This window comes from Paenibacillus sp. RUD330 (assembly GCF_002243345.2).
Lineage (GTDB): Bacteria > Bacillota > Bacilli > Paenibacillales > Paenibacillaceae > Paenibacillus_O.
The window spans coordinates 2059703-2288651 of the sequence record NZ_CP022655.2 but is presented as its reverse complement, the minus strand read 5'-3'; the positions used below and the strand labels follow the sequence as shown (position 1 = coordinate 2288651).

The 228949-nt window shown below is 60.0% G+C and carries 216 protein-coding genes, 2 tRNA genes, 1 other RNA gene and 4 pseudogenes (1 of these 223 only partly in view); 85 read left to right on the top strand and 138 right to left on the bottom strand.

Annotation, left to right across the window (positions count from 1 at the left end):
- Nucleotides 1-94: 94 nt before the first annotated feature.
- The 13 genes from spoIIIAG to CIC07_RS10245 all read right to left on the bottom strand — a co-directional run bounded on the left by spoIIIAG (nt 95) and on the right by CIC07_RS10245 (nt 10038).
- Nucleotides 95-751: a stage III sporulation protein AG gene (gene spoIIIAG / locus CIC07_RS10305; RefSeq protein WP_327205379.1), complete on the bottom strand. Its 657-nt coding sequence runs from the start codon at nt 749-751 to the stop codon at nt 95-97.
- A gap of 34 nt (nt 752-785) precedes the next feature.
- Nucleotides 786-1574 carry a stage III sporulation protein AF gene (gene spoIIIAF / locus CIC07_RS10300; protein WP_076356562.1) on the bottom strand — a complete coding sequence of 263 codons (789 nt, stop codon included), beginning with the start codon at nt 1572-1574 and terminating at the stop codon, nt 786-788.
- Nucleotides 1575-1607: 33 nt separating this feature from the next.
- Complete coding sequence (gene spoIIIAE, locus CIC07_RS10295) at nt 1608-2855, bottom strand: stage III sporulation protein AE (protein WP_076356564.1); 1248 nt, start codon at nt 2853-2855, stop codon at nt 1608-1610.
- 7 nt (nt 2856-2862) lie between these two features.
- A complete protein-coding gene (spoIIIAD, locus tag CIC07_RS10290; RefSeq protein ID WP_049867187.1) occupies nt 2863-3258 on the bottom strand; it encodes a stage III sporulation protein AD in 396 nt (131 codons plus the stop codon).
- 32 nt (nt 3259-3290) lie between these two features.
- On the bottom strand, nt 3291-3494 hold the full coding sequence (gene spoIIIAC / locus CIC07_RS10285) for a stage III sporulation protein AC (RefSeq protein WP_048748439.1): 204 nt from the start codon (nt 3492-3494) through the stop codon (nt 3291-3293).
- A gap of 13 nt (nt 3495-3507) precedes the next feature.
- The gene (spoIIIAB, locus tag CIC07_RS10280; protein WP_076356566.1) at nt 3508-4026 is read right to left on the bottom strand and encodes a stage III sporulation protein SpoIIIAB; all 519 of its coding nucleotides are present in this window, start codon (nt 4024-4026) and stop codon (nt 3508-3510) included.
- Nucleotides 4023-5030, bottom strand: coding sequence for a stage III sporulation protein AA (spoIIIAA, locus tag CIC07_RS10275; RefSeq protein ID WP_076356568.1), 1008 nt, complete (start codon nt 5028-5030; stop codon nt 4023-4025). Before spoIIIAA ends, spoIIIAB begins: the two co-directional genes overlap by 4 nt.
- 99 nt (nt 5031-5129) lie before the next feature.
- Complete coding sequence (locus CIC07_RS10270) at nt 5130-5396, bottom strand: YqhV family protein (RefSeq protein WP_076356570.1); 267 nt, start codon at nt 5394-5396, stop codon at nt 5130-5132.
- A gap of 419 nt (nt 5397-5815) precedes the next feature.
- A complete protein-coding gene (locus tag CIC07_RS10265) occupies nt 5816-7069 on the bottom strand; it encodes an aspartate kinase (RefSeq protein WP_076356574.1) in 1254 nt (417 codons plus the stop codon).
- A gap of 124 nt (nt 7070-7193) precedes the next feature.
- Complete coding sequence (gene efp, locus CIC07_RS10260) at nt 7194-7751, bottom strand: elongation factor P (RefSeq protein WP_076356576.1); 558 nt, start codon at nt 7749-7751, stop codon at nt 7194-7196.
- A gap of 109 nt (nt 7752-7860) precedes the next feature.
- Entirely contained in the window at nt 7861-8934 is a 1074-nt protein-coding gene (locus CIC07_RS10255; protein ID WP_076356578.1) for a M24 family metallopeptidase, read from the bottom strand.
- A 34-nt stretch (nt 8935-8968) separates the two neighbouring features.
- Nucleotides 8969-9424, bottom strand: a complete 456-nt coding sequence (gene aroQ / locus CIC07_RS10250; RefSeq protein WP_076356580.1) for a type II 3-dehydroquinate dehydratase — start codon at nt 9422-9424, stop codon at nt 8969-8971.
- A 74-nt stretch (nt 9425-9498) separates the two neighbouring features.
- Nucleotides 9499-10038, bottom strand: coding sequence for a YqhR family membrane protein (locus tag CIC07_RS10245; protein ID WP_076356582.1), 540 nt, complete (start codon nt 10036-10038; stop codon nt 9499-9501).
- Nucleotides 10039-10253: 215 nt separating this feature from the next.
- Between CIC07_RS10245 and CIC07_RS10240 the strand changes: the two genes are divergently transcribed.
- On the top strand, nt 10254-11207 hold the full coding sequence (locus CIC07_RS10240; RefSeq protein ID WP_076356584.1) for a DUF1385 domain-containing protein: 954 nt from the start codon (nt 10254-10256) through the stop codon (nt 11205-11207).
- A 60-nt stretch (nt 11208-11267) separates the two neighbouring features.
- The gene (locus CIC07_RS10235; protein WP_076356586.1) at nt 11268-11588 is read left to right on the top strand and encodes an MFS transporter; all 321 of its coding nucleotides are present in this window, start codon (nt 11268-11270) and stop codon (nt 11586-11588) included.
- A 67-nt stretch (nt 11589-11655) separates the two neighbouring features.
- Here CIC07_RS10235 and mntR read toward each other — a convergent pair whose 3' ends face one another.
- The gene (gene mntR / locus CIC07_RS10230; RefSeq protein ID WP_076356588.1) at nt 11656-12078 is read right to left on the bottom strand and encodes a transcriptional regulator MntR; all 423 of its coding nucleotides are present in this window, start codon (nt 12076-12078) and stop codon (nt 11656-11658) included.
- 178 nt (nt 12079-12256) lie between these two features.
- On the opposite strand from mntR, the gene splB reads away from it, so the two are divergent.
- The gene (gene splB / locus CIC07_RS10225) at nt 12257-13315 is read left to right on the top strand and encodes a spore photoproduct lyase (RefSeq protein WP_076356590.1); all 1059 of its coding nucleotides are present in this window, start codon (nt 12257-12259) and stop codon (nt 13313-13315) included.
- Nucleotides 13316-13323: 8 nt separating this feature from the next.
- Here splB and CIC07_RS10220 read toward each other — a convergent pair whose 3' ends face one another.
- From CIC07_RS10220 to yidD, 3 genes are all read right to left on the bottom strand, one after another.
- A complete protein-coding gene (locus tag CIC07_RS10220; protein ID WP_076356592.1) occupies nt 13324-14034 on the bottom strand; it encodes a cytochrome c biogenesis CcdA family protein in 711 nt (236 codons plus the stop codon).
- 71 nt (nt 14035-14105) lie between these two features.
- On the bottom strand, nt 14106-16103 hold the full coding sequence (gene metG / locus CIC07_RS10215; RefSeq protein ID WP_076356594.1) for a methionine--tRNA ligase: 1998 nt from the start codon (nt 16101-16103) through the stop codon (nt 14106-14108).
- Between the two features lie 382 nt (nt 16104-16485).
- Nucleotides 16486-16695 (bottom strand): membrane protein insertion efficiency factor YidD, encoded by a 210-nt coding sequence (gene yidD / locus CIC07_RS10210; RefSeq protein ID WP_076357096.1) that lies wholly within the window; start codon nt 16693-16695, stop codon nt 16486-16488.
- A gap of 244 nt (nt 16696-16939) precedes the next feature.
- Here yidD and CIC07_RS10205 point away from each other — a divergent pair, with 244 nt between their 5' ends.
- From CIC07_RS10205 to CIC07_RS10160, 10 genes and pseudogenes are all read left to right on the top strand, one after another.
- Nucleotides 16940-17932: a Gfo/Idh/MocA family protein gene (locus tag CIC07_RS10205; RefSeq protein WP_076356596.1), complete on the top strand. Its 993-nt coding sequence runs from the start codon at nt 16940-16942 to the stop codon at nt 17930-17932.
- The gene (locus CIC07_RS10200) at nt 17929-18876 is read left to right on the top strand and encodes a helix-turn-helix transcriptional regulator (protein WP_094248010.1); all 948 of its coding nucleotides are present in this window, start codon (nt 17929-17931) and stop codon (nt 18874-18876) included. The genes CIC07_RS10205 and CIC07_RS10200 overlap by 4 nt, the downstream gene beginning before the upstream one ends.
- Before the next feature lie 68 nt (nt 18877-18944).
- Nucleotides 18945-20072, top strand: coding sequence for a Gfo/Idh/MocA family protein (locus CIC07_RS10195; protein ID WP_076356600.1), 1128 nt, complete (start codon nt 18945-18947; stop codon nt 20070-20072).
- A gap of 170 nt (nt 20073-20242) precedes the next feature.
- The gene (locus tag CIC07_RS10190) at nt 20243-21082 is read left to right on the top strand and encodes a helix-turn-helix domain-containing protein (RefSeq protein ID WP_159442432.1); all 840 of its coding nucleotides are present in this window, start codon (nt 20243-20245) and stop codon (nt 21080-21082) included.
- 596 nt (nt 21083-21678) lie between these two features.
- Nucleotides 21679-23643, top strand: coding sequence for an ABC transporter substrate-binding protein (locus CIC07_RS10185; RefSeq protein WP_076356604.1), 1965 nt, complete (start codon nt 21679-21681; stop codon nt 23641-23643).
- Nucleotides 23644-23667: 24 nt separating this feature from the next.
- Nucleotides 23668-24669 (top strand): annotated as a pseudogene (locus tag CIC07_RS25760) (ABC transporter permease).
- Between the two features lie 3 nt (nt 24670-24672).
- The gene (locus CIC07_RS10175; protein ID WP_076356608.1) at nt 24673-25530 is read left to right on the top strand and encodes an ABC transporter permease; all 858 of its coding nucleotides are present in this window, start codon (nt 24673-24675) and stop codon (nt 25528-25530) included.
- A gap of 25 nt (nt 25531-25555) precedes the next feature.
- Nucleotides 25556-26557, top strand: coding sequence for an ABC transporter ATP-binding protein (locus CIC07_RS10170; RefSeq protein WP_076356610.1), 1002 nt, complete (start codon nt 25556-25558; stop codon nt 26555-26557).
- Nucleotides 26554-27666 (top strand): ABC transporter ATP-binding protein, encoded by a 1113-nt coding sequence (locus tag CIC07_RS10165; RefSeq protein WP_200801147.1) that lies wholly within the window; start codon nt 26554-26556, stop codon nt 27664-27666. Before CIC07_RS10170 ends, CIC07_RS10165 begins: the two co-directional genes overlap by 4 nt.
- The gene (locus CIC07_RS10160) at nt 27666-27893 is read left to right on the top strand and encodes a hypothetical protein (protein ID WP_076356612.1); all 228 of its coding nucleotides are present in this window, start codon (nt 27666-27668) and stop codon (nt 27891-27893) included. The genes CIC07_RS10165 and CIC07_RS10160 overlap by 1 nt, the downstream gene beginning before the upstream one ends.
- A 159-nt stretch (nt 27894-28052) precedes the next feature.
- Here CIC07_RS10160 and fosB read toward each other — a convergent pair whose 3' ends face one another.
- The 6 genes from fosB to CIC07_RS10130 form a co-directional block, all read right to left on the bottom strand.
- The gene (fosB, locus tag CIC07_RS10155; RefSeq protein WP_076356614.1) at nt 28053-28493 is read right to left on the bottom strand and encodes a metallothiol transferase FosB; all 441 of its coding nucleotides are present in this window, start codon (nt 28491-28493) and stop codon (nt 28053-28055) included.
- 6 nt (nt 28494-28499) lie between these two features.
- Entirely contained in the window at nt 28500-29270 is a 771-nt protein-coding gene (locus tag CIC07_RS10150; protein ID WP_157741892.1) for a histidine phosphatase family protein, read from the bottom strand.
- Between the two features lie 123 nt (nt 29271-29393).
- Nucleotides 29394-31343: a stalk domain-containing protein gene (locus CIC07_RS10145; protein ID WP_076356616.1), complete on the bottom strand. Its 1950-nt coding sequence runs from the start codon at nt 31341-31343 to the stop codon at nt 29394-29396.
- 144 nt (nt 31344-31487) lie between these two features.
- Nucleotides 31488-31715: a hypothetical protein gene (locus CIC07_RS10140; RefSeq protein ID WP_076356618.1), complete on the bottom strand. Its 228-nt coding sequence runs from the start codon at nt 31713-31715 to the stop codon at nt 31488-31490.
- Nucleotides 31716-31866: 151 nt separating this feature from the next.
- Entirely contained in the window at nt 31867-32067 is a 201-nt protein-coding gene (locus tag CIC07_RS10135) for a hypothetical protein (protein ID WP_076356620.1), read from the bottom strand.
- Between the two features lie 85 nt (nt 32068-32152).
- Nucleotides 32153-32644: an Hsp20/alpha crystallin family protein gene (locus CIC07_RS10130; RefSeq protein ID WP_076356622.1), complete on the bottom strand. Its 492-nt coding sequence runs from the start codon at nt 32642-32644 to the stop codon at nt 32153-32155.
- Nucleotides 32645-32824: 180 nt separating this feature from the next.
- Between CIC07_RS10130 and CIC07_RS10125 the strand changes: the two genes are divergently transcribed.
- The 6 genes from CIC07_RS10125 to CIC07_RS25670 all read left to right on the top strand — a co-directional run bounded on the left by CIC07_RS10125 (nt 32825) and on the right by CIC07_RS25670 (nt 36812).
- The gene (locus tag CIC07_RS10125) at nt 32825-33064 is read left to right on the top strand and encodes a spore germination protein (protein ID WP_076356624.1); all 240 of its coding nucleotides are present in this window, start codon (nt 32825-32827) and stop codon (nt 33062-33064) included.
- Nucleotides 33061-33273 carry a spore germination protein GerPB gene (locus CIC07_RS10120; protein WP_076356626.1) on the top strand — a complete coding sequence of 71 codons (213 nt, stop codon included), beginning with the start codon at nt 33061-33063 and terminating at the stop codon, nt 33271-33273. The genes CIC07_RS10125 and CIC07_RS10120 overlap by 4 nt, the downstream gene beginning before the upstream one ends.
- A gap of 21 nt (nt 33274-33294) precedes the next feature.
- Nucleotides 33295-35673, top strand: coding sequence for a spore germination protein GerPC (gene gerPC / locus CIC07_RS10115; protein WP_076356628.1), 2379 nt, complete (start codon nt 33295-33297; stop codon nt 35671-35673).
- An 11-nt stretch (nt 35674-35684) separates the two neighbouring features.
- Nucleotides 35685-36032: a hypothetical protein gene (locus CIC07_RS25855; protein ID WP_076356630.1), complete on the top strand. Its 348-nt coding sequence runs from the start codon at nt 35685-35687 to the stop codon at nt 36030-36032.
- Entirely contained in the window at nt 36029-36571 is a 543-nt protein-coding gene (locus CIC07_RS10105; RefSeq protein ID WP_076356632.1) for a spore germination protein GerPE, read from the top strand. Before CIC07_RS25855 ends, CIC07_RS10105 begins: the two co-directional genes overlap by 4 nt.
- Nucleotides 36572-36683: 112 nt before the next feature.
- A complete protein-coding gene (locus CIC07_RS25670) occupies nt 36684-36812 on the top strand; it encodes a hypothetical protein (RefSeq protein ID WP_268802133.1) in 129 nt (42 codons plus the stop codon).
- Nucleotides 36813-36986: 174 nt separating this feature from the next.
- On the opposite strand, the gene CIC07_RS10100 is transcribed toward CIC07_RS25670, so the two are convergent.
- A complete protein-coding gene (locus tag CIC07_RS10100; RefSeq protein ID WP_076356634.1) occupies nt 36987-37679 on the bottom strand; it encodes a class I SAM-dependent methyltransferase in 693 nt (230 codons plus the stop codon).
- Between the two features lie 259 nt (nt 37680-37938).
- On the opposite strand from CIC07_RS10100, the gene CIC07_RS10095 reads away from it, so the two are divergent.
- On the top strand, nt 37939-38313 hold the full coding sequence (locus tag CIC07_RS10095; RefSeq protein ID WP_076356636.1) for a winged helix-turn-helix transcriptional regulator: 375 nt from the start codon (nt 37939-37941) through the stop codon (nt 38311-38313).
- Between the two features lie 77 nt (nt 38314-38390).
- On the opposite strand, the gene CIC07_RS10090 is transcribed toward CIC07_RS10095, so the two are convergent.
- From CIC07_RS10090 to CIC07_RS10045, 10 genes are all read right to left on the bottom strand, one after another.
- Nucleotides 38391-38933 carry an NAD(P)H-dependent oxidoreductase gene (locus CIC07_RS10090; protein WP_076356638.1) on the bottom strand — a complete coding sequence of 181 codons (543 nt, stop codon included), beginning with the start codon at nt 38931-38933 and terminating at the stop codon, nt 38391-38393.
- A 166-nt stretch (nt 38934-39099) separates the two neighbouring features.
- Nucleotides 39100-39687 carry a GNAT family N-acetyltransferase gene (locus CIC07_RS10085; RefSeq protein ID WP_234992926.1) on the bottom strand — a complete coding sequence of 196 codons (588 nt, stop codon included), beginning with the start codon at nt 39685-39687 and terminating at the stop codon, nt 39100-39102.
- A gap of 82 nt (nt 39688-39769) precedes the next feature.
- Nucleotides 39770-41746, bottom strand: coding sequence for a glycoside hydrolase family 15 protein (locus tag CIC07_RS10080; RefSeq protein ID WP_076356640.1), 1977 nt, complete (start codon nt 41744-41746; stop codon nt 39770-39772).
- On the bottom strand, nt 41728-43191 hold the full coding sequence (gene glgA / locus CIC07_RS10075; RefSeq protein WP_076356642.1) for a glycogen synthase GlgA: 1464 nt from the start codon (nt 43189-43191) through the stop codon (nt 41728-41730). Before glgA ends, CIC07_RS10080 begins: the two co-directional genes overlap by 19 nt.
- A 204-nt stretch (nt 43192-43395) precedes the next feature.
- Nucleotides 43396-44508 (bottom strand): glucose-1-phosphate adenylyltransferase subunit GlgD, encoded by a 1113-nt coding sequence (gene glgD / locus CIC07_RS10070; RefSeq protein WP_076356644.1) that lies wholly within the window; start codon nt 44506-44508, stop codon nt 43396-43398.
- The gene (locus tag CIC07_RS10065; RefSeq protein WP_076356646.1) at nt 44505-45671 is read right to left on the bottom strand and encodes a glucose-1-phosphate adenylyltransferase; all 1167 of its coding nucleotides are present in this window, start codon (nt 45669-45671) and stop codon (nt 44505-44507) included. Before CIC07_RS10065 ends, glgD begins: the two co-directional genes overlap by 4 nt.
- Nucleotides 45672-45687: 16 nt before the next feature.
- Entirely contained in the window at nt 45688-47604 is a 1917-nt protein-coding gene (gene glgB, locus CIC07_RS10060; protein WP_076356648.1) for a 1,4-alpha-glucan branching protein GlgB, read from the bottom strand.
- Nucleotides 47605-47915: 311 nt separating this feature from the next.
- Entirely contained in the window at nt 47916-48371 is a 456-nt protein-coding gene (locus tag CIC07_RS10055) for a disulfide oxidoreductase (protein ID WP_076356650.1), read from the bottom strand.
- 33 nt (nt 48372-48404) lie between these two features.
- Nucleotides 48405-49130: a DsbA family protein gene (locus tag CIC07_RS10050; protein ID WP_076356652.1), complete on the bottom strand. Its 726-nt coding sequence runs from the start codon at nt 49128-49130 to the stop codon at nt 48405-48407.
- 121 nt (nt 49131-49251) lie between these two features.
- Complete coding sequence (locus CIC07_RS10045; RefSeq protein WP_076356654.1) at nt 49252-51501, bottom strand: alpha/beta hydrolase; 2250 nt, start codon at nt 51499-51501, stop codon at nt 49252-49254.
- A gap of 156 nt (nt 51502-51657) precedes the next feature.
- Between CIC07_RS10045 and CIC07_RS10040 the strand changes: the two genes are divergently transcribed.
- Genes CIC07_RS10040 through CIC07_RS10030 form a run of 3 tightly spaced genes read left to right on the top strand, consistent with a single transcriptional unit; the run spans nt 51658 to nt 55207 of the window.
- On the top strand, nt 51658-53028 hold the full coding sequence (locus tag CIC07_RS10040; RefSeq protein ID WP_157741891.1) for a spore germination protein: 1371 nt from the start codon (nt 51658-51660) through the stop codon (nt 53026-53028).
- Nucleotides 53025-54125 (top strand): GerAB/ArcD/ProY family transporter, encoded by a 1101-nt coding sequence (locus tag CIC07_RS10035; RefSeq protein WP_076356658.1) that lies wholly within the window; start codon nt 53025-53027, stop codon nt 54123-54125. The genes CIC07_RS10040 and CIC07_RS10035 overlap by 4 nt, the downstream gene beginning before the upstream one ends.
- Complete coding sequence (locus CIC07_RS10030) at nt 54122-55207, top strand: Ger(x)C family spore germination protein (RefSeq protein ID WP_076356660.1); 1086 nt, start codon at nt 54122-54124, stop codon at nt 55205-55207. Before CIC07_RS10035 ends, CIC07_RS10030 begins: the two co-directional genes overlap by 4 nt.
- A gap of 104 nt (nt 55208-55311) precedes the next feature.
- Here CIC07_RS10030 and CIC07_RS10025 read toward each other — a convergent pair whose 3' ends face one another.
- Nucleotides 55312-55920, bottom strand: coding sequence for a GNAT family N-acetyltransferase (locus CIC07_RS10025; protein WP_076356662.1), 609 nt, complete (start codon nt 55918-55920; stop codon nt 55312-55314).
- A gap of 125 nt (nt 55921-56045) precedes the next feature.
- Between CIC07_RS10025 and CIC07_RS10020 the strand changes: the two genes are divergently transcribed.
- Complete coding sequence (locus tag CIC07_RS10020) at nt 56046-57278, top strand: aminopeptidase (RefSeq protein WP_076357104.1); 1233 nt, start codon at nt 56046-56048, stop codon at nt 57276-57278.
- A gap of 89 nt (nt 57279-57367) precedes the next feature.
- On the opposite strand, the gene CIC07_RS10015 is transcribed toward CIC07_RS10020, so the two are convergent.
- The 6 genes from CIC07_RS10015 to CIC07_RS09990 all read right to left on the bottom strand — a co-directional run bounded on the left by CIC07_RS10015 (nt 57368) and on the right by CIC07_RS09990 (nt 65338).
- On the bottom strand, nt 57368-58033 hold the full coding sequence (locus CIC07_RS10015; RefSeq protein WP_076356664.1) for a pentapeptide repeat-containing protein: 666 nt from the start codon (nt 58031-58033) through the stop codon (nt 57368-57370).
- Complete coding sequence (locus tag CIC07_RS10010; RefSeq protein ID WP_076356666.1) at nt 57999-60005, bottom strand: PAS domain-containing hybrid sensor histidine kinase/response regulator; 2007 nt, start codon at nt 60003-60005, stop codon at nt 57999-58001. The genes CIC07_RS10015 and CIC07_RS10010 overlap by 35 nt, the downstream gene beginning before the upstream one ends.
- 434 nt (nt 60006-60439) lie before the next feature.
- Nucleotides 60440-62998, bottom strand: a complete 2559-nt coding sequence (locus tag CIC07_RS10005; protein WP_076356668.1) for a beta-mannosidase — start codon at nt 62996-62998, stop codon at nt 60440-60442.
- A gap of 194 nt (nt 62999-63192) precedes the next feature.
- Nucleotides 63193-64173 (bottom strand): phosphotransferase family protein, encoded by a 981-nt coding sequence (locus CIC07_RS10000; RefSeq protein WP_076357106.1) that lies wholly within the window; start codon nt 64171-64173, stop codon nt 63193-63195.
- Between the two features lie 101 nt (nt 64174-64274).
- The gene (locus CIC07_RS09995; RefSeq protein ID WP_076356670.1) at nt 64275-64961 is read right to left on the bottom strand and encodes an LrgB family protein; all 687 of its coding nucleotides are present in this window, start codon (nt 64959-64961) and stop codon (nt 64275-64277) included.
- On the bottom strand, nt 64958-65338 hold the full coding sequence (locus CIC07_RS09990; RefSeq protein WP_094248008.1) for a CidA/LrgA family protein: 381 nt from the start codon (nt 65336-65338) through the stop codon (nt 64958-64960). The genes CIC07_RS09995 and CIC07_RS09990 overlap by 4 nt, the downstream gene beginning before the upstream one ends.
- A gap of 102 nt (nt 65339-65440) precedes the next feature.
- Between CIC07_RS09990 and CIC07_RS09985 the strand changes: the two genes are divergently transcribed.
- A complete protein-coding gene (locus CIC07_RS09985) occupies nt 65441-66337 on the top strand; it encodes a LysR family transcriptional regulator (RefSeq protein ID WP_094248007.1) in 897 nt (298 codons plus the stop codon).
- A gap of 92 nt (nt 66338-66429) precedes the next feature.
- Nucleotides 66430-67104 carry a hypothetical protein gene (locus tag CIC07_RS09980; protein WP_076356672.1) on the top strand — a complete coding sequence of 225 codons (675 nt, stop codon included), beginning with the start codon at nt 66430-66432 and terminating at the stop codon, nt 67102-67104.
- Nucleotides 67105-67203: 99 nt separating this feature from the next.
- Here the strand turns inward: CIC07_RS09980 and CIC07_RS09975 are convergent, their stop codons facing one another.
- Nucleotides 67204-68178 carry an SDR family oxidoreductase gene (locus CIC07_RS09975; protein ID WP_083688030.1) on the bottom strand — a complete coding sequence of 325 codons (975 nt, stop codon included), beginning with the start codon at nt 68176-68178 and terminating at the stop codon, nt 67204-67206.
- A gap of 157 nt (nt 68179-68335) precedes the next feature.
- Between CIC07_RS09975 and CIC07_RS09970 the strand changes: the two genes are divergently transcribed.
- A complete protein-coding gene (locus CIC07_RS09970; RefSeq protein ID WP_165895324.1) occupies nt 68336-68500 on the top strand; it encodes a hypothetical protein in 165 nt (54 codons plus the stop codon).
- 160 nt (nt 68501-68660) lie between these two features.
- Here CIC07_RS09970 and CIC07_RS09965 read toward each other — a convergent pair whose 3' ends face one another.
- The 10 genes from CIC07_RS09965 to CIC07_RS09920 form a co-directional block, all read right to left on the bottom strand.
- Entirely contained in the window at nt 68661-69365 is a 705-nt protein-coding gene (locus CIC07_RS09965; protein ID WP_076356674.1) for a response regulator, read from the bottom strand.
- A gap of 2 nt (nt 69366-69367) precedes the next feature.
- The gene (locus CIC07_RS09960; protein WP_083688031.1) at nt 69368-71017 is read right to left on the bottom strand and encodes a DUF4118 domain-containing protein; all 1650 of its coding nucleotides are present in this window, start codon (nt 71015-71017) and stop codon (nt 69368-69370) included.
- A 44-nt stretch (nt 71018-71061) separates the two neighbouring features.
- Nucleotides 71062-73353 (bottom strand): histidine kinase, encoded by a 2292-nt coding sequence (locus tag CIC07_RS09955; protein WP_327205381.1) that lies wholly within the window; start codon nt 73351-73353, stop codon nt 71062-71064.
- A gap of 40 nt (nt 73354-73393) precedes the next feature.
- On the bottom strand, nt 73394-73954 hold the full coding sequence (kdpC, locus tag CIC07_RS09950; RefSeq protein WP_076356678.1) for a potassium-transporting ATPase subunit KdpC: 561 nt from the start codon (nt 73952-73954) through the stop codon (nt 73394-73396).
- A 55-nt stretch (nt 73955-74009) separates the two neighbouring features.
- Entirely contained in the window at nt 74010-76052 is a 2043-nt protein-coding gene (kdpB, locus tag CIC07_RS09945; RefSeq protein ID WP_076356680.1) for a potassium-transporting ATPase subunit KdpB, read from the bottom strand.
- Nucleotides 76053-76084: 32 nt separating this feature from the next.
- Nucleotides 76085-77761, bottom strand: coding sequence for a potassium-transporting ATPase subunit KdpA (gene kdpA / locus CIC07_RS09940; protein WP_076356682.1), 1677 nt, complete (start codon nt 77759-77761; stop codon nt 76085-76087).
- Between the two features lie 32 nt (nt 77762-77793).
- Entirely contained in the window at nt 77794-77838 is a 45-nt protein-coding gene (locus CIC07_RS25850) for a potassium-transporting ATPase subunit F (protein ID WP_481855896.1), read from the bottom strand.
- A gap of 479 nt (nt 77839-78317) precedes the next feature.
- Nucleotides 78318-79064, bottom strand: coding sequence for a C40 family peptidase (locus CIC07_RS09930; RefSeq protein ID WP_076356686.1), 747 nt, complete (start codon nt 79062-79064; stop codon nt 78318-78320).
- Between the two features lie 116 nt (nt 79065-79180).
- The gene (locus CIC07_RS09925; protein WP_157741890.1) at nt 79181-79324 is read right to left on the bottom strand and encodes a hypothetical protein; all 144 of its coding nucleotides are present in this window, start codon (nt 79322-79324) and stop codon (nt 79181-79183) included.
- 3 nt (nt 79325-79327) lie between these two features.
- On the bottom strand, nt 79328-80437 hold the full coding sequence (locus tag CIC07_RS09920) for a glycosyltransferase (RefSeq protein WP_076356688.1): 1110 nt from the start codon (nt 80435-80437) through the stop codon (nt 79328-79330).
- 573 nt (nt 80438-81010) lie between these two features.
- On the opposite strand from CIC07_RS09920, the gene CIC07_RS25665 reads away from it, so the two are divergent.
- From CIC07_RS25665 to CIC07_RS09895, 5 genes are all read left to right on the top strand, one after another.
- On the top strand, nt 81011-90745 hold the full coding sequence (locus CIC07_RS25665) for a beta strand repeat-containing protein (protein WP_481855885.1): 9735 nt from the start codon (nt 81011-81013) through the stop codon (nt 90743-90745).
- A 31-nt stretch (nt 90746-90776) separates the two neighbouring features.
- Nucleotides 90777-91103 carry an alpha-helical endospore appendage domain-containing protein gene (locus CIC07_RS09910; protein ID WP_076358068.1) on the top strand — a complete coding sequence of 109 codons (327 nt, stop codon included), beginning with the start codon at nt 90777-90779 and terminating at the stop codon, nt 91101-91103.
- A 45-nt stretch (nt 91104-91148) separates the two neighbouring features.
- A complete protein-coding gene (locus tag CIC07_RS09905; RefSeq protein WP_076358069.1) occupies nt 91149-91484 on the top strand; it encodes an alpha-helical endospore appendage domain-containing protein in 336 nt (111 codons plus the stop codon).
- Nucleotides 91485-92200: 716 nt separating this feature from the next.
- A complete protein-coding gene (locus CIC07_RS09900; protein ID WP_076358071.1) occupies nt 92201-92638 on the top strand; it encodes a ribonuclease domain-containing protein in 438 nt (145 codons plus the stop codon).
- 71 nt (nt 92639-92709) lie between these two features.
- Nucleotides 92710-93006, top strand: coding sequence for a barstar family protein (locus CIC07_RS09895; RefSeq protein WP_083688341.1), 297 nt, complete (start codon nt 92710-92712; stop codon nt 93004-93006).
- Between the two features lie 104 nt (nt 93007-93110).
- Here CIC07_RS09895 and CIC07_RS09890 read toward each other — a convergent pair whose 3' ends face one another.
- The 5 genes from CIC07_RS09890 to CIC07_RS09870 all read right to left on the bottom strand — a co-directional run bounded on the left by CIC07_RS09890 (nt 93111) and on the right by CIC07_RS09870 (nt 99132).
- Nucleotides 93111-94550: a flavin-containing monooxygenase gene (locus CIC07_RS09890; RefSeq protein ID WP_076358506.1), complete on the bottom strand. Its 1440-nt coding sequence runs from the start codon at nt 94548-94550 to the stop codon at nt 93111-93113.
- Between the two features lie 373 nt (nt 94551-94923).
- Nucleotides 94924-95772 carry a helix-turn-helix transcriptional regulator gene (locus CIC07_RS09885; RefSeq protein WP_076358073.1) on the bottom strand — a complete coding sequence of 283 codons (849 nt, stop codon included), beginning with the start codon at nt 95770-95772 and terminating at the stop codon, nt 94924-94926.
- A 79-nt stretch (nt 95773-95851) separates the two neighbouring features.
- Entirely contained in the window at nt 95852-96724 is an 873-nt protein-coding gene (locus tag CIC07_RS09880; protein ID WP_076358507.1) for a sugar phosphate isomerase/epimerase family protein, read from the bottom strand.
- A gap of 83 nt (nt 96725-96807) precedes the next feature.
- A complete protein-coding gene (locus tag CIC07_RS09875) occupies nt 96808-97872 on the bottom strand; it encodes a Gfo/Idh/MocA family protein (RefSeq protein ID WP_076358508.1) in 1065 nt (354 codons plus the stop codon).
- Nucleotides 97873-97956: 84 nt separating this feature from the next.
- Nucleotides 97957-99132, bottom strand: a complete 1176-nt coding sequence (locus CIC07_RS09870) for a Gfo/Idh/MocA family protein (protein WP_481855884.1) — start codon at nt 99130-99132, stop codon at nt 97957-97959.
- A 425-nt stretch (nt 99133-99557) separates the two neighbouring features.
- Here CIC07_RS09870 and CIC07_RS25845 point away from each other — a divergent pair, with 425 nt between their 5' ends.
- Nucleotides 99558-99863 carry a 5-deoxy-glucuronate isomerase gene (locus CIC07_RS25845; RefSeq protein ID WP_076358075.1) on the top strand — a complete coding sequence of 102 codons (306 nt, stop codon included), beginning with the start codon at nt 99558-99560 and terminating at the stop codon, nt 99861-99863.
- A gap of 75 nt (nt 99864-99938) precedes the next feature.
- On the opposite strand, the gene CIC07_RS09860 is transcribed toward CIC07_RS25845, so the two are convergent.
- The 9 genes from CIC07_RS09860 to CIC07_RS09820 form a co-directional block, all read right to left on the bottom strand.
- Nucleotides 99939-100844: a carbohydrate ABC transporter permease gene (locus CIC07_RS09860; RefSeq protein WP_234993030.1), complete on the bottom strand. Its 906-nt coding sequence runs from the start codon at nt 100842-100844 to the stop codon at nt 99939-99941.
- A 75-nt stretch (nt 100845-100919) separates the two neighbouring features.
- Nucleotides 100920-101885 carry an ABC transporter permease gene (locus CIC07_RS09855; RefSeq protein WP_076358077.1) on the bottom strand — a complete coding sequence of 322 codons (966 nt, stop codon included), beginning with the start codon at nt 101883-101885 and terminating at the stop codon, nt 100920-100922.
- A 92-nt stretch (nt 101886-101977) separates the two neighbouring features.
- Nucleotides 101978-103693, bottom strand: a complete 1716-nt coding sequence (locus tag CIC07_RS09850; protein WP_094248005.1) for an ABC transporter substrate-binding protein — start codon at nt 103691-103693, stop codon at nt 101978-101980.
- 132 nt (nt 103694-103825) lie between these two features.
- Entirely contained in the window at nt 103826-105592 is a 1767-nt protein-coding gene (locus CIC07_RS09845) for a sensor histidine kinase (protein WP_076358079.1), read from the bottom strand.
- A 16-nt stretch (nt 105593-105608) separates the two neighbouring features.
- Nucleotides 105609-107186, bottom strand: a complete 1578-nt coding sequence (locus CIC07_RS09840; RefSeq protein WP_076358080.1) for a response regulator transcription factor — start codon at nt 107184-107186, stop codon at nt 105609-105611.
- Nucleotides 107187-107207: 21 nt separating this feature from the next.
- The gene (locus CIC07_RS09835; protein ID WP_076358081.1) at nt 107208-108374 is read right to left on the bottom strand and encodes a family 8 glycosyl hydrolase; all 1167 of its coding nucleotides are present in this window, start codon (nt 108372-108374) and stop codon (nt 107208-107210) included.
- Nucleotides 108375-108425: 51 nt separating this feature from the next.
- Nucleotides 108426-109217, bottom strand: coding sequence for a Nif3-like dinuclear metal center hexameric protein (locus CIC07_RS09830; RefSeq protein WP_076358082.1), 792 nt, complete (start codon nt 109215-109217; stop codon nt 108426-108428).
- Nucleotides 109218-109302: 85 nt separating this feature from the next.
- Nucleotides 109303-111369, bottom strand: coding sequence for an alpha-glucuronidase family glycosyl hydrolase (locus tag CIC07_RS09825; RefSeq protein ID WP_076358083.1), 2067 nt, complete (start codon nt 111367-111369; stop codon nt 109303-109305).
- A complete protein-coding gene (locus CIC07_RS09820; RefSeq protein ID WP_076358084.1) occupies nt 111347-113509 on the bottom strand; it encodes a glycoside hydrolase family 52 protein in 2163 nt (720 codons plus the stop codon). The genes CIC07_RS09825 and CIC07_RS09820 overlap by 23 nt, the downstream gene beginning before the upstream one ends.
- 153 nt (nt 113510-113662) lie before the next feature.
- On the opposite strand from CIC07_RS09820, the gene CIC07_RS09815 reads away from it, so the two are divergent.
- The 6 genes from CIC07_RS09815 (at nt 113663) to CIC07_RS09790 (ending at nt 119506) form a co-directional block, all read left to right on the top strand.
- Nucleotides 113663-114568, top strand: coding sequence for a helix-turn-helix domain-containing protein (locus CIC07_RS09815; RefSeq protein ID WP_076358085.1), 906 nt, complete (start codon nt 113663-113665; stop codon nt 114566-114568).
- Nucleotides 114569-114749: 181 nt separating this feature from the next.
- Nucleotides 114750-115448, top strand: coding sequence for a GntR family transcriptional regulator (locus tag CIC07_RS09810; protein ID WP_076358086.1), 699 nt, complete (start codon nt 114750-114752; stop codon nt 115446-115448).
- Entirely contained in the window at nt 115445-116536 is a 1092-nt protein-coding gene (gene uxuA, locus CIC07_RS09805) for a mannonate dehydratase (RefSeq protein ID WP_076358087.1), read from the top strand. Before CIC07_RS09810 ends, uxuA begins: the two co-directional genes overlap by 4 nt.
- On the top strand, nt 116533-117384 hold the full coding sequence (locus CIC07_RS09800) for an SDR family oxidoreductase (protein ID WP_076358088.1): 852 nt from the start codon (nt 116533-116535) through the stop codon (nt 117382-117384). The genes uxuA and CIC07_RS09800 overlap by 4 nt, the downstream gene beginning before the upstream one ends.
- A gap of 390 nt (nt 117385-117774) precedes the next feature.
- Entirely contained in the window at nt 117775-118776 is a 1002-nt protein-coding gene (locus tag CIC07_RS09795) for a cellulase family glycosylhydrolase (RefSeq protein WP_076358089.1), read from the top strand.
- Between the two features lie 148 nt (nt 118777-118924).
- Nucleotides 118925-119506 (top strand): LOG family protein, encoded by a 582-nt coding sequence (locus tag CIC07_RS09790; protein WP_094248004.1) that lies wholly within the window; start codon nt 118925-118927, stop codon nt 119504-119506.
- Nucleotides 119507-119768: 262 nt separating this feature from the next.
- Here CIC07_RS09790 and CIC07_RS09785 read toward each other — a convergent pair whose 3' ends face one another.
- Nucleotides 119769-120740, bottom strand: coding sequence for an aldo/keto reductase (locus CIC07_RS09785; protein WP_076358091.1), 972 nt, complete (start codon nt 120738-120740; stop codon nt 119769-119771).
- Nucleotides 120741-120830: 90 nt separating this feature from the next.
- Entirely contained in the window at nt 120831-121583 is a 753-nt protein-coding gene (locus CIC07_RS09780) for an SDR family oxidoreductase (protein ID WP_076358092.1), read from the bottom strand.
- A gap of 105 nt (nt 121584-121688) precedes the next feature.
- Between CIC07_RS09780 and CIC07_RS09775 the strand changes: the two genes are divergently transcribed.
- Nucleotides 121689-122129, top strand: a complete 441-nt coding sequence (locus CIC07_RS09775) for a MarR family winged helix-turn-helix transcriptional regulator (protein WP_076358093.1) — start codon at nt 121689-121691, stop codon at nt 122127-122129.
- 362 nt (nt 122130-122491) lie between these two features.
- Here CIC07_RS09775 and CIC07_RS09770 read toward each other — a convergent pair whose 3' ends face one another.
- The 6 genes from CIC07_RS09770 to CIC07_RS09745 all read right to left on the bottom strand — a co-directional run bounded on the left by CIC07_RS09770 (nt 122492) and on the right by CIC07_RS09745 (nt 129670).
- On the bottom strand, nt 122492-123355 hold the full coding sequence (locus CIC07_RS09770; RefSeq protein WP_076358094.1) for a DUF2785 domain-containing protein: 864 nt from the start codon (nt 123353-123355) through the stop codon (nt 122492-122494).
- Nucleotides 123352-124113, bottom strand: a complete 762-nt coding sequence (locus CIC07_RS09765) for an alpha/beta fold hydrolase (protein ID WP_076358095.1) — start codon at nt 124111-124113, stop codon at nt 123352-123354. Before CIC07_RS09765 ends, CIC07_RS09770 begins: the two co-directional genes overlap by 4 nt.
- A 272-nt stretch (nt 124114-124385) precedes the next feature.
- On the bottom strand, nt 124386-124841 hold the full coding sequence (gene arsC, locus CIC07_RS09760) for an arsenate reductase (thioredoxin) (RefSeq protein WP_076358096.1): 456 nt from the start codon (nt 124839-124841) through the stop codon (nt 124386-124388).
- Nucleotides 124831-126246, bottom strand: coding sequence for an arsenic transporter (locus tag CIC07_RS09755; protein ID WP_076358097.1), 1416 nt, complete (start codon nt 126244-126246; stop codon nt 124831-124833). The genes arsC and CIC07_RS09755 overlap by 11 nt, the downstream gene beginning before the upstream one ends.
- 13 nt (nt 126247-126259) lie before the next feature.
- Nucleotides 126260-126574, bottom strand: a complete 315-nt coding sequence (locus tag CIC07_RS09750) for an ArsR/SmtB family transcription factor (protein ID WP_234993019.1) — start codon at nt 126572-126574, stop codon at nt 126260-126262.
- A gap of 399 nt (nt 126575-126973) precedes the next feature.
- A complete protein-coding gene (locus CIC07_RS09745) occupies nt 126974-129670 on the bottom strand; it encodes an adenosylcobalamin-dependent ribonucleoside-diphosphate reductase (RefSeq protein ID WP_076358098.1) in 2697 nt (898 codons plus the stop codon).
- 282 nt (nt 129671-129952) lie between these two features.
- Between CIC07_RS09745 and CIC07_RS09740 the strand changes: the two genes are divergently transcribed.
- From CIC07_RS09740 to CIC07_RS09730, 3 genes are all read left to right on the top strand, one after another.
- Nucleotides 129953-131716, top strand: a complete 1764-nt coding sequence (locus CIC07_RS09740; RefSeq protein ID WP_083688466.1) for a DEAD/DEAH box helicase — start codon at nt 129953-129955, stop codon at nt 131714-131716.
- Nucleotides 131713-132663: a YqhG family protein gene (locus tag CIC07_RS09735; RefSeq protein WP_076358099.1), complete on the top strand. Its 951-nt coding sequence runs from the start codon at nt 131713-131715 to the stop codon at nt 132661-132663. The genes CIC07_RS09740 and CIC07_RS09735 overlap by 4 nt, the downstream gene beginning before the upstream one ends.
- Before the next feature lie 165 nt (nt 132664-132828).
- On the top strand, nt 132829-133752 hold the full coding sequence (locus CIC07_RS09730; RefSeq protein WP_076358100.1) for a hypothetical protein: 924 nt from the start codon (nt 132829-132831) through the stop codon (nt 133750-133752).
- Nucleotides 133753-133800: 48 nt separating this feature from the next.
- On the opposite strand, the gene CIC07_RS09725 is transcribed toward CIC07_RS09730, so the two are convergent.
- Entirely contained in the window at nt 133801-133992 is a 192-nt protein-coding gene (locus CIC07_RS09725) for a YqzE family protein (RefSeq protein ID WP_076358101.1), read from the bottom strand.
- 124 nt (nt 133993-134116) lie between these two features.
- Between CIC07_RS09725 and CIC07_RS09720 the strand changes: the two genes are divergently transcribed.
- Nucleotides 134117-134830 (top strand): N-acetylmuramoyl-L-alanine amidase, encoded by a 714-nt coding sequence (locus CIC07_RS09720; protein ID WP_076358102.1) that lies wholly within the window; start codon nt 134117-134119, stop codon nt 134828-134830.
- Here the strand turns inward: CIC07_RS09720 and CIC07_RS09715 are convergent.
- The 5 genes from CIC07_RS09715 to CIC07_RS09695 all read right to left on the bottom strand — a co-directional run bounded on the left by CIC07_RS09715 (nt 134795) and on the right by CIC07_RS09695 (nt 138593).
- Complete coding sequence (locus CIC07_RS09715; RefSeq protein WP_076358103.1) at nt 134795-135583, bottom strand: divergent polysaccharide deacetylase family protein; 789 nt, start codon at nt 135581-135583, stop codon at nt 134795-134797. The genes CIC07_RS09720 and CIC07_RS09715 overlap by 36 nt on opposite strands.
- A 276-nt stretch (nt 135584-135859) precedes the next feature.
- The gene (locus CIC07_RS09710) at nt 135860-136204 is read right to left on the bottom strand and encodes a nuclear transport factor 2 family protein (protein ID WP_121235019.1); all 345 of its coding nucleotides are present in this window, start codon (nt 136202-136204) and stop codon (nt 135860-135862) included.
- A 34-nt stretch (nt 136205-136238) separates the two neighbouring features.
- Nucleotides 136239-137153, bottom strand: a complete 915-nt coding sequence (locus CIC07_RS09705; RefSeq protein WP_076358105.1) for a helix-turn-helix transcriptional regulator — start codon at nt 137151-137153, stop codon at nt 136239-136241.
- Nucleotides 137154-137232: 79 nt separating this feature from the next.
- A complete protein-coding gene (locus CIC07_RS09700; protein WP_076358106.1) occupies nt 137233-137976 on the bottom strand; it encodes an SDR family oxidoreductase in 744 nt (247 codons plus the stop codon).
- 530 nt (nt 137977-138506) lie between these two features.
- A tRNA-Leu gene (locus CIC07_RS09695) sits at nt 138507-138593 on the bottom strand.
- A gap of 305 nt (nt 138594-138898) precedes the next feature.
- Here CIC07_RS09695 and CIC07_RS09690 point away from each other — a divergent pair.
- From CIC07_RS09690 to hisC, 7 genes are read left to right on the top strand one after another with little or no spacing between them, the layout of a single operon-like run.
- Nucleotides 138899-140014 (top strand): iron-containing alcohol dehydrogenase family protein, encoded by a 1116-nt coding sequence (locus CIC07_RS09690; protein WP_076358107.1) that lies wholly within the window; start codon nt 138899-138901, stop codon nt 140012-140014.
- Between the two features lie 49 nt (nt 140015-140063).
- Nucleotides 140064-141119, top strand: a complete 1056-nt coding sequence (locus tag CIC07_RS09685) for an ABC transporter substrate-binding protein (RefSeq protein WP_076358108.1) — start codon at nt 140064-140066, stop codon at nt 141117-141119.
- A gap of 17 nt (nt 141120-141136) precedes the next feature.
- Nucleotides 141137-141919 carry an ABC transporter permease subunit gene (locus CIC07_RS09680; protein WP_076358109.1) on the top strand — a complete coding sequence of 261 codons (783 nt, stop codon included), beginning with the start codon at nt 141137-141139 and terminating at the stop codon, nt 141917-141919.
- A complete protein-coding gene (locus tag CIC07_RS09675; protein WP_083688344.1) occupies nt 141906-142709 on the top strand; it encodes an ATP-binding cassette domain-containing protein in 804 nt (267 codons plus the stop codon). The genes CIC07_RS09680 and CIC07_RS09675 overlap by 14 nt, the downstream gene beginning before the upstream one ends.
- A 43-nt stretch (nt 142710-142752) precedes the next feature.
- A complete protein-coding gene (locus tag CIC07_RS09670; protein ID WP_076358110.1) occupies nt 142753-143226 on the top strand; it encodes a GNAT family N-acetyltransferase in 474 nt (157 codons plus the stop codon).
- A 14-nt stretch (nt 143227-143240) separates the two neighbouring features.
- Nucleotides 143241-144317, top strand: a complete 1077-nt coding sequence (locus CIC07_RS09665) for an LLM class flavin-dependent oxidoreductase (RefSeq protein WP_076358111.1) — start codon at nt 143241-143243, stop codon at nt 144315-144317.
- 48 nt (nt 144318-144365) lie between these two features.
- Nucleotides 144366-145466: a histidinol-phosphate transaminase gene (hisC, locus tag CIC07_RS09660; RefSeq protein ID WP_076358112.1), complete on the top strand. Its 1101-nt coding sequence runs from the start codon at nt 144366-144368 to the stop codon at nt 145464-145466.
- Between the two features lie 166 nt (nt 145467-145632).
- Here hisC and CIC07_RS09655 read toward each other — a convergent pair whose 3' ends face one another.
- Together CIC07_RS09655 and CIC07_RS09650 are read right to left on the bottom strand one after the other, a co-directional pair.
- Nucleotides 145633-147960 (bottom strand): ABC transporter permease, encoded by a 2328-nt coding sequence (locus CIC07_RS09655; RefSeq protein WP_076358113.1) that lies wholly within the window; start codon nt 147958-147960, stop codon nt 145633-145635.
- Nucleotides 147960-148664, bottom strand: coding sequence for an ABC transporter ATP-binding protein (locus tag CIC07_RS09650; protein ID WP_076358114.1), 705 nt, complete (start codon nt 148662-148664; stop codon nt 147960-147962). Before CIC07_RS09650 ends, CIC07_RS09655 begins: the two co-directional genes overlap by 1 nt.
- Before the next feature lie 230 nt (nt 148665-148894).
- On the opposite strand from CIC07_RS09650, the gene CIC07_RS09645 reads away from it, so the two are divergent.
- Genes CIC07_RS09645 through CIC07_RS09635 form a run of 3 tightly spaced genes read left to right on the top strand, consistent with a single transcriptional unit; the run spans nt 148895 to nt 150837 of the window.
- Nucleotides 148895-149281, top strand: coding sequence for a GntR family transcriptional regulator (locus CIC07_RS09645; protein WP_076358115.1), 387 nt, complete (start codon nt 148895-148897; stop codon nt 149279-149281).
- A 7-nt stretch (nt 149282-149288) separates the two neighbouring features.
- Complete coding sequence (locus CIC07_RS09640) at nt 149289-150158, top strand: ATP-binding cassette domain-containing protein (protein ID WP_076358116.1); 870 nt, start codon at nt 149289-149291, stop codon at nt 150156-150158.
- Between the two features lies 1 nt (nt 150159).
- On the top strand, nt 150160-150837 hold the full coding sequence (locus CIC07_RS09635) for a hypothetical protein (protein WP_076358117.1): 678 nt from the start codon (nt 150160-150162) through the stop codon (nt 150835-150837).
- 352 nt (nt 150838-151189) lie between these two features.
- On the opposite strand, the gene CIC07_RS09630 is transcribed toward CIC07_RS09635, so the two are convergent.
- Complete coding sequence (locus tag CIC07_RS09630; RefSeq protein ID WP_076358118.1) at nt 151190-151582, bottom strand: GIY-YIG nuclease family protein; 393 nt, start codon at nt 151580-151582, stop codon at nt 151190-151192.
- 26 nt (nt 151583-151608) lie between these two features.
- On the bottom strand, nt 151609-152088 hold the full coding sequence (locus tag CIC07_RS09625; protein WP_076358119.1) for a DUF6530 family protein: 480 nt from the start codon (nt 152086-152088) through the stop codon (nt 151609-151611).
- A 377-nt stretch (nt 152089-152465) separates the two neighbouring features.
- Between CIC07_RS09625 and CIC07_RS09620 the strand changes: the two genes are divergently transcribed.
- The gene (locus tag CIC07_RS09620) at nt 152466-153362 is read left to right on the top strand and encodes a class I SAM-dependent methyltransferase (RefSeq protein ID WP_076358120.1); all 897 of its coding nucleotides are present in this window, start codon (nt 152466-152468) and stop codon (nt 153360-153362) included.
- A gap of 145 nt (nt 153363-153507) precedes the next feature.
- On the opposite strand, the gene CIC07_RS09615 is transcribed toward CIC07_RS09620, so the two are convergent.
- The 5 genes from CIC07_RS09615 to CIC07_RS09595 all read right to left on the bottom strand — a co-directional run bounded on the left by CIC07_RS09615 (nt 153508) and on the right by CIC07_RS09595 (nt 155579).
- Nucleotides 153508-153594 (bottom strand) — tRNA-Leu (locus CIC07_RS09615).
- A 96-nt stretch (nt 153595-153690) separates the two neighbouring features.
- Nucleotides 153691-154146, bottom strand: a complete 456-nt coding sequence (locus CIC07_RS09610) for a TFIIB-type zinc ribbon-containing protein (protein WP_139334439.1) — start codon at nt 154144-154146, stop codon at nt 153691-153693.
- A gap of 32 nt (nt 154147-154178) precedes the next feature.
- Entirely contained in the window at nt 154179-154382 is a 204-nt protein-coding gene (locus tag CIC07_RS09605; protein ID WP_094248380.1) for a hypothetical protein, read from the bottom strand.
- A gap of 207 nt (nt 154383-154589) precedes the next feature.
- Entirely contained in the window at nt 154590-154919 is a 330-nt protein-coding gene (locus CIC07_RS09600; protein ID WP_076358123.1) for a hypothetical protein, read from the bottom strand.
- Nucleotides 154920-155006: 87 nt separating this feature from the next.
- Nucleotides 155007-155579: a xanthine phosphoribosyltransferase gene (locus tag CIC07_RS09595; RefSeq protein ID WP_076358124.1), complete on the bottom strand. Its 573-nt coding sequence runs from the start codon at nt 155577-155579 to the stop codon at nt 155007-155009.
- Between the two features lie 161 nt (nt 155580-155740).
- Between CIC07_RS09595 and CIC07_RS09590 the strand changes: the two genes are divergently transcribed.
- Entirely contained in the window at nt 155741-156787 is a 1047-nt protein-coding gene (locus CIC07_RS09590; RefSeq protein WP_076358125.1) for a YkvI family membrane protein, read from the top strand.
- Here the strand turns inward: CIC07_RS09590 and CIC07_RS09585 are convergent.
- Nucleotides 156784-157926 (bottom strand): glycosyltransferase family 4 protein, encoded by a 1143-nt coding sequence (locus CIC07_RS09585; protein WP_076358126.1) that lies wholly within the window; start codon nt 157924-157926, stop codon nt 156784-156786. The two genes, CIC07_RS09590 and CIC07_RS09585, sit on opposite strands and share 4 nt — an antisense overlap.
- A gap of 195 nt (nt 157927-158121) precedes the next feature.
- Here CIC07_RS09585 and CIC07_RS09580 point away from each other — a divergent pair, with 195 nt between their 5' ends.
- Nucleotides 158122-159315, top strand: coding sequence for a GGDEF domain-containing protein (locus CIC07_RS09580; protein ID WP_076358127.1), 1194 nt, complete (start codon nt 158122-158124; stop codon nt 159313-159315).
- Here the strand turns inward: CIC07_RS09580 and CIC07_RS09575 are convergent.
- The 6 genes from CIC07_RS09575 to CIC07_RS09550 all read right to left on the bottom strand — a co-directional run bounded on the left by CIC07_RS09575 (nt 159292) and on the right by CIC07_RS09550 (nt 163269).
- Complete coding sequence (locus tag CIC07_RS09575) at nt 159292-159996, bottom strand: HAD family hydrolase (RefSeq protein ID WP_157741889.1); 705 nt, start codon at nt 159994-159996, stop codon at nt 159292-159294. The genes CIC07_RS09580 and CIC07_RS09575 overlap by 24 nt on opposite strands.
- Nucleotides 159974-160738, bottom strand: a complete 765-nt coding sequence (locus CIC07_RS09570; protein ID WP_076358129.1) for a metallophosphoesterase family protein — start codon at nt 160736-160738, stop codon at nt 159974-159976. The genes CIC07_RS09575 and CIC07_RS09570 overlap by 23 nt, the downstream gene beginning before the upstream one ends.
- Before the next feature lie 73 nt (nt 160739-160811).
- Nucleotides 160812-161561, bottom strand: a complete 750-nt coding sequence (locus CIC07_RS09565; RefSeq protein WP_076358130.1) for a DUF4247 domain-containing protein — start codon at nt 161559-161561, stop codon at nt 160812-160814.
- A 12-nt stretch (nt 161562-161573) separates the two neighbouring features.
- The gene (locus CIC07_RS09560) at nt 161574-162080 is read right to left on the bottom strand and encodes a DUF4178 domain-containing protein (RefSeq protein WP_076358131.1); all 507 of its coding nucleotides are present in this window, start codon (nt 162078-162080) and stop codon (nt 161574-161576) included.
- 39 nt (nt 162081-162119) lie between these two features.
- Entirely contained in the window at nt 162120-162536 is a 417-nt protein-coding gene (locus CIC07_RS09555) for a DUF350 domain-containing protein (RefSeq protein ID WP_076358132.1), read from the bottom strand.
- A gap of 67 nt (nt 162537-162603) precedes the next feature.
- The gene (locus CIC07_RS09550) at nt 162604-163269 is read right to left on the bottom strand and encodes a PspA/IM30 family protein (protein ID WP_076358133.1); all 666 of its coding nucleotides are present in this window, start codon (nt 163267-163269) and stop codon (nt 162604-162606) included.
- Nucleotides 163270-163485: 216 nt separating this feature from the next.
- Here CIC07_RS09550 and CIC07_RS09545 point away from each other — a divergent pair, with 216 nt between their 5' ends.
- Nucleotides 163486-164565: an AI-2E family transporter gene (locus tag CIC07_RS09545; protein ID WP_157741888.1), complete on the top strand. Its 1080-nt coding sequence runs from the start codon at nt 163486-163488 to the stop codon at nt 164563-164565.
- 155 nt (nt 164566-164720) lie between these two features.
- Here CIC07_RS09545 and CIC07_RS09540 read toward each other — a convergent pair whose 3' ends face one another.
- Nucleotides 164721-165494, bottom strand: coding sequence for a DUF3891 family protein (locus CIC07_RS09540; RefSeq protein ID WP_157741887.1), 774 nt, complete (start codon nt 165492-165494; stop codon nt 164721-164723).
- A gap of 159 nt (nt 165495-165653) precedes the next feature.
- Here CIC07_RS09540 and CIC07_RS09535 point away from each other — a divergent pair, with 159 nt between their 5' ends.
- Nucleotides 165654-166970 carry a serpin family protein gene (locus CIC07_RS09535; protein WP_076358135.1) on the top strand — a complete coding sequence of 439 codons (1317 nt, stop codon included), beginning with the start codon at nt 165654-165656 and terminating at the stop codon, nt 166968-166970.
- Nucleotides 166971-166978: 8 nt separating this feature from the next.
- Here the strand turns inward: CIC07_RS09535 and CIC07_RS09530 are convergent, their stop codons facing one another.
- Nucleotides 166979-167182: a hypothetical protein gene (locus CIC07_RS09530; protein ID WP_076358136.1), complete on the bottom strand. Its 204-nt coding sequence runs from the start codon at nt 167180-167182 to the stop codon at nt 166979-166981.
- Between the two features lie 235 nt (nt 167183-167417).
- Between CIC07_RS09530 and CIC07_RS09525 the strand changes: the two genes are divergently transcribed.
- The 3 genes from CIC07_RS09525 (at nt 167418) to CIC07_RS09515 (ending at nt 170817) form a co-directional block, all read left to right on the top strand.
- Complete coding sequence (locus tag CIC07_RS09525) at nt 167418-168446, top strand: LacI family DNA-binding transcriptional regulator (protein WP_076358137.1); 1029 nt, start codon at nt 167418-167420, stop codon at nt 168444-168446.
- Nucleotides 168443-169441 (top strand): N-acetylglucosamine kinase, encoded by a 999-nt coding sequence (locus tag CIC07_RS09520; protein WP_076358138.1) that lies wholly within the window; start codon nt 168443-168445, stop codon nt 169439-169441. Before CIC07_RS09525 ends, CIC07_RS09520 begins: the two co-directional genes overlap by 4 nt.
- 71 nt (nt 169442-169512) lie before the next feature.
- A complete protein-coding gene (locus tag CIC07_RS09515; protein ID WP_076358139.1) occupies nt 169513-170817 on the top strand; it encodes a 6-phospho-beta-glucosidase in 1305 nt (434 codons plus the stop codon).
- Nucleotides 170818-171071: 254 nt separating this feature from the next.
- Here the strand turns inward: CIC07_RS09515 and CIC07_RS09510 are convergent, their stop codons facing one another.
- From CIC07_RS09510 to CIC07_RS09495, 4 genes are all read right to left on the bottom strand, one after another.
- Entirely contained in the window at nt 171072-172073 is a 1002-nt protein-coding gene (locus tag CIC07_RS09510; protein ID WP_076358512.1) for an alpha/beta hydrolase, read from the bottom strand.
- A gap of 214 nt (nt 172074-172287) precedes the next feature.
- Nucleotides 172288-172893 carry a nitroreductase family protein gene (locus CIC07_RS09505; protein ID WP_076358140.1) on the bottom strand — a complete coding sequence of 202 codons (606 nt, stop codon included), beginning with the start codon at nt 172891-172893 and terminating at the stop codon, nt 172288-172290.
- Nucleotides 172894-172976: 83 nt separating this feature from the next.
- On the bottom strand, nt 172977-173282 hold the full coding sequence (locus CIC07_RS09500) for a hypothetical protein (RefSeq protein WP_076358141.1): 306 nt from the start codon (nt 173280-173282) through the stop codon (nt 172977-172979).
- A 2-nt stretch (nt 173283-173284) separates the two neighbouring features.
- Nucleotides 173285-173503: a YwbE family protein gene (locus CIC07_RS09495; protein WP_076358142.1), complete on the bottom strand. Its 219-nt coding sequence runs from the start codon at nt 173501-173503 to the stop codon at nt 173285-173287.
- Nucleotides 173504-173714: 211 nt separating this feature from the next.
- On the opposite strand from CIC07_RS09495, the gene CIC07_RS09490 reads away from it, so the two are divergent.
- Both CIC07_RS09490 and CIC07_RS25840 read left to right on the top strand, forming a co-directional pair.
- A complete protein-coding gene (locus CIC07_RS09490; RefSeq protein ID WP_076358143.1) occupies nt 173715-175454 on the top strand; it encodes a DEAD/DEAH box helicase in 1740 nt (579 codons plus the stop codon).
- Between the two features lie 131 nt (nt 175455-175585).
- Nucleotides 175586-175696, top strand: a complete 111-nt coding sequence (locus CIC07_RS25840) for a YjcZ family sporulation protein (protein WP_083688350.1) — start codon at nt 175586-175588, stop codon at nt 175694-175696.
- A 111-nt stretch (nt 175697-175807) separates the two neighbouring features.
- On the opposite strand, the gene CIC07_RS09480 is transcribed toward CIC07_RS25840, so the two are convergent.
- The 5 genes from CIC07_RS09480 to CIC07_RS09460 form a co-directional block, all read right to left on the bottom strand.
- Nucleotides 175808-176146: a CD3324 family protein gene (locus CIC07_RS09480; RefSeq protein ID WP_076358144.1), complete on the bottom strand. Its 339-nt coding sequence runs from the start codon at nt 176144-176146 to the stop codon at nt 175808-175810.
- Nucleotides 176109-176255: a hypothetical protein gene (locus CIC07_RS09475; RefSeq protein WP_157741886.1), complete on the bottom strand. Its 147-nt coding sequence runs from the start codon at nt 176253-176255 to the stop codon at nt 176109-176111. The genes CIC07_RS09480 and CIC07_RS09475 overlap by 38 nt, the downstream gene beginning before the upstream one ends.
- Before the next feature lie 277 nt (nt 176256-176532).
- Entirely contained in the window at nt 176533-177312 is a 780-nt protein-coding gene (locus tag CIC07_RS09470; RefSeq protein ID WP_076358145.1) for a pseudouridine synthase, read from the bottom strand.
- A gap of 167 nt (nt 177313-177479) precedes the next feature.
- On the bottom strand, nt 177480-178289 hold the full coding sequence (yjbM, locus tag CIC07_RS09465) for a GTP diphosphokinase (protein ID WP_076358146.1): 810 nt from the start codon (nt 178287-178289) through the stop codon (nt 177480-177482).
- A gap of 19 nt (nt 178290-178308) precedes the next feature.
- Complete coding sequence (locus CIC07_RS09460) at nt 178309-179406, bottom strand: quinone-dependent dihydroorotate dehydrogenase (RefSeq protein ID WP_076358513.1); 1098 nt, start codon at nt 179404-179406, stop codon at nt 178309-178311.
- A gap of 355 nt (nt 179407-179761) precedes the next feature.
- Here CIC07_RS09460 and CIC07_RS09455 point away from each other — a divergent pair, with 355 nt between their 5' ends.
- Entirely contained in the window at nt 179762-179899 is a 138-nt protein-coding gene (locus CIC07_RS09455) for a hypothetical protein (protein WP_157741885.1), read from the top strand.
- 53 nt (nt 179900-179952) lie between these two features.
- Here the strand turns inward: CIC07_RS09455 and CIC07_RS09450 are convergent, their stop codons facing one another.
- From CIC07_RS09450 to CIC07_RS09440, 3 genes are all read right to left on the bottom strand, one after another.
- Complete coding sequence (locus CIC07_RS09450; RefSeq protein WP_076358148.1) at nt 179953-181404, bottom strand: L,D-transpeptidase; 1452 nt, start codon at nt 181402-181404, stop codon at nt 179953-179955.
- Between the two features lie 127 nt (nt 181405-181531).
- On the bottom strand, nt 181532-181768 hold the full coding sequence (locus CIC07_RS09445) for a ferredoxin (protein ID WP_021880162.1): 237 nt from the start codon (nt 181766-181768) through the stop codon (nt 181532-181534).
- An 89-nt stretch (nt 181769-181857) separates the two neighbouring features.
- A complete protein-coding gene (locus CIC07_RS09440; protein ID WP_076358149.1) occupies nt 181858-183138 on the bottom strand; it encodes a DNA polymerase IV in 1281 nt (426 codons plus the stop codon).
- Nucleotides 183139-183451: 313 nt separating this feature from the next.
- On the opposite strand from CIC07_RS09440, the gene cimA reads away from it, so the two are divergent.
- A complete protein-coding gene (cimA, locus tag CIC07_RS09435) occupies nt 183452-185068 on the top strand; it encodes a citramalate synthase (protein ID WP_076358150.1) in 1617 nt (538 codons plus the stop codon).
- Between the two features lie 244 nt (nt 185069-185312).
- On the opposite strand, the gene CIC07_RS09430 is transcribed toward cimA, so the two are convergent.
- Nucleotides 185313-185864: a TlpA family protein disulfide reductase gene (locus CIC07_RS09430; RefSeq protein ID WP_076358151.1), complete on the bottom strand. Its 552-nt coding sequence runs from the start codon at nt 185862-185864 to the stop codon at nt 185313-185315.
- Between the two features lie 120 nt (nt 185865-185984).
- On the opposite strand from CIC07_RS09430, the gene CIC07_RS09425 reads away from it, so the two are divergent.
- Complete coding sequence (locus CIC07_RS09425; RefSeq protein ID WP_076358152.1) at nt 185985-186446, top strand: M67 family metallopeptidase; 462 nt, start codon at nt 185985-185987, stop codon at nt 186444-186446.
- Here CIC07_RS09425 and CIC07_RS09420 read toward each other — a convergent pair.
- Genes CIC07_RS09420 through CIC07_RS09410 form a run of 3 tightly spaced genes read right to left on the bottom strand, consistent with a single transcriptional unit; the run spans nt 186420 to nt 189597 of the window.
- Nucleotides 186420-187154, bottom strand: a complete 735-nt coding sequence (locus CIC07_RS09420) for an exonuclease domain-containing protein (protein WP_076358153.1) — start codon at nt 187152-187154, stop codon at nt 186420-186422. The genes CIC07_RS09425 and CIC07_RS09420 overlap by 27 nt on opposite strands.
- Before the next feature lie 22 nt (nt 187155-187176).
- Nucleotides 187177-188247, bottom strand: a complete 1071-nt coding sequence (locus tag CIC07_RS09415; protein ID WP_076358154.1) for a DUF294 nucleotidyltransferase-like domain-containing protein — start codon at nt 188245-188247, stop codon at nt 187177-187179.
- A 48-nt stretch (nt 188248-188295) separates the two neighbouring features.
- Nucleotides 188296-189597: an ammonium transporter gene (locus tag CIC07_RS09410; RefSeq protein ID WP_094248379.1), complete on the bottom strand. Its 1302-nt coding sequence runs from the start codon at nt 189595-189597 to the stop codon at nt 188296-188298.
- Between the two features lie 457 nt (nt 189598-190054).
- Between CIC07_RS09410 and CIC07_RS09405 the strand changes: the two genes are divergently transcribed.
- Nucleotides 190055-190492: a helix-turn-helix domain-containing protein gene (locus CIC07_RS09405; protein WP_076358156.1), complete on the top strand. Its 438-nt coding sequence runs from the start codon at nt 190055-190057 to the stop codon at nt 190490-190492.
- A gap of 33 nt (nt 190493-190525) precedes the next feature.
- On the top strand, nt 190526-191209 hold the full coding sequence (locus CIC07_RS09400) for a zinc metallopeptidase (protein WP_076358157.1): 684 nt from the start codon (nt 190526-190528) through the stop codon (nt 191207-191209).
- Between the two features lie 92 nt (nt 191210-191301).
- On the opposite strand, the gene CIC07_RS09395 is transcribed toward CIC07_RS09400, so the two are convergent.
- Nucleotides 191302-191931: a rhomboid family intramembrane serine protease gene (locus tag CIC07_RS09395; RefSeq protein ID WP_076358158.1), complete on the bottom strand. Its 630-nt coding sequence runs from the start codon at nt 191929-191931 to the stop codon at nt 191302-191304.
- A gap of 100 nt (nt 191932-192031) precedes the next feature.
- On the opposite strand from CIC07_RS09395, the gene tpx reads away from it, so the two are divergent.
- Together tpx and CIC07_RS25835 are read left to right on the top strand one after the other, a co-directional pair.
- Nucleotides 192032-192544: a thiol peroxidase gene (gene tpx, locus CIC07_RS09390; protein WP_048744925.1), complete on the top strand. Its 513-nt coding sequence runs from the start codon at nt 192032-192034 to the stop codon at nt 192542-192544.
- Between the two features lie 95 nt (nt 192545-192639).
- Nucleotides 192640-192678 (top strand): annotated as a pseudogene (locus CIC07_RS25835) (hypothetical protein).
- A 29-nt stretch (nt 192679-192707) separates the two neighbouring features.
- On the opposite strand, the pseudogene CIC07_RS09385 reads toward CIC07_RS25835, so the two are convergent.
- From CIC07_RS09385 to CIC07_RS09375, 3 genes and pseudogenes are all read right to left on the bottom strand, one after another.
- Nucleotides 192708-192998, bottom strand: a pseudogene (locus tag CIC07_RS09385) (DUF1499 domain-containing protein); the annotation flags it as partial.
- 89 nt (nt 192999-193087) lie between these two features.
- Nucleotides 193088-193272: non-coding RNA, 6S RNA (gene ssrS / locus CIC07_RS09380), on the bottom strand.
- Between the two features lie 57 nt (nt 193273-193329).
- The gene (locus CIC07_RS09375) at nt 193330-194103 is read right to left on the bottom strand and encodes a YesL family protein (RefSeq protein ID WP_076358159.1); all 774 of its coding nucleotides are present in this window, start codon (nt 194101-194103) and stop codon (nt 193330-193332) included.
- Nucleotides 194104-194269: 166 nt separating this feature from the next.
- Between CIC07_RS09375 and CIC07_RS09370 the strand changes: the two genes are divergently transcribed.
- A complete protein-coding gene (locus CIC07_RS09370) occupies nt 194270-194413 on the top strand; it encodes a sporulation protein YjcZ (protein WP_076358160.1) in 144 nt (47 codons plus the stop codon).
- A gap of 230 nt (nt 194414-194643) precedes the next feature.
- Here the strand turns inward: CIC07_RS09370 and cshA are convergent, their stop codons facing one another.
- Nucleotides 194644-196239: a degradosome RNA helicase CshA gene (gene cshA, locus CIC07_RS09365; protein WP_076358161.1), complete on the bottom strand. Its 1596-nt coding sequence runs from the start codon at nt 196237-196239 to the stop codon at nt 194644-194646.
- Between the two features lie 175 nt (nt 196240-196414).
- Here cshA and CIC07_RS09360 point away from each other — a divergent pair, with 175 nt between their 5' ends.
- The 3 genes from CIC07_RS09360 to CIC07_RS09350 all read left to right on the top strand — a co-directional run bounded on the left by CIC07_RS09360 (nt 196415) and on the right by CIC07_RS09350 (nt 199047).
- Nucleotides 196415-197248 carry a YitT family protein gene (locus tag CIC07_RS09360; protein WP_083688360.1) on the top strand — a complete coding sequence of 278 codons (834 nt, stop codon included), beginning with the start codon at nt 196415-196417 and terminating at the stop codon, nt 197246-197248.
- 151 nt (nt 197249-197399) lie between these two features.
- Entirely contained in the window at nt 197400-197588 is a 189-nt protein-coding gene (locus tag CIC07_RS09355; protein ID WP_174806358.1) for a hypothetical protein, read from the top strand.
- A gap of 265 nt (nt 197589-197853) precedes the next feature.
- Nucleotides 197854-199047, top strand: a complete 1194-nt coding sequence (locus tag CIC07_RS09350; protein ID WP_076358163.1) for a putative glycoside hydrolase — start codon at nt 197854-197856, stop codon at nt 199045-199047.
- A gap of 104 nt (nt 199048-199151) precedes the next feature.
- Here the strand turns inward: CIC07_RS09350 and CIC07_RS09345 are convergent, their stop codons facing one another.
- The 4 genes from CIC07_RS09345 to CIC07_RS09330 form a co-directional block, all read right to left on the bottom strand.
- Nucleotides 199152-199352 carry a DUF3906 family protein gene (locus CIC07_RS09345; protein WP_021881691.1) on the bottom strand — a complete coding sequence of 67 codons (201 nt, stop codon included), beginning with the start codon at nt 199350-199352 and terminating at the stop codon, nt 199152-199154.
- Between the two features lie 123 nt (nt 199353-199475).
- Nucleotides 199476-200444 (bottom strand): 6-phosphofructokinase, encoded by a 969-nt coding sequence (gene pfkA, locus CIC07_RS09340; RefSeq protein WP_048748577.1) that lies wholly within the window; start codon nt 200442-200444, stop codon nt 199476-199478.
- Nucleotides 200445-200500: 56 nt separating this feature from the next.
- Entirely contained in the window at nt 200501-201583 is a 1083-nt protein-coding gene (locus tag CIC07_RS09335) for a tetraprenyl-beta-curcumene synthase family protein (RefSeq protein WP_076358164.1), read from the bottom strand.
- Between the two features lie 22 nt (nt 201584-201605).
- A complete protein-coding gene (locus CIC07_RS09330; RefSeq protein WP_076358165.1) occupies nt 201606-201923 on the bottom strand; it encodes a hypothetical protein in 318 nt (105 codons plus the stop codon).
- A gap of 150 nt (nt 201924-202073) precedes the next feature.
- On the opposite strand from CIC07_RS09330, the gene CIC07_RS09325 reads away from it, so the two are divergent.
- Complete coding sequence (locus tag CIC07_RS09325) at nt 202074-203258, top strand: MFS transporter (RefSeq protein WP_076358166.1); 1185 nt, start codon at nt 202074-202076, stop codon at nt 203256-203258.
- 86 nt (nt 203259-203344) lie between these two features.
- On the opposite strand, the gene CIC07_RS09320 is transcribed toward CIC07_RS09325, so the two are convergent.
- Both CIC07_RS09320 and CIC07_RS09315 read right to left on the bottom strand, forming a co-directional pair.
- Nucleotides 203345-203542, bottom strand: a complete 198-nt coding sequence (locus CIC07_RS09320) for a cold shock domain-containing protein (protein WP_021882190.1) — start codon at nt 203540-203542, stop codon at nt 203345-203347.
- A 105-nt stretch (nt 203543-203647) separates the two neighbouring features.
- Nucleotides 203648-204364, bottom strand: a complete 717-nt coding sequence (locus CIC07_RS09315; RefSeq protein WP_076358167.1) for a methyltransferase domain-containing protein — start codon at nt 204362-204364, stop codon at nt 203648-203650.
- A gap of 160 nt (nt 204365-204524) precedes the next feature.
- On the opposite strand from CIC07_RS09315, the gene CIC07_RS09310 reads away from it, so the two are divergent.
- From CIC07_RS09310 to CIC07_RS09295, 4 genes are all read left to right on the top strand, one after another.
- Nucleotides 204525-204758, top strand: coding sequence for a hypothetical protein (locus CIC07_RS09310; RefSeq protein ID WP_076358168.1), 234 nt, complete (start codon nt 204525-204527; stop codon nt 204756-204758).
- Nucleotides 204759-204916: 158 nt separating this feature from the next.
- The gene (locus tag CIC07_RS09305; RefSeq protein ID WP_076358169.1) at nt 204917-205096 is read left to right on the top strand and encodes a hypothetical protein; all 180 of its coding nucleotides are present in this window, start codon (nt 204917-204919) and stop codon (nt 205094-205096) included.
- Nucleotides 205097-205312: 216 nt separating this feature from the next.
- Nucleotides 205313-207112: an oligoendopeptidase F gene (gene pepF, locus CIC07_RS09300; RefSeq protein WP_076358170.1), complete on the top strand. Its 1800-nt coding sequence runs from the start codon at nt 205313-205315 to the stop codon at nt 207110-207112.
- A 208-nt stretch (nt 207113-207320) separates the two neighbouring features.
- Nucleotides 207321-207461, top strand: a complete 141-nt coding sequence (locus tag CIC07_RS09295) for a hypothetical protein (RefSeq protein WP_157741884.1) — start codon at nt 207321-207323, stop codon at nt 207459-207461.
- Between the two features lie 108 nt (nt 207462-207569).
- Here CIC07_RS09295 and CIC07_RS09290 read toward each other — a convergent pair whose 3' ends face one another.
- The 6 genes from CIC07_RS09290 to hemE all read right to left on the bottom strand — a co-directional run bounded on the left by CIC07_RS09290 (nt 207570) and on the right by hemE (nt 214183).
- Nucleotides 207570-208442: a DUF92 domain-containing protein gene (locus CIC07_RS09290; protein WP_076358171.1), complete on the bottom strand. Its 873-nt coding sequence runs from the start codon at nt 208440-208442 to the stop codon at nt 207570-207572.
- A gap of 25 nt (nt 208443-208467) precedes the next feature.
- Nucleotides 208468-209244 (bottom strand): glycerophosphodiester phosphodiesterase, encoded by a 777-nt coding sequence (locus tag CIC07_RS09285; RefSeq protein WP_076358172.1) that lies wholly within the window; start codon nt 209242-209244, stop codon nt 208468-208470.
- Entirely contained in the window at nt 209241-210614 is a 1374-nt protein-coding gene (locus tag CIC07_RS09280) for a CapA family protein (RefSeq protein ID WP_076358173.1), read from the bottom strand. The genes CIC07_RS09285 and CIC07_RS09280 overlap by 4 nt, the downstream gene beginning before the upstream one ends.
- A 113-nt stretch (nt 210615-210727) precedes the next feature.
- On the bottom strand, nt 210728-212179 hold the full coding sequence (gene hemG / locus CIC07_RS09275; RefSeq protein WP_076358174.1) for a protoporphyrinogen oxidase: 1452 nt from the start codon (nt 212177-212179) through the stop codon (nt 210728-210730).
- Nucleotides 212176-213114 carry a ferrochelatase gene (hemH, locus tag CIC07_RS09270; protein ID WP_076358175.1) on the bottom strand — a complete coding sequence of 313 codons (939 nt, stop codon included), beginning with the start codon at nt 213112-213114 and terminating at the stop codon, nt 212176-212178. Before hemH ends, hemG begins: the two co-directional genes overlap by 4 nt.
- A complete protein-coding gene (hemE, locus tag CIC07_RS09265) occupies nt 213107-214183 on the bottom strand; it encodes a uroporphyrinogen decarboxylase (protein WP_076358176.1) in 1077 nt (358 codons plus the stop codon). Before hemE ends, hemH begins: the two co-directional genes overlap by 8 nt.
- 201 nt (nt 214184-214384) lie before the next feature.
- Between hemE and CIC07_RS09260 the strand changes: the two genes are divergently transcribed.
- A complete protein-coding gene (locus CIC07_RS09260; RefSeq protein ID WP_076358177.1) occupies nt 214385-217453 on the top strand; it encodes a PAS domain-containing hybrid sensor histidine kinase/response regulator in 3069 nt (1022 codons plus the stop codon).
- Nucleotides 217454-217699: 246 nt separating this feature from the next.
- A complete protein-coding gene (locus CIC07_RS09255; protein WP_094248001.1) occupies nt 217700-218035 on the top strand; it encodes a helix-turn-helix domain-containing protein in 336 nt (111 codons plus the stop codon).
- 64 nt (nt 218036-218099) lie between these two features.
- On the opposite strand, the gene CIC07_RS25390 is transcribed toward CIC07_RS09255, so the two are convergent.
- From CIC07_RS25390 to CIC07_RS09230, 6 genes and pseudogenes are all read right to left on the bottom strand, one after another.
- Nucleotides 218100-218540, bottom strand: coding sequence for an antibiotic biosynthesis monooxygenase (locus CIC07_RS25390; protein WP_481855895.1), 441 nt, complete (start codon nt 218538-218540; stop codon nt 218100-218102).
- Between the two features lie 63 nt (nt 218541-218603).
- A pseudogene (locus CIC07_RS25385) lies at nt 218604-218990 on the bottom strand (ankyrin repeat domain-containing protein); the annotation flags it as partial.
- Nucleotides 218991-219048: 58 nt separating this feature from the next.
- Nucleotides 219049-219840: an ABC transporter ATP-binding protein gene (locus CIC07_RS09245; protein ID WP_076358179.1), complete on the bottom strand. Its 792-nt coding sequence runs from the start codon at nt 219838-219840 to the stop codon at nt 219049-219051.
- Nucleotides 219837-220865, bottom strand: a complete 1029-nt coding sequence (locus CIC07_RS09240) for a FecCD family ABC transporter permease (protein WP_076358180.1) — start codon at nt 220863-220865, stop codon at nt 219837-219839. The genes CIC07_RS09245 and CIC07_RS09240 overlap by 4 nt, the downstream gene beginning before the upstream one ends.
- Nucleotides 220865-222139 carry an ABC transporter substrate-binding protein gene (locus tag CIC07_RS09235; protein ID WP_083688363.1) on the bottom strand — a complete coding sequence of 425 codons (1275 nt, stop codon included), beginning with the start codon at nt 222137-222139 and terminating at the stop codon, nt 220865-220867. The genes CIC07_RS09240 and CIC07_RS09235 overlap by 1 nt, the downstream gene beginning before the upstream one ends.
- A gap of 129 nt (nt 222140-222268) precedes the next feature.
- Nucleotides 222269-223042 (bottom strand): spermidine synthase, encoded by a 774-nt coding sequence (locus CIC07_RS09230; RefSeq protein ID WP_076358181.1) that lies wholly within the window; start codon nt 223040-223042, stop codon nt 222269-222271.
- 269 nt (nt 223043-223311) lie between these two features.
- On the opposite strand from CIC07_RS09230, the gene CIC07_RS09225 reads away from it, so the two are divergent.
- Nucleotides 223312-223848 carry a nucleoside 2-deoxyribosyltransferase gene (locus CIC07_RS09225; protein WP_200801155.1) on the top strand — a complete coding sequence of 179 codons (537 nt, stop codon included), beginning with the start codon at nt 223312-223314 and terminating at the stop codon, nt 223846-223848.
- 404 nt (nt 223849-224252) lie between these two features.
- On the opposite strand, the gene CIC07_RS09220 is transcribed toward CIC07_RS09225, so the two are convergent.
- Nucleotides 224253-227378: a beta-galactosidase gene (locus CIC07_RS09220; protein WP_076358182.1), complete on the bottom strand. Its 3126-nt coding sequence runs from the start codon at nt 227376-227378 to the stop codon at nt 224253-224255.
- A 99-nt stretch (nt 227379-227477) separates the two neighbouring features.
- Here CIC07_RS09220 and CIC07_RS09215 point away from each other — a divergent pair, with 99 nt between their 5' ends.
- Both CIC07_RS09215 and CIC07_RS09210 read left to right on the top strand, forming a co-directional pair.
- Nucleotides 227478-228584: a LacI family DNA-binding transcriptional regulator gene (locus tag CIC07_RS09215; protein ID WP_076358183.1), complete on the top strand. Its 1107-nt coding sequence runs from the start codon at nt 227478-227480 to the stop codon at nt 228582-228584.
- 144 nt (nt 228585-228728) lie between these two features.
- A protein-coding gene (locus tag CIC07_RS09210; RefSeq protein WP_076358184.1) for an MFS transporter crosses the window boundary here: on the top strand, nt 228729-228949 show its beginning. Its footprint extends 994 nt past the window's final position; the window shows 221 of its 1215 coding nt (coding positions 1-221); its start codon is at nt 228729-228731; its stop codon lies beyond the right edge, outside the window.

Here is a 228949-nt window from a genome sequence, read left to right as displayed (position 1 = left end):
GGCCTGGTCTCGGATTGGTTCCGGATTCACTCAAGCGTCAGTCCTTGCGCGGATTCCTGCGCTCGCGCCGCCGGCACAGGCCGTCCTGGCGGGATCAGCCCGTCTTGCGCGGGACGATCGATATAGCCGAGAGGGGAACATCCATCCCCTTCTCCACCGCCTCGGTCATGATCCGCCTCACGGCTGCATTTTCCGCCCCGTTGGCGACGACCAGCACTCCGCGGATTTTCGGCTTGATGATTTTGGTCACGACCGGCTTCTGCTCTCCGGACACTTCATACATGACGATCTTGCCGCTGCTCGTCACCTGGGTCATGTGGCGCTTGCCGCCGTTCTTGTCGCTCTCATCCGTCACCGACTGGGAGTTGTTCGGATCCACGCCCCACACCATCTCTTCCGTCGAATCGACGGTGACGAGCACTTTCACGGTTCCGACGCCGACAATCTGCTCCAATATCTCCTTCAGCCGGTTCTCCAGAGGCTGCTCGATGCTGGAGAAGTCCGTTCCGTCAGGGGACGTCTTGCCGATGAAGGCGCTCTGGTCGCCGCCGGAGCCGGGAGCTGGCGGATCGGCTCCCTGATGGGTGCCGGTCGTGCCGACCTGGCGGAAATCCAGCAGACTGCCGGCAATCATGAGCGCCGCTCCGATGCATCCCAGAAGCAGAAGCCATCTCAGCGCCTTGACGCGGCCCGGCCCTGCGGGACCGCCTCCGGCCAGCTGCTCCAGCTTTTCCAGCCATTTGCCCACCATCGCCCCTCCTCTCCGCCATGCTCAATCCATCTCTTCATTCCGTCTCCGCCCATACTTGAATCTGCCGGTCTTGCAATCCCCAGCCGGCCGCGACCAGTCTCCTGATCTCGGCAGCGGCCTGAGCCGGGGCTTCGGTTGGACTGCCGCTTCCAGCCTCTGTTCCTTCCCCGGAAAGCATCGTGCCGCCATCTTCAGCGCCCGGCTGCTGCTCCAAGGGAGCCATAGCCGCTTCCGAGGAGACGCCGCCGGAGGAGGCATCCCCGGCTTGAACGCGGAGGGGATCCACCCTGATGTCCACCGGAGCGACTTCGCCCGCTCCCGCAGCCTTGCCGTTGTCCGCTGGAGACGACGATGGATTCCCGCCCGCTGCCGCCAGCGTGACGACGACGCCGGACACCGTTCCGTTGCCGCTCCCATCCCAAGACACCGTGGCAGCCACCGAAGCGACGCCGAGCCCGGTCTGCTGCTCGACAGCCGCCTTCACCTCGGATTCGAGCTTCGTCCGCGCCAGCTCCGCCGCCTGCTGTCTGGAGCGGCCCGATGTCTCTTCGGCCTTCCGCAGGATATCGTCCAGAGAAGGCATCTTGACGTTGGAGTCCTGCACTTCGCGGTCCCAATCCTTGATGCTCTCGCTGAGCTGCCCCTGGATGTCTCCCTGCGCCAGCTTCAATAGAGGAGTCAGAATGACGAGCAGGACGATCAGGCCGGTTACAAGCCTCGCGTAACGCTGCATGGACTTGTTCGGAAGCAGCAGGTCCACGATGGCGGCGAGCAGAATGACGGAAATGACATCCTTGAGCCAGGAGCTGAACCAGCCCAGCATCGGCTTCGACTCCTTTCATCCACGCTGCCGGCCTCAACGCATCATGATCATCGCATTGCCCGCCGTCAGTATGATGGTGACCGCCAGGAAGAACATCAGGCTTACCGCCGCAAGAGCTCCGAACACGAACAGCATTGTCTTCCCGATGGTCAGCAGGCAGGTCGTGATCGGGCTGGAGCCGAGCGGCTGCAGGACGGCGCCGCTGACATTGTAGATGGCGGCCAGCGCCAGAATCTTGATCGCGGGGAAAGCGCACAGGAACAGGAGGATGATGACTCCCGCGAGCCCGACCGCATTTTTGGCCATCATGGATGCCGATATGACCGTGTCGGCCGCATCGGAGAACGTCCTTCCTACGACCGGCACGAAGCTGCCGCTGATGAATTTGGCCGTTCGCAGCGTCATTCCGTCCGTCACGCTTCCGGCGGCTCCCTGGACCGAGATCACTCCCAGGAAGATGGTCAGCATGACTCCGAGTATTCCCGCTCCAGCCGTCCGCAGCAGATTGGCCAGCTGCGTCACTTTGAAGCGGTCGCTCAGAGAGCTGGCGATATGGAGGACAGCCGAGAAGAAGAAGAGCGGAAAAACGATCGTATAGATCAGCGTTCCGACCGTGTTGACCATGAAAATGATGACCGGATGAAGCAGAGTGACGGTCGCGACGCTTCCCGTGCTGGCGATCAGCGTCAGCAGCAGCGGAATCATCGCCATCATGAACTGGATCATGGACTCGATCGCGTCCCTGGCGTATCCGATCGCCACGTGGAAGCTGTTCACCGCAAGCACGATCAGCACCATGTAGGCGACCGAGTAAGCGACCTGGCTGACCATGTTCCGCTCGAATGCCGATTGAAGCGTCTGCAGGATGCTGCTGAATATCGCCAGGAGCACGATGGAGACGAGCAGCTTGCCGTTGTAGAGCACCTCATGCAGCAGCATCTTCATCAAGCCGCTCAGCACCGTCCCGAGCTTGAGGCCATCGCCTCCGGGGGTGATCATCTCGACGAAGCTCGGCATGGATCCGTCCGGAAAATAACCGCCGTACTCCGTGACCAGCTTGTTCCAGTACGCTTCAACCGTATCCGTCCCGTAGGCTTGCGCCTGCTCCTTGGCCAGCTTGTCGTTGAGGTCCGCGGCCGCCTTGGAGCCGTCGTCTTGGCGGGCTTCCTGCAAGGAAGGCTCCGCCGGACCGCTTGCCGCCCAGGCTGTCGTCCCCGACACGGCCACCCAGATGACGAGACTGATTCCGATTGCCTGAAGCCAACGCATCAGCAGCCGCATCGCCGCATCACCCCCCCGCCGGCAGCAGGCCGACCACGGTCTCCACAATGACGTTGATGATCGGGACGGCCATGACGAGAATCAGCACCTTGCCGGCGAACTCCACCTTCGAGGCGACGCTCTCGGCTCCGGCGTCGCGGATGATCTGCGAGGCGAACTCGGCGATATACGCGATTCCGATCATTTTGAGAATCGTCTTCAAGTACACCGAAGGGATGCCGGAGCGTTCGGCCAGCTGCTGCATCGTGCCGATGACGGCATCGATCTTGCCCAGCATCATGAGAAAGATGAATACCCCTGTGAACATGGCGAGCAAAAAAGCGAACAGCGGCCTCTGCTCTTTGAGCACCAGCATGAGAATCGCGGCGAGCAGCCCGATTCCCGCGATTTGCACAATTTCCATAATCCATTCTCCTGACCCGCGGAATGCCGCCGCTACTGGAACAGGAAGATCGTCTTGATTTCCTGGAACAGCTCGTTGAGCATCCGGACGACCATAAACAGTACGACGACGAATCCGATCAATGTCACCCAGTGCGCCATGTCTTCTTTCCCCATCTGCTTAAGCACCGTGTGGATCATGGCCACGATGATGCCGATGCCGGCGATCTGGAAGATGGCGCTGATATCCATGGTCATGTACTCGGCACCCCTAAACCATCAAAATGACGACCAGTGCGGCAATGAGAATGCCTAGCGAGCGGGACAGCTTCTCGTAACGCGCCTGGTCATCCCGGGCACCGTCTTCTTCCGCCTGCATCTGCTGCTGCGCGAGCCGGAGATGCTTCAGCTGGTCTTCGCGGTCGCTCATTCCCAGCGTGGAGCCGAGCCGCCTCAGCGTCGCCAGCTCCGTCTTCCGCATCGCGGTTCCCGGCCAGCAGCCGGCCAGCGTTTCTTCCCAGCATGCTTCGAAAGCAGGGGCATCCGCACTTTCCAGCCTGTCCGCAGTCAGCCGGAAGATCGAAGCGGCAGGCTCCGCCATATGGGCGCCTGTACGGCGCATCGCTTCCGGCAGCGGCGTGTAGCCGTAGCCGATCTCGGTCTCGAGGCGCTGCAGGCCGTGGATGAGCTCGCGCAGCTGCCTCGGACGCTTGGCGAAGCGGGCCGCCTGCAGAAATCCGATCAGCGTGCCGGCAAGCAGGATAAGCACGGCACCGGCTGCCTTGATCATGTTCCCGCCCCCTCTGGAGCCCGAGCCCCAGTCGGCTCTCTGGCCGTCGGCGCAGCGTGCTGGAGCGCGACGACCCGAGCCTCGAAGCCATTCCGGCTTCTTCCGAGAATGACGCAGCGGCTGAACGCCCCGTCATGCAGCAGCTCCCGGAGTATTGGCCTGCCCCTCGCTTCCTCGAGGCTGGAGGCGTGGGCGGTCGCCACGACCGCGACTCCGGAATGGGCCGCCTCCCGGACGGCCGCCGCATCCTCCGCCCTGCCGATCTCGTCGGCCATGATGACTTCCGGAGACATGGAGCGGAGCATCATCATCATCCCTTCCGCTTTCGGACACGCATCCATCACATCCGTCCTGGGACCGACATCGAAGGAAGGCACCCCTTTGACGGAAGCGGCGATTTCCGACCGCTCGTCCACGATCGCCACCCTTCTCCCCGGCCATCCCGCCATTGCGGGATCGGGCCACTTGCCCGAGCTCACGATGCGGGCGAGATCCCTCAGCATCGTCGTCTTGCCCATTCTCGGCGGACCGATCAGCAGCGTGGAATGGATGCTGCGCCTCGCCGGATCCGCCAGCTGCTGAGCCAGCTTGTCTGCCGCGCCGACCGCTTCCCTGGCGATCCGGATGTTGAAGCCTCCGATATCCCGGATCGCCTTGACGTCGCCCCGCTCCAGGACGGTCCGGCCGGCCAGCCCCACCCGGTGGCCTCCGGTCACGGTGATGTAGCCCTTCCTGAGCTCTTCCTCCATCGCGTACAGCGAATGCCCGGTCAGCCTGCCGAGCAGCTTGCGGCATAGCTCGCCGGAAGGCCTGAACGCCTGCTGCGGGTTGCTGCTCCATCCGCCGTCCTCCGTCAAAAATCCCGATCTGCCCTGGCTGACGATTTCCAGCGGCCGTTCCTCCCGGATCCGGATCTCTTCCAGACCCGCATGCACGGAATCAGGCAGCCGGCGAAGCCGCTCATAAAGCTCCGGCGGCAACAGATGCGAAATCAGCTTCAACATTGGCGTCCACTCCTTCCTCCGCATGTCCTATACCCTATTTGTATGCTTGTCTGGACGCATTATGCCGCTTGCTATCAAGAGGGTTCATAGACTTGCAGACTATTTCTTGAAAATCCCGATCAGCAGGCAGCCGATTCCGACCGCGATCCAGGCCAGCTTGGCAGGCGAAAGCCTGTCCGACAGTCCGATCAGCCCGACCGCCGTCGTCGCGAGCAGAACGACCGGCCCGACGAACGCAAGCGAGGAATTGATGACGAGCGCTTTATCGATCTGATTGAGGCGCAGCATGAGAAGAGCCGCCATGATCTCGATGGAGCCCGACAGCAGGCGCAGCGAAGCCATCGTAGCTACAACTTTATTCAACATTCCGACCCCTTCTTTCCATCTTCGTATAACCAAGCCTATGCCGGCTTGTCTTCAAATATGGCAAGCCCTATGCTTTGTTGGACATGTGGAAGCGTTCAAAGAAGAAGGAAGGCGGCAGCCGTTTCGGAGCCTATGATTGCAGGGGCTGCATGCGAAGGGAGAATGCGGCAAGGCTTGCCTGGAAGAGAATGGTTGGCGTGGAGTGGAATCGGAATCTATCGACGCTTCCGTTCATTCTATCGATCGGGCTTGCTGAAGGGCTGTTCAAGGAAAGCACATCCGATAGAATCGCAGAACCGGCGGGCAGCTCCGAATCGGCAGATTGACCGGGCTTGCGGCGCGGCAGCCCGATCGTCCACAGGCTGAATGCAAAAAAACTCCCTCAAGCGGCCGCTTGAGGGAGTTCGGGCTGGCGATGGCTATCGGCGCTCGGAAGGGCCGCCGACAAAAACCTGGTCGGCCGTATCGAGGCCGTAAGCCGTATGAAGAGCTCGGACCACATCCTGCAGAGGACCCGACTCGATGACGCAGGAGGTTTTGATTTCGGACGTGCTGACCATCTTGATGCTGACGCCGAGCTCGGCCATCACGCGGAACATCCTGGCCGCAACGCCCGGGTTGCTGACCATGCCCGCGCCTACGATGGAAACCTTCACGAGCTCGTCCTCGGAAGTCGTCTCGCGGTAAGGAACGGCGGAACGGTTGCCCTCGATAATGGCAAGAGCCTTGTCGCGGTCGCCTCTGCCGATCGTGAAGCTGAAGTCGGCCTTGCCGCCCATGACTCCGCTCTGCACGATGATATCGACATTGATGCCGCCGTCGGCAAGCGCTCCGAACACGCCTGCAAGCACGCCAGGCACATCCTCTACGCCGAGAATGCTGATGCGGACGACATCCTTGTCGAATGCGATGCCGCTCACTACGATTCCTTGTTCCATGACCGCTTCCTCCTTGACCGTCGTTCCTTCGTTGTGGTTGAAGCTGGATCTGACGACCAGCTTGACGTTGTACTGCTTCGCATACTCGACCGCCCTCGGGTGCAGCACCGCAGCGCCGAGGTTCGCGAGCTCAAGCATCTCGTCGTAGGAAATCTCGTCCAGCTTGCGCGCGTTCTTGACGACGCGCGGGTCGGTCGAGTAGATGCCGTCCACATCCGTGAAAATCTCGCATACATCGGCCTGCACCGCGGCCGCCAGCGCGACAGCCGTCGTGTCGGAGCCGCCGCGGCCGAGCGTCGTGATCTCCCCGTCCTCCGTCATGCCCTGGAAGCCGGCGACGATGACGATCTGCCCGTCATGGAGCGCCTGGTGGATCTTGTCCGGCCGGATATCCGTGATCCGCGCCTTGGCGTGGACGCTTTCCGTGCGGATTCCCGCCTGCCACCCCGTCATCGAGACAGCCTGCCGGCCAAGCCCATGTATGGTCATCGACAGCAGGGCGACCGATATCTGTTCCCCCGTCGTGAGCAGCATATCCATCTCGCGGGCTGGCGGGTTCGGATTCAGCTCCCTGGATCTGTCGATCAAATCATCCGTCGTATCCCCCATCGCGGATACGACGACGACGACCTTATGCCCCGCATCCCTGTTCTCCACAATCCGCCGCGCGACTCTCTGCATCCGTTCCGTCGTGCCGACCGAACTGCCGCCGAACTTCATCACGATCAACGACACCGCTGTTCACTCCCAACCATTAGCTGATTATACAAGTACCGATTATATCACATTCACGCTTTAAAGAGATAGAAGATAAACAAAAAAAAGGCCGCCCGCCGGCGGCCTTGACAGAGAAGTGGAACTAAGCGCGGGAAATGTAGCGGCCCTCGCGGGTATCGATCAGCAGCTGGTCGCCTTCGTTGATGAAGAGCGGCACCTGAACCGTGTAGCCGGTTTCGAGCGTCGCGTTCTTCGTAGCGCCTTGAGCCGTGTTGCCTTTGACGCCGGGCTCGGTTTCGGTTACCTTCAGATCCACGCTGTTCGGGATCGAGATGCCGATGATTTCGCCTTTGTAGCTGGAAATGTTGACGTTCATGTTCTCTTTCAGGAAGTTGATCTCCCATTCCAGCTGCTTCTTGTCGAGATTGAACTGGTCGAACGACTCGTTGTCCATGAACGTGTACTCCGTTCCGGAGTTGTACAGGTATTGGACTTCGCGGTTCTCGACATGGGCGCGGCCAAGCGACTCGCCTGCACGGAAGGTTTTCTCCACGATGTTGCCGTTGCGGAGGTTCTTCAGCTTGGAGCGGACGAACGCAGCGCCCTTGCCCGGCTTGACGTGCTGGAATTCGATGACGCTGAAAATGTCGGTATCCACTTCGATGGTAAGGCCTGTCTTGAAATCGTTCACTGAAATCACGGGTGATTCCTCCTGTAAATGGGTGATGCGGAAACGAAGCTTCCGCTTGGACGCTGCGATCGGGAGACTTAGTGTCCAAAAGCCGAAGCATGCCGCTTCGGCTGTCGGGCTAGCTCAGGATAATAAGTTCCTTCGGCGAAGCTGTCAATATTTGAATCCCGTTCTCGGTGATGACGATGTCGTCCTCGATGCGGACGCCTCCGAACCCTGGAATGTAGATGCCCGGTTCCACCGTTACCACCATGCCGGGGGTCAAAACGTTGTCGCTGCGCTTGGACAGGTTCGGCTTCTCATGCACTTCCATGCCGAGTCCATGTCCAAGGCTGTGGCCGAACTGGTCGCCGTAGCCATGCTTGGCGATGACGTCGCGCGCCAGCGCGTCGGCCTCGATGCCGGTCATTCCCGGGCGGATGTTCGCCAGGGCGTGCAGCTGGGCTTCAAGCACGATCTCGTAGATCTCGCGGTGCTTGGCCGACGGCTCGCCTACGGCGACCGTGCGGGTCAGGTCCGAGCAGTAGCCGTTGTACAAGGCGCCGAAGTCGAGCTTCACGAATTCGTTGCTGCCGATGACGCGTCCGCTCGCGACCCCATGCGGGAGCGCCGAGCGTTCGCCGGAGGCGACGATCGTGTCGAAGCTGGACGATGTCGCGCCGCGGCTTCTCATGAAGACTTCCATTTCAAGCGCGACATCGGATTCCTTCATGCCGGGCTTGATCAGCCCTTTGATATAATCGAAGGTCGCGTCGGCCAGATCGGCCGCTTCCTGCATGACCGCCAGCTCCGAGGCATCCTTGACGGCCCTCAGGCTTTCGATGATGCCGGCTGCGGGCACAAGCTCGATCGCACCGAGAGCCTGTCCCCAGCGGACATAGTTGGAGTAGACCGTGTGCTCCTGCTCGAAGCCCAGACGCGTTATGCCTTCCGCAGCCAGCAGCTCGCGGACGGATTCCATATAATCGGCTGCATGCTCGACGATCTCGAACCCTTGCACCTGCTCCGCTGCCTGCTCCGTGTAGCGGAAGTCGGTCAGAAACCAGCTCTTCGCGGACGTGAGCAGCACCCAGCCCGAAGATCCGGTAAATCCGCTTATGTATCGCCGATTGTACGGGCTGCCGATAAGCAGCGCTTCCAATCCCTGTTCCTCAAGCTTGCCCCGCAGCTTCTCCACTCGTTGCTTCGTCATCGCGGCTACCTCCTCTAATCCAATCAAACTGCCTTTAGCTGCCTTGGCCGGACGGCTTGTCCAAATGATTCAGCAAGGCATGCAGCCCAAGCACGTAGCTGTAGGCGCCGAAGCCGGCGATCTGCCCGACGGCGGATGCCGCCGTCACCGACTGGTGCCGGAACGCTTCCCTCTTGTGGATATTGGACAAATGCAGCTCGACCGACGGCACCGGCACCGAGCTCAGCGCGTCGCGGATCGCATAGCTGTAATGGGTGAGGGCTCCCGGGTTGATGAGAATGCCGTCCACGCTGCCGAAAGCCTCATGGATGCGGTCGATCAATCCTCCCTCATGGTTGGACTGGAAGAAATCCAGCTCCGCGCCGAGGCGGGAAGCCTCCTCGATCATCATGGCCTTGATTCCATCCAGCGTCGTCGTTCCGTATACGCCCGGTTCCCGGATTCCCAGCATGTTGAGGTTAGGACCGTTAAGTACGAGAATCTTGCGCATTACCGCACCTCCAAAAGCCAAAAGGCTACTTGCCATTCTACCATAAATGACATGCCCTTGGAAGTGCGCGTCCGTCAGCCTCCTCCCGCCGGCTTGCGCTTCGGCTCGCGCGAGGCCTCGTCCGTGAATTCGAACGCGATCGTGTACCCGATGAACAGCCCCCACACCACATAGAGGCTGAGCTCCGTGAAGATGCTGTTCCAACCGAGAACCGTCACCGGCTTCACCATTCCGAGGAGCGGACCGAAGGCCAGGAACAGCAGCGTCCACCAGAGCAGTCCGTATACAAAGCCCGCCCACGGACCGGAAAAGCGTCCCAGCAGAAGCTTGTACAGGCAGGCGGCAACAATGGAGAAAACGATGAAATGCCCGATGCCGACGGCATGCCCCCAGCCTGTGACGAGGAAGGAATGCTTGAAGAACGGCTCCGCCAGCATGGCGGGCAGAACCTTGGTGAACCGGAACGTATAGAGAAGCCAATGGGCGAAGCCCCATATCAGCCCGGCCCAAAACCCGAGCTGCAGGCAGTATGTCCATGCGTTGGTCGTATGTTTGCCATACTCGCTTTTGTCCATGCCTTTTCCGCGGTCCGATGCCGCCGCTGTCGCGCTCATTTCGATCGCCTCCTTGAAATGTCCGCCTTAGTATGCGCCAAATTCCATTCCGGCTAACCGTCTTCCAGGTCGGCGAAGGTTAGCGGATGCCGAGAGAGGCAGTCTGGCATTCCCCATTGCCATCAAGTACAATGGAAACAGGATTCCAGTTGCCCCGCAGGCTGCACCCAGCCTGAAGCGGGCGGAAGTTTGAACAAAGGGAAGGTGAATGTCCGTTGCCAGAAGCGAGCACATCCATTTACGGCGGACAAGCTGTCATTGAAGGCGTCATGTTCGGCGGCCGCAACGTCAATGTCACGGCGGTACGCCGCAAGAACGAAGAAATCACTTTTTACGAGGTTCCGAGCGCGGGCAAGAAGCCCTGGTACCAGCCGCTCAAGAAAATTCCGTTTGTACGCGGAGTCATCGGCATTCTCGAGTCCAGCGCCAAGGGCTCTCAGCATCTGAACTACGCCCTGGAAGCCTATGCCGAGGACCAGCCGGAGGAAGCCGGAGCGGCAAAGGACGAAGCGCCGAAAAAGGAAGGCTGGAGCCTCTCCATGATCGTCGGCGTCGCCGTCGCGGGCATTATCAGCTTCGCCGCCGGCAAGCTCATCTTCACCCTTGTGCCTGCTGTTTTGGAGGATTGGCTGTTCAGCCATATGTTTACCGGCGTGTTCCTGCACAACCTGATCGAAGGCGGAATCAAGATCATCCTGCTTCTGGCCTACCTGTACCTGATATCCCTGACGCCGCTCGTCAAGCGCCTGTTCCAGTATCACGGCGCCGAGCACAAGGTCATCAGCGCCTACGAGGACGGGGCGGAGCTGACCGTCCGCAGCGTCCAGAAGTATACCCGCCTGCATTACCGCTGCGGCAGCAGCTTCATCATTTTCTCCGTCATCGTCGGCGTGATCGTCTATTCCTTCTTCAGTTGGGATAACTTATGGGAGAGGATCTACATTCGCATCCTTCTCCTTCCTGTCGTGCTCGGCGCATCCTACGAGGTGCTGCGCTGGACGAACGCCCTGCGCGAGGTTCCGGTGCTGCGCTATCTCGGCTATCCCGGGCTGTGGCTGCAGCTGCTGACGACCAAGGAGCCGACGGACGACCAGGTCGAAGTATCCATCGCCTCCTTCAACCGGATGCGCGAGCTTGAGCGGGAAGTCAACGTGAAGACGGCTGTCTGACCGTCTCGAGACCGAGAGCATCCCGAAGGGGAGCATCGTCAATAGAAAGGGCGGATTTGCATGCGTCGCAACAGGGTCAACATATGGACGGCGGTCATTGCCGTGCTGGTTGTGGTCGGACTGGGGAGCAGCCTTTCCCGCAATCCGTTCAGCCTTCTCCTTCCAGCCGTCATTCTTGGCGGCATCTTCGCCTTCTATTGGTTCAGTCCCGCCCGCAAGAAACGAGTCGTCAAGCCGAGCCCCCGCCATGCCGGAAAAGGAGGACGCAACGAGCCTTCCCGCTTCAAATCGGCCTCCGCCAAAGCGCGCGGACGCAAGCCGTCCCCGTTCCGGGTCATCGACGGCGGCAAGGACGAGGACGGCATGCCCAAGTATCATTGAACAGGAAATCAAATAACGGCAGGCGCGGAATGTACCCATTCCCGCCTGCCGTTATTTGATTTGGGCTCTATTCGGACTCCAGCTCGCTGCGGATGCTTCGGAGCGTCTCCAGCCTCGACTCGTCCCGGCGGAAATACTCCACAAGCGTCTCGATGCAGGTGATGGAATCCCAGCTGAGATGATGCTCGATCCCCTCGACATCCTGATAGATATTGGCTTCCTGGACTCCGATGACCTCCAGGAACTGCTCCAGCAGATGATGGCGCTCCATCAGCCGCTTGCCCATCTTCTTGCCCTTGGCCGTCAAGATGAGGCCGCGATATTTCTCATAGATCAGATACTGGTCCTTGTCCAGCTTCTGAATCATTTTGGTCACCGAGGATGGATGGACCTCCAGCCCTTCCGCGATATCCGACACGCGGGCATATCCCTTTTCCTCAATCAGCTTGTAGATCCGTTCCAAATAATCTTCCATGCTCGGTGTAGGCATGAAAACCCTCCTAACCTGCTGGGCGCCTCCACGCTCCGGCGCCACGCTCCTTAGTATCATACAACGCGCCCCGGCCGCCTGCAACTTGCGCCACCGGGATTTCCCTTATTGAAAAGCTTGCTTCCATGCCAAACTAACCCCGAGCCATCATCCATCCTTCCCGAGGAGGCATGCCGTTATGAGCACTGTCATGGAACGTCCACGCACCAACCGGCCCGACGTCTTCGTGCCCGAGCTGGTCTATTTCGAGCCGGACTCGCTGAACTATCCCAAGGGGAAGCGGATCCATGAATGGGCGGTCAAGCAAGGACTGCCCATCCGCATGACGACATCCCACAACCGAATCACCAACCTGCCCGGCGATTCCGAGCTGGAGCAGTACAAGATCGCCAAGCGGACGCTCGTCGTCGGCATCCGCAAGACGCTCAAGTTCGACCAGTCCAAGCCTTCCGCCGAATACGCCATCCCGATCGCGACGGGCTGCATGGCCCATTGCCACTACTGCTACCTGCAGACGACGCTCGGCGCCAAGCCTTACATCCGCGTATATGTGAATACCGACGAGATCATGGACGCGGCCAAAGGCTACATCGAGGAGCGCGTGCCGCAGCTTACCCGCTTCGAGGCCGCCTGCACGAGCGATCCCGTCGGCCTGGAGCCGATCACCGGCTCCCTCCGCGAGCTGATCGAGTTCATGGCGGACCAGGAATGCGGAAGGCTGCGGTTCGTCACCAAATTCCACCATGTCGATTCCCTGCTCGATGCCCGCCACAACGGCCATACCCGCATCCGCTTCAGCGTCAATGCCCGATATGTCATCAAAAACTTCGAGCCCGCGACATCCAGATTCGAGCAGCGGATCGAAGCGGCCGGCAAAGTCGCTGCCGCCGGTTATCCCGTCGGGTTCATCATCGCCCCGATCATCTGGCACGAGGGCTGGCAGGAAGGCTACGCCGAGCTGCTGGAGAACCTGGCCAAGACGCTGCCCGCCGGGATTCCCGATCTGACCTTCGAGCTCATCCAGCACCGCTTCACCAAGACCGCCAAGGCGACGATCGAGAAACGCTACCCGAAAACGAAGCTCGAGATGGATATCGAAAAGCGCAAGTACAAATGGGGCCGCTGGGGCCAAGGCAAATACGTCTACCCCGATGAACAGGCAAATGCGCTGCGGATGTTCATATCCGAGCGCATTTTCGAGCACTTCCCTGAGGCGACGATCGATTATTTCACTTGATCACAGGATCAGAACCGCAGCCATTCCGGCGTGATGCCATTTAAATAGATCGTGATGACCGACATCTTGTTCGTGAACAGCAGCACGCCCATCACCAGCATCAAGGCGCCGCCGATCTTCATCAGAACGGACGAATAGCGGACGATCCACCTCGTCGAGCCGATGAAGAAAGCAAGCACGAAAAACGGAATCGCGAAGCCGAGCGCATAAGCGGTCGTAAGGCCGAACCATGTCCCCGGGTCGGAAGCCGCAAGAGCCAGGATCGCCGCCAGAATCGGCCCGACGCATGGCGACCACCCGGCGGAGAAGCCGATGCCGAAGATGAACGATCCGAGATAGCCCGACTTCAGCTTCACCGGCATTTTGAAGTCCCGCATCAATGCCCTCGGCTGGAACAGCCCGATCAGGAACAGTCCCATGAGCATGATGAGGATGGCGGACAGCTGCCGGATGAGGTCCTGGTAATCGGCGAACAGCTCGGCGAAGCGGTTCGTCCCGTAACCGAGCGTGTAGTATACCAGCGAAAATCCGAGAATGAAGAACAGCGTATGGCTCATGGTCCGGCGCCGCACCTCGCGGCCGGGATTGTCGCTCTTGAGCTCGGTGACCGATATGCCCGTTATGTACGATAAATACGAAGGGTAGAGCGGCAGGCAGCATGGCGACACGAAGGACGCGATGCCTGCGGCGAATGCCAAGCCGATGTTCACGCTGGACATGGGTTGGACCAGCCTCCCTTAATGGATGCAGGATGCGGGGCTGTCGCCCGCATCCTGCTTTTTGGTTCGAATCATTTGACGATGGCGCCGTTCGGCATGGAGTCGGGCACCGTCGCCAGCGTCAGCTGGTCGCCGGCGGATGCGGCGAGGATCATTCCCTGGGACAGTTCGCCGCGCAGCTTGACCGGCTTCAGGTTCGTGACGCAGATGACTTTGCGGCCGACCAGCTCCTCCGGCTTGTAGAACTGGGCGATGCCGGAGACGACCTGCCGCTGCTCGTAGCCGAGATCCAGCTGCAGCTTGAGCAGCTTGTCGGCCTTCGGCACCTGCTCGGCAGCGATCACCTGACCGACGCGCAGCTCGACCTTGGCGAACTCGTCGATGCCGATCTCTTCCTTCGGCTCCGGGGCCGGAGCCGAAGCGGCCGGAGCGGAAGCGGATTCCGGCTTGGCTTCGCCTGCCGGCTCCTCTTTCTTGCCGCCTCCCCCAAGAATGGCGTCGGCGATATAAGCGATCTCCTCCGGCGCATCCAGACGAGGGAACAAGGCGCTGCCCTTCGAGACGCGGGTTCCGGCAGGCAGGCCGCCGAACGAGCGGACCGATTCCCACGCGGCTAGAGCTTCGTTCTCCGCGCCGAGCTGGCGGCGGATCTCCTGCGGTGCGCGGGTCATGAACGGCGTCAGCAGAATGGAGACGATGCGCAGCGATTCCGCCAGATGGTACATGACGGAGGCGAGCTCGCCGCGGCGGGCTTCATCCTTGGCGAGCACCCATGGCTGGGTTTCGTCGATGTACTTGTTCGTGCGGCTGATCAGCTGCCAGAGGGCGGACAGCGCGACCGAGAACTCCATGCGCTCCATGGAAGCCTCGACCGACGAGACGACCTCGGCGGCGAGCGCCTGCAGCGGCCCGTCGAATTCGGTCACGGCGCCGGCATAGGCCGGAACCTCGCCTCCGAAGTATTTGTCGATCATCGCCACCGTGCGGCTCAGCAGGTTGCCGAGGTCGTTCGCGAGATCGAAGTTCAGCCTTTCCACGAATGCCTCGGGAGTGAACGTTCCGTCCGAGCCGAACGGCACCTCGCGGAGCAGGAAGTAGCGGAAAGCGTCGAGTCCATAGCGCTCCAGAAGGACGACAGGATCGATGACGTTGCCCTTGGATTTGGACATCTTGCCTTCCTTGACGAGCCACCAGCCGTGGCCGAACACCTTCTTGGGCAGCGGCAGGCCGAGAGCCATCAGCATGATCGGCCAGTAGATCGTATGGAAGCGGACGATCTCCTTGCCGACCAGATGCACGTCGGCCGGCCAGAACCGGCGGTACTGGGAATCGTCATCCGAGCCGTAGCCAAGCGCGGTGATATAGTTGGAGAGCGCGTCGATCCATACATAGATGACATGCTCGGGATCTCCAGGCACCTTGATGCCCCATTCGAACGTCGTCCGCGACACGGCCAGGTCCTCTAGGCCGGGCTTGATGAAGTTGTTGATCATCTCGTTCTTGCGGGATTCCGGCTGGATGAAATCCGGATTCTCTTCATAGTACTGCAGCAGCCGGTCGGCATACTTGCTCATCCGCAGGAAGTAGCTCTCCTCCTTGACCAGCTCCACGGGACGCCCGCAATCCGGGCATTTGCCGTCCACAAGCTGGCGTTCCGTGAAGAAAGACTCGCATGGTGTGCAATACCAGCCCTCGTACGTTCCTTTATAAATGTCGTCTTGGTCGAGCAGCTGCTTGAAAATCTTCTCGACCGGCTTCTTGTGGCGCTCCTCGGTCGTTCGGATGAAGTCGTCGTGGCTGATCTCGAGCTTCTTCCACAGCTTCTGGATCTCTCCGACCGTTCCGTCCAGGAATTCGATCGGCGTCATGCCGAGCTCCTTGGCCGTGCGCTCGATCTTCTGGCCGTGCTCGTCGGTTCCCGTCAGGAACTTGACGTCATAGCCCTGCGCCCGCTTGTAGCGCGCCATCGCGTCGGCGGCAAGCGTGCAGTAGGCATGGCCGATATGGAGCTTGCCGCTCGGATAATAGATCGGTGTCGTAATGTAATAGCTGTTGTTGTTCTCTGGCATGGGAATCCCTCCGGATCGATATGGACATGCAAAAAAGCTCCCGTCCGCTATGGGACGAGAGCGGGAGCGCTTCGTGGTACCACCCAAATTCCTTCCCTGCCTCGGGCTCGAGGCGGACGGGAAGCTCTAGTGAAGCCGTTCCTGGAGGAACGGCAAGCCGCTAACGCCGGCTGCGCGCGTCCGTACCTTGCGGCTTCAGCACCAGGCTGCTGCCGTTCGGAGCGGAATCCTCCGGGACCATCTTCGTTCCCCGCTCCCGGCCGGCTTGCACCGTCTTGCCCGGCTCTCTGCTGCGGCAGCTGCGGAAACTACTCTTCCCTTCATCGGGTAAGCTGTATTTGTCGTAATCATACCGAAACGACCCTGTGCATGTCAAGGAAGCTCATGGCACGGGATCGTAGCCTCCCGGGTGGAACGGATGGCAGCGCAGGATGCGTCTTGCCGCGAGATAGGAGCCCTTGGCCGCGCCATGCTTCTCGACCGCCTCCAGCGCATACTCGGAGCAGGTCGGATAGAAGCGGCAGGTCGGCGGCTTCAGCGGCGATATGAATTTGCGGTAGAGATGAATGGGAGCCTGCACGGCTCTTCTCATGCTCATGCCTCCGCCCTCCTTCCCCAGATGTCAGCATCTCCCAGCCTTCAACGCCTGCCGGGGAGATTTCGCCTTCCTTCTATTTTGAGGCATATCCATTCCGGAATCAAATCGGAGACAGTGTCGCTATTTTGCATATCGAATGTCATATTTGTATACTGTTCGTCGTCATTATCCTATGTTACCTTAAAGCCATGTCGCATTCTTATAGTCTGCTTCCATAATGAAAGGGGACCTTTCCGCTATGATTCGAATCGCAAAACTCAGCTTCTGGCATGTCCACGCTTGGGAATACACGGGCTATGCAAACGAGCATCCCGGCACGCAAATTACGGTTGTATGGGATGAAGTGCCCTCACGCGGCCAGGAAGCCGCCGACAAGCTCGGCGTTCCGTTCGCAAGCAGCCTGGACGAAGTGCTCGCGCGCGACGATGTCGATGCCGTCATCGTGGATGCGCCGACGACAATGCATGCCGAAGTGATGGTCAAGGCGGCCAAAGCCGGCAAGCATATCTTCACCGAGAAGGTCGTTGCTCCGACGTCCGCCGAGCTGGACGAAATTTTGAAAGCGGTTCAAGAAGCGGGAGTCAAGCTGACCGTCTCCCTTCCCCGTCTCAACGACGGCTATACGACCGCCATCCGCGAAGTGCTGGAGCAAGGGCTGCTCGGCAAGCTCACGCTTGTCCGCGTCCGCCTCGCGCATGACGGCGCCTTGGCCAATTGGCTGCCGGAGCATTTCTACTCGGCGCAGCAGACGGCGGGCGGCGCGCTCATCGATCTCGGCTGCCATCCGATGTATTTGACCCGCCTGTTCCTTGGCGGCATGCCGGAGAGCCTAACCGCAACGTACGGACATGTGACCGGACGCGAAGTCGAAGACAACGCCGTTGCCGTCCTCTCTTACGCGGATGGAGCGATCGGCGTCGTCGAGGCCGGCTTCGCCAGCAAGCATGCTCCCTTCCAGATCGAGCTGTTCGGCACGGAAGGAACGCTGCTGTACGGCAATCCGGACGACGTCATCAGCGTGCGCAGCACGAAGCTTGAAGAGCAGTGGAAGGAGATTCCGCTCGGAGCCAAGCTGCCGAATGCGTTCAGCCAATGGGTCGGACATATCGAGAACGGCACCGAAGGCGAGGAAAACATCGCTCTCGCTGCCGATCTGACGAGGCTGATGGAAGCGGCGAACCGCTCCGCAGCCGAAGGCAAGCGGATCGACCTGGCCGGCGCAGCGCAATGAGAACGCCGGGTTCCAAGCCGTTTCCTTACGCCCCGATGATGGAGAAGCGGGATGGCATGGACCGGCTGGAGCTTCGGTTCCGCTGGGGAGCATACCGGCTTCGGGTGCTGCACTTTCATCTCGCCTCCTTCCCGGAGGATCGTCTCATCCGCTACCACAAGCATTCGGAATATGAATTTCATTTCATCGCCCGCGGCTCCGGAACGCTGTCACTCGAGGACAGCGATCATGAATTCCGCGAGGGCATGTTCTATCTGACCGGCCCCGGCGTGCTCCACCAGCAGCTGGCGGGCCGTCCGGACGGTACGGAGGAGCTCAGCCTGCATATCGACATCGTTCCGATCGAGGATGAGCCCTCCGCCTCCGGGGAGGACAAATGGGAGCGCCAGGAAGCGGCGAACTGCATCGCAGCCCTGGATGCGCTCGGACCGCAGCCCATCCCCGACCGCTGCCAGGCGATGCCCTGGTTCCTGACGGCTTACAAAGCCGTCCAGGAGGCCGAGCCCGGCTGGGGCACGACGGTGAAGCAGGCGGTCATCCAAATTCTGCTCCGAGCCGCCCGCGCCCCTTTGCAGCCGCTGCCGCAGGTCGCCCATCCCGAACGGGACATGTCGCTCTACCGCTACCAGCTCATCACCCGCTTCATCCGGGACAACTATTCCAGTCCCCTGTCGCTGCAGGATGCGGCCGACCGCATCCATGTCAGCAGCCGCCAGCTGCAGCGAATCATGAAGGAGCAAGGCGGCGTCTCGTTCAGCGATTATCTGGAGCGCTGCCGCCTCGAACAGGTATGCGAAGCGCTCGCCCGCAATGGAGGCTCCATCGAGCAGATCGCGGCCGAAACCGGCTTCCAGAGCGGCAGCTACCTCCATTACGTATTCCGCAAGAAATTCGGCCTGACCCCGAGCCGCTACCGGGAACAAATGCGCAGCCAGTCCGTGTAGAGCTGGCCGCCCATCGCAGATTCGCAGCGCCGCCGGCTTGGCGGCGCCACTCGGAAGGAGAGAACCCTTTGTCCACATCGACCATTCGAATCGGCATCATCGGCAGCGGCGGCATCGCCGGCTCCCATGCCGCCGCCTACAAAACCATCCCGGGAGTGGAAATCGCCGCCGTCGCTGACGCCATCCCCGGCAAAGCATTGGAGTTCATCCGCAAGCATGACCTCATCGGCACCGCCCCCTTCGACGACTATCGGGAAATGCTCGCGATGGATCTCGACGGCATCAGCGTCTGCACGCCCAACACGGCCCACCGCCAGCCGACCGTCGACTCTCTGAACGCGGGCAAGCATGTCCTGCTGGAGAAGCCGATGTCCGTCACGCTGGAAGAGGGGCTGGACATGGTGAAGGCTTCGCGGAGCAGCGGCCGCATGCTCACGATCGGCTTCCAGCCTCGCTACGACCCCAACATGAAGCTGATCCAGGAGATCGTGCGCTCCGGCAAGCTCGGCAAGGTCTACTACGTCGAGACCGGCGGCGGCCGCAGGCGCGGCATGCCTGGAGGCACGTTCATCCGCAAGGAGCTGGCAGGCGCGGGCGCCATGGCCGACATCGGCTGCTACTCCCTGGACATGGCCCTCAACGCGCTGGACTATCCGAAGCCGCTCACCGTCTCCGCCAGCACGTTCAACCATTTCGGCCGCAATCCTCTCTATCACGCCGAGGCCGACAAGTTCGACGTCGAGGATTTCGGAGCGGCGATGATCCGCTTTGAAGGCGATCTGACGCTCCACTTCAAGATCAGCTGGGCGATGCATCTGGACTCTCTCGGCACGACCAACTTCCTCGGCACCGACGCCGGACTCAAGATCACCCCGTTCGGCTCGGGCAACTGGTCCGGCGTCTGGGACGGACGCGTCGGCAACATCGAGATGTTCCACGACTTCATGGGCGGCCAGACGAGCACGAGAATTCCGCTCGTCGACCATCAGCTCGACCTGTTCCGGGAGAAGGTCCGGGACTTTGTCGATGCGATCCGCGAAGGCCGCGGCGCTCCGATTCCGGGCGAGCAGATCTTGATCCAGCAGGCGATCATCGACGGCGTCATCCGCTCCGCCGAGCAGCGTGCGGAAGTAAGCGTCGAAGTGCCGGACTATGCCGGAGGAGCTCCCGAGGACCAGCAGGCGGAGCCGGTCTGAGCCTATCCTACCAAACGCGGAGCTGAGATGCGCTCTAGACGGGCCAAGCTGCTGCCGCCCTCTCGCTTGAGGCTACGAGGAAGCCATTCGTCTCCCTATCCTTGCAGATGCTCGATCCGTTCAGCGGACGGCAGCGCCTCCATTTCCGAAGAAAAGGTATGGGATTTCTCATGGGAACCGGATTTATCGATGATGTCACATTCTTCAGCTCCCGCACGCCGAGTGAAGAGGATCGGATAGGCCAGTTCAAGTCCCATAGCCATGCGGCGGCAGAAATCACGCTCCTGATCAAGGGCGAAGGGTACTATGCCTCCGGCGAGCAGAACGCAAGGGTGTCCGGCGGGAGCATGATCCTCATCCCCGCGGCAGCCCCGCACAGCTACGTATGCATCAAGCATTGGGAGGGCTATTCCCTGCATCTGCATGAACTGGAGATGCCGGCTTACCCGCAGTACCTGTTCCAGCAAGCCTTCGCCCAGCGCACCGGCCCCATTCTCAAAGCCAGGCTCACCGGCGTCCACTTGGAGCGGGCAGCAGGGGCGATGAAGCAGCTGGAGCAGGAATGCCGAGAGCCGAGCTCCGAGGAATTTCTGCCGGATCTGCTGCGCAATTCCCTGGAGACGCTGCTCCTGGCCTTCCACGTCTGCGCGGCCGGCAGCGCCGTGGCGGAGCCGTCCGGCGATACCGGCGAGGAGCAGCTCATCAAGGACGCGATCAAGCAGATCCACCAGCAGTACCATACGTCGCTCAAGGTATCGGATCTGGCTGCGAGCCATTACCTGTCCGAGAGCATCTTCCGCAAGAAGTTCGCGGAGCGGACCGGCCTCTCGCCCAAGCAATACATGATCTCGCTTCGGCTGCAGGAAGCCAAGCGGCTGCTCCGGCTGTCCCCGAAGCCGGTCGAGTTCATCGCCTCGGAGGTAGGCTTCAGCAGCTCCAGCCGCTTCCACGACCTGTTCGTCAAGAACGTCGGCATGACTCCTCTGGAGTGGCGCAAGGAAGGCCAGTGAGGCTTGCGTTTTATCCGCATCCTTTCGGCATTTGGTTTCCAGGCTCCGTTTTGATCGAGCCGCTGAACGATGGAGACAGGCTGTCCGGTCCTTTTGGCCGGACGGCCTGTTTTTGCGTCCGCATGCCTTCTCCCGCCAAGCCATGGATTGAAGCTTGCGCCCCGCCGGCAGGGCAGACAGGGCATGTCACCGGTTTCCCATTCTCAGCCTTTCAACTTCATGATCCTTGCCGATTCTCCATTCCTTTTGCTGCGCTCTGCCTGATTTTCCAATTCCCTTGCTCCCCGCTCTCTCATTTGTTCTACGCACACTCTTTTATTCCATCTCCCTGCTCCCCCGGCCTCCTATATTCTCCCATTCTTCTATTATTCTCCGCCTTCCCTTCTCTCTTCTCCTCATCTCCCTTTTGCCGCCGCCCCTTCCTGTTCCCGTCTTGCCTCAACCGTTTCCGACCGTTCATTTCAAGCAATATCCGCCCTATTCCGGCAGAATAATGAAAGCGTTTTTATCAACACGTCGACCTCGGCCAAGAATACAATGAAAGCACTTCCAACGGGCAGCCGGAGGAAAGTGGATCCAGATGGGAGGAGAATCAGGTGAACCTTTTGAGAAGCGGCAAAACATGGGCCACGCTTGCTTTGGCCGTTTCCGTCGCGGCGGTGTCGGGCTGCGGAGCCTCTTCGCCCGGGCTAGCCGCGCGCATCGAAGCCGGCGGGCTGCAGGGGATGCAGAAGCCCGTGCCGGACGATCAGCTGAAGTTCAACAAGGAGAAAATATTCCGGGTGCTGGGCGGCTGGCCGAAGCCTCCGCTGTACCAGGGCAACCCGTTCGGGTCGGGCGGAATCGGCGACACGAACAACCGCTACATGTTCGAAGGCCTGTATGTCTTCATCCGCTCGACGAACGACGTCTACAACGTGCTCGCCGAATCGACCGAGGACGGACCGGGCACGACGACCGTCCATCTCCATAAAGGCGTGAAATGGCATGACGGCGCACCGTTCACGAGCAAGGACGTGTGGGCCTACTACCGGCTCAACAACGGTGCGGACGTAACGAAATACCTGTCCTCCATCGAGACTCCGGACGACGATACGGTCGTATTCCGCTGGCTTGATCCCGCTCCGTACCCGGAGCTCAAGAAGCTGCTGCTCGCCCAAGACCTGCAGGGCCAGATCCCTTATCATCTGTACCAAAAATACGTCGACAAGGCCGACGAGCTGCTGAAGCGGGCCAAACCGCTGCCGGACCGCTCCAAGGACGGCCCCTTCCATCTCGATATTCCCGACGAGCTCAACAAGCAGATCGCGCTCAATTGGAATGAATTCACCCGTTCGGGACCGGCTGTTCCGGTCGGAACCGGTCCTTTCAAGTTCGAAAAGGTGACGACCACCGACATGCTGCTGAGCCGCAATCCGGATTACTGGCAGCCGGACGCGGTCAACTACGACAAGATCTGGATCAAGAACGTTCCCGAGCTGAGCGCGCAATATGCCCTGATCAAGTCCGGCAAGCTGGACTGGTACGACGGCACGCCTCCCAAGGACATCCTGGAGTCGCTGCTCAAGCTGAATCCGGATCTGCTCCATTACCGCATGTACGATCCCGCCAGCGTCGGACTCATGTACAACATCCGCCGCGAGCCGTTCGAGCAGGTCAAGTTCAGGCAGGCGCTCACCTATGTGTTCGAAAAGAGCAAGCTGAGGGAGATCGGCAACTACTACGGCAAGGAATATCCGAAGATCTCCATGACCGGGATCATGCCTTCCTCTCTGGAGAAAGAGGTCAGCGCGGAGGCGCTGGGCAAAATGACCGACTACACCCACAATCCGGAGAAGGCGGCCTCCCTGCTGAAGGAAATCGGCTGGAGCAAAGGCGCGGACGGCCTCTGGAGGGATCCCGGCGGCCATGTGCCGTCGTTCATCATCGGCGCGCCGAACAACTGGGTGCCGGGAGTCAACTCCGCGCAGATCGCCGCCGAGCAGCTCACCAGGTTCGGCATTCCGACCAAGCTGAAGGCCGTCGACAGCACGATCTATTTCGCCAACGCAGACAAGGGCCTCTACGACATGTCCATGGACTGGGTAGACGTCTCCTGGGGCTTCCAGAATCCGTGGAGCTCGCTCAAGGTCGTCTACTGGGACGGCACCAAGAAGAAGGTCGGCTTCCCGAACGTCAAGAAGACAGGCGCGGACGGCTCCGAGATCGATACGGGACGCCTCGACCTCAAGACGGCGGGCATCGACGGGAAGACGGTCGACGTCGACAAGGAGATGCGGCGCTTCCCCTACGTCCAGGATGAGGGCGAGCGCAAGGCGATCATCGACAACCTCGCTTGGATCGCCAACGAGAACTGCTGGGGGGTCAACTTCTTCCAGAACGTGACCGGCGCCTGGATCAACACGCGCACGATGGCCGGCAATTATCCGATGATGGACCAGATCGTCCAGAGCGGACGGGATATGCCGCTGCCGGAAACCGACGCGGACCGGCTGGCCGTCACCCATTTGAACCACGGCTTCAACTCTACCTTCATGCCAAGAGAATACTGGCCCCGCTGACGACTAACGACGGAGGTGCAAGTCATGAGCCCCAGAGGAATTGCCAAACGAATCGGAATGTCGGCCGTCACCGTCCTGCTCGCGATGCTACTCACCTTTGTGCTGCTGCGCATGACGCCAGGCAGCGCCATCGACTCGTGGGCGCGCGATTACGCGACCCAGCGCGGGATGAGCCTGGAAGAGGCATACCGCCAGATCACCGCCATGATCAACTACAATCCGAACGAACCGCTGCCGGCCCAGCTCGGCCGGTATCTCGGCGGACTGCTGCATGGCAATCTCGGCATGTCGATGATCTACCAGAACGTATCGGTCAATGAAATCATCGCGAACGCGCTGCCCTGGACGCTGTTCGTCCTCAGCATCTCGCTCGTCATCAGCTTCCTCATCGGCATCAATCTCGGAGCGATGATGGCGTACCGCAGGAAGAGCCTGCTGGATCCGATCGTCTCCATCTACGCCATCATCACCTCGTCCGTCCCGAATTTCATCGTCGCGATTCTGCTGCTCGTCGTGTTCTCCTTCCAGCTCGGCTGGTTCCCCGTGAACGGGGCTTACGATCCCGTCGTGGAGCCGGGCTTCAATCTACCCTTCCTGTCGAACGCGCTCTATCACGGGGCGCTCCCGATCCTGACTTATGTCATCACGACGCTCGGAACGTGGGCGCTGACGATGAAGGGCAGCGCCGTCAACGTGCTTGGCGAGGACTACATCGTCGCCGCCGGCATCCGCGGCGTCTCCTAGCGCACGCTCATGAGCCAGTACGTGAAGCGCAACGCGATGCTGCCGCTCATCACGACGCTGGCGGTCAACTTCGGCTTCATGCTGGGCGGCTCGCCGCTGATCGAGAACGTCTTCAGCTATCCCGGCATGGGCTACTATATCGGCCAGGCGACCCAGCAGCGGGATTATACGCTCATGCAAGGGCTGCTGCTCGTGACGAGCGTCGCGGTCATCGTCGCCAATCTGGCCTCGGACCTGATCTACGCCAGGCTGGATCCGCGCGTCAAGCTGGAGGAGGGATAAGCCATGAGCCAAGGATTCGCGGATTTCTGGAGAACGATCTATCGCAACAAGAAGTCGTTCAGCGGCGTCATCATCCTCGCCGTCTTCATCTTCATGGCGATTTTCGGGCCTATGCTGGCCAGCCTGGACATGACGGTCAAGTTCGGCAACCGGTACGCAAGCCCTTCCTGGTCCCACTGGCTGGGCACGGACTACGGCGGCAGGGACACCTTCCTGCAGCTTGTCTACGGATCGCGGGATGTGCTGACGATCGGGCTGTTCGCCGCCCTGTTCACGCTCGTCATCGGCTTTGTCGTAGGAGCGGTATCCGGCTTCGCCGGCGGGCGCACGGACACGGCGCTCATGTTCGTCACGAACCTGTTCCTCACGATTCCGAGCTTCCCCGTCCTGATGATCGTGGCCGCGCTCGTGCAGATCAAAAACCCCGTCGCCTTCTCCTTCATTCTCGCCGTCTGGTCCTGGGCTCCGCTCGCCCGGGCGGTCCGCTCCCAGCTGCTGTCGCTGAAAAACAGGGAATTCATTGTCGCCTGCCGGATCATGGGGCTGCGAATGCCGTACATCCTGTCCCGTGAAATCCTGCCGAACCTGACTCCCTATCTCGCCATCAACTTCATCATGGCGGCGCAGGGGGCGATCGTGGCCAGCGTCGGCCTCATGATGCTCGGCCTCGCCCCCTATTCGCCGACGAACTGGGGCATGATGATCCAACTGGCCGTGCAGAACACGGGCGGCATCTTCAATCCCAAAGGGTACATCTATCTCATCTCGCCGATTCTCTGCCTCGGACTGTTCCAGATGTCCTGCATTTTTTTCAGCAACGGTCTGGAGGAAGCGCTGAATCCGCGGCTGAGATCGAACTGAAGACCCTGAGAATGGAGGAGCAGCTATGGACAATCTGGTAGAGATAAAAGGACTGACGATCGAGTTCCCGATGCGCGCAGGAACGCTGAAGGCTGTCCGCGAGGCCGACTTTTCCATTCCGCGCGGCCAGATCACGGCTCTCGTCGGCGAAAGCGGCAGCGGCAAGTCGACGCTGGCATCCGCCGTCATGCGGGCGGTACCCAGTCCCGGGCGGATCGCGGCCGGCTCGGTCCGCTTCGACGGCGAGGACATCCTGGCGCTGAGCCGCAAGCAGCTCCAGGCGTACAAGTGGGAGCGCGCGTCCATGGTGTTCCAGGCCGCTCAGAACGCGTTGAACCCGGTCGTGCGGATCAAGGATCAGATCATTGAAACCTACCGGGCGCACCGGAGCGGCGCTTCGGAGAAGCAGATCCTCGACAAGGCCCGCGCCCTGCTGGATTACGTGCGGCTGGAGCCGGACCGCGTGCTGCAGGCGTTCCCCCACGAGCTGTCGGGAGGCATGAAGCAGCGGGTCATGATCGCCTTCAGCCTGCTGCTCGATCCGCAGCTCGTCATACTCGACGAGCCGACGACCGCGCTCGACGTCATTACGCAGGCGTATATCTTCGACATTCTGGTCAAGATCCACAAGGAAATGGACATCACGATGCTGCTGCTCACCCATGATATCGGCGTTGTCGCCAAGGCCGCCGACCGGGTCGGGGTCATGTATGCCGGCAATATCGTGGAGGCGGGCAGCGTCTACGACATGTTCAAGCGACCCAGGCATCCTTACACGGCCAAGCTGATGAAAGCGGTGCCCAGCCTGTACGACGACCTGTCGGAGCGCAAGGCGATTCCGGGCTCTCCGCCGGATCTGCTGCGCATGCCCCCGGGCTGCCCGTTCGCTCCCCGCTGCGAGCATGCCTTCGACGCGTGCAGGACGGCTTCGCCGTCCCGCGTCGTCTGGCCGGGAGGCCATGAGGCCTCCTGCCATCTGCATCCGGATTCCAATACCGTATCGATCGCGGAGGTGCGTACATCATGAGCGTCAGAGAACTGGAGCTGGAGCGCGAGCCGCTTCGGCGCAGCCGGGAGCGGGCCCGCGCCGAGGAGCAGCAGGCGTTGATGAGCCTGGAGGGCGTGAGCCTGTATTATGAGAGGCGCCGCGGAATGATGGCTCCCGTGGAGCAGGTCGGCGCCGTCGTCGACGCCAACCTCGACATCTACCCGGGCGAGATCATCGCTCTCGTCGGCGAAAGCGGCTGCGGCAAGACCTCGCTCGGCAGCGTCCTGACGGGGCTGGCGAAGCCGACCTCGGGTCGGGTGCTGTTCCAGGGGGCGGACATTGCCGGGCTCAAAGGCGAGCGCTACCAGGACTTCCGCGGCGGCGTGCAGATGGTGCAGCAGGATTCCTATGCGGCGCTCAATCCGATGCGGACGATCTATCAGTCGCTCTCCGCTCCGATCGTGCAGCGCAAAATCGTCAAAGGGCGCAAGGCGGCCAGAGCCCGCGTCATCGAGCTGCTGGAGACGGTCGGACTGACGCCGCCGGACCGCTTTCTCGACAAGTATCCGCATCAGCTGTCGGGCGGGCAGCGCCAGCGAATCCTCATGGCCAGAGCCATCTCGCTGAATCCGAAGGTCATCGTCGCCGACGAGCCCGTCTCCATGATCGACGTCAGCCTGCGCATCTCCATCCTCAACCTGATGGCGGATCTGAACCGCAAGCTGGACATCGCCATCGTCTACATCACCCATGACCTCGCGACGGCCCGCTACATCGCCGAACGGGGCCGCATGGCGGTCATGTATCTCGGCCGCGTCATGGAGCTCGGCGGCGTGGACGACGTGCTGAGCCAGCCGAGGCATCCCTACCTGCAGGCGCTGCTGTCCGCCGTGCCGACGCCGGATCCCGACATCGCCAAGGCGATGCTGGAGCTGCCTCTGCGCAGCCTCGAAATGCCGAATGCGGCCAGGCCGCCTGCCGGCTGCCGCTTCCATCCCCGCTGCCCGCATGCCATCGAGCTCTGCTCCCAGGAGGAGCCGCAGCTGCGCCCCGTCGGCGCCAGCGAGGCCGCCTGCCATCTGGCCGAGCAGACGCTGGCCGGCTGGCAGGAGAGGATGGCGGCGATCCGCGCCGCCAAAGACAGCTGATGGACGATCTGCGCCTGCTCGGCCGCATCGTCCTGTCCATGTCCTTCGTCCTGCTGCTGCTCTGCCTGCTCAGCTTGACGGCCGTGCAGCCGGGCTCCGCCTCGCATGCCGTCGTCATGATGGCGCTGTGGATCAATGTGATCCTGTCGGGGTCCATCATCCTGTTCACTCTATGGGATCGCCATCGGCGGCGGCGCAAGGATGAGCTTGCTCCGGATTCCGATTGAACGTGAAAAGCCTCGCAGCCGCATGCAAGCGGCCGCGAGGCTTTTCATCGTCCGGCAGCATCGAATGGATCATCGAAGCCTGGGAAGTCCTTGCATGGCGGAGCAGATGGCTCCTTGTCCCGATCGGCCGTTCACGATCAGCCTTTCACGATCGGCCTTTCACTCCGCCGGTCCTTCCGGATTGCCGAACGCCATATGGGGCATCGTCTCCCGGTAATAATCCAGCCGGTCCCGCAGCGTCCCGCTGTGGAATTCGAACAGATGGCCGTCCGGGTCGCGGAAGTAGACCGACCTGCCGTCCCTTTCATCTCTTTCCCTCCCTGGCAGCACTTCGGCTCCGATCGCCTTCAGGCGCCGGATCGCATGGTCCAGCTCGACGGCCTGCATCGAAAAGGCAAGATGCGTATAGGACAGCCGAATTTCCTCCCGGGGAATCTCCTTCTCTTCATTGAGGGCGATCCACAACCCGCCAAGATCGAAATAAGCGAGGCTCCGCCCCTTCACCATAAGCTTCGCCCCGAATGCCTCGGCGTAAAACGCAATCGATCGGTCCAGGTCGGACACGGAAAAGCAGATGTGGTTGATGCCGTCCAGCTTCATGAGGATTTACTCCTTCCACTTCATGATGTGAATGCCGGCTTCGCCGAGAAAATCGGCGCGGGTCAGCCGCTCTTCGCCGAGAGCTTCCCTGTACGAGGTGATCGTCCCGTCATGGGAAACGATTACGGCCCTCCCTCGGCCCTCCTCGCCTATCGCCGCATGAGCATCGCGGAGAAGCTTCAGCGCCTCGGTTCGGAATGCCTCGCGGTCCATTGTGTTGAGCCTTCCGTCCCACAGCCCTGCCGAATCGCTCTTCAGACAGCCGAATTCAGGGAACTCGGCTACAATCGCCGACTGTGGATAGATCCGGTCGCATCTGAACTCGCTGGCGGAAGGGTTGTCCGGCATCGGATACATCCTTGGACCGACGCGGGGCGACACCAGCAGCCGCAAGTCCGCCCTGCCGTCGGCGAGCAGCCTTGCGGTCTGCAGCGTACGGACCGTCGGACTGGCGATTACGACATCCTTCGGACCGATCGAGACGGCATCGCGGATCGCCGCGACCTGCTCCCTGCCTTTGGCGGTCAAAGGCGGATGCTCGACATTCAGCCGATCCGGGATGCCCGTATTGTGGACTCCCTGACCATGGCGGATGAACAGCAGCTCCATCGGCTTCGGCATCGTCTGACGGCCAGGCACCGCTCGATCGGCTTCACCATCGCCGCCAGATTTCTCCCGCTCGCCCGATAGCTCTCCCCCCAGCAACCGCTCGGTGCTCGCCAAGTCAAGGAGATCCTTGCATTCGCTGAACCCATCTCCCTTTTCCGTCGTTTCCATCCCTGTCATTCCCTCCTCTCGCTTTCCATGGAACCATTGTACACCCGCACGCTGGACATATCCGCAAAAAAAAGCCGCATCTCCTATATCGAGATGCGGCTGAGGCTCCATGGCCCGTGCGGCTTAATTCTTCAATGCCGGCAGCGGCTGGAAGATCATCGTGATCGGCAGGTTGCTGCCGGATGCGATCAGATAGACGAGGCTGATCGTCTCGGTGCTGTCCCCGGAACGGTACAGCACCATGGCTTCGCCTTGATCCTTGAGCACGCCGGATGCCGGCACGGGAATCAGCTGCCCGTTGACGACGAACGCTCCCGTATACAAGCCGCCTCGAGGGTTCAAGGCGACCAGCGTCCGCGGCGACAGCTTGATGTTCATTTTGTACAGAACGCCGAAGTTGCCGATGTTGAGCTGGAGGGATCCCGTCGTATTGTCGTACCCGTCCAGATACGGATCCAGCTTGTTGTCTCCCAGCACGATGCGCTGCGGAGTGTAGCCGAGCACGCCGGGAACGTCGATCGCGCGCGTCGCGTTGTTGAAGGAGCCGCGGGTATGCTTGCCGTCCGCATCCATGAGCGGCAGGCTCTCGAGCACCTTGAGCGGGTCCGTCTTCTCCGCCACGACGACGACGCGGAACCGCAGCGTCTGGTCGGAGGTCACGTCGGCGTAGGCCGAATAGATCAGATTCGACTTGATGGCCGAGGCGGAGATTTCCTTCAGCACCTGCACGGACTGTCCCGGCTTGATGCTCGTGTACGTAATCGGGCTCGGGGAGATGACGGAGTTCAAATACCGGACCGTAGACATTTTGCCGGTATTGACCTCGAACTGGTCCGGTCCGCCAGCCCCGAAATTCTTCACGCCGAACTTCGCGGTGTAGTTGCCTTCATTCGTCGCGATCAGATACATCTTGACGGGATATCCGATATTGTTCACGTTGTGGAACAGCAGGCGGATGTCGCCAGAGAACTGATCGTCGTAAGCGATGCCTTCGCTCGTCCACCGCTCCGGGCTGTTGCTGCGGATCAAGCGGGAAGGCTCCGAGTGGAAATCATACGATACGGTCGGAATATCGAGCACCGACTTGGCATCGACTCCGAATACGCCGCCTACCGGCTTGAACAGCTTGTCGTACTGGTCCTTCGTATAAAGGACTTCCGTGGACACCGTGATCGTCTTGCTGATCGTGGAGGACAAGCCCTGGTCATCGATGACTTCCAAGGTGATCGTCTTGTCTCCCGCCTCGAAGAAGACATCCGCTTGGCCGATCCAGTTGCGCTTGGCGATCGCGTTGTTGTCGTCGGTGCTGAGATCGGTGTAGCGGACGTTCTCGCCGATCCGGTATACCGTCTTGTCCGTGGCGAAGTCCGCTACGGGAGGCTGGTTGGGTGCGAGCACCTTGATCGTCACCGTGTAGGGATCGCTCCATTGCCCGGAAGCATCCTGAACGATGCGGGAAATGGTGTACGTGCCTGGCTCGGAGAACACTTCCTCGCGCCCCGTCCATTCCTCGTTGATGATCGGCTGGCCGGAAGGAGAGCTGTAGCGGTCCAGATAGGTGACATAGTCGCCCGTGTAGATCTTGGCCGGAGATACGGTGAACGCCGCGCTCGGCTTCGTATCCCATTGCAGGGTGACCTGAGCGCCCGAAGCGCTCACGCGGCTCCCTGTCGCCAGACCCCAGGTGCGGATCGGAATCATGAGCGACCCGTTCTCGGAATACGTATTCGCCTGGCCCGTCATTTTGGTCCCATAGGCGGCAACTTCCCTGGTATTCATCTTGAAGCGGATTTCTCCCGCAGCGCTGCGGGCGATCGATTGCTTCGCCGCGGCATCATAGGATACCTGGAAGCCGTAACGCGCCGCCAGCGAGCTGAACGGCGCGTAGGATACTCCGTTTTTCATGACGAACGGCTGAGCCGCAGTAAAGGCGGTTCCGTTCAAAAGCATTGTTTTGCTGTTTTTAGTCATCACGAGCGTCTGCGATGCACCTTGAGCCGTCGCGCGCCCCATTCCTCCCAGCAGAGGCATGGTGAAGAGGGTCAAAACCAAAAGCCATTTGAGCGATTTCATTGCTAGTCTCCTTTAACTGTCCAACTGCTGTCTGTCCAACTGCTTCCGCTCACGGGGCAAAGCCCCTGTACAGTAGACATTTGACGGTCATTTCAGGAGAAAGTTGCGCTCCAGGCCGGAATTGCCATGAATTGGACACATGCCTCAGCGCGTTCCGTTGACCCTCATGTTCGTTATGAAGGCTCCGGCCATGACGACGAACAGGACAAGCGCCGCGATTCCCGCCATCAGCCTGCGGCGCCGGTATTTGGCCGCCTGCGCCGTATCGGCACCGCGATGCAAGGCATCCGCGTAAGCTCTCTGAAGAAACATGTACCAGACCAGCATCGCTACGAACCCCATATTGGAGACAAACCATATTTTCTGCCACACGACCCATTACCCCTTTTCGGCTCCAACCACTTGGAACAAACTAGCTTCGACTTTACCTCAACCGGCCTTCGTTAGCAAGACTTGCCAGGCTGCTCCCCGTATTCCGGGGACGCAGACAAAAAAAGGGCCTTCAAGGCCCGACTGCTTCCAGCTAGATATACCATAGGTCCAGCAGGATGTACATCACGACTGCGCTCACTGCGCCTCCCGCGAAATAGACCCATCCGGCGCGGAAGCGCTGCTGGAACATCCTCAACACGCCAAGGCTGAGAAGGGAAAAAATAAGCAGGATGAATACGGCTCCGAGCACGAACAATCCCGGAGAAACATTGCTGACATCAACGGCGGTCACCGGCGACACTCCCTTATGTAAAATCCGTCCACTAGAATCATAAGGGAAGCGTTTGCCAAACGCAACAAGCCGCAGGTCCGGATCCCTAGTCCGGACCTTCTTCGATGAACACATCGATGTATTTCGACGGAGACTTCTTCTTCAGACGAACCCGGAGCACGCCGCCCTTGATCATCGCACGCGTGGAACGGGGCTGGACGGGAGCCGGCAGCGGCAGGCTTTGCGGACGTCGTCCCGGCAAGCCTTCGATGCGCAGCCGCTCCTCCTTCACCCTGACCCGGAGCGTCTCGGCGTCGGCTTCACCCTGCAGAGGCAGCTTGAGCAGCAGGTACTCCTTGTTCTCCGTCCACTCCGCCCCCAGCGAAGATATACCCGCTTTGAAATTCTCGCCCTTCTTGGCTTTGTCCGCGGTATCCTGCATGCCCGACAAGCCGGCTGTCGGACTGCCGCTGAGCGCGCCTTCCATCATCTGCTTGACGATGCGCGCCACCCATTCCGGCTCCTTCATCGCTTCGAAGCCTTTGGGCAGCTGCTGGCGAGCGAGCCATTCCTGCATCTGATCCCATTTGCTGCCCACGGGCAGAACCTCCCTCCGCTATGCTCCAGCCTATGCGGGCCGGCTCGGTCAAGTGACAGATTTCGAGCCGAGGCCCGCGCATCCCGGAACATTTGGGCGAATGCCGCATATAGTGGGGTATGGACGGCAGCCCGGTACGCCCGGCCTGCCGCGATCCAACCGAGAATGAGGTGATTCAGCATGCCTGCTGCTGTCGGCTTTGTCAATATCGTCAGCGTCGGTTCCAGCGGCGTTGTCCAGTTCGGGGACACCGTCCAGATATCGCCCTCCAGCTCCTCCAAAACCTATGCAGGTTCAGGATCGTTCCTGACCGGGGGCTTGACGAACGCCAACAACGGACTCAGCGCCACCAATACCCTGGACCCCGATCTTCAGGATAACTCCAATAACGAAGTTGCATCCGGAGCGAATATTATATGAACCTGACCGTCCACCAGTCCATCACCATCCATCAGCTGCGCGTGGACAGCGTCTCCAACAGCTCCGTGCTGCAGATCGGCAGCGCCGGCTCCATCCGGCCGGTATCCCAGCTCTACAACTCCGGCGGATTCGACCATCCGGCCGAGCAGCTGACGGCGAACGAAGGGGCGGATGCCTTGAGCTTCGTGCCGCTGCCTAATCCGAGCTAGACCGAAAGGAGGCCTCATGCCATGGAAAGCCAGGACCGTTCCTCCGCTGCGCCGGACAGCCAGCCGCAGCTTCCGGAGAATCGCCCGTTTCCATTCGGCTCCTCCTACGGAGGCATGGGGATGCTGCCTTCCGTGCTCGGCAAAGGCTTCGGATGGCCGGGCGCGGGCGGAAGCTGGCCCGGCCTGAAGCTGCCCGGCGTGCTTCCGGGCCTCGGCGGGCTCAGCGGCCAGGGCATGGGAGGGACGATGCCCGGCATGGGCGGAACGATACCAGGCATGGGCGGCTTGCTTCCGGGCCTTGGCGGCCAAATTCCATCCCTAGGCTCTGTGCCTGCGCTCAATGCGATGAAGGGTGGATCGTATCCATGGAGCGCGGCAGCCTCCGGCTCCCCCATACCTGGAGTCCATCCCTCCGCGGGGGGGCCGCCGGGAGGCTGGCCTCAAGGAGCGTATCCGCAAGGCGGATTCACTCCGGGCAGCTCTCCTCCGAGCGGGTATCCTCAAGGAGGATCGCCTCTAGGCTATCCTCCCGGCGCGTTTCCTCAAGGAGGGATGCCACAAAGCTACCCTCCAGGCACGCTTCCTCAAGGAGGATCGCCTCAAGGCTATCCCCCCGGCGCGTTTCCCCAGGGAGGGTCGCCTCTAGGCTACCCTCCCGGCGCGTTTCCGCCTGCCTCCCTGCAAGCCGGGGCGGCTCCTGGGCAGCCGATTCCGGCTCCGCCCAGCCTCTCGGGAATGCCGTTTCCAGACACGGGAGCCGGCCAACCGGCCGTGCACCTCTTGCCCGGCGCGCCGCTTCCCGGGGGACTGCCGATTCCGGCGGCAGGCGGCATTCCGGCAGTCCAGGGAGGCGCCGGATTGCCGTTTGCGTCCGGTGCGCCTGCCGGCAATTCCGGCCAATCGCCGGAATCGGTCGCAGCCTGGCAAGGAATTCCGCCCGGCTTCAACGAGGCCTCCATTACGAATCTCATTCAGTCCGTCGACCCCAACTGGGTCAGCCAGTGGGAGCAATACCAGGGGTGGCCGTTTTCAAGTCCACCTTATCCCATCGTGTCCGACTCGCAGCAGGCGCAAGACGGCAATGCCGCCGAGTGGCCTGCTGATGCAGCGGCGGCAGCCCTTGCCTCGGCCTGCTCCGGCGATTTGCAGAATCCCGCCTGCCTTCAGGCATGCCTGGCCGGCATGATGCTGCGCTGGCAGCTCCAGGAAAGGCAGATCGCACAGCTGCTGCTGTATCTCCAGGACGTGGAGAACCGGCTGCAGCAGGCCGAGAACCAGCCCACCTATACGATCGAGAAGCTGGAGTACAACTTCGACCAGCTGAAGGTCGAGCAGCTGGACGGCACGCTGAACATCGGCATGACCGCTCCGTCCGAAGCGCAGATGCAGGAATTCGGGCAGGTGTCGGTTCCCCAGAAGGTCGTCAAAGGGGGCGCGCCGATCTATCCGCTGCCTATCCCGGCATCCGCCAACAAAGGCCCGAACGCGCCAGCGCCGCCGTCCGCTCCAGGGCTGCCGCAGGCTCCGCCGGGCTTTTCCGTCCCTCCGGGCCAGCAGGGAAGCCTCATTCCCGCGTCCAACAGCAACGATTCCTCGACGTCGCAGGGCACGACCGTCATTCCGGGGCAGCCCCCCATACCGGGCCATGGCCCCGTATTCCCGTCCACTTCCCTGGCCGGGAGCAGCATCGAGCTGCCGGGCGAGCCGCCTCCTGGCGGCACCCTCGCTCCGCCGGGCTTTTCCGGGCCTCCGGCAGGGGCAGCCGCGCCCTCGTTCGGCAATGCCCCGGGAACGGGGCTGGCGCCCGGCCTCGTCGGCAATTTCGCCGCTCCGGCGCAGACGCCCGCATTCCCCGGCATCTCGCAGCCCGGAGGCCTTCAGCCCGGACCCGGGGCGGGCATGGCTCCGGCGCTCACGAACTTCTCCGGCGGATTCGGAACGCCCGCCTCGTCTCTCGTGCCCGGCTTTTCTGCCGCGCCGTCCGCAGCCGGCGCCATCCCTCCCTTGCCGGCCATCATCCCGCCGGGCGAAGGCTCGCCGTCCCCGGTCAATGTGCCTCCCGCCAATACCCGGCACGCCGGCTACAGCGACGTGAAAGCCGCCGTCGACGCCTATTTGAACACGCTCGCCCAGGATGTCATGAGCCGAGCTGCCAAAGGACTCAAGGTTCAACTGGATCCCTATCATCAGAAGATGGTCATCGAGGATGTCCGCCGGCAGATTCCGGATCGGATCCGGCATTACATGGCGGATGAAGAAAGCAAGCAGGCATCGCTGCCGCCCGGCAGCAGGCTCGAGGAGCGCCAGCTGCTGCGCAAGGCTTCGGAACGGACGATTCGCGACGCCGAGCTCGCTCTGAAAGCTTATGTGGACAATTTGGCCAGACACCCGAAAGGATGATTGCAGTGGCGATGAACGTGAACATAACCAATCATTTGCTGTGCGTGGGAAGCCTGGAGCTCGTGGGCGTCGCTTCCGCTTCGCTGCTTCAGATCGGCGACACCGATACGATCACGTTATATTCCATCTTCGATACGCCTCCGGAATCGGTCATCATCGGTCCGTTCGCTCCCCTGCCCGCTCCTGAAGCCGGTCAGACCGAAGCCGGGGCCATCCAGAGCGGCGGCGGACAGACGGTCGTGCCGGTACCAGGAACGGGCGGTCCCGTGCAGCCGGAGGTCACTCCCGGCGGGCCGATTCCGTTCGGCAACGGCAACAACTTCCTCAATCCGACCGGGGCCGTCACGGTGAACACATGATCGTATCCGACACATCGGTCCGAACCTCTTACATCGGCTCCTTTCAGCTGATCAGCGTCGGGCTGGCCACCGTCGTCCATTTCGGCGACACGGCTTCGATCAATGCCCGCTCGACCGGGCTTGCCGTCCAGCGGCAGCTCGACAACCGCGCCGGCGGAGAAGTGGACTATGCCGGATATTCCCTCTTTCAGAAGCCGTTCAACATCGTAGAGGAAGAGAGCCCCGATGCGGCGGATGTCGTCACCCGCACCGTCAACCACAGTCCTTCCATCAGCGTCGGCACGATCAACATCATCGCCTCCAGCGGAGCCTCGGTCATCGTTGCGGGCAATGCGATGGATGCGCTCATGGAATCCAGGCTCAAGCATTTCAGGCAGTATGCCTACAGCCTCGGCTCATCGACCGTTCCCGACCCGGCCCTGTCGGAAGCCATCCAGACGGCGAAAAGCGAAAACGACGGAGAAGGCGGAAGCTCACCGGGCGGGGATTCCGCAGCGTCCGCCCATTCCGAGCCCATATCGACGACCCGGGACAGATGACCATGACCATCAGCCCGCCCTCCGCATACATTGGCATTGTGAAGCTTAAGCACGGCGCCAGAGCGCCATGGAGACAGCTTCAAATGAATCCATGTCACAGGAGGTATGCTTGATGGGTTATCCTGTTGCAGGAGCAGCCGCAGGCTGCGGTCCGTCTTGGGGAGGCCTGGGAGCCAGCATGGGCGTCATTCTCGTTCTGTTCATCCTGCTGGTCATCATTTCCCGCGCATTCTTCATCTAGCCTGGCAGCCAACATGTAGGGGCAGCTCCGAATGTCATGAAAATGACCGGGAGCAGCCCCTTTTCTTGTCCCTATCAGCCGGTCCATCGCGCTTGCCTCCCGCCGCAGCAGGCGAAATAGCGGTTCTGAGCGGTCTGCGTCAAGCCTGCATCCGGGAGGCCCGCCACCTTATCCCTACTCCAGCTTGCGATGCCACACGCCGGCATATTCCGGCACGGTGCTCCAGCCGTTCCGCCTGACCTTCTCGGCCGTCTCCGGCCCGAAAAAAGCGCCCGTCCTCGCCGCAGCCTCCGAAGCATCCGCGAATCGGTAATCGACGCGGACGACGCTCCGCTTGAATCCGTACCGCTCTTCTAGGCTTCGGAAATAAGGCAGCAGATGCTCCGGCGGCGCAGGCTCTGCTACAGCCGTTCCATAATTCTCGAACAGCACGACGTCGCCTCCGGAGATCCCGATCCGGCTCATCTCCGAACTTATCGCCGCCAGCCTCCGCTCCCATCCCGGCAGTGACGGAGCCACGCCGTAGCAGATCGACCAGCCGCCTAAAATGAGATCGTAGCCACAGCTGTCCAGCCCCGTGCAGGCATGATCGGCCACGGCCAGCTTCAGCTTGCCTTCGGGCTGCGGGCCCGCCTTCTCCCGAAGCCTGTCCAGCATTTGCTCCGATGAGTCCACCGCCGCGACGGAAGCCGCCGCGGGCAGAACCTGAAGCGTCAGACGGCCGGTACCTGCGCCTAAATCCGCGATCCGCTTGCCTCTCGGATCAGCCAGCTCCCGCAAAACCGGAAGCAGGCTCGGCTGGGCGCCGATGAGCGCGTCGTAATTGGACGCTTCTCCCTGATTGAAGTACTGTGCATCTCTAGTCATGTCATCGCCTCCGCAGCCATCATGCGCCTTGCCGCGGCGTCAAGGTCAAGAGCGCATCTGCATCAGACGGAAGCGGAGGATGTTCAAGAGCAAGGGGCCTCTCGAACGAGAAACCCTTCGAGGCTTTGAGCTGTCCGTTGCGAAATGGTATCATGAGTCCATACCGCCACTCGTCCGGCAGCAGCGTTTCCATACATTAACGAGGCCCTGACCGGAGAGGAGGGCCTTCCGTCGATGATCCATAAGGAGGTAATCGTGCATGGATGATACAAACTGCGCTCCGTCCGGCTTCAAGCTGAAGGACACCGGCTTCGACTACACCTTGTCCGTCCTAGGCGGCAAATATAAAATGACCCTGTTGTACTGGCTCTCCGAATATAAGGTCATGCGCTTCAACGAGCTGCAGCGGGGAATCGGATCCATATCCTTTAAAACCTTATCCGTCATGCTGAAGGAGCTGGAGGCGGACGGTCTCGTCCGGCGCGAAGAATTCCCCCAGATTCCTCCTAAAGTGGAGTATTCCTTGACCGAGAGAGGCCAGTCGCTCATTCCGGTGATGGATATGATGTGCGGCTGGGGAGAGAAGAACGGCAAGCCGGCCATGCAGGAGGAAGCCGGCCATCTTCCGACATAGCCGGCGGCATCCAAGCAAAAAAAAGAGCAGTCCCTCCCTCCATGTCGGGAAGAACTGCTTTTTTGCTTGTCTGCCGGTTACAGCCGGTCGAGAAATTCAATATAGCCCTGTGCGCTTTCGTCCAGCCTCTTTGAGTAGTCCGCATTGTCCACCGTGTCGTATTCGGCGCCGTAGAAGACGTGGAAAGAGCGATAATCGGCTCCGCAATACCGGAACGTCACATCGAAGGGAGACAGAATCCGGTCAAGCCCGTAGCGGCTCTTTCCTTCTTCGCTATAATCGAGCTCATTTCCGCCTGCGGTTACGGCCAAGGCCGTTTTCCGATTTCTCAGCTTGTCTCCCTTCGACCCGTACGCCCATCCGTAGGTGAGCACTTCGTCCAGCCACTTTTTAAGCAGCGGCGGAGAACTGAACCAGTAGATCGGGAATTGCAGGACAAGATGGCCATGCGCTTCAATCAGCTCCTGCTCCTTGTCCACCTGGATAACTCCATCCGGATAGACTTTATACAGCTCATGGACCGTGTAGCGATCGGGGTATTTGCGCAGCTCCTCCATCCAGCGCCGGTTGACGACGGATGTATCGATGCCGGGATGCGTGACGACGACAAGTGTTTTCATAGGGTTGCCCTCCTGCAGCGTAGCTGGTTTTGTGTCGGTACGCCTTTGAGTATAGCCCGCTCGAACCGTTCGCAGAAGTACGCACTTTCCGTTCACCTACTTACCCAGAGGTGAGCATCGGCTGCCGGATCGAACCGCTCCAACCGCTCATCCTTGCGGCCGTTCCCTAGCGGCTGGAGCGGCCGGCTTCCCGCTCTTCTTCCGCTTCGAGAGCTTCATTGAGCAGCACCATATGATAATGGTCCTCCCATTTTCCGTTGATCTTCAAATATTTGCGGGCCAGTCCCTCTTCCTGGAACCCCAGCTTGCGCACGACCGAGAGAGAGGCTTCGTTGCGCGGAATGATGTTGGCCTCGATCCGGTGCAGCCGCAAGGCGCCGAAGCCGTAGTCGACCATCGCCTTGACGGCTTCCGGCATATATCCTCTGCCCAGCAGTCCGCTGTCCAGGCGATAGCCCAGCGTACTGTTCTGGAACACGCCCCGGATGATATTGCTGAGAGCGACCGAGCCGATGACGGTATCGGGAGCTTCCTTCAAGAAAATCCACAGCTTGCACATTCTGCCCGCTTCGATTTCGGCCCGGTCCGCCTCCAGCATTTTCCGCTGCGCGGTCAAGGTGTAGAAGGATTCGTCTCGCAGCGGCTCCCACGGCTCCAGAAACTCGCGGTTGCGGCGCGCATACGAAGCCACGGCAGCGGCATCCCCCGGCTCCGCCGTCCGCAGAATCAATCGATCCGTCTCCAGTCTTTTCATCTTCATCATCCTTCCTGTATTCAGGGCGCAAACAAATCCCGGCTCCAATAGCGGAACCGGGACTGAAACCATCCTATCCAGTTTATACAGCGCCTGCGCTTCCCGCAAGCTCCTTGTACTTGGCCGCGTACTTGCTCACGCTCTGCACGAAGGTCGCATGCGACCAGGTGAGCGGAGCGACGGACAGCGGCGAGCCGTCATAGGGATTGAGCTGCTCCGGCAGGACGCCGCTCTCCAGCGACTGGCGGACGACCCACTCCAGCGTGCGCCTCGGAGCCTCCAGATCGGCCAGGCTCGTCGCCGACTCGATCTCGAAGTTGGCTACCCACAGCGTGCATATGATCCATGGGTTGCCCGGAACCCGGTCAATCTCTCCGGATTGCTGGAAATAATAATCGTTCGTATAGCGGGCGATGCCGCCGACGTCGGTGCGCACCGCCAGCCCTTCCCGAATCGCCTCCATCGTGCCGACGACACGGTGGTCGCTTGCCGGCAGGACGCCGAACTCCAGCACGGCGAACAGGCTGCTCTCCAGCGTCATGTCCTTCACCCAGCGCCCGTCCTTCTGCACGAGTCCGCGGGCGAACCGGCCGCTGTCCTCATCCCACAGATGAGTGAGCATGCCCTGCTTGATCTCCTCGGCCGTCCGGCGGTAATGGTCGCTGCGCTCGTAGTCGCCGAACAGCTCCGTGAAGAAGCTCGCCGCCATGAGCCCGCCGTAGACGGAAGCGGTCGTATAGGTCCAGATGCCGTAGCGTTCCTCCCACAGGTCGTAGCTCGGCTTGGGCAGCGACATGGAATGCTCCATATAGCTGCTCAGGAAGGCGGCCGACTTGCGGATGAGGCTGCTGTACAGCGATTGGGGCAGCTCGATGACCTGATGGCGCTTGTAGTCTCTCCAGAGCGCGAACAGGACAAGCGCCGTCTCGTCTTCCTGGATCGGAAGCCGCTTGGTTCCCTGGACCATGTACGGATGCCAGCTTGAGCCTACCGTGCCGTCCGGATTGAACTTATGGTACAGGTATCCTTCCGGCGTAAGCGCCTGCGAGCAGAAGTGGAAGAACGGCGCGATCACGCTCTGATAGCCTGCCAGAGACATCGCATCGGCGACCAGCGCTCCATCCCGAGGCCACATGTAGCTGTAATGGTCCCGGTTGTACTGCAGGATATCGGTGTCGTTGGCCGCGATGATCGCTCCCCGCTCGTCCGTCTGCGTCCGCACCATGAGCAGGCTGAGTCGGAACATCCGTCCCACTTCCGGAGGCAGGTCGCCCAGATCCCTCTCCGCCCGTCCCAGCCAGTGGTTCCAGTAGATGACGATCCGGCTGAGCAGCTTCTCGGGATGGTTCTCCTGGACGTACTGGTTCAGCTCCTTGACTTCTTCCAGGCTCTTGCCGATCGACATCCAGTAATAGACCGTCTTCTCGCCGCCCGCCGGAACGACGGTGCGGAAGCTGATCGTGCTGTCGACAGAGCCTTGAGCGATCGCATTGCCCATGAGGATGCCGTCCTCGGCATCCCTCCATGTTCCTTCCGCCGAATGGAACCGCTTGATCCCGGTCGAATACTGGGTCATGCCGCCCTCGTCGGAAAAACCGTTGAACATGAAATACGACGAGCGCTTGTAGTGGAACAGCGTATGGTTGTCGGGGTAGTAGGCGGCCGTATCGCCCACCTCGGATCCGTCGATCATGAGATCCTGGTGGAAGAACAGCCGGTATTCCCTTTCCCTGTCCGACAGGTTGCGGATGACGACGCGCTTGAGGTAGATGCACTCGCGCTGATGGATGCCGTCGTTCATCTGCAGCTCCGTCTGGAGCCCGCCATGGCGGGCGCTGACGTTGGTGACGAGGGAATCCTCGACATAGTCGAGCTTGGACTCCCAGGCCGAGTCCTCCAGCCAGCTGAATTGTCCCTCGGTCCAGATGCCGAGGCGGCAATATTGGCCGCCGACATGATTGAGCTGTCCGACGTAGGGATAATAGATATCCCGGATATAGCTGTTATGGTCAAGGTTGAGAAGCATTTTTCCGTTGCCGATTACAAGGTGACGGGCCATGATTCCTTCTCCTTCCGCTCAGGTGCTAGTTGTTCGTAGAGGCCGATGTAGGACTTGGCGGAACGGCTCCAGCTGTAATCGTCCTTCTCGCCGTTGCTGAGAATCACCTTCCAAGCTTCTTCGTTGCGGTAATAATGCAGCGCCCTCCGGACGGTATACAGCATGTCATGGGCGTTGTAATGGGCGAAGCTGAAACCGTTGCCTTCCCCAGTGTATTCGTTGAACGGCTGGACGGTGTCCTTCAGCCCTCCCGTCTCGCGCACGATCGGCACCGTCCCGTAACGCAGCGCCAGCAGCTGGCTGAGGCCGCAAGGCTCGAACTGGGAAGGCATGAGATACAAGTCGGAGCCGGCGTAGATGCGGCGAGCGAGCCCGTCGTCGAAGCCGGTGCGGATGCTGCATTTGTCATACCGGGAATGCGAGGCCTGCCGGAACATCTCCTCGTACTTCCATTCCCCGGATCCCAGGATCGCGAACTGCACGTCTTCTTCGAGCAGCTCGCCGAATACGGCGGCGATCAGGTCGAAGCCCTTCTGCTCCACAAGACGGGACACGATGCCGATGACCGGAACGTCCGCCCTCTCGGGCAAGCCCATCTCCCGCTGCAGGGCGAGCTTGTTGGCCAGCTTGTACGGCGCGGAGCCGTCCAGCTTGGCGTATAGCGCCTCATCCGCAGCCGGATCGAAGTCGGCCGTGTCGATGCCGTTGACAATGCCCTCCAGATCGGCCGCTCTCCAGCGCAGAAGGCCGTCCAGCCCTTCTCCATAATAAGCGGTCTTGATTTCTTCGGCATAACTCGGGCTTACGGTCGTGAGCTTGTCCGCGTAGAGGAGGCCTCCCTTCATGCAGCTCGCCGCTCCGTGGTACTCCAGGCCGCCCTCGCTGAATATCTCCGGCCCCATCCCGATCATATCCATCATCTCCTGCTGGCCGAATATGCCCTGATACCGCAGGTTGTGGATCGTGAACACGGTGCGGATGCCGCCCAGAACCTCATCCTGGAAGTAGCGGCGCTTGAGCAGGAAAGGCACAAGCCCCGCCTGCCAATCGTGGCAGTGCAGCACATCGAAGCGGACGTCCATCCTGCGGACCGCCTCGAGCACGGCGATGCTGAAGAACACGAAGCGCTCCGGATCGTCGCCGTAGCCGTACAGTCCGCCACGGCGGAAGTAATGCTCGTTGTCGATCAGATAATAGACGACCCCGCCGACCTCTCCCCGGAGAAGTCCGCAATATTGGATCCGCCATCCCATCTGGACGGAGAACGTGTCGATCGTCTCGAAATGCTGCAGATGCTTCCAAGGGATGCTTTCGTATTTGGGCAGGATGACGCTGGCTCCCACCCCGTTTTCCAGCAAGGCTTTGGGCAATGCGCCGGCCACGTCGGCAAGGCCGCCCGTCTTGGCCAGCGGCACAGCCTCCGAAGTCACGAACAATACATTCACGGCAGGTTCCCTCCTGGACAGCGCAAGCGGCGGTGATGTCTGTACCGGCCGCCCGCCTGTCTTTCTATCATCTAGTATCGGTTTGGAAGAGTCATTCGATTCGCTTTCAGAGAAAAAAGCTGCATTCGCTAGATTACGACGGACCTTGGCTGGATGCGCCTGCCTCTCCCTAAAGAGAGAAGGCCCCGATAAGAGAAAAGACCATCAAATGGTCTTTCTCTTGCCGGATACGAAAGGCATGCTTTCCGCGCCGCGGATGTCGCGGTCGGGTTCAACGCTGCTTTCCTTATCCAATATTACCCGGTCAAGCCGGGTGCCCGCTCCGATCGTCCCGTTCTGCATGACGATGCTGTTGCGGATGACGGCGCCTTTGCCGACGTGGACGCCGCGGAACAGCACGCTGTTGATGACGGTCCCTTCGATCCTGCAGCCGTTGGCGATCAGGGAATTGCCTGTCATCGCTCCTTCGAGATAGCGGGTAGGCGGCTCATCCTTGGTCTTGGTGAAGACAGACCCCGGCTGGAAGAACAGCTCCCTCCACACCTCGGGACGAAGCAGCTCCATGCTCGTGCGGTAGTAGGATTCCACCGTGTTCACGACGCCGAGGAAGCCCTCATAGAGATAGCCGTATATCCTTAGGCTGTCCAGGCGCGAGAGGATCGCATGGCGGACAAGATGGTCCTGGCCCTGCGCCAGCGACGTCTGCACGAGATCCATGAGCAGATCCTTCTTCATGACATAGATCTCCATGGAATGAAGGGAGCTGTCCATGTTGCCGAAATGATCCTGCATCTGGACGACGCGGCCGTCGGAGGCCAGCTCGACCTTGCGCGTCTTGCCGCCGAGCATGTCGGCCTGCTGCTTGCAGACGACGGTGACGTCGGCATTCATCTGCTCGTGGTAATCGAGCACCGCGTCGAGATCGATGTTGCACACCATCTGGCTGCGGGTCACGACGACGTACTCCAGCTTGCAGCGCTGGAAATAGTCGCGATGCTGGTAGAAGTGGAACAGGTCTCCCCGGCTGAGCTCCTGGATGCTGTCCGAAGCCGGCGGCAGGATGAACAGGCCGCTCTGCCTCGTATGCAGATCCCAAGGACGGCCGGATCCAAGATGGTCCATGAGCGAGCGGTACTTCGTATGGGCGAACACGGCTACCTTGTGGATGCCGGAGTTGACCATGCTCGAGAGCGTGAAGTCGATCAGCCTGTATCTGGCCCCGAACGGGACGGTGGCCGGGCAGCGGTATGACGTAAGGCCTTCCAGCTCATCCGTCTCGTGAATAAGGTTCACGACGCCCATCGCTTTGTTGATCATGGCTGCTCCACCTCCTGCATTTTTGGACTGCGGCTGATCTTCTCGTCGCTGCCGACGACGGCAATGTCCGGACTGTCCGGTGATCCCATGACGACGCCCGGCTCGATGACCGCTCCCTCGCCGACGATGGCGCGGTAGAGCTTCACTCCCTCGCCGACGATTGCTCCCGGCATGATGACCGATTCGCGGATGAAGCTGCCGGCGCCGACTTCCACGCCGTGGAACAGGACCGACCGCTCGACGACGCCTTCGACGACGCAGCCCTCGGTGACGAGAGAATCGGAGATGGATGCCTCCGGAGAGACATAGTGGGCCGGACGGTTGTGGCGGGCGGAATAGATTCTCCACTCGTCGCCGCCGAGATCGAGCTGAGGCTCGGCGCCGAGCAGGTCCATATGGGCCTCCCAAAGGCTGTCGATCGTGCCGACGTCTTTCCAATAGCCCTTGAACGGATACATATGAAGCCTGATGTCGTCCTCCAGCATGCGCGGAATGATGTCCTTGCCGAAGTCATGGCTCGACTTGCGGTCGCCCTCGTCGAGGATGAGGTATTTCTGCAGCACTTTCCAGGAGAAGATGTAGACTCCCATGGAGACCACATTGCTTACGGGATGCTTGGGCTTCTCCTCGAAGTCCGTCACGCGGCAGTTCTCGCCGATATGCATCGTGCCGAACCGGCTGGCTTCCTTCAGCTCGACCTCCAGGCCGGCGATCGTCACATCCGCTCCGAGCTCCTTGTGATGCTCCAGCATCTTCTCGTAGTCCATCTTGTAGATATGATCGCCGGAGATGACGAGCACGTATTCCGGCTCATAGCGGTCGATGAATCCCATATTCTGATAGATGGCATTGGCGGTTCCTTTGTACCAATCGCCGCCTTTTGATTTGACGTACGGGGGGAGCACGGCCATTCCGCCGTCGCTCCGGTCGAGCCCCCATGGGCTTCCGATGCCTAAATACCGGTTCAGCTCAAGCGGCTGGTACTGGGTCAGGACACCGACCGTGTCGATGCCGGAATGCATGCAATTGCTCAAGGTAAAGTCGATAATCCGGTATTTGCCGCCGAAATGGACGGCCGGCTTGGCCAGATCCTTCGTCAGGACTCCCAGCCGTTTGCCTTCTCCGCCGGCAAGCAGCATGGCGATCATCTCTTTGTGGCCCATGGTACCCATCTCCTCGTCAATGTGTTCCCCGCGGCCGGAATTCAAGTAGCTGGAAGCTCAGCGGGGGCAATTCCACGGTAAGGCTGTAATCTCGTCCGTGCATGGGTTCAGGCTTGCTGAGATAATGGGTCGGCAGCCCGGCGAGGCTGCCTCCGTATATGGAATCGCCGCTGTGCAGAAGAAGGGAGTAGCGCCCCTTCTCCGGCACTCCGACTAGGAATTCCCCATAGTTGTTGCGCGAGAAGTTCGCGATGGCCACGGTGAACTTGCCGCCTTCGCCCCTTCGGATGAAGGAGACGACGCTCTGGGAAGCGTTGTCCGCGTCGATCCACTCGAAGCCTTCCGGATCGCAGTCCTTTTGCCATAGAGAAGACAGCTTGCGGTAGAGATGGTTCAGCTTGCGGGAATAGTGCTGCATCTGCTGGTGGGAGTCGTACTCCAGCACCATCCAGTCCAGCGATTCGCTATCCTTCCATTCGTCGAACTGCCCGAATTCTCCTCCCATGAACAGCAGCTTTTTGCCGGGATGGGTCATCCAAAATCCGTAAAACAGGCGGAGGCCGTCGAACTTCTCCCCGTAGCTGCCGGGCATCTTGTTCAGAAGCGAGCGCTTGCCGTGCACGACCTCGTCATGGGACAGGGGCAGCACGAAATTTTCGGTATAAGCATACATAATGGCGAAGGTAAGAAGATTATGCCGTTTCGGCCGCTCGGAAGGCTCAAGCTGCATGTAACGGAGCATGTCGTTCATCCAGCCCATGTTCCATTTGAAGTTGAAGCCAAGCCCGCCTTCATGGACGGGAGCCGTCACGCCGGGCTCGGAAGAGCTGTCTTCGGCGATCATGAGGGCGTTCGGGAAATATCGGAACACGGTTTTGTTGAGATTCTGCAGGAACTCCGCCGCCTCCAGATTGCGAGTCCCCCCGTACCGGTTGAGGCTGTGCATCTCCGGCGGCTTATCCATCGTCAGATCCGTCATGCTGGCGACCGCATCGACGCGAAGGCCGTCCACATGGAAGACATCCATCCAGTAGATCGCGTTGGAGATGAGGAAGCTTCGGACCTCGGTCCGGCCGTAGTCGAAAGCGTTGGTGCCCCACAGCGGCTTCTCCGCCAGCTTGGGGTCCGCCCCCTCATAGATCGGCGTGCCGTCGAACTGCCTGAGCCCCTGCTCATCCTTGCAGAAATGGGCGGGCACCCAATCGAGGATGACTCCGATTCCTTTGCGGTGGCAGCGGTCGATGAACTTCATGAGGCTCTTGGGGCTTCCGTACCGGCTGGTCGGAGCGAAATATCCGGTGATCTGGTACCCCCAGGACTTGTCGAAGGGATGCTCGGCAAGCGGCATCAGCTCGATGTGGGTATAGCCCATCTTGACGACGTAGTCCAGCAGCTCGCCGCCGATCTCGTCGTAGGAGTAAAAGATTTCCTTGCCTTTGATCTTCCAGGTTCCCATATGGATCTCGTAGGTGAGCATCGGCTCCTCGTAAGGAGATGAGCTCAGCTTGCGGGCTTGCCAGTCCTCGTCCTTCCACTTGTAGCTGCCGAGATCGGCGACGACGGATGCCGTGCCCGGCCTCAGTTCCGAGGCGAAGGCGAACGGATCCGCCTTCATCAGCCTGCGGCCGTCGGCCGTCATGATCTCGTACTTGTACATCGTCCCGGCCTTCAGGCCCGGAATGAACAAGGACCAGCAGCCTGTTCCTCCTGCCGGCTCCATCGGATGGGAGGATCCGTCCCAGCCGTTGAAGTCGCCTGCGACTCGGACTTCCCGGGCGTTGGGCGCCCATACCGTGAAGCGGATTCCGCGTCTGCGGTTCTCGAGCGCGCTGTGCGCGCCGAAGGTGCGGTAGGCGTGATGAGCCTCCCCGCGGTTGAACAGATAGAGATCTTTCATGAATGCTTTATCCGGCAAATCTTGTACGATTGGCATGGGGCACCTCCGGAGGAATGGGCTGTTCGGGGCGGTCGTCATGTTCGGCATGCCTAGTCCTTCAAGTATATCAAAACATCCGGATAAGGAGATAAAAATCGTCATGTAACCGCTTTATAAACGGACTCGCCTTAATCATATACCCATGCCTTTAGTCGGACAAACAAAACCGGGCCTAAAATAAAAAAAGCCTGCATCGCATGCAGGCTGGACAATGGAAAACGCGGCAGGGCGTTGCTCTGGTTCGATGCTTGTCTATGGAAGTCCAGGCATCGCTGGCTCCTTCCTGCCTAGGACTCCCGCTTCTCCTGCTAGGACCGGCTCGTCCCCTTCCTGCCTGTCAACAGGCAAACGAGAACGGCCGCGAAGGCGGTCATCGACAGGAGAGGAATCGTAATGAAGCCGAGCCAATTGAGATAGTCCCGGTTGCAAGGCACGCCCGACTTGCACGGCACGAATCCCGCCAGGGAAGGATTCCAGATCTCAAGGTTATGGTAGAGGGCGATCAGGAATCCCGCGGCAGCCAGAGGGAGGGCGTATGCAGCGATGCCTCTGTCCCCTTTGTATACCGCGACGCCGAGAATGACGGCCAGCGGATACATGCAGATGCGCTGGTACCAGCAGAGATCGCAGGGAATGAACCCCTGGACCTCGCTGAAGTACAGGCTGCCGAGCGTCGCGACGAGGGCGGCCATCCAGGCGAAATAAAAGCGGTAACGAGGCCAGAAGCCTTCGGCCGGCTGCTCTTCTTCTTCACTCCGTGTCATGTAGGCTCCGTCACTCCTTGAGGGCGGTTAGGGTTATTTGCTCGCGGCCTCGATCTGGCTTTTGAGGTCGTTGTAGTCCTTGAAGCTCACCTGCTTGCCGTTGAGGAACAGCGACGGAGTGCCCTGCACGCCGGTCTTGGCGGCGAGGGCGTTATGCTCCTTGACCCGGTCCGCGTAGACGCCGCTCTGAATCTCCGACAGCATCTTGTCGTAATCGATGTCGAGCTTCGCATCCTTGGCGATCTGCACCAGCTTCTCAGGCGTCGCCCATTCGATGTTCTCGTCTTCTTGATTGGCGTATAGAGCATCATAATAAGTCCAGAAGGCATCCGGCTTCTGCGTCCGGACCGCTTCAGCGGCTTCGGCGGCCGTAATGGAATCCTTGCCGATGAAAGCGTAGTTGACGAAATAAAGCGATGCTTTGCCCGTGTCGATGAGGTCCTTTTGTAGCTGCGGCTTGTACGATTCCGCGAACGTCTTGCAGCTCGGGCATTTGTAGTCGCCGAACTCGACGATCTTGGCCGGAGCGTCCGCGCTGCCCAGACGAGGCAGGTCGGCATAATCGAAGTCATACGCCTCTGACGAGGTCTTGGATTGGTTGTTGATGCCGAGAATGATGACGACGGCTACCGCTACGACGGCGAGGGAAAGCCAGATAAGCGCCCCGTTGCCGCCTTTTTTCTTGTTGGGATTGACATAGGCCTTGCTGCCTTGGCTCTTGTTCCTGTTCCTGCTCTTGCTGGCGGAGGATTTGCTCAAAAGGGCGTCCAACCTTTCTGCGATCCCTAGAACCGGATCGTTTGCGATTTATGGAAATGAATTCAATCAGCACTTACTAAAGTATAGCCAGCGGCGGACAAGGGCGTCAAGATCCCTAAACCTATCCGTCCGGGGGAGAATTCGACGATTTGGAGAAATCCGGACCATAAAAGGCGATATTGTCCAGCATCAGCTTGCCGGGTCCGCTGCCGGCCGATCGGAAGCGGATCTCGACGGAGACGAGCTCCTCCGTGTCCAGACGCGGATTCAGCATGGCGAACAGCTTCATCGGGATCCGGTAGGAATGCAGGACGGAAGCGGCGGCGGCCTTGTATTTCCCTTTGCTCCACCCTTCCGCCAGCCAGGACATGCGCATGTAGCGCGAAGCTTCGGCAGCGGCTATCGGTTCTACCGCAGCCTGTGAAAATTGTCCATCGGCATCGGTCACGCGGACGGTCGCGGAGATCTCCCGAGGCTGGCAGGGGGAGCCGTCCGCCGCGCACAGCTCCTGGGAGCGGTTGGCGGCGGAGAAAGCGAAGCCCCCCGAGCGCTGAAGGAGCGGCGGCGACTCCAAGCGAAGCCGGTAATACCCCTCTCCGCTGCCGGCTGCCCAGGAAAAGACTCCGGCCAGGCTGCCCTGCCCTCCGCCGCTGCGGCTCGGAACGGGCTCGACGGTCGCCGTCAAGGCGGAAGCCGCTTCCGCTTCCGGCGTGCTTGCCGGACTGGCAGCATCCTCGAAATCCTGAAGCATCCGGTAGGACCCGTCTTCATATTGAATGGAATAACCGGGAGACCGGACGCCGGGGATGCTGCCACGGGGACTGCGAATTTCATCTCTCGCTTCCGCATCGCTGCGGAACACCGCGTCCATGAAAGCGGAGATGAAATAGGAAGCCGCCGCACGCTGCTCCTTCCCGCTCAGAAGCCCCTTCTGGCTGAGCAGCAGCCCGCCCGGCAGCGAATTGTCCATCGTGCCCCAATCGCTGTTGAACCGGCTGTGATTCGCCTCCGGGATGTAGACGGCCGCTTTGAAATCATCGGAGTCCGGTTCGATCGAAGTCCGGTTGTACTGCCGTTCTCCGTAGAAATCCGTCAAGTCCGCGTCCCGGCCGCCTTGCAGGACGAGATAGCTGACTCCGCTCAGCTGCGCGCGCTCTCCGTCCGTGATCGTATCCGTCGGCGCTAGAGCCGCTACAGCCCGGATGGAGACCCCATCGACGCCGCCGCCGAACCAGCGGGAGGCGTCCGCAGCCATCGCTGCGGCCTGTCCGCCCCTGGAATGGCCGATCAGCGCGGTCCGGGACAGGTCGATCCGGCCATGGAACGGATTGTCCGGCTGCTCCGCCCATCGGGCCAGCTGCTCCAGATGGCGGAGCAGCAGCCAGGACCGCAGCCGCATGTCGTCCTCCGGAATGTCGGACCAGACGGAATAGTTCAGGAAGTTCTCGTCCACGGATACGGCCGCATATCCGCGGGAAGCGAGAAGCTCGCCGAGATAGGCGTAGCCTTTGTCGGAATCCTGCTCGGCGAGGTGGTTGCCGTGCACCAGCAGCGCCAGCGGCGCCGGCTCCTGTCCGTCGGGCAGCCATACCGTTCCGTTGAGCGGCAGTCGGGAAGGATCGAAGCCCCAGTACAGGCTCTTGATCCAGGTCCAAGAAGGCAGCAGAGAGCTCGCATCCGCCGTGCCGGATACAAGCAAGGCGTCTTCGCCGAACTCCTCCCTCCGGTCCGAGCCGCTGCCATAAGTGAAGACCTGATAGCCCGCCTGCCCGCTTGATGGCGGAGCAAAAGCACGGTCTGCCGACTCCCCCGCCCTCCGCTCGCCGATGTCTTCGGACAACCGGACAGCCATGGGCAGCAACAGCAGCAGACTCGCTGCGAAGACGGCGACTCTGAATGCAGGCGTGCGGCTGCCGGGGCGTCTGATCCTGTCCGCCCCGGCAAGCAGGGCGGACAACAGCATTCCCGCCGCTGTCCCGCAGGCCGTGAATGCCGCTGCGAGGAGGATGGACACGGTCCATCCGGCTCCCGATAGTTTCAGAGCCGCGCAGGCGCCTGCAGCCAGAGCGGCCGCCCCGCCCGCAAACAATCGGGGCAGCGGGAGGCGGACCCAGGCGAATGCGAGGGCAAGCAGCAGCGAGAGCAAGCCCATGACCGCCGTCGCGGCCAGCACCATCAGCATGGCGTCCAGCGCCGCTCCCAATCCGGTAGGAGTGCCCATAGCGGATGCGGAAGCCAGGAAAGCTCCGCCCGCCCATAGTCCGCCCCATGCCCTTCTCCAGAACAGGCTGTCCCGCTCCGCGAAGCGGAGACGGCGCTGCGGACGGTCCCGGATATGGGCCGGAGCGATGATATTGCGTTCAACTGACATCGGCTGATTCCCCCGACTCTATCATGATGTTGTGCCAAGTATACCAGAGGCATAGGCTCCAGAGCATCTGTTTCCCGCTGCCGATACATGAGATTCCCCGCTTCCGGACAGGATAAGACTGGCAATGTTACCATCATCCAGATCGGAGGCGCAGCCATGGCTGAAATCCTTGAAACCATCCATCGTCTGAGAACCGGTTCCGGCAACCGGGCCTTGTTCGGGATGCTGCGGGATGCTTTCGGCGATTCGGCCGACTACAAGACCGAAGCTGTGGGAACCTCCGGCTCCGAGACGATCTATGTCTGCTTCCTGGCTTCCCTCTGCTCCACGCAGAAGCTGGATCTGCTGGTGGGAACAACAGGCATCGAGGAGTTCTCCGCGAAGCTGAGCCGCTACAGCGGCACCTCGATAGCGGAAGGCGGCCATGAAGCCTGCGAGACGGCCATCTGCAACGGTTCCGCCGTTCTTTGCACCGCTGTTTCCGAGAACGGACTCCTCGTCGACCTGTCGGAAACCCAGCAGCGGAGCATCGGCTCCCCGATAACCGAGAGCGTTCTCCAAGGTCCGATGTATGCGTTCAACGAGAATCTGGATGCCAATACGGCTCTCATCCGGCAGCAGATCCGTTCTCCCAAGCTGAAGCTGTGGGAAACGCGGATCGGCGAAACGAGCCGGACCCGGGTCGCGATCTTCTACTGCTCCGGCGCGGCCGACCCGGATCTGCTGGCCAAGCTGAAGGAGCGGCTCCAGAATATCAGGACCGACGGTATCCAGGACAGCGGCCAGCTGCTGAGGCTGCTCATCTCCCGCAAGAAGATGGGCCTGTTCCCGCTGGCGATATCGAGCGAGCGTCCCGACCACTCCACGGCGGATCTGCTCCGGGGCAAAATGGTCGTCATGATCGACGGATCCCCGTTCGCCTTGACCGTCCCTGCCGTCTATACCGACTTCTGGCATTCTCCCGAGGACAATTACGTCAACCCCTATGTCGCCTATTTTCTGCTCACGCTCCGGTTTCTGGCCATGTTCATGAATCTGTTCCTGCCGGCCATGTATGTGGCGCTGACATCCGTCAATGTGGACGTGAACCGGCTGGAGATCAGCCTCGCTGCGTCCGCCAGCCGGGAAGGAGTTCCTTATCCCGTATTCATCGAAACCTTCCTGATGCTGATCATCATCGATTTCATCACCGAAGCGGGCATCCGCCTGCCGAAGACGATCAGCTCCACGGTCACGATGGTCGGCGGCGTCGTGCTCGGCCAAGCGATTATCCAGGCGAACATCGTCAGCAACCTGCTGGTGATCATCGTCGCCGCGACCGCCATCACCAACTTCATCGTCATCGACTATCAGATGGGACTCGTCCAGCGGATCCTGAAGTATTTCATCGTTGTCGGAGCGACCGTCGCCGGGCTGCTCGGCATCGTCTTCTGCTTCACCTGCCTCGTCTTCTACCTCAGCTGCCTGGAGTCGTTCGGCGCTCCATATTTGACCTCGCTGCGCAAGAAGGAGGCTTCACCGTCGTGAAAACTCCCCCATCCCTGACCGGCTACAATATGTTCGCCGTTCAAGTGCTCTATTTCGGAGCCTCGGCCGGCTTCATCTATCCGAGCCTGATCATCCGGAGCACGACAGGGGCTTACTGGGTCCCGATCGCCATCTGGGCGGCTCTGGCCCTGCTGAGCTGCCTGCTCTACAGCAAGCTGCTCAGCCTGCTGGAAAACGAAAGCCTGATTGAACGCATCGGCCGCTCCATCGGCCTTCCAGCGGCCTTCATCGTCAGCCTGCCGCAGCTGGTCTTCATCTTCGGAGCTCTCGTCGTCATGCTGAGGGCCTATTCGGAAATGATTACGATGACGATGCTGCCGACGACTCCGATCACCTTTCTCAACGGCATGCTGCTTGCGCCCGGAGCGCTTGCCCTCGCCGGAATGATGCCCATCGCAAGAGCGGCAAGGGTGCTTTTTCTGGTCAGCTCCCTTCTATCCGTCTTCCTGATGCTGGTCGGCTTCAGCGATGTCAATTGGACTCTTGGAGGGCCATGGCTCCGCACGAGCGGGGATTTTCTGCTGAACAAAAACTTCTACTCCGGCTCCTTCATCTGGATGGGGTTTGCGTTCACGGCGCTGATCGGAAGCTACAATGCCCGCATTTCCAGCCGGTACCGGAAAAGCTATTTCTTTGCCCTGGCCTTTTCGTTCCCCATGATCGCAGGCTTCATCTACTTGCCTGTCTTGACGTTCAGCAGGGAGCTCAGCCGCCATCTGACCTTGCCGTTCATCTCCAAGATGGACTCGGTCTACCATTATTGGATTGTCTTCGAGAACCTGACCGCCTTGTTCGTGTCGGTAACGATGCTGTACGTGCTGCTGATCATGGCCATGAAGCTGCATGCGCTTGGCGAATCCCTAAAATGCTTGTTTCCCCGCCTCAAATCGGCTTGGATCTATGGGACGATCGTGCTGCTAGTCTATGCTGCCGCCTCGGCTCTTCCGTCATGGAGAGCTGTGGAAGGAACCATCTTTTTCACCGTCGGCCTGCGAATGTACGCGCTCTTCGGCTTTCCGCTGCTCGGCATGGCCGCGCTGGCGATCCGCGGGCGGAGAAAGAAGGCGGCCTCATGAGCGGGAGCAAGGGGCTCCGTGCGGCTGCGGCCTGCTGTCTGCTCGGCTTGCTGTCCGGGTGCTGGGATTCCAAGGATGTGGACAACCGGCTGATGATGGGAGCGATGGGGCTGGAAAAAGGGTCCGGCCAGTCGCTCAACGTGTGGATGCGGTTTCCGCTGCCCAAGACGGCTCAAAGCACGGAAGGGAAGGATTTCTATGCGATGAGCCAGTCCGGCCTGACGGTTGCCGATGCGATCAATCAAGCCCGATACAAGCTGCCCAAATCGCTGGATGCCTCTTCCACGAGAGCGCTGCTGCTTGACGAATCGATGGCCCATTACGGCTTGAAGTCCTATCTGGAGTTCGCGGTCAGAGAGCGTTCGGTTCCGCTGGATGCCGTCGTGGCGGTCGTCAAGGGAAAGATGAGCCGGATCTTCACGAGCCCCAATCCGACCGGAGAGTTTTCCGGCATCTATACAAAGCTGTTCTTCGAGCCCTATGCCGGCGGCATTCCCCGCAAGAACAAGACGATGCTTTGGGAAATCTATTCCAAGCTGTACAATCCGCTCCAAGCGAACCTGATCCCGATTTTGAGGGAGGGCACCCAGAATTCCTTCGAGCTGGACGGGAACGCCATCTTCGCCAAAGACCGCATGGTTGGAGAGCTGACGAAGGACGAATCGCTCATCTATGAGATCATCACCCACCGCTTCCACGATTCGGAGGTGAAGCTGATGAGCCGTTCAGACGTCAAGATCGTCCATAACCGCACGCGTGTCAACACCGAGCTCTCAAACGGACGGCCGCTCATCCGCGTTGATTCCTCGCTGATCGTCACGCTCGTGGACAGCTCCCAGATGAATGAAATGACCGAAAGGGAGGTTATTCGGGAGCTTCAAGAAGATTTAGAGCTTCAGGCGAAGTCCATGTTCGCGAAAACGCAGAAGGCCGGAGCGGACATATTCGGCTTCGGGAACCGCTTCCGCAGCAGGCTGCAGCCGTATCAATACGAGGAGTGGCCGGAACGGTACCGCTCCGCGAAAATCAGCATGAAATTCCATATCGACCTGCGCAATACCGGACTCGAATTCCTGGAATGAAAATAGCCGCCCATTCAGGCGGCAGGCTGATGATAGTATGAGCAGCCAGAATCCGGCCGGCTGACTCGCCGGCCTCGCATCGATCAAGCTGCGCGCATCCGGAGTCATTGTTCCGACGTCGCGCCAGCGGCGCCGCGGCTGTCTCCTGCCGCTTCCCGGCGGGCTCTCTTCTGCCGGTCCCACTCCGAGGCGACCATGCCGTAGACGGCATGGTCGTAGAAGGAGGCTCCGCTCCGCTCTTCCTGCCTGAGCAGGCCCTCGAGCGTGAAGCCCAGCCTCTCGGCGACGCTCCGGCTGCGGACGTTGTCCGAACGGGATCTGATCTCGACCCGGTTCATCTCCAGCGTCACGATGGCATACTGGACCATTTCCTTGCAGGCCAGCGTCATGATTCCTCTTCCCTGGCAGTCGGCGCTCAGCCAATAGCCGAGCGAAGCCTTGCTGTTGCGCCAGTCGAGCTCCTGGTAGCTGACGACGCCGGCAGGATTTCCGCCCTCGAGGATGATCGCGGAGAAGCCTTGCTGAAGCTCCCTTCTTTTCTGCTCGAATTCAATATAATCCTTCATATCGTCGACATTCTCGATATGCTTGACCCATGGAAGCCATTTGTCCAGACAGTCCCGGTTCTGCTGGACCGTCCGGAACAAAGGACGTGCATATCTCGACTCCAGAAGCCTCAGCTCCAGGTCGGGACTCAGTTGGCAGGAGAACAAGCCTTCCCTCTCCTTTCAGGCGCCGGCAGGCGGATTGGTCTTCCCATCATAGCATGGCGTTTTCATTTTTCGGAACAGATCGTGTACAATAATCAGGAACCCGCACAATGAATGGAGGAATCAACATGACCAAACTGAAAGAGCAAATCGAGCGGTATGCGGATTTGATCGTTCAGGTCGGCGTCCAAATCCAGCCCGGCCAGAAGCTGGTCATCAACGCGTCTCTTGACGCCGCGGACCTCGTTCGCCTGATCGCCAAAAAAGCGTACGGAGCAGGAGCCCGCACCGTCAAGGTCAACTGGAACGACGACACGCTTGCCCGCCTGCGCTACGAGCTGGCGCCGGATGAAGCGTTCCTCGACGAGCCCAAATGGTATGCCGGGGAAATGCTGGAGCTTGTCCAGGAAGGCGCGGCTGTCATCAGCGTCGTATCTTCCGATCCGGATCTGCTCAAGGGCGTCTCCCAGGAGCGCATCATCAACCACCAGAAAACCTACGGCAAAGCCCTCTCTACATACCGCCAGATGATGCAGTCCGACAAATTCAGCTGGTGCGTCGTCGCGGCGCCGTCCAAAGCATGGGCGAAGAAGGTATTCCCCGGATCGACGGAAGAGGAGCAGTACAGCAGCCTGTGGACGTCCATCCTCAAGGCCGTGCGCGCCGATCTCGACGATCCTGTCGCCGCCTGGAAGGAGCATATCGCCAGCCTGAACGCCAAGTCGGAGCATCTCAACTCGCGCAAATACAAGAAGCTGCATTACACCGCCCCTGGAACGGATCTGACGATCGAGCTTCCGGAAGGCCATCTGTGGGTCGCGGCGGACAGCCACAATATCCAAGGCCAACAATTCGTCGCCAACCTTCCGACGGAGGAAGTGTTCACGGCGGCCAAGGCCGACGGCGTAAGCGGCTATGTATCCAGCACCAAACCGCTCAGCTACGGCGGCACCATCATCGACAACTTCAAGCTGACGTTCGAGAACGGCAGCGTGGTGAAGGCCGAGGCGGAGAAAGGGCTTGCCGCTCTGGAAGGACTGCTGGAGATGGACGAGGGCGCGCGCCGGATCGGCGAAGTCGCTCTCGTGCCTTACGACTCCCCGATCTCCCGCTCCAACATCCTGTACTTCAATACGCTGTTCGACGAGAACGCCTCCAACCATCTTGCGCTCGGCAGCGCCTATGCCTTCAACATCGAAGGCGGCAAGGGCATGTCCCAGGACGAGCTGAAGGAAAAAGGGCTGAACACGAGCATGACCCATGTCGACTTCATGATCGGCTCCGCCGAAATGGATATCGACGGCATCCTCGAGGACGGCACCCTGGAGCCGATCTTCCGCGGCGGCAACTGGGCGTTCTAAAGGAAATCGAAATCGTCCCGCCAAAAAAAAGGACCGGACGCGAGCATGTCTGCTCGCGCCCGGTCCTTCTTCATGTCTCGGCGTGGAGGCTACTCCTTGACGACGAGACCGAAAATTCTCGTGAACAGGATCGCCTGGGCCGGCGCGATGATGCAGCCCTTCAGATCCTCCATCTCGACGCCCAGATGATGGAACTCGCAGGTGCTGAGATCGATTCCGGACAGGCGGGTTCCGGACAGCTGGGCCCGGTCCAGCTGCACGTCCTCGAATGCCGTCTTGGCCAGCTCGGACCGGTAAAGGTCCGCATGGTTCAAGCTGCTGCCGCTGAACTTGACCCCCTTGAAATTGCCGAAGCGGAAGGAGGCGTAATCGGCCTGGCAGTCTTCAAAAAGAACATTGCGCAGCACCGCCCCCGACAGATCCGCGCCCACCAGCTTGCAGCTGTGGAACTCTACCCGATGAAGCACCGCCCCGTCAAGCCGGATGTTGGACAGATCGCAATTCTCGAACCGGCAATCCGTCAGCTCCAGCCTGTCGAGACGGCAGTCCGCGAACGTGACATGCTGCCATAGAACCCGTTCCGCGACCGAGCGCTCCGTATTCCGCTCCTCCACGGCCGCTTCGCGGACAAGCAGATTTTCGTGATAGCTGCCTGAATCCGCAAACAAGGGATGGGCGGGCTGCTCGAGACCGGCCGCAGCAAGTCTCGGCTTCTCCAGCTTAAACTTGGCGGTATCGGTTGATGTCTTGGCCATGCCTGTCTCCTCTCGGCTTCTGCAGCCGGTAGCGTTCCAGCGCCTGCAAGAGCGCTTCCTTGCGGATCGGCTTGCTGATGTAATCGTTCATGCCGCCGGCGAGGCAGGCTTCCCTGTCCCCTTTGAGGGCGTTGGCTGTAACCGCGACGATATAAGGCTTGTCTGCGTTTTCAGAAAGGCCGCGCAGACACCGGGTCGCTTCCATCCCGTCCATGACCGGCATGAGCACATCCATGAAGATCATGTCGTATCCGCCGCCGTCCTTGCGGAAGGCCTCCACCACTTCCGTACCGTTGCCGGCGACCGTCACCTCGTGGCCGAGCTTGACGAGCATCTTCTGCAGAACCATCTGGTTCACTTCGTTGTCCTCGCCAATCAGGATCTTGAAGGAACGGGCATCCTCCGCTCCGGCTTCGGTCCGTTCGGCTTGAGCCGCCTGCTCAAAGCTGCGGTCCAGTCTGACCGTGAAGGCGAAGCAAGCTCCCGGCCCGTCCACCCTCTCCACTCCGATCGTTCCGCCCATCAGCTCGATGAACTTCTTGGAGATGGCAAGGCCCAGACCGCTCCCCTCCACCTTACGGGTCATATAGTTGTCCAGTCGGCTGAACGGATTGAACAGGAGCGGCAGCGCATCGGCGGGAATGCCGATTCCCGTATCCCTGATCTTGACGAGGAGCATGACGCCGGAATCGGTCGACTGCTTCCGCGAGATATGGAGGCTGACACCGCCCGAATCCGTGAATTTGACGGCGTTGCCGATGATGTTCAACAGCACCTGCCTCAGCTTGCCCCCGTCGCCGAGCAGCATGTCGGGCACATCGCCGTCGACCTTGGAATCGACGGACAGCCTCTTCTCGAGAATTTCCGGCATCAGGACGGAGACGGTCTCGGCTGCGAGCTCACGGATGCTGAACGGAGCCTTGGCGATGGCCGTCTTGCCGGCCTCGATTCTTGTAAAGTCCAGAATGTCGTTGATGATCGTCAGCAGCGATTGCCCGCTCTGCCGGATGATCTCGACAAAGCTGCGCTGCTCGTCGCTCAGATCGGACGAATCCAGCAGCAGCTGCGTCATGCCGATGACACCGTTCATCGGCGTGCGGATCTCATGGCTCATCATCGCCAGGAAGTCGCTCTTGGCGCGGGTCGTGGACTCCGCGGCCTCCTTCTCGATGAGCAGCTTCTTCTGCTCGGTGATATCCTTGGCGATCAGATAATAGCCCATGATCCGCTTGTTGATGATGATCGGAGCGACGGAGGTGAGAATCTCCGCCGCCTTCCCGTCGCGATTCACGATTTCGTTGATCCGCCGCTCGACCGAGTCCCCTTCATGCGAGTCCGCCAAGACGGAGCGGATATCCGGCACTTTGACATAGGGAGAAAAGTCTTTGCCGACAAGCTCCTCGGCATGCATGCCGAGCAGCCTCTCGGCGACTGCGTTGCAATGAATGAAGCATCCCTTCAGATCCAGGGATATGACGGCATCATGGTTGTACTTCTTGAGCGAGGTATATCTCTCGATCGTCTCCTGCAGCTTGAGCTCGGCTTCCTTGCGGGCGGATATGTCCATCAGGGAGAACAGGTACCCGCAAATATCCCCGTTGTCCGTCTTCAAAGGGTAAAAGACGACCTCCAGGCTGATAATTTTGCCGCTCCGGCTTCTGCATTGGTTTTCGTAGGAAACCGGCTCCGCTCCGCCCGCGCCGAACTGCTCCAGGTCGATGTCCGTCTGGGGCATCAGCAGAGCTCGGAATTCAATCGCATCCATGCCCGCCAGCTCTTCCTGGGACCAGCCGAGCTTCTCGGTGAACGCCGGATTCACGATGGAGATTCTCCAGGAAGAATCCATCATGACGAGCGGATGGGGATTATGAAGCACGACGGATCTGTACTGCTGCAGTCCGGGCTTCTCCGCTTGGAGTCTTGTCCGCCTGCCGTCAGGTTCTATCGGGGAAAAGAGGCTCTCTTCGCTCATAAGGATCTCCTTTTCTACTTTTTCGTATGTGCAAACATTGTACTACCTGCATCTCAAAAGGGAAACCTGACGAATGAAAGAGATTGCCGCCGCCGGCGGCATAGGACGGCCAGTCGGCAAGTCCCATGCGCATCCTGCTCAAGAGCGCATCTCGGCTCCGGCCTTCCGTTCCTTTTTAACCGGAGTCCTTGAATCCATCCCAGCGTCAGCGCGCGGGGGGGGAACCTGTCCAGCCATAAAAAAAGAACAAGCCGATCTTACTGGATTTTAACGCCACTCGTCAGAGAACGTCAATGTTCGACATGGCGCAGACAACGCCGCGGCAGCTTTTCGCCTTGGCGTTTCCGGCAATTCCGCGCCTCTGGCATCGATGAAGGAAAAGGCCGTTCCGCTGTCATCGAGACAGCGGAACGGCCCGGTCCGGCTGCTCCTGCTCAGCCTTTCGCCGCGAGGGCTTTCACCGCATCCGCCATGGACGAGGCCGTCACCCGACCGGCGTCGGCAGCCTCATGCCGGGCTGCGCCCGGCTTCAGCGCCATGAACGCCACCGTCACGGGCCGTCCCGGCACCAGGTCGAAGAAATTGTCGCTGAACATGCCTTCGCTGTCGCTCTGCAGCCATACCGCTCTTGCCAGGCGGCTGGCGCTGACGCGGAAGCGGCTGCCGCCGCTGCCCTCGATCTCTTCCACATCGATCGATGCCGGAGCGAGCGCAAGCTGGCGATCTCCTTCGAAGAAGGCTGACGCTGAGGCGAGCAGCGAGCCGTCTTCCGCAATCAGCTCCGCCGTCACCAGAACGGAATCGGAGTCGGCGCTTTCCGGCAGCAGCTCTGCGCGTGTTAGCGAGAACAGCAGCAGCGACTGGCCGCCTGCCGCCGCAGCCGGCACCTCGCGCTCGGCAAGCGCGAGACCGGAGAAATCCAGCAGGCTCACCTTGAGGGTGCCTTGCACGGATGCCTGCAAATCGTTCACCAGATGGAAATCGATTCCCGTGCCGGTCCGGTCTGCGGAGAGCAGAACGTCCCGGAAGCTGCGCTTGGCGTAATAATGCATCGCTTTCCAACGGCCGAAATAATCCATGCCCGCCCAGGAGGCGACCGGCCAGCAATCGTTCATTTGCCAGTACAGCGTGCCCATGCAGTAAGGACGGCGGCGCCGATGGGCTTCGATCGCCATCTTCATCGCCTCGCCCTGCAGAATCTGGCTTTCGTAGAGGAAGGCCGGGAAGTCCTTCGGCTCCGGCAAATACATGTCCATATATTCCTTGATCAGCCGGTTGCCGGCTCCGTTCTTCTGATGGGCGAGCATGACGGTGGACAGCAGCTCCATATCGGCTTCCTCGGCGAAGGAGCGCACCGATCTGTATTCCGGGAAGGACTGGAAGCCGTACTCGCTGATGAAACGGCCGATCTTGAGCTTGTAGTTCTCGAAAGGCTCCACGGCATGCCACACGCCCCAGTAGTGGACATCTCCGGCCGCCGATTCCGGGAAGGCATGCTGGCCGGCATCCTCGGAAAGGCTGATCAGCGGCGAGGACGGCCAATAACCGACGCCCGGCGCCAGCGCATCCACCGCTTCGGGAAGCAGCCTGTGGAAGATCGCCTCATAGTCGGCCCAGATGCGCTCCCGCTGCTCCGGGGTGAACGCCTTCTTCCAGCCCCAGCCGCCGTTCTCGTCGTAGTGGGCCCAGGCGGAATCGATCTCGTTGTTGCCGCACCAGAGCACGATGGACGGATGGTTGCGCAGCCGGCGCAGATTGTCCTCGGCCTCCGCGCGCACATTGTCGAGGAAGGCCTCGTCGCCGGGATACATGCTGCAGGCGAACATGAAATCCTGCCAGACCATGATGCCGTGCTCGTCGCACAGGTCGTAGAAAATATCCTGCTCGTAGATGCCGCCGCCCCATACGCGCAGCATGTTCATATTCGCCTCGGCCGCGGACAGGATCTCATGGCGGTAACGGTCCTCCGTCACTTCCGCGACGAAGCTGTCGTTCGGAATATGGTTCGCTCCCTTGGCGAACACGGCGACGCCGTTCAGCTCGAAGAAGAACGAGGTGCCGGCTTCGTCGCGTTCGCGCACCAGACGGACGGAACGCAGACCGGTCCGGACCGTCCTGCAGTCGGCGGCTCCGCCCCGCTGTTCAACCTTGGCCAGGAACTCCGTCATAGCGGCTTCGCCGAGGCCACGGCTCCACCAGAGGCGCGGGTTGTCGAGCCGAACAGGGATTTCCAGCGTCTGGATTCCCGTCTCCAAGTCCGCTTCAAGCGTATGCTCTTGTCCTTCCACATGCACGGCGATCGTCGAGGGACCCGAGGCGGCGGCTTCCACCGCGACAACGGCCGTCACTTCGGCCGCTTCGGCCGAGACGGCGTCCTGCCGGATGAACAGATCCGAGATGCGGACGCCCGACCAGCTCTCCAGACGGACCGGACGCCAGATGCCGCTCGTCACGAATCTCGGGCCCCAATCCCAGCCGTAATGATAAGGGGCTTTGCGGGCGAAAACGCTGATCCGCTTGTCTCCAAGGCCGCCCAGCTCCGACTGGTCGTTCGTCGCCGGAAGCGCATAGCCGAGCCGCTCCAGCTTCGGCAGATCCTCGTTGACGGGCGAGCGGAAGCGGATATGGAGCTTGTTGCCGCTTTCCAGGAGGAGGCCTTTCACATCGGCCTTCCAGATGCGGAACATATTGTCCGCCGAGAACAGGCGGGTTCCGTTCAATGTTACGTCCGCGTACGTGTCCAGTCCCTCGAACGCGAGCTGCACGAAGTCCTCGTCCAGCTGCTCCGCCGCGGCATCGAACCGGGCCTCGTACTCCCAGTCCTGCTTGTCGATCCACTGCAGCCGATGTTCATTCGTTCCATAGAAAGGATCCTCGATTTTTCCGTTGCGCAGCAGATCGGTGTGGACGCATCCGGGAACACTTGCTTCCAGCCATGCTTCCCCGCGGTCAACCGCTCTGAACGTCCAGCTTCCGATGACGATCGATGTCATATGCCAGTCCTCCCTATGCGCATTAGCGCTCCCAAAAATGGCTGATTGTTAGGTTTGTTAGGATAACAACAGCTTGAATTCGCGCCAATCATAACGGCGTTAGGTTGTTTCGTCAAGCCGGGAATCAAAAAGAAAACCCGCTCGCATGCGAGCGGGTTCATGCCGGGTCAAAGCCGCGCGGGACAGCAAGCCGTTTAGCGTCTTATGTAGCGGGATGCCCATTCCCGGAACGTCCATTCCGGATTCCAGCTGACCGCGCCGATCGCATGGAAGCAGCCCCAATCCAGTACCTTTTGATGAAGCATATGGACCTTGATTCTCTGATCGAACCCTTCCACATCGTCCAGTCCGTCCCGATAAGCCAGAACGAACCGCTCCGCGAGATCGGATCTGCCGCGGTCGATGAACTGGGTCGCCACCTTGGGCAGATCGGCTGCCCCGTCTCCGAAATAGCCGTTCGTGAAATCGAACAGGCCGCTCAGCTCCCACCGGTCTCCGTTGCGGCGGACCAGCAGATTATCGAACTTGAAGTCCCCCATGACATAGACGGGCCGGTCGAAGCGGTCGAATGAATCCGTTGCGGCATCCAGGATATCCTCCGCCCACGCCCAATCCTCCGCCGCCACCGGCGCGTAATTCTCCGCATCCCGGAGCCAGCGGCGGATCCGGCTGTACAGCCACTCCCGGTAGGAGCCTGGAAACGGCTCGACTTCTCCCGAGGCGGGTATCCATTCCCCGCTGCTCTCCGACTTCCATTCGTGCATCCGATGGAGCGTGTCCGCCAGCAGGCAGCTGAGCTTGCGCAGGCTTTCCTCGTCTTCGAGCGCGAGATCCCGGGGATGGATGCCCGGCAGCCGCGGCATGACGGCATACGGCCAGCCGAAAATATCCGTCCGTTCATCCAGCCGGTATGGAGCCGGGACGGGAAGTCCGCGCTGCAGCAGCCCCGTCGCGAAATGCCGTTCCTCGTTCAGCTGTCCTTCATATAAAGGATTTCCCTTCAGCACGAACTCCCCTCCGTCCGACTCCAGGAACAGCGTCTGGCCTCCGGCCCCGCTAGCCGTGCGGCGACAGCCTCGAAGCCGGCCGAGCGCGAACCGGTCCAGCGCCTTCTGCAGCTGCTCCGAGGTTACGTCGCCCAGCTTGTTCGATGAAAAATAAATCGTCGTCGTCATATCTTGCATGCAGCCCCCTGTCTTCTCGTGAAATTGTACCATGGAGGCGGCCTTCCGGATACGAGTCCGGACCCGCAGCCTGCGCCGTCTCTCGCCTGCAGTCAAGCCACGAAGCCGGCCACCAAGGGAATGAGGAACAAGGAAAGGAAAGCGCTCAGAAGCATGGAGACGCTGGCGATGGAGCCCGGCACGGCTCCGAGTTCGAAAGCTTTGTGGGCTCCGGCCGTATGGGCGCTGCTGCCCATCAGAACCCCCTGGGCTACTTCGCTGCGGATTCGCGTCCAGGAGATCACGAGCGGGCCGAGCACCGTGCCCAGAATGCCGGTGATCAGCACGAATACGGCGGTTAAGGTCGAAATCCCGCCGATCATGCCGCTGACGGCAAGCGCGATCGGCGTCGTCGTCGCCCGGAGCAGGAGCGAATCCGCCAGCATGCGGTCGAGGTGGAACAACCGGCAGATTCCAAGCGCGGCCGCCGTTCCCGTCATCCAGCCGGCGGCGACTCCGGCCGCGATCTCAAGGCTATGCTTCTTCAGCAGAGCCGCATTCTTATGCAGCGGCACTGCCAGCGCGACCGTCGCCGGACCGACCATGGCGCTCAGCCAGCGGCCTCCCTCGTTATAGGTCTCATACGGGATCCGGCACAGAGCGAGAATAGCCATGATGGCTGCCGGCGTCACGATCAAGGGAGACAGGATCAGGATGCTCCAGCGCCGATGCGCCAGCTTGCTCCCCCCGTACACCAGCACGGTCAGGAAGATAAAGCCTGCCGCAGCGAGCGCGCTCATCGTTCTCCCCCTCTCTCCCGGCGGCGGCCTGCGAGCTGGGCGAGCCCTCCCGCGCTGATCATGACGAGCACGCTGCTGATGAGGATGACGAGCAGAATCTGAAGGCCGCTGCCGGCAAGCAGCGGGCCGAATTGAACGAGTCCGGCGGCAGGCGGGATGAAGAAGAGCAGCATCTCGGCGAGCAGCCATCCGGCTCCGAGCTCGATCCAGCCGAGCTTGATGATCCCGGTGCGCAGCAGGATGAAGACGAGGGCAAGCCCGAGGACGCTTCCCGGGACAGGAAGTGAAAGCAGCGAAGACAGCAGCGTCATGGCTTCGTATACGGCGACGAAAAAAAGCATCTGCGCGGTTCCGCGCAGAAAGCTGGCGATATTCATGTAAAATCCCTCCTGCACCCAGTTTATTCCCGATACGAATATACGTAAAATGAATAATAGGAATCGCTCGCATTCCATCTGTCTATGACAAAAGGAGGAGCCATGGAGCTGCGCCATCTGGAATACATGCTCGAAATCGCCAAGCAGGAAAGCTTCACAAGAGCTGCCGAAGCTCTTCATGTGACCCAGCCGACGATCAGCAAGACGATCGCCCAGCTCGAACAGGAGCTGGGAACGCCGCTGTTTGTCCGCAATGGCCGTAAAATCAAGCTGACGGATGCCGGTCAGGCCATCTTGTCCCAATCGCAGGATATCGTCCGGCTGGCGGGAAGCCTGAAGTCGGAGCTCGCCGACCTCGCCGGCTTCAAGAGCGGCTGGATCCGCATCGGCCTGCCCCCGATGGTCGGCGCCACAGTCTTTCCCAAGGTCGTCCGCATGTTCCTGCAGGAGCATCCCGGCCTGTCCATCGGACTGGAGGAGCATGGCGCGATCCGGGTGGAATCGGATGTGGCGGAGGGATTGCTGGATTCCGGCCTCGTGCTGGCGCCGGTCCGCGAGGATCTGTTCGACTCCTTCCCGATCCTGCAGGAGAATCTATTCGTCGTCATGGAGCGCGGCCACGTTCTCGCCGGAGCGACCGAGCTGTCCTTGCAGGAGCTGCGCGAGGAAGCCTTCGTCATGTACCGGGAGGACTTCGCCCTTCATGCAAAAATCTACGAGCAATGCGACGCGCTCGGCTTCCGCCCCCGCGTCCTGATGGAAAGCTCGCAGTGGGATCTCATCTACGAGATGGCCGCCGAGGGACTCGGCGTCGCCCTTCTGCCGGAATCGATCTGCCGCAGGCTGGACCCCTCCCGAGTCGCGGCCGTTCCCCTTGTGAATCCGTCGATCGGATGGAATATCGTCATGATCTGGAGGCGGGGGCAATACCTCAGCTTTGCCGCGCGGGAGTGGATCCGGTACGCCAAGGAGCATTTCAGCCACTCCACTCCTAGGTGAATCAAGAAAGAATTGGGAGAGCGCGGAACCTTTTCCGGACAAGCCTCGTCATGAAATCATTCTCCCGTGCATCGGGATTTTCGGAGGCAGACATGGCAACGTGGATGACCCATTTTCGAATCGCGGATCAAATGCTGAAGAACGGATTCAAGGCCAGCGTGCCGGAGTTCGTCGTCGGCCACATCGGTCCGGATTGCGGCTTGCCCGATCCGGACACAGGGCAGTTCCAGCCCCCCAAGACCGCGACCCATTTCCTCGACGCCGACAAAAGGATTCGCCCGGAACGGTTCCTGGAAGCGTATCTGCCGGAAGGAGCGGAGACAGCGGATGCCATGAATCCTCGAACCGCATTCCTGCTCGGCTGCTACTGCCATCTGCTGACCGACGTCGAATGGATCGAGCTTCAGAAGCGCAAAAGAAAGGAGCCTGCCACGCAAGCTCTTGAGGGAATGCCGGACCGCTCCTCCCGGCTGAAAAGCGACTGGTACGGAGCCGACTTCCTGTATCTGGAGAAGGAGCCCGCCAGCATCTTCACCCGCTGCTTCAGCAGCGTCCGCGATTTCCCCGACTATCTGGACCTCTTCCCGGCTGGACAGATCCAGAAGCAGATCGACCGGATCTCCGCCTATTACACCGGCCATGCTTTCCAGCAGCATTGGGGCGGCGATTACGAGTTCCGTTTCCTCTCTCCACCAGAAACCGACGCCTTCGTCCACGACGTCGCCGGCAAGCTGCAGGACATGAAGTCCGCCATGGAGCGAGGCTGACCCCCGCCACGATCCCAGACGAAACAGCCGATCCCAAGATTGGATCGGCTGTTTCTTGTGCGCGGGAGCCGCTCTGACAGCAGCAGCAGTCGCAGCGGCTCATGAATTCGTCGACAGGCCGCCGTCCACATGGAGCACCTGCGCCGTCACATAACGGGAATCGTCCGATGCGAGGTACACCCAGGTCGGAGCCAGCTCGAACGGCTGGCCCGGCCTCCCCATCGGAGTGTCCGTTCCGAAGACGGCGACCTGATCGGCGGAGAAGCTCGACGGAATGAGCGGCGTCCAGATCGGCCCGGGGGCGACGGCGTTGACGCGGATGCCTTTTTTCGCCAGGTTTTTGGCCAACGCCCGCGTGAAGCCGACGATAGCGGCCTTGGATGCGGTGTAGTCCATGAGCAGCTTCTCCCCGACATAGGGCACGACCGACGCCGTGTTGATGACGGCATCTCCCGCCTTCAGATGCGGGAGCGCCGCCCTCGTCGTATAGAAATGAGAATAGATGTTGACCTTGAATGTCTCGTCGAACTGCTCATCCGTAATATCGGTCAGCTCGTTCTGCTGGAACTGGATGCCCACATGGTTCACGAGAATGTTCAGGCAGCCGAACGCCTCGACCGTCCTGGCGACGATATCCTTGCAGTGAGCTTTGTCTCGAAGGTCGCCGGGCAGCAGCAGGCACCGGCCTCCAAAATGCTCCACGCGAGCCTTGGTGCGTCCGGCATCCTCATGCTCGTCGAGATAGGAGATCGCGACATCCGCCCCTTCCTTGGCGAAGGCGATGGCGACAGCGGCACCCATGCCGCTGTCGCCGCCCGTAATGAGCGCGACCTTGCCCTCGAGCTTGCCGCTGCCTCTGTAATGGGGGTTCTCGATGATCGGGCGAGGCACCATGAGCTTCTCCAGACCTGGCTGGAACAGCTGGCGCTGCTCCGGGAAGCTGATCTGCACATCCTCGTAGCGGGTGATCCTGCCGTAGGCCGGATACAGCGGATAACCGCTCTGCTTGCAGTTCTCGAACCATTCCTGCAAGTCCCGGATTTCGCTGAGGCCGTCGTCTTTCTTTTCACTCATGCCGCGTCCTACCTCCTGAACCGTCTTGTATCCATAGCCTATGGGCTATGGGCGCCTGCCGTGCCTGCCCACCCGGCTCCCTCTTTTGCGATGTGCCCGGATGGCCCCGAGTGGAATATAGTATCAGGCAGAACAAGGCTTACAGGAGGAGATCCATGTGAAGTACTATTATGACGAGAGCATCAAATTGCTGCTCATTCCCTATTCCAAGGAAACGGTCGAGGTCGCTTACGCCCCCTATGCATTCGCTTTGCCGCTCATCGCCATCCGTCCGCCCTTCTATGCCAATGCCCGCCTGGAGTCGGAATATCCGGTCGCTTGAGACGCAAGAAAACCCGGCGCTATCCGAGGCGCCGGGTCTCTTGGCGCAGGCGGCTGGTCCGTCTGTCCCTAGGGATTTCAAGCGGCTTTCCTTGCGCGTTCTTCGATCGCACAGGAGTCCAGGCCGCTTTCCGCTTCTCCGAAGCTATCGGGACGAACCCTCATTCCCCGGTCAAAAACCGGTATCCGATTCCCGGCTCGGTGGCAATATACCGCGGATCCGCAGGATCCTCCTCCAGCTTCTTGCGGAGATGCCCGACGTAGATTCGCAAATAATGGCCTTCGGAGGAGAGATTGCTGGAGCCCCACACCTGCTGCAGCAGCTGCTTCTGCGTCATGACCTTGCCGGCATTGGAGGCCAGCGCCTTCAGCAGGTCGTACTCCGTCGGAGTCAGCTTCAGGCGGCTGCCCGACAGCTCTACGCTGCGGAGGGCCAGGTCGATGGCGAGCTCCCCGAAGCGCAGCACCGGCTCGCCGCCGGATTTGTTGGCCGCATGGCGCAGGGCGACACGCATGCGCGCGACCAGCTCGCCCATGCCGAACGGTTTCGTGACGTAATCGTCGGCTCCGGCATCCAGAGCTTCGATCTTATCTTCCTCGCGGTCTTTGGCCGTCAGCACGATGACCGGCACCGACGACCATTCCCTGAGCCGTCTCAGCACCTCGATGCCAGCCATGTCGGGCAAGCCGAGATCCAGGATGACGAGATCCGGATGGTGCATGGAAGCCTCCAGCATTCCCGACTCCGCCGTGGCGGCTTCATAGATTTCATATTGATGCGCCTGCAGCGTCACCTTCAGCAGCTTGCGGATTTGCGGCTCGTCGTCAATGATCAGCACCCGCGCTCCTGTTCGTTCGGTTGTCATCTCTATTCCCTGCTCTCTGTCGCTGGATCTGATGATTCGGCCGGCTGTGCGTTGGAAGGCATGGCCAGCGGCAGCAGCACGGTCACGGCCGCGCCCTTGCCGGAGCTCCCCGGCCCCGCACTGATGGAACCCCCGTGCATGTCCGCGATGCCCTTGGCGATCGAGAGTCCGAGTCCCGTGCCCGGAATATGGCGAGTCGCTTCCGAGCGGTAGAACTTGTCGAAGATGCGCCGCCCCTCCTCCTCGCTCAATCCGGGGCCCTCGTCCTCGATGCGCAGAACCAGATTCCGGCCGCGGACAAAGGCTTGCAGCCTGATGTCGCTGCCATCGGGAGAATATTTGATGGCGTTGCTCACGATATTGGCCAGCATCTGCTCCAGCAGGACGATATCTCCGGGAAGCGGCGGCAGATCCTCGCTGATCATAAGCCGCACTTTGCGCCTCCCCAACGCTTCCTTCAATTGGCGGATCACGATTCCGGCCAGCTCGCCGGCATCCAGCCATTCCCGCCGCATCTTGATCATGCCGCTCTCCAGCTGCACCATCCCGAGCAGATTCGTCACGAGCCGGTTCATGCGCAGCGCGCCGTCCCGAATCGTGCCGAGCAGCTCGGAGCGGTCTTCCTCGGAGAACAGCGCGCCGGATTCCAGCAGGCCGGTCGAGGAGCCGATGATGGCCGCCAGCGGGGTTCTCAGCTCATGCGAGACGGAATCCAGCAGCGCGGTGCGCATCCGCTCCGATTCGGCGGTCAGCTGGGCCAGCTTGGCATCCTCTCCGCGCTTGATGCGGGCGAGCGCGCTTCCGGCCAGGCCGCTCAAAGCCTCGACCTGCAGGACGACGGCCGGGGAAATGTCCTGTCCGAGGGCATGAATCTCCGCCACCCCGTACGTCTGGTCCTCCGCCTTGAGCGGCATGAACCATCCGGCGGAGCCGCCGAGCTTGCCGGTCCCCTGTCCGGCAGGCTCCCCGTGCCGGTACACCCAGCGGGCGATCAGCACGGGGTCCTGGCCTTGCAGCTCCTGCCCTCGAACCGTCCCATTCACGGAACCGTCCGGCGGATTCAGCCCGAACGGCCGGAGCTCCCCTTCCTTGTCCGGCACATAAAAATCGGCGGCCAATCCGCAAGCGCCGCGGATATGTCCGCTGAACGCGCGGAGCACGGCAGGGACATCGCTGACGTCGGACATCAGCCGGCTCATGACATATAGCGCCGCCGTGCCGCGCTCTTGCCGCCTAGCCGCCTCGGCCTGCCGTTTGAGCCGAGCCGCCAGTCCGGCCGTCATGAGGGCGACGGCCAGATAGACAGCAAAAGAAATCAGATAGCGCAAATCCGCCACCGTAAAGCTCCATACCGGAGGAATGAAAAAAAAGTCGAACGCCAGTATGCCGGCGACGGCCGCAAAAACGGCCGGCCCTCTCCCTCCGTATGCGGCGGCGAACAGCACCGGGAACAGAAAGAGCAAGGCAGCGTTCACCGTATCGTAAGCCAAGCCGGGCAGATGAAGGCATACCGACAGCACGCCGATCGACAAGGCTACGATTCCATAGGGCATGGCTGCGTTCCGTCTCCGGCTCGCGCCGCCCCCTCCCGCTTCCGCTCCGACGTTCTCAGGAACGTTCTCGCCATCCGCCGGCTTGCCGCTGACTGACAATCCGCATCTCTCCTTTGCGCCGCGCGCTCCTGCAGCTCTGCCTATTATAGCGCATGTCCCGGCTCGTAATCAGCAACGATGAGCACATCCAGATGCCTCGCCTCGCGGAGGAGGCTCCGGACGAGCGAGCCGTTCCTCCATTCCTTGGAGAACGACGGGCTCGGCTGCCCGATGACGAGCTGGGTCGCTTCCGCCTTCCCGGCTTCGGCCGCAAGGATAGCGGCGGTCTCGCGAGGCGATCCGCCTTGGTGAACGACGAAATCTCCTCCAAGAAGGATCGTGACCCTCTCCAGCTCCTCCACCCTCCGTGCGGCGTCCCCTCGGGAGTCCATGCCGTCCCGCACGTAGTGGACATGCCAATCCGCCTTGAGCCGGAAAGCCGTCCGGAAGCCGCGGCGAATAAGACGTTCCGCTCCCGGGGAGGCGCTGACGCAGACGAAGATGACTTCCTTGCGCCGCCACGGGCCGCGCAGCGAGCCGCTGTCGCTCCGCGATTCCAGCCGCTCGTCGACATCGTCGGCGAGCTCCCGCAAGGCGAGCTCGCGCAAGGCGATGAGATTGCCCGTGCGGAAGAAGTGGTTCAGCGCCTGATCCACTTTGTCCATGGCGTAGATCTTCCCTTCCCGCATCCGCTGCTGCAGCGAACGGGGAGAGACGTCGATCAGCTGGATTTCATCCGCCAGCCGCAGCAGGCGGTCCGGCACCGTTTCCCTCACCCGGATGCCGGTAATCTGCTCCACCGCATCGTTGAGGCTCTCCAGATGCTGGATATTGACCGTCGTCAGCACGGAAATGCCCGCTTCCAGTATCCGCTGCACATCCTCGTAGCGCTTGCGGCTGCGGCTGCCGGGAATATTGGTATGGGCCAGCTCATCCACGAGCACGACCTCCGGCCTTGCGGCAATGACAGCGTCCACGTCCATCTCCTGCAGCGATGCGCCTTTCACCTCCGCAGCCGCGCGGGCAATGACCGGGAGCCGGCCGAGCTGCGCTTGCGTGTCCGGCCTGCCATGCGTCTCCAGCAGCCCGACCCGGACATCGATGCCTTTATCGAGCAGATCGTTGCCCTCCCGAAGCATCGCATACGTCTTGCCTACGCCGGGAGCCGCCCCGATGAACACTTTGAGGCGCCCCCTGCCGATCTTGCCGATCTCCTCCTTGACTTCATCATCCGTCAGCCGCCGATGCGGCTCCTGCCGCTTGCCTTCCCTCGACGCTCCGGTCACGATGCGGCTGCCGTCGCCGGACTCCCGGTCGGCGATGAGATAGAGGTCGACGTTCCGCATTTTCTTGAGCAGCGTGCCGAGCACCGAGCCCTTGCGCCATTCCTCCCAGCGGCTCTGCCGGGAATGGCCCATGATGATGCGGGTCACTCCATGGGCGTGGGCGTAGCGGACAAGCTCATCCGCAAGGCGGCGCCTTCCCGGACTCGGCAGCTCCTCGAAGGAGCTGCCCAGCTTGGAGGAGAGCTTCCGCATGCTGCGGCGGAAATCAGCCCCTTCCTTGGAAAGCGGCTTGCGGGGATCCTGGAAGGTTACGACCGAAAGCGCCCCTCCGAGGCGCCTGGCGATCTGTCCGCCGCGGCGGATATACAGCGAGCCGTTCCAATGATATTGGGTGCTGACCAGGATATGCTCGCCGGCTCCGGAAGGACCCGACAGCCCCATCCCCTGGCGATAGCGCCGCAGCGATTCGTTCACCTCCTCCGCCACGAAGCGAAGGGCAAGCTCCCTCAGCACGCCGAGATTCCCTTGGCGCAGCAGAGGAGCGTCCTTGCCGCTTCTCCGCTTGGCGTCCTCCATCCGGCTCAGCAGAGCCTCGGGCGTCACATCGATCAGCCGGACCTCATCCGCGAGCTCCAGCGTATCGTCGGGAACCGTGCAGCGGACCTCGACGCCGGTCAGCCTCTGCGCGAGCTCCTTGTATCCGTCCAGCTCATAGACATTGACTGTCGTCATGACACTGATGCCCCTGGATATCAGCAGGCGGATATCCTCGAGCCTCGTCGGCCGCGGAGCCCCAGGGCGGTTGCGGTGTGCGAGTCCGTCCGCCAGCACCAGCTCCGGCATCCTCTCCAGGATGCGGTCGATGTCCAGATCCTGCATGCCCGTGCCGTTCTCCGTCCAGACGAGCGGCGAAATTTCCTCCAGCGCGCCGACCTGCTCCAGCGTCTCCGGCCACACCGGCGCGGCAAGCGCTCCGATGACGACGTCGACTCCCTTGGCTGCGCGGGCGCAGCCTTCGCGCAGCATATGATACGTCTTGCCCGCCCCGCTGACCGGCCCGATATAGACCGTCAGCAGGCCGCGCTTCAGCCTGTCGATCGACTCCAGCAATTCCTCCGGGGACTTCCTGCGGTAAGAATCCATGCCCGGCCTACGGAGTCCGCTTGGACAGCTCCAGATTGAGGGCGTTCACATTGACCCTCGGCTCTCCGAACAGGCCGAGCTGGCGCCCTTTCGTCAGCCGGTCCACCAGCTTCGTCAGGTCCTCCGCCGGAATGCCGCTGGCCTGGCTGATCCGGGGAATCTGGGCTTTCGCCGCCTCCGGAGACAGATCGGGATCGAAGCCCGATCCGGAGGCCGTGACGAGATCGGCCGGAACCTCGGCAAGATCGGGGTTCTGCTTGCGCCAACCAGATGCCTTGGCCAGCGTCTCTTCCACATATTCCTTCGTGCCGACAGCCCGGTTGGAGCCCGATGACGCGGTCGGATCATACTTGGCCATGGATGCTCGGGGCTGGAAGCGCCCCGGCGATGCCGTCTCCTGCGCGAGCAGCTCCGAGCCTGCGGGTACGGACCCGACATGGATCAGGCTTCCTTCGGCCTGCTTCGGGAAGAGAAGCTGCGCGGCTCCGGTCGTCGCGAGCGGATATAGGATCCCGCATAGGACGAGCAGCAGCGCCGACAGCCGGAATGCGGTCATGAATGCTTTCATAAGGTACAGCTCCTTCTCCTGCTGAAAATGAATGGTATGAATGGCAGCCAGGTGGTCAGATCAAATGCAGGCCGGACAGCAGCATGTCGATCAGCTTGATGCCGATGAACGGCACGATGACGCCGCCGACGCCGTAGACGAGGATGTTGCGGGCCAGCATCCGGTCCGCGCTGAGCGCCCGATACTTGACGCCTTTCATCGCCACCGGAATAAGCAGCGGGATAATGACGGCATTGAAGATGAGCGCCGACAGGATGGCCGAGGACGGCGAGCTCAGCCCCATCAGGTTGAGCGAGGACAGCTGCGGCAGCACGGTGATGAACATGGCCGGAAGGATCGCGAAATATTTGGCCAGGTCGTTGGAGATCGAGAACGTCGTCAGCGCGCCGCGGGTGATGAGCAGCTGCTTGCCTATCGATACGACCGACAGCAGCTTGGTCGGGTCGGAGTCGAGATCGATCATGTTGGCCGCTTCCTTGGCCGCCATCGTGCCGGAGTTCATCGCCAGGCCGACGTCGGCCTGAGCGAGCGCCGGGGCGTCGTTCGTGCCGTCGCCCGTCATCGCGACCAGCCTTCCTTGCTGCTGCTCGCGGCGGATCGCGGCGATCTTGTCCTCCGGCTTCGCTTCGGCGATATAGTCGTCGATGCCGGCTTCGAGCGCGATGGTAGCCGCCGTCAGAGGGTTGTCGCCCGTGCACATGACGGTGCGGATGCCCATCGACCTCAGCTCCGCGAATCTTTCCTTCAGACCGGGCTTCACCGTGTCCTTCAGGTGGATCAACCCCAGGATGCGGCCGCCGGAGGAGACGGCGAGCGGCGTGCCGCCGGACTTCGCGATGACGGCCGCCTTCTCCTCCAGATCATCGGGAATGAGACCGCCGGCCTCCGCGACCGCCCTCCGCACGGAATCGACGGCGCCTTTGCGGATGGCCAGCCCGCCTGGCAGCGCAATGCCCGACATCCTTGTTTCGGCCGTAAAGTCCATCACTTCCGCACCGGCGTAATCCCGATCGTCCCAGCTCTCGCCGAGCTTCTGGGCGAGCTCCGCGATGGACCGGCCTTCCGGCGTCTCGTCCCGGACGGAAGCCTGCAGCGAGGCATGGATGATCTCGCTCTCCGAGACGCCCTTCACCGGAATGAATTCCGAAGCCATCCGGTTGCCGTACGTTATCGTGCCTGTTTTGTCCAGGATGAGCGTGTCGATGTCGCCTGCGGCCTCGACCGCCTTGCCCGACATGGCCAGCACGTTGAACTGAGTCACCCGGTCCATGCCGGCGATGCCGATGGCCGAGAGCAAGCCCCCGATCGTAGTCGGGATGAGGCACACAAGCAGGGCGATCAGCGTGGCGGGATCGAGCTTGATGCCCAGATAATCGGCCATCGGCACCATAGTGACAATGACGATCAGGAAGATCATGGAGAGAACGGCCAGCAGCGTCGTCAAGGCGAGCTCGTTCGGCGTCTTCTGCCGCTTGGCTCCTTCCACCAGCGCTATCATGCGGTCGAGGAAGGACTCCCCGGGATCGGCCATGATCCGGATGACGATCCAGTCGGAAGCGACTCTCGTTCCGCCCGTTACCGAGGAGAAGTCGCCGCCGGCTTCCTTGATGACGGGAGCCGATTCCCCGGTGATGGCCGATTCGTCGATGGAGGCGAGGCCCTCTACGATCTCGCCGTCCGACGGAATGATTTCTCCCGCCTCTACCCGCACGTGATCGCCTTTCCTCAGAGCGGTGGAAGCGACCTGCTTCAGCGAGCCGTCTTTCTGGATCAGCGCCGCCATCGTCTCGCTTTTCGTCTTGCGCAGCGTATCCGCCTGGGCTTTGCCCCGCCCCTCTGCGAGCGCTTCGGCGAAGTTGCCGAACCATACGGTGAAGAACAGGACGAAGAAGACGGCGATATTGTAGCCTCTGCCCGCTTCTCCGGTTCCGAACAAACCCGGATCGATGGCCAGCAGCAGGGCGATCACGGTGCCGGCCTCCACGATGAGCATGACCGGGTTTTTCGCCATGACGATCGGATTCAGCTTGATCAGAGCGTCCAGCATCGCCCTTCCCACCATTTGTCTGGACCATGTTTTCTTGCGGCTTTCTTCCATTGCTTGAAGCTCCCTTCCCGTATTCGCGGACGTCATGGCATCGCCAGATGCTCGGCGATCGGGCCGAGGGCCAGAGCCGGCAGGAATGTCAGCGCGCCGATGACGATGATGATCATGATCAGAATGCCTGTGAACAAGCCGGTGTCGGTGCGCAGCGTCCCCATCCCTTGAGGCACGGTTTTCTTGACCGCCAGCGAGCCGGCGATGCCGAGCATCGCGATGATGGACACATAGCGGCCGACAAGCATGACGAGGCCGATGCCCACGTTGTAGAAGTCTGTATTGGCATTGAGTCCGCCAAAGGCCGAGCCGTTGTTCGCGGCTCCCGAAGTGAAGGCGTACAGCACTTCGGACAAGCCGTGCATGCCGGAGTTGCTGATGGAGGCGACCGCCTGCGGCGTCAGAAGCGCGAGCGCGGTCGGGGCCAGGATGATGAACGGATGAACCAGCAGGGCGATGGAAGCCAGCTTGATCTCCTTGCCCTCGATCTTCTTGCCGAGGAATTCCGGCGTCCTGCCGACGAGAAGGCCGCAGATGAACACCGCCAGAATGGCGTACAGCAGGCCGTTCAGGAGGCCGACGCCTTTGCCGCCGAACACGTTGTTCAGCATCATTTCCGCCAGCGGCACGAGTCCGCCGAGCGGTGTCAGCGATTCATGCATATTGTTCACGCTGCCCGTCGTCGCCGCTGTCGTGACTGCCGTGAACAGCGAGGACTCCGCGATGCCGAACCGGACCTCCTTGCCTTCCATATTGCCGTGGATCCCGGCAGCATCGAGAGCCGGCACGCCGCGATATTCCGACGCCATCACGAGGGCAAGCATCGCCACAAAGATGAAGCCCATGGCGCCGAACACGGCCCAGCCCTGGCGCTTGTTGCGGATCATCAAGCCGAAGGCGTACACGAGCGCGGTCGGCAGAAGCATCATGCTCACGATATGGACGAGATTGGTCAGAGGCGTAGGATTCTCGAACGGATGCGACGCGTTCGTGCCGAACCAGCCGCCGCCGTTCGTGCCCAGGTGCTTGATGGATTCAAGCGAAGCGACGAGGCCCCGCGCAATCGTCTGCTGGCCCCCCTCCAGCGTCGTGGCCGTTATCGCTCCGTAGATCGTCTGCGGAACGCCCTGGAAAACCAGGAACAGCGCCGCCGCGAAGCTGAGCGGGAGAAATACCCGCGTAACGGCGCGGACCAGATCGACGTAGAAGTTGCCGAGCGCATCGCCCTTGCCCGCGATTCCGCGGATGAACGCGATCGCGACGGCAAATCCCGTCGCCGCCGATGTGAACATCGGGAAGGTGATCGCCGCCATCTGCGAGAAATAGGAGAGCGCATTCTCGCCGCTGTACGATTGCCAGTTCGTATTCGTCATGAACGATACGGCTGTGTTGAAGGCTTGAGCCGGCGGCATGCTGCCGATTCCGTCAGGGTTGAGAGGCAAATATTGTTGCAATCTAAGAATGGCGTACATGATGACGAGCATAATAAAGTTGGTGAGGAGCATCGCCTTCAGATAACCCTTCCACCCCATGTTCTCTTCTTCCTTGATGCCGGCCATCCGGTACAGCGGCTTCTCCGCCCAGCCGAACCATCTGTCGAGCTTCGTCCTGCCGTTGCCGTAGTCGAACACGGCGACCAGATACGTTCCGGCCGGCTTGACCAGCAGCATGATGATCGCAAGCGTAACCGCGACCTGAAGCATTCCCATTCCCACGTCTTAGCTCCCCCTTGCGGCGTTCATTAAAATTTCTCCGGATAAACCAGAACAAAACCCAGGTAGACCATGCAGACAAAAGCGATGATAGCGAGCACAAGCATGCTTATTCCCTCCTTATGACCTCTCCGCGAAGGAAATCAGACCTCGGAACGCCAGAAACGCGAGTCCCGTGAGCAGCAGCAGGCTCCAATCCTGATTGAACATTTTCAACTCTCCCTTATGGTTCTCATTTCCTCTACCGCATAGGGAAATGGTACTTCGGGCAGCCGTAAAAACGGGGTAAAGATCGGCGGCCGCGGCGTAAAAAAGACGTAAAAATAATCAGGAAAACGCAAAAAAGCCGCTCCTGGAGGAGCAGCTTTTCTTCGATTGCGGCATTTGCCGCTGGCTGGAAGCGATGCGCAGTGGAACCCTGGCGGTCGCCGGACAGACAGGCAAGGCGAAAATCCATGGCACCGGGAATGATGCGCGATGATGCGAGGCGAGCTTCCACACCTTGCTGCGCATTCCGGCGAGGCGAGTTCCTCCTGCACGCTGCGAGCGGGTTCTACAGCACGCTGCGCGCGGATACAAAACGGTCTTTCCACCAGCCGGATGTCAGGCTGTTGACCGTCACCCCGTTGGCGGACGGAGTGTTGTGGATGAAATTGCCGTCGCCCATGTAGATGCCGACATGGTTGATGACGCCGTTGTTCGTTCCGACGGTGTCGAAGAAGATGAGGTCGCCCTTCTTCAGATTCGCCCGGCTGACGGCGGTTCCTTGGGATTTCTGGGAGCTTGTCCCCCATTTCAAGCTGACTCCGGCTTTGCCGTAGATGAACTGGGTGAAGGCGGAGCAGTCGAAGATCAGCTTGCTCTCATTGCGGACGCCGTAGCTGTACGACACTTTGCCGATGTAGCTTTGCGCCAGCGAAACGACCTGATCCGCTTTCGCGCCGACTCCCGGCTGCGCGCTTCCTCCGCCCCCTCCTGCAGCAGGGGCGGTGTATGTGGTGTACTGGCTTCCGGAGGAGATATAACCGCTCTCTCCTTTGGCGGTCAGGACATGCAGCCAGTAGCTGTTGGCCTGGCCGACGACATGAACCGCTTCGCCTTTTTTCAGCATGCGGATCTTGCCGGCGGAGGTGCTTGGCTGAGTGCGCATATTGACGCCATATGTAATGGTGGTCTCATAGGAAGATGATGCCGCTGCTGCAGGGGTCGGCGGGACGTATACGGCTCCGATAGCGGTGAATGCGACGGCGGCGCACAGACTCGTTCCGATCAGCTTGCGGTTGAACCAATTATTGCTCATGTTGGTGAAAACCTCCTCGGGTTGTTGGTCTCACCCAACTGTAGCAGATTTTAAACGGCCTAAGATTTTCCACGAAGAGCGGAAATCCAAGGGGGACATGCCTTTCAAGGCCTTTCTTAGAAATAAATGAGAATTATCTCATCAAATTCCGGCATGCCCGGATCGGCGACGGGACTGGATTTACCGCAGCAAATAGAGCTTTGCCAAGGCAGGTGGGCAAACAAAAAAGCATCCGTCCCGCCGGATGCTTCTGCTTGCATGAATCAGCCTTCAACCGCAGCCGGGACGCCGGCATCGGGAACCATTCCATGCGACGAGCGGAAATACTCCCGATTGTGCAGCATGCTCGGATGATCCGGATGAAAGGCGAGCGCTTGTTCATTATGCTCGAATGCCTCCCTGAATCTACCCAGCCGATCGAGGCAAAGGCACATTTGCAGATGGGGGTACCAGGTAGACGCGGTGCGGTTCGTCATCCCCATCGTAACGGGGGGCTCCATGGCGGCAGCAAGCCCGTACCAATAGAGAGCGGCCTCGTACAACTCCCTTTCAAACAAGCCGTTGCCGATCGCGCAGCTGGATTCCGGCCGGGGCTTGTCGTAACAAAGCGACCTCAGCGCGGCTTGCAGCTGCAGATCCTTATGCCCCAACTGACCGTAACAGTCCGCCAGCTTCAGGCATGCCTGAATGTTGTCCTCGATCCACCCCTGTCCCGTGCGAAGCATCTGCTCATAGTAGAGCGCCGCCTCGTCGTAGAACGCGTGGTCCTTCAATTCGTTCGCAAAGTAATAGAGATCCCTTACGGAAAAATCTTCGCCGGCCTGCTGCCGGTTGCGGTAAATGCGCAAATTGCGGTCCGAATATTCCTTTTCCTTCCCATGCGAGACGCAGACGTCGCTGTCCAATGCTTGGCCCCATGCCTCCAGATATTCGTGGACGGGGCCGATCCACTTGAACCCCCGGTCCCTCCGCACAAGCCGGTTGCGCCGAAGGCTCGATATCGCGTTGCCGGCGGAATCGTAAGCAAGATTATAGGGCATGGTCACCCGTTCATAGGATGGGTCCAGTGTATTTTTCAAGCGCAGCAGCCCCTGCCTGTCTTCTTCCCGGAACCAGTCATCCGCATCCAGCCATAGAATGTAGTCCATGCTGGCTTGCGAAAACGAGAAATTGCGCGCGGCCGCGAAATCGTCGATCCACTCGAAATCAACGACTCGGCATCGATCGTAAGATGCCGCCAGCTCCTTCGTTCCGTCGACAGAACCCGTATCCGCGATGATGATTTCGTCCACGATATCCTTGACGCCGTCCAGAACTCTCCCCAGAGTCTCCTCTTCGTCCCGAACAATCATGCACAGGCTGATCGTGATCATGCCATCCCTCTCCTCTCCTGGAACGGAAATTCCCCAAGCTTCCTCGAGTAAATCTATTCGCATCCGAAAAAAATCATCACCATGCCTGTCAGCCGATAACCTTTCTGGGCTCCTGCGCATAGAGTAGATACAAGGCTGATCCATGAACAAGCCTGTCTGCAAAGCTGGAGAGGAGGCATCTGGTTGCGGGATTCCCATGACAAGGACAAATGGATCGATGAACTCGCCCGATTGCTGTCGGAGGTATCAATCGAGGAGCTTCGATCGAGCCGATATTTGGACCATCAAGGAAAACAACTCGATCAGGTATTGAAAAACCCCTCCTCGTCTCTTCAAGACATTCTTGCCGCCAACGACCACTTGAAAGCAGATTTGCAGAAGCTGGCTTTCAGGGATATGCACTTGCAATACAAGCTCGATATTTTGTTGGAAGCATTAAATTCCTCGGATGAATCCCTCATGCACCTCCATTCCGCGGAGCTGATCAAAGGTTTGCCGGGACCGACTGGACCGACAGGGCCGCTAGGGCCGATGGGACCTGTGGGGCCTGCGGGACCAGCAGGCGTCCCCGGATTGACCGGCGCTGACGGTCCGACAGGTGCCAACGGAGATCCGGGCGTCACTGGCGCGACCGGAGTCACTGGGGATCCGGGCATCGCCGGGGCGACCGGAGCGACGGGAGCCACTGGAGATCCGGGCGTTACCGGGGACACTGGCGCGACGGGAGCCACTGGGGATCCGGGCATCGCCGGGGCGACCGGGGACACTGGCGCGACGGGAGCCACTGGGGATCCGGGCATCGCCGGGGCGACCGGAGCGACGGGAGCCACTGGAGATCCAGGCGTTACCGGGGCGACCGGCGCGACCGGGGTCACTGGAGATCCTGGCGTTACCGGGGCGACCGGCGCGACTGGCGCGACCGGGGTCACTGGAGATCCGGGCGTTACCGGGGACACTGGCGCGACGGGAGCCACTGGAGATCCGGGCGTTACCGGGGCGACTGGGGCGACAGGCGCGACCGGGGTCACTGGAGATCCGGGCGTTACCGGGGACACTGGCGCGACCGGGGCCACTGGAGATCCGGGCATCGCCGGAGCGACCGGAGCGACGGGAGCCACTGGAGATCCAGGCGTTACCGGGGCGACCGGCGCGACCGGGGTCACTGGAGATCCTGGCGTTACCGGGGCGACCGGCGCGACTGGCGCGACCGGGGTCACTGGAGATCCGGGCGTTACCGGGGACACTGGCGCGACGGGAGCCACTGGAGATCCGGGCGTTACCGGGGCGACTGGGGCGACTGGCGCGACCGGTGCCACTGGAGATCCGGGCGTTACCGGGGCGACTGGCGCGACCGGGGTCACTGGGGATCCGGGCATCGCCGGAGCGACCGGAGCGACGGGAGCCACTGGAGATCCAGGCGTTACCGGGGCGACCGGCGCGACCGGGGTCACTGGAGATCCTGGCGTTACCGGGGCGACAGGCGCGACCGGGGTCACTGGAGACCCTGGCGTTACCGGGGCGACCGGCGCGACCGGGGTTACTGGAGATCCGGGCGTTACCGGGGCGACCGGCGCGACCGGTGCCACGGGTGTGACGGGCATTGCTGGTCTTGCAGGTGCAACCGGCGTTACCGGGGCGATGGGAGCCACTGGAGATTCAGGCGTCACCGGGGTTACAGGCGCGACGGGAGTCACTGGGAATACAGGCGTTACTGGGGCGACTGGCGTAACGGGAGCCACTGGGGATCCGGGAGTCACTGGGGATACAGGCGCGACGGGAGTCACTGGAGATCCAGGCGTTACCGGGGCGACCGGCGCGACCGGGGTCACTGGAGATCCTGGCGTTACCGGGGCGACAGGCGCGACCGGGGTCACTGGAGACCCTGGCGTTACCGGGGCGACAGGCGCGACCGGGGTCACTGGAGACCCTGGCGTTACCGGGGCGACCGGCGCGACCGGTGCCACGGGTGTGACGGGCATTGCTGGTCTTGCAGGTGCAACCGGCGTTACCGGGGCGATGGGAGCCACTGGAGATTCAGGCGTCACCGGGGTTACAGGCGCGACGGGAGCCACTGGAGATTCAGGCGTTACTGGGGCGACTGGCGTAACGGGAGCCACTGGGGATCCGGGCGTCACTGGGGCTACGGGAGCCACTGGAAACACAGGCGTTACCGGAGCTACAGGCGCGACGGGAGCCACTGGAGATCCGGGCGTTACCGGGGCCACAGGTGCGACGGGAGTCACTGGAGATCCAGGTGTTACTGGGGACACAGGCGTGACAGGAGCCACTGGGGATCCAGGCATCACCGGGGCCACGGGTGCGACGGGAGCCACTGGGGACAATGGCGTTACCGGGGCCCCAGGCGCGACGGGAGCCACTGGGAACCTGGGCGTCACTGGGGACACAGGTACGACGGGAACCACTGGGGATCCGGGCGTCACCGGAGCTACGGGCGCGACAGGAGCCAGTGGAGATCCGGGCATTACCGGGGCCACTGGCGCGACGGGAGCCACTGGGGACAATGGCGTTACCGGGGCCCCAGGCGCGACGGGAGCCACTGGGAACCTGGGCGTTACCGGAGCTACGGGCGCAACAGGAGTCACTGGAGATTCAGGCGTCACCGGGGTTACAGGCGCGACGGGAGTCACTGGGGATACAGGCGTTTCTGGGGCGACTGGCGTAACGGGAGCCACTGGGGATCCGGGCGTCACTGGGGATCCGGGTGCGACGGGAGCCACTGGAAACACAGGCGTTACCGGGGCTACAGGCGCGACGGGAGCCACTGGAGATCCGGGCATTACCGGGGCCACTGGCGCGACGGGAGCCACTGGCGCTACTGGCGCTACTGGCACTACCGGTCTCACAGGTGCTACTGGCGTCATCGGATCTACTGGCGCTACTGGCACTACCGGTCTCACAGGTGCTACTGGCGTCATCGGATCTACTGGCCCGACTGGATTCGCCGGAACCACTGGATCTACCGGTACAACTGGCTTAACGGGCTTCACAGGTACCACCGGAGCGACAGGCGCCACGGGCTTTACGGGCACTACTGGAGCTACCGGAACGACGGGCATTACAGGCATCACCGGAACTACTGGTGCGACGGGCTTTACGGGCACCTCTGGAGCTACCGGTGCAACAGGCATTACGGGTGCCACCGGAGCTACGGGAGCAACGGGAATTATAGGCACCACTGGAGCTACCGGCACAACAGGCATTACGGGCTCCACCGGAGCTACCGGAGCCACGGGCTTTACAGGCAACACTGGAGCTACCGGAGCGACGGGCATTACGGGCTCCACTGGAGTTACCGGAGCGTCGGGCATTACGGGCACCACCGGAGCTACCGGTGCAACGGGCTTTACAGGCACTACCGGAGCTACCGGAGCTACCGGAGCTACCGGCGCGACGGGCTTTACAGGCACCACTGGAGCTACCGGCGCAACAGGATTCACAGGAGCAACTGGTGCTACAGGTGCCACTGGAGCTACCGGCGCGACGGGTATTACGGGAAGCACCGGAGCTACCGGCGCAACGGGCTTTACGGGCAACACCGGAGCTACTGGCGCATCAGGAATCACAGGAGCAACTGGTGCCACAGGTGCCACTGGAGCTACCGGCGCGACAGGCGTTACGGGCAACACCGGAGCTACTGGTGCGACGGGCGTTACAGGCACTACTGGAGCTACCGGTGCAACAGGATTCACAGGAGCAACTGGTGCCACTGGTGCCACTGGAGCTACCGGAACGACGGGCATCACAGGCACCACCGGAGCTACTGGTACGACAGGATTCACGGGCTCCACAGGAGCAATAGGTGCGACGGGACTCACGGGAGCCACTGGCCCCATAGGCGAAACTGGCTTTACAGGTACCACTGGAGCTACTGGTGCGACGGGCTTTACGGGCAACACCGGAGCTACTGGCGCGACGGGTATTACGGGAAGCACCGGAGCTACGGGAGCCACGGGGATTACAGGTGCCACTGGAGCTACCGGCGCAACGGGCTTTACGGGCAACACCGGAGCTACTGGCGCATCAGGAATCACAGGAGCTACTGGCACGACAGGATTCACGGGTTCCATAGGAGCAACAGGTGCCACAGGAGCAACAGGTGCGACGGGCATTACAGGCACCACGGGAGCTACCGGCGCAACAGGCATTACGGGCTTCACCGGAGCTACCGGAGCCACGGGCGTTACAGGCAACACTGGAGCTACCGGAGCGACGGGCATTACGGGCACCACCGGAACGACGGGCATTACAGGCATCACCGGAACTACTGGTGCGACGGGCTTTACGGGTACCTCTGGAGCGACAGGCACCACGGGCCTTACGGGCACCACGGGAGCTGCTGGCACGACGGGACTCACGGGAGCCACTGGCCCCACAGGCGAAACTGGCTTTACAGGTACCACTGGAGCTACTGGTGCGACGGGCATTACGGGCACCACTGGAGCTACTGGTACGACAGGCTTCACAGGTACTACCGGAGCTACCGGCACGACGGGCTTTACGGGCAACACCGGAGCTACTGGCGCAACAGGAATCACAGGAGCAACTGGAGCTACCGGCGCGACAGGCGTTACGGGCAGTACCGGAGCTACTGGCGCAACAGGATTCACAGGATTCACAGGAGCAACTGGTGCCACAGGTGCCACTGGAGCTACCGGCGCGACAGGCGTTACGGGCACCACCGGTGCTACCGGCGCGACGGGTATTACGGGCAGTACCGGAGCTACTGGCGCAACAGGATTCACGGGATTCACAGGAGCAACTGGTGCCACAGGTGCCACTGGAGCTACCGGCACGACAGGCGTTACGGGCAACACCGGAGCTACGGGAGCAACAGGGATTACAGGCAACACTGGAGCTATCGGCGCAACGGGCCTTACGGGCACCACCGGAGCTACTGGCGCAACAGGCATTACGGGCATCACCGGAGCTACCGGCGCGACGGGCTTTACGGGCGCCACCGGAGCTACCGGCGCAACGGGCTTTACGGGCAACACCGGAGCTACCGGCACGACGGGCTTTACGGGCACCACCGGAGCTACTGGCGCGACGGGTATTACGGGAAGCACCGGAGCTACGGGAGCAACGGGGATTACAGGTGCCACTGGAGCTACCGGCGCAACAGGCTTTACGGGCAACACCGGAGCTACTGGCGCATCAGGAATCACAGGAGCAACTGGTGCCACAGGTGCCACTGGAGCTACCGGCGCGACAGGCGTTACGGGCACCACCGGAGCTACTGGTGCGACGGGCGTTACAGGCACTACTGGTGCCACAGGTGCCACTGGAGCTACCGGAACGACGGGCATCACAGGCACCACCGGAGCTACTGGCACGACAGGATTCACGGGCTCCACAGGAGCAACAGGTGCCACAGGAGCAACAGGTGCCACAGGAGCAACAGGTGCGACGGGCATTACGGGCATTTCAGGTGCCACCGGCTCAACGGGCTTTACGGGCTCCACCGGAGCTACGGGAGCAACGGGCATTACAGGCACCACTGGAGCTACCGGCGCAACAGGATTCACAGGGGCAACTGGTGCTACAGGTGCCACTGGAGCTACCGGAACGACGGGCATCACAGGCACCACCGGAGCTACTGGCACGACAGGATTCACGGGCTCCACAGGAGCAACAGGTGCCACAGGAGCAACAGGTGCCACAGGAGCAACAGGTGCGACGGGCATTACGGGCATTTCAGGTGCCACCGGCTCAACGGGCTTTACGGGCTCCACCGGATCTACGGGAGCAACGGGCATTACAGGCACCACTGGAGCTACCGGCGCAACAGGATTCTCAGGGGCAACTGGTGTTACAGGTGCCACTGGAGCTACCGGCGCGACGGGCTTCACAGGCTCCACCGGATCTACTGGCTCGACGGGGATTACGGGCACCACCGGAGCTACCGGCGCGACGGGCTTTACGGGCATTACGGGCACCACTGGAGCTACCGGCGCGACGGGCTTCACAGGCTCCACCGGATCTACCGGCGCGATTGGCTTTACAGGCACCACTGGAGCTACCGGTGCCACGGGTATTACGGGCATCACCGGAGCTACTGGTGCGACGGGCTTTACGGGCACCTCTGGAGCTACCGGCGCAACAGGCATTACGGGCGCCACCGGAGCTACGGGAGCAACGGGAATTACAGGCAACACTGGAGCTACCGGCGCAACAGGATTCACAGGAGCAACTGGTGCCACAGGTGCCACTGGAGCTACCAGCGCGACAGGCGTTACGGGCAACACCGGAGCTACCGGATCGACGGGCATTACAGGTGCCACTGGAGCTTCCGGCGCAACGGGCTTTACAGGCACCACCGGAGCTACTGGTGCGACGGGCATCACAGGCACCACCGGAGCTATTGGCGCGACGGGCTTTACGGGCAACACTGGAGCTACGGGAGCCACGGGGATTACAGGTGCCACTGGAGCTACCGGCACAACGGGCATTACGGGCTCCACCGGAGCTACGGGGATTACAGGCAACACTGGAGCTACCGGCGCAACAGGATTCACAGGAGCAACTGGTGCAACTGGAGCTACCAGCGCGACAGGCGTTACGGGCACCACCGGAGCTACCGGCGCCACGGGCTTTACGGGCACTACTGGAGCTACCGGAACGACGGGCATTACAGGCATCACCGGAACTACTGGTGCGACGGGCTTTACGGGCACCTCTGGAGCTACTGGTGCGACGGGCGTTACAGGCACTACTGGAGCTACCGGCGCAACAGGATTCACAGGAGCAACTGGTGCCACAGGAGCTGCCGGAACGACGGGCATCACAGGCACCACCGGAGCTACTGGCACGACAGGATTCACGGGCTCCACAGGAGCAACAGGTGCCACAGGAGCAACAGGTGCCACAGGAGCAACAGGTGCGACGGGCATTACGGGCATTTCAGGTGCCACCGGCTCAACGGGCTTTACGGGCTCCACCGGAGCTACGGGAGCAACGGGCATTACAGGCACCACCGGAGCTACCGGAGCCACGGGCATTACAGGCAACACTGGAGCTACCGGAGCGTCGGGCATTACGGGCTCCACCGGAGCTACCGGAGCGTCGGGCATTACGGGCACCACCGGTGCTACCGGTGCGACGGGCTTTACAGGCACTACCGGAGCTGCCGGCGCGACGGGCTTTACAGGCTCCACCGGAGCTACCGGCGCAACAGGTATTACGGGTAGCACCGGAGCTATTGGCGCGACGGGCTTTACGGGCTCCACCGGAGCTACCGGAGCCACGGGCATTACAGGCAACACTGGAGCTACCGGAGCGTCGGGCATTACGGGCTCCACCGGAGCTACCGGTGCGACGGGCTTTACAGGCACTACCGGAGCTGCCGGCGCGACGGGCTTTACAGGCTCCACCGGAGCTACCGGCGCAACAGGGATTACGGGTAGCACCGGAGCTATTGGCGCGACGGGCTTTACGGGCTCCACCGGAGCTACCGGAGCCACGGGCATTACAGGCAACACTGGAGCTACCGGAGCGACGGGCGTTACGGGCAACTCCGGAGCTACCGGAGCGTCGGGCATTACGGGCTCCACCGGAGCTACCGGTGCGACGGGCTTTACAGGCACTACCGGAGCTATTGGCGCGACGGGCTTTACGGGCACCTCTGGAGCTACCGGCGCAACAGGCATTACGGGCATTACAGGCACCACTGGAGCTACCGGCGCAACAGGCATTACGGGCTCCACCGGAGCTACCGGAGCCACGGGCATTACAGGCAACACCGGAGCTACCGGAGCTTCCGGCGCAACGGGCATCACTGGCACCACCGGAGCTTCCGGCGCAACAGGTATTACGGGTAGCACCGGAGCTATTGGCGCGACGGGCTTTACGGGCAACACTGGAGCTACGGGAGCCACGGGGATTACAGGTGCCACTGGAGCTTCCGGCGCAACGGGCTTTACGGGCACCACCGGAGCTACTGGCGCATCAGGAATCACAGGAGCAACTGGAGCTACCGGCGCGACAGGCGTTACGGGCAACTCCGGAGCTACCGGCTCGACGGGCATTACAGGCACAACGGGAGTTACCGGCGCGATGGGTATTACCGGTATTACCGGCAGTACCGGAGCAGCCGGAGCAACAGGGATTACAGGTGCCACCGGAGCTACCGGCGCGACAGGCGTTACGGGCTCCACCGGAGCTACGGGGATTACAGGCAACACTGGAGCTACCGGCGTAACGGGCATTACGGGCACCACCGGAGCTACCGGCGCAACAGGCTTTACGGGCACTACTGGAGCTACCGGAACGACGGGCATTACAGGCACCACCGGAGCTACCGGCGTAACGGGCATTACGGGCACCACCGGAGCTACCGGCGCAACGGGCTTTACGGGCACCACTGGAGCTACCGGCGCAACAGGATTCACAGGAGCAACTGGTGCCACAGGTGCCACTGGAGCTACTGGCACGACAGGATTCACGGGCTCCACAGGAGCAACTGGTGCCACAGGTACGACGGGCATTACGGGCATTACAGGCACCACGGGAGCTACCGGCGCAACGGGGATTACAGGTGCAAGTGGAGCTACCGGCGCGACGGGCATTACAGGCACCACGGGAGCTACCGGCGCAACGGGGATTACAGGTGCAAGTGGAGCTACCGGCGCGACGGGGATTACGGGCTCCACCGGTGCTACGGGAGCCACGGGGATTACAGGTGCCACTGGAGCTACCGGCGCAACGGGCTTTACGGGCACCACCGGAGCTACTGGCGCAACAGGCATTACGGGCACCACCGGAGCTACCGGCGTAACGGGCATTACGGGCACCACCGGAGCTACCGGCGCAACGGGCTTTACGGGCACCACTGGAGCTACCGGCGCAACAGGATTCACAGGAGCAACTGGTGCCACAGGTGCCACTGGAGCTACTGGCACGACAGGATTCACGGGCTCCACAGGAGCAACAGGTGCCACTGGAGCTACCGGCGCAACGGGCTTTACGGGCACCACCGGAGCTACTGGCGTAACAGGCATTACGGGCACCACGGGAGCTACCGGCGCGACGGGGATTACGGGCTCCACCGGAGCTACGGGAGCCACGGGGATTACCGGTGCCACTGGAGCTACCGGCGCAACAGGCATTACGGGCACCACGGGAGCTACCGGCGCGACAGGCGTTACGGGCAGCACCGGAGCTACTGGTGCGACGGGCTTTACGGGCACTACCGGAGCTACCGGCGCGACGGGCTTTACAGGCACCACCGGAGCTACCGGTGCGACGGGCTTTACAGGCACTACCGGAGCTACCGGCGCGACGGGCTTTACAGGTGCCACCGGAGCTACGGGCACGACCGGATTGACTGGCACTACCGGAGCTACCGGTGCGACGGGCTTTACAGGTGCCACCGGAGCTACGGGCACGACCGGATTGACTGGCACCACTGGAGTTACCGGCGCCACGGGCATTACGGGCACCACTGGAGCTACAGGCATCACAAGCGCTACAGGCGCCACAGGTGTTACGGGGATTACCGGGCACACAGGTGCCACAGGACCTACCGGTGCCACAGGACCTACCGGCGCCACAGGACTTACCGGCGCCACAGGACTTACCGGCGCCACAGGACTTACCGGCGCCACAGGACCTACCGGCGCCACAGGACTTACCGGCGCCACAGGACTTACCGGCGCCACAGGACCTACCGGCGCCACAGGACTTACCGGCGCCACAGGACTTACCGGCGCCACAGGACCTACCGGCGCCACAGGTGAGACAGGTGTGACCGGCATTACCGGAACTACAGGCGTAACAGGTGTCACCGGTGCTACAGGGCCCAATATACTCGCTCAAGGATTTTCGGCGACACGAGCACCCACCACCGTGTCTGCAAGCACACAGCTGACGAACTGGACCACCGCTTCTCCTTTCTACACAGGTACCGGATTCAATGCCACGACAGGAAACTACACGGTTCCGACCACAGGCAGATATTCGATTCTGGCTACCATCAGCTACAGCACGACAGCAAGCCTGACAGCGAGTATCGGGGCGTCCGTCTCGCCCCAGTTCGTCATTATGCGGTCATCGCCGACAACAACCAATCTGGTTACGGGGAACTTCCCGGTTCTGGACGTCAACGTCGCCCTTGTCCTCACCCTTAGGGTCATCCTGGGCACCGCCACCGTCACGATGACGGGCGAATACTCGCTCAATGCGGGCGACGTCATCGGGATCTACTATGTCGCCAACGGACTGACAGTCAACCTCAATCTCGGGGGAGCCAGCACGGCTGTCACGACTTGGGCCATACACGAAATGACTTGATTCAAAATTTGCAGCTCTAGGAGCGGTTCACATGGCTTCCTCCCCCCCTCCTTCCGAAGAAGATCGGGTTAAACGACGAGCGAAATATGAAAACACCATTCATCTGCTCCTCTATTCCCTCGCCATGGAGGAATTGAGCATGGCGCATATACTGAATGCGGAAGGCGAAAAAATCCAGCATGCGCTTGGAACGCTCCACGGTACCAGCCCTTTGGCTCGGACGGTCAAGGATATCTGCGACGTGAACGGCAGCGTGCTGGAAACATTGAAAGAATTGACCAAGAAGGATCTGATCCTTCTCAACAAGCTGGATCGGGTGACTCAAGCCTTCATGCAGACGGAAGAAGAACCATTCTGAAGATGCAAGGCTGAAGATATGCGTGTTGACTGGAGGTGGTGATCGGTGTCTCAACCGAACATTCCCGATATAACCCCTAACATTAGCGTGACCAAAAAAGAGGCTTTGTCCCTGCTGCTCAGTTCGATCGCTATGGAAGAGCTGGCTCTGTCCAATCTCATCAATGCGGAGGCGGACAACATTCTCGCGTTGGCCAGCCTCGCCAGGAAAGAAGGCTGCCTGCCGACCCGCAGCCTGCAGCAGATTCAACAGAACACAGCTCAGTTCATAGAAGGAATCGTCATCAAGCAATGGCTGGCGTTGAACCGGCTTGACCGGATCATCCAATTGGCAGGGCATGAAGATACCTGCGAGTGCTGCCACAACGAAGGTGAAGAATGAATACCATGCCGGAATCGCCGTTGTCCGCCCTCCTTCCTCCCAAGCCGCTTCAGGAAGCGTTGAACGAATGGCTGCAAGGGTCTCTCGCTCTCCAAAGAGCGAGCGGCCGCTTGCTGAGAGCGGAAAAAGCGGTCCTAAAAGCTTGCGGCCCACCCAGCCCAGACAATTCCGCGGATTCTCTGGTTCGCGGCAGCCGCCGAATCGCCCAATCGGCGAAGGAGCTGCACCGGATCCTGGACTCAGCCCGACGGAAAGCCTCCCTGCTGCAATCCGGAAGCCGCAAGTCCAGCCCGCATGGACGCAAAAGCCGCCGCCCTCGGTCCGGTGAATCAAGCATGAAGCTATTCATCAAGCCTACGTCCGTCCCAAAGGTACTCCCATCGGCATCCCGCAGCGAAGCCGGAGGAGTGAAAAAACCGAATTCTCATCGCCCGACCTTTTTTGCCCGAAAGCATCTTTTTCTTCCCTAAGGCGGTACAGGCGCTTTCCCAATCGCCGCATATATAGATCTCCATAATATGCCGGGTGAATCGACTTGATCCCCGGCAGGCGCTTGAGCGCATCTTCAGCAACGACCACTGGACAGGATGCCTGAGGGAAGTCGGAGAGGCCGACAGAATCAAGCCTTTTTTACGAAATCGATAATTCGCTGCCTATTTATTTCCTGTATAATCCAATTGCAATCATCTTCCCAATCGAAAAGGAGGCATTATGTAATGAAATCAATCGTCAGGCTTTTAGCGTCGGCCGCCCTCGTGCTGGCTCTGCTGATGGGCAATGTAAGTCCGCTGATCGGACAAGCTGTCCCTGTGGCGGAAGCAGCCGTATCCGGACCGACCGATTTTGCCGGCATCATCAACTACATCAAGGCAAACGGCAAGCTGCCGGCCAACTTCCTGACGAAAAGCCAGGCGACAAGCAAAGGCTGGGTGTCCAGCAAATGCAATCTGGCTGCAGTCGCACCCGGCTACAGCATCGGCGGGGATGTCTTCTCCAACTACGAAGGTCTGCTTCCGGCCAAGTCGGGACGCACCTGGCGCGAGGCGGATGCCTACTACACGTCGGGATGCCGCAACGCTTCCCGGGTCCTTTATTCCAATGACGGCCTCTACTACACGACAAGCGACCATTACGCCAGCTTCCAGAAGTGGTGAACAGCTTAAGGGACTTGCTTTTCCAAGCAAGTCCCTTATTCTTGGAATAGATAGGAACCCCCTCCAAGGAGATGAGAAGGCTGGACAAAATCTTGCTTTTGGACGGCAGCAAGCTGGCGACGATCGAAGCTTTTCACGATGCGCTTAGCCGCGGACTGCACTTCCCCGATTATTATGGCCGCAATCTCGACGCCCTTTACGATTGCCTGACGGATTATTCCGGATCCCCTCTGAACATTCATTGGACTTCCATCGAAGACAGCCTCAAGCTGCTTGGCGAACGCACGACATCCGCCCTGCTATCCGTATTCAAGGATGCCGCCGCCCAAAACCCTTGCCTGACCTTCACAACTCCCGACTCGGCCTGAAAACCGGAGGCCTGCCGAAAAAACTCAGCAGGCCTCTTCAGATTTCCATCTGTCTGCCCTTCCATCTCAGCGAGCATCTGTTCATTTCCACGCGCATTTTTCCTTCAGCCGCCATCTGCAGCAACCTCTGAAGCAGCCGGCCATTGTCCGGCGAATTCCTGCTCGTCATAAGCGTAAAAGCCGGCCAGAATCGGCTTGCGGTCATCGAGGAAGAGCTGGCTCGACACGGTGGATACAAGCTTGGGAATCGCATAGCGCATGCCCGAAAGGGCGGAAGCCGACAAGCCGCAGCTGACCATCGCGGAGTAATTGAACGTGAACAGTCCGTGCAGCAGGCTGTTCCCCTCCTCGCTTCGGCTCGTGAAGGCAAAACCAGGCGTCAAGTAAGGATGGGCGTCAAGCACCGCGCTGGCGATGGGCTCAGGAGCATGGTACCGGTCTTTCCAGCGGGCGATATGGCTCTCCACGAGCCTCAGCTCCGGACGCAGCGCCGGATCGGTCAGCAAGCCGGTGCTGATGAGCAGGAAGTCGTAGGCGAAGCTTCCTTGAGGCGTCGTTACGACCGCCTGCCCCCCTTCCTCCCGGACAGCCAGCCACGGCGCTCCCAGATGGAGGCCGAAGCCCGGCCAGGAGCAAGCCCGCCGGAAGGTGTCGTTGGTCGGAGGCTGGTTATGAAGGAAGAAATGAGCCATCGCCTCGTATTTCTCCTCATCGGAGAGGATGTGGAAATGCTCGATCATGCCCGAATACTCCATCTGGCGGATCGGATTGATCCGAGGCAGCTCGCTGCGCCGGACGAATACATGCGCAGCGGCGGCTCCTTGAGCAAGCGCATGGTTGGCGTTGTCGAACGCCGATGCTCCCCCTCCCAGCACAGCGATCCTCTTCCCGGCAAGCTTGGAGAAATCGATCGGCTCCGAAGTATGGGCATATAGGCTGCGGGATACGTTGTCGGCCACGATGCCGGGAACATGCCACTCTCCGCCTCCCTGAATGCCGGTAGCCAGTATGACCTTGCGCGCCAGCAGATGCGGGGATGACGGTCCATGTCCCTCCACATGAAGGCGATGGATGCCGCCTTGCAGCGGCTCGACCAGCTTCAGCCTGGCATCGTTCCGTACAGGCAGCGCGAGGATGCGGCGATACCATCGCAAATAGTTCATCCACTCGCCGCGCGGAATTTTGTCCACCGCCTCCCAGCCTTCCTCTCCGTGCTGTGCTTCCCACCAGGAGCGGAAGGTCAGGGAAGGAATGCCGAGATCGATGGAAGTCAGATGCTTGGGCGTCCGTAGCGTGACCATTCGGGCATAGGTATCCCATGGACCCTCGCTGCCCTCCGGGTTCTCGTCGATGACGAGAATGTTGGACACTCTCTCCCGCAGCAGGCCGAAGGCGGTGCCGAGCCCGCTTTGGCCGCCGCCGACAATCACAACGTCATAGACGTGGCCGTCCGGATGGATGCGGGGACGAACCCAATCCTTTCCTCCATAAGCAATATAGGCAAGATCCTTGCGGACGCGCGCGTTCAGTTCCTCTAGGCTCATGGCAGCATTCATACCTTTCCGGACGCGGTGGCATCCTTGCATGACCGTTGATCAAAGGAATCAGCCGAAAGGATGAGAGCTCCGCCGACAACATGCGGCCGTCCGCTCTCATTCAGCTCCTTCAAATTTGATTTCATGTTATATTTTATAACTTTTCGTGTAAATATGGAGCTCTGCATCTTGTAATCCGCTTTTCGGATTTTGTGCAGCGTAACGATTTTCTCGTCCTTCTCCCCTAACGGCGCTGCTCCCCTCGCCATTCCCTTCCGCTTGAAACAACAAAAAGCATCTCCGGAGCGAGTGGGGATCGCTTCGGGGATGCTTCTTGCCGGGCAGCGTCACATGCTTCGGGGATGCTTCTTGCCGGGGGGCTTCACATGCCTGCAAGGCTGCGCCGGTACTTGTCGGCAGACATGCCGACCGTCTGCTTGAACAGACGGCTGAAATGGGCCGGATGCTTGAAGCCGACGCGGAAGCCCGCTTCCGTAACGGAAATGTCCGGCTCCAGCAGAAAGAGCACCCTGGCCTGGTTGATTCTCTGCTTGTAGATATACTCGAACAGCTGCACGCCCGTGACTTCCTTGAACGTTCTGGACAGGTATGAACGGCTCAAATGGAGCTCGCTCTGAAGCCGTTCCAGCGTGAGCTCCTCGGAAAGATGTCCGCCGATGTAATCCATGATGTCCTGCGCGATCTGCTCCTTGTCTCTCGACCGTTCCGGCGCCAGATTCATCGGCTCCTGGCATCGCTCGTAGATGAACCCCAGCAGATCCTCGAACGCCAGCTTCATGCGGTACAGGCCGGCAGCATCGCCCTGCTTCTTGAAGCGGTCCATCCTGGCCAGGATCAGCTCCGCTTCCTCTCTATGCTCTTCCCGCAGAGACAGCCGGTAGTTGCGGAGCTCCTCGAACGGCCGCATGACGGGCAGCTGCGCCCCGGAGGGCGAGGCGGCCCGGAGCGGATCGGGATAGAAATGAATGATGCTCCGCACGTAAGGATGGCTCGGATCGACCTTGGGCCGGTGCAGGGTCATGCCGTACATAAGCAGCATGTCGCCCGGCTCCAGCCGGTAGATGCGGCTTCCGATCAGATACGTGCAAGCCCCTTCATGAAAGAAATAGATCTCATAGTAAGGGTGAGAATGGAAATCCTGCATGACCTGCCCATCGTCGCGAAAGGTATAATCGAGCAGGCCGGCAGGATAACCGCCGCTTCCGGACATGCATGCCACATCCTCTCCATGGCTATGCGCCATGGATTCAGCATACCATCGTCCATCCGTTCTGATAAGAGAGGAACGGTCAGGCTCCGGACGCGGCACCGCTGGTCTCCAGCAGCTCGCGCATATAGCGCGAGTATTGCTCCAGCATTTCCGGCGAGCTGTATTGCCCGCTGAAATCCTCCACCCCGATGAAGCCGCCGTAGCCGACGGCGATGAGGTCGGAGACAACCTCCTTCCAGCGGACGACGCCGCCTTTCATGCCCGTCCAGCCGCTGTTCCACCGGACGCTTCCATCGGCATCGGCCGTCGATGTCCATCCGGCATTCTTCATATGCACATGAGCCAGATAGGGCCCGAGCATCTCCATGCCCATGCGATGGTTCTCGTACCCTTCATGGACCATGTTGCCGGGATCGTAGAGGACCCCGACGGCATCCGCGTCCAGCCCTTCGCACAGCCGGATGGCGGCTGAAGCGCTTGGGGCGATCGTCCCGTGATGGGTCTCAATGAGGCCTTTGACTCCATACTGCCTGCACAGGCCGGAAGCCTCGCGCAGGTAGATCCTCTGCAGGCCGAACAGCTCGCCGAAGGATCTCGACCGGTCGTAGCCGTGCACGCCGAGACGGATATAATCCGCCCCGAGCTCCCTCGCCGCAGCCAGCACCTGCTCGGTTCCTTCCAGATCGCCTGCCTGCAGATAAGGCGTCAGGCTTATGGACTTCAGTCCTTCGTTCTCCGCCGCGCTTCGGAACCGGGCCAGCACGCCGGCATCCGCGCTCTGCGGCACCGTCGCCAGATTGTTGCCCCAGAAGGAGGGCTTCTCTTGCCTGATTTCTGCGGGAGCATCCTTGCAGCGCCATTCTATTCCGTGCAGGCCTGCCTTGCGGGCGGCTGCGGCAAGCTCCTCCGGAGAGAGCTCCGGCGTCGCCACGGTGAATACGGACAGCTGAATCGTCATGGTCGATATGGCCTCCGATCTGTCATCTGATTTATTTCCCGCCTCCAGGAGGCAGGCGCCTCATCCAAGGCGGATCTTCAATTGAAACCGCCGATCCTTATCGCTTCCGCTTGCGCCAGCAGGCACAGCTCCGCCGCTTTGAAGACATGCTCCTGAGTCATGGCCTTCTCCGTCCGGTTCAGGACATCGAGAATCAGGCTGCCGAAAAAAGGATACCCGACCTTGCCGGACAGCTCCATATGATGCTCTCCCTCGCCGTTCACGAGATAGAGATGATCACCCTGCGGGGAACGGGCGATATCCACGTATTTGCGCAGCTCGATATACCCTTCCGTGCCGAGGATGACCGTGCGGCCGTCCCCCCAGGTGGAGAGGCCTGCCGGCGTCAGCCAGTCGACTCGGAAGTAATGGCTCGCTCCGTTGTCTCCCAGCAGGCTGGCATCGCCGAAATCCTCCAGCTCGGGATAGCCGGGATGATGGTAATTGCCTACCTTGCTGTGGAGCACCCTGGCATCGCGGCAGCCGGCAAAATGAAGGAACTGCTCGATCTGATGGCTGCCGATGTCGCACAGGATGCCTCCATACCGCCGCCGGTCGAAAAACCAGTCCGGCCGCGACGGCGCATTCAGCCGATGCGGGCCGGTGCCCATCACCTGCACGACCCGGCCGATCGCGCCGCCGGCGATAAGCTCTCCGGCGAATACGGCGCTCTCCACATGCAGCCTTTCGCTGAAATAGACGGCATACTTGCGACCGGTCTCGGCGGCGCAGCGACGGGCTTCCTCCAGCTGCGAGAGCTCCGTGAACGGCGTTTTGTCCGTAAAATAATCCTTGCCATGCCGCATGACCTTGACCCCGAGCGGTCCGCGCTCGTCCGGCACGGCGGCTGCCGCGACGAGATGCAGCTCCGGATCCTGAAGAACCTCTTCCAGGGATCCGGCGATGGCCGTGCCCGGGTAGCGGGAGGCAAATGCGGCTGCCCGATCGAAATCGGCATCATAAACCGACTTCAGCGTGCCGCCTGCTTCAATCAGCCCGTTGCACATGCCGTAAATATGGCCGTGGTCGAGGCAGACAGCGGCGAACACGAACTCCCCCCTGCCGACGACGGGACTCGGCTTCCCTTGCGGAGCATAATTCATGCCGTCCTTGCTCACTTGCGGTTCCCCCTTGCATCCGCAGCGTCGGTTGCCGCCGCGACACGATAGTTTGCATATCCCAAGCTTCTAATGAGTGCCCTTCACATCCAGCGTACGGCCTGCAGCCGCCTGATCCTTGCCGGCAGTCGAAGCCGCGATGCGGGCCTGCAGTTCACGGTAATACAGCTCGTCATCCAGCGGCAGCTCCACCCAGCCGTCCGTCCAGGCGGACAGGAGCATGGCGTTGGCCAGCGCCAGGCCTTTGATCCCTTCCTCTCCCGGCGACTCCAGAGGAGCGCGTCCGGCGATGGCATCGACCCAGTTGCGGGTCACGGCCCGGTGCTGATTGGGCTCGCCGCCCGGCACCGGCACATCGATCCGCCATGTCTCCGGGCTGCCGAAGCCTCCGGCGTATGTCCGGTTGAACTCGCTCTCCGGCGTTCTCAGACGCCAGAACGTCAGCTTGCCGTCCTCCGCGACCAGCTTACCGCGGTCGCCGGTAATCTCGAGCCGGTTCGTGCCGGGCGCATCGACGGTCGACGTGATGAACACCCCGGTCGCTCCGTTCGAATATTCGGCGTAAGCGGTAACGTCGTTCTCCACTTCAATGTCCCGATGCTTGCCGAAGCCGCAGAAAGCACGGATCCGAGTCGGCATGAGACCGGTGACCCACTGCCACAGATCGAGGTTATGGGGCGACTGGTTCATCAGGACGCCACCGCCCTCGCCCTCCCAGGTCGCTCTCCAGCCGCCGCTGTCGTAATAGCTTTGGGAACGGTACCAATCCGTGACGATCCAATTGATGCGCCTGACGTCGCCGAGCTCTCCGGATTGGATGAGCTCGCGCATTTTGCGGTAAAGAGGGTTCGTCCGCTGATTGAACATGATGCCGAAGACCCGGCCGCTGGCCGCGGCAGCCTCGTTCATTTCCATGACCTGCTTCGTATATACGCCGGCCGGCTTCTCCACAAGCACATGCAGTCCCGCCTGGAGGGCAGCTATCGTTTCTTCGGGATGGGAATAATGCGGAGTGCAGATCAGGACGCCGTCCACTTCGCCGGAATCGAACATCTCCCTGGCGCTTCCGTACGTCTTGACGGAGTCGCCGAAGGCCGCCTTCGCCCAGGAGAGCCTCTCCTCCCGGACATCCGACACAGCAGCCAGCACGCCTCCCGGCACTTCGCCCGCCGCCAGATACGCGGCATGGCCCGTGCCCATATTGCCGAGCCCGACAATTCCGATTCTCAGCTCAGTCGTCATCATAATGCCTCCCCATGCTTCGGTTGCGCCCGCCTGTCGACGGGGCATGCCGTGATTGTATCATGGCAGCGGTTGCAGCTCTTGACCGAGATGGACCGATTATCGCTCCCATTTGACTCTCGTTGCACAATGCAGGCCAAAGACCCCATTCCGATATGCCGGCTCCCCCTCTGAAAGAGCGGACTAATAGGAACATTACAGGAGGATTCAAATAGAAATCCGGTACGCATCCCACCTGCAGGAAGCGACAGCTTTTACCGGCCGCCTGCGCAAGGAGTTTCTGATCGAGAGCTTGTTCGAGGCCGACCGCCTGGCTCTGTTCTACACGCATGTGGACCGATTCATCGTCGGCGGCGCCATGCCGGTGAGCGACCGTAGACGGAATCCGAGTACGTCATGGAGCCGGCGTCCGGAGCTGCCAGCTGGTCATGGGCATGACGCTGCTCAAGAACGGTAGCATGTGGTACACGATGCCTTGCCATACGCACAATCGCAGCTCCGAAGTATGCTTCGGCTTCGAGATGCCGGAGGACGGCAATGTCTTCCACTTCATGGGAGAACCGCAGGAAAACCGCCATCTGGTCGTGCGCGGCGAGCAGAGCGTGATCTTCCCAAGCCGGTCCATCCGCAGCGGGTACATGGCAACGAACAATACCGCCCCTATTCAGGCCGACGAAAGCCGCTATCGATCCCTTTGCTCCGCAAATCAGCATGAACCGCATGCATCCACATAAAAAGCAGCGGCACCGGACATGAACTCATCCGGATTGCCGCTGCTTTTTTTGAACCGAGCAGGCTGAAAGCCGGTATCAGCCTTTCACGCCGCCGACGGTCATGCCTTTGACAAAGTATTTCTGGAGGAAAGGATACACGATGATCATCGGCAGGCTGGCTACGATCGTCATCGTCGCACGGATGGAGCTCGGCGTGACGAAGTTCGAGCTCGAGTTCGCGCTGTTGGCGAATGCCGACGCCGACGTCATCGAGGAATTCGAGTTGGAGTTCGCCAGCATCTTCATCAGCTCGTACTGGAGCGTGCTGAGATTCACCTTCTCGGAGTTGTAGAGGAACACATCGAACCACGAGTTCCACTGGTAGACGCCCGTGAAGAGCGCAACCGTCGCGAGCGCCGGGAGGGCGAGCGGAACGACGATCTGGATGAAGGTGCGGAACTCTCCGGCGCCGTCGATCCGGGCCGACTCGATGATGCCGTCGGGAAGCCCTTCGATGAAGGAGCGGATGACGATCATATTGAAGACGCCGATGATGCCGGGCACGATGTACACCCAGAAAGTGCCGATCAGGTCGAGATCCCTCATCAGCAGGTAGTTCGGAATGAGGCCGCCGTTCAAATACATCGTCAGGATGAACATGATCGTCACGAACTTGCGGAGGACGAATTCCGGACGGCTGATCGTATAGGCCACCATCGCCGAGCAGAAGACGGTGACGATCGTTCCGATCACCGTGCGCAGGATCGAGATCAGCGTCGCATGGAAGATCGTCGCTTCCTTGAAGACGTACTTGTAGTTGTCCAGGCTTAAGTCCCGCGGCAGCAAGTAGATTCCGCCCTTGATGGAATCGTTCGCGTCGTTCAGCGACACGGCCAGCGTGTTGATGAACGGGTAGAGCGTGAAGACGACGAGCAGCGACAGCACCAGGACGTTGAGCGTATCGAAGATGCGGTCTCCCGGAGATTGGAACCGCTTATGCATTTTTTTGGGCTGCTGCGGCTGAGGAGCCGGTTCAGCGGCAGGCCGGGTGATATTGGCCATGATCCATCCCTCCTTCTAGAACAGTCTCTGCTCGCCGAACCGCTTGGCCATGGAGTTGGCGGTGAACAGCAGGATGAAGCTGACGACGGTTTTGAAGATGCCCGCAGCTGTCGCGAGCGAGAAATTGCCCATCGAGATGCCGTATTTGAGCACGAAAATTTCCAGGTTTTCGGAATAGTCGGCATTCATGCCGTTGCCCATCAGGTATTGGGGCTCGAAGCCCGTCTCCAGGATGCTGCCGAGGTTCATGATCAGCAGGATGACGATGACCGGCTTCAGTCCAGGGAGAGTGATGTGGAGAATGCGCTGGAACCTGCTCGCTCCGTCGATCTCGGCCGCCTCGTACTGCGACGGATCGATCATCGTCATGGCGGCGAGGTACACGATCGTATTCCAGCCCACGTCCTTCCATACCTCGGAGGTGCCGAGAATGCCCCAGAAGTAATGGCCGACGCCGAGCCACATGATCGGCTGGTCGATGATGTGAAGCCACATCAGCACTTCGTTGACGATGCCGCCTTCGTCGATGGACAGCGCCGTCGAGATGATGTTGGCCGCCACGACCCAGGAGATGAAGTGGGGAAGATAGCTGATCGTCTGCACGGCCCGCTTGAAGAAGGCGACGCGGACTTCGTTCAGGAGAATGGCCAGCACGATCGCGGTGACGAACCCGAGCACGAGCTTGATGACGGCCTGGACCAGCGTGTTGCGGAGCACCCGGATGAACGTATCGTCCGAGAACAGGAAGCGGAACTGCTCCAGCCCGACCCATTCCTGCTGGAACATGGTCAGATTGGGGCGATAATGCTGGAAGGCGATGAGCCAGCCCCACAGCGGCACGTATTTGAAAATGAAAATCCAGATGACGAAAGGAACCGACATGAAAATGAGCGTTTTCTGCTTGAGAAGCGTCTTGAACCAGCGATTCAGGGCGCTGGGCTCTGCAGCCCGCGGCGCCGGGACGGCGGTTTGATCCCGCATCGTATCTCTCCTCTCCTATCCAACAAGGCACCCAACGTGCAGGGACCGGACCCTGTCGCCTGACCGGTCCGGTCCCTCTGAAGCAGCCTGGCTTAATTGCCTTGCGTTTTGGCGATTTTGGCGGCGACTTCTTTGGTGAGGGTGTCTTCGTACGCTTTCACGTCGAGCTTGTTGAAGTCCTTGAGATACTGGTCCCAGATGCCGTCGAACTGATCCGGCTTGGCCAGCACGAGCTTCGAGAAGTATTTCAGCTTGACGTCCTTGGATTTCTGCGTGAAGATCTGCGCCGGCGAGCCCTGCTCGAGCGAGATGCTCCAGGCCGGGTACCACGGACGGTCTTCAGGCTTGGCGAACAGCTCCGAGAACGTCTTCACTCCATATTTGTCGAGGATCAGCTTGTCGCCGTCCGTGAAGGAGGCTTGAGCGACCTCAGGCTGGCGTCCCGCATTGAACGAGTTGCCGTCCGCAAGCGTCGAGCCTTGGCCGTACATCGGCCAGCTGTAGTTGAAGTAGGAGAAGCCGATGCTCTCCTGCTTGGCGTTGTCCTTCAGCATTTCGATCTGCTCCGGCGTGCGGTAGAAGCGCCCTTTGTCGTCCACATCGTACGTTTCGCCCTTGATGCCCCATTGGATCAGCACCTGGTTCTCTTCCTTGAGCATCGTGTCGAAGAACTTGATGATGCGCTCCGGATCCTTGGCCGCCGTCGTGATGCCGACGCCGCGGTTGTTGATGAAGGAAGGCGGATCGAGATACTGGTCGGTCGTATTGTTGTCGAATACGATCGGCAGCGGCATGTAGTCGAGATCGTCGTTGCCGGTTTTCTTAATGTTCTGGAGAGCCTGGTTCGCCTGCCAGCCGTAGTCGAAGAATCCGAGCACCTTGCCCGAGGAAATCTTGGCCAGATACTGGTCATAGTTGCTGACGAACGAGGCTTGGTCGTACAGTCCCTCGGAGTTGACCTCGTTCAGCTTTTTCAGCCAGGTTTTCGTGTAGTCGCTGTTGGCGTATACCTTGGCGTCATGGCTGCTCATGTCGACGATGACATCGCCGTCGTTCGGGTAGCCGGCCAGATGCATCGGCGGGTTGAAGATGCCCATCGTCCGCCAGTCGTAGATCAGCGAGCTGAAGCCGGTCAGCTTGTCGGCCTTATGCGCGTCGTTGTACTTCTTGATCAGGTCGAAATACTCGTCGATCGTCTTGATTTTCGGATAGCCGGCTTCCTTCAGCACGCGGCGCTGGATGAAGAAGGCGCCTTGATCGATCGTCGGGCTCGGAATGTACTCCCCGACCACCGGGCTGAACGGCAGGAAGTAGATGTTGCCGTCCTCCGCTTTCATGAGGTTGTAATAAGGGCCGTATACGCGCTTGATGTTCGGTCCGAACTTCTCGATGAGATCATTCAGCGGAATGAACGCCTTGGCGTCGAGCACTTTGTCGATCGCGGTATCCGGAGCCAGCACGTCCGGGTAATTGCCGCTCGCGATCATCGTGCCGATTTTCGTATTGACGTCGCCGACCGGGTATTGGAGATTGAAGTTGACCCCGGTCTGCTCCTCCAGCTTTTTGCCGATCTCCGTTTTGTTGGAGTCGATGTTCGGCACCTGGGAATTGGCATTGAAGTACGTGAACGTAACCGGTTTCAACTCTTCCTTCGCTTCGCCGCCCGCATCCGTATTGGCTGGAGCCGATGCTTCCGGCGATGACGCGGGAGCCGGGTTTCCGGCATTGTTGCCGCTGTTGCCGCTGCAGCCCGCAACCGCCGCCATGGCGACGGCAAGGGCGAGAAGGCCCATTTTCTGTTTGACCATGCTGGTCATGTCCCCTTCCACCAATGAAAGTCTAGAATTGTAACCCTTTTCTGTAAGCACTTTCATTGTAAGTCAGGGCTGAGAGCCGCGACACCCGACAAACTTTAGCTGTTACCCCAAAAAACTTAGGAGTTATGCGGAACGCTCCTCCGGCTCGCGCGGGAAAGCGATGCGGATGGCCGTCCCGCGCTGCCATTCGCTGTCCAGCTTGAACGTAAAGCGGTCGCGATAATACAGCTGAAGCCGGCGATAGACATTCTGGATGCCCACATGCTCTCCGAACGGCTCCTCCCTCTCCAGCATCCGTTCGATCGCTCCCACCTCTTCCTCCGGTATTCCGGCGCCGTTGTCCTCGATCTCGGCGATCAGCTGCCGGCCCTCCGCCCGGATGGCGAGCCGGATCAGGCCGCCGTTCTTGCTCGGCTCGATGCCGTGGATGCTGGCATTTTCCACGAATGGCAGAATCGACATTTTCGGAATCAGCCATTCCATCGCCTCGTCCTCGACGTCGATCTCGTACATCAGCTTGTCTCCGAACCGGTACTTCTGAATTTCCAGGAAGCAATGGACAAGCTCGAGCTCTTCCCGCACGGTCATCCAGTCCTTGTCCCAGGACAGCGAGCGCCGGAAAATCTTGGCCATATTGTGGATGATCTTGGCCGTCTCCTCTTCCTTCTTGATGATGCTGCGCATGCGGATCGTCTCCAGGGCGTTGAACAGGAAATGCGGATTGATCTGGCTCTGCAGAGCGTGGAGCTGCGCTTGATTGCGCTTAATCTCGAGATCCTTGCGCTGAATGTCGGCCACATACACGTCGTCGATGAGATTTTTGATCTGTATGGTCATCCGGTTGAACTCGTTCGTCAGCTGGCCGATCTCGTCGCGATGGTCGGGATGCTTGATCGTATCGAAGTGATGGTTCCTCACCCTCTTCATATGCTTGAGGATGCGGACGATCCGCACGCCCAGCGACCGGGTGAACCAGATGATGATCAGCGTCGGAATCAGCAGATTCGGCAGGGCGAGATAAACGACGAAATTGCGGGATTTATACACATCCTGAAGAACGCGATGCTCCGGAAAAACGCCTTCGATCCGCCAGCCCTTCAAATAGTCGACGTTCTCGATGCTCTTGGTAACCGCGATGCCGTCGCTCGGCGACGCATGGCTCGCATAGGCGAGCGAGCGATGCTGCCAGTCCAGGGCGGAGCCGGACGCGTAATCGATCAGCTCCAGGTCGTTGACCAGATACAGGTCGCCCTGCAGCGTCGAGTTCCGGAACAGGCTCGCGACCGCATCGTAGCTGATGTCGATCTTGACGACGGAATGGCGGGCGTACTGGGACTGGAAGTAGTCCAGCTTGCGGACAAAGCTGTATACCGTCTCCAAGCCGCGCGAGGTCTCCACATCGTTGCGGACGACGACCGGCGCCCTCCTGCCCGGCATCTCCAGGGCGCGGTACCAAGGCGTCGCCTCGACCTCCTCCGAGATCGGAAGCACACCTCCGCCCCCGATGATCGTCGGGTTGTCGGTGTAGATCGTAATATTGCTGACGGATTTGTAGATCGGCGAATACCGGAACAAGGTCGGACTGATGTCCGAATAGTAGGAATCGACGTATTCGGATGCGCCGTCATACGGCTTTTCGATCGTCTCGTTCAGCTTGCCGTCGGTATAGAGAATAGAAGAAATTCCGGCCGCGACATCCATCTGTTCGAGGAAGTCGCGCCGGATCTGCTCCATGGCCATGGAGATGTCGTTCAGCTTTTGCTGTTTGACGTGATGCGTCGTCACCTGATAGAACACAAAATCGGTCAGCACGATCGGGATCAGCACGCAGACCAGATACACGATCAGCATTTTGTCCCGGAGCCGCACATGGTTTAAGCTGAATCGCATAGGACTGCCCTCTCCGTCATGTTTTGGCCAACAGCTCGTTGCGGTAGGCGGTAGGCGATTTGCCCTCCACCTTCTCGAATTTGCAGATGAAATAGTCCGGGTTGTCGAAGCCGACGCTGCGGGCGACTTCGTACACTCTCATTTCCGTCTGGCGAAGCAGCTTTTTGGCGTTGTGGACCCGAAGCTGCAGCAGATAGTCGTTGAAGTAGACGCCGTAATTCTTCTTGAACAGCTGCCCGAGATAGACGGGATTCATATAGAACCGGGCGGCGATGCTCTTGAGGCTGATGTCTTCCTTGTAGCGGCTGTCGATGTATTGCTTGATCTTGACGATATCGCCTTTGGCATTGCTCTTGCGCAGCCGGCTTGCCATCTCCGAGCTTTCCTCGGCGAAGGTGCGGAACAGCTCTCTAAGCCCGCATGGAGAAACCGGGTAATCCCTCCAGGACAGCATCGGATCCAAGGAGAGCAGCTCCTTCTCGTCGCCCTGCAAGGAGCGGATCGTGCCGATGGCGCCGAACACGAAGCGGTTGACGGCATTATGGACCGCGTCCGGCGTATACCTCTTGCTGCGGAACTGGTCGAAGATCCACTCGATGCCGGCATTGCGCTTGTCGGGATCGCAGTCCTCGATCTGCTCCTGCAGCCGGGCGTACTCGGCCGGCTCGAATTCAAGCCGGCGCAGCTCCTCTCCCTTCAGCCTCGCGTAGCCGAAGGTCCTCTTCTCCGGATACGCGAACTTGAACTGCATCGCATTGAGGGCGGTGCGGTACCCATCCCGCAGCTCCTTGAAGCCTTCCCCCTGCTCGCCCAGATAAGCGGTGAACAGCAATCCCGTACGGCGCCTCAGCCGCTCGGCAAGACGGTCGGCGGCTTCCTCGGCGGACAGCCCGGATGTAGCAGGGAGAACGACCGGCAGGCCGTAGACGCCCGGCTTATGCTCCAGCAAAACGCATGGACGAGGAGTCAGTCCGAGCTGCTCGGCGCAGCCGGCGATTTCCAGGCGCAGCTCGCCCGCCCGCTGCTCGGGCTGATCCGCTCCCACGAACGACAGGATGCCGTTGGCTTCCAGGATGAGGTAGCAGCATGGGACCTCCGGATCGAGGCCCAGCAGCTCCCCATGCCTCCGCAGCTCTTCGCCGGAGGCATGCCCCCGCAGCAGGCTTTCGAGCGCCGTCCGCGATTGCCGGGAGGACCGCTCTCCGGCTTGCTCGTCCTTCTCGATCTGGGCGGCCAGCCCCTGCAGCGCCTCCATCATTTCGGCATCGTCCACCGGCTTCAGGATGAAGTCCCGGACGCCGAACTTGATCGCCTGCTGCGCGTAGCTGAAGTCACCATACCCGCTGACAATGATGAACTTGACGGAGCGGTTGCCTGTTCCCCGGACCGCACGGATCAATTCCAGACCGCTCAGGACGGGCATCCGAATGTCGGTGATGACAAGATCGGGGGCATGCTCCCCGATCATCCGGAGCGCTTCCTCCCCGTCCTCGGCCTCCGCGCATACCTCGTAGCCGCAAGCTTCCCAATCGATCATGCTCCGCAATCCCTGCCGGGCAAATCCTTCGTCGTCGACCAGCATGACCTTGTGCATCGTATCCCTCCTCGGGGTTGATCAGTCCTGCGCGGCCGCATCTCCCTCGGGCATCCAGATGCGGTAGCTGCCGCTCAGAGCCAGCATTGCGAACATATACAGGCAATTGTCATAATAACGGCGGTCTCCGGTGCGAACGGGCGTATCCCAGAACCGGCGCACCGCATTCAGCGCATGCTCCCCGCCGGTCGCCAGAGCGGCCATGGCGTTGGTCGCGACCAGCCCGACGGGGTGGAGCGATTTCTCGTCCAGCGGAGTGCCGTCGATCTCGTAGCGGCGGTAGTCCCCGGGGGATTTGTCCGCGAAGAACGTCAGGATGCGGTCCGCGATGTACGCTTGGCCCGGGTCGGCGCGGAACCACTCGGAATCCAGGCCGATGTTCGCCGCGACCCGGTACGAATCGCTGAAAAACTTGCCGTAGCCGCGCTCGTCGTTGGGCGTTCCGTCATAATGGGCGTACTCCGGCGCAAGTCCGGTGTCGGGATGGCTGGAGAGCTGGATGTACGCCCTGCTGGCCTCGGCCGCCTCCTTCCAGAAGGAGCGGTCCTCCGGATCGGACCAGAGCGCGAACAATTCGTAGAAATGCGGCAGATGGTAGGAAGGATCCGAATACTCGCAATTCGGAATGAACTTGATCAGCTTGTTGTCCCGGTTCCACATCGGGTCGCCGGGCCTTCCCTCCTCTCCCTTGTGCAGGCAGGCGCGCAGGATGTCCCTCGCCTTGGCGCTGTAATCCAGAGGATGCTCGCCTTCTCCCCAGCGGTTGGCGGCGAAGAAGAGCGCCAGCGCGAAGTATTCCTCTCCATCCGGAGCCGGGCCGTCCGAGCGCCGCGTGCCGTCTCTGTTGCAGGACCAGGCGAAATACCCTTCGCCCCAGCCTTCCTTCATATGCATATATTCATAGGACCAGCGCCAGATCCGGTCGAACACGTCCTTGCGGTCCAATTGCACGGCCATCATCATGCCGTAGGACATTCCTTCCGTCCGGACATCCAGGTTGCCCGTATCGAGCAGATAGCCCTTGTCGCTCCCGGCTTCGTAATAGATCCGCGTCTCTTCGCCGCCTTCGAACAGCTTGCTCCACGTCTCCTCCACCCGCGATTTGATTTCATCGGACGGATAGCCCGCTTCCATGAACAGATTGCGATACGTCCCGGTATGGAACGCTCCGTTGCCTGCTTGACCCATGCTCTCCTGCCTCCCCTTTGAACGCTTTCAGCCCTTGCATGCCTTCCGGCTCTACAATACGGCGAATGAATAGGCATCTTCGATAAAATGAACCGGAACTTCGGGAACGGCCGCCCGCAGCCGTTGTGCGAGCAGCCGCATGCCCGGCTCCTCGCTGGCCGCATGCCCCAGCAGCAGCAGCGACCTCCGACCTCCGCGATGCACGGAATCCCGGACGTATTCCGGCGTTTCCCACTCCGGACCTTCTCCGGCGACGACCAGGTCGACGCCGTGCTCCTCATAGAGAGGAACGGCGACGGATCCGCCTCCCCGGTATCCGACCGCGACGCCGATCCGGCAGCATCGGGTATCCAAGCCTCCGATCCCTCTCAGCCAGGGGATGTTCAGCTTCCGTTTGACGTGCTCCGCAACGGAGCGGGCCGTCGACGGCTCCGGCAGGCGCACGACCGCCGCCGCCGGCAGCAACGTCTCTACCGCTTCCCCCCAGCCGAGGCTCGATACCAATCCTTCCGTGATCCAATCCGGATCGCGCCGATGCGGACCGTCGTGGGATCGATAGACGGCCATCCCCGCCTGCCGGATCCATTGCCGCTTCAAGCCGGCTTCCCGGCTGCCGGCGGACCACTCCGCCCGGCCGTCGTGGCTGTAGCAGATTCCTTCATGGACGACGAGCAGGTTGGCGCCCGCCGCCGCCGCCTTCTCCAGCACGGCCAGGGAGGCGTTGAATGCGACCGCCACACCCTTCAGACGTTCGTCCGCGCTGCCGGCGAGCAAGCCGTCGACGGATGATGCAGGCTGCTCCGCTCCCTGAAGCCAATCCATCACATGGCGGACCGTTCTCATCGTCCTCTCCCCCCTCGAATCGCAGCCGGCAGCCTCGACAAGCAAGGAAGACTGATTCGCCCCGTCCGCCGTCACGTCCCGGCCGTCAGAAGATCGTCCGTCCCTGCTCGTCCGGAATGCCGCTTTTGCGGTAGAAATAGGTGTTGATGACATCCCGCCACTCGCGGGCATGCTCGGCCTGATGCCGGAAGCGGAGGAGCGTATCTCCGAAAGCAGGCTCCGGAATCTCGCCCTCGAGCGATTCCCACTTCGCAGCCAGCTCTTCCGCTCTTTCCGCTCCATGGAAATGAGAGTCGTAGATATGCTGGATGACCGTCTTGCCGGAATGCAGCACATGGAGGTAAGGGACGTGGTGGAAAAACAGCAGCAGCTCATCCGGAGTCGTCTGCGTCCGCTCGTAGCGCTCCCGGTTCGGTGCGAAATACTGGGATGCGTATCCGGTTCCCGTTCCGCTCGTGCGGTCCACTCCGATGCCGTCCCGGTCGGCAAAGTGGTACGTGCCCCACATGGAATATTCATAGCCGTCCACGTCGGGTCCGTAATGATGGTTCGGCTTCACCATCCAGCCCACGCCCAGAGGCGCCGTATAGGCTTCATAGATGCTCCAGGATTCCATCAGCATGGAAACGACCGTCGCGGCCGCCTTTCCCTCGGTCCCGAAGGCGAGCGCGGACCATTCCTCCGCGATCTCCAGAGCCGTCAGCTCCGGATTCCAAGCCAGCCTGCCGAAGCCGTACAGATTCGCCTGCGCGAGCAGATGGCCGGTCCAGTTGTCGTCGTCCCCGATATTGGACACGGCCGCCATGCCTCCGGCTTCGCGGCCGTGCAGCCTGCCGCTGGCGATCGCCTTGATGAAGGACCCTTCGCCGCGCGCATGCGTATCGAAGTCGAGCGACTCCTTCCATTGCGGAACGAGATAGCAGAGATGCTTCTGCTGGCCGGTGTATTCCTGGGCGATCTGGAATTCCGCCAGCATGTTCGTCTCCGGCATCGCTCCGAAGAGCGGCGATGCGGGCTCCCTGACCTGGAAGTCCATCGGCCCGTTCTTCACCTGCAGGAAGACATTGTCGCTGAATCTGCCGTCAAGCGGCTTGAAGTGGTCGTATGCGGCTCTGGCCCGGTCCGTCTTGCGGTCCCGCCAGTCCTGCCTGCAGTCATAGACGAAGCAGCGCCAGATGACGCGGCCGCCGAACGGCGCCAGCGCATCGGCCAGCATATTGGCGCCATCGGCATGATTCCGGCCGTACGTGTACGGTCCCGGCCTGAATTCCGAATCCGCTTTCACGAGGAAGCCGCCGAAATCCGGAATATGCCTATAGATGCGGGCCGCTGTCCGGCTCCACCACAGCCGGACCGAGGGATCGAGAGGATCGGCCGTCTCCAGCTCGCCGGTCTCGAACGGAGCCGCGAAGTTCGCGCTCAGATAGACGGAGATGCCCCATTCCCGGAAGACGGCGGCGATCCCCGCTACCTTCGGCAGATCCTCTTCTCCCATGAAGCGGGTCTCGCGTTCATGCACGTTGACGTTGTTGATCGAGATGGCGTTGATGCCGACGGACGACAGCAGGCGCGCGTAGTCCCGGATGCGGCTTGTATCCTCGGCGATCTCTCCGTCCCGGTAAAAGATGGAGCGCCCCGCGTAGCCGCGCTCGACGCTGCCGTCTCCATTGTCCCACTGGTTGATCATGCGCAGCGCATTGGCGGGAGCTTCGGCGATGTCGAGCCCGGACAGCGGGACTCCCGCTCGGAGCAGCCGGATCAGGCGGAACGTGCCGTAGAGCACGCCAGCCGCGCGGGAGCCGCCGACTACGATGCTGCTGCCGGCCGTCCGGATCCGGTAGCCCTCTCCGGCAGCCGCCTGCTCCTCCTTGCTGAACGCCGCCGCGGCCTGCGGACAGCCGCGGAAGGTTCCGAGGACGATGCCCCGGACACCTTCGGACGGCATTCCGTCCTTCGGAGCCTGGCCGCTCAAGCCTTCGACCGCCCGCCTCAGCTCCTCCAGCGCGGATGATATTACAGGAGCATCCGTCTCGGAAGCGTGGAGACAGGCAGCCCACGTTGCCGCCTGCTCCCGAACGGCTGGAGCCGCCGGAGGACTGCCCAGCCACGCCTCGCAGCCGGTGCCCGGCTTAGCTTCCGCTGAGCGCTGCATTCCGGATTCCCCCTTCCGCCGCGGCTGCCGCGGACGCCGATTCACGCAGCCATAGAATGGCCGTCACTCCGCGCGGATAATACTTGCTGCCGATGATCTCGCCGCTCAGGATCTGGTCGCTCCACGCCCAGTAGGACAGCTCCGGATGCTTCAGCCAAGCGGCGTGTGCGGCGTCCGCAGCGGCTCCCCGATCGTCCCGTGGCAGGCCGAGGATCTCCCTGGCGATGAATTGGCAGAGGTAGATCTTGCTCAGCCAGGAATTGGAGCTTGTCGAGGAAAGCTTCCACCCGCCGTCTTCGAACAGGCACGTTCCCGTTGCGAGCACCGTATCCAGATGCGTCCGCAGCGCAGCGAGGTAGGCGGAGAAGCGTCCGTTCGGATCGAGAGCTTCCCGGTTGCCGGTGAAGTAGGGGAAGATGAGCCCCTCGATGGCCGGTATGATGCGGGAGTCGTTGTTCTCGCCGATGACAGCCGGAATATAGCCGCGGTCGTTCAGCTGGGCGGCGATCGAAGCCGCCGCGCGGTCCGCCTGAGCTCCGGCTTCGGCCGAGAGCCCGGAGAGCCCTTCGGCCTCGAACAGCTTCTCCAGCGCCACGTAGACGGCCCAGCATTTGCCCGCCATGTAGATGTTGTTGCGGGACTGCCCGAGCGAGACGTCGAGGCTGTCGTAGGTCGTAATCTCCGCGCCGCCGTCCGTGCGGCTGCTGTCGAGCCCCATCAGGCCGTTGCGCTTGCCCGGAACCGGATGGTCGCGGTTCAGCATGCTCTCGAAGCCGTCCTGCAGCACCGGCAGCATCCGCTCCAGGAAATCCCTGTCGCCGGTCTGCTCGATGTAGACCGCCGCGCAGCACAGCCAGTTCACTAGCTCCTCATGGCTCATATAGGAGAAGCAGCCCTCGATGCCGGCAAGCTCGTAAGCGGAATGCTGCGGCCGGGAGAAGGCGTTGGCCACGCCCATGTCATGCGTGAAGGCGAGCCCGCCCGGATGCTCCCGCTCCTCGCCGGGGAAGCGGACGGTATCTCTATAGCTGTACCTTTTGACGAACCACTCCAGCTCGCTGCGCACCGTCCACGGATTCATCTCCAGCTCGTAGAACAGCTGGTCGGCCGTCAGATCAAGCGTATTCATCATGCGGTACTCGCCTTCGTTGACGACCCAGATCGGCTCGCCGTCCGCATCCAGCAGCTGCGTGCTGCCGTAGTAGCTGTGGATGGCGTGGCTGAGCATGAACGCCTGATCGTCCGACAGCTTGCCGCTGCCGCTCCATGTGTCCGCGGCGCGGCACGAGTCGGCCAGCTCTTCGAAATGCTGGAGAGAATAGGCCGCTACGTCTTCGATCCTGGTGAAGAAGCGGGTATAGAAATACGACGTCTCCATGCCCGTTGTCACGACGCCGCCGCGGAAGAAGCAGACCGCGAAGGAGAACGTGCGCCGCTCCCCGGCAGGAACCTCCATGAGCAGCGCGCCCGTACCGCCGAGCCCGAACGCCAGATGCTGGGGATGCTTCGCCGTCAGGATGCTTTCCATCGAGAAGCCGAAGCCGGTCCCGATCCCGGCATCCGCAGCCGCGACGATCGCGGTGCACAGGCCTTGGCCGACGCCCGCGAAGAAATCGCCGTCATCGCCGATCCGCCGCATGGCGCTGTAAGGGTCGTTGCCTTCGTAACCGAAGAATGCCCGGCGCGCGGCATCGCCGCTGCGGTTGTCGACGGTCAGCTCGGCGAATACCGCCGGCACGAGGGCGGCCTTCAGCTCTTCGTCCGACCCGGAGGACGGATCCGGTACGGGACGCACGGGCGACAGGATGCGGAACGTCAGGTCCCCTGCTTCCCAGGCATCCTCTCCCGCAGACAGCTTGCGCTTGATTCCGGTCCGATCGAACGTCTGCAGCAGCGCCCGGTCTTTTTTATCCTTTTTCTCCACATCGTAACGGGCGGCCTCGTCGCCGAGCTCTCCGAAGAAGGGCAGAGCCTCATAATAGGCTCCATCCCGGGATTGAAGGCCAATATAGACGTTCTGGTCGGCCGGACGCCCAAGCTCCAGTCCAAGCCCTCCCTTGGCGCCGGGAAAACCGAGCGTGAAGCTGGCGAATGCTCCGATCGGAGAATGATGAGCGTTGTAGAACCTATTGTCAGCCATGAATGGCAGCCCCTCTCTGAAAGCGATTACTTCCATCGTAGCATGTCGGTTCCGCTCGGGGACATGGTCAAATCCGCCGGATATTTACCCAAATCGCGCCAGCGATTATAATGGAGCCGACGAGTCCGAGCAAGTACGGGAGGGAAACGATAGATGGCCGATTCCGCCAAGCCGCCCGAAGCCGGCGGCAGCATTTCCGAAACGATGTTCCCCGATGTCAAGACGACGCTGAACCTGTTCGGCATCCATAAGAGGCAGGTTCGAGGGAACTGGCAGTATCCCCTGCACCATCACCCCCAGTATGAGATCAACTACCTGCTGGACGGCCGCCAGGTCATGTCGGTCGGCGGCATCGAGTACGCTCAGGGTCCCGGCGACCTGCTTCTGATCCGGCCGGGCGAGCTTCACAACAGCCGGAGCGGAGACGGCAGGCCTTTCACTTATTTCTGCCTCCATTTCGATCTGGACGACCGGCTGTTCCTGCCTATGCTCGGGCGGCTTGAGCAGGTGCTGTTCAAGGAAGACAGCGCGCTGGCGCGCAAGGTGAGCCCGATTCTCCGCAAAATGCTGGAGCCCGAGCTCGATCCGGACTCGCGCTCGGTATCCGCCCGCATGCGGCTGCAATCCGCCGTCTTCGAGCTGTTCGCCCTGCTCTGGGACGCCGTCTCGCAGGAAGTCAGCCAGCTGCCGCCGCGCACCTACGGCAAGGAGGAGCTGGCCCATGAGATCGCCGGGCGCCTGCAGAGCATCTCCGTCCTGCGGTTCGAGCCGGGCCAGGGACGGGACGAGGGGCAGGGCATCCGGGAGATCGCCTCGGAGCTCGGCATCAGCGTCTCCCATTGCGGCCGGGTGTTCCGCGAGGTGTACGGCCAGTCCCCCCGCGCATACTGGTCCTCGCTCGTCCTGCATGAATCCAGGCATCTGCTGTCCGACTCGAAGTATTCGATCCAGATGGTCGCCGGCATGCTCGGCTATCGCGACATCGCCCACTTCAGCCGCCAGTTCAAGCGCTGGACCGGCTTCTCTCCTTCCGAATACAGGAAGCAGCTGCATGTCTGACCCATGCTGCAACAGACGATTCCAGAGTGGCGGCTTGGACGGTAGCTTGGACGGCGGCTTGGACACCTGCTCGGGCTGCCTACGACGCCGCATCCGCGCCTTTCCGTTCGCGATATAAAGAAAACGCTGTCAAACTGGTATGGTAGTATGGTAGGATCAAAAAGGAGGAGGCGATACCGCCATGAATCAACCGCTCGGCAACCGCGGTTCATCCGCCCGCGACATCGTGTACGACAGCTTGAGAGAACAGATCCTCAGCCTGGAGCTGCCTCCGGGAACGGCTCTGTCCGAAAAGGACTCCGCCGCCGCCTTCGGCGTCAGCCGCACTCCCGTACGGGAAGCTTTCCTGCGGCTCGCTCAGGAACAGCTCGTTCAAGTGCTCCCGCAGCGCGGCACCTTCGTCTCGCTGATCGATCCGGAGCTTGTAGAGGAAGCCCGCTTCATGAGGGAACAGCTGGAGCGAGCCGTCGTCAGGCTCGCCTGCGCCGGCTTCCCTCCGCTCTCGCTCTCCACGCTGCGGGACAATCTCGCCGCCCAGCAGGATGCGATGGCGCGGCTCGACGACCGGAGGTTGTTCGAGCTCGACGAGGCGTTCCACCGCGCCCTGTTCCAGGGCTGCGGCAAGCTGAACACCTGGTCGGTCATCCAGCAGATGAATCTCCATCTGAACCGCGTCCGCTTGCTGCGTCTGGCGAGCGATCCCCATTGGAGCCATCTGTACGAGCAGCATGCCGCCATGGCGGAGGCGATCGCCGATGGACGCGGGGAAGCGGCCGACGAGCTCATGAAGCAGCATTTGCGGCTCGGCATCGCCGACCAGGCGCTGCTCAAGAAGGAGTATCCGCATTATTTCAAGCCGGAAAGGGAGAATGCCAAGTGAACATGAGCTTCCGCTGGTTCGGTGAAGGCAACGATACCGTCACCTTGAGCCAAATCAGGCAAATTCCAGGCGTCACCGAGATCGTCTGGTCGCTGCATGACATTCCGGCCGGGGAGGAATGGCCCCTGGACCGGATCGTGGACATCCGCGATCAGGCCGCGGCGCATGGCCTCGGCATCAACGTCGTCGAGAGCGTCAATATCCATGAGGACATCAAGCTCGGACTGCCGAGCCGCGATGTCTACATTGAGAACTACATAAAAACGATGGAAAAGCTGGCCCAGGTCGGTGTGAAGGTCATCTGCTACAACTTCATGCCCGTCTTCGACTGGCTGCGCACCGATCTCCGCCATCCGAGCGGAGACGGCTCGACCGCTCTGTTCTATGAGAAGAGCCGGATCGAAAACGTCGATCCGTTCGAGCTCGTCCGGCAAATAAACGCGAACTCCACGCTCACGATGCCGGGCTGGGAGCCCGAGCGCCTCTCCCATCTCGCTTCCTTGTTCGAGGCGTACCGCGGAGTGACCGAGGAGCATCTCTGGGATCACCTGAAGCATTTTCTCGACAAGGTCATCCCGGCGGCGGAAACGCTCGGCATCCGGATGGCCATCCACCCGGACGATCCGCCATGGCCGATCTTCGGCCTCCCGCGCATCATCACCGGTGCGGACAACCTGCGCCGCTTCCTCTCTCTCCATGACAGTCCCGCCAACGGCATCACGCTGTGCAGCGGCTCGCTCGGTGCGAACCCCGCCAACGACATCGTCGGCATGATTTACGCATTCGCGGACCGCATTCCGTTCGCCCATATCCGCAACGTCAAGGTGTTCGACAATGGAGACTTCATCGAGACGTCCCACCGGACGCAGGACGGAACCGTCGATATCGCGGGCATCGTGAAGGCTTACCGCGACATCGGCTTCGACGGCTACGCCCGTCCCGATCACGGACGCCATATCTGGGATGAGCAATGCCGTCCCGGCTACGGACTGTACGACCGCGCGCTCGGCATCATGTACTTGTGGGGATTGTGGGATGCGGCAGGCCGCCTCGCTCCATCCGCCGCGAAGGAGGGACACGCTTCATGAGCCTCCTCCCTCTTCATGCCTCTCTCGAAGGCAAAACCGCCGTCGTCACGGGCGGCTCCGGCGTGCTCTGCCGGGTCATGGCGCTGGAGCTCGGCCGCCAGGGCTGCCGCGTCGCCGTCCTCGGCCGCAGCCTCGACAAAGCGGCTGCCGTCGCCGACGAGATCTCGGCTGCCGGCGGCACGGCCGTCGCCCTCTCCTGCGATGTGACCGATCCGGACAGCGTCGCAGCGGCTGCCCTGTCCGTGCAGGAGCGGCTCGGTCCTTGCGACATTCTCGTCAACGGCGCCGGCGGCAACCACCCCAGCGCCAACACGACGAGCGAGATTTTCCGCTCCGGGGATCTGGAAGACGAGAAGACGGTTTCCTTCTTCGATCTCAGCGTCCAGGGCTTCCGGAACGTGCTCGATCTCAACATGGTCGGAACGCTCCTTCCGACCCAGACGTTTGCCAGGCAGATGCTCGGACGGGGCGGCACCGTGCTCAACGTCTCCTCCATGAGCGCGCCTTCGCCGATGACCAAGGTGCCCGCCTACAGCGCCGCCAAGGCCGCGATCAACAACTGGACGCAGTGGCTTGCCGTCCATATGGCCGAGTCCGGAATCCGCGTCAACGCCATCGCTCCGGGCTTCTTCCTCACGGAGCAGAACCGCGGGCTGCTGCAAAATCCCGACGGCAGCTGGACAGAGCGCTCCGGCAAGATCATCGCCCATACGCCGATGCGCCGCTTCGGCGTTCCGGAGGATCTGCTCGGCACGCTGCTCTGGCTGCTCGATTCCGAGTCGTCCGGCTTCGTGACCGGCACGGTGATTCCGGTCGACGGCGGATTCATGGCTTATTCCGGCGTTTGATAGACGGTTGAAAGGAAGAAGGAGCATCCGGCTGAATCGCCGGATGCTCCTTTTTGTTGTCGAGGGATGGCCTGGCCGGCTCGCTTCAAGCGTCATGCACGCGCTCTACCCCAACAGTCAACCGTACCATTTCTGGAGCGTTCGGGAATAGGGGCTGCTTTATCCTTTCTTGTCTTCGTTTATGCTAATAATTCCCATTTTATGCGCCCCATTCCACAACTGAATCCATTTCCACTTTCCTTTCCATGGACTATAATTCGAATGGCTTCAAGTGAAGCGCTTTCACAAAAAAAGCCGAAAGGAGGTTTCAGCACAGCCCGCAAGGCCGGGTCCAAACTTCTGCCGCCGCGGCCGAAGCCTGCACAATTCCCATTCCGAAGGAGAGATTCAATGATGAACATGAAGAAATGGATGAACCGTCTTGCCCTGTCCGCCCTCACCTTGGCGCTTGCGCTGCCGCTGCTGTCCGCCCCTCCGGCACGGGCCGCGGCAAGCGGTTTCTATGTCAGCGGCAGCTCGCTGCTCGATGCGAACGGCAGCAGCTTTGTCATGAGAGGCGTCAACAATCCGCATATCTGGTTCGACAGCCAGGCTTATGCGGCTCTGACCGACATTGCGGCCAAGGGCGCCAACACGGTGCGCATCGTCTGGAGCACGAGCGGCGCCGCCTCCCGCCTCCAGCAGATCATCGACCGCTGCAAGGCGCTCAAGATGGTGTCCGTCATCGAGCTGCATGACGTGACGGGCAGCAACGACGCGGCCAGGCTGAACGACATGGCCAAATATTTCGCCCGCAGCGACGTCAAGGCCGTCTTGAACAGCAACGAGAAGTACGCTCTCGTCAACATCGCCAACGAATGGGGCGGCAGCGACCTGAGCGACACCGCTTGGCGCGACGCCTATCAGACGGCGATCTCCACGCTCCGCAGCGGCGGCATCAACAATACGATCGTCATCGACGGCTCCGGCTGGGGTCAGAACTCCTCTCCGATCAAAGCCTACGGCCAGACGCTGCTCAACTACGATCCGAAGCATAATGTCATGTTCTCCATCCATATGTACGGCTCCTGGAACGACTCCAGCCGCATCGGCACCGAGCTGCAGGCGATCAAGAACCTCGGCCTCGCCGTCACGGTCGGGGAATTCGGCTACAACTACAACAACGGCAGCAACAACCTGGGCTGCAAGGTGAACGCCCAGGAAGTGCTGAACCAGGCCCAGGCCAAAGGCATCGGCTACCTGGCCTGGTCGTGGACGGGCAACGACAGCGCGAATTCATGGCTCGATCTGGCCGCCAGCTCCGATTGGAAGACGCTGACGTCCTGGGGCAGCCTCGTATTCAACGGCACGAACGGCATCGCCTCCACGAGCAAAAAAGCGACCGTATTTTAATCTCTGTCCGTTCCGATCCGGCAGCCGAATGATTGCGTTCGGCTGCTTTTTTCTGCTTGAGTCCGGCTGCTTTTTTCTATTTTTCAACATCCCTCCAGGCTTCTCGTTGGTATAATGAGAGGGACAGCTTTTAGGGGAGGTAGACAGTTTGAAAGCAATCGCGGTCTTTTGCGGATCCAGAATGGGCGCCAAGCCGGCCTATGCCCGAGGAGCGTCCAGACTCGGCTCGGAGCTGGCGCGGAGGGGAATCACCCTCGTCTATGGCGGGGCAAGCGTCGGCATCATGGGAGTGCTCGCCGATTCCGTTCTGCAGGCGGGAGGCAAGGTCGTCGGCGTCATTCCAACGATGCTGGAGGAAAGGGAGATTTCCCATCGCGGACTCACCGAACTGATCGTGGTCGGTTCCATGCATGAAAGAAAGCTGGCCATGTCCGAGCTCGCGGACGGATTCATCGCGATGCCCGGCGGCCCGGGCACGATGGAGGAGCTGTTCGAGATCTTCACCTGGGGACAGCTCGGCCTGCACGGCAAGCCGATCGGCTTGCTCAACGTGGACGGCTACTACGACGGGCTGATCTCCTTCTTCGGCCATATGAACAGGGAGCAGTTCCTTCAGGACAAATACATGTCGATGGCGCTGTCGGACACCGACCCGGCCTCGCTGCTGGACCAATTCGCCTCGTATACGCCTCCGGAGGTCAAGACGTACATCAAGAAAAGCCAGACATAACCGCCGATCGGCACCGCTCCATCTATGCAAGCAAAAAGGCATTCCGACGCCAGCGGCGTCGGAATGCCTTTTTTTTTTGCAACAAAACCCGAAGGCGGCAATGTTTTCGTAAGCAAGCCTAAAAAAATCGAGAAAGCCGCCTTGAGATGACAGAATCGGATCGGGTTGGGGCGGCTCCTGTATTTGCTATGGGCGACTTACGGACGGATATGGCTTTGCCGGTGGGGAATCCAGAGTGTCCGCCCAAAGAGCAGTTGAGTATTTATACCACTGGATGCGGTATATAAAGTTCTTCTAAACTCGCAATTTCTTCGGGTGTCAATTTCACCGACAACGCCGACAACGCATCTTCAAGATGGCTTATCTTGGTTGACCCGATAATCGGTGCCGCGACCTCTTCCTTTTGCAACAACCATGCAAGAGCAATTTGTGCGCGTGGAATGCCTCGGTTAGCGGCAACTTCCGCAGCTCTTTCCGCAACCTTGCGATCAGCGTCTTCCGTTCTTGAAAACAACGCCTTTGCTATCTTGTCATTCTCTGATCGCGAGGTCCGCTCATTCCAATCTCGGGTTAACCGACCTGCAGCCAGAGGCAAATATGGAGTGACGCCAACTCCCTCATCTTTGCAAAGGGGGAGCATTTCCCTTTCTTCTTCCCTATAGAGTAAGTTGAGCCTATTCTCCATGGAGATGAACCGAGTCCAGCCGTTGCGTTCGGCGACGTGCTGAGCTTTCGCGAACTGCCATGCCAACATGGAAGATGCTCCGATGTACCTTACCTTGCCTGCCTTAATTAACTCGTGAAGTGACTCCATCGTCTCTTCAACCGGCGTATTATTATCCCAACGATGGATCTGGTACAAATCTACGTAGTCCGTTCCGAGCCGTTTTAGACTGTTATCAATTTCGGTCATGATGGCTTTACGGGAAAGTCCCATGCCATTCGGACCTGGGCGCATCGGAACGAATACCTTTGTGGCAATGACGACTTCGTCCCGACGAGCAAAGTCCTTTAATGCACGTCCGACAATTTCTTCACTTGTTCCGTCGGAATACATATTGGCGGTACTGAAAAAATTGATGCCCAATTCGAGTGCTTTTTTAATGATCGCTCTGCTTTCCTCTTCATTCAGCGACCATGGGGTGTTGCCGCGCTCAGGTACTCCGAAGCTCATGCATCCCAGGCATAGTTTTGAAACATCCAAACCAGATCGGCCAAGTTTTACATATTCCAATTGATGGCACACTCCTTTTGTACTATTGGAAAGGCATTCAACCTTCAGGTTTTCTACACACCCCTCGGAGAGCCAGTGCTCGAAACTACATCACCACGGGAGTTGGCGTCTCTCATTCGAGAATGTGCCCGTAGGACCGTTCTCGTCGAGGAGCGCAAGGTGCACGGGATGACGCGCGGCCTGTTGGACGGTGCCCGTACCCTCGAAGTTGTTGAGGTCCGTCGCGGTGAAGCCCGGGCATGCGGCATTGACCTTGATGCCTGTCGGCTCGAGTTCGATGGCGAAGGCGAGCGTGATCGCGTTGAGGGCAGTCTTCGACGGGCTGTAAACGGCGCCGAACATCTCGCGATGCGAATTGGTCGAGTCCGCGTTCAACGTCAGCGAGCCCGAGCCGCTCGATACGTTGACGATGCGTGCCGACGGAGCTTCACGAAGGAGCGGCAGCATCGCTTGCGTGACGGCGATGACGCCGAACACGTTTGTCTCGAACACCGCACGCACCTCGTCGAGAGACGCGACGCTTGGACGGCCCGACTTCCCGACCTCCTCGAGCGGCCTGCCCGGCTTACCCGCGTGAGATATGCCCGCATTGTTGACGAGCACATCGAGACGGCCAAGCTCGCTGCGGATGCGCTCTGCCGCAGCGGCGATGGAATCCCGATTCGTGACGTCGAGCTGGAGGGGGCGGGCATCCGCTCCAACGTTCTTCGCGGCCGTCTTTCCTTTCTCGAGATTGCGCGACCCGACGAGCACGGTGAAGCCGTGCGCCGCGAGATCCTTCGCGATTTGAAGACCGATTCCTTTGTTGGCCCCGGTGACCAAGGCGACGGGTTTGTCCTGCATAGGAATACTCCCCTTTCTTGTTTATATAGAAATAGGTTGACGTATCAACCATAGGTCGACTTTAGCATATTGTGGTTGACACGTCAACCATGATATTATGTCCCTATGGAAAAGAACGAGCTGAACGAAGAGGAAATGCGAATATGGACTATGTGGAAAGGTTCCTTTAAGAACATTTTCGGTCGCGTAGTCAAAGACATGTCCGAGCATACAGGACTATCAGAGGGCGATTTTGGAGTATTAGATCGGTTAATCCATTATGGGAACGGTGAGCTGCGTCAGCAGGAATTAGCCGACTCGATGGGATGGACGAAGAGTCGTTTGTCACATCATCTAACGCGGATGGAAAAGCGTGGACTCGTTGTGAGGAAACCATTAGACACAGATCGTGGTATTCAAGTCATCATCACTTCCGCTGGAAAATCAGCATTGGATGATGCCCGTCCCATAGTCGCAAAGGCAATACGCAACCATTTCCTTGATCAATTAACCGATCAAGACATTGAGTCGATTACTAAGCTAGCGGAAAGAACAAAAACAAGGTGATCGGCTTCTTGGAAAGCCCCACCACCTTGACCGCGTTTTTTGATTCATATTCATGAAGCAGATAAGTTGATCGGTATTCGTAAAAAGAACTCTCCTGACTCGGAGAGTTCTTTCCTTTCTATCCACATAAATCGCCCTTTGCGACAGTTGCGCTGGTATTACCTGATCGGCGCAAGTGGCTCAGTCATCCCCTTGTATGACCAACTTATCTTGCCCGAGGACTTATTCCCAAGTCAGTCTATACCAACATCTGCACCCTCGGGTGCCTGTTTTAACGCCGGGGTGGTCAACGTTTAGATTAGCGGGGTGGTTAACTATTTGATTGGCAAATACGGCTCCGGATCAGGCTCGGAGCAGCCGGCTCAGGAAGTTTGCCGCTGCCTGTCCGCGACGGCAAATCTGTTCAGGCCGGCTTCAGCTTCCAGAATTGCGGCGGCAAGAGCATTTCCGCCCCCCTCCTGTCCTCTTCTGAAGTACAGAGAGCGAAGAAGGTTCTTGCCGTTCACACGGGCGACAGCCTGCGCCCGGCTGCGCGGCCAGTCCAGGCAGGTCGACAATCCGGTTATCCAATCCGCGAGCTCCGCCTGAGAAAGCCGCCCATTGCCGATCATGGCGTCCAGGATGCTTGCGATGCGTTCATCCTCTTCCTCGCCGAAAATATGGCTTCCGTTCTGCAGCATGCCTTGAATCGCGGCAAGCACGTCGCGCTGTACCGCAGCATCGCTTTCCGGGCACTGGACCAGCTCCTTCAGCGCATCCGCTCCATGCGCCGCACTGTGCGCCCAGCCTTCTTCAGGAAGCAGCCCGCGGAGATCCTTTTCTTCCCGGTAATAGCGGAGCAGCGAATGCTTCAGCAGCTCATAACCGGCCCGGTCCAGGAAAGGCTTCCGACTATGGCGCCTCGCGATCAAGGCCAGCGGCAATACGGAGAAGGTCCTGGTAAAAACCGTCTGGTCGCCATCGCTGCCGATATGGTGGAACAAATGATTCTCGTCGGCAAGCTGCTGGAGAAGGCAGCGCCATTCTTCTTCGGTCAGTCTCTCCTCCGTCATCCAGACATAAAAGGTCGGATAGATGAGTCCATCCCGCAATTCCGGATCGGGATCGCCGATGAACCGCAGCATCTGAGCGATAAGCTCCTCCCTGCTTTCCCCTTCGCGAAGCTGATAGTTTTCCTTTTCTACTCTTTGCAGTTTATGTCTGAGCTGCGTCCTCGTATCGTTCATCTCTTCATCCCCTTTATCATGCTTTCGATCTCTTCCACCACAAGCTCCGGCTCATCCACATGAATATAATGGCGGCTCCGACCGGCGATCCGCAGCTTGCTCGCCTTCGACAGCCGCTGAAAATCGGCTTGCAGCCTCTGCTCGATCTTCAGCAGTTCCTGGACGGGCCAATTCCCGTCGCTTTGTTCAGGCAAGCCTCTCGTTAGGATGGCGAGAGGAATATCGCTTTGCCCCGAATGGCCGGATACTTGCTCATAGCTGCGCGCTTTGTCGATGTTTTCGCTGTTGAGCCGAGGATTTTCATAGTAGTCCCTGTTTGCCGCCTTCAGTTGGGGAGGGAGTACCCTGTCATAGGCCAGCTCTTTGTATTCGGTTGCGGCATCGACCAGGACAAGGCCGCAGACAAGCTGCGGATGAACGCTTGCAAACAATCTGGCCACCAGCCCGCCAAAGGAATGGCCGACCAATAGGAAGGGGGGATCGACAAATCCCGCCAGCAGCAATTCGGACAGTTCCTCGACCAGATCCAGACAGGTTCTCGGGACAGGCGGAGCGGCTTCGCTTCTCCCCACGCCCGAACGGTCGTAAGACAAAGTCGATGCTTTCTGCGATACTAGGGTTTGAATCTTCTCCCAAGCATCGGAGCTGTCGCCCATACCCGAGATAAAGATCACGCTGGGCTTTGTCGTGCGCGAATAAGTGAAGAACAGCTTTCGGCCGCCGGCTGAATGATAACTTCCCCTTATGCCCTCCACCATCCGCTCTCCCGCTTTCTATGTTTGAATGTCATTTCAGATGCGGACCGATCCAGCTTGCTCTCTCCCGTCTGCCCGGCAGCTTGCAAAAAAAGCCCGCAGGAGGAAAACATCTGCGGACGGAGCGAATCTATGCGTTCAATAGAGACTCTATCTTTCCATGTTCTAATCAGTATAACATGGAGGATTCATGAATATGAGGTAACAAATGGGTTCATCCGATTTCCCCTGCACCATGATCATTCAGATGAAAAGAACCCGGCGAAAAACAAGCTTTACGGGCGGAAGGACGGCTCCTCGCCGGCCGCGTTCCATTCCCGTACAAACTCGGCGATTCGAGCATGAATGGCATCCCGCACCTCGCGGAACTTCGCCATGATCTCCTCTTCCGTGCCTGTCGCCTTGGCGGGATCCTCGAACCCCCAGTGCCACTTGATGACGTCACGATTGGATATGGCCGGGCAATGCTCGTCTGCATGCCCGCAGAGGGTGATGACATAATCGGCGGCGTTCAGCAAATCGAGATCGATCACATCCGAGCTGTGCCCGCTTATATCGATCCCGGCTTCCTTCATCACCTGCACGGCGCGGGGATTCAAGCCGTGGGCTTCCAAGCCCGCGCTTCTGACGTCGAACCGTCCACGCCCTTCCGCCCTGAGATAGCCGTCGGCGATCTGGCTGCGGCAGGAGTTGCCTGTACATAAGAAATATACCATCGGTTTAGCGTTCATAAGACGGGATCTCCCCTTTTCTTTTCGATTTTGACCTTGCAATCAGCAGCCAGCCGAAGGCAACAAAGATTAGAACAGCGCCCGCATTCGCAAGCCAGACGTGAATGAGATTCAAAGACAGGAATGAGAGCCACAAATAGAGCCCGACCAGAGTAATCAGCAGCGTCGGAACCGTAAGCGCGATTCCCGTTTTGAAATAATACCCCCAGCCGATGCGCAAGCCTTTGCGGGACAGCACATGCAGCCACAGCAGAGTCGCCAGCGAGCCGATCGGCGTGATCTTCGGTCCGAGATTGGAGCCGATGACGTTGGCATAGATCATCGCTTCCCGAATGACGCCGCTAGTCCTCGTCGCCTGGATCGCCAGCGCATCGATCATGACGGTAGGAAGATTGTTCATGACGGAGGACAGCACCGCTGCGATGAACCCTGCAGCTATGCTCGTCATCAGCAAGCCTTGCCGGCCGATGGCTTCGAACAGGGAAGTCAGCGAGTCCATCAGCCCTGCATTCCGAAGGCCGTATACGACGACGTACATCCCGATTGAAAAGATGACGATCGACCACGGAGCGCCTTTGACCAGCTTCCGGACATCCATCTCCGGGCTTCTACGTACGGCTGCCAGGAACAGGAGCGCGATCGCCCCTGCCGGAATGGAAACCGGAATATGCAGCCAGCCGCTGGCGAAGTACGTGACCGGTAGAGCCGCCAGCACCACCCAGGCTGTCTTGAACAGCCGGGGATCCTTGATGGCGTCCCACGGATTTTTCAGCTCGCCGACCGTGTAGCTGCCGGAGATGCTTTTCCGGTAGAACAGGTACAGCACGAGCAGGCTGGCCGCTATGGAGAATAGCGCGGGGACGATCATTCGGCTGGCGTATTCGTCAAAAGAGATGCCGAAAAAATCGGCGGAGACGATATTGACGAGATTGCTGACGACAAGCGGCAAGGATGCGGTGTCCGCAATGAAGCCGCTCGCCATGACGAAAGGCAGGACCATCCGCTCGTCGAACCGGAGCGCGCGCACCACCGCCAGCACGATCGGAGTCATGATGAGCGCGGCTCCGTCGTTGGCGAACAGAGCCGATACGGCCGCCCCCAGCAGAATCATATAGATGAACATGAGCAGGCTGCTTCCGCCGGCGAGCCGCGCCATGTGAAGGGCGGACCATTCAAAAAGGCCGATCTCGTCCAAAGCCAGCGAGATCAGGATGATGGCGACGAAAGCCAGCGTCGCGTTCCATACGATCCCCGTCACATCCGCGACATCCTCCAGGGTAACGACTTGAAAGAGCAGGGCAAGGATCGCTCCCCCGGCTGCCGGCCAGCCGATGCCGAGCCCTTTGGGCTGCCAAATAACGAATACAAGCGTAGTTGCAAATAAAATTGCTGCCGTGATTGCCATCTTCGACCCCTTTTTAGTCCCCGCAGCCCTTCAGCCGGCTCAGCCGTTCGGTTTGCGGCGGGATGCAGCTTAAAATCGATTCCACATGAGATTTGTCTTCCAGGCTCAAAGAATAGTAGATCCAGGTCCCTCTGCGGGATTCCTTGACCAGGCCAGCCGCCTTCAGCTTTCCCAGATGCTGGCTGACGCCCGGCTGCGACAATCCGACCAGCTCGACTAGATCGCATACGCATAACTCTCGTTCCCGAAGGTAGGCCAGGATCATGAGCCTTGATTTGTCGCCCAACAGCTTCAAATGTCCGGTCAATTCTTCAATCCGCGCTTCCACTATGCACCTCCACGGCCAGTTTCCTCAGCCATTATATAATCATTCAATTATATAATCAACCACTTATGTAATCAACCACTTATGTAATGGCCGCTTGATTTTATAGGTAATAATCATCATCGATCTTCAACCTTAGGACCAAGAAACGATTCCGCACTCACAAAGAGATTTGGAAATGTTGATAAAAAAACCTATTCGTCAGAACCATCGACGAATAGGCTTGAGGATCGGGAGCGGTCGCAGTCCGCTTCAAAAGAGGCTCCTCCGACTTTATCGGCAGGAGGCAAACGGACCCTCCAACTACACGATTTGGGCATGCCCGAACCAGCAGGCCTTGCCGTGACGTTGTCCATCCGCCCTATAGTCTGCCAATTTGATCGCCGCCTCTGTCAGTCCCGCTCAGCCGCAGCGGCTGTAGCCGCAATGGCCGCATGTTTTGCAGCCTTCGACGTTGATCAGCGACGCGCTGCCGCAGGAGGGGCATAAGTCCGGCGAAAGAGGCTCGCCCTCGTTCCGATGGGAAGAAGCCGGCATTTGCGGCGTCCCGTTTCGACCGGAAGATAGGGGCGGCAGGGGAAGATCGTTTTTTTCTTTATCGGCATGAGCGGAATTAGAGGTACCCGCATGCGTCTCCAGCGCCTTGGCCACTGCGTCCGCGATCGACTCCACCCGGTTCGCGCCGAAGCCGATCGCGCCCGATCCGCCGATTCCCTTGAGATGCTTGATCAGAAGCTCCACCTTATGCCCGTGGTCGCCATAACGGAGGAACAGCGAGCATACTCGCCCGAGCGCCTCCGCCATGGCGAATACATCCGAGCCGGCCTTGCCGACGTTGAGGAAGATTTCCCCCGGCGTGCCGTCCATGTCGTTGATCGTGATATACGCCATTCCGAACGGCGTATTGATTTTGTACGTGGCGCCACGCAGCACTTGCGGCCGCTTCCTGTACTCCTTGTCGATGACCGCGCCGATACCGATATCGCCATTGTCGGCTTCCTGAAGCCGGCCATTCGGGGCCGCCTCTGAACTCCTTGCAGCAGCCGGCCTTAGAGACGGCCCAGCCGTTCCATCCATGCCGTCTCCGACCGGCTCCTTTTCTTCCGCATCCGCTGAAAGCGGGGGAACCGCGCCTTGATCCTCCTTCGTTTCAGCCGAAGCCTCCTCCTTCCCTTTCGGCGTGCTCAGCACCTGCGTGTCCCGGCTGCCGTCGCGGTAGATCGTCACGCCCTTGCAGCCGAGCTCGAAGGCGAGCTCATACAGCCGGTCCGTCTCCTCCACGGTGAGGTCGGCCGGACAATTGGCCGTCTTGCTGATCGAGCTGTCGACCCAGCGCTGGATGGCGGCCTGGACGCGGATATGCTCCTCGGCCGACAGCTCCATCGCCGTCACGAACCATTCCGGCAGCTCCTCGCCGGGATGGGCCTCCTTCCACTGCTGCGCGATCGGAACGAGCTGCCTGTCGAAGCCGAGCCGGCTCTGCCGGTAGTATTCGAAGGCGAAATAAGGCTCGATGCCGGTCGAGGTTCCGACCATCGTGCCCGTGCTTCCCGTAGGCGCCTGCGTCAGCAAGGTCACGTTCCGGATGCCCCGGCTGCGCACCGCCTCCGCCACCTCCGGGAAGGCCGAGACCATTTCCTTCATGAAGCCGCTCTGCAAGTGGAGCTCCGCATTGAAGGCCGGGAACGAGCCCTTTTCAGCCGCAAGGTCCGAGCTCGCCAGATAGGCTTCCCTGGCAATGAAGCGGTATAGGCTGTCGAGGAACTCCAGCGATTCGGGGCTTCCATACCGGATGCCGAGCCGGATCATCAGCTCCGCCAGCCCCATCGTGCCGAGGCCGACGCGCCGTTCCTTTTTCTGATTGCGTTCATTTTGCTCGAAGTGGTACGGCGTCTTGTCGATGACATTGTCCAGAAACCGTATGGACCAATGGACGACTCGGCCAAGGTCCTCCCAATCCACATCATGCTTCTCTTCGTCGTAGAACTTCGAGAGGTTGATCGCGGACAGGTTGCACACGCCCCAGCCGGGAAGTCCTTGCTCGCCACAAGGATTGGTGCAGATGATCGGATTGAAATACCAGCTGTTCGACATCTCGTTGTAGCGCTCCATGAACACGACCCCGGGCTCCGCCGACCTCCAGGCCGATTCCATGATCGTCTGCCAGACGTCGCGAGCCCGGATCTTCCGGTAAGCCACGACGGCTCCTCCCCGCTCCTTCCATGCGGAGAGATCCCCGTTCCAATGCCGGTTGTAATCGGGATGCTTGGTGTCCGGGAAGACGAGCTCCCACTCGGCATCCTCCTTGACCGCCCGCATGAAGCCGTTGCTGACGCACACCGACAGATTGGCGTTCGTCACCTCGCCCATCCTCTGCTTGACCGTGATGAAATCGAGCAGATCCGGATGCCAGTCGTTGATCATGAGCATGAGCGCGCCGCGGCGGCTGCCGCCCTGCTCGATAAGCCCCGTCGCATAGCTGAACAGGCCGCCCCAGGACACCGCTCCGCTGGAGGAGCCGTTCACGCCGGCCACGATCGCGCGCCTGGGCCTCAGCGAGCTGAGATTGATGCCGACGCCCCCGCCCCGGGCCATGATTTCCGTCATTTCCGAGAGCGTCTCCATGATGCCGCCCCGGCTGTCATGCGGAGAGGGAATGACGTAGCAGTTGAACAGCGTCAGCTCCCCGCCGACTCCCGCGCCGGCGGCTATGCGTCCGCCCGGTACTAGCCTCCAGCCGTCCAGGATGGTCCGGAACCGCTTCTCCCATAGCTCCCGCGCCTCTTCGTCCTGCTCCACGGATGCCATCGTCTTGGCGAGGCGGTCCCACAGCTCCTCCGGCGTCCGCTCCGCGGCTACAGTCAGCTTCTCGACATCCGATTCGATCATCTCCCCGCTCCGGGTACGCACCGTTGCCTTCCGGCCGCTGCGGGCCATGATTTCGCCGACCTCCCTGGCCGGAAATTTCGGATCGTCCTTTGTCAGCACGAGTACGGTATCCCCGACCGCCGCCTCGCCCGGATCGGCTTTCTTCCACGCGTACCGGTCCAAAAATATTTTCTCGCTCAACCCGTCCAGACGTTCGGCCTTCGTGTCCACATGCAGCCAACCTTCCCGTATCCGGCGCGGCCCCTGATTCGCGTTTTCACCGGGCTGCCGAAATTTAGTAGGCAAAAGAAATCAATATATAGTATACATACTCATTATAACATACAATATATAGGTTTCGTTCCATGATTCCCGACTTTTTTTCTCTCCCTTATTAGAAGCCCTTGCTTGGGGCATACTGGGAACATTCCAAAGCCGAGAGGAGCCGATAACTTGTCGCGCACAACAAGAGAGAACGGATCCGCCAAGCTGCATCCGCTCGTCGATTTCCGCATGGACCGGAGCTGGTTCGACGATCTGCAGGCCCGGCTCGACCGCAACGGCCCGTGGGACGACTGGACTCTCTATCAGCTCGCCATGGAGGCCGAGCAGTCCCGGCGCATCGAGAGCTTCGAGGAGCTGCAGTCGCTGCGCTTCCTGAACGGCCTGGAGCCGATGAAGCATCAGATCGATACCGCGGTCAAAGTGCTGCATGATATGGGCGGACGCGCCATTCTGGCGGATGAGGTCGGACTCGGCAAAACGATCGAAGCCGGGCTGGTGCTCAAGGAGTATCTGGTGCGCGGTCTCGTGAAGCGCGCGCTGATTCTTGTGCCCGCATCGCTTGTCCTGCAATGGGTCAGGGAGCTCAACAGCAAGTTCGGCATCGCAGCCGTCGCCCAGAAGCGGGCCCACACCTGGAACTGCGATGTCGTCGTCGCTTCCATCGATACGGCCAAGCGGGAGCCGCACAAGGATCTGCTGCTCTCCACCGACTACGACATGCTCATCATCGACGAGGCCCATAAGCTCAAGAACAAGAAAACGACGAATTACCAGTTCATTACGCAGCTCCGCAAAAAGTACTGCCTGCTGCTGACCGCCACACCGGTCCAGAACGACCTCGAGGAGCTCTACAATCTCATCACGCTGCTGAAGCCCGGCCAGCTCGGCGGACACGGCGAGTTCTCATCCAACTTTGTCGTCGGCAAGCGGATGCCCAAGAACGAGGATCAGCTGCAGGAGGCGCTGTCCGGCGTCATGATCCGCAACCGGCGCGGCGAAGGGGATGTGAAGTTCACGAAGCGGATCGTCCGCAACATCCCTTTGCAGCTGTCCAAGGAAGAGATGGACCTCTATCACGCGGTCACTTCCTTCGTCAAAGAGCGTTATGAGGAAAGCGGCGGCAACCTGACGAGCATGCTGTCGATGGTCACGCTGCAGCGCGAGGTATGCTCGAGCCGCGACTCGGTGTTCCTCACCCTCGTGAACCTGTTCAAGAAGACGGCTGAGGACTCCCCCATCCGCGGCAAGATCTGGGAGCTGATCGAGGTCATCAAGCAGATCAAGTCCAACACGAAGGCGGAGAAGGCGATGGAGCTCGTGCGGGAAAGCGATGGCAAAGCGATCATTTTCACGGAATACCGCGCGACGCAGGAATATCTGCTCCAGTTTTTCCGCGGCAGCGACATTACCGCCGTTCCTTACCGGGGCGGGATGGGCCGCGGCAAGAAGGACTGGATGATGGATCTGTTCCGCGGCCGCGCGCAGGTGATGATCGCCACGGAAGCAGGCGGAGAAGGCATCAATCTGCAGTTCTGCAGCCGCATCATCAATTTCGACCTGCCCTGGAACCCGATGAGGGTGGAGCAGCGGATCGGCCGCGTGCACCGGCTCGGGCAGACCGAGGATGTCCAGATCTACAATCTGTGCACGATCGGCACGATCGAGGAGCATATCGTCAATCTGCTGCATGAGAAAATCGATATGTTTGAATCCGTCATCGGCGAGCTGGACCATATTCTCGAGAAGTTCGAGAAGGAGGAAAGCATCGAGGAGAGGCTTGCGCGCCTCATGCTGGAGGCGAGCGATCCCGACGTCTTGTCCGAGAGCATCGAGAATCTGGGCCGTTCGATCAGCAGCCTGAGAAGCCGGGCTGCGGAATCCGGCGAGCCCGACGTTTCCGAGGAGCCGGCCGGCACAGCGGCAGCGCGCAAGCATGCGATCAACCGTCTGCTGGACGGGGTCGGACATGTTGTGGAGGTGGATTCGCCATGAACGGAAAGCAAGTGCACCGCTATATCCAGAAATACGCGGAGGCGACCGGATGCCGGATCGTCGAGAAATCCCCTTCCCATCTGACGGTGAAGCTGTCGCCGCAGGCGGACCGGGAGCTGACGAATCGTCCTTATTACTGGAGCTATGTCGACCGCGCCGGCGTGGAGCCGGAGACGATGACTTATCTGTTCGTGACCGACCGCTCCCGGTACGAGGAGCTGACCAAGGAACGAGAGGAGCAGGAAGCCCGTTCGCAGGCCGGTCCGAATCCGATGGAGCAGGCCGCCCAAAGCGCGCTTGGCCGCTCCATCGGATTCCTCCACAGCTCCGTCTCCGGCGTCCGCACTCCGCGCGAGGACATGTATTTCGGCGCGCGCAAGCTTGATCAGCTGTTCGAGGCCGCGCGCACGGGAGGCAGCTTCGTCTATTTGTTCCAGGAACCGGAGCGCCGCTCGCTCCATCCGACGGAATCGGTCGCGTATACGGCTTGGCTCGGAGTCAATCTGCGGGTGGAATTCGCCTGCGACATGAAGCGCGAGGAAATTCATTCCTTCGGCGTTTCTCTTGCGACAGGCGCCGTCGTCGAGCGTTTCCACGAGCGGCTGGTGGACCTCAGGATGACGCCCAGGCTGCCCGCCAACGTCCATACGGCCAAAAACGGCATCACGCTGGGCAAAGCGATGAGCCTGATCGAGTCCTCTCTCGAGCGCAAGCTGAGGGGAGCGGATTTCTCCTGGGCCGAGGCCGCCTCGCGCCGTCTGGAGGAAGAGCTTGAGATCGTCGCCCACTATTACGATCGCCTGCTGGAATCCGCGGAGGAAGAGCAGCGGGCCGCTGTCGAGGAGCAATATGCGACGCGGAAAGAAGAAATCCGCTGGCAGTTCGAGCCTAGGGTGACCGCCTCCTCGATCAACTGCGGCATTTTCCATCTGGAAGGCATCGAGTGACAGCAATCTCCCGGGTCGGCCCGATCTCGCCAATAATAGCGGTCGTTTGCGCGACAGGATGCAGCATTCTTCTCGCGGCGGCCGCTCTACAATCAGATTAGACAAGCTTCGGAACCAAGCCTGCTGTCACTCTATAGCGGATACGACTGGGGGATGTTGAAGAAAATGAGAAGAAAATATGCGGGCACCGCGTCAACCGCCATCGCGGTTCTGCTTTGCGTCCTGTTCCTGGCGAATGCGGCGGCTCATGCCGCGGCTCCGGCCGCTTCCGCTCCGGGACTGGCGGAACAAGCCGAAGCGTGGCGGGCGGCGCTGTCCGCCCAACCGGAATTTTCCGGCTGGAAGGGCGCCCGTGCCGTCATCGAGCCGCTCGGTCCAGGCACCCATTCTTGGCTCGTGACGCTGGACAAGGCCGGACGGACAGCCGGATACATGATCATCAACGCCAGGCAGCCGGATGGATATTCGCTTGGAGAATACGGAGCGGGTTCCTACCCGCTCTATTCATCCGCCCTGCTTCAAAGGAAGCTCAAGGAGCAGAATGTGGCGGCTGCACAGCTGACCAGGCTCTACGCCTCGCCTGCCGCAGCCGTATGGAGGGTCGTCAGCCAAGACCGCGAGGTCGTCTATGCCGACGCCTGGACCGGAGAACTCCTCCCCATTTCCGACGAAGACTGGGCCAAGCAGCTTAACACCTTGTCCTCATCCGATGCCAATGCTTCCGGGAACGAAAAAAAGACAACGTTGGCGTTGTCTCCCTCGTCTGCGGCCCCGCCGTCCAAAATGGCGGTAGCGTATGCCCGGACGCTGCGCTCATCCGATCCGATGCAGCGGCTCAGCTGGCTCGTGTCCAAGCCGATCGGCAGCCCGACCCCCGGCTCTCTCGCTTCCATCCTCAAGTCGGGCCGTCCGCTGGATTACGCCTCCGAGCTGTATGCCGCCAAAGTTCTTCAGGTGTGGCAGGCAGCCGGCCTTCACCGCTGGACGACGGGCCAAGCCTATGCTTCCTTCGTCAACACGGAATCGGCTGCCAAACGGTATATTACCCTTGAGCAGGCACTGCTGACAGGCCAGTTCTACCGCGTCTGAGCAGAGCATCCTTCGAGCGGAACGGCATCGGCTGCCGCAAGCGGCAAATCAACCCTCCTTGCGGCGGAGCCCTCTGAACCAGATCAGCATGCTCATGCCGGGGACGCCGAACCAGCGCGTCAGCCAAGGCTCCTTGGCCTGCTTATGATCGCTGCGCTTCTGCTTGCGGACTTCACGGGGCGTTTCCACATAGACAACCAGCTTCTCGGTCATATATTTGATCCAATCTTCAGGGTCCATCTTTGTCGCCTCCTCTTTATGCGCTTAGTATGTCCGATAACTTCTTGGAGCAAACGCGAATAGTCCTGCCTGATTGCGGCAAAGTATAAAGGTTCGGACAACTTTGCCTTATGGAGGATTGCAAATGGATTTGCGATGGTTCGCAGCCGCGGCGCTTGCGGCAGCCCTGGTTCTCCAACCGGGTACAGCGGCAGCCGGGACCCTTTCCGACTCGCCGGATTCCGATGCCGGCCCCAGGTACAAAGGGGCTCTCCCCTATGCCGAAGTTCTCATCGACGCCGGCCATGGAGGCATCGACGGCGGAACTTCCTACGAGGATGTGCTGGAGAAGAACATCAATCTTGCTGTCGGCAAGAAACTGCTGGCCAGCCTGCAGCAAAAAGGGATCAGCGCCGTCTTGAACCGCAGCTCCGACTACGCGCTCAGCGAGGAGAACCGCTGGCATCCGAGCCGCTCCCGCCATCAGCGGGATTTGTCCCAGCGGCGCCAGCTGACGGAGGAGATCCACACCGGCCTGCTCGTCAGCCTGCATGTGAACTGGTCCCGCAGAGCCGCTGCCCGCGGACCGGTCGTGCTTCATCAAGAGCGCGGCGAAAGCGTGCTGCTCGCGTTATGCATCCAGGACTCCTTGAACCGGCAGCAAAAAACGAATGAGCTGCCCCGCGCGGGCAGCCCATTCTATCTGCTCAATACGGTCAAGCAGCCTGCCGTCATCGTGGAAATGGGCTTCATCAGCAATGATGGGGACAGGTCCATGCTGACTTCGCGGGAGGGCCAGGAGCAGGTAGCCGAAGCCGTCGCTTCAGGGCTTCGGCAATATAAGCTGCTCTTCCGCTGAGGCCGGTACAAGCTCGGACAGCCGGACGAACCGGGTCGTGCCCGCCATGCGGCCGGCTGCCCGGGACAACGCTCCCGAGGTCATGAGGCCCGGAGTGCCGACATGCCCGATCGTGATGCTGTCCGCCTGGCCAGCGGACAGCTGTTTCAATTTATCGACTTGTCTGGCGATATGGCCGGCTTCATACACATCGTCCAGGAAGACGTCATTGCGCAGGACGGGAACCCCGACTTCAGCCGCGACTTTCGGAACGACCGTCTTGAAGGTCGTCCGGCTGTCGAGGAAAAACAATCCCCGCTCCTTGCATACCTGCAGGACGATCCGCATGATGCGCTCATCGGCCGTAATCTTGCTGCCCATATGGTTGTTCATTCCGGCCGCATGGGGCACATCGTCGATCGCCTTCTGCACCGCGAGGCGCACCTGCTCGTCGGTCATGCTGCTGAACAGCGCTCCCGGCCCCAGCCACTCCGGCTTGCCCTTGTTCGGCTCCATCGGCATATGGACGATGACATCCAGGCCGAGGCCATGCGCCTTCTCCGCGTCGGCATGCGTGGAGGGCATGAAGGGCATGATCGCGGCCGTAATCGGCACCGGCAGCTTGAACATCTCCTCGGTGCCCTTCATGTTGTTGCCGAAGTCGTCAATGACGACAGCCACCCGATGCGGCGGACTCGCCGACACATGCTGCTGCGGCAAGAGCCCGATTGCAAGCATGCCGGCCGCCGCGGCTTTCCAGATTGCGTTTCTCATGATCAGCACCCCCTGAAGGTTTCCCCTTCATTTTGCAGAGAAGGGATGCGTTTTATGTAAGGGGAAAACTGGCCCTCTCCATTCTTGGAAGCCGTCCCTCTTCACTGCCGTCCAGTTCTCCCCTTCCTGTTAGCGCAGCCATATATGGAGCAAAAAGAACGCGAAGCCTTAATGAACGGCTTCGCGTTTTTGAGTTGTGCCTGCAAAAATACTCATCTAATCAAACCGCTCTTGCGTAACCGGGAGACCTGACGGGGAGGACCTTGAACCAGCCAGCTATTCTAGATCGGCCTTTAATTTTTCGATTCGGCCATTTTTCAAGTCGAATTGATACACTCCAATAATTTCATTGCCTGCAAAATCGCCTTTAAACAGGACACGCATGTTGACGACATCAGAGTTCACCGTAAAATCGATTATTTCCGTTATGGTATTTGTTTTGACAAAATAAGCAATAAAGTAATCGGCAATCTCCTGCCTGCCTAGGAGATTCCGTCCGAGAGAGTTTTCTTCAATCACCGCATGCTCAGAGAAGGCATTAACATAGCCCTCCACATGGTGTCGGTTAGAAGCTTCAATATAATCCAACACAACCGCTGGCAAATCGGTTTGGCTCATCATAACCGCTCCTTATTCGAAAAAGTTGGCTTTCCGCCTATTGACTGGGACTTAGCCTGCTTATCAGTCCCTCTATCTGCGCCAGCAAGCTCGATCGTACATCATCGGGACCGACTTCCTCCAGCAGGTTTCCGAATGAAAGGAGGTAGCTCTCGAGCCATGCTCCCTTCGGAAGGTCCGCTATGACCGTAAAGGTTCCGTCTTCATGGACGGAAATCATTGCATCGTCAAAATCATCGTAAACCCGGTAAGCACCGTCTGCCCCTATCTTCAATGTGACTCGAACCGTATCGCGAACGGCGTGTTCTTCTGCAAGATCGATGGCGGCGGCTGCTTCTCTTGGTTCGAAGCGTTTTTCCGTCACGGCGACGTCTTTCATCCGGCTGATTTTGAATACACGGGGAGCGCCGCTTGTTACACAGTGAGCCGCCAAGTACCATGATTTGCTCTTGAAAATCAATTGTACAGGTTCTGCTGTCCGGAAGCTCTCGTGGCCCGCAGTATTAAAATACCGAAATTGAATCAAAAAATGATCGGCAATCGCTTGGCGAAGCAATGGGAACAACTGGCGGCGATTGTCTCCACTTCCCCAAGGCGAGAAGTCTACTTCCAGCCAATAGCTTCCTTCCTTCTTGAAAAGACGTGCCATTTTATGCAAAACCGTATTTATTTCCGGATAATCGGCAGCAGCTAAGCTCTGCAGAGCCGCCAGCAAGTCTTCTTGCTCCCGTTCGGACAACAGCGATGCATGAAAGGAATAACCGTCGAGCAGCGAAATCCCGCCACCCTTCCCTTTGCTGGAGTACACAGGGATGCCTGCTGCGCTGAGCACGTCGATGTCTCTGAATATCGTTCGGGTGGAAACCCCAAAACGCTCTGCCAACTCACCGGCCGTTATCGTCTTCTTATTTAAGAGCATATATACGATTTCGAAATGTCGGCTTATCGGCATCACAATCACCTCTTATGCAGTGTAGACGATAAAGGAATCCTAATATAGGACATTCCCAGCTTGATTCGTAAGCTTATTATCAGGTAGGCTGAACAGTCGGCCTGACGATCAGTTCATTGATGCTTGTATGATCGGGTTCATTAATCGCATATACAATCGCTCTTGCAATGCTCTCCGGCGAAATGGCTACCTGATTCATTTCACTCACCCAGCTCTTGACGTCCGGACTACTGATGGAGTCCGTTAATTCCGTGGCTGTGACTCCGGGAGAGATGATGGTCGTTCGGATATTGGAGATGGGCGATTCTTCCTGCCGCAGTCCCTCTGAAATCGCTCTGACGGCAAACTTGGTGCCGCTGTATACGGCTGAAGTGGGATCTACCCGATATCCGGAAACCGAGGAAACCGTAATTATATGTCCCGACTTCTGTACTCTCATCGTAGGCAGTACCGCCGAAATCCCGTATAAGACGCCTTTTATATTGACGTCGACCATGTTTTCCCATTCCTGAATTTTCAACTCGTGAAGATAAGATAATGGCATAATTCCGGCGTTGTTGACCAATACATCTATTTTTCCGTATTGCTCTAAAGCGTATCGGGACATCTTTTGCATCTCCGCTGCCGATGCGACGTTTGTTTTGACATATACGGCGCTGCCCCCGCTCTGATTAATTTGTTCAGCAATCGCCTGGATCAGTTCTTCTCTTCTTGCTGCCAATACTACCTTTGCTCCGTATTTACCAAGCAGCAGTGCCGTTGCTTTTCCAATTCCGCTCGATGCCCCTGTTACAATAACGACTTTCGATTTTACGTTTTCCATCTTTGCACACTCTCCGATTTTCGATTAGGATGTAAAACTACTTTTCTCAACCAGTGTACATGGAGTAATATGACGACATCCTGTCATATTATAAAAGTGAGAGGCAAGTTTTTTTGTACCCATTCAAGCCGCCGGAAGACTTGAAGCAGCAGGTCATGAAATGCCGCTCGAACGGGGGATCGGGAGCTGCAGGAACAGAAAACGGCGGATCGGGAAAATCCTCGGTTCGGCCGATAACCTGAATGGAGACATTCAAGCGAACAAACGATAAGCGAACAAAAAGGCCGAGGGTGCTTTCCCTCGGCCTTTTCAAATGGAGTTGATATGAAAAATAAGGAACGATTTCAACTTGGTCGGTTATATTTCCTGCTCGATTCCCATTTGAATGAAGGGACATCCTCCTCAATGCGACACTCGCAAATGGGATGGGCGCTCCATGTCGCCAACTCCGGCACATTTCGGATCCCAATCAAACAAAAAGCTCCTGAACCGTCACAAGGACTGATTCAAGAGCTGGATTATTCTTAGGGTGGTGCGGTCAAGAGGACTTGAACCTCCACGTCATTGCTGACACTAGAACCTGAATCTAGCGCGTCTGCCAATTCCGCCATGACCGCGAATCACAAGAAATAATATAACATGAAGAATAAAGTGATGTCAACACTTTCCTGTCTATTTTTTGAATTGATTTTTATTGGGTTTCAATCGGACTTTTCTATCGCCGGATGAATTGACAGCAGCGCCCTGCCGCTCCTATACTTCTAATCAACACTATTCCACCTTAATTACTGTGATTTAATCCGTCAGCCGACCGGACCGCCGGAGGCTGGAGCTCGCAGCAACGCATCGCTGCCGCTTCAGCCTCTTTTTGCGGTTCCACCGCAGCAACACATTCCTTTCAGGAAGAATCGGAGGTTAGCCCATGATCGCCATCAAAGCTCCCTTATTGTATCGAAACGAATCCGCCCTTCTGGAGCAGAAGGGCCTGCTGGAGGACTGGGAGGGACGGATCGCGGTCATTATTAGCGGAAACACCGCCTGGGATCTCGTATCCTCGCAGCTTGCCTCCCGTCTCGGAGAAGCCCATATCCCATTCTCCAAGCTGTCGTTCAAAGGCTACTGCACCCAGGAGAAGATCGGCCGTTACACCCTTGAGGCCGAGCGCCTCGATCCTTCCTTTCTGATCGGAATCGGCGGAGGCTCCGTCCTTGACCTGACGAAGGCCGTCGGAGACAAGCTCGGCCTTCCCGTGCTGGCGATCCCTACCGTTGCCGCGACCTGCGCAGCCTGGTCTGCCCTGGCCGTTCTATATGACGACGCCGGACGCTCCGCCGGCTACTTGCCTCTCTCGCGTTCTCCCGAGCTGGTGCTGGCCGATGCCCGCGTACTCGCTCAAGCCCCTCGCCGTTATCTCGCATCCGGCATCGCCGACACGATCGTGAAATGGCATGAGCATGGCGTGAATGCTCCGGCTGGCAGGCAGCCCGGCCTTGATCTTCAGCTGAGCCTTCACGCCGCCCGCCTGGCGCTGGATCTGCTGACCTCCCATTCGGCTCGGGTATATGAAGCCGTCGATGTCCTGTCCCCTCCGGTCGGCGAAGCCTTCAGCCAAACCATCGATGCCGTCATCGTGCTGGCGGGACTGGCAGGGAGCATCCACAGCGGCGTTCGCAGAGCGGCGTTCGCGCATGCCATCCATGACCGGCTGACGTGGTTCCCGGAGACGCAGGGCACGCTGCATGGAGAAAAGGTCGGCTTCGGCCTGCTGTCGCAGCTCGTTCTGGAGGGCAAAGCCGATGAAGCGGTGCCGCTTGCCGCGCTGTTCCGCCGGATCGGGCTTCCCGTCACGCTGGAGGAGCTCGGCTTCAAGCCTTCCCGGCTCAAGGCGCATCAGGAAATCGCCTCCGGCATCCAGCTTCCGGAAGAAGCCGAGGCAGCGCTCGCTTTCGACGCCTCTCCTGTCCGTATCGCCCAGGCGATAGCCGGAGCGGATGCCATCGGCAGAACGGCCGCAGCCAATCTCATGACCGGCTCGTAACCGGCTGCTGCACCCCATTCCTTCATCGCGAAAGGCGGATTGATCCAACATGGCCAACCGGTCCAACCTGACCATCAAGCTTCTCCCTGTACTCCTGCTCTCGGCAGCCTTGGCAGGCTGCGCGGCTTCGGGCAGCGGCTCCGCCGCCGGCGCCGGCCATCCATCCACTCCCGGACCGGCGGCGCTGTCTTCAACCGGCTCGCAAATCGATCTGGGCCATATCACCCTGCGGGTGGGACAGACCGGCTGGGCAAGCCTGGAGCAAGGCTTCAAGGCCGCGGGCGTCGACGACACACCGTACAAGATCGAGTTCAGCGTGTTCCAGGGAGGCAACCTGCAGCTGGAAGCGATCGCGGCCGATCATCTCGATGTCGCCCAGACGAGCGAGATCCCGCCGATCTTCGCCTCCCAATCCGCCGGCGGCGGCAATTTCAAGATCATCGCCCTCAGCAATTCCAATACGCTGAACCAGGAGGTCGTCGTGCCCAAAGGCTCCGCGCTCAAGCAGCCCGCCGATCTCAAGGGAAAGAAAGTCGCATTCGTCAAAGCGACGACGGCTCATTACTTCCTGCTCAAGATTCTCCAGGAGGCCGGGCTGACGTGGAGCGACATCCAGCCGGTGGAGCTGTCCACCGCCGACGGGCTCAGCGCCCTGCTCAGCGGCAAGGTCGACGCGCTGGCAAGCTACGGGAACTCCATCATTGCGGCGCATGAGAATGGAGCGTCGACTCTCGCCAGCGCGAAGGATATCCTCTCCGGCAATTTCCCGATCGAAGCGACTCCGGCCGCGATTGCGGATCCAGGCAAGCATGCCGCGATCGCCGACTTCCTGAACCGCTTGAACCGCTATCAGGAATGGACGCGCGAGAACAAGGAGAAATGGGCGGAGATCACGGCCGCCGCCACCCATCAGGATGCGGCGACGGCGCTGAAGACGCTGGAGGAAGGCGAGGCCCAGCGTCCGTCCAAGGTGCTTCCGGTCACGCCGGAAGCGATCGCGTCCAATCAGGATGTGGCGGATGCGCTGCAGACCGTCGGCCTGTTGAAAGCCAAAGTGGATGTGAGCTCGTTCTTCAGCGATGCGTTCGCATCGGAAATCAAGTAAAGGAGGCCTTGGCAGCCATGAACCGTCCGGCCTCCTCGCGCTGGCGCGACAGCATTCTCCCCTGGACGCTTCCCGTCCTCGTCCTTGCCCTCTGGCAGATCTCCACGTCAGCGGGCTGGATTGCGGAGCGCACCCTCCCTCAGCCTCTGCGCGTAGCGGATACGCTAGGCGATACGATCCGCAGCGGCGTGCTTCTGCACAATCTCGGCATCAGCGCGATGCGGGCCATGCTCGGATTCCTCATCGGCAGCGGAATCGGCTTCGCCCTCGGGCTGATGAACGGCCTGTCCAAAATCGCGGAGAAGGCGACGGATTCCTCGATCCAGATGATCCGCAACATCCCGCTGTTCGCACTCCTCCCCTTGTTCATCATCTGGTTCGGCATCGGCGAGGAGATCAAGCTTGCTCTGGTATCGCTCGGCGTCTTTTTCCCGGTCTATCTCAATACGTTCCATGGCATCCGCTCGGTCGATCCCGGTCTGGTCGAGATGGGCAGGGTCTACCGGATGAGCAGGCGCTCCTTGTACGTTCATATCGTGCTGCCGGGAGCCCTGCCATCGATTCTCGTCGGCATCCGGTACGCCTTAGGCATCACCTGGCTTGTCCTCATCGTCGCGGAGACGGTCGCCGCGGATGCCGGCATCGGATACATGGCCATGAACGCGAGGGAATTTTTCCAGCTGGACGTCATTGTGCTCAGCATCGTCATCTACGCCCTGCTCGGCAAGCTGTCCGACAGCCTCGCCAAGCGGCTTGAAAAGCGGTTCCTGAAATGGAACCCGACCTATGTTCCCCGTTAAGGAGGCGGCCGGATTGGCCCATGCAGAAAAGAACGGAATCGGGTTCGATCTTAACCGGCTCGGGATGTCGTTCGACGGAAGGCCGGTGCTGTCGGAGCTGAGCCTGTCGGTGAATCCAGGCGAATTCGTAGCGGTCGTCGGGCGCAGCGGCTGCGGGAAAAGCACGCTGCTCCGGCTTGTCGCGGGGCTTCAGCAGCCGACGGAGGGAGACATATCCTGGGAGGAGCCTGCTGTCTCAGGCGTGGAAGAATACATCCGCTTCCTGTTCCAGGAAGCCCGGCTGCTTCCCTGGAAGTCCGTGCTCGACAATGTGAGGCTTGCCGCTGGCACCGACCGGGAAACGGCCTTGGACGCCCTTCGTCAGGTCGGCCTCGCTTCCCGCGGGCAGGACTGGCCCTCCGTCCTATCCGGCGGCCAGAGGCAGCGGGTCGCTCTCGCCCGCGCGCTGGCCAGCCGGCCCCGGCTGCTGCTGCTCGACGAGCCGCTCGGCGCGCTCGACGCCCTGACCCGGATCGAGATGCAGAGCCTGATCGAGTCGCTCTGGGCCGAATCGGGCTTCACGACGATTCTCGTCACTCATGACGTCAGCGAGGCTGTCGCCCTCGCCGACCGGGTGCTGCTGATCGAGGAAGGCCGAGTCGCCTTGGATATTTCCATCGAGCTCGGGCGGCCCCGGGAAAGAGACAGCGGGTTCGCCTATTATGAGAATCTGATTCTGGGCAAGGTGCTCGGCCGCAAGGAGGAGCGGCTTCCCTCTGCCGCGCAGCGCAAGCTGAGCTATTCCATCTGAGATCATCATCCATACCTTACCTTCGAAAGGCAGGAATCCAGGCATGCCAACATTGACAGCAGCCGCGGAAAGCATTTACTCCCCCGATGCGGAACGGCTCATCTCGGAACTGAGCGCCGAGCTCGCCGCCCTTTATCAGGTCGAGGACGGATCGGCAGGCTTCAAGCCCGCCGACCTCGATCACCCTAAGGCGGCGCTTGTCGTCGCCCGCATCGGCGGCATTCCCGCCGGATGCGGGGCGCTGCGGCCGCTCGACGAGCATTCGGTAGAGGTCAAGCGGGTGTACACCCGTCCCGAATACCGCCGCCAAGGCGTGGCGCTCGCCATCATGGATGAGCTGGAGAGGCTCGCGGCCGAATTCGGCTACCGGAGCATCAAGCTGCAGACCGGTCCTCTGCAGCCGGAAGCGGCCGCCCTCTATGAACGCTCGGGCTACTACCGCATTCCCCGCTTCCATGGCGAATGGGAAGAAGTGCTCGCCTTCCAGAAGGATGTCGCCGTCAATCAGGCCGGATAACGAGGAGATGCCGCATGAAATTCGCATGGTTCAGCCTGGTCATGAATCTTCCCCACGCCCTTACCGGGGAGCAGCTGACGCCCAAGCAGAAGTTCGATCAAATCATCCGCCAGGCGGAGCTTGCCGAGACGCTCGGCTTTGAAGCCTACGGTGTCGGCGAGAGGCATGGCGCTCCGTTTCTCAGCTCCTCCCCCGCCGTGCTGCTGACAGCCATCGCCGGCCGCACCCGCGCGATCCGGCTGCTGACGACCGTATCCGTGCTCAGCGTGCTGGATCCCGTGCGCGTCGCCGAAGATTACGCCACGGTCGACCAGCTCAGCGGCGGCAGGCTGGAGCTGATCATCGGCAAAGGCAACGATCCCCGCCACTATCCTCTGTTCGGCGTTCCGCCGGAGGAGCAGTGGGAGTCGCTGGCGGAGCGCTATTCGCTGCTGAAGAGGCTTTGGAGCGAGGAGGACGTCGTCTGGACGGGCAAGTACCGCCCCCCTCTCGACGGAGTGACGACACAGCCCCGGCCGTTCGGCGGATCGATTCCGATCTGGCATGGAAGCGCATCGAGCCCGCTCTCGACGGAGCTGGCCGCGCAAGCCGGCGAGCCGATCTTTTCGTCGAATTCCTTTCACCACCTGCAGAAGTACAAGGATCTCATCGACCATTACCGGGAACGGCTCGCCCATTACGGCCATCCTCCGGAGAAGGCTGTCGTCGGCGCCGGTGCGGGCAGCATCTACCTCGCCGCTACCAAGGAAGAGGCCATCCGGCGCTACAAGCCGTATTACGAGCTCTTCAGCGGAACCGATTCAGCCAGGCACAACCAGTCTCCCTTCACCGACCTGGAGGACAATATCCGCAACGGCCCGATTCTGGTCGGCAGCCCGGACAGCGTCATCGAGAAAATCCTGAAGTATCGCGAGGCGTTCGGCAACCAGGTGCTCGGCCTCAGCGTCGACGGCTTGTCGGCCGGCGAGCAGCGCGAGCAGCTGCAGTGGTTCGCCGCCGAAGTGGCCCCCATACTCCGGAGGGAGGCTCCTTCCGCCGTGTGGGACACCCGCCCGGCCTCGTCCGCTGCAGGCCCGCTGTCCATCTGCTGATCAACCTTCGCCGGTTCGAGCAACCCGCGACGAGGAGGTACATTCGAGATGTGCGCTTACCCTTTGAGAAAAGAACTGCAAGGCATTCCAGCCTTTTTGCCGGCCAAGCCCGCTTCCGAAGCCAACGGTCAAGGAAGGCTTCCCGAAATTCGGCTGGCCGCCAACGAAAATACGCTCGGCTTCTCCCCGCTGGCAGCCGCCGCCATTCAAAATTCCGTATCCCGCCTTTACCTGTATCCGGACAGCCAGGCCTCCGGCCTGAGAAGCAAGCTGGCCGCGAAGCTGGGGACTCAGCCGGATCAGCTCGTCTTCGGCAACGGCTCCTTCGAGCTGTTGTCGCTCGCCGCCTATACGTTCCTCGCGCCCGGTGAAGAAGCTCTCCTTCCGTCCCCGTCCTTCGGCTGGTACCGGGTCGCGACGCTGGCGGCCGGCGGCTTGCCCGTCACGGTCCCGCTGCGGAATCATGCCATCGATCTCGAAGAGGTCGAGCGGAGAATCACCCCTTCCACCGGCCTCATCTGGCTGTGCAATCCCAACAACCCTACCGGCTCGTACTTCACAGCCAAGGAGCTGCAGCGATTCCTGGACCGCGTGCCTCCGCATGTGTTCGTCGTGCTGGACGAAGCCTACCGGGAATACGCGGAGCGTGGCGATGAGCCGGACACCTCCCTCCTGACCGGACGTTATCCGAACATAGCCGTGCTCAGGACATTCTCCAAAGCCTACGGACTGGCCGGCCTGCGCATCGGCTACGCCATAGCTGCGGCAGATGCCGCGGCGGCGCTGAACCGGCTGCGGGTGCCGCCCAATCTGGGCATCCTGGCCGAAGCCGCGGCGGCGGCAAGCCTCGATGACGAACCCTTCCTGCAGGCGGTGCTGGACAACAACCGCAGCGAAAAACAGCGTTATTATGAGGCTTTCGAGCTTCTCGGCCTGCCTTGCCTGCCCAGCGAGACCAACTTCGTCATGGTGAATCTCGGCCGCGACAGCGGTCCCGTATTCGACCGGCTGCTGCAGGAGGGCATTCTCGTGCGTCCGGGACGAGACTTCGAGATGCCGACCTGGCTGCGGATCACGATCGGCCGGCCGGAGGAGAACCAGGCGGTGCTGGAGAAGCTGGAGAAGGCGCTTCAGGCTTCATTCCATTAAAGCTGAGGTACAGATCGTTCAGAGACCTAGGAGCAGCTGGCCTTCGCGGCAGCTGCTTGTTTGTCTCCAAGTTAAAAAAGGAGCGGGCAGAATCGCTCTGACTAAAAACTAAACACTCTTGTTGAGTTTTGTCTCGGTTTAAGGGCTGGCCAAATATTTCCTTCAACTATTCGATGCTTTTCAACGATTCGATCATATGGATCCGGGATACCTTTCTCCGAAGCAGCAAGTTGGAGAGAGTGGTGAGCAGATAGGCCAGCATGACGGATACCAGCATGACAACCAGATTAAGCCGATCCGGAATTTGCTGATGGGTGCTCGACAGCGCCCCGATGACAATGGAATACAAATAGCCGCTGGCCGGAAGCGCTATAATGACCGCAAAGGTGGTGAGGATCAGGTTCTCAAAAAAGATAAGCCGATTTATTTTCCTTTTTTGATATCCCAGTACCTTAAGCGTAGCCAGCTCGCGAATCCTTTCGTATATGTTGATGGAGGATATCGTGTAGATGGCGCCAAACGAAAGAATGACGGCACTGATGATGAACATGATGAAGATGAAGCTGTTTTGCTTCAGAATGAATTGAGCGGATTTTCTCAGATCATCCTTGTCGTAGATCGTAGCTGCCCGTTTGTCTTGCTCGAAGAACTGTCGGATGTTGGCAAGGTCTGCGGCGCTGCTGGCTTTCACGACAACAGAAGTCGGGCTGTAATCGATGCCGAAGCTGTTGAGGTACGCTATCGAGCAAAAGAACGACGGGTTCGAATACTGACTGGATATTTGGGCGACCTTCATATCGACCGTCTTATTCGCGAACGACGGATCGGTGAATCGAATTCGGATCGTATCCCCTATCGCGATCTTATAGTGATCCGCATACGATCTGGGCACCAGCACGCCGCTGTCCACAAGCGTCATCGGCTTGTCGTTCTCGTCAAAGAATCGAATAAGGGCGTTGTCCTTCTCCGTGACGGTCAGCATGGCGTTCTCTTGATCGTCGCCTTTGACGAAATCGATCGGCAAGGACGACAGGTAATAGCTGCTTTCGATCCTGCCGGGCAGCTCCGCCTTCTCCAGCTCTTCCCCGCTCGTGTATTCGACCTTCAGATCATAGGCATTCACCTCTTCGATCTGGCCAGCCACCCTCTGCAAGGATGTTTGGGTTCCGAAAGCCGTAATGAGCAGCACCGTGCTCACCACAACTCCGACGGAGCTCGCTATCGCCTTTTGCTTATTAAGGAAGATGTTTCTCAAAATCAGCTTATTGCTGTAGGAAATGCGTCTCCAGATTCCAGGAAACCGTTCAAGGAACAGCTCCCTCATCTTCTTCGGCGGTTTAGGCCTCATCGCCTGCGCCGCGTGTTCTCGCAGAATACCCATGCCGCTCAAGTAACAAGCAAGCATGCCGAATGCGCTCGAGAACAGGATAGGCGCAACGGCCGAGAAGAACGAAAGGGAGAAGGCAATGTTCGGCAGCGAGTAGGATCTGGCATTCGAGGCCTCGATCATTGGGATGAATATGATCGCCGCGAAGACGCAGCCAAGAACGGAGCCTATGATCCCGACGAGCACCGGAAACCCCATATAATGAAGCATGATGCTGCTGCTCTTTACCCCTAAAGCCTTCATAATACCGACTTGGTTCCTTTGCGAATCGATGATCCGAGACATCGTGAGGAAGAGAATGACCGCTTCGATGATAAAGAGAACGAGCGGAATGACCTTGCTCATCACTTTATTGTTGTAGACCGTCTGTTGGAGCTGCGAATAGCTGAATGTCCGCTCTTTTCTTATTTGGCTTATGTAGGAGAGCTTTTGGGATCGCGCTTCAATGTTCCGGCCCAGCCGTTCGATATCGTACCCTTCTTCCGCATCGACCAGAACCTCATTGTAGTATAGGCCGCCGGCGATTCGAGGAACTGCAGCTTCAGCCACATAGGCGAATCCATTTGATTTATGATCCTGGGTTTCGTTCTTTTTGGCATATTCCACATTCTCGCCCAAGCCGCTGATAGTGAACGCCACCACATCCCCGCCATTGACGTTCAACTTGATTTGATCCCCGACTCTGTACTGATGCTCCTTGGCGTAATGGGAATCCAGCAAGATCTCATCGTTGCGGGCCGGGATGCCGCCCTCGATCATCGCAGGCGTGTTGATCCGGCTGCCGGCGGGGATCGAATGGATTTTCAAGGTCGCTTTCGTATCGTCAAAAGATTGAGCCGCCTCGAAGGTGTACCGCCCTTCTACCTTGCTGATCCCTTCGATCTTGCCCAACTCCGACGTATCCTGCTTGGAAATCCGGTCGTAGTAGACGTTCAAGTCGCTCAGATTGTGCGCATGAAAGTAATCGTTCGAGTAGGCGCTGAGGTTGTCGCTCAACGTAACCAGTCCCGTGTAGAAAAAAGCGCCTATGGCGATAACCGACACGAAGGCAAGGAATTGGCCGACCGATTGCCTGATATCCCTTAACAGCTTTTTGAATAATTTCATCACCACTCAATCCCCTCGACGCTTTGCTTGTGCTCATTGACCGTTACGCTTTCGATTTTTCCGCTTCTCACCCGGATGATTTTATCCGCCATCGGCACAATCGCGGAGTTATGCGTGACGAGCACAACACCCTTTTTCGTTTCCTTGTTCAAATCCTGAAGAAGCTTCAAGACGGACTTGCCGGTCACATGATCCAACGCCCCCGTGGGCTCATCGCAGAGCAGCAGCGAAGGGTTCTTTGCAACGGCGCGTGCGATGGCAACTCGCTGCTGTTCTCCTCCGGATAGCTGGGACGGGAAGTTCTTCATCCGGCTCTTTAATCCGACTTGATTTAAGATCTCTTTGACATCCAGATGGTTTTTGCATACTTCGGTTGCGAATTCAACGTTCTCTAGAGCATTCAAATTGGGAATCAGGTTATAGAATTGAAAGACGAAGCCAACCTTCTCGGCGCGATATCCCGTCAGCTTCTTCTCGCTGAAGCCGGTGATGTCCTCGCCGTCGACCGTCACCTTGCCCGAGGTGACCGTATCCATGCCGCCAAGTATATTCAGAATCGTGCTTTTGCCGGCGCCGCTCGCACCCAGAACAACGACGAATTCGCCCTCGTCGATCGTAAAGTCAATGCCGTTCAGCGCCTTGATCGGCACTTCGCCTATTTTGTATTCTTTCGCAACGTTTTTGAATTCGATCAATGGTTTCATGGATTTTATCTCCCCGTTGTCTATTTGCCATCCTTTTGGAGTGCTCCCTCTGGAAGTTCAATTTTAAGTATGTCGGTATGTCACTCATGTGGTATACTATAGTTCCAGGGAAATCCATTGTCAATAACTGGACCTCTTGTAAACAATCATTGCGTTCCGTTCCGAAGGCTTGATTATTGACATATTTTCGCTTTTAAGCTAGGGTTCTCTGTTAGATGAATTAAATTACGATGCTGAGTGGTGAGGCAATGAACGTCACTTTTGACGAAAAGCAGCCGATTTTCCAACAAGTAGCGGATATTATTGAAGACGATATTCTCAATGGAACATACCGGGAGGACGAGCAGATTCTTTCCGTCGCTCAGTTTTCCCAGCTGTTTCAAATCAATCCGGCGACGGTTGTGAAGGGGATCGGCCTGCTCGTGAATGAAACTATTTTGTATAAAAAAAGAGGGCTCGGCATGTACGTCTCTTCCGATGCCAAGCAAAAGATTCAGAATCAGCGAAGAACTCGATTCTACAAGGAGCTGCTGTCCAATCTCATTTCTGAAGCCGACAAGCTCGAGCTCGCAACCGAGGACATCATCGAGATGATCAAGCGATTAAGGAAGGAATGAAGTCATTGTGAGCATCGTGCTGAGCTGCGACAACTTAACCAAAAGATATGGCCGAACCTATGCATTGCGGGATCTGGATATACAGCTGGAGGAAAACGTGATCTATGGCTTGCTTGGCCGAAACGGCGCTGGCAAAACAACTTTGCTCAACCTGATTGCAGGCGGACTCTTCGCGAACGACGGCACCATCGTGGCAAGAGGAAAAAAGCTGGGAAAAGGAGCGCTTCCGGAAGATTGCTGTTTCGTGCGGGAGAACAACAAGCTGTTTGGAGGAGCGCGACTGATGGAGATTTTGCAGTTCGCTGCCCATTTTCATCCCCATTGGGACTGGACATTCGCCCATAAGCTGCTCCACACGTTTCGGCTCGATCCCAGCCAAAAAATCAAGCAGCTCTCAAGAGGCACGGAGTCGCTCGTAGGAAACATCATCGGCCTGTCCAGCCGAGCGTCGTTGACCTTATTCGACGAGCCGGTGCTTGGGCTTGATGTCTTGATGCGGGAAAAGTTTTACAAGGAGCTGCTGGAGGATTACGCCGAACATCCGCGTACGATTGTAGTTTCAACGCATTTGATCGATGAGATCGCTCCCATCGCAGAGCGGGTCTACATCCTTGACGAAGGGTCCCTCCTGCTTCATGACGACATGAATCAGATCCGCACGGCAGCATATTTGATCCGCGGAAATTCGGAAGCCATGGCTTCGTTTACAAAAGGAAAGCGAGTCCTGCATACGGAATCCTACGGCCACGGGAAGCTTGCCGCCATTTACGACAAGCTGGCCGATGAGGACAGGCTGCAGGCCCGCAAACTAGACATTGCGATTGAAAGTCTATCGCTTCAAAAGTTTTTCTCGTATTTGATCGAAGGAGGCCGCTAAATTGGGTTCATTGGCCGTTCATTTAAAAGCGACCTATCTGCAACTGAGGTTATCCATAGGGATAGTCATCCTGTTCATCCTTCTTGGCAGGTTCGCTGAATTCATCGTCGGCCTCTTTACAGCCGGCAGCGATAATTCCGCGCTCTCGGACGGCAACCTGCTGCTGCTCATTTTGCTCCTGTTCGCAACCGTGCTTCCGCTCGGCTATTACAAACGCATCATGCATTTAGGTGCGGGCCGAAACCAGTATTTTTGGGGGCTTCAACTCGTTTATGCCGTATGGGCGATGGCCATCGCCTTGTTCAATTGTTTGTGGCCTATGCTTGAAGAGAAGGTGCTTCACCGCAACACCGTCGATCTTATTGAAGCGTTCCATTGGAATGAATTTGGCATAGCCGGCTCTTTTCTCTACCAAACGGTTTTTTATCTGATGGCGATGGCGCTCCTAAGCATGCTGGTCTCCGGCTTCGACCATCTTGTCGGATGGCTGCTGTGGGTGCTGTTCATAACGGCGATCCCGGCCGGGACGGCGATTCCTGCGCTGCGGACCCATGTGGCTTCCTTTTTCGAAGCCTTGCTGTTCAACGCTTCGCTGCTGGAGGGCGTCGGATTCAATCTCGTGCTGCTCTTCGCTTTCGTGGCTGGCGGCTGGTATTTCACTAGGCGAAGAACGCATTGAATGGGTGCCTGACAGCTGAAGAAAGTTATGCCACCATAGGAGTAAATGGAGCGGGGATGTTCCCCACGTTCATTTCCAACTCGCAAAAAAGCTCCTGCATCGCTGCCGGACGGCGGATGCGGAGCTTTTTCGATTTATGGGCATGCTGCTTGGCCCGGCATCGGGATGCCGTCCCAGCCATCGCAAGCATAGTCCGGCTTCATAAAGTGTTCCCGGCAAGCCTTCGAGCCGGTTGACGGCCAAGATGCTCGCCTCTATTTGACCGAGTCCGTCATGCCCGCCACGAAATGCTTCTGCATCAGAATGCCGGCGAGCTCCCGGAGCTTCCTCTATTCGGATGCTTGAAGGCATCCTACCTTTGCCGCTTCGGCTTGTTGTAGCCTTTGTCTCCGTACGGCTCCAGCTTCTCCAGCCATAGTTCAAGCAAGGCGTCGACCTCCGCCTGGTAAGCCTTCAGCTCGGAGCGATCCCCCATGAACTCTTCCTTCGGCTTGATCTGATCGAGCTCTTCATAAACGAAGCTGTCCGCTCCGTATGTTTTCCAGTCCTGTTGAAGCTCGTGCATGCTGTTCAGTCCCGTGCTTTTGAAAAAGTCCAGCCGGTTCTTCGCTCCGGGAAGATCCATGCTGCCGCATACGAGCACCTTGCCGTTCTGCGTATTGCGGATCTGATAGACGCCCATGGGGCGAAAGGACTGCTTGTATTCGGAGGCAAGCTCCTTTTTGCTTTGCTTATCCAGCGACATGATTGTATTCTCCTTCCGTGGAATGCTTAATAGCCCATTTCCTTCAGCTGCCGGGACAGCACCGCCAGCCGTTCCCCGAGCAGCTCTCCATCCTCGCCCAACGCCTGGCTGAACAGCCGGATGTCTTCGCCGATTCTGTCGTTGCCCGTGCATACCTCTACCGTCATCGCATCGCCCTGAAGTCCGACGCGGTCGATCACCGGATTTTCCGGATCATACAGCTCGGGGTATCGGTAAGCCTCGCGGAAGTGCATCATGCCCCGCGTAAGCAGAATCGCGAGATCAAGCACCCGGTGAAGAGGCAGCTCCTCCGACTGGCGGGACCATTTCTCTCCGGTATAGCGCCATACCTTGGCCGAGATGTCGACTTTGCCGCGGTCGTTCCATTGGGCGAGGCCGAGCGAAAGGCCCTTCGCATCGGAATGATTCGCATTCCGTCCATCCACCTGCTCGTAATTTTCCGTCACAAGGACGGGCTTGTGCTTAAGGCCCGTAGGTATTTTCACGAGAAATCAGCTCCCTTTCTTCCTATCCGCATGGCATGCAAGCGAACTTTTTTAAATTACTAATTTACTAAATTACTAATTTACTGATATGAACCCAGAATACCGCATAGCTCCGCCGTCGTCAACAAGCTCCTGCTGCCATGCAAATAGACTGTCGCCCCCCGCCCGACAGTTCCCTTCGGCTCTTCAACATCGGCGGCGCCGAGCAAGCTCCTGAATCAAGGACATCAAGGACATGGGAATATCCGTTTCTGTCTAAGGCCGCTTTTATTGTGGACATTAGAGGTCCATTATGGTTATATAGAAAGAGGGATTGCCTGCTCCAGAAGCTGGACAAGCTTTCCCATGACGACACTTTACTTCTAGGAGGAGATTACATGCCCTCATTTTTTGATGCGGCTGTTTGGGAGCAAGAATGGAAACATGCTGGAGATACCCTTGTGAATACGATGAAAAAAGCCGGAATCGATCCGTCCCGATCGTTCGATTCCAAGGCGGCTTCCTTCAACGAGCAGTCATTCAGCGCGGAAGGACGAAAACGAACCGACAGGATCATAGCCTGGCTCGAAGGACAAGGGGTCCCTTTCCATAACGCCTCCGTTCTGGACATCGGCGCCGCCTCGGGAGTGTTTTCCGTGCCTTTTGCCGAGCGAGGAGCTCATGTCACGGCTGTCGAATCCTCTCCCCCTCTGATCGGGCTGCTGCAAGAAAACATGAAGAAATTCGGCCTGGACAAGACGACGATCGTATCCGAGCCGTTCGAGGCTGTCGATGTGCAGGCAAGAGGCTGGAGCCAAGCCTTCGATCTCGTTTTTGTCTCCATGTGCCCGGTGATCCTCGACTGGGAAAGCGTGGAAAAGGTACTCCGATGCGCCCGGCAGTTTTGCTATATCAGCATGCCGGCTGGCTCAAGGGTGAACAGCCTGGCGCAAGAAATCTGGCCGCTGCTCGCCGATAGGCCCTTCAAGGAAAAAGAAACGGAGTTCGGGTATTTCCTCCACCTCCTGTATCTCAAAGGATATTCCTATGAGTCGCTCGTCACCCGGGAAATGAAATCGGCCGAGCTCTCCATAGAAGAGGCGCTGCAGGAAGCGATGCATTGGCTCCGCATCTACGGCCTTCCTTCCGATGAGAGGAGCCGCAAGACGGTGGCGGACTACTTGGAGAGGACATACCCTTCCGGCAAAGTCGCCGTCCAGGAAGGCGGCCGGTTCGGCAAAGTGGTCATTCGCCTGCAGGATCCAAGCATGCCGGAAAGAACGGTTCGGAGCTGAGAGACCGGCCGGCTTTTCCAACCCTGTCGTCGATCATTTGCAAGAGGGAATGATCGGCGACCCTGCCGCGTCAAACATGAACGACATGAAAAACAGGCTCCTGACGGCAGAAATGCCGTTCAAGAGCCTGTGAAAGGTTGAGGTATGGTGCGGTCAAGAGGACTTGAACCTCCACGTCATTGCTGACACTAGAACCTGAATCTAGCGCGTCTGCCAATTCCGCCATGACCGCACATCTTGTACTTCGCAGCGAAGCAACCGCTGCAACGTTGTTTATATTATCATGTCCGTCATGGACAAGTCAACGGATCCCTAAAAGTTCCGCAATTCAGTTTTTTGAAGGCAGCGGCTGGTACGCATGGCTTCCCTGCATGGCTTGCTCCACCGTATGCTTCTGCGCTCTCCCGAATTCCGCAGGAGGCATTCCATACCCTTCGTCCGCCGTTCCGATAGCCAAAGCCCCGGCTTCAGCCGGCACATACCCGTAAGGAGATGAGCCGGCGCCAGGCGCGGCTTCCGGATCGGGAGCTCCGTACACCGTAACCTGCTCATCCCTGCTGCTTGCACGCTCTCCTGCTTCCGCTGAGCCGGCTCCGAACGGGGCTTCCTGCTCAGGATCAGCGGCAGGACCTGGAGTGTAAGGATAGAGCTCCACCCCTCCGAATGCCAGCTTGTCCTCTTCATGTCCGGTAAGCCGCACGCTTCCGCATACCGGGCATTTGTGGATCGAAATTCCGTCCGTCTCCGAATGATTCATGACCATATGGTCGTTAGGGCATAACATGTTGCGCCGCCTCCTTCGTTTGTTGAGGACGATCAGGAACGCGGAGCCGCTGCAGGCTCGTACCGGTAGCTCCGGCTCAGCTTGACGACACGCTTGTTCGGCCTTCGGATCATGACCGAATCGTCATCCCAGGCCACTACGATTCCAAGCACGTCGTTCTGCTCCATCTCATCCCGGATCACCCTGACCTTCTCGCCTGAGAGCCGATATTGGTTCAGCAGGTCTTCGCTTGCGATGTTCATAAATGTACCCTCCATTCTCAAGGTTGAAACAGCTCCAGCTATGCATATCGTATCCTCAAGACGCAAAAAAAGCCCCGGAAGACTGGCTAGCCGCATGTCTCCCGGACCTCTCTATGCTTCATTCGGCGTTGCCGCAGCTCCTTCGGCGTCGCCGACTGGCTTCATTCGGCGTTGCCGGCAGATCATTCGACGTTCGACAGGTCACTCGGCGTTGCCGACATGCTCCTTGGTGTCGTTAGTCTCGAACCACTCGTCCAGAACTCTGGAAGACATCACGCGCTTGGCGATATAATCGGCCTGGCGCTCGGTGAACTGGCCCTTCCATTCCATCCCCAGCTCCTCGCTGAGCTTCACGACCGTCAGCAGCTCCGACCAGGCGACGTAGCGCTTGTACCAGAAAAACTGCGGATGCTCGATCATGTAAGGATAGAGATCGTCAAACTCCGTATGTTTGCAATCGAGCGCGCGCTCGAAATGGACTTTGGCATCGGACAGCTTGGATTCAAAAAACTCGGAACTCGCGTTTTCCATATCCTTATGCCTCCCTTGAAGATCTTGTTCCTATTATAGGGGATACGGCTATCCGGGAAAAGAGTTGATTTCCCGCTGATGTTGTGCTCAATCCGCGAACACGATGTTCCCGTTCTCGAGCGAGGCGATCTTGACCAGCGATTCCACGCGGATTCCGCTCTCCCGCATCGTGCTTGCGCCGGCTTGGAAGGCTTTCTCCACGACGACGCCGAGACCGGCCAGCGAAGCCCCGGAGCGCTCGATGATGCGGACCAGGCCGCGCGCGGCATCTCCGTTGGCGATGATGTCGTCGATGAACAGCAGCCGGTCGTCCGCAGAGAGCATGGACTTGGATACCATCAGATCCGTCACGATTCCCTTGGTGAACGAAGGCACCCGTTCCGAATAATGATCCGGATCGGCGATCAGCGTCTTCTTGCGGCGGGCGAACAGCAGCGGCACACCGAGCTCGAGGGCGGTGGCGAACGCGACGGGAATGCCGGACGATTCCACCGTAATGACTTTGGTCACCTGCTCCTCGGCGAAGATGCGCGCGAATTCCCGCCCCATCTCCATCGTAAGGACAGGATCGACCTGATGATTCAGAATCGCATCGAGCTTGACCACGTCGCTCGACATGACAGAGGCTTCCTGCAAGATGCGTTGCTTCAATTGTTCCATGGCGCATTAGTCCCTTCCGGCGTCATTCTTTCCGTTAAATTATCATAGCTGGAGCGTTCGCGCAACCCGGGACGGGCTCCCCGCCTGCCAAAGACTTGTCATGCCTGTCCCCTCCCTGTCATAGAATGGTAGGGATTGATTCAGAAGCGGAGGCGACGAGAATGCCGGGACGCACAGGGCGAGTGCTGCAGATCGGGTTTACGTATATGGGCACCATCGTCGGAGCCGGCTTCGCGACCGGACAGGAAATCTTGCAGTTTTTCACCCGGTACGGCTACTGGGCTTCCTTCACCATTGCTGTCGCGACGGTTTTTTTCATCTGGCTCGGAGCCAAGATGATGATTCTGGCCGGTGAGATCGGCGCCAAATCCTACGAGGATCTCAACAAGGCGCTGTTCGGCCGCTCGATCGGGCAGCTGGTCAGCCATTTCATGCTTGTCGTGCTGCTCGGCGTCAATGCGATCATGCTTGCCGGAGCGGGAACGATCTTTTATGAGAACTGGAACATCTCGTATCAGACCGGCCTCGTCGTCACTCTCGTCGCTTGTTATGCGATGCTGCGCAGGGGAATGAAGGCGATCCTTACCGTCAACAGCATCGTCGTGCCCGTCATGCTGCTGTTCACCGTGTTCGTCCTGTTCGACACCTTCCATTCTCCCGGCTCAGATCGCTGGATCACATTGCAGACCGACGCATCGCCGCTTCGGATATGGGCTTCCCCATTCCTGTATACGGCTTTCAACCTCGCCATGGCCCAGGCCGTGCTCGTGCCGCTCGGAGCCGAGATCGCCGACCGCAAGGCGATCAAGCTCGGCTCCTGGTTCGGAGGTTTCGGCATCGGCTTCATGCTGCTGGCAGGCCATATCGCCCTCAGCTCCCATATGCCGGGCGTCCAGCAATATGCGATTCCGATGGGCGGCATCGCGCGGCAGCTCGGCAGCGGCGTGCAGCTCATCTACATTTTCCTGATCTTCTCCGAGATTTTCACGACGCTGATCGCGGACGTGTACGGCCTTGCGCTCCAGCTGCAGGACCGCCTCCCCATTCCCCGGAATTTGATCATCATCCTCATCCTCATCTTCTGCTATCTGCTCAGCCAGATCGGCTTCGGCCCGCTCGTCTCGACGCTCTATCCGTTGTTCGGCTTCGTAAGCCTCGGATGGCTGCTGCTGATGATACGCAAAAAAACCGGGAGGGGGGGGAATTAGCCGTTCCCGCCCGCTTCCGGCGCCGTCTCCAGATAGACCTGCTTCAATTGGGAAATCACTCTCGTAAGGGAATAGGCCTTCTTCGCTTTGTCCCATGCCGCCCGCGCCAGCTGGTAGCGGAACGTCGAATCCGTCACGAGGCTCTCCAGCGCAGCCGCGAGCGCGGCCGGATCGTCCGGGGGAACGAGCAGTCCGTTCACGCCGTCGTCGATCTGCTCGCCGATGCCGCCGACATCCGTCCCGACAAGCGCAAGCCAGCACAAGGCCGCTTCGGCGAACACGCTGCCGAACGCCTCCGCTCTGGACGGAAGGACAAAAACGTCGAAGAAGGGCATGAACTCCTCCGGATGGAGCATGTAGCCGTAAAAGATGATGTCGTCGTATAAGTCCAGGCTCTGGGCCAGCGCCTCGAGCTCCTCGCGGATCGGGCCGTCGCCGATGATGTGCAGCACGAACGGATGCCCTTTGGCCTTCAGCTCCGCGCAGGCATGGAGCAGGATGTCGATGCCCTTGGCAGGGACGAGCCGGCATACCGTAATGAGCTGCGGAACCGCATTTTCGTGGCTGATCGGCTTGAATCTGCGCTCGTCGAATCCGTTGGCGATGATTCCGATGTCTTCGGGGCGCTCCACATAGGGCGCCAGATAGGCGCGGAATGAATCCGACACCGTCAGGATCCGGTCCGCGGTATCCTCGATTTCCTTGTAGATGGATGTCAGGAACCGGTGTTCGGGACCGCCCTCCTGAATTTTGCCGTTAAGGATCAGCTCCCTCTCGTAGCTGGAATGGATCGTGACGACCAGCGGCGTATCCGGGAAGACCTGCTTCATGACAAGCGCCGCAACGGGATGATGCGCATGGATCAGATCATAGGAGCGCTTGACGCGCAGCTTTGTCCACCACAGGTAATCCCGAAGCGTCTGCAAATATTTGGCCGTAATCGGATTGTCCTCGAACTCGCCCGCATTCAGATGGAGGAACGGAAAGTCCTCCTTTCCTTTGCCCCGGATTCTTTTGGGCAGGGAGAACAGCTCTGTCGGCCAGCCGACTTTGTTGAACCTCTCCTGCATGTACGGAACCATGGAAGAAACGCCGCCGGGCTGTTCCGGCGGAAAAAACAAGGCCTGCAAAATTTCCATCGTCCGCATCTCCTCCGAACAGACATGATCATGTTATACTAGAACGGACGTTCCCTCTAATATCTTCCTCCCGTCAAGCCGATACCGCCATTGTAGCATGAAACGGACCCTCGATAGATTCCAGGCAGCAAGATCATGGAATTCGAGATCCGAAGTCGCAAGAAGAATCGTTGACAAAGACGGAGTGTATTCGCTATGACCAATTGGATGTCGAACCCTTCCATCGGACTGTTCGCTTCAGCCTGCTCCCTCACCGTGCTGGCCATGATGATGTTCATGTCCGTGCGCCTGTACCGCAGCTACCGGCGGCATCCCGTCTACCGGCTGCTGATCGTCGTGCTGCCGCTCCTGATGATGCTGCAGCTGCTTCAGGCTGCCGGGGCCGACGGCGGGACCTCCCCGCCGCTTCTCCAGCTGGGGACCAGACTGCTGGGCATTTTCGCTTTCATCATTATAAACTTTGTGTTCATGAAATTATACAGCCATCCTGCCGTCCGCCTCAAGGGAGCGCCCTTTTTCCTGATGGCGCTCGCCGCCGCCCTCATCGCGGGACTCGAGATCGCATTCAATCCGCGTCTGCTGGAGACTTCCGCCGGCGCGCCGATCCCGTTCGTAGGCCTCGATTTCTATGGAATTCTTGTCAATTTCCTGATTTTGCTGGACACGAGAGGTGTCGAGCTGCGCACGAAGTATTCCGTCGGCCTCATGATCTACTTCGCCGGAGACCTGGCCCGCGTCACCGACCGCTATGTCTTCCAAGGCAGCGTGCCGATGCTGCTGCTGCTCTCTAGAATGCTGCCCGTCATCTACTTCATCCTGCTTTTCCTGCTGCTGTTCGAATGGGTGGTCGACAGGCTGCTGACGACTTACCGCTCCTCCATCACCGACGGGCTGACGGGATTGTACAACCGCAAGCACTTCCATCAGAAGGCCGGCCAGATGATGGTCCGCGGCAAGGGAATCGCCGTCATCTTCGGCGACATCGACAACTTCAAGAAGCTGAACGACACCCACGGGCATCATCGGGCGGACGGGGTGCTCAAGCAGGTCGCCGAGATCATGCGGGAGATCAGCCAGAGCGGCGGCATAGCCGGCCGTTACGGGGGCGAGGAGCTGCTGCTCGCTGTAGGCGCCGGGGACAAGGCCGCCGAGATCGCAGAGCTGCTCCGCCGCCGGGTCGAAGAAGAGTCCATCGTCACGATGAGCATCGGCGTCAGCTATTCCCGCAGCGGCAGCACCGTGGAGGAAGTCATCCGGGAAGCCGATGAAGCCATGTACCGCTCCAAGACGACGGGCAAGAACAAGGTGACGATCGTCAATGCTCCGGCCCGCCCGGGACGCGGCAAAAAAAGCGGCTCCCTGAAATCAGGAAAGCCGCTTGATGGATGATGCCGTCTGGCCCCATGCATGCCGGATCGCTTCGGGAAGCTCGGCCAGGCCGGAGATGACGGCATCGGGCATGACCGCGATGGATTCGTTCCAGGGCTGGCTCCGCTTGAGCCATACGGCCCGCATTCCGCTGAGAAGCGCGCCTTCGACGTCGTTGACGGGATGATCCCCGACGAAGAGCGCCTGCTCGGGATTGACGTCGAGCTCAGCCAGAGCCCGGGCGAATATGAGTGGAGACGGCTTCTTGATTCCCGCCGATTCCGAGACGACGATGGAGCCGAACCAGCCCCGAATGCCCAGCTTGTCGATCTTGCCGTTCTGGATGTCGTCCCTGCCGTTCGTGACGATGCCCAGCCTGTAGTAGGGACGAAGCGCGGACAACAGCTCTCTCATCCCCTCCATCGGAACGGCGGAAGCCACATAATGCGTCTGGTAGTATCCGTACAGCTCTTCCCACCCCGCCGCCGGCCTGCACGGGAGGCGCTGCAGGATGTCCCGGAACAATTGCGGTTTGTTCTTGTATCCGTCTTCATCCCATTCGACGACGGAGTCGATCCAGCTCTGGCGTTCATCGCCCGCTGCATCGGCATAGTCATCCGCCAGCCTGGAGGCAAAGCGGAGGAAAGCGGCCTGGCGGTCGAGCAGCGTGTTGTCCAGGTCAAACAGGATCGCGCGTATCATCGGCATCGCCTCCACTGTCAAGTCGTTTTGCGCGATAACGTCCGGTTCTCAGCTCCAGCGTGTAAGCCTCGGCATCGGGCATGCCGGCCTCGAGAGCCAGCCTTACCGCCTCCTCGATATCATACGGCACGCGAATCAGCTGCAAGGAGAATGGAGCCGCTCCGGCCGCCTGACGCGATCCCTCCAGAACCGCATAGGAAGCTTGCGTCATATCCAGCGGGTTGCCTACGCTGCCGCAATTGAACAGCATCCGGCCGTCCAGATGCTGGACATAGGCTTGGTGGATATCGCCGTATCCAAGCACATCGGCCCGATGCTCCTTCCCGGGCGGAGGCTCGAACATCGCCAGCCTGGTCTCCTCTGAATCCCAGGGCTGCACCCGCTTATACACGCTTTCGGGAGAGGCATGGAGCAGTCGGATCCGCCTGCCGCTCAGAACGTATTCCACGGAAAAGGGAAGGCCGGCCAAATAGCGGAGCCGTTCCTCCCCGAGACGGGCTTGATGCCACCGGATGAATTCAAGCTCGGATTCCTTGCTGATGAAGTCGTCCCAGTTCCCCTTGATGACGGCCTGGCAGCTGCTGCGGATCCGATCGACGGCTTCAGCCGAGCCCGGTCCCTTGCCGATGAGATCGCCCAAGCAGACGATCCGGCCGATTTCCCGTCTGGCGATGTCGCCGAGCACAGCCTCGAGCGCCGGCATGTTGCCGTGGATATCCGAGATGATGGCGATTCTGTCCATAGGCTTCCTCCTTGATGAAGCGCGCCTGATCTAATCTATGCCGATGGCGGATTCGGCATATCTATCTCGCCGGTTATCGTCGGCGCCTTATTTTGCCGGAGCTGCCGAACTTCGTCTTCGGCACGCTCTTGCGCGGAGACAGCCACGAGCCGCCGCTGTCCGAGGAGGATCCGCCGCCCCGCTTGATCGTGCCTTTGCTCCCGCTGGAGGTCGTCGGATTGCGGTCGAAGAGGCCACCGCTGTCGCTCGGACGATCCGTGACCTTGCCGCCTCGCTTGGTGATGAAGCCCTTTCCGGGCACCGTCAGAGGAGGCGCCATCTTTTTGTCCGATGCGGAAGGCGTCCGGTAAGAGCCGGTCGCCGGCTTGTAGACATCGCGGCCAGTATACCCGCGGTATTTGCCGTAGCTCCCGATCGTGTCGAACAGCTGTCCGACCAATACAGCCGTCAAGTAGCCTTCCAGGAAGGAAGGGCTGTAGTTCCGCTGTATGAATTCCTTGTTGTCGATCTCGATCAGCGTATCCTGAGGCTCGGCCGGATCCCTTTGCAGATGATACCACTGGTCGGAATAGACGAGGAACATCCGTTCATCGTCCGAATCCGACATCTGCTGGGGCTTCTTCTGCTCCGCAAGCCTAGCTGCGACCTCCGGCACGGTCTCGCCGGCGGCCCGGTACACATAGGAGGTCTGGCCGCCGTCCTTGCTTACCGACACGAGCGGGTACTGATCGCTTACTCTGGGAGCTCCGCAGCCGCTGAGCAGCGATACCATCAGCGTCGCGGCCAGGACCCACTTAAGGGCGTTCAACCACTTTTTGCCCATCTGCTAGCCCTCCTAGCTTCCCCGCAGCACCTTCACGTCGGCCGTCAGGATCGATTCCCCCTCATAGAGAAGGATTCTCCCTTCCTGCCATTCGATGCGGAGCAGCCTGCGGTCGTCGGATTGGTACTGCCATACATGAAGCTCCCCGCCCGCCTGATGCGGCGAGCGGCCCGTCACCTGGACCGGCGACGAGTAGTTCTCTTCCAGGTAGTAGTCTCTTCCGTCCAATTCCATCGTGGAAGGGATCTCTTCTATGGAATCCATTCTTCCGTCCACCGGAGCATACAGCGTATACTCGGTGCTCTGACGGTCTTCGATATGGAGATAGCGCAGCTCCGTCCCGTCCTGGAGGGACAGGAAGGTTTCCCTGCGCCTGACGTTCTGCGTCTTGCCGATGACCTCATAGGTGACCAGAGACACCTCGCATATATCGCCCGGACCCAGCGTCAGCAGGCTCTTTTCAGGCTTGGGCGGCTCCGGCTTCCGGAGGATGCCCGAGATCCGTTTGAACAGGCTCATCTCCCGTTCCCCCTCTCTAGATGTTCCATCCTTTGTGCGTTACAGCGTAGAAGCGACGATCAGCGCCCCGGTGAGATGCAGCGAACCAGCCAGCAGCGCATGGGCGATTTTGCCGTCCTTCGTCCCTTCATCGAGATGGAAGCCTCCAAAGCGGTCCAGCAGCCGGCGAACGACAAGCTCGATGATCAGCAGGATGACGAAGGAGACGACCGACACGATCAGCGCCTCGGACAGGCTGTAGGAGGTTCGCACCGCTTGGGCGAGTATGTATCCTTGGGCAAATAATTTCATGACAAAACGAGTCGTCACCGCTACGTTCCCCTTGCGCATCTCCGCAAGATCCTTATAGCGGGTCGTCAGCGAATCGACAGCCATCAGCAAGGCCAGAAGCAGAGCTCCGGCAGCCGTCCAGGCGAAAGTGCCGGTCAAGAGCCGGACAGCGGATTCAAGCGTCATCAGAAGTTCCCCCGTTCATTAGATAAGGGGCGGCCGCGCCATGCGGCACGCGCCTCCCCTTACAGCCTTATTTTTCGTATTGCTTCAACAGGGCGGCCAGCTCATCCTCGACGGCCTTGTCTTTGCCCAGAGCCTCGAACTCCTCGTCGAGCGATTTGCCTTTGTCGTTCAGCACGTTGCTCGCCTCGGCCTGAGATTCCATCTGGAGCACCTTCTCCTCCATGCGCTTCAGTCCGGCCATCGCCGTATCGTTGCCGAAGCCGTTCATCGTGCGGTTGATGTCCACTTGGGCTTTGGCCGCATTGGCGCGGGCTACGAGCGTCTCGCGCTTGCTCTTGAGGTCGGCCAGCTGCTTCTGCATCTGGCCGAGCTTCTCGCGCAGGTTGTCGGCGGAAGCCTTGTTGCTGTCGTAGGCGGTCTTGAACTCGTCGCGCTTCGCCTCGGCGGATTTCTTCTCTTCCAGAGCGCGGCGGGCCAAATCGACATTGCCGTTCTGGACGGCGAGATGGGCTTGCTCGTTGCGCTTCTGCACAAGCGCTTCCTGCTCTTCATATTGCTTCTTGAATCTTTTCTCCAGCGCGATCTGGGCGGCAACCGCCTTCTCGGCATCCTCCAGATCGTCGGCCATGTCACGGATGTATTGATCGGTCATTTTCACCGGATCCTCGGCTTTTTCAATCAGGGAGTACACATTGGAGAGCGTCAGGTCGCGAAGCCTTTTGAACAGGGACATGGTTTATTTTCCTCCTTGGGTCGGTTCTGAATGGAATCGGCATGAGCATAGTTAGCAAGTAAGAAGCTCTGAACCGAGTTTTTTCTGCCGTTGAATCTACATACGGCGCAGCGGCAGGAAGGTTTCTTTCGCACCGCATTTTTTTCATGGATTAGAGCAAGCGCCGTCCGGGTACAACTGAGGTAAAAGCTTCAACCGTTAATGGGGGTCTGCCGGGTGAAAATCGGACGTTTCTATCAAATCTGCATCAGCATCATTCTCGTGCTTCTCATCCTGTACCTGATGTCCAAGCTGGACTTCGTCTATCGTCCGGTGCTGCTGGCATTCAACATGCTGCTGCTGCCGTTCGTCGTGTCTTTCTTCTTCTATTACCTGTTCAGGCCGCTCGTCACGCAGCTCCACAAGTGGAACCTGCCCAAGTGGCTGGCCGTGCTGCTGCTGTTCATCCTGATCTTCTCCGTCTTCGCTCTGCTGATCGTGCTCGTATGGCCGCCTCTGCAGTCCCAGACTCAGGAATTCCTGAACAACCTGCCTGCCTTGGCCTCCGCCGTACAGGATCAGATCGACTACCTGCAGCAGCAGAGCATCGCGGGCTTCAGCCTGAAGGAGCTTGATCTGACGACCAAGGTGTCGACCTATCTGGAGCAGTTCATCAACTACGCATCCACTTATCTCCAGGGTGCCGTGTCCATCGTGACGACGGTGTTCCTCGTCGTCGGCACCGTGCCGGTTCTCCTCTACTATATGCTGAAGGAGGACCGGAAAGGCTATACATCGTTCGTCCGCTTCTCTCCGGCCAAATACCGCGGCGATGCCATCGAGATCTTCAACTCCATCGACAAGATGCTCAGCGAGTTCGTCATCGGGCGGGTTGTCTGCTGCCTTGCGCTCGGTGCGTTCTGTTATGTCGGCTTCTTGATCGTGGACCTGCCGTATTCGCTGCTGCTGGCGATTTTCGTCGGCTCCATGAACATGATTCCCTATATCGGCTCCATTATCGGCGCGGTGCCGTGCATTCTGATCGCCTTCACCGATTCCTTCTCCTCCGCCGTATGGGTTCTCGTCATCATCCTGATCGCCCAGCAGCTGGAAGGCAACCTGATCTCCCCGTTCGTCTACGGAAGAACGATGGACATCCACCCGCTCACCACGATCGTCGTCGTGCTGATCGCCGGAGCGGTCAGCGGCATCGTCGGCGTCATGATCTCCATACCCGTCTACATGATGGCCAAGATCATCATCCTGCAGATCGCGGAGCACTATGAGAAGAGGGCCCAGCCGGAAGGCTCTCCTTGATTAGGTAAAGAGAGCCCGCTCCGGCAAGCTTGAAGCCTGCCGCTCCTCGTGCGGAGCCCGCTGTCCATCGCCGCCTGCAAGCAGCCGCCTGTGCCCAGGCGGCTTTTTGGCTTGCGGAACCAACCGCCTCAGGCGGCAATGCCCTGGAGTCCGAATCACTCCGGCGGCAGCCAGGCGATCTCCTCGTAGGTCCATGAAGTGCGGCTGTAAGCCGCGTCGATTCCGATCTCGGCGGCGAATCTTCTCGATATTCTCTTCACCGGAAGCGAGGTCGTCAGCTCCCGCACCAGCACGGGAGCCGAGAACCGCACCGCGCCGGGGCCTTCCCAGCCGGCGGACAGAATATCCCGGTCCGGAAACAGCTTGCGGGAAGCGCCGAACCCTGCCCGGTACCACGGATGCTCGTGCTCCTTCGGCGTGCCGGGATCATTGAGGCAAGCGTACAGCGACAGGCTGTCGAACAGCTGCAGCCGCGCCATATCCAGCGCGGCCTCTTCGGCATGCGCGCGCATATTCATGCGGATCCGCCTCTGCCTTTCCTCCTCCCGCTTGCGGAAAGCATCGACCTGCGCTCCTTCGAACCCTTCGAAAAATGCGGTGTAGAACAAGCTGATCAGCAGCCCCGCATAAGGGCTTACAGCCTCAGCTTCTTCGATGCCTCTCCGATAGTAGGCCATCTTGGGCAGGAGCGGATAATCCTCGAATGCGAACGGCCTGCCGGCGGCGTCATTCCAGATCGGGGTCTCGTCCAGCTCGATCCAGCCGCGGTCATGCTGCTCGATCGCATAAAGCAGCTCCGCGGAAAACCTTCCGGCCGGCAGAAAGCGGTCCGACGCCGCTCTTGCCAGCGCCGCCGACAGCGCGGCATGGTCATGCTGGCGGATCAGGACGAACTCTTCTTCCATTTCCCGAATGATAATGGCGAACACCCTCCCTAGTTGGCTAGATAACAGCTGTTGATCGGCTTCTTGCTGCCAGGCCTGCATGCCTCCCACTTTACCACATCCGCCAAGGGATGGAAAAGTCTGCAACTTCAAGCATCCGCTTGCCGTCTGAAGGTTAAGATCAGACCCGGAGGGGGCGGCAAAATGCCCATCAGACGAAAGGCCCGAATATCCGCGCTTGTTCTGCTCGGCATGTCCATGCTCATGGCAGGCTGCGGATTGTCTGCCCAAGACAAGGAAGCGAAAGCGGAGAAAGAGTTCCTCGGGCAGTCCGGCCGCATCCACGATCAGGAGCAAGCTCGTTCGAAGGCGGCTCTCACGCTGGATAAGACATATCTGCAGGCAGCCAACGCCTTCGGGCTGTCGCTGTTCCGCGAGCTGGCCAAGGAAGACAAGGACAAGAACATCGTCCTCTCTCCGTACAGCGTCTCGGAGGCTCTCGGCATGGCCTGGAACGGAAGCGGCGGAAAGACCATGGAGGAAATGGCGCAAGCTGTCGGCTGGAGCGGCTCGCAGCCGGAGGAGATCGCGGCAAACTCGAGAGAGCTCCGTTCCTATCTCCGCCTTCCGGCGGAGGGGGTCAAGCTCAAGGCTTCAAATTCCTTCTGGTACCAGAAAGGCTTGCATCTCCTCGAACCTTATGAAGCCACGCTCAAGAACAGCTACGAGGCAAGCCTGCAGGCAGTCGACCTGCCTTCGCCCAAAACGGTCGAGGCCATGAACGAATGGACCTCCAAGCATACCGAGGGGATGATCGAATCCGTCTTTGACCCATCCCAAACGCTGGATCCGGATAACCGCGCCATCATGATGAACGCCGTTTATTTCAAAGGGGCCTGGAAGGATGAATTCGACCCTGCCCGGACAAAGCCGGAGCCGTTCCGCACGTTGGACGGGGCTGCCCAAAAAGTCCCGATGATGCAGAGATCCGGCTCTTACGCGCACGTGAAGACGGAGCGCCTTGAAGCGGTCCGGATTCCGTATCTCCAGGACAAGCTCGATCTGCTCGTCGTCGTGCCTCAGGCCGGGCTCGGCGTTCCGGACATCGTCGGCGATCTGGAGCGGTACGGGAATTGGAAGGACCAGCTGGCCGCCTCCCTCGGCTCGGTCGCGCTTCCGCGGTTCAAGGTTTCTTGCGAGGCGGATCTGATTCCGGCCCTGCAGCATTTCGGCATGCAGAACGCCTTCGTCTCTGGAACGGCTGATTTCACCGGCATGTTCGAGCCTTCCGCCCCCTCTTCCGGCCTTTTCATCAACCTCATCAAGCATCAGGCTGTCCTCGAGGTCAATGAAAGAGGAACCGAAGCGGCGGCCGTCACCGCGCTCGGGATGGCCGGCACGAGCGCTCCGTCCGACCCATTCTCGTTCAGAGCGGACCGCCCTTTCTTTTATGCCATCGAAGACACGACCACCGGGTTGTGGCTGTTCCTCGGCGCCATCAACGATCCGCTTGCAGCTTAAGGAGCCGTTCAGGCTTCCCGTCGGCCGGGAGGCCTGTCGCGGTTGATCGACGTTTCCATGATATCGATGATCCTGCCGATTCCAGCGAGGATCAATCCCCCTATCATGCAAGCCAAAAAGCTGATATAGACGCAGCCGCCGGCAATGCTGAGGCTGAACGCGCTCCCGAATACGGCGATCAGAATGCCTCCGATCATCAAGAACAAGCCCACTCGAATCCTCCTCACGAAGCGTTTTGTTCCGATATTACCACACAAAAAGATTGCCATTAAGCCTCTTAATCGTTACAATGAGAACGAATAAAGTTTAAGGGCTTTAACTTTGAATCGGCCCCGTTTTCCTTTCTTCCGCTTCGCAAGCAGCAAATTTTTTTTGCATTAAAAGTTTAAGCGTTATAACTTTCAAGCATTGCCGCAACAAGGAAACTTTTTACGGGGGCGTCTGCTCATGAAACCAAGCATATTCGATGTCGCCAAGCGCTCCGGCTTGTCGGTCGTGACGGTATCCCGAGTGCTCAACGGGAGCGGCAACGTCCGCGAGAACAACAGGCTGAAAGTGCTCAGCGCGATGAAAGAGCTGGACTACCGCCCAAGCGCCGCAGCCCGTACGCTGGCGCGCGGAAGCACGGGCGTCATCGGACTCACTCTCTCTACGCTGCAGGATTCCGTATTCGACGCCATCGTGAAGAGCGTCCATGACGAGCTGTCGGCTCAAGGCTATTTCCTCGCGCTGTCGATATCATCGGAATCCGGGGAGCCCGGCAGCAGCTATCTCATCCGCGAGAACCGGGTGGACGGGGTCATCGTCCTGTCGCCTTCCGACGAGGATGAAATCGTCCGCGAATTGGAGCAGAGCGGCATTCCTTATGTCGTCATCGACAGTCAGGATGCCGAGGCCGCCCCGTCCACCGTCAAGGTCGACCATGAAGCCGGAGGTTATATGGCCGGCAAGCATTTGACCGATCTGGGGCTGCGGTCGATCGCTCACCTGAGCGGGCCCGCCCATTACGACAGCACTCGGGAACGCAAGAGCGGATTTCTGAGAGCTCTTCGGGAGGCCGGGCTGGAGCCGTACCTGATCGAGGCGGGCGACTATTCCATCGAGAACGGCTACCGCAGCGCAAGACGCTGGCTGGAAGGGAACCGGCTTCCGGACGCCGTATTCGCAGGGGACGATTACATCGCTGCCGGAATCGTCAACGCCATGCAGGAAGCGGGGCTTTCGGTGCCTCGAGACCTTTCCGTCGTCGGCTTCGACGACCAGAACCTGGCCTCCCTGCTCCATCCCCTGCTGACGACGGTCAGGCAGCCTGTCCTTCCCATCGCGCAGGCCGCCGTGCATGCCCTTATGGCCCGGATGGCGGATGGCGCGGCGCCGGAAGGCGTCGTCATCCAGCCGGAGCTCGTCATCCGGGAATCGACCGGACGAAGTCCCGGCCGCGCTGCGGATATTCAGGAAAAAGGAGACTCTCGATGAGCTACTATGTAGGAATCGATGCCGGAGGCAGCAAGACCTATGCGCTTGTATGCGACCATACCGGCCGGATCGTAGGCAAAGGAAGCGCAGGAGGAGGCAATCATCAGAACGGATACGAGGAGGCCCGCTCCAACCTCTCCATCTCCCTCCAGCAAGCTCTGTACGAAGCCGGCATTACGGCCGCGGACGTCGAGCATGCCTGCTTCGGGCTGGCGGGAGCCGATCGGGAGGCGGACTTCCGCATTCTGCATCCGCTTGTGAACAGCCTCGGCTTCACGGAACGCTACACGATCGTCTGCGACACGATCATCGGCCTGAGGGCAGGCACCCGCCGCCCCTACGGTGTTTCCGTCATCTGCGGCACCGGCGTGAACTGCGCCGGCGTCGATCCTGACGGCCGGACGTACCAATGCGGAGGCTTCAGCTACATGTATGGGGATTGGGGCGGCGGAGGCGGCTTATGCGTCGAAGTGTTCCGTGCGGTCGTCCGCTCGTGGGACGGCCGGGGCGCCGCCACGCAGCTGACGCCGATGCTGCTCGGCCTGCTCGGTTACAGCACGGTCGACAAGATGTTCCATGATTATCTCGACCATAACCGCAGCGTGCCGCTGGATGCCGTGCGCCTGCTGTTCCAGGCGGCCGGGAACGGGGATGACGTCGCTCTGGGCATCCTGCGCGAACAAGGCAAGGAATTGGCCTTGTCCGTCCACGCGGTCGTCGCCAAGCTTGGCCTCGGCGGCATCCCGTTCGACGTCGTGCTGGCGGGCAGCCTGCTTACACGCGGCGACGCCGGCTGGATCAGCGGGCCTATCCAGGCGATGCTGAAGGATGCCGCTCCGCTGGCTTCGCTCGTGAAGCTGGAGATCGAGCCTGTCATCGGTGCGCTGTGGGGCGCGCTCGACGCCTGCGGCCAGGAGATTACCGGCGAGATGTATGCCGCCATGGGCCGGTACCGGAATTTCGAGGACATCCAGACCTCAAGCGGCCAGAGCTGATTCCCGCCGCTTGCCTGCCAGCTTCAAGCGGCATGACAGCCGCCCAATCCAACGGAAATGAGTGATCGTGCATGAGCAAAGGATTGAAAGTCGCCGTCATCGGCGGAGGCTCTTCCTATACGCCAGAGCTAGTCGAAGGATTTATCCGTTATTACGATTCTTTGCCGGTAAGAGAGCTGTGGCTCGTCGATATCGAAGCCGGCTTGTGGAAGCTGAACATCGTCGGCGAGCTGGCCAAGCGCATGGTGGAGAAATCCGGCCTTCCGATTGAAGTCCATCTGACGACGGACCGCCGGCTCGCCATCGCCGGCGCCGACTTCGTGAGCACGCAGATGCGGGTAGGCATGCTGGAGGCGCGCGGCCAGGATGAGGCGATTCCGCTCAAATACGGAGTCATCGGGCAAGAGACGACCGGGCCGGGAGGCATGATGAAGGCGCTGCGCACGATTCCGGTGCTGCTGGATATTTGCAGGGACATCGAGGAGCTGGCGCCGCAGGCGTGGCTGCTCAACTTCACCAACCCGGCCGGGATGGTGACCGAGGCCATCCACAAGCATTCCGCGGTCCGCAGCGTCGGATTGTGCAACGCCCCGATCGGCCTGCTCAAATGGCTTTCCGGCAAATACGGCACGACGACGGACCGCGTCTACGCCGAGTTCGTCGGCCTCAATCATCTTCACTGGGTCAGCCGCGCCGAGGTCGACGGCGTCGACCGCCTGCCGGAGCTGCTCCGCGGCGACGATTCCTTCTCCGCCGCCAACGTCGCAGCCGGGGAATGGGATCCCGACTTTATCCAAGGTCTTCATTCGCTTCCTTCCTACTATCTCAAATACTATTACATGACGGATGCCATGCTCGCCGAGCAGCAGGAGTCCCTGCGCAAAAACGGCAACCGCGCCGAGGTGGTCAAGCGCGTCGAGGCCGAGCTGTTCGAGCTGTATAAAAATCCCGGCCTGAGCGAGAAGCCGAAGCAGCTGGAGCAGCGCGGCGGCGCCTATTATTCCGAAGCGGCCGTCAACCTCATGCGCTCGCTCTACAACAGCACCGGCGACGTGCAGACGCTGAACGTGGCGAACAACGGCATCCTGGATTTCCTCCCGGACGACGCCTGCATCGAAGTCAACTGCCTCGTCACCTCCCAAGGTCCCGTTCCGCTCCAGCTGACGGCTGTTCCCGAGCAGGCCAAAGGCCTCATCCATGCCGTCAAAACATACGAGGCGCTCGCGATCGAAGCGGCCGTTACCGGCGACCGCAGCCTGGCGCTGCAGGCGATGGCCCATCATCCGCTCGTTCCGTCCGTCAGCGTCGCCAAGCTGCTGCTGGACGAAATGCTGGAAGCCAACCGCAGCTATCTGCCCAGGTTCTTTCCTATCTGACGCATGGCTGGCGGCAGCAGAAAACAGCCCGGCCGGCTGGGCCAGACACAGCAATCCGTATTAAGGCCGGCTGTTTCAGCCAATCCGACGCATGCCCATTGGAATACAAAAAGAGTCCTGTCGCCAGCTTTTGGCCCAGGACTCTTTTTTCGTATGTATGCCGCTCTTGTTCGGCAAGCCCGCGGCCCGGCCAGCTCAGCCATCCGCTGAAGCCGCTCCCGCACATGCAGGGCGGCTCCGGCGTCGGCGGCTGATCAGGTCGTCGCAGCCTGCTCCTCCGCCAGCCTTTCACCCGCCGCGGTTCCGGGCAGCCACTGATCCAGGAAAGCCGTCACGGCGGCATCGTAATGCTTCGGGGATTTCTGGCGGGCCGCCCCATGCTCCGCATCCGGCACGAGCAGCAGCTGCTTCGGCTGCGGGCAAGCCTCGTACAGCTTCACGCCCATCCACGTTGGCACGAACGTATCCGCCTCGCCGTGGATGAACAGCATCGGCGCCTTCGCCTTCCTGACCTGCTCAAGAGCCGAGGCCTCGCCGAAGAAGTACCCTGCCCGCAGCTTGGTCACCAGGCTCGTCAGGGGCAGAAACGGAAACGGGGGCAGCTTGTACATCCGCTTGAGCTGGTAGACGAGCTCGTCCTTCGCGGAGGTGTAGGGGCAGTCCGCCACGATCGCCTTGACCTGAGGCGGCAGTTCCTCTCCGCTCGTCATGCATACCGTGGCGCCGCCCATGGACACTCCATGCAGGACGATCTCCGCGCCGCTGCCGCTCCTCCTGGCCGCCCAGTCGATCCAGCGGAGATAATCCCTGCGTTCATGCCAGCCGAAGCCGATGTATCCGCCTCCGCTCAAGCCGTGGCCGCGCGCGTCCGGCATGAGCACATTCCACCCCAGAATCTCGGCGTAATAACGGGCAAATACTGCCATCTGCGTCGCGTCTCCCGAATAGCCGTGGGCGAGGATGGCGGTACGGACGCTTTGAGACTTGCTCGGAATCCAATAGGCATGCAGCTCCAGGCCGTCGTCGGAGACCAGAGCGGCCTTCTCCGGGTGCCGGCTTCGGAGCCACACCTGCTCCTCCCTCTCGGATGGGTCCAGGCGGGAGACGGATGCCTCCTTCTGAGGCAAGTCGGGGTTGTCCTCCAGATAGGTCTTGGGCGTGCGCGCGATGGCGACGCGGTAGAAATACATGCTGGCCGCCGCCAGCAGAAGCAGCAAAGCGGCCGCGGCCGCAGCCGTCCATAGCCAAATCGACATTGCGTTCCGTGTTCCTTTCCGCTGGAAGATCGTGCTGCCTTTCTTGCTCCTGCGGTTCCTATTGCCGCATATGGAGTACAGTATATCCCATCCATGAAGTTCCTGCATGCCTGCGGGCGAATTTCCGCAGCAGGGGGATGCCGGGACGCGCCCATCTCCAAGCCATCAAAAAAGGCTGGCCCGGGTAACCCGGACCAGCCTTTCACTCAGCCGTTTATTTGACGACTTTGACGCGAGTCTCGATCGGAGCGAACTGTTTTTCTCCGGCAGGAGCGGTAGGCTTGCCGAACGGCATTTGAGCGATCAGCTTCCAGCTCTCTGGCAGCTCCCAGGTCTGCTTGACCTGCTCGTCGATGAGCGGGTTGTAGTGCTGCAGGGAAGCGCCGAGACCTTCCGCCTCGAGCGCCGTCCAGACGACGAACTGCAGCATGCCCGACGACTGGCTGGACCATTTCGGGAAGTTGTCCTGGTAGGTCGGGAACTGATCCTGAAGGCCCCGCACCACATTCTCGTCCTCAAAGAACAATACCGTGCCGTAGCCGGCTTTGAAGCCCGCCATGCGCTGCTCGGTCTGCTCGAAGCCTTCGCCTCCGCCGGTCACGACGCGAAGCGTCTCCAGCGTCAGATCCCACAGCTTGTCGGACTGCTCGTTGAACAGCACCAGCACGCGGGAGCTTTGGGAATTGAAAGCCGATGGCGTATGGTTGACGGCTTCTTCGATGATGGATTGGACTTTCTCTTCGGAGACCACTTTTTCCTTGCTGATGGCATAAAGAGAGCGACGACCTTTTACCGCTGCGAAAAATTGTTCGGAAGACATGTGGTTTAACCTCCAATAAAGTGGGTTTATTTCAGTTACTTAAGTAACGCACTTTTTTAGTGTAACTCATGATTTGGGCTTTTTCAAGCGTCAATGCCAAAACGCGCCAAATGATTTTGCAAGCCTTCCGCTTGCAATACCCGGACTTGAGCCGGACCAAACAAATCCATATGAGGATATCGCTCCCTGCGGTGGATATGCCGAGGGTCAAGTCCATGCTTGCAGCACCACGACTCCAGCTTGGCGATGTCGCTGCAGCCGGCCTTTGTCACGGTCTTGACGCCGGGAAACCGTTCGTCGATCCAATAATGGGTCAAGAAAGCCAGTTCTCCCCGGGCAACGGCCGCCTTCCAGCTCAGCAGCTCTTCTCTCCGGATCCCGAAAGCCACCTTCAGTCCCCTTCGGCAGCCGGCTGGGCGTCAACGATCGTCTTGACCCGCCCGACTTGGCCGTCGGCCAGACGCACCTTGATTCCATGCGGATGCGTAGGCGATTTGGTCAGCAGATCCTTCACGATGCCTCGGGTCAGCTTGCCGCTTCTCTGGTCTTGCTTGAGCACGATATCTACGGTCATGCCCGGCCGGATAGACGCACGGTTGCTTCCGTTCATCCTCCATCATCCTTTCCTTTGCAGGCTCATAATATGCCTTTGTCCGTCACAGACTACCATACCCGGAGTCGGCGGGCAAAAAAACGCCGTCGAACGCGAAGGAAATTCAGCCGATGCCGTGTGCATCCGCCCTCGCTTGCTGGTATACTGGTAAGGATACAGCGAAGCCGGCAGGCGCCGGCGCACAATCAGGAAATGAGGAACCCCATTCATGTCATCATCATTCACCGCCCTCGGCATCAGGACCGAGCTTGCCGGACGCCTGGCGCAGGAAGGCATCTCGGAGCCGACTCCGGTGCAGGAGACAGCCATTCCCGTCCTTCTCCAAGGAAAGGACGTTATCGTACAAGCTCAGACCGGCACAGGCAAAACGCTCGCATTTGCCCTGCCTGCCCTCCAACAGATCAATCCGGGCAAAACATATACGCAGGCTCTGATTCTCACGCCGACGCGAGAGCTCGCCATACAGATCACGGGCGAGTTGGCCAAGCTGGCCCCTGTGCTCGGCATTACCGTGCTGGCCGCTTATGGCGGGCAAGACGTCGAGTCCCAGATCCGCAAGCTCAAGAATGCCGCCCCGCATGTCGTCGTGGCGACTCCGGGCAGGCTGCTCGACCATCTGCGTCGGGAGACGGTCACGCTGAGCTCCATCCGCATGCTCGTGCTCGACGAGGCCGACCAGATGCTCCATATGGGCTTCCTGTCCGAAGTGGAAGCCATTATCGACCAATGCTCCATCAAGCGCCAGACGATGCTGTTCTCGGCCACCATGCCGGATGCTGTCAAGCAGCTGGCAGCCCGCTACATGGACGTGCCTCAGGATATCCGCATCAAGAGCGCGGCCGTGACGCTCGACGCCATCGAGCAGCGCGTCGTCATCACGACGGACCGCAACAAGCAGCCGCTTCTGCTCCGCTTGCTCGAGACGGAGAATCCGTATCTTGCGGTCGTTTTCTGCCGCACGAAGCTGCGCGCCAAGAAGCTTACCGAAGCGCTGCAGGAAGCCGGCGTTCCCGCCGACGAGCTGCACGGCGATCTGACGCAGGCCAAGCGCGAAGCCGTCATGAAGCGGTTCCGCTCGGCTAGGCTGCAGGTGCTCGTCGCGACGGACGTCGCGGCTCGCGGTCTCGACGTCGAAGGCGTCACCCATGTGTTCAACTACGACGCCCCTGCCGACGGCGACACCTACATCCACCGGATCGGCCGGACAGGACGTGCCGGAGAAACCGGCAAAGCGATCACGCTCGCCACTGCCCGCGACCGTGCGAGCCTGGAGGCTGTGGAGCAAAAAATCCGCGCCTCCATCAAGCGCATCCAAGGCTCGGAGTACGGCATCGGACTCGAAGCCGGCACCGAGCGCTTTGATGCCGAGCCGCGCTCCCCTCGCACGGGAGGACGCAGCTCGGGCGGACGCAAGGCTCCGGCCGGCGGCCGCGGCTCCAGCCGCCCTGGCTCGCGCGATAGCGGCGGAGGACGCTCGGGAGGACGTGCCAATGCCGGAGGCGGCCGTTCCGGTTCGCGGACGGAAGCCGCTCCTGCCGAGCGGGCGGGCCGCTTCGCAGCCAAGCCGGCAGGAAGGCCTGGCGCCGGTGCCGCCTCCTCGGCAGGAGCCAAGCCGGTCCGCAGCTGGACCGACGAGTCCGCTTCGTCCGCCCGCCCGTCGGCCCGCGGACGCGGTCCGGCTCAAGGAAGGTCTGCCGGAACATCGGGACGGCCCGCATTCCCTGGCCATGGCTTCAATCCGGAGGGAAGCGGCGATTCCGGCACTGGCCGCGGCAACCGCCGCGGCGCTGCCGGAGCAGGACGCGGAGCTTCGGGCGGCAGCAAAGGCAGCCGCGGAGCTTCCGGTGCAGGGCGCGGCTCATCCAGCGGCGCCTCTGGCAGCGCGGGCTCTGCGCGCCGCGGAGGCAAGCCGGGCAGTTCCGGTCCCGGCCGCCGCAGCGGACGCTGATCCCCCTTCTCCATGCGGGCTCCTGCCCATTTATTCCCTCATCCGGGCGAATGTCTAGTCACATCCGCCCGGCGGGCATAGGTTATCGTACAGAGCAGCATTGCTGCCGGAACCGCAGAGGAGGGAACCACATGTCAGGTGCAGGCTATGGCCCGGGCGTTGGCGCAGGTTACACAAGCACGGCTATCATTCTGGTTTTGTTCATCCTGCTCGTCATCGTATCCCAAGTTTTCTTGGTATAGATCAAGCAGCGCGCAGTCACCCCTATCCGATCAAAAAGAACCGCCCTCCTGTTGTGGAGTGGCGGTTCTTTTTGATTGGATGCCGGACAAGCGGCTTCACGGCTGCCATGATCAGGAATGGACGCCGGTTCCTTCCGGCCGCAGGGCCGTGGAACCTGCAGCCGTCTCCAGGCGGACGCCGGCTGCTCTCATCTTGACCACGATCTTGCGCAGGCTCTCGACGGAAAGATGGAATTTCTTCTCCAGGTCCGCCAAGGTCAGGCCGCGCAGGTAATGCCGGTAGATGTCTTCGTTGCGGCGCTGGATCATCTTGCGGGAGCCGCTGAGCTCTCCCCATGCAGCGCGCCTTTCCTGCTGCTTCGGAATGTAAATCAATTCCCCGTTGATGTATTTCTGCAGCTCCTGCAGCAAACTAGGGGGAAGCACGTCTTTTCCATTTTTGTAATTCAAGGTTCCCTACCTCCTCAATTGCGTAACCCTTGACGACCAAACGACGACTGATAGCGGCAAGAATGCGTTTTTGCCTTACAGCAACGGAAATCATGTTCATGATTTTCATATTTGCTGCGCCTCCTTTCAAAATGTTGACTGCTGCTGTCGCAACAGTTCTGTTTAATGGTATTCGCTGTCTGCTTGCGTAATCCTTCCTGGCCGGAAAAATAACGAGGGAGGCCTGATTAGGGCCTCCCTTTTTGGCATGGACTCCGCCTTAGGCGGAGACCACCTCGTATGCCTGATCCATTTGTATCAGCCTCCTTCCAGTAGAGGATGTGTCGGTCCGACAACCTCATTTACTCATATCCTGAAGCCGCATACAAGTTTCAACACAGCTATAGTCAATCTTTACCGTCCTCTTTGGATGGCCCGCTTCTCAGTCCTTCCAGCTCGGCCGCGCTGAGCTCGCGGTATTCCCCGAGGCCGAGAGTGCCGTCAAGCTCGAGGGAGCCCATGGAGATACGCTGCAGATAGGTGACCTTGCGCCCTGTGGATAGAAACATTCGCTTCACCTGATGGAACTTGCCCTCGTGGATCGTCAGGCGGATCCGGGTCGTCACGCCGGCGCTCCCGCCCGCCTCCGGCTCGGCTATGCCTTCAATGGCGAGCTCTGCCGGCAAAGTCGTGTACCCGTCTTCAAGCGTGACTCCCTTGGCGAACTGCTCCCGGTCGTTCTCGCCTACGGGCGTGTCGCCTTCCACAAGCGCAAAATACGTCTTCGGCACATGCTTGCGCGGTGACAGCAGATCATGCGCAAGCTGGCCGTCGTTTGTCAGCAGCAGCAGCCCTTCCGTATCCTTGTCCAGCCTTCCGACCGGAAACGGCTCCAGCACACGGTCGCGCGGATCCAGCAGATCGATCACCGTCCGGTCCCGGGCATCCTCTGTCGCCGATACGACTCCAGGCGGCTTGTTCATCACGAGATAGATCTTATCCCGGTACTCCACCAGCTCTCCATCATACCGGACCTGCTCGGTGCCGGGATCCACGATGCGGCCGCTGTCCTTCTCGACCGAGCCGTCCACGGTCACGATCCCCGTTTTGACGACTCTTCGGATCTCGGCTCTGGAGCCGTATCCCATGGATGAGAGCAGCTTGTCGAGTCGAATTCTTTTGACCATCAGCCATCATTCCTTTCGATTTGCATCCATTCCTTAGAGGGTTTCTCTCTATTCGGGTGGAAATGCCAAAAGCGGGACAACATCGTCCCGCTGTGCCGTTGCGTCGAGGCTTGCCCGTATCCGGCAAGCGCCCGGGATCTATTCATCGGGAGCAAGCGGAACCGTCGTTAATCGGATGGGCTTCCGCCTTTTCTCGCCTTGTGCAGAGAGTACTGGATCTCCTGCGCGAGCTGCTTGAGCTCGAACGTGTCTCCCTGCTCCCACAGCTCGTTGAACTTGAGCTGGAACTGCACCGCCTCGCGCACCCTCCTGTAGAAATACAGGTCCTGGATATCGCTCAGCACTTTGTTGACGATATTGGAGCCTTCCTCGAAGCCGATCTGCGCTTCCAGAATTTCATGCCGGATGCTCGACATTTCCGTGTCGAGGTTGAATGCCGCTTCGGATGCCTTGCGCAGCCTCAGCTTCACTTCCTCCGGCAGGCTTTGCTTGTACTTGTAGTTGAGCGAATGCTCGATCGTCGCCCAGAAGTTCATCGCCAGCGTCCGGATCTGAATCTCGGCAAGCACTTTCTTGAAGCCGATCGCCGTCTGCACCGGATACTCGACGATCATGTGATAGCTGCGGTAGCCGCTGTCCTTGAAGTTGGTGACGTAATCCTTCTCGTAGACCAGCTTCAAGTCCTGCCTGGAGCGGATGATCGCGGCGACCCGCAGGATGTCGTCGACGAACTGGCACATGATGCGGATGCCTGCGATGTCCTCGATGCCCGTCTCCAGCTGATCCATCGGCACGTTCAAGCGGCGGGCTTTATCCAGGATGCTGGATATTTTCTTCACCCTGCCGGTCACGAATTCGATGGGCGCGTAGGATTCCCGGGCTTTGAGCTCGGTCCGCAGCGTTTTGAATTTCACTTTCATTTCCTCTACCGCTTGTTCATAAGGCTGCAGAAATTGGTTCCAATCCCGGCCGTCCATCCGTCCGCCTCCTGTCTTGTCAGTGATGATCGGCGCCGATAGCCTCGCGCAGATGGGAATGCCCATCGCGGAGCAGCAGCTCCCTGAGACCTGACGCGATTTCTTTTACGATCCCCGGACCTTTGTAGATCATCGAGGTGTAAATTTCAACGAGCGATGCGCCCGCTCTGATTTTGGCGTACGCATCCTCCGCCGTGAAGATGCCGCCGGATCCGATGATCGGCAGCTTCCCGCCGGTCTGCCGGTAGATGGCGGCTACGACTTCCGTCGATCTCTCGCGCAGCGGACGGCCGCTCATGCCTCCGGACTGCGAGGCGTTGGCATGGGTGAGCCCGTCGCGGGACAGGGTCGTATTCGTCGCGATGATGCCTTCCACTCCGCTCGCAGCGATCGTGTCGACCGAGAACGCCAGCTGCTCCGGCGTCATGTCCGGCGCCAGCTTGACCAGCACCGGCTTGGGCGCCGATCCATGCTTGGCCGCCTGCACGGCCATCTCTTCCTTCACGGCCTGGAGAAGCGTCTTCAGCTCGTCTCCCAGCTGGAGCGCCCTGAGGTCCGGCGTATTGGGGGAGCTGATGTTGACGACGAACAGATCGCCGTAGGCGAACAGCTCCTTGACGCAGCGCCGGTAATCCTCATGGGCGAGCTCATTCGGAGTCGCCTTGTTTTTGCCGATGTTCACGAATACGGGAATCGGCCTCGCGGAGAGGCTGCCGAGCCTCCCGGCCATGGCGGCGGCTCCGTCGTTGTTGAAGCCCATCCGGTTGATCAGCGCTTCGTCGGCCGGAAGCCGGAACAGCCTCGGCAGCTCGTTGCCGGGCTGGGGAAGCGGCGTGACGGTGCCGACTTCCATGAATCCGAAGCCGACGCTGGAGAAGCCTTCCACGGACTTGGCGTTTTTGTCCAGGCCCGCGGCAAGACCCACGGGATGCGCGAAGCTGAGCCCCAGAAGATCCATGCTGAGCTCGGGGTATTCCGGCACGCCGTACATGCCGCGCAATAAAGCGGTCATGCCCGGCACCCGTGAAGCTTGATGAAGGCCGTCAATGACCAGATGATGCGCTTTTTCGGGATCAAGCCGGAAAAAGAACGGCTTGGCTACGTATTGGTACAGCAAGAAGTCCACTCCGTTTCCGTTCAAGCAAAACGGCTTCGCCGTCCTATGTGGCGGCGGACGTTTGCGTAGGTATGTAGAGATGTTGGCCGTACGAATAGTCCCGCACGGCAAAAAAGGCTCTGCCTTTCAGTTTATCTTGTTCAGCACCAAAAGAAAAGGGCGCCGGCGCTTCGGGGAGCGTTTGCATTTCATCCCCGGGCGTCTTTTTTTCGATCCCCCAAGGAATTTCCCCCGGCAGGAGGACATCCGCTGAATCGGTTTTGCGGAATGGATGAAAGGCTTGCCCATTTCTCCGGCAAGCGATTACAATAACGGTACAAGCACTGCCATCATCCTTCAGGAGAGGTCGATAAGCATGAGCACAGCCAAACGCAAGCCTCCGACGAGAAAGGCTCCGGCGAGTCAGCAGCCGAACCGCAAGGCCATCATTGCGGCCGCCTCCATCTTCGCCGTATTCGCCATCGTCATGATCCTGCTTCTGATCTTCAGCTGATTGTTTCCGATCCCGGTTGACCGTTTCCGGTCCTCAGCCGATCCGTCCAAGCCCTACAGCCAGTCGTATACCTTGTCCGGATTTTCCTCCCGGGAACTCGGCCGCACCTCGTAGCGGCCTTTTTCGCTTTCGGCTTCCCCTTCCCGCTGCAGGAAAGCCAGCTTTCCGTCGCCGATCGCCACTTCCGTTCCGAGCGGCACAAGATCGTACAGCTCCTCCAGATCGGCCTTCGCCATGCGGATGCAGCCGAGCGAGCGGTCGGTTCCGATCGAATCCGGCTCGTCCGTGCCATGAATGGCATACCGAGTGTCCGAGAGCGTCATGCCTCTGCTTCCGAACGGACCTTTGGAGCTTCCGTTCGGATTGCGCACCTTCTCCGATATGGAGAAGCTGCCGCGCGGTGTCTTGCCGCCGCCGACACCTACCGGATAGGCGCGGACAACGACGGCGCCGCTCAGGAGCGCAAGCTGTCTCGAATGCGGGTCGACGACGATCTTAAGCGTCGCCGTCATCGCCTCCTGCAGGACGCCTTCCTTGCCGGCGCCCTTTCCGGCCGCCGGCGGAACCGCTCCGGGGCCTCCGCCCGCAGAAGAGCCGGCCGCTCCTTGGCGAGCCTGGAGCAGCCACTCGGAGAAATGCTTCTCCGCCTCGCCAGGGAGCCCAGGGAGAATATTATGAGGGTAATCCCCTGCAAGCTGTTCGGCGGAATCCGGCCACTTCCCGTTGAGCCGCTTGAATTGCCTGATGCCGCTGATCGTCGACCAAGCCTGCTCCTGAAAAACAGTCTCCTCACGGACCCGGCGGTCAGCCGCCTCCGAAAGGCCGCTTTCGCATGCGCATTTCTCGTTGTCGGCCGTTTGCACGGCATAAGCACCCTTGCCGCCTGTGCGCGAAGCTTCCACCACTCCCTTTGCGCCCGCCCGCCACCGGTAATAGCCTCCGGATCGCGGCAGCGTGAACGCCTCTGCGGATGGAAGTGCTTCATCGCTTTCCAGAGCTCCGATCGCTGCCGCAGCGCCAATTCCCGTCTGATCGCTGTCCACCCAGACGACGGATCGCTTCGTGCCGGCCTTGGATGCCGCTGATGCTGCTGGCGGAGCTTCTCCAGCCTTGCTTCCCTCAGGCAGGCTGACGGTCTGGGACAGCTGCGTCGGCACGCCTGGGGCGGCCGCCACGGATGACAGCATGAACGCGGCGAGGACTGCGAGCACAATCCTTGCCGCTCCCTTTTTGCGCCTCCTGTCCCGATCCCAGGTTTCGAGCATGGCATGCAGCGGTCCCGAGCCGAGCGTCAGCGGATGGGCTTCGTTCTCGAACGCTTCGTAGACGCTGCCGGATTTGAGGTAGCAATAGTTGGCCTTGGCTTCCATTCCCTGCCTCGCGTAGGCTTTGCCGAGAAAGAACCAGGCAAGCCTGTTGCCTGGATGCGACTTGACGTATGCCTTCAGCTCCTCGATCCCGGTGCCGCCTCCTAGATCAGGCTCTGCGCTTTCTCCGCTATCCACCCTCGCCGCCCCCTTCCGGTTCCTCTTCACCCTATATCGGCTGCCGAAGAACATATTGTTCGGCGTCCGAACCAAAAAAACCTGCTCCCGGAAGCCGGGAGCAGGCAGGATAAGTTCATGGAATTAATTACATATTGAACGGTTCGTCCGCGATTTGAATGGAATCCGTCGGGCAGCCGTCCGCAGCATCCTGCAGATCTTCGTACAGATTCTCAGGAATCGCCTTCGTGCCGGTGTTGCCGTCCTTGTCGTAGATCGTCTCGGCCAGTCCCTCATCATCATAATCGTAGATATCCGGGGCCGTTGCGCCGCAAGCTCCGCAAGCGATGCAGGTATCTTTGTCAACCCAAGTATATTTAGACATGGTATTCCCTCCTCTATGTGTCATGCATCATCAGCATTCCCTTGACCAGGCAAGTGTATGATTCCCCGTCATAAGTCTGACTTTACACATCAATTTATAACAAAATCATCATCAATTTGCAAGGATGTCCCCCTAATCCGGCGGTTGCGGATGAGCGTCGAGGGATCGTCGCCGAGCATGCCGGCTGTCAGCACGGCACCCTCTCCATATTTGTCCCGCATGGCGTCCATGGCTTTGGTCAACGCCTCCCGGCGCGGCTCGCTTTCGTAATCGAACAGATCGAGCTGCACCGCGGCCGTTTCCTTGGGATGCAGGCTGTGAAGGGTGATGCCGAGCAGGCGGATCGGCACGACTTCCTTCCAGTGCTCATCGAACAGCCTGCACGCTTCGCGGTGGATGGCCCCCGCATCCTCGATCGGCTTGTCGAGCGCGCGGGAGCGGGTGAGTGTCGTCATATCCGGAAAGCGGACGGTGATCTGCACGCCTCCCGCGAGGAAGCCCTTCCGCCTCATCCTGCGGGCGGTCTGATCCGCCAGGTTGAGCAGCACCCGGTGCACGTCTTCCCGCCGCGTCACATTTTCCGGGAGCGTCGTCGTGTGGCCGACCGACTTGCTCGCTTCCCTCGTCTCCCGCACCGGTGAGCGGTCGATTCCGTTGGCCGCTTCCTTCATATGGGCGCCGTAGACGCCGAACTGGGAAGTAAGCAGCGATTCGTCGGCTGCCGCAAGGTCGCCGATCGTCGAGATGTTGAGCTTCCGCAGCTTGTCGGCGGTTTTGCGGCCGACGCCGAACAGCGTATCGCAGGGCTTGTGCCAGAGAAGCCTCGGAACATCGCGTATGCGCAAGATCGTCAATCCGGAAGGCTTCTTCATATCGGAGGCCATCTTGGCGAGCAGCTTGTTCGGACCGATGCCGACCGAGCATGGAATCGACCATTCCATCCGGATTCTTTCCTGGATGGCCTGCGCGATCTCCACGGGACTGCCGAACATGCCTGAGCCCGTAATATCCAGATAACATTCGTCGATGGATACCGTCTCCATCAGAGGGGTGTAAGTGGAGGCGATCTCCATGAACCCGCGCGAATAGCGTCTGTAGAGGTTGAAATCCGGCTGGATGAGCACGAGCTCCGGACATCGCTTGAGGCCTTCCCGGACCGTCATGCCGGTGCGAACGCCTTTGGCGCGAGCGGGGTAGGAGCAGGTGACGATGACTCCCTTGCGGAGCTCGACGCTCCCGGCCACGGCCGTAGGCTTGCCCGCGTATCGCTCCGGCTCCTCGGCTTCGTGGACCGAGCAGTAAAAAGCATTCATATCCAAATGCAAAATGATCCGGCCTTTTCTCGCGATGCCCGTCTCCGTCTCGCCCATCCTTCCTCCTCCTCCCCTTTGTTCAACCAGCATACCCCTGCCTGCCATCAGGGTCAACAAACCGGAGGCATTGCGACAGGCTTCAGCCCATCACCCGCTTGGAGCCTTCTTCATGCCCATATGAACCTATCGAAACGGAAAAGCGTCATTTCGCAGCCAAATCCGCTCCTTTTCATCTTCATGCAAACGAAATGAGTGAAAATTATGCATTCTCACTTCTATCCTGACATGGCAAGGTGATATAATAGAGCATTATAGAGTCGAATGCTTTCACACATTGCTGGGTTAAGACATTAAAGGGGGCACTTCCGGTATGAACCAAGCCATCTCCATCTTTGACACCACCCTGCGCGACGGGACCCAGGGGGAAGGCATCAGCCTTTCCGCCGACGACAAGCTCAAAATCGCCCGCAAGCTGGACGAGCTGGGGGTTCATTATATCGAAGGCGGCAATCCTGGAAGCAACAGCAAGGACATCGAATTTTTCCAGCGGGTGCAAAAGCTCGGGCTTCGCGCCAAAATCACGGCGTTCGGCAGCACGCGCCGCAAAAATGCCGTCGCCGATCAGGATGCCGGCTTGCTCCGGATCGCTGAATCAGGCGTTCAGGCGGCGACTCTCGTCGGGAAATCCTGGGATTTCCATGTCCACACCGCGCTTGGCACGACGCTGGAGGAGAATCTCTCCATGATTCATGACTCCATCGCCTTCCTGAAGCAGAGAGGGCTTGAAGCCGTCTTCGACGCGGAGCATTTCTTCGACGGCTACAAGAACAACCCGGAGTACGCCCTTGCCGTGCTGAGGACAGCCCAGGAAGCCGGAGCCGACTGGCTCGTCATGTGCGACACCAACGGCGGCACGCTTCCAGGAGAGGTCGGCGGCATCGTCTCCCGCATCGCTTCGGAGCTGAGTGCTCCGCTCGGCATCCACACCCATAACGACTGCGAGCTGGCCGTGGCCAACACGCTGGCCGCCGTGCAGGCAGGGGCGCTCCAGGTTCAAGGCACGATCAACGGTTACGGCGAGCGCTGCGGCAACGCCAATCTATGCAGCATCATCCCGAGCCTGCAGCTCAAGCTCGGCTACTCCTGCATCGAAGAAGCGAATCTGAAGCTGCTCACTCCTACGGCGCGTTACATCAGCGAGATCGCCAACGTCAGCATGCCTGTCGGGCAGCCTTATGTCGGCAATGCCGCCTTCGCCCACAAAGGAGGCATCCACGTCTCCGCCATTCTGAAGGACTCCAAGACGTACGAGCACATCTCTCCCGAGCTCGTCGGCAACAAGCAGCGCATCCTCGTCTCGGAGCTCGCCGGCCAAAGCAACGTCATCTCCAAAGCCCAGGAGATGGGCTTGGATGTCAGCGCGAACAACGAGAAAACGAAATCCATCATCGACCGGATCAAGGATCTGGAGCATCAGGGCTATCAGTTCGAAGGTGCGGAGGCGAGCATGGAGCTGCTGCTTCGCGATGCGTTCGGCGGCTTGGACGAGATTTTCACGGTGGATTCCTTCAAGATCCTGCTGGAAAAAGCAGCCCATGGTATGGTCACCGAAGCCATCGTGAAGCTGCGGGTCGGCGACGAGTCCGTCTACACCGCCGCCGAGGGCAACGGCCCCGTCAACGCGCTCGACAATGCGCTCCGCAAGGCTCTGCTGCCGTTCTTCCCGCGCATCAACGACATCCATCTCGCCGACTACAAGGTCCGCGTGCTCGACGAGAAGGATACGACCGCAGCCAAGGTCCGCGTCTTGATCGAATCCAGCGACTCCACGAGCAGCTGGAATACGGTCGGCGTATCCGGCAACGTCATTGAGGCAAGCTGGGAAGCCCTGCTGGACAGCCTGCGCTACGCCCTGCTCGGCATGACCAAGGTCGAGCCCGCCGTCGGCGAAGACCATTCGCCCCGCCAAGGCGTCATCAACCACTGAGCTTGCCTGTAGGCGGGCCGTTCTTGCGGACGAGGGCCGCTCCAGTGGATGGGCCTGCAATGCGGACGGAGCTCGGCTGCATTGCAGGCTGCCAGGCCTCTTCTGGGCTCTTGCAGCAGACAGGAACAGCCCGGCCATCTGGCCGGGCTATTCCTGCGCATCCCCCACAAATTCATGTCTTAGCGCCAAACGCTTTCCTGCCGGCGCTCCTCGGCGGCGCGTTCATGGGACAGCCGGAAGAACGTCAGGAAGCTACGCCCGCAACCAGGTCGGACAGCTTCTTCTCCCACTCCTCGCGGGGGATGACTCCCGGTATCCGCTCCAGCACTTTGCCGTCCGGACCGATCAGCAGCGAAGTCGGAAAATTGTTCACTTTGTACAGCTTGGCGACCTCTCCGTCGCGGTCCATCGGAATCGGGAAGGTCAGCTTTTTCTCGTCGACGAACTTGCGCGCATCGCGTTCACGGTCGTAGCTGGTCGCATTGATGCCGTAAAAATCGATTCTGTCGCCGTATTTTTCATACAAGGCTTGAAGATCCGGCGCTTCGAGGTCGCATGGACCGCACCAGGAAGCCCAGAAGTTAATCAAAACCGGCTTCTCCCGCGGTCCGCCGACGGAGTAAGGACGTTCGTCCAAACCCGTCAGCGTGAATGCGGGAGCCTCATATCCGGCCTTGGGCTTGGACGCCGGGTCGCCCGTGGTCGTCAGCGAGGAGAGAGAACCGCTCTGCCACATCCAGCCGCCGAGCAATACCGCGGCGCAAGCCAATACGACGATGATGCCTGTCCGTTTCATAGCGCGACCTACCTTCATTCTCTGTTAGACATTGGTACCGTCATGTTATCATGAATGGACTTGGCGCTCAACTTGGCGCATGCAGTCAGCGACGATACACGAACCCAAGAGGTGATCATCATGTCCTCCATCGCGCGGATAACGCCGGATGCCCTTGAAGCCATGCTCGGAAGCTGCCTGGCTTCTCCACTCGAAGAATGCTGCGGCATCGCCGCTTGCCGCTTGGACGATCCTCTGCGGATCGTAACGGCCGTCCTGCCCGTCCCGAACGGGCATGCCGACTCCGGGAGCCGCTACGCCTTCGGACCGGAGCGGTGGGTTGCGCTCTTCTATCGCATGCGCCGGGAAGGATTGGATGCCGCCGGCATCTATCATTCCCATCCCAGAACTCCCGCATTCCCGTCGGACCTCGACAGGTCCCATCCCCTCTGGACTTGCTCCGGCGCGGACGAGCCCTCCGGCAGCGCCGGAGGGCTCGTCATGTGGATCGTTTCGCTGATGGCGGAACGGCCGGATATCGCGGCGTTCAGGCCGTCCCAAGCGGGACTTCGCAAGCTAATGCTGGCTGAGGTACGCATATAGATCCCCGAGCGTCTTGATGTTGCGGGAGCGGATTCTGTCCAGGTATTTGAGCCACAGCTGGGCCTGCATCCTGCAATCCTCGAGCGCGTGATGCCTCTGCGTGACCGCGATGCCTTCCTCTTCCAGCAGCTCGTCGAGCCCGTAGGCTTCCCTGCCTGGGTTCAGCCACTTGGCGACCATCATCGTATCGAGCACGCGATGCGACAGGTTCACCTTCGAGGTCCGCCAGAGAGCGGCATTGAGGAACTGCTTGTCATGGCCGCTTCCATGCGCGATGAGCAGCCTTCTGCCGCAGAATTCCATGAAGCTGTGCAGGACATCGAGGAGATCGGGAGCTTCTTCGGCCATTCCGCTCGTGATGCCGGTCAGCTCGGTAATGTGGAGAGGAACCTTTCGTTTCGGATTGACCAGGCTGTAGAAGAACTTATCCTCCTGCACAACCCCGCCCTTGAGCAGCAAAGCTCCGAAGCTGATGATCTCGTCCCCGTTGTAAGGGTAGAAGCCCGTCGTCTCCAGATCGAAAACGATGGTCTCCATCTCGTCGAAAGGAGTGTCGAGCATGGCCTGCTTGCGCAGATCCTTGTTCATCGAACGCATGAATGCCATCTGCTGCGCGTTCTGCGCTCCGAGCATGGAGGCGATTGCCGGCGTAACGCCGCCCATCTTGTAGAGCTGCCACATCCGGTTCACGCCTTTGGTTTCCTTCATTCCAATCTCCCTCCCGCTCTTGTCAAAGCCTGCCCATCGTGTGCCTGTACACACGCCGCTGCAGCTTTTTCCCGAGCTTGAGGCCGCTTTTCAGTTCCTCAGCCATTTCTTTGCTCAGCTTCCGGGCAGACAGCTTGCCGTTCGTGGAGAACTGTCCTCCCTCGAGCTTCTCCGTCGTCATCATTCGAAGCCTCATGAACAAGCGGAACGTCTGCATCCACTCCCTGGCGTCTTCGGCGGTGATGACGCCTCCCTGCTCCAGAAGCCGGATCCTCCCGAGGGTGGAAGTCTCGCGAAGATTGGCTTCGATGGCCAGCATCCTTACCGCGTTGACCATCGGAATGTAAGCCCCGTACTTGATATCCAGACTGCCCGCATCCGCTCCGTACTGCTCCTTGAGCAGCTGGCCGAATACGTTGAGCAGCACCTTGTGCTTCATCGTATTGTCCAGCATCCTCCTCACGATCAGCGGGGAATCGAGGATATCGCCGTAGAAATGGCTCATCATGTCGGCGTGCAGCTCGGCGCTGCCGTGCACGCAGCGGCTGTCCGCGACGATCAGCAGGTACCGGACCGCTTCCCACGCCGGCTCCCTGAACCATTCTCCCAGCCGCGCCTTCCATACCGAGGCGGAGCTGCACCAGTCCGGATTGCTGCTGAGCACATTGCCCTCGCACAGAGGGTAGCCGGCCTTCAACAGCAATTGGACCGTTTCTTTTCCCAAAAGCTCGAAATATTCCCTGCAATGAACGGCATCCGCCTCGTTCTGCGGATCCGCGTAGATCATCCCGCTATCCTGATCGCTGAGCAGGGTCTGTTCCATCCTGCCCCCGCTGCCGAACAAAAGATACGCAAAAGGCACGGGGGGATTGCCTTTCCCGAGCCGTGCCAGTTCCTTTTGAGCGAGCCCGATGCAGCGCCTGACCATGGCATCATGCACATCATTGAGCTCGCCGTAGAATGGTTCCGTTTGTTGCTGAGGCAGCCGGCTGATCATGATATCATGGACAGATTCGCGGATTCGGCGCAAGCCTGCGGCATTGTCCGCATTGCTTATGCTTTGCAGCAGCTGCTGCCATCCCAAATCCGTCATTCGGCTCTCTCCCCTCTTGCTATCAGCATACCATGAAGCCGATCGGGATCAAGCTTGGATATTCTGGCTTGCTTTCTTCAGCTGCTCCGGATAGCCGTAGTTGCCGTGCTCGCTGAGGTCAAGGCCGGCGATCTCCTGCTCTTCCGTAACCCGAAGCCCCATGACGAACTTCATGATGCCGAGGAGCACGAAGCTGACGACGAGAACGTATGCGCCGCAGATGACGACCGATTCCAGCTGAACCCATAGCTGATGCCAGGAACCGGTGTCGATGAGGCCTCCGCGGCCCACCGCGACTTTGTCAGCCAGTTCCTGCGTGGCGAAAATGCCGTTGGCGAGCGTGCCCCAGATGCCGGCGGCGCCGTGAACGGACATGGCGAAGATCGGATCGTCGACTTTGATCTTCTCGAAGAAACGGGCGCTGAAGAAGACAAGCACGCCGGCGACGAGGCCGATCACGACAGCCGCCCAAGGGTCGACGAAGGCACAGGATGCGGTGATGGCGACCAGTCCCGCGAGAGCCCCGTTCAGCGTCGTGCCGATGTCGGCCTTGCCCATGACCGCCCAGGAGATGAGCAGGGCTGCGACAGCGCCGCCGGCCGCTCCGAGCTGGGTGTTGAACGCGACGTATCCGAAGAATCCGTCGCCGATAGCGACCGTGCTGCCGGCGTTGAAGCCGAACCAGCCGACCCAGAGGATCAGGACGGACAGCGCCGTGAACACTTGGTTATGGCCGAGAATTTCGTTGGCCGAGCCGTCTTTGTTGAATTTGCCGATGCGGGGCTTCAGCAGCACGGTGCCCGCGAAAGCGGCCAGTGCGCCCGTCAGGTGGACGACGGTCGAGCCGGCGAAGTCCTGCGCGCCGTCCTTGGCAAGGAAGCCGCCGCCCCAGATCCAGTGGGAGACAACGGGATAGATGAGGGCTGTGAACAGAACCGTGAAGATCAAGTATACGGAGAGCTTGGCGCGCTCAGCGAAGCCGCCCCATGCGATGGAAAGCGATACAGCCGCGAATGCAAGCTGGAACATGAAGAAGATTGTCGTCGGAAGGCCGTTGTCGACCGAGGCCTTGGCCGGGTTCAAGAAGAAGTCTCCCCATCCTATGAACGAATTGCCGTCGCCGCCGAATGCGATGCCGTACCCTACGGCCCAGTAGATCAGGGAACAAAGGCCTACGGTAAAGATCGTCTTGCCGGCGACATGTCCGGCATTCTTCATGCGGGTCGAGCCGGTTTCCAGAAGGATGAATCCGCCCTGCATGAGCAGGACCAGAATGGCGGCCAGCATGACCCAGAGGGCGTTAAGTCCCATGTTGAGCGTTCCGGCGGAAGGATCTTCCGCGAATGCCATTGCCGGGAACAGGACCAGCAAGGCAACGAGAGATATCAAGCTTTTTTTGACCACAACGACCACTCCCCAATGTAATGTTCTCTGACACGTTTTGAAAGACTTAATGCCATTATAGTCAGAAGTACCTGGTTTGACAATATACAAATGAATAAAAACGCAAAGGATATCCGACATTCCCCTATCTAATCGTAACGGATGTTATGTTTTTTAACCGGTTTGGCCTCCAATTCAAGCCATCCGTCTTGAATCTTTCGCAGTTCTTGGGGCATGTCCACATCTTTTTGCGTCTTCTCCAGGAGCCTGAATGGGATCGCCGGCCGTCCATGTCAGGTTTTCTGCAATCGCTTCCATTAAAATATAGGCCGTTTGGAGTCCGTTTGTTTGACGGCATCGTTCCTTAGCGATTATCATAGTTTTTAATAGAGAGCGTTAGGGTTTATAAGGATGGTGGAGGAGAATGGGCGAGAACCTGCTGAAGATCGGAGAATTGTCCCGCCAGGCCAGCGTCAGCGCGCGGACGATCGATTATTATACGAAGCTGGGCCTGATCAGCCCCGAGACGCGTTCCGAGGGGAATTATCGTCTCTACAGCATTGAAACCTTGGAACGGCTGAAGCGTATAGAACAAATGAAGAAAGACAAATATACGTTGGATGAAATTAAGCAGGCGCTGGACAGCTGGAACAAAGTCTCGTCCGTGTCTCAAGTCACGCAGAAGCTGAGTGATCTGCAGCTTCATCTCAGCCAGCTTGAGCGTGAAGTGAAGGAGCTTGAGCCCGTTATCCAGAATCTCAAGCCCAAGCAGGCCAACCAGGCTTTCAACCGGCTGATTCCGCAGACGGCCGCCTGCATCGAGGCGCTGATGCTGATTCTGAACAAAGGCAATTTCATGTAAGCCAACGCAAACCATGCAGCATGGAGGGATACTATGTTTTTTCATCCGATGGACTTCTTGATTCTGATCGCCTTCGGCCTCTCGATCTGGGCTCAGTTCCGAGTCAAGGGCACGTTCAACCGCTGGGCTGAAGTTCCTGCCATGAGCGGCATGACAGGCTATGAGGCCGCCAGGCGCATGCTGGATGCCAACGGCCTCCACGATGTGCCGATCGAACCGGTCCCAGGACGCCTCAGCGACCACTACGACCCGATTCATCGCGTCGTCAGACTGTCGGAGCCGGTTTACTACGAGAGCTCCATATCGGCCATCTCCGTCGCCTGCCACGAAGTCGGCCATGCCATCCAGCATCAGCAGAGCTACCCGATGCTGGTTCTGCGCCACCGGATCTTCCCGGTCGTGAACTTCGCTTCCGGCATTGCGCCGTTCCTGTTGATCGCAGGCTTTCTGTTCTCCGCCACGGGCCTTATCGGCGCCGGCATCGTCTTCTTCTCGGTAGCGGTCGCATTCCAGCTCATCACGCTGCCCGTCGAGTTCAATGCCAGCAACCGCGCGCGCGAGCTGATGGTATCCGAAGGATTCATCAGCAACGAAGAAGAGCGCGGCGTCGCCAAGGTCCTCAACGCAGCCGCCCTCACATATGTGGCAGCGGCGCTGATTTCCTTGCTGGAGCTCGTGAAGTATATCATGATCTTCACTTCCTCGAACCGCGATTAACCTTCCCGGACAGGTGAAAAGGCGTCCCAGAAAATCTGGGACGCCTTTTTTTGTCTGCTCATTCAGGGAATTTCCATACGTATGGATCCCTGCTACCGCCGATAGCGGTCCTTGCGGTATCTTTCCCTTTTGTCCATCAGTCCGTACAGGAGGAAGCCGCCGATTGCGCCGCCCACATGCGCCCACAGGTCAACGCCGACATTGATGACGGAATAAACGACTCCGAACAGCAGAATGATGTATACCGTCTGCTCGGAGCTTTTGTCCATCATGCCCTTGCGCAGCAGCGCGATGAACAGGTAAGCCCCGTATACGCCGTAGATCGCCCCGGAAGCTCCCAGAGACAGCTGAGTGCCCGTTACGATGACCGCGCCGATCAGGTTGCCTGCAACGCCGCTGAGCAGATACAGGATCAGGTACCTGACGGAACCGAGCAGCCTCTCCAGCGGAGGGGCGAACACGAGCAGGGCGAACATGTTGAACAACAGATGCTGCAGCCCCCCGTGGACGAACATCGACGTCACATAGCGCCACGGCTCTTCAAGACCGTAGGGGTCCAGCGGGCTTTGAAAGAATAAAAACCGGCTGGTCAGCGTTCCGGTGTTCATCCCTCCGCTCGCCATCTGGCCGATGTACATGAGGATATTGAGCGCGATCAGCACCGATGTGACCGGATAGGACTTCAAGTAGCCCCGGAAGCTTTCGTAGCGCAGGAATATCATTAAGGCGTCTCCTCCTTAGCCGATTGGACAACACGGTTAGCGAACGATTATAATGGTCTAGCATTTCCTATCCCAAGCATTGTTGAAGGAGGAATTCCCCATGGCACAAGAACGTCAAGCGGCTTTCAAAGGAAATCCGATCACGCTCGTTGGTCCTGAGCTCAAAAAGGGCGACAAGGCGCCGGACTTTTCCCTGAACAAATCTCTCGTCGAGAACGTATCCCTCGCTGATTATGCCGGCAAGATCAAGCTCATCAGCGTTGTTCCTTCCATCGATACGGGCGTATGCGACGCCCAGACCCGCCGCTTCAACGAAGAAGCCGCCAAGCTCGGCAGCAACGTGGCCGTGCTGACCGTCAGCGCCGACCTTCCCTTCGCCCAAGCCCGCTGGTGCGGAGCGGCCGGCATCGATCAGGTGACCCTGCTGTCCGATTACAAAGGCAACGAGTTCGGACAAGCTTACGGCGTCTTGATCAAGGAATTCGCTCTCGACATGCGCTCGATCTTCGTGCTGGATGCCGACAACACGATCCAATACGTCGAGGTTCTCGGCGAAATGACCGAGCACCCGAACTACGAGGCAGCGGTTGAAGCGGTTCGCGCCCTGCAATAGGCCGCTTCCGCGATAGAGAAAAGCGAGCAAGGATGAACTCCTTCGCTCGCTTTTTTTATGTTCAAGCCTGAGTCGTCTTGAAGGCGGACAGCTTCTTGTCGAGCGTACGGTAAATGTCCAGGATAATGCGGTAATTGGCCCCGAGATCTCCAAGCGATCCGCGGGAAGCCGAATAAATATCCACCGCCGATGTTACCGGGCCGACGCCGATGACCGACACCGTGATATCCATCGTCCTGCCTGTAACCGTTCTCTTTTCAAGCACGATCTCCCCTACGGACTGCACGTCATGAAGAACCTTGTATCCTTGCATCTTCTTGAGCGTGGACAACACTTCTTCCCAGGCTTTGTCCTTCGATAGCTTGTAATAATGGGATTTGAGCTGCGGATCCTTGGCCTTGTCGCCTGTTTGTTCGAAGCTGCGGAGCAGTCCGATAAACGTACGTTTCAGCAAGTGATGGTCTCCCCCTCCGGCATCTATATGTATACCCCTGCAAAAAAAAGGCCCTGACAGCAGTCAGAGTCATGGAAGAACTCTAAAATTATAGTCCCGCAGTGCCGTCTGGCTTGCTTGTTTCTGAACCCGCTCTCGCAGGTGGGTGTCCTCAGACAGGGTTTTGAGATCCTCCATAAAATGAAGGCATGTCAGCCGCCCGCCGATGTTGAACTCCCGTGAAACAGCCATTGGTTCAAAACACGTTAAGCCATAACGAGCACCGCAGGATGTATAGCTATTATAAGCTTTGTCGAAACAAAAGTAAAATCGCCGAGGCTTAAAAAGGCCGTTATTTCTTGGTATCCTCGCTCAGCTCAGCCTCCAAGGCGTCTTCTTCGGCTTCCTTGTTCCTCGCTTCCGTCTGAGCCTGGATTTTCTGGTACGTCAGGTAGAAATTCCAGAATGCGAAATAAGCGATGATGCTGCCCATGAAGAATGGAATCAGCCAAGTGAGCTTCGTCGAAAAGCTGATATAGATGATAAATCCGCTTACAATTGCCGTCGAGAACGAGCGGAGCGGCCTTCCGATCGTGATGAGCACCGCGTTCTTGAGCAGCTGGAACGTCTTCATATGGTAATGGACGACCATGGAGAAGAAGTTGAACAGCGAGATCCCGAGCAGCAGAATCAGGCCCAAAAAGACATAGGACACCAGCTGAAGGCTCGAATTGCCTTGGAAATACTTGAAGTCCACGATCATGATGCCGAATATGAGCGCATACACGATTCCGCCGATCATGCTCTGAACATAATTTTCTTTGTAATGGCGGAAGTAGGTCCGGAAGAGCGGGACGTCAAGATCCCCCATCACCCATTTGCGGGCGACTCCGAACATGGCGGATGTAGCCGGGAACAGCGTGAACGGAGCTACGACCAGTCCCATGACCAGCCACCAGTAAAACATGCTCATCGCGTTCTCTTCCAGGCCGGTCGACAAGAATGCCGTGAATACAAAAAACGCGAAAGGCAGCGAACATACGATCCAGAGAATATTCGTCACCGCAAGTCTCATGATCCATTCCGAGATGCGGTAGAACCCTCCCATAATTCCTCTCATTTCCATAAGCGGACCCCCTAGAAGCAAGCTTGAACATCTGCTTTTCCATTATAACTCAGCCGAGCCCATAAGCCCAACTTTTTGACGGGAGGGCTAACGTCCTTCCCGTGGCAGCCGTACCGGAATAATGTGTATCATCTTCACCCTATCAACTACACAGGAGGTGCTTCACATGGGCGCAGCTTACGGAGGAATCGGAGGCGGTTACGGCGGTTACGGCGGTTGCGGCGGTTACGGCTTCGGCGGTTACGGCATTGGCGCGATTCTGGTCCTGTTCATTCTGCTTGTCATCATCGCTCGCGCATTCTGGTACTAATCGGCGGCGGGCTGCCGCTGCGGACTACGGGAATCCTTGCCGCCAGGCAAGGACCGCTGCCGGCATCCATCCCGAAATGGAATCAGGGCAAACATGGGGCATCGAAATGAATTAGATGAAATGAGAACGAACGTCCGCAGCCTTGGCGGCTGCGGGCGTTTCCTTAGTGGAAGCCGAAATGAAAAAGCCGGGAAATCCGCATTCGGATTTCCCGGCTTTCATTTTGAAAATCAACCTTCCGTCGGACGGCGCGTTTCGCTGCTGCTGCTGCGATTCTCATAGCTGCGGCCTTCATAACCGCGGCTGCCTTCCGTTCTTGGCTTGTAGCCGTCACGGCTGCTGCTGCTGCGGTTGCCGCCGTAGCTGCTGCCGCCGCCGCTGCCGTAGCTGCTGCGTCCGCGAGGACCGCTGCCGCCCGTGCTGCCGCTGCGGCTGCCGCCGCCGCCATAACCGCTGCCGGAGAACCGGCGGCCGCTGGAGCGGACGTCCGGACGGCGCTTTTTGGCGCGGATCGGATCTTCAGGAGTAAGCTCGACGTTGACATCCTTCTTCTCGCCAGTGATCAGCTTGATCGCCGAGGCGAGCAGATTGACGGAATCGTACTGCTCCAGAAGCTGGATCGCAATGCCTTTGTATTCCTGGAAGCTCTCGCTTTGCGCGATTTCAAGGATGCGCTCGGCTGTAATGCGCTGCTTGCCTTCGATTGCCTCTGCAAGGCTAGGCACCGGCTTCTTCGAGATGCGCTGGCGGGTAACCTTCTCGATGAAGTGAAGGTGGTCCGTCTCGCGCGGCGTCACGAAGCTCCATGCCGTTCCTTCCTTGCCTGCACGGCCGGTACGGCCGATCCGGTGGACGTAGCTCTCCGGATCCTGCGGAAGGTCGAAGTTGATGACATGCGTTACGCCCGATACGTCGAGACCGCGTGCCGCAACGTCCGTCGCCACGAGGACGTCGATGCTGCCGTCGCGGAACTTGCGCATGACGTTGTCGCGCTGGTTCTGGGACAGGTCGCCGTGCAGTCCGTCCGCGGAATAGCCGCGCTTCTGCAGAGCTTCGCTCAGCTCGTCTACCCGGCGCTTCGTGCGTCCGAAGATGATGGCGAGCTCAGGGCTTTCCATATCGAGCAGGCGGCTCAAGGCGTCGAATTTCTGGCGCTCGTGGACCTCGATGTAGGCCTGGGCGATCAGCGGCGCGCTGACTTGCTTCGGAATGACGGATACATGCTCCGGATTTTTGAGGAACTGCTGGGCAAGACGCTGGATGTTCGGAGGCATCGTCGCGGAGAAGAGCATCGTCTGGCGCTCTTCAGGCACGAGGCTCAAAATCGACGTGATGTCTTCCATGAAGCCCATGTCCAGCATTTCATCCGCCTCGTCGAGGACGACGGTCTGGACATCGTCCAGCTTGATCGTCTTGCGGTTGATATGGTCAAGAAGACGTCCTGGAGTACCGATAATGATTTGCGGGCGCTTCTTCAGAGCGCGGATCTGGCGTCCGATTTCCTGACCGCCGTAGATAGGAAGGGAACGGGTTCCCTTGAAGCGGGAGAGCTTGCCGATTTCTTCGGCCACCTGGATGGCCAGCTCGCGGGTCGGCGTCATGATCAGAGCCACGATGCGTTCTTCGCTGGATGGAATCTTGTTGATCAGCGGAATACCGAACGCCGCTGTCTTGCCTGTACCGGTCTGTGCTTGGCCAATCATATCGCTGCCGCTCATCGCGATCGGAATGGACTTGTCTTGAATAGGCGTGGATTCCTCGAACCCAAGCTCTGTAATTGCCTGCAACACCTTAGGGTCGAGGCCAAATTCAGCAAATGTTTTCAAATCTTATCCAAACTCCTTCTCTTTGTAAAGCTCGCTTCAAAAATATCCTGTTTAGTATAGCACAAAGACATGCATGAATACCAGCCGCATGCAAAGCCATACTAGGGGGGACATGCCAAATAGCTTTCCGCTTCGCTCCCCAGGCTATTCAATGCCATTCCGATCGGAGGTCCTCATGAAACCAATGCGTGGCGCTTTGTCCTGGCTTTCCGTCACAGCGGGCTCGCTGATGATCGCCGCGGCGTTCAATCTGCTGCTCATTCCCCATCAGCTGCTGAGCGGCGGCATTTCCGGGATCTCCATGATGATTGGCTATTTGACGAACAGCAACATCGGCTGGCTCTACCTTGTGCTCAACATTCCGGTGCTGGTGTGGGGATGGTTCACGCTCGGCAAGCGGTTCGTCGGCTGGAGCGCCTATTCGGTCGCTGCCGCCTCCCTCTTCATGCAGCTGGTCCCCGTCGAGATGCTCGCCCGGGATATTCTGCTCGGATCGGTGTTCGGCGGCATCGTCCTCGGCTTCGGAACCGGACTATGCCTGCGGGCCGGAGGCTCCTCCGGGGGATTCGACGTCATCGCCTCCATCGTCAGCCGCACCCGCGATCTTCCCGTCGGGATGTTGATCTTTCTTCTCAACGGCCTTGTGATCGTCATTCTCGTCGCGTTCACCCGCAACGCCGAAATCGCTTTATATTCGCTCATTTCGATTTTTACCGCCGGGAAAATCGTGGATATCGTCCATATCCGCCATCTCAAAGTAACCGTGTTCATCATCACCAAGCGCACGGAGGACATGCTCCAGCAGATGCTTGCGCGGCCCCGGGGAGTCACCGTCATCCGTACACGGGGAGCGTTCACCTCCGAGGAAAACGACATGCTGATGACCGTCACGACCCGCTACGAGCTGGACGAGCTGAAACGGATGGTGCGCAAGCTCGATCCCAAGGCTTTCGTCAATATCGTGGAGACGGTCGGCATTCTCGGCGATTTCAGGCGCAATGGGAATTGAACGGATGTTCTGGGGGCAGCAGCGGATTTCTCTCCGCTTCCCTTTGAATGGCGGCCTTGAGATGGTATACTGACCCTATCCCGTAGTTCATGTTTCATGCCCAGCGTTCTGCCCTGAACACATCGATGAGAAAGGGTGATGCAAGGTGGATATGGAAACGGTCAAACTGTCGAGGATTGTGGAAAAATTGGCGCCTGAGCTTCATTCCTTCCTCACGGAGCATGAGCTTGGCCTCAAAATCGTCCTGCGGGACGGATTTTCGGTTCTGGAACCGGCCGATGCAATGGAAATCGTCCAGCAAAGCATTTGTGAATACCAGAAACAAACGCTTTTGCATTAAATGCCCGGCCCTGCCTGCAGGCTTCGCCTCCCAAGGCGAAAGCCCGAGGAATAGGAACATCCCGTTCCGAATGCGCCTGGCTGCCCGCCTCTCCTCGAGGCGGGTTTTTTGGTTGCGCGAATTTACAAATGCAACCCCAAGCTCCAATACGGTTGCGGATAGACACCATTCGTCCCTATTCAACAACTTGCATGAAATTTCTTGTGTCAGCCATCCCCATTCTGTTTTATAATCTCAAGAGAAGAGTACATAGGGAGAGAATAGAATGGAAATGGTTTACTCGACGCTGCTGCTCCTCATGCAGCTCCTCTCCGGAGGAACCGGCCAGCAGGCAGACGCATCCCATGGGATGATGGCCACCTACCTCAATGCCGCCGCAGGCAAGGAGGTCATGGCCGTTCCGGCCAAAGAAGTGCAGGCGCCGGATGCCGGCGGAGCCGACTTCGTCAAGAAGGATCCGCAGCCGGACTCCCCCGCCGTCAAAGGCATCTACGTGACCGCCCACAGCGCAGGCGGAGCACGGCTTCCGAAGCTGCTGAACCTTCTCGACAAAACGGATCTCAACAGCATGGTCATCGACATCAAGGACGACAACGGCTACTTGACTTACCCGACGGACAACGCCGAGCTGCTCAAGCTCGGCACCGCCAAGAAATACATCAAGGACATGCCTTCCCTGATGTCCCAGCTCAAGGAGCATGACGTCTATCCGATCGCCCGGATCGTCGTGTTCAAGGATACGGTGCTCGCCGAGAAGCATCACGAGCTGAGCTACGTCCGGCCGGACGGCACGCTTTGGAAGAACGGCAAGGGCGATGCCTTCGTCAATCCTTATTCCAAGGAAGTATGGGACTATAATATCGCGGTCGCCAAGGAAGCCGCCAAGCTCGGCTTCAAGGAGATCCAGTTCGATTACGTCCGCTTCCCCGAAGGCTTCGAGAAGAAAGCCGACACGCTCAAGTATGAGAAGACCGACATCAGCCGCGTCGATGCGGTCGCCGGATTCGTCAAGTACGCCAGAGAGCAGCTCGCCCCTCTCAACGTCCGGGTATCGGTCGACATCTTCGGATACGCCGCCTCTGTTCCGGCAGCGGAAGGCATCGGCCAGGATTTCGTGAAGATTTCCAAGTATGTCGACGTAATCAGCCCGATGGTCTATCCGAGCCATTATTCCACCGGCTGGTTCGGCGCCTCCAACCCGGACATGAGTCCCTACCAGGTCATCAAGGGCTCCATGGTCGACACGCACAAGAAGCTGGATCCGATCGGCAGCTACAAGCCTGTCATCCGGCCATGGATTCAGGACTTCACCGCCAGCTGGCTAGGCAAAGGCCATTACATCAAGTACGGCAAAACCGAAGTGGAGGCCCAGATCAAGGCGCTTCACGATACCGGCGTCGAGGAGTATCTGCTCTGGAATGCAGGCAACAGCTATACGGAAAGCGCCAATTTCAAATAACCGGACTCATTCCCAACCATCCGGAGGAAGCGGCGATCGCTTCGCTCCATCAGAAAAAAGGTCAGCAGCCTCATTGAGGCTGCTGACCTTTTTCATTCCACATGTCAGCCTTCGATCACATAACCGTTGCCCGGCTCCGTCCTTTTCTTCTCCACGATCGCGATGGAGGTCATCTCGGGAACCTTCAGGAAATGCCGCTGCACATGGCTCTCCACGTAGGAGAACGCCTTTTCGTCTGTCGCGGCGAGCACGATCAGATGCGCCTGCCCTTGCTCAAGCTGAATCTCGATCTTATACAGGAACATAGGTGATTCCTCCTTGAGGGATGTCGTCGTTATGGGCCAACGAAGCGCACGGCTTGCCAGAAAGCCCTGCCGCTGCGGCTTGGGGCCGCCGGACAGGGCTTGGCTCTTGAATGATGCGGCTTCTTATTGGGACAAGCGGAGAGCCAGGTTGTACAGCTCCATATTGAACGGCTTCTTCGTGTTGACGACAAGATCGATGTCGGTCGCGGTCAGCTCGCCTTTGATGATGCCGCAGGACTTGGCCGAATGGCCTTCCATCAGCTGGCGCACGGCAAAATCCCCGAGCTGGCTCGCAAGGATGCGGTCGTTGTGGGTCGGCGCCCCGCCGCGCTGGATATGGCCCAGCACGGTCGTGCGCGGCTCGATGCCGCAGCAGTCCGTGATATGCTGGGCGACATTCTCGCCCTTGCCCGCGCCTTCGGCGACCACGATGATGCTGTGGCGCTTGCCGTGCTTGAAGTTGTCCTGCATCCGGCGGGACACCTCGTCCAGATCGTACTCGACCTCGGGAACGATGATCGTCTCCGCTCCGCTCGCCAGACCGGCATAGAGAGCGATATCGCCGCAATGGCGGCCCATGACTTCGACGATGGACGAGCGCTCATGCGAGGTCATCGTATCGCGCAGCTTGTTGATGGCATCCACGACGATGCTGACGGCCGTGTCGAATCCGATGGTGAAATCCGTATATGCGATATCGTTGTCGATCGTGCCCGGCAACGCCATCGTCTTGATGCCGAGCTTGCTCAGCTTGTTCGCCCCTTGGTAGGATCCGTCCCCGCCGATGACGATAAGTCCGTCGATGCCCCGCTCCCGCAGGACGTCAGCACCCTTTTGCTGACCTTCCGGAGTCAGGAACTCCTTGCAGCGGGCCGTCTGCAGCACCGTGCCTCCGCGCTGGATGATATCGCCGACGCTTCGCAGGTCCATGGGACGGATGTCATCGTTGATCAAGCCTTGGTAGCCTCTCTGGACGCCATATACATCCAGTCCGTAGTACAGGGCGCTGCGCACCACGGCGCGCACGGCAGCGTTCATTCCCTGGGAATCCCCGCCGCTGGTCAGAACAGCAATCGATTTAACAGCTGACATGTGTAAATCCTCCAATGACGCATATTTATTTAAAAAAAATAGCTTACAGCTTCGAATTAGGCGCGGATGCGGCGGATGACCACGCTGTTCATGAAAAAGAACAAGCGGGTCAGCGGGCTGCGCCTCATCAGCTTCCGGGATACGCTGCGGACATCCTGCTGGCCGCTGACCTTGGGGTCGGACAAATAAAGAGCCAGAAGCCCTTCAACGATCATCCGGTGGAAGCCGGGCTCCGGCAGCCTGCGGATATCCTCGCGGGCCCTCCGGACGATCTCTCCGATCCGCTGGGCAGCCTCGGCCGTGCTGCTGTAGTAGTTGCAGAAGTTGAGATCTCCGCCCTCGCGATCCTCCTCCTGGTCGATCAAGTAATCCAGAAGAATATGAAGCCCGCATACATGGGGGAAATAAGCCCTTCTGACCTCCACCGCTCTATCCGGCGTCAGAGCCGGATCCAGAGCGGCGGCGAACAGCGTGAACATGCCGAGGGTCGAGCCCGTCGCCGCGGCGAATTCGTTCCACCGGAGCTCGGGATACTCCCGCCGATGCAGCTCCCACCACGCCAGCAGCTTCGCTTCCCGCAAATCCTTGGCGATATGCTTGTACACCTGCAGATCGCCGTAGAGGCCGACCAGCCGGGATACTTCCGGCTGTGCGGCGGCATAGCCGGGCAGCATGGCCGCCTGGCGCTGGCAGGTGCGCACCAGATGATGCAGATAACCGCCGTCGTCACGCTCCGCCCGCAGCGCATAATAATCCGTCAGCTCCGCGTCGGGGTCGACGGCATCCAGCATCGAGCGGTGCAGCAGCCGGAAATCATCCGCATCCAGAGATGTGCTGCGGTCGCATAAGTTGTCCAGATAGTCGCTGATCGTCTGCAGCGCGACGATCAGCGGTATGAGGACCTTGCGGGAAGCCGGATCCGCGATCGCGTATACGGAGCCTCCCTGGCAATGGAATCTTTTTTCCTTCATGCTGCTCAGAGCCTGCGTCCGGAGCTCGGGATCGGGGATGCGCTCGGCGCGCTGCCTGAGGCTCTCAAGCTCCGCCGCGACGTCCGGAAGCGCGTATTTGTACACCCGGTACATCAGGCGCAAAGGCTCTGCCGGCGCTTTGCCGGCTGTCAATGTTCGTTCGCTCATGTATGGCGCCTCCCGAATTTGCTTAGGAATGGCGCCGCAGTTCAATCTCCTGATTGACGCGGTACCAGATATGCAGATCGTTGATCCGGCTAGCAAGCTCGGCGATCTCGCTGTTCAGGAAGCACGAATGGCTGAAGTCATCCTCTTCCTCGAGCATCCGCTGCTTGTCCCGGATCCTGTCCTCGAAAGCCATGACCAGATCCGGTATGCGGCCGCGGATCAGCTCCCACTGCTCGATGATGAGCAGCTGTTCGCCGGCCTCGTATTCCTCCCACTGCCTGTCCAGCGACGGAAGCGGGATTCCGAGCCGGCTGTCCGTACGGAAATAACGATTCCCCATGGTAAACCTCCAAAATAACTTTACCATCCCGAAACCCTAAAATCCAGTGCCGAAGCCGAAAACAATGCGACCTTGCCGACCGTCCATGCTATACTTTCAAGAGTTCTTGACACCGGAATTATTGACATCGACAGGAGTGAAGCTTGGCACATGTCCGACATGACCGCCTCCAACACGCTGCTGGCTCCCGGAGCGGCAGCCCGGGAAGCCTGGAAACTTCGCGCATTCTGCTTTTCCATCTATGCCACCCAAGCCGTCCTGGTCTCCTATTTCCCGCTCTACTTCATCGACAAGGGATTTTCAAGCCAGCAGATCGGCTTCATCTATTCCTCGGGTCCGATGCTGTCGATCGCAGCCAATCTGGTCGCAGGAGCTCTGAGCGACAAATACCGGACGATCCGCCGCATCCTTCTCGCCCTGCTGTTCGGACAGCTCGCCTTTGCGGCGCTGCTGCTTCCGCTCAGCGCCTTCGGTCCGGTCGCGCTCGTCATGGCCGCCTTCTATCTGTGCCAGACTCCCGTCAACCCGCTCTCGGACAGCCTGCTTCTGATGTCGGCTCCCCATACCGGACGCCCTTATGCTCTTATCCGCATTTTCGGTTCCCTCGGCTTCTGCCTGGCCGCCTATGTCATCGGACTGGTGCTGAAGCTCACCGGAACAGGAGCGGCCGTATCGATCGCGCTGATTACGACGGCGGTGTCGCTCGCGATCGCCTGGCAGCTGAGAGACTATCGGGGAGCGCCCGGCAAAATGGACTTCTCCGGCCTCGTCAAGCTTGTCCGCAGGCCGGACATCATCGCCTTCTTCTCCATCGTGCTCGTGCTCTCCGTCTCCCACCGGATGAACGACGGCTTTCTCGCGCTCGCCATGCGCGAGCGCGGCGCCAGCGATGCGCTTGTCGGAGCGGCTTGGTCGCTGTCCTCGCTGAGCGAGATTCCCGTCCTGTTCCTGCTGGGACGGTACGGCAGCCGCTTCAAGGAGCTGCCGCTGCTCGCCATCGCGGCGGCGATGTACGCCATCCGCTTTTTCCTCAATGCCCGCATAGAGGATCCGTCGCTGTTCCTGCTGACGCAGCTGATGCACAGCGTATCGTTCGGCATCTTTTTCTCCACGGCCATCCGCTATGTCGCGACGGTGATTCCCGATGAATACCGCGCTTCCGGAATGGCGCTGTACGCCGTCGTATGGACGGGAATCGCCGGCGTAATCAGCGGCCTCGCCGGCGGTTATTGGTTCCAGCATCTGGGCAGCGCTCCGTTTTTCCACATCGCCTCCGGCCTTGCCCTGGCGGCATCGGCCAGCATCCTCGCCATCCATGCCTGTTCCCGGAACTGAAAAAAGGCGCAAAAAAACAAGGCCCCCTTGAGGGGGCCTTGTTCTGCTCTATTAGAAGCAAACCCGCCTAAGCGGATCCTATAAACCTACAGTTTAACGACGTTAGCAGCTTGAGGACCGCGGTTGCCGTCCGTGATGTCGAATTCTACAGCTTGACCTTCGTCCAGGGACTTGAAGCCGTCGGTTTGGATAGCAGAGAAGTGAACGAATACGTCTTCACCGTTCTCAACTTGGATGAAACCGTAGCCTTTTTCTGCGTTGAACCACTTAACTGTTCCTTTCAAATGAACAACCTCCTAAAATGACGCCGCCTTGGAGAGCGGCGAATAAGCCCATTATACACACCAGCCATGCCGATTGCAACGAGCCGGAACGGTTAAATCCATTTTTTACCGTGCCGGAATCGAGATCTGCAAAAACCGGTCTGAGCCTGGGATGAACGGCAGTCGGGACGGCATGAGCTCCGTAGTACCGCCTGCGGCCGCAACCGCTTCCATTAATCGCTCGAGATCGCCGTTCGGCTCCCAGTGCAGAGACAGCAGCGGGTAGACCAGAACGCGGCCTCCCGGCGCGCAGATGCGCATCATCTCGAGGAGCGACCGGCGGTGGAACTCGTAGCCGAGCGACTCCGCATACAAGAACAGGAAGTGGCTGCAGACGACAAGCGCGAACCGCCCGTCCGCCGCCGGCAGCTCCGGCAGGCTCGCCGCGACATAGCGGCTCTCCGCTCCGGGCAGCGCGCGGTCCGCGGCCGAGCGCCCGAGCGCCGCCAGCCTGCCTGTCCGGTGGCGATCGAGATCGCCGTAATAGCTCCAGTCGAACTGGTTTTTCAGCCGCTCCAGCTTGGCCGTCGAGGCGTCGATCTCCGCACGCGCAGCCTCATGCCATTGCCGTACAGGGACTCCATACGTGGGGTCGAATGCCGCGGTCCGGCAGCCGCGCGCTGCCGCTTCCGCCGTGAACGACGACGCTCCGCCCGCGACATCGGCGATCTCTCCGGCAGCCAGATCCTCCTCGGACAGCCCGAACATGGCCATGTACTCGTCGAGGCTCCGGCATGTAACGGCGACTCCCTGCTGCTCGTAAGGCTTCAGTTCCGTTCTCATTTCCTTATCTCCTCCGCTCTTCTTCTCCTGCGCTCTCCCGGCGCAGGCAGAATCTCCATATTATGGAGATGGTTAGACTCTAACCGATTCCGCGGTTGATTTCCAGCCTTTTTTAACGCTATGATGAAGGGATAACAAACAACGGGAGGACATAAGCCACGTGATTAAGAAGCATCAGATCTATAAACGCGACAAATACAACATGCTCAATGTGGAGGTCCACGGAAAAACGCTCATAGCCAGGGAAATATCGGACCAGTGGGGCGAAGAGTGCTTCACGTTCGTATCCCGTCCCGAAATGATGCACTGGGCGGAGAACAGGTTCCGTGCGAGCGATTTCGCCGGACGGGAAGAAGAGCGCATCGCCATCCTGGAAGCGCTCCGCGAAGTCTGACCATTCCGACATCCGGCAGGAAAACGGCGCTTTCGCACCGAATGGGATAACCGAGCGGTTGCGCGTTGTCTATTGTCCTGCCCCTATGCAAGGCCGCGCCGGCTTGCCCGCCCATGGAGGCAGCCGTCAGCAATCCGCAATGGAGGCAACCCTTAGCGATGGATACGACTTCCGCTGCCATTTTCATTATTTCCGCTTTCGTCCTGGGGGCCGTCATCCTCATGAGCCGGAACCAGATCCCCGAGCGGCTGCGCAAGCCGCTCGCCTTGACCGCCATCGTGCTCGTGGCATTCGCTTTCCTCGTCGTCGTCATGACCTTGTTCAATCTGGGGACATAACGAGGGGAAAGACATGCCATACTAGGCAGACAATGCCCGGTTGGAGGTCATGCCATGAAATGGATTCCGCTGCTCCTGTCCCTCAGCCTGCTCCCCGGAAGTCCCCAGCGGACTGCCGCCGAACAGAGCGAAGCGGTCCTGTCCCGATCCGGAGCCGGCGGGGCGTTCCCGCCCCCCGCTCAGGCCCTATCCAAGACCCCGACAAGGAGGCCGACTATGAGCCAAGTACCGAAACGTTCCGAGACCGCGCCAGAGTCCCGCTGGAAGCTGGAAGACATTTTCGCCGACCAGAAAGCCTGGGACAAGGAATATCAGGAAGCCAAGACCAAGCTCAAATCCGTCGCTTCCTATCAAGGCACGCTCAGCGACGCCTCCAAGCTCAAAGCCTGCTTCGAGCTCGAGGACGATCTGGGCTATCATGTGGAGCGTCTGTACGTGTACGCCAACATGAAGCATCACGAGGATACGGCCGAGCCCGAATTCCAGGCCCTGTCCGAAAAATCGCAGCGGCTGAGCGTCGAAGCCGGCGAAGCTCTCAGCTTCATTACGCCCGAGGTGCTCGCCCTTCCGGACGACAAGCTCGATGCTTTCATCGCCGATCCGCAGCTCGCTCCCTACCGCCATACGCTGGAGGAGATGAAACGCCAGAAGGCCCATGTCCTTTCCAAGAACGAAGAGTCGCTGCTGGCCCAGGTCGGCAACATCAGCTCTTCGCCGCAGACGATCTTCAGCATGCTGAACAACGCGGATCTGAAGTTCCCCAAAGTCAAGAACGAGAAGGGCGAGGAAGTCGAGCTCTCCCACGGACGCTACATCGAGTTTCTCGAGAGCCGCAACCGCCAGGTCCGCGAGGACGCGTTCAAGACGATGTACGCTACATACGGAAAGCTCAAAAACACGCTGGCCTCGACGCTCAGCTCCAACGTGACCAAAAACGTCTTTTATGCCAAGGCGCGCAAATATCCTTCCGTACTGGAGATGTCGCTCTACGGAGACAACATTCCCAAGTCGGTCTATACGAACCTGATCGACACGGTGCACAAGTCGCTGCCGCTCATGTACCGCTACATGGAGCTCCGCAAGAAGCTGCTCGGCGTCGACGAGCTGCATATGTACGATCTGTTCGCCCCGCTGGTTGACGAGTTCGACATGAAGATCACGTTCGACGAGGCCAAGAAAATCACAGCGGAGAGCTTGAAGCCGCTGGGCGAAGACTATGGCAAGGCGCTTCGGGAAGGCTACTCCAACAGCTGGATCGACGTCTATGAGAACGAAGGCAAGCGCAGCGGCGCCTACAGCTGGGGAGCCTACGGCACGCATCCTTATGTGCTGCTGAACCACAAGGACAACCTCAACAGCATGTTCACGCTGACGCATGAGATGGGCCATGCCCTCCACTCGTACTATTCCGACGGCAACCAGAAGTACCGCGACGCGCAGTACACCATCTTCCTCGCCGAAGTGGCGTCCACGCTGAACGAAGCGCTGCTGATGGACCACCTGCTGAACAAGTCCACGGATCCGAAGGAGAAGATGTACCTCCTCACCTACTACGCGGATCAGTTCCGCACGACGGTGTTCCGCCAGACGATGTTCGCGGAGTTCGAGAAGATCATCCATGAGAAGGCGGAGGCGGGCGAATCGCTGACGCCGCAGGAGCTGTCCAAAATCTACTACGACCTCAACGCCCTCTACTACGGCAAAGGCATGGTCGTGGATCAGGACATCGAGATGGAGTGGGCGCGCATCCCGCACTTCTACAACAGCTTCTACGTGTACAAATATGCGACCGGCTTCTCCGCCGCCACCAGCTTCGCCAAGCAGATTCTGGAGGAGGGACAGCCGGCGGTGGACCGCTATCTCGGCTTCCTGAAGAGCGGCGGCAGCGACTTCTCGATCAACATCCTCAAGAAGGCCGGCGTCGACATGAGCTCGCCGGAGCCGATCGAGCAGGCGATGAGCGTGTTCGAGAGCGTCATCAGCCAGCTCGAGGAATTGACGGCATCGGCCAAATAGGCTTTCCTTCCAAAAAGCGTCCGTACAGGCAGCTCAAGCTGCTTGAACGGACCCTTTTTTCATGGGGAATAGCAATGGTCAGGACCGTTGTTGCCGGGAAAAGGATAGGACGAGCACGATCTATCAACTCAGCCTTCATTGCCCCATCCCGGATTCACTTGTTTTCATGCTGAGCGGATGCTCCCTTTTCGGAGGAGCACGCCCGAGCATGAACCAACATCTCCCCCCCTGCACCGAAGCCCATGAAGAAAAGGATGGGAAGGCTGTAGAGACTATGCCTGAAAAAGCGGTTGTGCGCAAGGATCATGCTATGCCATTAAACAAAAATCGTTTGGATCCACCTTATTAACGGCCAGCCCAAGGAGGCTGAGACAAAGAAGAGCCGAATGAAAGCATGCTTTCATTCGGCTCTTCTTTGGATTGAAAAAATCCTCCCGCCATTTCTCCGGCTTCGAGGCTAGAGCAGCTGTCCGAGCAAGGCAGCCAGCGCCCCGGCCAGCAGCGAAGACAGCAGGTTGACCGCGTCGTTCGTCATCCAGCCAAAGCCGCGGATGCGCTCGGAAGCGGCGCCGCAATGGACGGCGCGCTCCGTCTCGCAGCCGCAGACCCGGCAGCGGTACATGGCCTGCACGGTCGCGCCGAGCCATGAATCGGCGAACGCGCCGGCCAGGCCCGCAGCGGCGCCGGCGAGCAGCAGCGCCAATGCGGGAGGCGCCGGCACGGCCGCGGCGCTCCAGCTCGTGGGCGCCTGCGCCAGCAGCATGGCGCAGGCGCCGATGAAGGCGCCGCCGGCGAGCGCCGCCAGGCTGCCGAGCGGCGTGACGCCGCCGCTCGTGCCGGGGGCCACCCGGCGCAGCGTGCGCACCGACACCGGAGCCCGGCGGCTGAGCGCGCCGATCTCCGTCGCCCAGGTGTCGGCATTGACGCTGGCCATCACGCCGACAAAGGCATACAGCAGCCACGGCTCCGGCCAGAAGCCGTAAATCGCGCAGAGGAAGAGACCCGCGCCTCCATTGGCGGATACTTGGCCGGCATCCCGCCTGCTGCCCTTGGCGTAGTTTGTTTCCGCTCCGGACTTGGCGGCATGCTTCTTCTTCCATTTCGACCAGTAGGTCGAAGAGACGAAAAAAGCGATCAGCAAGCCAAACCAGATAGGCCCCCCGTAAAAGACGTAGCCGGTGCCCATGAAAGCGGCCGCTGCCGTCCCGGATCCCGACAATGCCCGCAGCCGATAAGCTGTTCCGGCAATGGCGAGGCTGCCTGCCGCTCCGATCGCCAGCCGCAGCAGCGGCTCCGATCCAAGCAGCGTCCATAGCTCGTTCTCCGTCATCGTTCCGCCCCGTTTCCTCGTCTGCTCATCCCGGCCACGCTTCCCGCCCCGGCAGCTCCAGCGGCTGCGGCAGGCTGCGCAGCGCTTCCCGCCAGCGGTCAGGGTAATTCGTGCAGATCAATACCGAAGGGTCCATGAGCGCATAACGCCGGATAAGGCGAAAGTCGTTCAGCGTCCAGACCATCGTCCGGATGCCGGCCGCCTTGAGGAGGCGGATCCGCTCGCGGTTCATCGCGGAATGATCGGCCGACAGCAGGCTGCAGCCCAGCGCCGACAGCTCGGCCGGCAGGGAAGCGCTCCAGCTGTCGCTGATCAGGCCGGTCTTGATGCCCGTATCAAGCGACCTCAAATGCCTGAGCGACTCCCTGCTGAACGAGGTCAGCACGCTGCGCTCCCGCATTCCGCTCCGCTCCACCGCCTCGGCCACCCGCTCCTCCAGCAAGCCGTCCCCCCGGTCATGGCGCTTCAGCTCGATGTTGAACTTCAGCCTGTCCCCTGTTTCCCTCAGGACTTCCTCCAGCAGCGGCACGCCTTCCTGCTTGAAGGCCGGGGAAAACCAGCTTCCGGCATCCAGGGACCGAAGCTTGGCGGCAGCAACGCGGGCAGCCTCCGTCCTCCCGCCGTTCGTCGTGCGGTTCAGGCGCTTGTCATGCATCAGAACGGGAATGCCGTCGCTGGACAGCTGCACGTCGATCTCGGCCCATTCGACATCGTCCGCATCCGCGGCCAGCCGAACCGCCGCCAGCGTATTCTCCGGAGCCGCGCCTGACCAGCCGCGGTGGGCAACGCATGGATTCCTCAACGCGCCTTCACCTTGCCGTCCGATCCGACTGCAGCCGCAGAGCTGATGCTGTCGAGTCGCTTCAGCAGCGCCGCGGCTTCCTCTCCTTCCATGGGAGCAGGCCGGGACAGCGTTATTTTCATCGGATGGAACTGCAGGCCGCAGTTGCCTTCCTTGGAGCAGACGGCGTCCAGCACGCCTGTCTCGCTCGTCTTGGAGTTGGAATTGGAGGTGAAGATGAAATTGCCCAGGCTGTAGGCGATCCACTTGCCCTTGTACAGCTCGAAGCCTTGCAGCACATGAGGATGCGCGCCGATGACGAGATCGGCTCCGGCATCGACAAGATCCCTCGCGAGACTTTTCTGCTGCGCGTTCGGCTGATCGGAACGCTCGGTGCCCCAGTGGACCATGACGACGACGAGATCCGTCTTCTGCTTGGCGGATTTGATCGCCTCGACGGCTCTCGCCGAATTGTAGGCTTCCGCGACTCCGATCCGATTCGGACCTGCCATCCAGTCCGTCACAGGAAGCACGCGGCTGACGCCTATGTAGGCGATCTTGACGCCTTTGCTGGAGAGAATGACGGGAGCGAAGGCCTCCTTGTCGTTGCGGCCGCCCCCCACATGGGGAAGCTTGACTTCGTCGAGGTGCTTCATCGTGTCCAGAAGACCTTCCGTGCCCTGGTCGAGCGTATGGTTGTTGGCGACGGTGACGACGTCGAAGCCGGCTTCCTTGAGCGGCTTCAAATAGCCGGGCTTGCCTTTGAACACATATTGCTTGTCCTCTGCCGGCTTGCCCCGCAGCGTGATCGGCGTCTCCAGATTGCCGGCGGTAAGGTCGGGCTTGGACAGATAGGAAGCAGCGCCTGTGAACGGATAGTCAAGGCCGTTCGCCTCCATCTGATCCGCCACTTTGGACGCCAGCAGGATATCGCCCGTAAAAGCAAGGCGGACAGCTCCCGCATCCTTCGGCATATCGCCGCTCCAGCCGCTGCCCGGGCTCGTGGAATCGGCCGGCGGCAGCGTCGCTTGTGGAGTCGCCGAGACGGTCGGCTCCGGCGTCGGACTCAGCGACGGTGCCGGCTCCCCGCTGGGCTCCGGCGTCGGCGATGGCTGCTCCGGACTGGCGGAAGGCGGCGGGCTCGGACTGGGCGCGGATGAAGGATCGGATGAAACAGCCGGAGCCGGACTCGTCCCCTCGCTGCCGGAGCCCCCGGACGAAGCCGAGCTGCCGCCTCCGCTGGCGGAAGGATCCGTCCGGCTCCATAGAAATCCGCCGACAAGCAAGGCCGCGGCGGCAAGAAGAATGAAGTTGACGATGACGAGCCGGCGGAGCCGGCGCTTGCGCTGGCGACGGTGATGCTGCCTGGAGTTGGAACGGGATACGAACAAAAAAAGACAGCTCCTCTCGGTATGATGAAGTAGCTTGGATTAGGATGGCCGCGATGCAAATACCATGCCATTATACCAAGTTCTCCGCTTCATAGCGAAAAGGAGCCGTCCCATTATTGGAACCGTCCCAAAACATGCTGCGCCGCCTCGCGCCCTTGCCGGATGCAATCCGGCAGTCCGACGCCGTCGAACGCCGCTCCCGTCGCATAGACGCCGGGAGACTGCTCCGCCATTCTTGACCGCAGCCGGCCCATGGCGGCGACATGGCCGACCGGGTACTGCGGCATCGAACGGCGCAGTCTCGTGATCTCGGTGAACAGCGGGCGGACTTCGATGCCCATCGTATCCTTCACGTCGCGGAGAACCGCTGCCGTCAGCTCCTCGTCGGACAGCTCCACCGCCTCCTCGGCGCCCGCCCTTCCCACATAACAGCGGAGGAGGACATGATCCGAAGGACTGCTGTGCAGCCATTTGGAAGAGGTCCACGTGCAGGCCGTGATCGTGCGGCCCTCCGAGCGCGGCACCAGGAAGCCGGAGCCGTCGAATTCCATACCCTCCACATCCCGGCGCGTGAAGGCCATGACGACATTGGCGACGGATACATACTTGACCTCCCGCAGCTCGGACATGTCCGCGAGCGGCTCCAGCATCGAAGCCGCCGCCTGACCTGGAGCGGTCACGATGACCGCATCCGCCTCAAGCGTCTCTCCGCTGCCGAGCTCAAGCTCGTAGCGGCGGCCTCCCCCTCCGGACTCGCGGATGGAAGAAACCGTCGTGCCCATCCGGATACGCTCGCCTTCCAGCGACCGCTCCAGCCCTTCGACCAGTGTCCGAAGACCGTGCCGGTACGTCATGAAGACGCTGCCTTTGACGGATTCGGGCAAATAATCGGGCGGAGCCGGAGGAGCCGCGCCGCGGCTGCCTGCCCGCGAGCCTCGGATCAGGCTGCCATGCTCGAGCTCTGCCCGGCGGAACTGGGGAAAGGTCGCTGCGAGGCTGAGATTGTACAGGTCGCCTGCGTAGATGCCGGCAAGCAGCGGCTCGCTGATCCGGTCCACGATGTCCGGACCCATGCGGCGCTCCAGGAAAGCGCCGACGGATTCGTCCTCCCCGTCGTCCGGGCGCGGCGCAAGCAGCAGATCGCAGGAGGCCCGGAATTTGGAATCCGTGCCGAGCAGCTCCGTCTTCAGGAATGCGGCCATGTCCGCCGGCACACCAAGCACCAGCTTGGGCGGCATCGGATGCAGCTGCCCGCCTTGATAGATGTACGTCTTGGCCGCCTGCGGATTGGTGCGGACAAGCTCGTCAAGAAGACCGAGCTCTCTCGTCAGCTCCAGAATCGGCAGCTTGCGGGCAAGGAACGAATCCGGTCCTTTTTCAATGGTGAATCCATCCTTGCGAAGCGTCTCGATGCGGCCTCCAAGCCGTTCTCCAGCCTCGACGAGCACGAGCTCGCCCTCCAGATTCCGTTCCTCGAGCCCCTTGCGGATATAATGGGCCGCGCTGAGACCCGTCAAGCCTCCGCCGACCACAACGATCCGCAGAGCCCTCGTACCGCCGTTCATTCCCCGAGTCCTTGCGCCGCTTGCGCGACGGTGTCGGCTAGAACCTCCATATAGAGAGGATCGGAATTCAGCATCCGGATCCGGCCGAAGGCAATGTCCAGCTTGTCCGCTTCGGCCATCGCCTCGATGTCGAGATCGTAGAGCACCTCCAGATGGTCGGATACGAAACCGATCGGAGCCGCCAGCAGCGCCTGCTCTCCTTCGACGGCCAGCCGGGTCATCGTCTCCAGAATATCCGGTCCGAGCCACGGCTCCTTCGTGCGGCCGGCGCTCTGCCACGTGAACTCCCAGCTCTGCGCGCCGGAAGCGCCGGCTACGGCGCGGGAAGTTTCGAGCAGCTGCTCTTCGTAAGGATCGCCGGCTTCGCGGATGCGGACGGGTAGGCTGTGCGCGCTGAAGAGCACCTTGACCGAAGCGCCTCCCGCTTTTTCGGAGACAGCCTTCATTCCTTCGCTCACGCGCTCCGCCAGCGCCTCGATCAGCTTCGGATGAAGATGGTAGGACTCCACGCACACCATCGAGATGCCGCGCTCCTCCGCCTTCTGCATCGCGCGCTTGTTGTAGCTCGCCACGCTCATGGTGGAGAAATGAGGAGCAAGGACGATGCCGACGGCCATCGTGATTCCGTCCGCCGCCATCCGCTCCACTCCGTCCTCGATGTACGGACGGGCATGCTTCAGCCCTTGATAACACCGGTAGCGGCCGGGAGCGGCCTGCTCCAGCTTGTCCTGCAGGCTGGCTACCTGGCGGTCCGTGTTCTCGCGCAGCGGAAAGACGCCGCCGACAATCGCCTCATACCGGTCGCTGAGCTCCTTGAGCTGCTCCGGCGAAGGGGCGCTGCCGCGGCGGATATGCGTGTAATATTCTTCCACATGGTCCAGGCTCTCCGGCGTGCCGTAAGACATGACCAGGACGCCGATCGTTTTGTCAGACATGAGGCATCTCCTTTGCGGCCGTTCTCCGGGTAGCGATGGCATCGGCCGAATATTCATGAATGTAGTCCGTCAGCAGCTTCAGCTTGTCGAGGGACGCCTCGGGGAACAGGCCGTGTCCGAGATTGAAAATGTAGCCCGGCTCCTTGATGCCCTCGTCGATGATGCTGCGGGCATGGTCCTTGATGACATCCATCGGAGCGGTGAGCACGACCGGATCGAGGTTGCCCTGAACCGCATATCCGCGACCGAGGCGGCGGCGTCCTTCCGCGATGCCGACCCTCCAGTCGAGGCCGATCACGTCGGCCTGAAGGCCCTTCAGCTCCGGCAGCAGCTCGCCCGAGCTGACTCCCGGGAAGTAGATGCCCGGCTGCTGCAGATCGGACAGCTCGCTGAAGATCCGGGTGATCGTCGGCAGGACGAAGACGCGGAAGTCATGCGGGGCGAGCGAGCCGACCCAGCTGTCGAACAGCTGGAACGCCTTGCCTCCGTTGTCCGCATGCGCCCGCAGATAGGCGATCACCATGTCGCCCAGCTTGTCCATCAGCTCGAACCAGACGGCCGGCTCGCTGTACATGAGCGCCTTGGTGCGCAGATAGTTGCGGGAAGGCTTGCCCTCGATCAGGTAGCTGGCGATCGTGAACGGCGCGCCGGCGAACGTGATGAGCGGAACCTTCAGCTCGCGGTCAAGAATCCGGATCGTCTCCAGGACATGGGACAGGTCCCCCTCCACGTCGATCGGCTTCAGCCTGCGCACGTCCTCCGCGCTGCGGATCGGATTGTGGATGACCGGGCCGATGCCTGCGACTATATCAAAATCGATCCCGATGGACGCAACGGGATTCATAATATCGGAATATAAAATGGCGGCGTCGACGCCAAGCTTATGTACCGGCATCATCGTGACTTCCGCTGCCAGCTCGGGCTGCCTGCAAATCTCCAGGAGCGTGTGCTTCTCCTTGATCTTGCGGTAATCCGGATCGTACCGCCCTGCCTGTCTCATGTACCATACCGGCACATGATCCGTGCTTTCCCCGCGGGCCGCCCGGAGGAAGGAGTCGTTCTGCATCATATCCGCTCCCCTTTTCTTTCTATGAATTTCCCTTCGCTTTCCATTATGCCCGTTTTTAAAAACGCTAACAACCTTTACCCGGCGGGGGGAGATGACAATCCTATGACAAACGAAAGGCATTCCTTCTTGATTGGAAAAGGATTATACTATCTGCAAAGCGGCTGCCGCCAGCGTGACAAGGACAAGGAGAAATCATACTAGATGAGACTGCCCGACAATGATCTTCAATTCGCGGAAATGGCTTTCCGCCATTCGAAGGATGGAATCGCGTTTCTGTCCGTCCGGGACGGCGCCTGGAGCGCGATGAATCCCGCTTTCCGCCGCATATGCGGATGGAGCGCCGAATCAGGCAGCCTGGAGCACGCCGGTCCAGGCCCCGCCATCGGAGGCGGCGATGATCCGGGCAGCCTCCAGCGGCTGCTCAAGGCCGAATCCCCTTTGCGGCACGGGCTGACTCTTCTGAAGGCCGACGGCGCCGCCATCATGGTCGATTGCCTGCTCACCCTGCTCGAGGAGGATCGCCATGAGGTCATCATGGTCCAAGCCTTTCCCGATTCCCTGCAGGAATTCCCGATCTCCCTCGACGAGGATCTGTACGAGCTGATCGTCGAGAATACCCGGGATCTCGTGAGCTGCAGCACGCCGGACGGAACGATTCTGTATATCGCCCCTTCCTGCAAGGAAATCCTCGGTTACGAGGTCCATGAGATGATCGGACGCAACCGCAGGGAGTTCTACCACGAGCGGGAAGCCCGGGAGATGGCCAACGGGGACATGTTCGACGTGGACCGCAGCTTCGTGCGCCGGACCCGGCACAAGGACGGGCGCTTCATCTGGATGGAGTCCTACTTCAAGGTTCTCGACCTGCCCGATGGGAGGCAGCGCATCCTGACTTACGCGCGGGATGTGTCGGCCATGAAGCGCTATGAGGAGATGCTTCAGACCGTATTCGACATGGCGCGAATCGGAGCCTGGCAATGGGATGTCATTTCCAACCAGATGTCGTTCTCCGAGGAAACCCGGGCGATGTACGAAGGCAGGCTGCCGTTGTCGGCGCCAGCAAGCGACGCCATCATCGATGCGCTCAACATCGAATCCGACGCCTCCGAGGACATCAAGCAGTTTCTCCGCCTCGGCGCCGGCAATCCCGGCACGTCCCGGGAATGGGAATATCCCGTATCGCTGCCGGACGGTTCGATCCGCTACGTCTACTCCCAATGCGTCCCTCGGGTGGACGAGTCCGGACGGCCGTACCATTATACCGGCTTCGTGCAGGATGTCACCGAGCAGAAGCTTCTGGAGAAGCGTCTGCAGGAAAGCGAGCAGCAATACAAGTCCTTGTTCGAAAACAGTCCGCAGGCCGTATATTCCATGAATCTGCAGGGAGATTATCTGACGGCCAACGCCAACCTCGAAAAGCTGACCGGCTACTCGATGGAAGAGCTCATCGGCAGCTATTGGGGGCCGCTCGTGCCGGAAGAATATTTGGACAAGACTCTGCACCACTTCGGCTTGGCCTGCCAAGGAGCGCCCCAATCGTACGATCTGAAGATACGCCACAAGGAAGGCCATGAGCTAGAGATCAACACCATCAACATTCCCATCATCGTGGATGGCGAGGTCGTCGGCGTCTACGGGCTGTCCCAGGACATCACCGAGCGGAAGCGCCATCTGGAGCAGATCGAGAAGCTCGGCTATCAATACACGCTGATCCTCAACGCCGTCTCCGAGGGGATACTGGGCGTGGATGTGGACGGAGCCTCGGTATTCATGAATCCGGCCGCCGCCGCCATGCTCGGGCTGAGCCACACCGACATCGCCGGCAGGTCCTACCTCGACATGATCGAGCAGACGAGGGCCGACGGCACTCCGTATCGCAGCGAGCACTCCCCGATCCACCAGGCGATCCGGGGCGGCCAGCCCTACCGCAGCCAGGAGACGGTGCTGTGGCGCCGGGACGGCTCCAGCTTCCTTGCCGAATGCAGCGTCACACCGATCCTCGACCGCGGCGAGCATAAAGGCTCCGTCATCGTCTTCCGCGATATTACCGGGGAAAAGGAAATCATCCGCGCCAAGGAATCGGCGGAAGAGGCCGACCGGGCCAAATCGGAGTTCCTTGCCATCATGAGCCATGAGCTGCGGACGCCGATGAACGGCATCATGGGCATGGCCGATCTACTCGCCAGCACGGAGCTGGACGAGGAGCAGATCGGATATGCGCAAACCATCATCGAGAGCGGCGATGCGCTTCTGCGCATTCTCAACGAGGTGCTGGACTTCAGCAAGATCGAAGCCGGCAAGATGGAGCTGGATCTGGAGCCGTTCCAGATCCGGGAGACCGTAGCGGACATAGCGGAGCTGTTCCGCGCCAGCGCGCGGGCCAAGGGCATCTCGCTTGAGCTCGGCCTCCCTGCCGAATTGCCGTCTCTCGTCATCGGCGATTCGGGACGGATCCGCCAGGTGCTCGCCAATCTGATCGGCAACGCCGTCAAATTCACCGACGAAGGCTGCGTCAAAGTGTCGGCTTCGCTGCAAGCTTTCGATCATGCTTCCTGCATCGTGGAATTCAGCGTCAGGGATACCGGGATCGGCATCCCGCTGGACAAGCAGAGCCTGCTGTTCCAATCGTTCTCCCAGCTGCATCCGGCAATCAACCGCAAATACGGGGGAACGGGGCTTGGACTTGCGATCTGCCGCAAGCTCGTGGAGCTGATGAGCGGATCCATCGGTGTCGAGAGCGTTCAAGACGAAGGCTCGGTGTTCAGCTTCGTTCTCCGCTTCGCGCTCCCTCGGGCGGAGGAATGCGAGCTCTTGCATCCGGAACATTCCGGAGCGTCTCATCCGGAGCTGCCTCAGGCCTCGAACTCCTATCCCGGCATCAAGGCTCTCGTGGTCGACGACAACTCCGTCAACAGGTCGCTGCTGAAGACGATTCTGTCCAAGATGGGCTGCCTTGCCGATACGGCGGGCAACGGCGCCGAAGCGTTGTCCATCCTGGAACGCCAAAGGTACGATATCGTATTCATGGATTTGCAGATGCCGGTCATGGACGGCCTTGAAGCGGCCTCCGCCATCCGCCGCCGGCTGCCCCTCGGCAGGCAGCCGGCCATCGCAGCCGTGACCGCCTTCGCCCAGGAATCCGACAAGAGGATCTGCGCCGATGCGGGCATGGACGACTTCATCAGCAAGCCGGTGTTCGCCGCCGAGGTCGCCCGCGTGCTCGGCCGTCTGGCGGCAGGCGAGATCGGCTCACGTTCCAGCGACGGGTAACAGCGAATGATCCTTATCCATGCAATCCCCTATGCAAAGCTCCGCTCGCCGGCATTCAGCACAGCCCGGGCGGAGCTTGCACAGGGGATTTTCATTTGGCCGTTCCGAAATATCGCGCATTCAGGAAGGCATGCCTATCCCGGGCAGCCCCCATTCCGACATGGATTGAGCGATAGGTTCAGTTGGAATCGGGATACATGTAAGACCGTTTCAAAGGTTGTTATAGTTTGGTAGGGTGATGGAATAGTGGCATATGACTACTCGATTATTGGCAAGCGCATCAAGAAAGCCCGTGAGCAGAAGGGGATGACCCAAGAGGCTCTTGCCGAGCATCTGGATGTATCGAATGCTTACATAAGCAAAATCGAACGCGGCAAAACCCCGCTCAATCTAGACCGACTATCCGAGCTTTGCGTCGTCCTGGAGGAAACTCCGGAATATCTGCTCAGCGGAGCCAACAGCAGCTCGCAGGATTTTCTCCGCCATGAGATCATGGATATGCTCGAAGGCTGCTCCCCCGAGAAAATCAGGTTGATCTCGCAGGTCATCCGGCCGATCATCCAGTATAAAGAAGACAAGTAACAGCAAAAAACAGACGCGGATCGGAATCCGCGTCTGTTTTTTTGCGTCCTGGCCTCGATCGGGCTCAGGCTGAAGCATCTGCAGCTGCTGCCGCAGGCAGATGGGAAGCCACCACCCGGTAGATCGTCACTTTATTGCCGATTACCGGACCTGGAGCTGCCAATCCATGTGCTGCTCCCTGTCCGTGAGATTGGCTGTGGACATGGCCGCGGGCTTGACCACCGGCTTGGCCGTCAGCTCGGCCGTTGGAGTGGCCGTGGGCCGGAGCCGGCTCTCCGCCACCGGATTCTCCGTTCCGGCGCGCATGCGCGCCGCGGAAGGAGTCGCTGGACGCCCAAGCCTCGAAATCCGCCTTGCTCTCCCATGTCGTGCATACGCGGATCTCCTCGTCTCCATCCGGAGATTTCCCGTGCAGCACATCCATGCGGATGAATCCTTTGAACGTATGTACCTGCTTCGGCTTGGCGAAGCGTTCGAGAACAGCCTCTCCGAACCCAGCTTTCACCTTGATCAGATTTTCGACAAGAATGGCTCCTGCTTCCGCTTCCGTCTCTTCGGACGATTGCAATAGGGATTTCAGGTAGCCTGCCGTCGCCGAAGCCTGCTCTCCGCCCATCAGCGCATGCTGCAGAAGCGTGATGCCATGCGGGCCTGCCGCATGCAGCTGCGCCGGATATCTCTCCAATGCCGCCTTGACGAGCGCCAGCTCGCCCAGCATGGCCGCCGCGAACAAATCGATCCGCGCTCCCTTTTCCAGCAGCCACTCCAGAATGTCTCTCCTTCCGGTATGGGCAGCGGCTCCGACCGCCGTCTCCCAATCGCCTCCGCCCCAATTCATCGCGGCATGCAGCAGGTTCGGCTCCTGCTCAAGCAGTGCCTTCACCTGCTCAAACTCGCCATGCGCCGAGGCGACAAACGCTCTTACCAGGGATGGATCCAATGCCGGTTCCTTCATCTAAGACTCCTCCAATTTAGTGAATATCCATGCATAGCGGCGTTCGAGCCGCTAGCCGTCATGCCTCTTGCCTGACCGTCCGCACCGGCTGGAAGCTGGGAATCCCGTCTTCGCTGCGGATCCGTCCGGAAACTCCGAATACATCGCGGAAAAACTCTTCCCGGAACAGCTCGCCGGGAGTCCCCTCCGCGGCGATCTTCCCTTTCTTCACCGCCAGCAGACGGTCGCAATAACGCGCCGCCTGATTGAGATCATGCAGCACCATGACGACTGTCGTGCCTCTTTCCTTGTTCAGCTTGCGCACCAGCTCCATCAGTTCAAGCTGATGGGCGATGTCCAGATAGGTGCCGGGTTCATCCAGCAGCAATATATCCGGCGTCTGGCAGAGCGCCATCGCCAGCCAGGCACGCTGGCGCTCTCCGCCCGACAAGGCCGGAAGCGGCCGGTGCTGCAGCTCCTGCAGCGAAGCGGCCGCGATCGCCCAGTCGACGATCTCCTCATGAGAGGACGAGCTTCCGTCCTGGAACCACTTCAGATGCGGATGCCGGCCTTTCTTGACCAGCTCCCGGACCGTGATGTCAAGCGATGCGTCCTGATTCTGCGCCAGCATCGACAGCTTGCGGGCCGTCTCCTTCGGATTCAGGGAAGCCAAGTCGGCGCCGTCCAGCAGCACGCTGCCTCCATGAGGCTTGACGAGCCTGGCCAGCATGCGCAGCACAGTCGACTTGCCGGATCCGTTAGGCCCGACGATGCCGAGCCATTCCCCCGTCCGGATCTCGAAGTCGACAGCGTCGACGGCCGGCTCGCTCCGGTATCCGTAGCTCAGTCCGCGGCTTAGGATTACATTCATCGTTTCGCCCCCTTGCGCAGCAGATAGAGGAAGAATGGACCTCCGAGCAGCGCCAGCAGGATGCCGACCGGGAACTCGATCGGATCGAACCAGCTGCGCGCGGCCGTATCCGCCAGAGTGACGAGAGCGGCGCCGCCGATCGCGGATACAGGCAGCAGAATTCGGTAGTCGCTGCCGATGAGCAGACGTGCGATATGCGGCACGACGAGGCCGACGAAGCCGACCATGCCGGCCGTGCTGATGGCGGCGCCGGCAAGGAAGGCCGCGCAAGCCACGATCAGCAGCCGGTACACTTCGACGCGGACGCCGAGCAGCTTGGCGGCATCGTCTCCGAGCGCCAGCAGGTTGGCGGGCTTGATCAGCATCATCGCCGCCGCGATGCCGATCAGCGCATAAGGGAACAGCGTGTCGACATGGGGCCAGCTTCTGCCATTCAGACTGCCCGACATCCAGGGCAGCACGGACTGCACCTTTTCACTGTTGAGGATCATCATGGCCGACATCGCCGCTCCAAGCAGGGAATTGACGGCTACTCCGGCCAGAATCAGCCTCACCGGAGAAGCTCCTCCCTTCCAGGCCAGCACGTAAACGACGGCGGATGCGGCCAGCGCGCCGAGGAAAGCGGCGGCAGGCAGCAGCGCGATCTGTGCCGGAAATAGAATCATGATGGCGATTGCAGCCAGTCCGCCGCCGGAGGAGACGCCGATGATGCCGGGGTCGGCAAGCGGATTCCGAAACACCCCCTGAAGCAAGGCTCCTGCCGTTCCGAGGCAGCAGCCGACCATGATTCCGGTCAGAACTCTCGGCAGCCTCAAGTTCCATACGATCTGATAGGCTTCCGTATCCGTCGGATGAAGCAGCACGCTCCATACCTCCCGGACGGGAATATGGATGGCGCCGATCACCAGTCCGGACAGCGCGGCCAAGACCAGCAATGCGGAGACAGCGCTGAGCACGGCGGTATTCCGCGCCCAAGCGGGGTTCCGGGAGCGCCTAAGCTCTCCCGGAGTCAACACCGCGGCCATCAGTCTACCTGCAGAAGCAGATTGTTGATGGTCTCGATCGCTTTAGGCGCGCGGATGCCTGGGTTGGCTGCGAACAGATCCTGAGGCAGCACCTCGAAGCGGTCGTTCTTCACGGCTGGAAGCGACTTCCAGGCCGCATTGCCTTCGAATTGCTTCTTGAAGCTTGCTTTGACCTCAGCGGCGTCGCCATGCGTGATCAGCAGGATCAGCTCCGGATTGGAAGCGATGATGCGCTCCATGCTCAGCTCAGCGTACTGGGGCATCGTGTCCATTTTAGGGAATTTGGAGGCGACGTTCTCTCCGCCCGCAAGCTCCAGGAAGCTGCCGGGATAGCTCGTCGGCAGGGCGACGACAAAGCTGCCGGGAGCGCCGTACACGATCAGCGTTTTCGGCTTGGATGCCGGTTTTTTCAGGCTGCCGACGGATTTGTCCATGCCAGCCGTGATTTCCTCCGCTTTGCTTTCTTTGCCGAGCAGCTTGCCATAGAGGCGAACGGAAGCTTTGATGTCCTCGAAGGTGTTTTGCGAATTGAACAGCACCTGAGCGCCAAGCTTCTCGATCGTCGCCTGCTGGCTTTTCAGCGCAGGGCTGGCGATGACGAGATCGGGCTTCACCGAAGCCAGCTTCTCGAAGAGAATGCCGTGCGCGCTGCCGACTTCGACGGCCGATGCCGCTGCCGGAGGATTGACGCTGCCGAGCGCGGTCGGACGTCCGACTACGGTTCCGCCCAGCGCGTAGATCATCTCCGTATCCGCTGACGATAGGGTGACGATCCGCTTCGGCTTGGCCTTCAGCGTGAGGCTGCCCGTGCTCGTATTGAGCGTCAAGGTGCTGTTGATGGCGACCGTGCGGCTGCCTTGATTCCAGCTCACCCACTTGCCGAATGCCTCGGACAGCAGACGGAGCGGCACGAACGTGCGTCCGTTCCGGATGACAGGAGCGGCGTCGAGAGCCACCTTCGAGCCGTTTATGTACGCGGTGGAGGAGCCGGCGGTCAGCTTGACGTTCACGCCGCTGCCGGAAGCCGTGACGGTCTTGGACGAGGCGTCCCACTGCGCGCTTCCTCCGAGAGATTTGACGATCGCGCTGTACGGCACCAGAGTCCTGCCGCTCGTAATGATCGGACTTGCGTCCAGGCTGAGCTGCTTGCCGTCCAGAGCCACCTTGATGGCGGCAGGCGCCGCGGATGCTTGAGCGGGTGCCGCAATTCCGGCTCCGGCCGATAGAAGCAGCGCCGAAGCAGCCGTTGCCAGAACCCATTTTGTATAAAACATGAAAACCCCTCCTGATTAATAATGAGAATCAATATCAATTACTACCCTATAATATTGATAACGATTATCATTGTCAATAAGAAAAGGAAAAAAGAGAGACCTCGCGGTCCCTCTTCGCATTCAGCCTCGCTATTGCGGCTGTTTTCCCGCTGCCTTTCCGCCCCTCCGGTCCCGGGCCGGATGCCCTTCCTCCACCTCGATCCGCCGGAATCCGTATCTGTCCAGCCCGCCCGCTTCAAGCGCCGCAGCGCTTCCTGCCACAATGACATTGCGGACTTCTCCCGCTCGTCCGTCAATCAGCATGTAAGCCTCCGTACAGGGGAAGCTGTGCCGCAAAGCCGCGTGGACAGCCGTTATCCGCTTATCTCTGCCTCCCTGTCCCGCGAGGTTGAGCAGCACGGCTCCGTCCGGGCGCAGCCTCCTGCGGCATAGCGCGAAAAACTCCACCGTTCCCAATGCGGCCGGCACCCCGTCCGAGCCGAAGGCGTCAACGACGATAAAGTCGAACTCTCCGTCCCCTTGCTTCTCCAGCAGCTCGCGGCCGTCACCGACCAGCACGTTGTCGAGCCCGTAGCCGAAATAGCGGCGGCTCAGCTCCAGCACAGCGGAATCAAGCTCGGCGACCGTGAAGCAGCCCGCCGGATAGTGCCTGGCTATCGTTCCGATCCCGTGCCCGATCAGGAAAGCGCGTTCGGGCCCGCGGCCGCTCCTGTCCATGAGAGCCATCAACGCGCGTGGATATTCCAGCGGAATCCGGGACGGATCCTTCAGATCCAGCGCTCCCTGGATCAAGCTGTCCGAGAACTGCAAGATCCGGAAGCGCCCTATTCGCCCGTACAGGCTCGACGTTTCGTACACCGACAGCTCCTGATGCTCGCTCCGTTCCCTGGCAAGCAGCCTCATGGCCATCCCCTCCCGCTCCAATGCCTGCCCGATGCCAACTAGCCCGGGCTCTGCATGCTCTTGTCTCCACCATCCTACCCCGCAGCAGCACTCTTTTCCAGCCCCTGTCGAATGAGGCGCCGCCGGGCTGAACGCCGCCGATATCTGCCTCTGTCCTTCTACCGGAAGGCCATGCAGCCTCCTGCACGCAGCTTTTCCATTCCTTGGCTTCTCCCGGAGAAGGGAAATCCCTTATACTTGAACCAAATAAACAGGGGAGAGATGATTCGATGGCAAGCTCAGAGACGGCAATTCCGAAAGTATACCTCGCAGGCTTCGAGGTGTTCAGGCCCGATGCGGCCGAGGAGGGCAGGCGGCTGAAGGCGCTTTGCTCCGAATACGGCTTCCAGGGCATCTTTCCGCTCGACAAGGACATCAAGCCGCTTCCTTCGCGCTCCGCTACGGCGGAAGCCATCTTCGAGGGCAACGTCCGGCTCGTGCGGCAGGCGGATCTCGTCATCGCCAACCTGAATCCGTTCCGGGGTCAGGAGCCCGACGCCGGCACGGTCTTCGAATGCGGGCTTGCCTACGCCCTGGGCAAGCCTCTGTACGCCCATATGCTGGACGCGCGGACGATGGAGGACAAGCTCCGGGAGCATACGGATTCCGGCACCGGCCTGTACCGCGACGGCATGTCCATCGAAGCGTTCGGACTTCCCGTCAATCTAATGCTCGGCGTTCCCGCCGCCATAGCGGAGGGCACGCTTGAGGATGCGTTGAAGCTGGCCGCCGCGGACTATCGGAGTCAGGCTGCATCTCCGCAGTGACGGAGACCTGACGGGAGTGCTTGACGGAATGCCTGACAGGAATGCTTGACGGGAATGCCTGACGGGAATGCCTGACGGGAATGCCTGACGGGAATGCCTGACGGGAATGCCTGACGGGATGCCTGACGGGAATGCCTGACGGGAATGCCTGACGGGACATGGATGCGCCTTCCTTCACGGCGCTCCCCGACCGGGCAGCGGCGTTTACCGATGCTTTCAACCTAAAAGAGCCTCCGCCAGTCGAACTGGCGGAGGCTCTTTCCGTATGCGATAGGGCTCATGAACCATACAAGGTCTTGCTGTCCGTTTCGCTGCCGTGCATCCGAGGCTTGCAGCCATTCGGCCGTCTGGCAGCCGGCGGCGGTCCGTTTGCCGCTGGCCGCCATGTCGGGGGTGGGTCCGTCTCAGCCGTTCTTCGCCTGGACTTCGACCTGATCCGGACGGTAGACGCTGACGATGCGGCCTTCCCGGTCCGCCGCGAACAGCACCGAGCGCTCGGCTTCCAGCGTGAAGGAATAGCGGCTGCCCGTAACAGGGTCCTTGACCGCGATGTTGGCGTCCAGAGCGTATTCCGATACGAAAATATACACGGAGCCTTGGGCAAAATCGAGCTTGCGTCCATAAACGCCCGCGAGCTCTCCTCCCTGCTCCCATTCCAGCTCGGCCGACACTCCCGCAGCTTCGAGGGCGCGGTCGTACACGGCCTCGAGAGCGATATAGCTCTCGGCCAGCTCCAGCGGCAGCGGACACCAGAGGAGGCGTCCATGGCCGATCGCGATCTCATGCAGCTGGGAGGCCGCCTGCACGGGACGTCCGTCCTCGCCAAGCAGCGTCTGCTTGTTCAGCTTGGCGATGGCGTCGCCGGCGAAGCCGATCTGCAGCAGCTCGCCGTCCAGCTCCAGCGCTTCCTCGCGGCGGATGTTGGCGAGAACGGCCGGGCCGGTCAGCGCCTCGGCGCGGTCGCTGCGATGCCAGTAGGCATCCAGGTTCAGCGGGCCGGTCACGAGCAGCGTGCCTCCCGTCGTCTCCGCCCAGTGCGTGAGGTCGCGGAAAGCCTCGTCGCTGAGCGCATGCGCCGACGGCATCAGAATCAGCTTCGGCTGCTCGTAGGCCGCATCCTTCAGCACATGCAGGTCGTATTCGCCCAAGGAGCGGAACGGCACATTCATGCGGTGGGCGAGCGAGCGCGTCAGGCGCGAGGTGATGTCCTCGGCCAGCGAGCGGTTGGAGAAGTCGTTGCTGTACGGATAGACGACCGCGACCTCCTCCAGCTTGCGGTCCTCGAACAGATGGCCCGCTTCGCGGATGAAACGTCCGAAGTCGTAGGAGACATCGGCCTCCGGCTTCTCGGTGCCGTCGGCGCGCAGCGCTCCGATATGCGACTCGTTGATGTTGTGCATGTAGAAGTTGATGTTCCAGATCCATTGGACCGCGCCCGCGCCGCCGGTGGAGAACGCATAGGCGTACTTGCGCTCCAGGATGCTGTGCAGCTCTTCCTCGGTGCGCTTGGCGAAGCCGTCCGGAGTCTCGATATACATGATGCCGGTCTCTTGGATGACATTCGGCTTATAAGGCGTCTTGGCGAAAATGCCGTCCAGCACGAGCTGGTCGTTCTTCCACCAGGAGTGCACCGTCGTATAGTCGACCGCTTCTTCATAGAAGAGCGGGGACGGACGCTGCGCCTGCAGCCCCTCGTCCTGGCCGACCGTCACGAGCTGCTTCGGCTGGACGGCCTGGATCGCCGCGCGCAGCTCGGAAGCCCAGCGGTTGTGCATGTCCTGCGAAAAGAGCAGGTAATCGAGCCACTGGCCGCTGCGCTTCTCGTACAGCTCCGTCGTGGAGAAGGCGATATCGCCCGGGGCCGGCGGCATGATGCCGGCGAACGACGGCAGCTCGGCCTCCGTCATGTTCCACCGCTCCTGCAGCTTGACGATGGAGCCGTGACGCTCCTGCAGCCATTCTCGGTATGCGGCCACTTCGAAGCGGTCTCCGAGCGTGCTCGCGGCGTTCCACAGCTTGTTCGGATCGAACATCGTCGGCTCGTTGATGAGATCCCAGTGAACGTGGGCGGAATGCTTGTGACGGGTGACGATGGATGTGATGAACCGCTTCTGCGCTTCCACGCTGCGCGGATCGAGATAAGGGTTCTCCCCTTCCCACAGCTCCGGCGTGAAGGCGAAGAAGTTGAAGACGACCTCGAGGCCGTGGCGCTTGGCCGTCAGGAACAGCGCATCGACGGCGCGCAGCATCTCTTCGCTGACATGGCCGTCCACGAAGGCCATTTTGCGGAGAGCCGTCCAGAGGCCGGTGCGGATCGTATTGATGCCGGCCTTCGCCATCTGCGCCATGTCGCGGTTCCATACGGACGCGTTCGGCAGATGGAGGTATTTGCGCGCGACGTCGCTCGTCATGTAGGTCATGCCGACGATCGGCAGCGGCTTGCCTTCCTTGACGAAATAATCGCGGTTGACCGTAATCATCTCGCCTTGGCGAAGCAGCTCCTCGTCGCGTCCCCAGAAGCCTTGCGAGAGACGGCGGATCTCGCCGCTCTGCTTGCCGGTCAGCTCCGCTTCGACGCTATAGTAGCCCGGCTCCGCCTGGAACGGCAGCGGCACGCGCTCATAATCGGCCAGCGCTCCGGAAGACAGCTCGAAGCTTCCTTCGGCCACGACTCGGTCCCCTTGCCCGCCCGCAAGGCGGACTTCATAACGTACGTTCCATTGACTGTCTCCCTGCATGTTCAGCCGCTGGCGCTGGAACGTCAGCACCGGCTTCTCGCCGATCTCGTAGCAGGCGTAGTTCGGCTTGAGCCACCATTCCGTCACGCCGCTGGCGGCGAACGCCGCCCAGCGGGCGAGCGACTCGGCGCCTTTCCCGTTCTCCCAGAATGCCGCTCCGGCTTCGCGGTTCGCAAGGATCCAGCGTCCGCCGGCGAAGTCGCCCTTCGTGTTCTCGATCAGCACGACTGGAGCGCAGCGCTCGCGGCCGTCCTTGTCGAGGCCGGTCAGCAGCGGATAGATATGGGCGTCCATCGGACCGCCCGAGCCGTTCTCGGCCGGATGGTCATGCGAACGCGTCACATGAAGGGCAAGCCCGTAAGTCGGGGCGGGCGCGAAAAGCCCCTCGTCGCCGGACAGCAGCGGAATGGCGCGGGAGGACTTCAGCTCCGTCACCAAGCCGGTCTGGACTTCAAGCGCTTCATGGATGCCGATGGTCTGATGGTACGACGTCTGCTCCGCCTCGGGTTGCCAGCCTTCGGCTGTATGGAGAACGGGAATGCGCAGCGGTATGCCGCCGATCGTCACGAGCCCTCCGCCGCGCTTCACATGCTCCAGCAGAGCCGGCCACGCTTGCTTGGGGAAGTACGGTCCATGCAGCATGACGAGCGCTTCCGGCCGCTCTTCCCGCAATTTGACGGCCAGCTCGGCCGCTCCGGTCAGCGTGTCCTGCAAAGCGCCGAGATCGGCGCCGCCGGGACGCGGACCGGCAAAAGGAAATTCATTGTCATAGAAGGTCAGCCATTTTTTCATGATTGAGCACCCCGCGGTTTTGATTTATAATAGTTTTGTTAGGTTTGTTAGGCTAATATCAACCAGAAAGCAACCAAACTTTAGAGGGTGAAGGCTTTCATGTCAAGAGGAAAAAAAATCACGATGCAGCAGATCGCCGATCGGCTGCAAGTGTCCAAATATACCGTTTCCCAATCATTGTCCGGCAAGCCGGGCGTCAGCGAAGCGACGCGCCAGAAGGTGCTGGACACCGCCAAGGCGATGGGCTACAGCCCGCCGGAAGCGCGCCTATCCCGCTCCGCTCCGCGCGCGGCGGAATCGCCGGGCACGGCCGCCGGCATTCAGGCCATCGCCGATGGCGGAGAGCGGCGGGCGACAGACGCCCCCGGCCATGAGCGGTTCGTCGTCATATGGATGTCGCGGGGACATTTGGAAGAACCTATGTATTGGCAGCGCGTCCTGTCCGGCATCCAGGAAGGCTGCCGCTCGCGCGGCTGGGGAACCGTCGTCCTCTCCCCGATGGGAGATGGCCGGCAGGAAGATGTTTTGCCGCCCTATCTCAACCGTTCCCTGTGCGTCGGCGGGCTCGCGGTCGGCGCGTTTCCCCTGAGGCATCTCACCGCCATGAAAAGAACCGGGATTCCGGTCGTGCTCGTCGACCACCAGGAGCCGTTCTCGGGGCTCGACAGCGTCGCCAACGACAACATCGCCGCTGCGCGCATGATTTCCGGCGCCTTGCTCGACCATGGCTGCAGGCGCTTCATCTTTGTGGGAAGCGAGAAGTTCTCGGTCAGCTTCCGCGAGCGCTGGCTCGGCTGCCGCTCGGCGCTGGAGCAGATGTTCTCCCTGCGCAAGGCAGGCGAGCTGCGGCGCTGGAATGTGTCTTACTCCAGGGAATGGGAGGGCGATCTGGACGCGCGTCTCGGGAGGCTCAAGGAAGAGGAGCTTCCCGACGCTTTCCTGTGCGCCAACGACGACATCGCGATTGCCCTGCTGAGCATGCTGCGCGACCGCGGCGTGGCGGTGCCGGATCGCGTCCGCGTCGCCGGCATCGACAACATCGAAGGCTCGACGCGCAGCCAGCCGCCGCTGACGACGGTCGATCTCGGCAAGGAAGTGCTCGGCCAGAGAGCCGTCGAAGCTCTCGAGCGCCGGATCAGGATGCCCCATTCCTCGGTCGAGAAAGTCGGCCTCGTCCCCGGCCTTGTGCTTCGCAGCAGCGTCTGAATGCGCCGCGCCCTGCTCATCGGCTTCCCAAGCAGCGAAGCGGCAGCATCCGATGATTCCCGTCCGTCATGTCCTATGAATGACCAAATCGAAGGCCGGATCCAGCCAAGGATGCGGCCCTACTCATCAAGAAGGTGAACCGCCATGGAAGCATGGATGAAAAATCTGATCGTCCTCTGGGTCACGCTCTTTCTCGGCATGGCCGGAATGACGATGATCACTCCGTTCCTGCCCCTGTACCTGCAGCAGGATCTCGGCATCAGCGATCCCCACAGCGTCGCCCTCTGGGCCGGGGTCATCTTCGCCGGCAACTTCGTCACTTCGTTCCTGTTCCAGCCGCTCTGGGGCAAGCTGTCCGACCAGTA

Bases quoted from the DNA above. Each gene is read 5' to 3' on its own strand.
- spoIIIAG (WP_327205379.1), bottom strand. From the start codon at position 751: ATGGTGGGCAAATGGCTGGAAAAGCTGGAGCAGCTGGCCGGAGGCGGT.
- spoIIIAF (WP_076356562.1), bottom strand. From the start codon at position 1,574: ATGCTGGGCTGGTTCAGCTCCTGGCTCAAGGATGTCATTTCCGTCATT.
- spoIIIAE (WP_076356564.1), bottom strand. From the start codon at position 2,855: ATGCGGCTGCTGATGCGTTGGCTTCAGGCAATCGGAATCAGTCTCGTC.
- spoIIIAD (WP_049867187.1), bottom strand. From the start codon at position 3,258: ATGGAAATTGTGCAAATCGCGGGAATCGGGCTGCTCGCCGCGATTCTC.
- spoIIIAC (WP_048748439.1), bottom strand. From the start codon at position 3,494: ATGACCATGGATATCAGCGCCATCTTCCAGATCGCCGGCATCGGCATC.
- spoIIIAB (WP_076356566.1), bottom strand. From the start codon at position 4,026: ATGATCAAGGCAGCCGGTGCCGTGCTTATCCTGCTTGCCGGCACGCTG.
- spoIIIAA (WP_076356568.1), bottom strand. From the start codon at position 5,030: ATGTTGAAGCTGATTTCGCATCTGTTGCCGCCGGAGCTTTATGAGCGG.
- CIC07_RS10270 (WP_076356570.1), bottom strand. From the start codon at position 5,396: ATGTTGAATAAAGTTGTAGCTACGATGGCTTCGCTGCGCCTGCTGTCG.
- CIC07_RS10255 (WP_076356578.1), bottom strand. From the start codon at position 8,934: ATGACGAAGCAACGAGTGGAGAAGCTGCGGGGCAAGCTTGAGGAACAG.
- aroQ (WP_076356580.1), bottom strand. From the start codon at position 9,424: ATGCGCAAGATTCTCGTACTTAACGGTCCTAACCTCAACATGCTGGGA.
- CIC07_RS10245 (WP_076356582.1), bottom strand. From the start codon at position 10,038: ATGAGCGCGACAGCGGCGGCATCGGACCGCGGAAAAGGCATGGACAAA.
- CIC07_RS10235 (WP_076356586.1), top strand. From the start codon at position 11,268: ATGCGTCGCAACAGGGTCAACATATGGACGGCGGTCATTGCCGTGCTG.
- mntR (WP_076356588.1), bottom strand. From the start codon at position 12,078: ATGCCTACACCGAGCATGGAAGATTATTTGGAACGGATCTACAAGCTG.
- splB (WP_076356590.1), top strand. From the start codon at position 12,257: ATGAGCACTGTCATGGAACGTCCACGCACCAACCGGCCCGACGTCTTC.
- CIC07_RS10220 (WP_076356592.1), bottom strand. From the start codon at position 14,034: ATGTCCAGCGTGAACATCGGCTTGGCATTCGCCGCAGGCATCGCGTCC.
- metG (WP_076356594.1), bottom strand. From the start codon at position 16,103: ATGCCAGAGAACAACAACAGCTATTACATTACGACACCGATCTATTAT.
- yidD (WP_076357096.1), bottom strand. From the start codon at position 16,695: ATGAGAAGAGCCGTGCAGGCTCCCATTCATCTCTACCGCAAATTCATA.
- CIC07_RS10205 (WP_076356596.1), top strand. From the start codon at position 16,940: ATGATTCGAATCGCAAAACTCAGCTTCTGGCATGTCCACGCTTGGGAA.
- CIC07_RS10200 (WP_094248010.1), top strand. From the start codon at position 17,929: ATGAGAACGCCGGGTTCCAAGCCGTTTCCTTACGCCCCGATGATGGAG.
- CIC07_RS10190 (WP_159442432.1), top strand. From the start codon at position 20,243: ATGGGAACCGGATTTATCGATGATGTCACATTCTTCAGCTCCCGCACG.
- CIC07_RS10175 (WP_076356608.1), top strand. From the start codon at position 24,673: ATGAGCCAAGGATTCGCGGATTTCTGGAGAACGATCTATCGCAACAAG.
- CIC07_RS10170 (WP_076356610.1), top strand. From the start codon at position 25,556: ATGGACAATCTGGTAGAGATAAAAGGACTGACGATCGAGTTCCCGATG.
- CIC07_RS10165 (WP_200801147.1), top strand. From the start codon at position 26,554: ATGAGCGTCAGAGAACTGGAGCTGGAGCGCGAGCCGCTTCGGCGCAGC.
- CIC07_RS10160 (WP_076356612.1), top strand. From the start codon at position 27,666: ATGGACGATCTGCGCCTGCTCGGCCGCATCGTCCTGTCCATGTCCTTC.
- fosB (WP_076356614.1), bottom strand. From the start codon at position 28,493: ATGAAGCTGGACGGCATCAACCACATCTGCTTTTCCGTGTCCGACCTG.
- CIC07_RS10150 (WP_157741892.1), bottom strand. From the start codon at position 29,270: ATGGAAACGACGGAAAAGGGAGATGGGTTCAGCGAATGCAAGGATCTC.
- CIC07_RS10145 (WP_076356616.1), bottom strand. From the start codon at position 31,343: ATGAAATCGCTCAAATGGCTTTTGGTTTTGACCCTCTTCACCATGCCT.
- CIC07_RS10125 (WP_076356624.1), top strand. From the start codon at position 32,825: ATGCCTGCTGCTGTCGGCTTTGTCAATATCGTCAGCGTCGGTTCCAGC.
- CIC07_RS10120 (WP_076356626.1), top strand. From the start codon at position 33,061: ATGAACCTGACCGTCCACCAGTCCATCACCATCCATCAGCTGCGCGTG.
- gerPC (WP_076356628.1), top strand. From the start codon at position 33,295: ATGGAAAGCCAGGACCGTTCCTCCGCTGCGCCGGACAGCCAGCCGCAG.
- CIC07_RS25855 (WP_076356630.1), top strand. From the start codon at position 35,685: ATGAACGTGAACATAACCAATCATTTGCTGTGCGTGGGAAGCCTGGAG.
- CIC07_RS10105 (WP_076356632.1), top strand. From the start codon at position 36,029: ATGATCGTATCCGACACATCGGTCCGAACCTCTTACATCGGCTCCTTT.
- CIC07_RS25670 (WP_268802133.1), top strand. From the start codon at position 36,684: ATGGGTTATCCTGTTGCAGGAGCAGCCGCAGGCTGCGGTCCGTCTTGG.
- CIC07_RS10100 (WP_076356634.1), bottom strand. From the start codon at position 37,679: ATGACTAGAGATGCACAGTACTTCAATCAGGGAGAAGCGTCCAATTAC.
- CIC07_RS10095 (WP_076356636.1), top strand. From the start codon at position 37,939: ATGGATGATACAAACTGCGCTCCGTCCGGCTTCAAGCTGAAGGACACC.
- CIC07_RS10090 (WP_076356638.1), bottom strand. From the start codon at position 38,933: ATGAAAACACTTGTCGTCGTCACGCATCCCGGCATCGATACATCCGTC.
- CIC07_RS10085 (WP_234992926.1), bottom strand. From the start codon at position 39,687: ATGAAAAGACTGGAGACGGATCGATTGATTCTGCGGACGGCGGAGCCG.
- CIC07_RS10080 (WP_076356640.1), bottom strand. From the start codon at position 41,746: ATGGCCCGTCACCTTGTAATCGGCAACGGAAAAATGCTTCTCAACCTT.
- glgD (WP_076356644.1), bottom strand. From the start codon at position 44,508: ATGATCAACAAAGCGATGGGCGTCGTGAACCTTATTCACGAGACGGAT.
- CIC07_RS10065 (WP_076356646.1), bottom strand. From the start codon at position 45,671: ATGGGCCACAAAGAGATGATCGCCATGCTGCTTGCCGGCGGAGAAGGC.
- glgB (WP_076356648.1), bottom strand. From the start codon at position 47,604: ATGCCAATCGTACAAGATTTGCCGGATAAAGCATTCATGAAAGATCTC.
- CIC07_RS10055 (WP_076356650.1), bottom strand. From the start codon at position 48,371: ATGACACGGAGTGAAGAAGAAGAGCAGCCGGCCGAAGGCTTCTGGCCT.
- CIC07_RS10045 (WP_076356654.1), bottom strand. From the start codon at position 51,501: ATGTCAGTTGAACGCAATATCATCGCTCCGGCCCATATCCGGGACCGT.
- CIC07_RS10040 (WP_157741891.1), top strand. From the start codon at position 51,658: ATGGCTGAAATCCTTGAAACCATCCATCGTCTGAGAACCGGTTCCGGC.
- CIC07_RS10030 (WP_076356660.1), top strand. From the start codon at position 54,122: ATGAGCGGGAGCAAGGGGCTCCGTGCGGCTGCGGCCTGCTGTCTGCTC.
- CIC07_RS10020 (WP_076357104.1), top strand. From the start codon at position 56,046: ATGACCAAACTGAAAGAGCAAATCGAGCGGTATGCGGATTTGATCGTT.
- CIC07_RS10015 (WP_076356664.1), bottom strand. From the start codon at position 58,033: ATGGCCAAGACATCAACCGATACCGCCAAGTTTAAGCTGGAGAAGCCG.
- CIC07_RS10010 (WP_076356666.1), bottom strand. From the start codon at position 60,005: ATGAGCGAAGAGAGCCTCTTTTCCCCGATAGAACCTGACGGCAGGCGG.
- CIC07_RS10005 (WP_076356668.1), bottom strand. From the start codon at position 62,998: ATGACATCGATCGTCATCGGAAGCTGGACGTTCAGAGCGGTTGACCGC.
- CIC07_RS10000 (WP_076357106.1), bottom strand. From the start codon at position 64,173: ATGACGACGACGATTTATTTTTCATCGAACAAGCTGGGCGACGTAACC.
- CIC07_RS09995 (WP_076356670.1), bottom strand. From the start codon at position 64,961: ATGAGCGCGCTCGCTGCGGCAGGCTTTATCTTCCTGACCGTGCTGGTG.
- CIC07_RS09990 (WP_094248008.1), bottom strand. From the start codon at position 65,338: ATGAATATCGCCAGCTTTCTGCGCGGAACCGCGCAGATGCTTTTTTTC.
- CIC07_RS09985 (WP_094248007.1), top strand. From the start codon at position 65,441: ATGGAGCTGCGCCATCTGGAATACATGCTCGAAATCGCCAAGCAGGAA.
- CIC07_RS09980 (WP_076356672.1), top strand. From the start codon at position 66,430: ATGGCAACGTGGATGACCCATTTTCGAATCGCGGATCAAATGCTGAAG.
- CIC07_RS09975 (WP_083688030.1), bottom strand. From the start codon at position 68,178: ATGAGTGAAAAGAAAGACGACGGCCTCAGCGAAATCCGGGACTTGCAG.
- CIC07_RS09965 (WP_076356674.1), bottom strand. From the start codon at position 69,365: ATGACAACCGAACGAACAGGAGCGCGGGTGCTGATCATTGACGACGAG.
- kdpC (WP_076356678.1), bottom strand. From the start codon at position 73,954: ATGAAAGCATTCATGACCGCATTCCGGCTGTCGGCGCTGCTGCTCGTC.
- kdpB (WP_076356680.1), bottom strand. From the start codon at position 76,052: ATGGAAGAAAGCCGCAAGAAAACATGGTCCAGACAAATGGTGGGAAGG.
- kdpA (WP_076356682.1), bottom strand. From the start codon at position 77,761: ATGGGAATGCTTCAGGTCGCGGTTACGCTTGCGATCATCATGCTGCTG.
- CIC07_RS09930 (WP_076356686.1), bottom strand. From the start codon at position 79,064: ATGAGCAATAATTGGTTCAACCGCAAGCTGATCGGAACGAGTCTGTGC.
- CIC07_RS09925 (WP_157741890.1), bottom strand. From the start codon at position 79,324: ATGCAAGCAGAAGCATCCGGCGGGACGGATGCTTTTTTGTTTGCCCAC.
- CIC07_RS09920 (WP_076356688.1), bottom strand. From the start codon at position 80,437: ATGATCACGATCAGCCTGTGCATGATTGTTCGGGACGAAGAGGAGACT.
- CIC07_RS09910 (WP_076358068.1), top strand. From the start codon at position 90,777: ATGGCTTCCTCCCCCCCTCCTTCCGAAGAAGATCGGGTTAAACGACGA.
- CIC07_RS09900 (WP_076358071.1), top strand. From the start codon at position 92,201: ATGAAATCAATCGTCAGGCTTTTAGCGTCGGCCGCCCTCGTGCTGGCT.
- CIC07_RS09895 (WP_083688341.1), top strand. From the start codon at position 92,710: ATGAGAAGGCTGGACAAAATCTTGCTTTTGGACGGCAGCAAGCTGGCG.
- CIC07_RS09890 (WP_076358506.1), bottom strand. From the start codon at position 94,550: ATGAGCCTAGAGGAACTGAACGCGCGCGTCCGCAAGGATCTTGCCTAT.
- CIC07_RS09885 (WP_076358073.1), bottom strand. From the start codon at position 95,772: ATGTCCGGAAGCGGCGGTTATCCTGCCGGCCTGCTCGATTATACCTTT.
- CIC07_RS09875 (WP_076358508.1), bottom strand. From the start codon at position 97,872: ATGAATTATGCTCCGCAAGGGAAGCCGAGTCCCGTCGTCGGCAGGGGG.
- CIC07_RS09870 (WP_481855884.1), bottom strand. From the start codon at position 99,132: ATGATGACGACTGAGCTGAGAATCGGAATTGTCGGGCTCGGCAATATG.
- CIC07_RS25845 (WP_076358075.1), top strand. From the start codon at position 99,558: ATGGGCATGACGCTGCTCAAGAACGGTAGCATGTGGTACACGATGCCT.
- CIC07_RS09860 (WP_234993030.1), bottom strand. From the start codon at position 100,844: ATGCATAAGCGGTTCCAATCTCCGGGAGACCGCATCTTCGATACGCTC.
- CIC07_RS09855 (WP_076358077.1), bottom strand. From the start codon at position 101,885: ATGCGGGATCAAACCGCCGTCCCGGCGCCGCGGGCTGCAGAGCCCAGC.
- CIC07_RS09850 (WP_094248005.1), bottom strand. From the start codon at position 103,693: ATGGTCAAACAGAAAATGGGCCTTCTCGCCCTTGCCGTCGCCATGGCG.
- CIC07_RS09845 (WP_076358079.1), bottom strand. From the start codon at position 105,592: ATGCGATTCAGCTTAAACCATGTGCGGCTCCGGGACAAAATGCTGATC.
- CIC07_RS09840 (WP_076358080.1), bottom strand. From the start codon at position 107,186: ATGCACAAGGTCATGCTGGTCGACGACGAAGGATTTGCCCGGCAGGGA.
- CIC07_RS09835 (WP_076358081.1), bottom strand. From the start codon at position 108,374: ATGGGTCAAGCAGGCAACGGAGCGTTCCATACCGGGACGTATCGCAAT.
- CIC07_RS09830 (WP_076358082.1), bottom strand. From the start codon at position 109,217: ATGAGAACGGTCCGCCATGTGATGGATTGGCTTCAGGGAGCGGAGCAG.
- CIC07_RS09825 (WP_076358083.1), bottom strand. From the start codon at position 111,369: ATGCAGCGCTCAGCGGAAGCTAAGCCGGGCACCGGCTGCGAGGCGTGG.
- CIC07_RS09820 (WP_076358084.1), bottom strand. From the start codon at position 113,509: ATGGCTGACAATAGGTTCTACAACGCTCATCATTCTCCGATCGGAGCA.
- CIC07_RS09815 (WP_076358085.1), top strand. From the start codon at position 113,663: ATGGCCGATTCCGCCAAGCCGCCCGAAGCCGGCGGCAGCATTTCCGAA.
- CIC07_RS09810 (WP_076358086.1), top strand. From the start codon at position 114,750: ATGAATCAACCGCTCGGCAACCGCGGTTCATCCGCCCGCGACATCGTG.
- CIC07_RS09800 (WP_076358088.1), top strand. From the start codon at position 116,533: ATGAGCCTCCTCCCTCTTCATGCCTCTCTCGAAGGCAAAACCGCCGTC.
- CIC07_RS09795 (WP_076358089.1), top strand. From the start codon at position 117,775: ATGATGAACATGAAGAAATGGATGAACCGTCTTGCCCTGTCCGCCCTC.
- CIC07_RS09780 (WP_076358092.1), bottom strand. From the start codon at position 121,583: ATGCAGGACAAACCCGTCGCCTTGGTCACCGGGGCCAACAAAGGAATC.
- CIC07_RS09775 (WP_076358093.1), top strand. From the start codon at position 121,689: ATGGAAAAGAACGAGCTGAACGAAGAGGAAATGCGAATATGGACTATG.
- CIC07_RS09770 (WP_076358094.1), bottom strand. From the start codon at position 123,355: ATGAACGATACGAGGACGCAGCTCAGACATAAACTGCAAAGAGTAGAA.
- CIC07_RS09765 (WP_076358095.1), bottom strand. From the start codon at position 124,113: ATGGTGGAGGGCATAAGGGGAAGTTATCATTCAGCCGGCGGCCGAAAG.
- arsC (WP_076358096.1), bottom strand. From the start codon at position 124,841: ATGAACGCTAAACCGATGGTATATTTCTTATGTACAGGCAACTCCTGC.
- CIC07_RS09755 (WP_076358097.1), bottom strand. From the start codon at position 126,246: ATGGCAATCACGGCAGCAATTTTATTTGCAACTACGCTTGTATTCGTT.
- CIC07_RS09740 (WP_083688466.1), top strand. From the start codon at position 129,953: ATGGACCGGAGCTGGTTCGACGATCTGCAGGCCCGGCTCGACCGCAAC.
- CIC07_RS09735 (WP_076358099.1), top strand. From the start codon at position 131,713: ATGAACGGAAAGCAAGTGCACCGCTATATCCAGAAATACGCGGAGGCG.
- CIC07_RS09730 (WP_076358100.1), top strand. From the start codon at position 132,829: ATGAGAAGAAAATATGCGGGCACCGCGTCAACCGCCATCGCGGTTCTG.
- CIC07_RS09725 (WP_076358101.1), bottom strand. From the start codon at position 133,992: ATGGACCCTGAAGATTGGATCAAATATATGACCGAGAAGCTGGTTGTC.
- CIC07_RS09720 (WP_076358102.1), top strand. From the start codon at position 134,117: ATGGATTTGCGATGGTTCGCAGCCGCGGCGCTTGCGGCAGCCCTGGTT.
- CIC07_RS09715 (WP_076358103.1), bottom strand. From the start codon at position 135,583: ATGAGAAACGCAATCTGGAAAGCCGCGGCGGCCGGCATGCTTGCAATC.
- CIC07_RS09710 (WP_121235019.1), bottom strand. From the start codon at position 136,204: ATGATGAGCCAAACCGATTTGCCAGCGGTTGTGTTGGATTATATTGAA.
- CIC07_RS09705 (WP_076358105.1), bottom strand. From the start codon at position 137,153: ATGCCGATAAGCCGACATTTCGAAATCGTATATATGCTCTTAAATAAG.
- CIC07_RS09700 (WP_076358106.1), bottom strand. From the start codon at position 137,976: ATGGAAAACGTAAAATCGAAAGTCGTTATTGTAACAGGGGCATCGAGC.
- CIC07_RS09690 (WP_076358107.1), top strand. From the start codon at position 138,899: ATGATCGCCATCAAAGCTCCCTTATTGTATCGAAACGAATCCGCCCTT.
- CIC07_RS09685 (WP_076358108.1), top strand. From the start codon at position 140,064: ATGGCCAACCGGTCCAACCTGACCATCAAGCTTCTCCCTGTACTCCTG.
- CIC07_RS09680 (WP_076358109.1), top strand. From the start codon at position 141,137: ATGAACCGTCCGGCCTCCTCGCGCTGGCGCGACAGCATTCTCCCCTGG.
- CIC07_RS09675 (WP_083688344.1), top strand. From the start codon at position 141,906: ATGTTCCCCGTTAAGGAGGCGGCCGGATTGGCCCATGCAGAAAAGAAC.
- CIC07_RS09670 (WP_076358110.1), top strand. From the start codon at position 142,753: ATGCCAACATTGACAGCAGCCGCGGAAAGCATTTACTCCCCCGATGCG.
- CIC07_RS09665 (WP_076358111.1), top strand. From the start codon at position 143,241: ATGAAATTCGCATGGTTCAGCCTGGTCATGAATCTTCCCCACGCCCTT.
- hisC (WP_076358112.1), top strand. From the start codon at position 144,366: ATGTGCGCTTACCCTTTGAGAAAAGAACTGCAAGGCATTCCAGCCTTT.
- CIC07_RS09655 (WP_076358113.1), bottom strand. From the start codon at position 147,960: ATGAAATTATTCAAAAAGCTGTTAAGGGATATCAGGCAATCGGTCGGC.
- CIC07_RS09650 (WP_076358114.1), bottom strand. From the start codon at position 148,664: ATGAAACCATTGATCGAATTCAAAAACGTTGCGAAAGAATACAAAATA.
- CIC07_RS09645 (WP_076358115.1), top strand. From the start codon at position 148,895: ATGCTGAGTGGTGAGGCAATGAACGTCACTTTTGACGAAAAGCAGCCG.
- CIC07_RS09630 (WP_076358118.1), bottom strand. From the start codon at position 151,582: ATGTCGCTGGATAAGCAAAGCAAAAAGGAGCTTGCCTCCGAATACAAG.
- CIC07_RS09620 (WP_076358120.1), top strand. From the start codon at position 152,466: ATGCCCTCATTTTTTGATGCGGCTGTTTGGGAGCAAGAATGGAAACAT.
- CIC07_RS09610 (WP_139334439.1), bottom strand. From the start codon at position 154,146: ATGTTATGCCCTAACGACCATATGGTCATGAATCATTCGGAGACGGAC.
- CIC07_RS09600 (WP_076358123.1), bottom strand. From the start codon at position 154,919: ATGGAAAACGCGAGTTCCGAGTTTTTTGAATCCAAGCTGTCCGATGCC.
- CIC07_RS09595 (WP_076358124.1), bottom strand. From the start codon at position 155,579: ATGGAACAATTGAAGCAACGCATCTTGCAGGAAGCCTCTGTCATGTCG.
- CIC07_RS09590 (WP_076358125.1), top strand. From the start codon at position 155,741: ATGCCGGGACGCACAGGGCGAGTGCTGCAGATCGGGTTTACGTATATG.
- CIC07_RS09585 (WP_076358126.1), bottom strand. From the start codon at position 157,926: ATGGAAATTTTGCAGGCCTTGTTTTTTCCGCCGGAACAGCCCGGCGGC.
- CIC07_RS09580 (WP_076358127.1), top strand. From the start codon at position 158,122: ATGACCAATTGGATGTCGAACCCTTCCATCGGACTGTTCGCTTCAGCC.
- CIC07_RS09575 (WP_157741889.1), bottom strand. From the start codon at position 159,996: ATGATACGCGCGATCCTGTTTGACCTGGACAACACGCTGCTCGACCGC.
- CIC07_RS09570 (WP_076358129.1), bottom strand. From the start codon at position 160,738: ATGGACAGAATCGCCATCATCTCGGATATCCACGGCAACATGCCGGCG.
- CIC07_RS09565 (WP_076358130.1), bottom strand. From the start codon at position 161,561: ATGGGCAAAAAGTGGTTGAACGCCCTTAAGTGGGTCCTGGCCGCGACG.
- CIC07_RS09560 (WP_076358131.1), bottom strand. From the start codon at position 162,080: ATGAGCCTGTTCAAACGGATCTCGGGCATCCTCCGGAAGCCGGAGCCG.
- CIC07_RS09555 (WP_076358132.1), bottom strand. From the start codon at position 162,536: ATGACGCTTGAATCCGCTGTCCGGCTCTTGACCGGCACTTTCGCCTGG.
- CIC07_RS09550 (WP_076358133.1), bottom strand. From the start codon at position 163,269: ATGTCCCTGTTCAAAAGGCTTCGCGACCTGACGCTCTCCAATGTGTAC.
- CIC07_RS09535 (WP_076358135.1), top strand. From the start codon at position 165,654: ATGCCCATCAGACGAAAGGCCCGAATATCCGCGCTTGTTCTGCTCGGC.
- CIC07_RS09525 (WP_076358137.1), top strand. From the start codon at position 167,418: ATGAAACCAAGCATATTCGATGTCGCCAAGCGCTCCGGCTTGTCGGTC.
- CIC07_RS09520 (WP_076358138.1), top strand. From the start codon at position 168,443: ATGAGCTACTATGTAGGAATCGATGCCGGAGGCAGCAAGACCTATGCG.
- CIC07_RS09515 (WP_076358139.1), top strand. From the start codon at position 169,513: ATGAGCAAAGGATTGAAAGTCGCCGTCATCGGCGGAGGCTCTTCCTAT.
- CIC07_RS09510 (WP_076358512.1), bottom strand. From the start codon at position 172,073: ATGTCGATTTGGCTATGGACGGCTGCGGCCGCGGCCGCTTTGCTGCTT.
- CIC07_RS09505 (WP_076358140.1), bottom strand. From the start codon at position 172,893: ATGTCTTCCGAACAATTTTTCGCAGCGGTAAAAGGTCGTCGCTCTCTT.
- CIC07_RS09495 (WP_076358142.1), bottom strand. From the start codon at position 173,503: ATGAACGGAAGCAACCGTGCGTCTATCCGGCCGGGCATGACCGTAGAT.
- CIC07_RS09490 (WP_076358143.1), top strand. From the start codon at position 173,715: ATGTCATCATCATTCACCGCCCTCGGCATCAGGACCGAGCTTGCCGGA.
- CIC07_RS25840 (WP_083688350.1), top strand. From the start codon at position 175,586: ATGTCAGGTGCAGGCTATGGCCCGGGCGTTGGCGCAGGTTACACAAGC.
- CIC07_RS09475 (WP_157741886.1), bottom strand. From the start codon at position 176,255: ATGAAAATCATGAACATGATTTCCGTTGCTGTAAGGCAAAAACGCATT.
- CIC07_RS09470 (WP_076358145.1), bottom strand. From the start codon at position 177,312: ATGGTCAAAAGAATTCGACTCGACAAGCTGCTCTCATCCATGGGATAC.
- yjbM (WP_076358146.1), bottom strand. From the start codon at position 178,289: ATGGACGGCCGGGATTGGAACCAATTTCTGCAGCCTTATGAACAAGCG.
- CIC07_RS09455 (WP_157741885.1), top strand. From the start codon at position 179,762: ATGAGCACAGCCAAACGCAAGCCTCCGACGAGAAAGGCTCCGGCGAGT.
- CIC07_RS09445 (WP_021880162.1), bottom strand. From the start codon at position 181,768: ATGTCTAAATATACTTGGGTTGACAAAGATACCTGCATCGCTTGCGGA.
- CIC07_RS09440 (WP_076358149.1), bottom strand. From the start codon at position 183,138: ATGGGCGAGACGGAGACGGGCATCGCGAGAAAAGGCCGGATCATTTTG.
- cimA (WP_076358150.1), top strand. From the start codon at position 183,452: ATGAACCAAGCCATCTCCATCTTTGACACCACCCTGCGCGACGGGACC.
- CIC07_RS09430 (WP_076358151.1), bottom strand. From the start codon at position 185,864: ATGAAACGGACAGGCATCATCGTCGTATTGGCTTGCGCCGCGGTATTG.
- CIC07_RS09425 (WP_076358152.1), top strand. From the start codon at position 185,985: ATGTCCTCCATCGCGCGGATAACGCCGGATGCCCTTGAAGCCATGCTC.
- CIC07_RS09420 (WP_076358153.1), bottom strand. From the start codon at position 187,154: ATGAAGGAAACCAAAGGCGTGAACCGGATGTGGCAGCTCTACAAGATG.
- CIC07_RS09415 (WP_076358154.1), bottom strand. From the start codon at position 188,247: ATGACGGATTTGGGATGGCAGCAGCTGCTGCAAAGCATAAGCAATGCG.
- CIC07_RS09410 (WP_094248379.1), bottom strand. From the start codon at position 189,597: ATGGCATTCGCGGAAGATCCTTCCGCCGGAACGCTCAACATGGGACTT.
- CIC07_RS09405 (WP_076358156.1), top strand. From the start codon at position 190,055: ATGGGCGAGAACCTGCTGAAGATCGGAGAATTGTCCCGCCAGGCCAGC.
- CIC07_RS09400 (WP_076358157.1), top strand. From the start codon at position 190,526: ATGTTTTTTCATCCGATGGACTTCTTGATTCTGATCGCCTTCGGCCTC.
- CIC07_RS09395 (WP_076358158.1), bottom strand. From the start codon at position 191,931: ATGATATTCCTGCGCTACGAAAGCTTCCGGGGCTACTTGAAGTCCTAT.
- tpx (WP_048744925.1), top strand. From the start codon at position 192,032: ATGGCACAAGAACGTCAAGCGGCTTTCAAAGGAAATCCGATCACGCTC.
- CIC07_RS09375 (WP_076358159.1), bottom strand. From the start codon at position 194,103: ATGGAAATGAGAGGAATTATGGGAGGGTTCTACCGCATCTCGGAATGG.
- CIC07_RS09370 (WP_076358160.1), top strand. From the start codon at position 194,270: ATGGGCGCAGCTTACGGAGGAATCGGAGGCGGTTACGGCGGTTACGGC.
- CIC07_RS09360 (WP_083688360.1), top strand. From the start codon at position 196,415: ATGAAACCAATGCGTGGCGCTTTGTCCTGGCTTTCCGTCACAGCGGGC.
- CIC07_RS09355 (WP_174806358.1), top strand. From the start codon at position 197,400: ATGGAAACGGTCAAACTGTCGAGGATTGTGGAAAAATTGGCGCCTGAG.
- CIC07_RS09350 (WP_076358163.1), top strand. From the start codon at position 197,854: ATGGAAATGGTTTACTCGACGCTGCTGCTCCTCATGCAGCTCCTCTCC.
- CIC07_RS09345 (WP_021881691.1), bottom strand. From the start codon at position 199,352: ATGTTCCTGTATAAGATCGAGATTCAGCTTGAGCAAGGGCAGGCGCAT.
- pfkA (WP_048748577.1), bottom strand. From the start codon at position 200,444: ATGTCAGCTGTTAAATCGATTGCTGTTCTGACCAGCGGCGGGGATTCC.
- CIC07_RS09335 (WP_076358164.1), bottom strand. From the start codon at position 201,583: ATGAGCGAACGAACATTGACAGCCGGCAAAGCGCCGGCAGAGCCTTTG.
- CIC07_RS09330 (WP_076358165.1), bottom strand. From the start codon at position 201,923: ATGGGGAATCGTTATTTCCGTACGGACAGCCGGCTCGGAATCCCGCTT.
- CIC07_RS09325 (WP_076358166.1), top strand. From the start codon at position 202,074: ATGTCCGACATGACCGCCTCCAACACGCTGCTGGCTCCCGGAGCGGCA.
- CIC07_RS09315 (WP_076358167.1), bottom strand. From the start codon at position 204,364: ATGAGAACGGAACTGAAGCCTTACGAGCAGCAGGGAGTCGCCGTTACA.
- CIC07_RS09305 (WP_076358169.1), top strand. From the start codon at position 204,917: ATGGATACGACTTCCGCTGCCATTTTCATTATTTCCGCTTTCGTCCTG.
- pepF (WP_076358170.1), top strand. From the start codon at position 205,313: ATGAGCCAAGTACCGAAACGTTCCGAGACCGCGCCAGAGTCCCGCTGG.
- CIC07_RS09295 (WP_157741884.1), top strand. From the start codon at position 207,321: ATGAACCAACATCTCCCCCCCTGCACCGAAGCCCATGAAGAAAAGGAT.
- CIC07_RS09290 (WP_076358171.1), bottom strand. From the start codon at position 208,442: ATGACGGAGAACGAGCTATGGACGCTGCTTGGATCGGAGCCGCTGCTG.
- hemG (WP_076358174.1), bottom strand. From the start codon at position 212,179: ATGAACGGCGGTACGAGGGCTCTGCGGATCGTTGTGGTCGGCGGAGGC.
- hemH (WP_076358175.1), bottom strand. From the start codon at position 213,114: ATGTCTGACAAAACGATCGGCGTCCTGGTCATGTCTTACGGCACGCCG.
- hemE (WP_076358176.1), bottom strand. From the start codon at position 214,183: ATGATGCAGAACGACTCCTTCCTCCGGGCGGCCCGCGGGGAAAGCACG.
- CIC07_RS09260 (WP_076358177.1), top strand. From the start codon at position 214,385: ATGAGACTGCCCGACAATGATCTTCAATTCGCGGAAATGGCTTTCCGC.
- CIC07_RS09245 (WP_076358179.1), bottom strand. From the start codon at position 219,840: ATGAATGTAATCCTAAGCCGCGGACTGAGCTACGGATACCGGAGCGAG.
- CIC07_RS09240 (WP_076358180.1), bottom strand. From the start codon at position 220,865: ATGGCCGCGGTGTTGACTCCGGGAGAGCTTAGGCGCTCCCGGAACCCC.
- CIC07_RS09235 (WP_083688363.1), bottom strand. From the start codon at position 222,139: ATGTTTTATACAAAATGGGTTCTGGCAACGGCTGCTTCGGCGCTGCTT.
- CIC07_RS09230 (WP_076358181.1), bottom strand. From the start codon at position 223,042: ATGAGGCTGCTTGCCAGGGAACGGAGCGAGCATCAGGAGCTGTCGGTG.
- CIC07_RS09225 (WP_200801155.1), top strand. From the start codon at position 223,312: ATGGCAAGCTCAGAGACGGCAATTCCGAAAGTATACCTCGCAGGCTTC.
- CIC07_RS09220 (WP_076358182.1), bottom strand. From the start codon at position 227,378: ATGAAAAAATGGCTGACCTTCTATGACAATGAATTTCCTTTTGCCGGT.
- CIC07_RS09215 (WP_076358183.1), top strand. From the start codon at position 227,478: ATGTCAAGAGGAAAAAAAATCACGATGCAGCAGATCGCCGATCGGCTG.